Source organism: Breoghania corrubedonensis, from assembly GCF_003053845.1.
GTDB classification, from domain to species: Bacteria; Pseudomonadota; Alphaproteobacteria; order Rhizobiales; family Stappiaceae; genus Breoghania; species Breoghania corrubedonensis.
The window spans coordinates 458317-689002 of sequence record NZ_QAYG01000001.1; the positions used below are offsets into that span (position 1 = coordinate 458317).

Here is a 230686-nt window from a genome sequence, read left to right on the forward strand (position 1 = left end):
ACAGGAACACGCCGGCGGGAATGATGCCCTGTACATAGATGGTGAAGGGGTTCACCGCGTGCAGAACGCCGTTCTTGACCGCATCGTAGAGCTGGAAGTCGCCCACGACATCATTGGCGCCAAAGGGCTGGAAGGAAAGTTCGCCGCCGGTCTTTTCCGAGATCGTGCCGCACCAGTCCTTGAAGATCTGCAGGCCGATGCCGCCGGGCCACGAGGTCTGGATCTTCCAGGTGGTGCCGGCCGCCTTCGCCGTTCCGATGTAGGGCGCGCCGAGCGTCGCCGCGCCCACCGCGCCGCCGGCCGCCAGAAGCGAGTTCTTCAGGAAACCGCGCCGTGCCTCCCGCCGGGCTTCCACGACCCCTTCGACCGTCTCGCGCCGCACGCATGCGGCGGGCGCGTTTGCGGACGCGCCATTCTGCCGGGCGCCAGAGGCACCCTCCCGCTTGATGATAGACATTGTTGTTCCTCCCTTGCGTGGCCGCTCTTCACTCGTCCGGCATTCACGCGCCCGGCGCTTGTCTCAGCGCCTGCGCCCGCGAAACCGTCCGCTCCTCCGCGAGAGCGAGCCTCGCCGCAGTGTAGTCGCGATCCAACAACGATCAAGGGCCTGCCGTCCTATCCCTCACTTTCCCCTGCGAAAGGATCGAACAAACACCTTTTCGTTGGCGGATAAAGTGACACAACATTCATTTCAGCTCTTCATTTAATGCGATTTTCTTCTCCCCCTATCGCTCGCGACAGGCGCAAGTATCGGTTCGCGCGTGGCTTTTCGGATATTTCCACGGCAAGGCGGATCCCGGACCGGGCTCGACGGCGGTTCCCTCGCACTCCATATTGGCCGCCTGATGAAGAAGTCCGGGCTGCGCCGGCGGCGAATTCGCGCGGCCCCCACCTCACACGCTATTGGAAAGGTCCTGCCATGCTGAGCGCCATTCACGAGACATTCGGCGATCCCTCCAAGGTTTTGAAGATGGAGGAGCGGCCGCTGCCGGAGCCGGGGCCGGGCGAGATCCGGATCAGGACCGGGCTCGCCGCGATCCACAACCACGACCTGCTCACCGTGGCGGGCACCTATGGCTACAAACCGCCGCTGCCGGCGATCGGCGGATCGGAGGCGATGGGCGTGGTCGATGCGCTTGGCGAGGGGGTGAGCGAATTCCAGGTCGGCCAGCGGGTGGCCGCAAGCGGACGCGGCACCTGGGCGCAATTCTACATCGCCAAGGCGGCCGGCGCCGTGCCGCTGCCCAACGCGATCGCCGACGAGACGGCGGCGCAGCTCATCGCCATGCCGATGAGCGCGATGTTCCTTCTGGATTTCGTCAACGCGCATCCCGGCTCCTGGCTCGTCCAGAACGCGGCGACGGGCGCTGTCGCCAAGGTGCTGGCAAAGGTGGCGCAAAAGCGCGGGGTGAACGTGGTCAACCTGGTGCGCCGCGACGAGGCGGTGGCGGAGCTGGAGGCACTGGGGATCAAGAACGCGGTCTCGACGGCGGGCGAGAACTGGAAGGCGCAGGTGGCGGACATCACCGGCGGCGCGCCGATCCATGCGGCAATCGACGGCGTGGGCGGCCCCGGCGCGGCTGATCTCTGCGCGATCTGCGGACCCGGCGCCACCATCGTTTCGTTCGGGCTGATGTCGGGCAAGCCGATGGAGATCCCGCCCGCCCAGCTCATCTTCCGCGACATCACCGTCAAGGGCTTCTGGCTCGCCAAGCTGCTTCCCGAGGCGCCGAAGGAGAAGGTCGCGGCACTGATGGGCGAACTGATCGGGCTCATCGCCTCCGGCGACGTCACGCTGCAGGTGGACGGGATCTACGACCTGGCCGACATCGCCAAGGCGGCCGAGGCGGCGGGAAAGGGCAAGCGCGAGGGAAAGGTGCTGGTGCGGGGATAGGCGCGGCCGTCGCAGTTTTCTCCTGGCGGTCTCACGCCACTTCAACCTCATTGGCTGGCGCCGCCAACCACACTCCGGTTCGAGATCGCGCTCTCGCGTTCGATCTTTACAGCGTCATCCCGGACGCGGCGAAGCAGAGAGCCGGTACCCGGTCATCGTCGGGATAACGGGGCTTGGCTGGATCGTCGACCGCGACGGCGCTCCATCCCGGCCCGAGCCGCAAACAGCAATGGCAACTGGGTCCCCGCTTTCGCGGGGATGACATCGAATGTGGGGAGAGGCAGCGCTAAGTCGCACGGATCGGACACCGCGTTTCGCGTCTTCGCAAACAGAGTTGATGACGGCACAGAGGTCGCCCTGCCATTGGCTTGTCTTCCCCCTGGTCCCATTGACCCCTCCCCTGCGCACTTCTACTGTGCCTTTCAAAATACGCATGATCGCCTCGCGTCATTTCACGCTTAGCGCCGTCTCTCAGGAAACGCCTGTTCCATGTCCGATACTCCCAGGGTCGCCCTGTTCGTCACCTGTCTGGCCGATCTCTTCCGCCCGTCGGTGGGCTTTGCCGCCGTCAAGCTGCTGGAGGAGGCGGGATGCGCCGTGGAGGTGCCGCGCGCACAGACATGCTGCGGGCAGCCGGCCTACAATTCCGGCGACAAGGCGGATGCGCGCGGGGTGGCGGAAGTCGCCATCCGGGCCTTCGAGGGCTTCGACTATGTGGTGGCGCCGTCGGGCTCCTGCGCGGCGATGATCAAGAAGCACTATCCCGAACTCTTCGCCGACGATCCCGTCTGGGGGCCGCGGGCCGACGAACTGGCCACACGCACCTTCGAGCTCGTCAGCTTTCTCACCGACGTGCGCGGGATGGAGACGGTGGAAGCCTCCTTCGACGGCTCCGTCACCTATCACGACAGCTGTTCGGGACTGCGCGAACTGGGCATCAGCGAGCAGCCGCGCAAGCTTCTCGCGTCCATGGAAGGGCTGATGCTGAAGGAGATGGAGGAATCCGACATCTGCTGCGGCTTCGGCGGCACCTTCGCGGTGAAATACGCCGACATTTCCAACAAGATGGTGTCGAAGAAGACGGGCCATGTGGAGGAAGCGGAGGCCGACCTGCTGGTCGCAGGCGATCTCGGCTGCCTGATGAACATGGCCGGCAAGCTGAAGCGCGAGGGCAAGGCCACCAGGGTGCGCCATGTCGCGGAACTGCTGGCCGGCATGACCGACCAGCCCGCCATCGGCGAACACAAGGGCACGCCTGCCGAAAAGGCCAGGGTTGACGGATGAGCGGCAGCGTTCTCGAGGTCACCATCGGGACAACGCGGCTTTCGGTGATCGTGGCGGACCTGACGACGCTCGACGTCGATGCCGTCGTCAACGCGGCGAACGAAAGCCTGCTGGGCGGTGGCGGCGTGGACGGGGCGATCCACCGCGCGGCTGGCCCCGGGCTTCTGGCCGAATGCCGCACGCTGGGCGGCTGCGCACCGGGCGATGCGAAGATGACGGCCGGTTACGACCTGCCGGCAAGACATGTGATCCATACGGTCGGCCCGCGTTGGGCGGGCGGCACGCGCGCGGAGGATGCCGTGCTCGCCTCCTGTTATGCGCGGTCACTGGAACTGGCAGCGGATGCCGGACTTGCGACGATCGCCTTTCCGGCGATCTCCACCGGCGTCTTCGGCTTTCCCGCCGACAGGGCGGCGGGCGTGGCGCTGGAGGCGGTGCGCGCGAGCGATCATCTCGCCCGGCTACAGGCGGTGATTTTCTGCTGTTTCGACGCCCGTGCCGTCGGATTTTACGAGGCGGCGTTTGCCGCCAAAGGCCTGGTACAAGGGCTGGACTAGAGCGTATTCCGATCAGATTGCATCAAACTGATCGACAAGAATATGCTCAAGAGATTGATTTTGAGCGGTTTCTTGTCGTTCAGGCGGCTTCGCCTGAACGACAAGCGCTCTAGAGGGAGGCGGCCATGCAGATGCGATCCCCGCGCTTCAGGGAGAATGCGCGCGAGGCGCTGGACAACGCCCAGCTTCAGCGCGCGCTCACCAATGTGGAGACCAATTTCGTCGGCAAGCGGAAGGCCGCGGCCGATGCGTTGCCGGAATTCGAGGCGCTGCGCGACAAGGCGCGCGACATCAAGAACCACACGCTGGAACATCTCGACCTCTATCTGAAGGCCTATGAGAAGAAGGTGATCGAAGCCGGCGGTCACGTCCACTGGGCGGAGACGGCGGAGGATGCGCGCCGGATCGTGCTCGGCATCTGCAAGCGGGTGAACGCCAAGACCGTCACCAAGGGCAAGTCGATCGTTTCGGAGGAAATCGGGCTCAACGAGCACCTGAGCGCCAACGGCATCCAGCCGGTGGAAACCGATCTCGGCGAATACATCATCCAGCTTCGCGGCGAGGCGCCCAGCCACATCATCGCGCCCGCCGTGCATGTGAACAAATCCGAGGTGGAGACAGAGTTCCGCCGCGCCCACACGCATCTCGATCCGAACCGCAACCTGGAGGAGCCGGAGACGCTGCTGAACGAGGCACGCGCGATCCTCCGGCAGAAATATTTCGATGCGGAAGTGGGCATTACCGGCGCGAACTTCCTGATCGCGGAGACGGGCAGCTCGGTCATCGTCACCAACGAGGGCAACGGCGACCTGACCCAGACGCTGGGCAAGGTGCATATCGTGCTGGCCACGCTGGAAAAGGTGACGCCGACGCTGGAGGACGTGTCGCAGATCCTGCGGGTTCTGGCGCGCTCGGCGACCGGTCAGGACACCTCCGTCTACACGACGTTCTCGACCGGGCCGCGCCGGCCGGAAGACCCGGACGGGCCGGAGGAATATCATGTCGTGCTCATCGACAACGGGCGCTCGTCGATGCTGGGCGGCGACTATCAGGACATGCTGCGCTGCATCCGCTGCGGTGCCTGCATGAACCATTGCCCGGTCTATCACGCCATCGGCGGGCATGCTTACGGCTGGGTCTATCCCGGACCGATGGGCGCGGTGCTGACACCGTCGCTCACCTCCATCGACGAAGCAGGGCACCTGCCCAACGCCTCCACCTTCTGCGGGCGCTGCGAAAGCGTGTGCCCGATGCGCATTCCCCTGCCGAAGATGATGCGACACTGGCGGACACGCGAGTTCGAGCGCCATCTGCAACCGGCCTCGACGCGGTTCGGCCTGGGTTTGTGGGCGTTTTTTGCGAGACGCCCGGCGCTCTACCGCGCGGCGACGGGGCTGATGGTCAGAACGCTTGGTCTTTTCAGCGGCAAACGCGGGCGCTTCGCCTCCATGCCGTTTGCCTCCGGCTGGACGAAATACCGCGATCTGCCGGCCCCCGAGGGCAAGACGTTTCAACAGATGTGGGCCGAGAGAAAGGACGCGGCATGAGCGGACGTGATGCCATTCTCGGCCGGTTGAAGCGGCGGCTGGAGCGCGAGGGCGATCTGGAGAGTGCGCGGGCGGACGAGGTCGCCCGGCGGCTTGACGACGCGCCGGCCGGGATTATTCCGGCACGCGGACAATTGCCGGGCGGCGAACGCATCGCACTTTTTCAGCGCATGGCGGAAGCGGTGCAGGCGAGCGTGGAGCATGTGGCGGCGATGGCCGACGTGCCCAAGGCGATCGCCCATCAGCTCAGCCAGCGCAACCTGCCGGCTGCCGTGCGCATCGGCGCCGATGCCGCGCTTGCCGCGATGCCATGGGAGGCGTCCGCGCCGCTGGAGGTGCGTCACGGCCCGTCCGACGGCAATGATCTCGCCGCCGTCTCGCACGCGCTCGCCGGCATCGCGGAGACGGGAACGCTGGTGCTCGCTTCCGGCACGGACAACCCGACGACGCTCAACTTCCTGCCCGATCTCCACATCGTCGTTGTCGAGGCGGGGGATATCGACGGCGACATGGAAGCGGTGCTGGCGCGCATCCGCCGGAAATTCGGCAAGGGGACAATGCCGCGCGCGCTCAACATGGTGGCCGGGCCCTCGCGCTCGGCCGATATCGAGCAGACGCTGATCCTCGGCGCGCACGGCCCGCGCGCATTGCATGTCGTGATCGTCGGCGGCTGAACGGCGCGCGCAAACCGGCGAGACAATGTTGCCGGAAGCCTGTCCGTGAGAGGCATTTCAGCGCCCTGCGGGCATGCCCGAAGCCCCGCCCGGGCCGGCGCGTGATATCTTCGCAAAGCCGCCAGCACGCCCTGCGAACGAATACGGACGACTGACATCCGTCAGTTTTCTTGTTATTTCTTTTCGCATGACGGCTATGGACATTTTTATTGGTCCAGATTAACCAAGCCCGCGATTTGCCATCGTAACGGGCGCCCACATCATTACGATACGTAAGATTGCTTGTGGAGCATTCGATGGCTCAAATATTTCATGATCCGCCATGGCTGTGCCGGTCCGAGCGTGCGAAAGCGCTCAGGCCGCAAAAGCCACATGCGGCTATCCGCAGCCCCGCGGCCGCAAGGCCTGGCGAAATGACGGCGGATACGGGAAAAACGGATAGCCGGACGATGAACAGACGCCTCCTGCTGGTCGACGACGAAGTCGAATTCAGCGACATAATCGAGCGCATTGCGAAGAAACTGGATTTTGAAGTCTGCAAGACAACCCATCCGAGCGAGTTCCAGCGGCAGTACGATACCTGCAATCCGACACATATCGTGCTCGACATGATCATGCCGGAGATGGACGGGATCGAGCTTATGGAATGGCTCGCCCAACGCGGATGCACGGCCAAGATCATCGTCATTTCCGGCTATAACGCCCAATATGGCAATACGGCCAAATCGGCCGCCGCCAGCAACGGCCTCAATGTGGTCGCGACCCTTTCCAAGCCCTTCTCTGTTTCCGCCGTGCGGTCTATCCTGAGCCTTTGAGACGTCCGCCGCGCGGGATCGCGCGGACACACGCGGGGAAGCCGGGGATGCCGCTGCAAAATCGCGTGACGCCCGACGGCACGATCATCGCAACGCCGGCACGCGGCTTGTTCATGGGAAACCGGGGCGGGCGCATCCATGATCCGGCGACCCGCACCCTGACCAGCCGGCGCTTTGCCTCCAGACGCTGGATCTGTTGCGAGACGGCCTTCAAGGGCCGCCACCGCACGGTGATGGGCGCGGGCTATACCGAACTGTTCTTCCTTGACGAACCAACCGCGCTTTCAGCCGGCCACCGCCCTTGCTTCGAGTGCCGGCGGGCGGCCGCGAACGCCTTTGCCCGGTACTGGCAGCAAGCCCACGGCCTCGGCGCCCCGCCTGACGCCGACACGATGGACCGCCAGCTTCACGCCGAAAGGTTGGGCGCACGGCCCGAAGCGGCGCTCGATCTGTTGCCCGACGGCGCGGCGGTGCTGGTGAAGGAAGACGCGGCGCAACGGCCCGCCTTCGTGCGCGGTGACTGTCTGCTCGTCTGGCAGGCGGAAGGCTATGGGCAGAAGCTGGCGCGCCCGCGCGGCATTGCCCTGCCCCTGTTGACGCCGCCCTCCATCGTCGCGGTGCTGGACGCCGGCTACCTGCCCCATTGGCATCCAAGCGCCGGGTGAGGCGTGCCGGGCTTTCGGGGATAGGGAGACATCACCGCCTTCATCGGGATCGGAGCCTGCCCTCGGGCCGGGCACACCCCGTCATATCCGAATAAATCCCGTCGCGCCGCTTACATTTGCGCGCTTTGGCCGCCGTCCACGGGCACGATGACGCCGTTGACATAGCTGCTCGCCGGCAGGGCGAGGAACATCGCGGCGGATGCCAGTTCCTCCGGCCGGCCCCAGCGTTTGAGCGGGATGCGCGTGTTCACGAAGGCATCGATCCCCGGATTGCCGACCATCGGCTTGTTGACGTCTGTCGCGAACATGCCCGGCGAGATGGCGTTTACCGTCAGGCTGTCGGAGCCGAATTCGACGGCCAGCGAGCGGGTAAGCGCCGAGACGCCGCCCTTCGACGCGGTATAGGCGGGGTCACCGGGCCGCGCCTGGGTGGCGGCGAGCGAGGTGATGAAGATCAGCCGGCCGGCGTCGGACTTCGCCAGATGCGGTAGAGCCGCCCGGGCGAGCGTGTAGGTCGCGGTCAGATTGACCTCGAGGATATGCCGGAAGGCGTCCGCATCGATGTTGGCCGTTCCGCGGCGATTGCGGATCGCTGCGCTGTGAATGACGATATCGAGCCCGCCGAGCTTTTCCGCCGCCGCATCGACCACGGCCGCCGCCTCCACCGCGAGGTCGCCGCACACGGTCGCGACCGGCGCGCCGGCCTGTTTCAGCGCGGCCCCCGCGCTCGCGAGACGGTCGGCGCTGGAGCCGTTGATGACGACATCGGCACCGAGGCCTACAAAGGCTTGCGCCATGGCGGTTCCAAGCCCGCTCGAACCGCCGGTGATCAGCGCACGGCGCCCCCTGAGGGTGAAGTGATCCGGAGTGAACATGGGAGGTCCGATCGTGGTGAGGAGCGGGATCGCGGGAGGAGGAACGGCGAAAGCCGACGCGCGAAGCTAGTCCTGCGAAAGGACTGCCGTCAAACCGCTTCTTGTCACGCGGGGAGCGATCGACGCAGCCCGTGCCGGATACCCTGTCGCGGAACCGGCTACTCCGCCGCGACCTGAAGCGTCACGTTGCCGATCGCAGCGGTGATGTGATCATGGAGCGCGTCATGGATCGGCTCGCGGGCCTGCGACGCGCGGATGAGCGCGATGTCGACAGGGGGAAGCGGTGGAAAGCCGTCGCGCTCGTCGAGAATCCGCAAGCCCGGCCGCATGGAGCTTTCCGCGATCACCGAGATCGCGAGCCCCGCCAGCACCGCATTGATGAGCACCCCGGACGAACCGCTGGTATAGGCGACACGCGCGGCCCGCCCGGCGCGGGCCATGGCGTTGATCGCGAGCCCGCGCCAGGCGCAGCTCGAATACCCCAGCGCAAGGCGCACGACTTCATCGTCGTGAATGCAGCGGTTCTCCGGCGCCACCCAGAGCAGACGTTCGCGGCGCACGATGTCGCCCAGCCCGTTCAGATCCTCGCACGAGGTGACGATGCCAAGATCCAGTTCGTCGCGACGCACCTTTTCCGCCACCGCCACGGACCCCGTGCACTCCACCACCACTTCCACCGTGGGGTTGATGCGGGCGAATCCCGCCAGCACCTGGGGCAGCAGCCGGTCGGCATAGTCGTCGGGAAGGCCCAGCCGGACCTGGCCGATCAGCTCCGGCTCGGAGAAGGCCGGCAGCGTCTCGTCGTTCAGCTTGATCATCCGCCGGGCATACTCCTGCAGCCGATGACCGACCTCGGTGAGGCGCGACTGGCGCCCGTCGCGGGTGAAAAGCGCCTGGCCCACACGCTCCTCAAGCCGCCGCATCTGCATGGAAACGGCCGATTGCGTCTTGTTCACGGCGTCCGCCGCGCGGGTGAAGGAACCGAGTTCCGCAATCGCCACAAAGGTACGAAGCTGATCGATATCAAGAGCATGGGGCATGCTGGGGATCCCTTCAAAGACCGCTGTCGGTGCGCTTGCCGGCCTATTCATCATCACAATCGATGGATAATTATAAAAAACATTCGTTGGATTAATCAATACCCCCAATGCATCCTGTCAAGCGTCACGAAGAGATGCCGCGAAGGGAGGCGACGACACCCCCCGTATACGGCCACCAGCAGCGGGCACGGAAATACTCCGTGCGCCGAACGATGGAGCTTTGCCATGTCCCTGACCGTCTATGACAACCGCCGTTCGCTTTCCACCCTTCTGAGTGCGGGCGCACGCGGCGCATTCCGCATCGTCGGGTCCTTCGCCCTCACGCTCTTTCAGGCTCACAGGGCGCGGCGCTCGCTCAGGGTGCTTGTTGCCCAGGAAGACTACATGCTGCGCGATATCGGCGTTACCCGCGCCGATCTTTACGCCGCACTGAGCGCACCGAACACGAAGGACCCGTCCTCGGTTCTGGCCCGGCTGGCGGGTGAACGCCAGAAGGCGGAACGCGCCCGTCGCAAGGCGGTTGCCCGCAACCGGAGGGCGACGACATGAAGGGTCTTCAAGAATGGGACATGCGCGCGCACGAGCGCGGCGCCTTCCCGGCCCAGCCCCACACGCTGGCCATGCTCGGCCTGCAGCGCGACACCACGCTGATAGCCGCCTTCGTGCGCGCGCTGCGCAAGAGGATCGGCTACTGAGTGCCACGACTGGCAAGAAAGAAAGTGTGCCGCCCGGTCTTCGAGACGCCTGCTAAAGCAGCCGTGCCGAAGGCCGGGCGGCATGCGGCATGATGACGACGGCGCGACCGGATGACGGCAGGATCGGGAGGCAGCCCCTCCTCGTCATTCCGCCGCCATGGGCACGGAAAGATTGTCGAGCGAGGAGACGATGTGCTCCGCCAGCGCGTCGATCAGGCGCGATTGCTGGTGCCAGGAGCGCAGGATCGCGATCTCGCAGCTTGGCAGTTTCGGGAACCCCTCCCTGTCCGACAGCACACGCATGCCGGGACGCAGCGCTGATTCCGGCAGCACCGACACCGCCAGCCCCGCCATGACGGCGGCACCGACACCGGCGGACGACCAGCTCGAATAAAGCACCCGGTAGTCACGCCCGATCGCCTCCAGCGTTTCAACCGCCGCCTTGCGCCAGTCGCAGGTGGAGCGGCCGAGTGCCAGGGGAAGCGGCGTTTCGTCGTGAACGCAATGACGCGCGGAGGCGACCCACAGCAGCGGTTCGCGCCGCACCACCTCCTCTCCGCCGCGACCGAGAGCTCGAACGTGGCTGATGATCGCGATGTCGAGCCGGTTGACCTTCAGGTCCTGCACCAGAAGCGGCGTCGGGGCGCAGGTGACCTCGATCTCGGCACGGGGATTGGAGCGCGAGAAACGGGCCATGATCTCCGGCAGGAAACGGTCGGCGTAATCGTCCGGCGTGCCGAGGCGGACATGGCCGGCAAGTTCGCTTTCGTCGAAGGCGGAGAGCGTTTCGTCGTTCAGCCTCACCAGCTTGCGGGCATAGTGGAGCAGCCGCTCGCCATCCTCCGTCAGCCGCGACAGGCGGCCTTCCCGGGTGAAGATCGGGCGGCCGATACGATCCTCCAGCCGGCGCATCTGCATGGATACCGCCGACTGCGTCTTGTTCACGACGCTTGCCGCATGCGTGAAGCTGCCCGCCTCGGCGATGGCGAGGAACGTACGCAACTGATCGAGATCGAGCATGGAGGCCATCGGCTTTCATCACCAACTGTGATCAATAGGATGAAAAACATTCGTTGGATTAATTATTGTTTGCAAGTGAAACTCTTCTTCGACCCAGGAAGTTGATGCGCATCCGGATGGGCCGGGCGCGCCACACCACGACTGCGCGCCGGAGGGCGGCGGTCGACGAAGGATTATTGCCATGTTCACGCTCCCCCCCAGACCCGCCAAAGGCTTCGCCGCGACTGCAGCCCGGGCCGGCCGCTCGGTGTTCGGGATGCTGGTGAACTGGCGCCGTCGGCGGCGCAACCGGCTTGCGGTCAAGCAGCTTCTCGGCTGGAACGAATACATGTTGAAGGACATCGGCCTGACGCGGGCGGACGTTCGATGTGCGTTGCGCGAGCACCGAAAGGTCGAGGCGTCCGGCAGACTTCGGATTCTGGCTGTAGAGCGCCGCGCGACCAATCGCGCAATGGCGCGGGCAAAGCTCTCGATCGTGACCATTGACGGTCGCCAGACCGGCCAAAGCCTCGGCACCGCAGCGTCCACCTGCGACGCCTGATCCCCTTGTTGCCCGGGTCAGCCCCCCGCTGACACCGCACCTGGCCCGCTGTCCACCCTGACAGCGGGCTTTTTTTGTATACGTGGTGCGGGATGCACCGGTATGCGTCTACCCCGGCTGATCGCCGGGCACGAAGGTTTCGAAGAGCTGCTCGAAGGCGCGGATCTGACTTTCCTGAACGGACCGGCCGGCGGTCAGGAAATCCTCGAAAAAGTACTGCGGCGGCGTGCCGGCCTGCGCCGAGGGCCCCTTTTCGCCACCGGCGCCGGGCGGGGATGCGTCGCCTTCGGGCTGCGCCGCGTTTTCCTCCTCCACCGGCCCCTCCTCGTCCTCCGGCTCCGGCGTCCTGGCGGATTGCGGCTGGTTGCGCTGGCTGGCGCGGGCAAAGCCGGTGAAGAAGGCGGACATGGCCTCGGCGAACGGCGCCATCATGTCGGCGGGCGAAGGTGCGGGCTGCGGACGTCCGCGCGCGAAGCCGGCCATGAAGGCATCCAGCAGGTCGCGTGCCGGGCCGACCGCGAAATTGCGTGCCAGTTGTCCCATCATCAAGGTCGCGGCGACCGGCATCAGCGCGTCGAGCGCATCCTGCCGGATGCCGGTGGTGGCCGCGACCTGATCGAGCACCGCCTTGCGGATCGCCTTGTTGGGAAAGATCTGCGCCATGAAGGCGCCGACGGGACCGCTGCCGGCGGCGGCATTCATCCAGTCTCCGCCAGGAAAACCGCCGCCGGGCAACCCGCCGCCTGACCAGCCGCCGGCTGTCGCCCAGGGGTTGGCCGAGGCGCCGCCGCCGGGCTGGAAGATCGGCGGCGTGAAGGCACCCATCAGCGCCTGAAGCCCATCGGGCGCCGCCGCATTGCGGCGCAGGCCGGCCCAGAAAGCGGGTATCAACGCTTCCGTCGCCCGGCGCGCATCATCTTCCCGAAGGCCGAAACGCTTCTGCGTTTCGCTCATCAGGGCGAAGGGATCGAGCGGAAAAACACTGTCAGTCATGGACTGTCCCGGCCGGCGCATGGTGGCTCGCCGGCGCGCGGCCCCGAACCGGGCGCCGGATCGACGGCTCGTTCCGTCAATGCGCATGATCCGGTGCAATCGCCGTCAGGTCAATGACTTGTCTTAACGCAACGAGATAACGGGGGATCGTGGGCGGTGCATTTTTCCACCAGGCAGCCGCTCCGTGGCGGCGTGCATGACGTAGAGAGATCCCATATTCATGGGCCTGCGCAAAAGAGACATGGGGAAAAAGTAACAGTTCCTTGTCAATCGGTGATGTCCAATGTGTCGATAACAACGCGGACGATTGCCCGATGTCGATACGTCATCGTCTTAATATCATTATCGTCACCCTGTTCAGCGCGCTGCTCATTTCCCTTTGCGTGCTCGGCATGGACATGCGGCGCGACCTCGCCAGGACGACGGCCGGAGCCTCTCGGCTCGGCCAGCTTTCCGACGTGTGGGATGTCATCGCCATCGCTGCGCTTCATCCCGACGAGCCGGCGCGCGCCAGCGGCCTTGCCGGAACGAGACGCGACAGTGTCGCCGCCGATACGGAGCTCTCCGCCCTGCGCGCGTTGCTCGATGGCCTCGCGCAGGCGAACACGGTGCCGGACCTTTTGAAACGGGCCCGCGAGGGCATGCCCGCCATTGCCGATCCGATGGAAGCGGGCGGAGCCGTGAACGGGCAGGTACTCAGGCTGAGCCGGCTGGTGACGACGCAACTGCCGGAAATGCTGTGGCGGCTCACGGAACTGCGCGCCGACACCCATGCATTGGCCCTGCGCGACCGGCTCGACCTCACCGACCGCATGCGGTTCCTCGTCAATGCCGGACAGTTCAAGGCCGCGGCGGACGCGATCGATACCGCTTTCCCGCTTCATCCGCAGACAGGCCGCAAGACCGCCCTGCAACAGGCGATGACGGATTTTTCGCGCGCCAGCCTGGAATTTCGCCAGGCGACGGAGGCGCTTGCACGCAAGATCAACGTGGCGTCGGCTTCCGAACCCTTTCTGACGCTGAAGCCGCGACCGCTGGACGCCGCCTATGCCGGGCTCGCGGAGGCCTCGGTGAAACTTCAAAGCCAGGCATTCGCGCGCATCGCCAACGCCATCGACGGCGACATAAGCAGCCGGCGCTGGACAATGCTGGGGGTTGCCGCCGTCACCATTCTGGCGACCCTGCTGGCCCTGTCGCTGGCGCTGTCGCTCTCCTCCTCGATCGTGCGGGCGATCGCGGCGCTGGAAGGCCGCATCCGCTCGATCGCCGACGGGGGAGACGACGACCCCCGCGTGCCGCAGATGCCGCAGGAGGAAGAGCACAGCGAGCTCTTCCGCATAACGCGCGCCGTCATCGACTGCCGGGACCGGGTCGCGGAACGCGTCGCGGCCGCGGCACAGGACGAAAAGCGGCGTGATCTGGAACTGATCTTCGAGGGCAACCCGCTGCCGCTGATCCTGCACGATCCGCAAACGACCTGCATCGTGGCGGTGAACAGTACCGCGGTCGAACACTACGGCTATTGCCGGGAGGAATTTACCCGGCTTTGCATCGCCGACCTCAGGGCTCCGGCCTGCGCCATCGTCGACGGCCCGTATGATGGCAACGCCGCGATACGTCATTGCAAGGCGGATGGCGAGATGATCGAGGTGTTGCCCTTCGAGCGCGAGATCCGCTACGACGGTCGCCAGATCAAGCTGACCACCATCGTCGACATCACCGCGCGGCGCCGGGCGGAGGCGCGGCTGGCGTTTCTCGCCCATTTCGATCCCCTCACCCAGCTCGCCAACCGGGTGCTGCTGCAAAAGAAGCTTGCCGAGGAGATCCGGCGCGGCGGCGAGCGCGAGGGGTATCGCTTCTCGCTTCTGTGCCTCGATCTCGACCGGTTCAAGATGGTCAACGACACGCTGGGCCACGACGCGGGCGACCGGGTTCTGCGCACCGTCGCTGACCGGCTGTCGGCACTGGTGGAACCGGGCGACACGGTGGCGCGGCTGGGCGGCGACGAGTTCACCTTGCTGATCTGCGGGCCGAACGGCCCCCAGCGCGCGGACGGCCTCGCGGAGATGGTGTGCGGAATCCTGTCGGAGCCCTGCACCATCGACGGCGCTCGTCTGGCGCTCGGCGGGTCGGTGGGCGTCAGCCACTATCCCGAACACGGGCGATGCGGCGACGATCTGATGAAGCATGCCGATCTGGCGCAGCACCAGGCGAAGACGGAGGGGCGCGGACGGGTCTGCGTCTTCGAGCCGTCGATGGACGAGGCGCTGCGCCAGCGCCAGACGCTGGAGACGGACCTGCGCGAGGCCCTGGAACTGCACCGGCTGGAACTGCACTACCAGCCGCTGATCGACATGAAGACCAACATCGTCTCCGGTTTCGAGGCGCTGGTGCGCTGGAACGATCCGGTGCGCGGACAGGTGCCGCCGGGCAAGTTCATCCCGATCGCGGAGGAGGTTGGCCTGATCGAGGAGATCGGCACCTGGGTGCTGAACGAGGCCTGCCGCGAGGTGGCCGGCTGGCCGAACGGCGTGAAGGTGGCGGTCAACGTCTCCTCCTACCAGATCCGGTCCGGCAACATGGTACGCCGTGTGCGCGAGGCGCTGGACGCCTCGGGGCTCGCCCCGCATCGGCTGGAACTGGAAATCACCGAAAGCGTGCTGCTCATCGACAGTGCGGCGACGATCCGCACGCTGCACGAGATCCGCGATCTCGGCGTGCGCATCGCCATGGACGATTTCGGGACGGGCTATTCATCGCTCAGCTACCTGCGCGCCTTCCCCTTCGACAAGGTCAAGATCGACCAGTCCTTCGTCGCCGATCTCGGCAACACGGCGGAGGCGAACGCCATCATTCGCGCCATTGCCGGGCTTTCCTCCGAACTCGGCATGACGACGACGGCGGAAGGCATCGAGACGGAAGACCAGCTGCGCTACATCCGCGCCCATGGCTGCACGCAGGCGCAAGGGTTCCTGACCGGACGGCCGGTGCCGGCGAAAGAGGCGCGCATCTATGCCGCCGGCGAGGTCGAAACCCTGCACGCCGTGCTGGAGCACATGCGCGAGGCAGAGGGCGAGAGCGACGCACCGGAGAAGCGGGCGGTGCTGTCCGGGTGAAGGCGGGCTGAAAGAGCGGCCGGGGGCGGGTTTTTCCTCGTTCCGTTGTGCAACCCATCCTTTGAAACGGGCCTTTCGGCCCTCCTCAAAGTCTGGCCCGAAAATGGTATCGGGTTGCGCACTTTCGACCATTCCCCCTCATGCCGCTGCGCCGTCATTGCCCGGCGAAGTCCGGGCAATCCACCTCCAGCCGCAGCACTTAGGGCACGCGCTGGATCACCCGGACTTCGCCGGGTGATGAAGATGGAGAGGTATGAAGGCGTGTGGAGTTCGGGGCGAAGAACCGACTACCATTTCCGGGCCGGACTCTCAGGACGACGTTGTGTGTGTTGATGCGTTCTTCAAGAATAACAACACGATAACCTCATCCTGAGGAGCCCGCGAAAGCGGGCGTCTCGAAGAATGGGCGGCACGGCAACAGGCCGCAGCCTGCCGCTTCACGCTACGCGAAAGCGAGCAAGCGGCAAGGAACGGCTAGTACGCGTAATCCTGGAAGACGTGGCTGATGTCGCGGTTCCATTCGCCGTCGTACTTGCGCAGCATCTGCTCTGCCGGGGAGAGGCCGGTGGCGAGCGTCTCCTCCACCGGCTCCAGATGCGTGCGCTCGTCGATGCCGGCCTCGTTGAGACGGGCGCGGCGCTTCAGGCCCTCGCTCGCAAGGGCCGCCGCCTCGCGGGCGATGTCGAGCACAGTGCGATTGCGGAAGACTGTCTTCAGCGCCGTCTTGGGAACGGCGGTGCGAAGGGCATCGCGTTCCTCCGCGCTCCAGTCGCGCACCAGCTGCCATGCCTGGTCGAGGATCTCCGCGTCATAGAGCAGGCCCACCCAGAAGGCCGGCAGCGCGCAGATGCGCCGCCACGGACCGGCATCGGCACCGCGCATCTCGATGTAGCGCTTCAGCCGCACATCGGGAAACAGCGTCGAGAGGTGGTTGTTCCAGTCGCCCATGGTGGGTGACGCATCCGGGACGACACCGTCGAGCGCGCCGTTCATGAAGGCGCGGAAGGTGGTGCCGGTGACGTCGTGATAGTCGCCCCCGCGCTTGACGAAATACATCGGTACGTCGAGTGCCCATTCGACATAGGCCTCGAAGCCGAAATCCTCATCGAAGGCGAAGGGCAGCGAGGTGACGCGATCGTTGTCGGTGTCGAGCCATATCTCCGCGCGGTTCGACAGAAGGCCGTTGGGCTTGCCTTCCACGAAGGGAGAATTGGCGAAGATGGCGGTGGCGATCGGCTGCAGCGCCAGGCCGACGCGCATCTTCTTCGCCATGTCGGCCTCGTTCTCGAAGTCGAGATTCACCTGGACGGTCGAGGTCCGGTACATCATGTCGAGGCCGCGGGTGCCGACCCTGGGCATGTAATTGGTCATGATGTCGTAGCGCGACTTGGGCATGCGCGGCATGTCGGAGCGCTTCCAGGTCGGCGCCATGCCGAGGCCGAGAAAGCCGATGCCGAGCGGCCGGGCGATCTCGCGCACCTGGGCGAGATGGGCGTTGGTCTCGCGGCAGGTCTGGTGCAGGTTGTCGAGCGGGCCGCCGGAAAGCTCGAACTGGCCGCCCGGCTCGATGGAGATCGCGCCGCCGCCGACCGGATCGGCAAGGCCGATGATGTTGCCGGCATCCTCGATGCGCTCCCAGCCGAGAAGGCCTTCCATGCCTTCCAGCACGGTCTTCACGCCGCGCGAGCCGTTATAGGGGATGGGCGTGAGGTCTGCGGTGAAGAAGCCGAACTTCTCGTGCTCGGTTCCGATGCGGAACTGATCCGGGCTCTTGGAACCCTCTTCAAGCGTGGCGGCAAGTTCGGAGAGGCTGCCGATCGGGGTTGAGTCGACGGTGTCGCGGGCCATTCGTCATTCCTTGGAACGCGAGCCGGCAGCGCTCGTCGCCTGCGGCCCGCGAGTGTTTTCGGGGGGCTTCAGCCCCGCAACGTGCCAGCCCTTGCGGGCGGTCCTGCGGCGCGGGTCGCTGCGGCCGTTGCGATCTCACATAGCGCCGCAAGGCCGCGATGGCCAGTCGCCATTTGGTGCCAGAGATAATGGCGGGTGGATGAGGCGGCGGGGATGGCGGGATTCCGGGGAGATATGTAGGGGTTCCGTGCTCGTGCGGCTTGCTCCCTTCTCCCCCCTTGCGGGGGAGATGTCGGCTTTGCCGACAGAGGGGGGTATGCGGCAGGTTCGGAGCGCGTGGCTTACCCCCCTCTGTCACGCGTTCCGCGTGACATCTCCCCCACAAGGGGGGAGAGGGGCGCACGCTGCAACGACTCGCAAACCAACGCACGGAATACGGCCGTGAACCGCCGCTACCGCCAATCGCCGAGTTTTGCCTGGACAATGGCAAGAGCCGCAACGGCAGCCGTGTCTGCCCTGAGAACGCGGGGGCCGAGCGGCACGGGGGTGACGAAATCCTGTCGGCGCAGAAGCGCACGCTCGTCCTCCGCAAAGCCGCCCTCCGGCCCGATGAGCACGGCGAGCGGGCCGCGCTCCAGACCTTTAAGTGCATCAAGCGGGTTCTGGCTCTCCTCGCCCTCGTCGCAGAAGACGAGCCGGCGGCCGGGCTCGTTCGCCTGCCAGTCGCCGACGAGCCTTTCGAGGGAAACGGGTTCGCGGATATCGGGTACGGCGATGACGCCGCATTGCTCGCAGGCCTCGACGACGTTCGCCCGCGCACGCTCCAGATTGATGCGCCCCGACTGGGTGAAGCGGGTCATGACCGGCTGAAGCTCGCCCGCCCCCATCTCCACGGCCTTCTGCACCATGTAATCGAGCCGTGCGTGCTTCAGCGGCGCGAAACAGTAGAGAAGATCGGGCAGCGGGGTTTGCGGCCGGGTTTGTTCGGCAAATTCCAGCGCGCAGGCCTTGCGGCCGGTGACGACGATCTCGCTGCGCCATTCGCCGTCGGTCCCGTTGAAGACGAGAACGCCGTCGCCCGGCTTCAGGCGCAGGACGTTGAGGAGATAGTTCGACTGCGCCCGATCGAGCGCGAGCGTGTGGCCGGCTCTCAGATCGGCGTCGACGAACAGGCGGGGCATGCGGAAATCATAGCGGGGCATGGCGCGGACGGTATTCGGCGCGCAGCACCTTGGCAACGGCCTTTGCGGGTGTGATCCACTGCGCAGGGATCACGCAGGATTTGACAAGGCACGCGCCATGCTGCCCGATAGCGCGGGGAGTTACCTGACATCTCGGGCCGGGGGAGTTGTGCGCAGGCGTCTTGAGACGGCCTTCATCGCTGTATTTGCGGCGGGCATGTCGAACCCGCAGGCCTTTGCCTCGGATCTTGCTGAAAAGAGACCTTACGCCTCGCACCGGCCCAGCATCGAGATCGGCATCGGCTACGACCACCGCCCCGGCGGCATGCGCGATGCGCCCGCCCTCTCCGTTCCCTTTCGCGCCGAGAGCTATTATTCCGACAGCGTGGATCTGGTCTTTTCCGGCTGGGCCGGCTATTCGCGCCACACCGGCGAGGACGCCTTCGGCCTGCTCGCCGCGCCGGGTTTCGCCTACTGGTTCGACGGGCACACGCGGGTGACGACGCAGGTGCGCACCGGGTTCGAGCATTTCAACGAGAGCGGGACGAGCGTGTTCGTGCTGGGCGCCGATATACGCGGGGAGCGTTTCGTCGCGCTCCATCCCGAGCGGCCCTATCCCGAACAGGACATGCTTGTGCCGGCGGTGAAGTTCGGCGGGCTGAGCCGGATGGCGGCGGGCCGGAGCGATTATTCCTATCTCTTCGCTGGCCTCTCGCTTGCCTACGAGCGCGGCTTCGGCGCACCGCCCGGCGCACCGTTTCATCTGCGCGGCAAGGTGATGGCCGAGGGCGAGGTGCAGATGGACGGCGACGGCGGGGTGACGGCCTACACGACGGGATTGCTGGAATTGCGCGCGGTGAAGGCGAACGGTCGGCTGATCGTCAAGGGCGAGATCGGGGTGACCAGCGATTTCAACGATTTCACCAAGGTGGGGATGACGCTTTCGCGGGGGTTTTGAGGGGAAGAGAAGAAGAACTACGGAGCGGCTTCGCCGCACTTGTTACGCTGGATTCCGGATCAGCGTTCGGCTTTGCCTCACTTGTCCGGAATGAGGGAGATTGGAGTTGGCTTCAACTCACCCCTTGCTCCTCATTCCGGGCGGTCTGCCGCGAAGCGGCCCCAAACCCTACTGGGCCAGACCCGGAATCCAGCGCAACACGCGCGGCGTAGCCGCTCCATTTCCCTCAAGGAGTTGCCCGATAAAGCCTCGCTTCCCTCTCCCGTCCGAGCCGCATGAGCGCGCTGACAAGCCCCTCGGAGACCCGTTCCGCATCGGGTTCGATGGCAAGCGCGGCCTTGAAGGCATCCGCGGCAGGGCCGGCGTTGCCGCGCTCCAGTTCCACCTCGCCGATGAGCCGCCAGGCCATCCACAGGTTGAAACGCGCCGCAAGCGCCTTGTGCGCGGCGGCGATCGCATCGTCCATCCGGCCTTCGGAGCGATACATGACGGCGAGCTGGTAGCGGGCGAGCGGCAGGTCGGTGCGGCCGGCGAGAAGCGCCTCCATGCGCTGAAGACCGAGCGCCTTGCGGCCCACTCCATAGAGTGAGACCGCCTCCATCGCGCGCAGGCGCGGATGGCCCGGCGCGCGCAGGATCGCCTGGGCGAGCGGGTCCAGCGCGCCCTTGAAATCGGCCCGCCGGAAGAGGCTTTCGGCGAGCGCATACCACGGCTCGAAATGACGGCTCGGCGCACGCGCGAAAAGCGTGGCGAGCGCATCCGCCGCATACCCCGCCTTGCCGCCGGAATAATCCAGCACCGCCATGGCGCGCGCGGCCAGCGCCTCATCGGCGGGGATCGCCGCATGCGGATCCAGCATCTCGACGCCGGCGACCTCCGTCACGCGTTTGTCGATGCGGGCGGTCAGGTCCGCGGGGCCGGGATCGCGCACGATCAGGTGGTCGGTCATCGTCACCTCGATGACGTCCTGCGTGCGCCGCGCCGGCATGTGGCAGGTGGTGCAGTCCGCGTCGTCCGCGATTTGCGGATGGGTAGAGGCGGTGCCAGCGGGGGCAGACGTTGCCAGCGGCAGACCCGCCGTGTCCACCCCGTGGCAGGTGAGGCAGGCGGCGCGGTAATGGGCGGGGCGCTCGGCCGGCGTGCGCTTCACGTGCGGATCGTGGCAGGTGAGGCAGCCGAGCTTGCCGCCGCTTTCGATGAAGCAGCGGCTCTGTTCCAGCCGGTAAGGGTGGTGGTTGATCTCGAAGCGCTCCCCCTTCGGCATGCCGGGATCGACGATATCGAGCCCGGTGCGGTATGCGTCGAGATCCTCGCCGGGGCGGAAAGAATAGGCGCCGCGGCCGAAGCGGCGGATGCCGGTGACGGCCACGGTGGGCTGCATGTGGCAGCCGTAGCACACGGAATAGAGCTTTTCGCGCCCAAGCTTGCCCGGATTGACGATGGCGGCGCGCGTGACCGCCTCATCCGCCCCCGACATGGCATGGCGGACATGATCGGCACCGGGGCCATGGCAGCGCTGGCAGCCGATGCCCTGGGGCAGGTCCTTCGGATAGACCTCCGGCATGTGCAGGGCATCTGAGCCTTCCGCAACATCGGGGTAGGCGTTGTGGCAGGTCATGCAGGAGCGGCGCACCTGACGGCCGACGCCCAGATGCAGCTTGAACTCGAAGCCCGGCGCCATTGCCCAGTGTCCGCCGTCCTGCGTGTACCAGGCGAGCGGCAGCTGATAGAGCGCGCCGTCGGCGGTCTGGTAGAGATAGACGCGAACGTGATTGCCGGAACCGAGGATCCAGTCGACCTTGCGCTCGAAGACATCGATGCGCGTGCCGTCGGGCGCAAGCTTGTAGCGGCGGAAGATGTAGGCGCCGTCATCGAGCGCCATCTCGTAGTACCGGTCAGAGGGGACGTGATGGTAGCCTTTCGAGAAGTCCTCGATCACGGGCCGGGCGAGCGGGCGGTAGAAGCTCTTGCCCATGGCGACATGCTGGAAGCTCTCTGCCTTGGCCTCGTGGCACAGCGCGCAGGTCTTGTCCGGCACATAGCCGGCCGCAGCGCCCGAGGTGACGGGAATGTCCCAGTCGGCCAGCACATCGTTGGCGGCCGCAAGGGCCGCGACGGGGTCCTCGGCGGCACTTGCCGGCGCGATGGCGAGAAACACCAGAACGGTGAGAGCGGCGCGGAGGGTGGCGAGGAGCATCGACGGTTCCCGTTGCGTTACGGAATGAAGGTACGGGATGGGGGCGAGACGGGCAATGCGGGCCGGCGAGGGGGAGGAAGGGATGAGGGGTAAGGATTGAGGAGCGGCTTTGCCGCAGCTTGTTGCGCTGGATCCCGGATCGGCGTTCGGCTTCGCCTCACTTGTCCGGGATGAGGGAGAGTGTGTTGGGCTTCAAGCCAGCCACAAACACCCTCATTCCGGGCGGTCTGCGCCGAAGGCGCATGGCCAGACCCGGAATCCAGCGACCAAGCGGCGCGAAGCGCCTCCGTTTTCCCTCCCGCACCCGGCTGGCGCTGGATTGCCCGGACGTCGCCGGGCAATGACGGTGGAGAGATCCGGGCTGCATGGGCCCCGAGCTCCCTCACACCGCCTTCATCACCTCGCGCGCGATGATCAGGCGCTGGATCTCGCTGGTGCCTTCGTAGATCGTGGTGATGCGCGCATCGCGGGCGTGGCGTTCCAGCGGATAGTCGCGGATGTAGCCCGCCCCGCCGTGGAGCTGGAGCGCGGTGTAGGTCGCGCGCTGCGCCGCTTCGGACGCATAGAGCTTGGCCATGGACGCCGCCTTGGCGAAGGGCTGGCCCTGTTCTTTAAGCCATGCCGCCTGCAGGATCAGCAGGCGCGCGGCCTCAAGCTCGGTCTCGCGGTCGGCGATCATCCACTGAAGGCCCTGCATGTCGGCGATGGGGCGGCCGAACTGCTTGCGTTCCTTGACGTAGAGCTTCGCCGTCTCCATCGCGGCGCGCGCGATGCCCAGTGCCAGCGAGGCGATGCCGATGCGTCCGCCGGCGAGTTCTCCCACGGCCACGCGAAAACCGTCATTCTCCCGGCCCATCAGCGCGGAGGCAGGAATGCGGCAGTCCTCGAAAATCACCTCGTTGGTCACCGAGCCGGTCTGGCCCATCTTCTTTTCCGCCTTGCCGATGATGAGGCCCGGCGTGCCGGCTTCCACCAGGAAACAGGAGATACCCTTGCCGGGCGCCGCATCCGGGTCGGTCACCGCCCACACGACGAAGACGCCGGCGTATTCGCCGGACGTGATGTAGAGCTTTGCGCCATTCAACACCCATTCGTTGCCCTCCATGCGGGCGCGCGTCTTCATGGAGGAAGGATCGGAGCCGGCGCCGGCCTCCGTCAGGCAGAAGCCGCCGGCCGCATAGGCGCCGCCGGTGAGTTTCGGCAGAAAGGCGGCCTTCTGATCCTCGCTGCCCACCGCCTCGATCACCTCGCCCACCATGTTGGTGACCGACGTGGTGACGGCGGTGGAGGCGCAGGAACGCGCCAGCGCCTCGATGGCGAGCGCGAAGGCGACCGTTCCCGCTTCGCTGCCGCCATGGTCGGCAGAGACGTTGAGGCCCATGAAGCCGTTTTCGGCCAGCATCTTGAGATTGGCGAGGAATTCCGCGCGTCCCTCCCCCGCGTCGAGCCGTTCCGCAAGCGGTGCCAGCCGGTCCTGACCGAGCCGGAGCGCGGTGTCTGCGATCATCTGCTGCTCTGAGGTCAACGCGAACTGCATGGGCGGTCTTCTCCTCCAGGGATCTCGTTTTCGTGGCCCGCCAGCAAGCGGAACAAGGTTTGGGGAGAAGGGCAGCGCAACGCGCCCGGGATGACACCGGCCGCAATTCGACAAAAAACCGGCCTTCGCGCGAAAGCCTCCTCCCGCGCCAAACAAACCACATTCCCAAAAGGCAGAGAAGCGCTAACGCGCCGGCCCAAAAGGCAGAGAAACGCAAACGCGCCGGCCCGACGAGTCCCTTCGAAAGCGAATGGCTGCCATCCGCGTAGGCGCATTGGAGCACGGCGAAAGTGAAGTATATCGGGTTTAAACCTCTTTTTTCCTGACTTTTCCGCCTTTCCCCCTCCCGAAAGCGCCTGTCAACGGTCCTGGAAAGGACGTTGCCTAGACTTTTCGGCGTTCAAGGAGCGAGCCCCGTCATGAACGAACTGATGAATACCCTTGCCGCGCGCATGTCCCGCACCTGGCGCAATGCGCTGGCCTCGGCCATGGCGGTGGCGATCTCGTGGGCGCTGGCGCGCTCGTTGTTCGGCCACGAGCACCCGTTGTTCGCCGCCATCACGCCGATCATCTGCCTGGCGCCGGGATTGCCTAGCCACCTCCGGCAGGCGGGCAACATCATTCTCGGCGTGACGACGGGCATCCTCGTCGGCGAGACGGTGCTTTATGTCGTGCCGACGGACTGGGCGATCTTCCGGCTGGTGATCGCGACGTTTCTGGCGATCATGATCGCGGAGCTTTACGGCTTTCGCGTCGTCGTCGCCATCCAGGCCGGTGTCTCGGCCATGCTGGTGATCGCGATCGGGCCGATCAGCGCCGGGCCGGATCGGCTGCTCGACGTGCTGGTGGGCACGGCGGTGGGCGTATTGTTCAGCCAGGTGCTGATCACGCCGGATCCGGTGCGCGAGATCGACGAGCGCGCCAAGACCCTGTTCCGCCACCTCTCGGCCGGGTTCCGGCAATGCCTCGGCGCGGTGGAGCAACACGACTACGTGCAGGCGAACACCGCGATCCAGACCTTTTCCGATGCCCATGCGCGCCTTGTGGAGCTGGGCACCGGCATTTCGACCGCGCGCGAAGCGGCCCGCTGGAGCCTGCGCGGGCGGCTGGCGGCGCGCAAGGTGAACGTTCTGGCGGCGCGCTACGAACGGCGCGCGCTGCGCCTCTTCGCCTCCTCGCTGCTGTTCGCCGATGCGCTGTTTCGCGCGCTGCGCGATGACCACGACAACATGCCGGCGGAACTTCCCGGCCGCATGGAAGCTGTCGCCAGGCACATCGCCGACGTGGAGGCCGGCAGGCTCGGCGGCCACAGCGACGCGGGCGCGGTTCCGATCTCTTCCTCGCCGCAATGGACGGCCTGCAACGAGGCGCTGCATGCGCTGGAAAACGCACTCAACGCCTACGAGGCCGTTTTCGAACTGGTGCGGTAGGACCGGGCGGCCAGCCCGCTCCCCTCACAGCGTCGTGTCTCGCTTGAGGTGCGGCGCGCGCTCGCCCCCTCCCTATTACTCTTGGACAAAGCGTCTTCTTTGCTCGCAATACCTTTGCGGCATGATAGAAATGCGGCTTCACCATGCGCCGCCATCCGGGCGACAGGGGATGGCGTGACAGGCAGAGGGAGACCGGTCGCATCCGTGATCTGGGAGGACACGTTGATGATCAATGCCCGCAAACTGGCCATTGCCGCAACGACAGGCGCGCTCGCCTTCGGTTTTGCAGCAGAGGCCTTTGCCGCCGAAGTGACGTGGAATGTTTCGTTGTGGGGCAACCGCCGCGCCTTCACCGAGAATGTCGAATACCTGGCCGAGAGGGTGGCCAAGGAGTCGAACGGCCGGTTCGAGATCAAGCTCCACTACGGCGCCTCGCTTTCCAAGGCCCGCGAGAACCTGGACGGCATCTCCATCGGCGCGTTCGAGATGGCGCAGATCTGCGCGTCCTACCATGCCGACAAGAACCCGACCCTGACCGTGCTGGAACTGCCGTTCCTGGGCGTTTCGGACCTGAAGACCGAAGCACGCGTCTCCATGAAACTCTATGAGCAGGACGTGGTGAAGAAGGATCTGGCGCGCTGGAACGCCATCGCCTTCATGCCGACGCCGATGCCGCAGTACAACTTCCTCGGCAAGGGCGAGGCTCCGACCTCGATCAAGGATTTCGACGGCATGCGCGTGCGCGCGCTGGGCGGCATCGGTGAACTGATGCGCGCGGTGGGCGCGGTGCCGACCACGGTGACGGCGGCGGAAACCTACCAGGCGATGGAATCGGGCACCGTGCAGGCGGCCTCCTTCGCACCGCACGCCCACCTCGCGTTCAAGACCGTCGAGGTCGGCAACTGGTGGACGGCGAACATGAACCCCGGCACCGTGCAGTGCCCGGTGGTGATGAATTCCGACGCCTACGCCGCCCTGCCCGACGATCTCAAGAAGATCCTGGACGAGAGCGTCCAGCCGGCCGTCGACCACTACATCGCCAACTACGAAACGGTCTACGATCGCTGGTGGCCGACGCTGAAGAAGCAGGAGATCACCCAGGTCACCTTCTCCGACGCCGAACTGGCGGCGCTGAAGGAAAAGGCCGCGCCGATCTGGAAAGCATGGGTGGACAAGATGGAGGCCCAGGGCATTCCCGGCCAGGAGTTGCTCGACAAGATGCAGGCCGAGATCAAGGGCTGAAGCTGAAAGGCTCCAGGCGCCGGGGCAACGCACCGGCCATGCGCCATCCGATTTCTCCACCGTCATCCCCCGGCATCGTCCGGGGGATCCATCGCCCTCAGGGTATGCCGCGACCTGCAATGGATTGCCCGGACACAGCCGGGCAATGACGGTGGTGAGAGCGGAACCCGGCACAACTCCTTGCCGCCGCCCCCTGTCCAGCAAACCTGTCTGGCCAACTTTTCCGGCATCCCCTTTTCAAAAGCGTACGAACCGTCAGGCACGCATCCAGCATGACCCAACCTGAAAAGCCCAACGGAGACGCCGCGACCTACCGGGTTCTCTCCGGCACGCTCGCGCATATCGAAGACGTCTTCAATCTCATCGCGGCGGCCAGCATCATGGCGCTGATGCTGCTGGCGGTGGTGCAGATCTTCGCCCGCACCTTCCTGAACCAGCCGGTGCCGGGCTTCATCGACATCACCGAGCAGGCGATGGCCGTGTTCACCTTTCTCGGCATCGCCTACTGCCAGCGGGTCGGCGGACATATCCGCATGGAAATGCTGCTCGGCATGCTGTCGGGGCGGGCCATATGGATCGCCGAGTTTATGGGCGTTCTCGTCATTCTCGCCGTCGTCCTGGCGCTCGATTACGGCTCCTGGTTCCACTTCTACCGGGCCTGGACGATCGGCGACTCGACCATCGACATCAACCTTCCGACCTGGCCTTCGAAGCTGCTGGTGCCGGTGGCGCTGAGCCTTCTGGTCCTGCGCCTGGTGCTGCAGCTCGTCGGATACTGGCGCCTCATCGTCGATCCGACACGCATGCCCATCGACGTTCCCGTCGTGGTGGACGTTACGGAGACGGCGCGCCACGAGATCGAGGAGACCCTGGGCGACGAGGCGGATGAGGAAACCGGCAAGGGGGATGCCGCGCGATGACACCTTTCGAGGTCGGACTGCTCATGACCGGCGTGCTGCTGGTCCTTGTCGTTATCGGCGTTCGCGTCGCCTTCGCCGCCGCCTTTGTCGGCGTCGTCGGGCTGATCGCCGTGTTTTCGATGCGGATGGGATTCGAGCGCGGTTTCATCACGGCGCTGAAGATGGCGGGCACGATCCCGCATTCCAAATCCGTCACCTATTCGCTGTCGGTACTGCCGACCTTCATCCTGATCGGCTTTCTGGCCTTCTATGCGGGCCTGACGCGGCAGCTTTTCGAGGCATCCAAACGTTGGCTCGGCTGGCTGCCGGGCGGCATGGCGGTGGGCACGATCTTCGCCACGGCCGGCTTTGCCGCCGTCTCGGGCGCGAGTGTGGCCACCGCCGCAGTCTTCGCCCGTGTCGCCATTCCCGAAATGCTGGCCGTGGGCTATTCCAAGCGGCTATCGGCGGCTGTGGTGGCTGCGGGCGGCACACTCGCCTCGCTGATCCCGCCCTCCGCGATCCTGGTCATCTACGCCATTCTGGTGGAACAGTCGGTCGGCAAACTGCTGATCGCCGGTTTCGTGCCCGGGATCTATTCCGCCCTCGTCTATGTCGCGATCATCGTCGGCATGGCGGCCTGGCGGGGCGATGCGCCGGCGATCAAGGGGTTCACCTGGGGCGAGCGCTTCGCCTCCATTCCCGGCACATTGCCGATCTTCGCGGTCGTCGCGATCATCTTCATCTCGCTCTTTGGCATTGAAATCGGCGGCTACAGCTTCGCCGCGACGCCGACGGAGGCCGGATCGCTCGGCGCCTTCGTCGTTCTGGTGACGGCCTTCGTCAAGGGCATGCGGCTCAAGCAGCTCGGCCAGGCGCTGCACGAGACGGCGAAGCTCGCGGTGATGATCTTCACGCTGATCTGGGGCGTGTTGTGCTACGTGCGGTTCCTGGGCTTTGCGGGCCTTCCCGACGCCTTCCGCGATTTCGTCGTCTCGCTGCCGCACAGCCCGATGCTGACGCTGGTGCTGATCCTGTGCGCCTACGCGGTGCTGGGCATGTTCATCGACGCGATCGGCATGCTGATCCTGACGCTGCCTGTGGTCTATCCGGCGGTGATCGCGTTGAACGGCGGCGAGTTCGTCTCGGCTGCCGACAGCGCCTTCGGCATGTCGGGCGAGGCGTGCTCGATCTGGTTCGGCATCCTGGTCGTGAAAATGGCCGAGCTGTGCCTGATCACCCCGCCGATAGGGCTCAACTGCTTCGTGGTCGCAGGGGTCAGGCCGGACATCCCGGTGCAGGAGGTCTTCCGCGGCTGCATTCCCTTCTTCATCGCCGATATCCTGACGATCGCCGGGCTTCTGGCGTTCCCGGGCATCGTGACCTGGCTGCCGTCGATGATGTGAGGGGGCAAGGGGTGAGTTGAAGCCAAAAGCCGAGGCGAGCCCCCGCTCGCCCTTGTTCCGGACCAGCGAGGCGCAAGCCGCGCGCCGATCCGGAATCCGGCAAATCAGTGCGCGCAAAAGCGCGCTCCGCTTCCCTCACCTATCGCTTTCCCTACTCCGCCAGCACCCGCTGCGAGGGGAAGGTGATCTCCACCATTGTGCCCTGGTTGGGCTCGCTGTCGATGGAAAAGCCCGCGCGGTTGGCTTCCACCAGCGCCTTGGTGAGCGGCAGGCCGAGGCCGGTACCGCCGCCGAGCCGTGCGGTGTGGAGCTGACGGAAAGGTTCAAGCGCCGCCTCGATGTCCTTTCGCGACATGCCGATGCCGGTGTCGCGCACCCGCATCACCACCTCACCCGTCGGCTCCAGTGCGGTGGAGACGATGACCTGACCGCCGGTCTGGTTGAACTTGATGGCGTTCGACAGCAGGTTCAGCACGATCTGGCGGACCGAGCGCGGGTCGGCGACGACCTTGGGCACGGCGCCGGGCAGAGACGTGCGGATGATGACCCGGTCGCGGTTGGCCTGGGGCTGCATCAGGGCGACGCAGTCGCGCAGCACGTCGTTGATCGGCACCGCCTCGAAGGCCAGTTCGAACTTGCCGGCCTCGACCTTGGAGAGATCCAGCAGGTCGTTGATCAGGCTCAGAAGGTGCGAGCCGGAGGCGTGGATGTCCTTGAGATAGTCCTTGTAACGCTCATTGCCGACGGCGCCGAAGCGCTCGTCCATCATCACTTCTGAAAAGCCGATGATGGCGTTCAGGGGCGTGCGGATCTCGTGGCTGATCTTGGCGAGGAAATCCGACTTCTGCGAAGACGCGTTCTCGGCCTGGCGCTTGGCGGTGGTGAGCTCTTCTTCCGCCTTTTTCCACTGGGTGATGTCGCGCAGCACCGCGCAGAACTTGGCGTTCTCCTTCGATGCCCGCTGACCGATGCGGCCGATGGTCATGAAGAGCGGGATGAGCCCGCCGGCGCTGGCGAGCTGGCCGATCACCTCGCGCCCGTCATTCAGCACGCTGGCGACGCCGTTGCGGGCGAGCCCGTCAAGATAATCGAGCGCGGAGCGATGGCTTTCCGGCGCCAGATAGTCGGTGATCATGGAACCCGACATCATCTGGCGCGAGGCGTTGAAGAGCGCTTCGGCGGACCGGTTGACGGAGAGGATGCGGCCGTCGGCGTCGAGCACGATGACGCCGTCCGTCGCCGTCTCCAGGATGGCTTCCAGTTCCGCGATGCGTTCATTGGCCCGCTCGCCCCCCCGCTCCGGATCGGGCACGGCAACAAGCCTGGGTGCGGGCTCGGGTGCGAGGCTGGCCTCTTCCGCAACGTTGTCCCGCTTTTCGCGCAGCGAGATCATCAATCCGCTGCCCGTTTTCCAGGGAACGGTGTGCATGAAGGCATCGACCGGACGCAGGCTGCCGTCACTCGCCCGCACGCAGAGCGCGCGTTCGATGGTGGCGCTGCCGGCGGGTTCGGGCGGCCATTCATCGGGCGGCGCGAACAACGCCTCCAGACCGCCGGCTTCCGCCAGCGCCTCAAGATCGGCATAGCCCAGCAGCTTCAGAAGCGAGCGGTTGGCGTATTCCACATCGCGGTCGCGCACGATGGCGACGCCGATGGGCAGACGGTCGAGCAGACGCGGATGGATGGCAGCGGCCTGCGCGCCCTCGGTTTCGCGCCGTTCTTCCCGCTCGCGCGGCTTGGGGCGCGGCGCGATGGGCATCGGGATGGGCGGCACGCCGGTGCCGGCAGGCTCGTCGCCGGGCCTGTTGGTCTCATCGATGCGCGCGCCAAGCGCCTCGGCGATCTTGCGGAAGGCCTCGCGCTCGGGCCGGGTGAGCTGGCTGTCGGGCGGGATCACCTGGCGTTCGGCCAGTCGAACCACGGTTTCGGCAAAACTCTCGCCGTCCGCCTCGCCATCGGGCTCGGCCTGCGGATCGGCCTCGGACGCGATATCGGCTCCATCATCCACGATGCCGGCGCCCGTAATACTTGCGTCCGTGATACTGGCGTCCGTGATACTGGCGTCTGCGACGTCCGCGTCCGCTGCGGGCGCGAGTTCGCCCATCGGCAGCATCGGCTCCGCCTCGCCCTCGCCCGCATCTGCGGGCCCAGACACATCCGACACGTCCGCATCCGCTTGCGCCTCGTCGGGCGCGTCCGTCTCGGCGGGCCCGGTCACGGCAGTCTCTTCCGCGCTCTCCCCGCCCGCGGCGGCTTCGTCCGCAAGAGCGTCGGGCTTCTGAGTGTCGGCAGCCGCGCTATCGGACGGCTCGTCGGCGTCCACCGTCTCCACGACGCTTTCGGCATCGCTTTCTTCTGAGACCTCCCGCGCCGGTTCTGCCTGCGACACGTCACCTGCGTCAGCTTCTGCACGCGCGGTGGTGTCGATGATGATCACGGGCGAAAGCGCCGCAGGCGGGCCGGCATCCGTATCGCGCGCGGCGACATCCGGCACGGGAGCCTCCTCGCCGCAAGCGGCGGCGTCACCCGGCGCGGTGTCTTCGACGGCGGGCCCATCCTCCTGCGGAAGGCTTTCCCGCACTTTCGCGACGTATTCCTGCGAATTGGCGGCTTCCGGGAGGCCCCATTGCGGCATCGAACCGGAAGGGTCGTGATAGATGCCGTAAGCGGGAGACGGCTGCTGGACGGGAGCGGGAAGCTCCGTCACGCTCGCCGACGGCTGCGGGGCCTCGGTGACTTCGGCCAGCGCCGGGTCGGGCGTTTCCGTCCTCGCCTCGGCCGGCGTTTCCTGCAAGACCGCATCCGCCGCGGGCGGAGCCGTTTCTTCCGGCGTTTCCTCGACCGGCTCTTCAGGCGTGTCCCCGGCCGGGTCTTGCGCATGCGTTTCATGCGCGAGCAGGCCGGCACCGGCAATGGTCGCCGCCGCGGCCGCCGCCATCGCGACAGCTTCGCTGCGCGGCGCCACTTCCACTTCCGCCTTGCCCGCCTCGGCTTCCGGCGCCGCTTCGGCTTCCGCTTGCGAGCTCAACGCGTCCGGCTTTTCCTCGCCCGGTTCGGCCTCTTGCGGGGATACGATTTCACCGGAATCCACGCCATCGCGAGCAGCGCTTTCAGATCCCGCCTCTTCGACGCGAGCCTCATCAAGGCCGGGCTCATCTTCGGGAACGCTCTCCCGCGCCTCAGGCTCGCCGGTGACGGCATCCGCTGAGGCGGGCGCGTTCATGCGCTCCATGGCGGCCGCGTCGGCCGGACGGCAGACACCGAAGCCGCGATATCCTTCGAACTGACGGAAACGGTCGAAGGCCGGCAGCGCCGCGAGATCGACCGGCACTGCGACTGGGTTGTCGGTCACCGGCCATTCCACGGTGACGCCGCTCCAGGTATCGCGCCGGCCAAGTGCGGCAGCGACACGGCCGTGCGGGTCAAGATCAAGCCTGTCGGCCACTTCCTCCCAGCTGCGCCCGACGATATCGGCCGCTTCCGGGCCAATCACCTGCGCAAGCTCCGGAGAGACCCCGGTGAAAATGTGATCGACGTTCATCTGCCAGACGAAGCGCACGGGCCGGCCGTCATTGTCGAACTCAAAGGCGGGAATGGGGGCAGGCTCCTCGGCGCGGAAGACATCCGCCGGCGCGTCCTCGTCCGGCTCCGAAACGGGTTCGACGTCAGCATGCGGATCGGTATCGCCTTCGGTCGCGACATCGCGCGTCCCGGACATCTCATCGTGCGCGTGCGCGGAGAGGTCCGCCGCATTCGCGCCTGTATCCTCGGGCTTTTCACCGGTTTCCGGCTCTTGTCGATCCACGACACCAGCAGACGCGGGCCCTTGCCCCTCGTCATCCACGCCCTTTTCCGACACGGCATCCACGGACTGCGGCTGATCCGGCATCCGCGCAGTCTCGATCAGGGTCTGCTTGGCGGCGCGGGCCTCGGCGATCAGATCCTCTTCGCTCTGGGCGAGACGTTCGACCAGCGCGCTGGACATCGCCCGCGCGCCCGGCGCGGCATCCGGGGACGCAAAGGGTCCGCTCCGCGGACTTAGGGTATCCGGACTTAGGGTATACGAGCTTTGGCTTTCCGGGCTTTGGCTTTCCGGGCTTTCGGGCTGCTCGGCCGCCGCCTCGCCCGTGGGCTGGCTTTTCAGGAACCGGTTCCAGGGAAAGAACGCGCGCGGGAGACTGGACGTCGCAACGGTGCGCTGCGAACCCTCATGCGGCGTGTCTTCGTGTGAGGATTGCGGCGAAGCCCCCTCCACTGCGGCCCCAGACGTCCTGGGCGCATCCGCGGGCTCTTCCTTGAGGGCTTGCGGCGTTGTGGCCCCGGACATGACGGTTTCAGCGGTGGTTTCGGCGGCGGCTTCGGCCTCGGCCGGCGTCTCGCCGCGTGTGGCTTTCACCTCGGCCCCGATATTTTCAGGCGTTTTTTCGGGCAGCGGCGTGGCGTTGGCGATCACAAGCCGGGCGGCCGGGCCGGCGGCATCGAGATCCGCGCATTCGCCGGCAAACAAGCGTGTGCCGATGCGCAGGCGGCATTCGCCATCCGCGGTCTGTTCCAGCGCGATATCTTGTGCGCCATCCGCCAGGACGCCGGCACCGGCGACAAGCGATCCGTCGGCCGCGATCAGCAGGGCGGACGTGTCTTCGTCGGCCAGCATTTCGCAGAAATCCCCGGTCGGGTTTGCGATATCGAGACGGGTGTCGCTCGCCACGACCAGCGCGGCGCGCGTGCCGCCGGAAAGGTCGAGAGCACGGGCGAGAGCGGTGAGCTGGACGGCGCGCGCACCGATGAAAAAGCGCAACCGCTCAAGCGTGTCGCGCTCGCCGGAGCCGCGCGCCAGGCGCTCCAGATGCCGGCGGGCGGGTGCGGTGTCGGCCAGCGAACGCGCCAGAAGCGCGGCCATGGAATGTTCGCGGAAAAACCGCACGCCGGCGGCATTCGCCCACAGGATGCGTCGGCCGTCATGCGACCATACCCAAGCCGGCCGCGTTTCCGCGATCAACCCGGCCACTGCCGGCAAGGCACTGATTTCGATAAAGGTCCGGCCGTACGCGTTCATTGCTGCAGCAACTCCGCCCCTGCATTTCGCTGGATGCGATTTCCGTCCCGGGTCTTGCCTGCCGCCCGTCGCCCACCGCCGGCCTCAGCGGTGATCCGACGTCCTTCCCCCCGCAGAAAGGACAGATTTTCTCCCCGAAAGGAGAGACCTGCGCGACGGCCTGGCTGTTACCGTATTAACGCATTGTTAATAACCGGAATCCCTATCAGGGTCCATGCGCAGATGTGCGATCTCAAGTCCTCGTTGCAGGTGTGGTTAACCCGTATTTGTCGCCGTTGCGTCATGCGGAACCACTATGGTCGCTTATTGTAGAGGCGCCGAAATGGCCCCATGCGTATAATGACGCGATATGCGTTGCGTTCGCGCCGCCGGTGACGCAGCATACCCGTTCAGGATCGGGCAGTTTCAATCGCCCGCCGCCGGAAACCCTTCGACACGCCGCAGGCAGGCGGCGGTTGTTTGCATGTATCGCTTTGCCAACCGTCGCCCGGGCCGAACCGCCCGCGCTTTCGGATACCTGATTTAGAGCGCTGAAAGGAGCCTTCCATGACGACGCCGAAGTCCGATTTCGAGATCCCCGAGCAGATGCGCGAGTTCGCCGAAAAGAGCGTCGACCAGGCACGCAAGGCCTTCGATACGTTCATGGACGCGACGCAGAAGGCCGTCGGTCGCGTGGAAGAGCAGACCAACGCGGCCCAATCCGGCTCGCTCGGCATGAACAAGAAGGCGCTCGACTACGCAGAGGAGCACGTGGACGCGGCCTTCCAGCTCGCGCAGAAGATCGTGCGTGCCAACGACGTGCAGGAGATCTTCCAGCTGCAGAGCGACTATCTCAAGGCCCAGATGGAAGCGCTTGGCGAACAGGCGCGCGATCTGAGCGAGAGCGCGGCACGCACCGCCGGCGACGTCGGTCGCAAGGGCACCGACAGCTGAGCGAACGCGCGCGCAGACACACGACCACTCGCCTTCGGCGACCCGTTCAGACACGGGCCGCCAGGGCCACCGGGTGCCCAGCCCGCCCCTGATGTCTCCTTGCTTCCTGAGGGATTCGCCAGTTCTTCCTGCGAGATCCGCCAGTCCGGCCTTGGCCGGGCGAGGGAAAAGGGTGTTGAAAATCCATTAGTTGCGCGAAATTTATGGTGCGTTGCAATATTTTTGTTGCATTGCAGCAAAAAATGATTATCTTGGCTCATGTAAGGGTGACGGGCCGACCGCACAGGCAACGGCCACACGACTGAGCCGGAACGCCGGATGTCGGACCTTTCCGGACACGGCGGCACGCGTTGAACCAAACGCCTGCCACTTCGGGGCGTCCCATTTGGACGCGAAACCCGCCGGACGAGGGAACCGGCCCGCCAATTGCCCGGGGCCACCGATCGCCGGAAATATCGGCCGGAAAAAACCGGCCGGGCGAGAGTTCACCGGGCACCAAAAAGTCAATAGGAGCAATGATTATGACCGCAGCCAAGACCGAAAGCACCACACCCAAGACGCGCACCGCCAGCAAGGCGTCCGCTTCGTCCGCGCCGGGCTTCGAGGCTTTCTCCATGCAGAAGATGGAAATGCCGGCCGCCGTGCGCGAGATGACCGAAAAGGGCCTCAACCAGTCGCGTGAGGCTTACGAGAAATTCAAATCCGCTGCCGAGGAGGCAACCGACATGATCGAAGACAGCTACGAAACCACCCGCCAGGGCGTCGTCGAATTCAATATGCGTGCGCTGGACGCCGCCAAGACCAACACCGACGCGACCTACGATTTCATGAAGTCGCTGGTCGGCGCCAAGTCGCTTTCCGAAGCGATCGAGCTGCAGAGCTCCTTCGCCCGCAGCCAGTTCGACACCATGTCGAAGCAGGCCAAGGACATGCAGGAAATCGCCGGCAAGTTCGCCAGCGACATTTCCGAGCCGATGAAGGACGCCTTCGGCAAGGCCGTCAAGGACTTCAAGACCGCCTGAATTGGCCGCACACGGGCTCTGCCCGCCCGTAGGTGAGACCAGTAAACGCCCGGAAGCCTGAGGTTATGCCCCAGGTTCCCGGGCGTTTTCCGTTTGAAGCCGGACTATGCACAACTGGCTGAAAATCGCGCCAGTGGGCTCTTGAAATCGAAAACGAAACTCCATATGGTCCGCTCACTTCGCGCCGCCTTAGCTCAGTCGGTTAGAGCGCTAGATTGTGGATCTAGAGGTCCCCCGTTCGATCCGGGGAGGCGGTACCATTCTCCCTCGACATTTCGCGTTGTTCACGGACGTGCCCGAAAGGCGCGGCCGGGTTGGACGTTGGCAAATGCGCGGCACGCGATGCGGCGCGCGACAACGCACGACGCAGCCATGGCAGCGCCCTCTCCCGCGCAGGAAGAAGGCTACCGCTTTGTCGTGGAAACGGAGAGGGGTCCTCTCTTCCCTCTCCCGGACCTTCGTCGCTGCGGCCTCCCCGATGGGAGAGGTGAGACAAGGGGAGCGAGCCTGCGGGCTTCCCCTCTCCTTACGCCTTTTCCTGCGCCTTCTTGCGAATCTCGCTCAGTGTCATCGTCGGCGTGATCACTTCCGGATCGAGATGGAGATGCAGAAGCGCGAGTTTGCCCGAGGCACGGGCACGCTCGAAGGCGGGACCGAATTCGGCCGTTTCGCGCACTGTCTCGCCATAGCCGCCATAGGTGCGGATGAGGTCCGCGAAATTCGGGTTCACCATCTTCGTCGCCGAAACGCGACCGGGATATTCGCGCTCCTGATGCATGCGGATCGTGCCGTAGATGCCGTTGTCGACGCAGATGATGATGACGGCGGCGTCCGCCTGCATGGCGGTGCCAAGTTCGTTGATCGTCATCTGCAGGCAGCCGTCGCCGGCGAAGCACACCACATCACGATCCGGGTGGCGCAGCTTGGCCGCGATCGCCGCCGGCAGGCCGTAGCCCATGGAGCCGGAGGTGGGCGCAAGCTGGGTGCCGAATTTGCGGAACCGGTGGAAGCGGTGCAGCCAGGTGGCGTAGTTGCCCGCGCCGTTGGTCATGATGGCATCGGGGGAAAGATGATGGCGCAGCCACAGCATCACCTCGCCCATCTGCAGGGGACCCTGCGTTTGCGGCGGCTGGTCGGACCAGGCGCGGTAGGCCTCGTTGGCGACCGTCGTCTCGGCCGACCAGGGCACGGAAATCGGCGGCTGCACGCCTTCGAGCGCAGCGGTGAAGGCCTCCGGCGAGGCATGAATGGCAAGCGCCGGCTGATAGACGCGGCCCAGTTCCTCCGCCCCCGCATGGACATGGACGAGCGCCTGGGACGGGGTCGGGATATCGAGCAGCGTGTAGGACTGGCTCGGCACCTCGGACAGCCGCCCGCCGATGAGCAGCACGAGATCGGACGCCTTGATGCGCTCCACGAGCTTCGGGTTCACGCCGAGGCCGAGATCGCCGGCATAGTTGGGGTGCGCGTGGTCGAACAGCATCTGCCGACGGAAGGAGCAGGCGACGGGAAGCTCGAAGCGCTCCGCGAAACGCTTCAGCCGTTCCACCGCGGCCTCCGACCAGCCGGAACCGCCGGCGATCACGATCGGCCGCTTCGCCTGCCACAGGCGCTTTTGCAGGTCCGCCATCTGGGAGAGGCCGGGATGCGTTTCCACAACGCTCGCCGGCACGGGGCGCACGGCGGCCATCTCCACCAGCATGTCTTCCGGAAGGGCCAGAACGACCGGACCGGGGCGACCGGAACAGGCGATCGAAAAGGCGCGGGCCACCATTTCAGGCACGCGGGCGGCGTCCTCGATCTCGGCCACCCACTTGGCGATGGAGCCGTACATCTTGGTGTAGTCGACTTCCTGGAAAGCGTCGCGGCCGCGCATGGAGCGCTCGATCTGGCCGACGAAGAGGATCATCGGCGTGGAATCCTGCTGGGCCACATGGATGCCGGCAGAGGCGTTGGTGGCGCCGGGGCCGCGGGTGACCATGCAGATGCCGGGCTTGCCGGAAAGCTTGCCCCAGGCCTCCGCCATCATCGCCGCCCCACCCTCCTGGCGGCAGACGGTGACGGGGATGGACGCGTCGACCAGAGCGTCGAGCACGGCCAGATAGCTTTCACCTGGGACGCAGAAAACCCGCTCGGCCCCATTCGCCTCCAGCGCCTCGACAAGGAGCTGGCCTCCGGTTTTCTGGACGGTCTTCCCGGTCTCACCCGATGCGTCGATCATGAATCACCCTCTGTCATTGTTTGAGCCGGATCATAGAAATCCGACACGTCGACGCCAGAGGGAATCTTTGGCATGGCAATGAAAAAGGCCCCAGGCCACGTTTTCACCGGCGAATGGCAGGACCTACAGGTCCTGCACGGTAACCACCTGAAATGTGTTCAGTTCGCCGTCGTCATCGCGGATGGAGACATACTCGCCGGGCGTGAAGGCGTGGGCGGCGAAACGATACCCGGCCTCGTCGTCCTCGTCGCCGTCGATGTCGTATCGAAACGCCCAGGAACCGCCGGGCCGGTGTACCAGATGGCCGATGTCGTCCTCCTCGTCGCCCCAGAACCGGCGTACCCGGCACTTTTCGCGATGAATCTTCCAGTCTTGCGGATCGATCTCGCCGGTTTGCGTCAGCGGTGCTATGAATTCGTACCCATGGCGATTTGATCCATTGGGATGATCCTTGGTGCGCGCCAGGTTCAATCTGACGCGCTTCAGGGAAACCGGGGCACTCATTGCGTTTCCTCCTCCAAGTTTTTCCGCCGCGAACGGACGACTTTCATTCATTTTACTCTAGGTCATCTAAAATGTATGAGATCACACTGTCGCAAATGTCCATAGTGGCATTGATGAAAATCAACGCGCCGCCCATATGGACATTCAATATTGTCTTCGCCCCATCGCGGGAGGCGGCCAGGACACGGGAGAGTATTTCGATTTGAACGAAGACCCGCAAGCCAGGGTGCTTGCCCTGCTCGAGAATCCGTCCACATACGGGGCGGATGAGGTGGTCACGCGTATCGACACCCATGCCGCGGCGGTGTTTCTGGCGGGCGATCAGGCGCTGAAACTGAAGCGCGCCGTCACGTTCCCGTTCCTTGACTATTCCACGCTGGAACTGCGCAAGGCCGCGTGCGAGCACGAAATAGAGGTCAACCGGCCCAACGCGCCGATGATCTACCGCGACGTGGTGGCGGTAACGCACGAGGCGGACGGAAGCCTTGCCATCGGCGGCAAGGGCGAGCCGGTGGACTGGCTGGTTCGCATGAACCGTTTCGACGAGACGCAGACGCTCGACCGGCTGGCCGAGAACGGACCTCTGCCCGATGGCATGGCGGAGGCGCTCGCCGACATATTCGCCGCATCGCACGCCCGCGCGCCCGATGTCGGCGAGGACGCGGCGGAGCGCTGGATCGACGATCTGGAAGATTATGTGGAGCAGAACCGCGCGGCCTTCCTGGCGGCGCCGGAGCTGTTTCCGCCCGAACGCGTGCGCATGCTCAACGCCGAGGCGAACGCCATGCTCTCGTGGATCCGGCCGCTCTTGCGCCAGCGCGGACGCACGGGGCGGATCCGGCGCTGCCACGGCGATGCGCATCTGGGCAACATCGTGCTGATCGACGGCACGCCGGTGCTCTTCGACGCCATCGAATTCGACGACCGGGTGGCGACCGGCGACGTGCTCTACGATCTCGCCTTCCCGCTGATGGATCTTTCCGTGCGCGGGCTCGATCGCGATGCCAACCGGTTGCTGAACCGCTATCTCAGCGACACCCATCGGCTGGCCGATCTGGAAGACCTGACCGCCCTGCCCTTCTTCATGCTGATGCGCGCCTGCATCCGCGCCAAGGTGGCGGCCGCGCGCCTTGCCCATGTGACGGGCGAGGCGGCGGAGGCGGCCAAGGCGGATGCCGTCAGCCATTTCCATTTCGCCGAGCGCTTTCTGGAACCGGTGGACCCTGTGCTCATTGCCATTGGCGGGCTTTCGGGAACCGGCAAGTCGACGGTCGCGCGCGCATTGGCACCCGGCCTCGGCATGACACCGGGCGCGGTGATCCTGCGCTCCGACGTGGAGCGCAAACTGCTGTTCGAGGTGAACCCCACCGAGCACCTGCCGCCGGATGCCTACGATTCCGGGGTGACGCAGGAGGTTTACACCCGGCTGTGCGAAAAGGCGGCGGCGGCCCTCGCCGCAGGGCGCAGCGTCATCGTCGATGCGGTCTTCGCCACACCGGGCGAGCGCGAGGACATCGCAGCGCTTTCGCGCAAGCTGGAGGTGCCCTGCCACGGTTTCTGGCTGGAGGCGGATCTGGAAACCACGCTGGCGCGGGTGGCAGGCCGCGTCAACGATGCCTCCGATGCCGATATCGACGTGCTTCGTCGCCAGTTCGGCTACGATCTGGGCGATCTCACCTGGACGCGTGTCGACGCCTCGGGCACGCCGGAAGAGACACTGGCCCGGGTGAAGGCCGGACTGGAGAAGGCGTAGCGCGCCCGGTCTTTCGGGAGGGGCCGAATCTGCTCTAAGCTGCGGCTCAATCGGGACCAGCGCGAAGAGGGGCAGACATGGGCGGGAAACGAACGATCACCGGGGCATTCATCTTTGTCGGCATCGTTGTCGGCACCGCGGCCGGCTCCATCGCTCCCCTGTCGGCCCTCGCGGGCGAGCCCCAACGTGCGGAGCTGTCGGACACACGACCCGCCGCCGAGATCAGCAGCGGAACGGTTACCGCCCGCGTCGGAATGGTCGCCTCCAGCAGCGATCCCGCCATGTCGGCGCCGCTGCTTGAGGTGCTGGTCAACGGCACTTCGGCCGTCCGCATCGAAGGCGTCGCCAGCGGCTGGGAGACGCCGCAAGGCACGATCGAGATCCAGGAGATCGATCCGGCCAACGACACGCCGGAGGTGGTCTTCACCTCCTTTTCCGGCGGCGCCCATTGCTGCACGCAGGTGCATGTGGCGAGCGCGGACAAGGACGGCAAATGGAGCGATGTCGAGATCGGCTTCTTCGACGGCGAGGGCGGCAGTTTCGTTGATCTGAACGGCGACGGCGAGGCGGAGTTCCGCACTTACGACAACGCCTTCCTCTATGCCTTCGACTGCTACGCCTGTTCTTCCGCACCGCTCGCGCTTTACGCCGTGAAGGCGGGCAAGGTCGTGGATGTGAGCCGCAATCCGGCTTTCGAGCCCGTCCACCGCGCCTGGCTTGCCGATATGGAAACGCGGCTGGCGGAGGCGACGCGCGACTTCTCGCCCGGCTTCTTCACCGGCTGGATCGCCGAAAAGGCCATTCTGGGCGAAGGGTTCGAAGCATGGGAGACGATGATGACGGCCTATCGCGGCTACGCCGACGAGGGCTTCGAAAGCTGCCCCGTGGCGAAGCCGGACTGCGCCGACAATGAGCGCCGAAAACTGTCCTATCCCGATACGCTGAAGGTTTTCCTGAAGCAGCAAGGGTATTTGCAGGGATGAGCGAGCGCTCGCGGAACGCGGTTACGGCACCATCGCGTCCATGTGCGCATCAGCCACCGACAGGGTGACGACCGAGACGGCCTCGTCGTCGGATGACGGCCGGATCTTGAAGCCGAGCGAGCGGCACATGTCCAGCATGGTAGTGTTTTCCTTCAAGACCTCGCCGGTGATGGTCTCGATGCCGTCACCGGCCGCGTACTCGATGATGAGATTCATCAACATCCAGCCAAGCCCCCGGCCCTTCAGCTCCGAACGCACCATGATGGCGTATTCGCCCGTCTTGTGATCGGGATCGGCGTGGAGGCGTACCGCGCCCATCATTTCGCCGGTCGACGCGTCGAAGGCGGAAAACGCCATGGCGCGGGAATAGTCGAGCTGGGTCAGGCGGGCGAGGAAGGCGTGCGAGAAGTCGCGCACCGGCGCGAAGAAACGCAGGCGCAGATCTTCCGCGCTGACGGTCAGGAAGAAGGCCTTGAAGCTGTCCTCGTCGTCGGGCCGGACCGGGCGCACGAAGAAGCGCCGGCCGTCCTTCAGTTCCAGCGTGCGCTCCCATTCCTTGGGATAAGGGCGGATCGCCAGCCGCGAAGTGGCAAGCCGGCCCGGCACGATGTTGGGCGGAGCGGCGGCGATGCGCATGTCCGTCACCGTCACGTTGCCGTCGGCATCCACGTAGAACGGGTTGAGGTCGATCTCGCGGATTTCGGGAATGTCGACGGCGAGCTGGGCGAGCTTGACCAGCACCAGCGCGATGGCGTGACGGATGCGGCGCGACTGCTCGTTCTCGTCCGCATCCTTGAAGAGACGGGAAATGCGGGTTCGCGCGATCAGCGCCTCGGCGAGGTTGAGATCGAGGGGCGCCAGATCGAGGCCATAGTCGTCCGCGTAATCGACGGCGGATCCACCGGGACCGAAGACGATCACCGGACCGAAGGTCGGATCGTCGGCGAGGCCCGCGAAAAGTTCGCCGGGGATCTTGCTGCCGGCCTTGCGCGGAATGGCGGGGGCCGGGCCGGTGGCGATGTCGTAGGCGGCCAGCACGTCGCGGCATTCCGACGTCTCCAGCCAGGTGCGCGGTTCGGCCAGCACATTCGTGACGATGGCACGGGCCACGTCGGTGTGCGGGGTGAAGTCGGCGGGAAGGCTCGGCGGGTTCGCCATCAGCAACTTCTTCGCCTCGCTGTAGCGCGCGACATACATGAAGGCGCGCACGGCCTCCGCCGAGGTGCGATAGCAGGGAATGCCGGCCGCCTCGAGCTGGCGGGTGGGGGCGGGATCGGCTGTGGCGAGCGCCGCGATGACCGCCTTCTTGGCACGCGGCTGGCCGACCTGACGCCCGGCGGCGGCGATGATGCCGGCGGCGGTGGCGGACGGGTTGGCGAACGCGGTGGGCGCGGAGACGACCACGATGCCATCGACGTTGCGGTCGGCGAGCAGCAGCTTGATGAGCTGGGTGTAGGTTTCCGGCGGCGCGTTGGAAGAGATGATGAGCGGGTTTTCCGTCTCTCCCCCGGACCGCAGCAGCGGCTGGACGGCCTCTTCCGTGACCGCCGAGATCTGCGCGATCTCGCCGCCGAGATCGGCGATACGGTCGGTGGCAAGCGTCGCCAGGCTGCGTCCGTTGGCGATGATGGCGAGCCGGCGGCCAAGATTGGGATGGACGCGGGTCACCGTTTCGGCGGCGTCGAACATGTCGTCGAGGCCACCCACGCGCAGCACGCCGGCGCGCATCAGAGCGGCATCGTAGACGGCGTCCGTGGTCGCCAGCCGGCCGGCATTGGTGAGCGCCTTGCCCGGCGCATCGGTACTGGCGCCGGTACGGATGAGGACAACCGGCTTGGCGCGCGCCGCGGCGCGCGCGGCGGAGAGGAACTTGCGCGCGTTCTTCACCGATTCCAGCTGCACCATGATGGCGCGGGTCTCGACATCGCCGGTGAACCAGTCGAGCAGGTCGGCGATATCGACATCGGCGCGGTCGCCGAGCGAGACGACATGGGAAAAGCCGACGCCATGAGCGGCCGCCCAGGCGAGCGTGGCATTCATGATGATGCCGGAACGCGAGACCATGGCAAGATCGCCGCCGGGCACCTCTTCCACCGACAGATGCACCTGCAGGCGATGACTGGGCGAGGCGATGCCGAGGCTGCCCGGTCCGATCAGGCGCAGATTGTAGGGCCGCGCCGCTTCCAGAATTTCCTTCAGCGTCTCCGCCGGCCATGCCTGGAAGCCCGACGCGATCATCACCGCCGCGCGTGTCCCGCCCGCTCCAAGCTTGGCGATGGTCTGCGCCGCGCGTTCGGGGCCGCAGGCCAGAACCGCCAGGTCCGGCATCTGGTCCATGTCATCGAGGCTGCCGACCTCGGAAAAGGCGCCGTGCGGATCCGCGAAGCCGACCAGGGTGACGGGCGAGACATAGCCGCTGTCGGCGATGCGCTCCAGCAGCGAGCTCAGCTCCTCCTCGCCCAGATAGTTGGGCCCGACGAGCGCGATCGATTTCGGCTTGAGCAGTCCGTCGAGGTTGATGATGGTCATGGCTTTATAAGGGAAGCGTGTTGGCGGTTGGGATGAAGGCCGAAGACCGGACCCGTTGGAGTACCCGGCCGGGTTCCCCGGTCGCTATCCGGAATGCGCGTGCGGCGGCGTGCGCTGATACTCGAAAACCGCGGGGAGGGCACACATTCGCGCGGCCTCACATGATGCGCACGCTCCGGCGATCTCGCAACCGCAAAACACCGGATAGGTGAACGGCTTGTGGATGGGCGGGCATCACCGCCGTCATGCCGTCGGCGTGCGGCACCACAAATGCCCCTGACGCGAGACGCGGGTTGGCGACGCATCGCGAAAAAAACAAACGGCCCGTTCTTCCGCCGGGTTTCCCCGGTTGCCGGAATACGGGCCGTTATACGTCTGCTTCGCCGGCGTGCCGGGAGAGCTTGTCGATCAGACTGATTCAATCTGATCGGAACATGCTCTAGTGAGCCATCACCACCGGAACGGTCATGGACTTCAGCATGCCGTAGGTGGCGCCGCCGAGGACGAATTCGCGCATGCGCGAATGGCCGTAGCCGCCCATGACCACCATGTCGACGCCATTGTCGGAAACGAAGTTGAGCATCGCGTCGGCGACGGAGGTGTCGGGCGAGGCGACGGTTTCCAGGTTCACCTTGAAGCCGTGGCGGGCGAGATAGGTCGCGACTTCGGCCCCCGGCTCGCCATCGCGCTTCTGGCCGCGGTCGACCATGACGACGGTGATCTTGCCGGCGAGCTGGAGGAGCGGCAGGGACGAGCGGATGGCGTGAACGGCCGTGGCGCTGCCATCCCAGGCGATCATCACATGCTCGGCGGAGAATTTCGGCTTGCCGGCGTAAGGCACGATCATGACCGGCACGCCGGAATCGAACAGCGCGGCCTCGATCAGCACCTCGCCGATGGCGTCACCGCGCTCGGCGTCGTACTGGCCCATGACGATCAGATCGGAAAGCCGGCACTGGGCGATGAAGGGATCGGCGGCGCCGCCGCCGGCCATCTGCACGACACGGCCTTCATACTTCACGCCGTTGCGATCGGACGCGGCGTTGAATTCCTGCAAAGCGGCCTTGGCGTCGTCCTCCGACTGCTTGCGGGCCTGTTCCAGGTAGTCCGCAGGCATCGGCGCGATCAGATAGCCGGGCATGACCGGGTTGTAGGCAAGTGCGAGGCCGGTAACGTGCGCCTCCGTCCTGCCTGCCAGATCGAGCGCGACATTCATCGCATTCTTGGGTCCACGCAGATCGACAAGCGTGGTGATGTCTTTCAATGCCATGTGTCCTTACCTCCTCATCCAAGCTGGCGCGACAGGCGCCAACACCAGCCAGCGTTTCGACTGTGCTACCCGGTGATATCCGTCTCATTGACCGTGATCAATCAAACGATGCACAAAAGCGGCAATCAAGGGCGATCACATGGGCAAGTGCCTTCACACGGGCGCGTGCGTTCGCATGCGGTGGCGGGCACCGTCGGTCGGCGCGAATCACTTGACCCTGCCGCCCGCGCCTGCGACCACCGGAACAGACAGGAACCGGCCGCTCGGCCGGCACGAGGGAGACTGACGACGTGGCGCAAGCCCAGACCAATGCCGCGGAATTCACCGTTTCGGAGATTTCCGGCGCGATCAAGCGAACGATGGAAGACACGTTCGGTTATGTGCGTGTGCGCGGTGAGGTGTCGGGATACCGTGGTCCGCATTCCTCCGGTCACGCCTATTTCGCGCTGAAGGACGAAAAGGCGCGCCTGGAAGCGGTCATCTGGCGCGGCGCGTTCTCCAAGCTGAAGATTCGCCCCGAAGAGGGCATGGAAGTGATCGCCACAGGCCGCATCACCACCTTCCCCGGCTCCTCGAAATACCAGATTGTCATCGACAGCCTGGAGCCGGCGGGCGTCGGCGCGCTGATGGCGCTTCTGGAGGAACGGCGCAAGAAGCTCGCCGCCGAAGGCCTGTTCGACGCGGCACGCAAACGGCCCCTGCCCTATCTGCCGCGCGTCATCGGCGTGGTCACCTCGCCGACCGGCGCCGTCATCCGCGACATCCTCCACCGCATCAACGACCGTTTTCCGCTGCACGTGCTGGTGTGGCCGGTCCGGGTGCAGGGCGATACCTGCGGCGCGGAAGTGTCCGAAGGCATTCGCGGTTTCAACGCGCTGACGCCGGGCGGCGCGATCCCGCGCCCCGACGTGATCATCGTCGCGCGCGGCGGCGGTTCGCTGGAGGACCTGTGGGGCTTCAACGACGAGGTGGTCGTTCGCGCGGCGGCCGCGAGCGACATTCCGCTGATTTCCGCCGTCGGCCACGAGACCGACTGGACGCTGATCGATCATGCCGCCGACGTGCGCGCGCCGACGCCGACCGGAGCGGCCGAAATCGCGGTGCCGGTGAAGGCGGAACTTGTCGGCATCGTCGACGATCTGGCACGGCGCAACGGCACGGGCCTGTTGCGGCTCATCCAGAGCCGGCGCACGGAGCTGCGCGCCGCAGCGGCCGCCCTGCCGCGCGATCTCATCGCCCTCCCGCGCCAGCGCCACGACATGGCGGCCGGCGCGCTCGGTCAGGCGCTCAGAAGCAATACCCAGACCCATCGCGGCCGGCTTCAGGCCGCAAGCGGACGGCTGCATCCGGGCATGTTGCGCCAGGGAATCCACATGGGACGCGAGCGGCTTGCCGGCTTTGCCCAGCGCACCGGGCGGGCGTTCGACGTCATCTCCCAACGCCATCGCGCCCGGCTCGACGGGCTGTCGCAAATGCTCGATGCGCTGTCCTACAAGAGCGTCATGAACCGTGGCTATGCGGTGGTGCGCGACGGTGACGGCGCGCCGGTGCCGCGCGCGGCCGGCGTTTCATCCGGCATGGCGATGCAGATCGAATTCGCGGACGGAGCTGTCGATGCGGTTTCGCTGGGCGGCGGCGGCAAACCGGTGCCCGCCGGACGCAGGAAACCGAAGACCAGGACGAAACCCCAGACGCCGAAACAAGGCGACCTGTTTTAGGGGACGGCCCCACGAACGAGACGGGAATGGCACGGACGCCTTCCGCTTCGCGCGGGGTGAATGCCGGGCCCGGCGCTGCGGAACGCCTCTCTCCCGGGAACATGCCAAAACTTGAACCTAATAGTTTAGAATTATTCTAACTTATTGTTATAAATAGTCTATTTCTTGACTGACCCATCGCTTTCTCTAAACTGCCGCAACGCTGGGAAAGCGGGTCTTTCCACAGCCGCGCGTGTTTTCCGTTGAGGTTCCGGCATCATCGATTTCCCAAGCCGGCACAGGAACTGCGCAAAACCTTGCCTGCCCTTTCAACAGCCGCCTTCCGGAATTCGGAAATGGCGGCGAACAGATCGGACAACGGCAGGATCTTGCCCCTGCCGCTTGGAGGAACAAAATGGCTCATCGTCTTTCGCGCACCACGCGCGCATCTGGCCCTGCCCCGCACGGACCCAGCGGAGCGCGCACGCGCATACCCGCACTGCGTGGGATCATCGCCGCCTTCGGCCTCGCGCTCGCTGCGGGCGGGATGGCGTCGCCGGCGCAGGCTGATGGGTCGGTCAACATCTATTCCTACCGCCAGCCCTACCTGATCCAGCCGCTGCTCAACCGTTTCACCGAGGAGACGGGGATCGAGACCAACATCGTCTACGCGTCCAAGGGGCTCGGCGAGCGCATCAAGGCGGAAGGCGTGAATTCGCCTGTCGACGTGATGCTGACCGTCGATATCGGCCGGCTGGAAGGTGCCAAGACGCTGGGCTTCGCCGCGCCGCTCGACAATGCCACGATCAACGCCAATATTCCGGAGAATTTCCGTGATCCCGAGAACCGCTGGTTCGGACTGACGGGGCGCGCCCGCGTCGTCTACGCCTCGAAGGAGCGGGTGACCCAGAATACGATCACCTACGCCGAGCTTGCCGACCCGAAATGGAAGGGCCGGATCTGCACGCGTTCCGGCCAGCACGACTACACGATCGGCCTGATCGCCTCGATCATCGCCCATGAGGGGACCGACAAGGCAAAGGCGTGGCTTTCGGCGGTAAAGGAGAACCTCGCCCGCAAGCCCACCGGCAACGACCGGGCGCAGGTGCAGGCGATCTATTCCGGCGAATGCGACATCGCGCTCGGCAACACCTATTACATGGGCAAGATGCTGACCAACGACAAAGAGCCCGAGCAGGAGACCTGGGCGAAGTCGGTGAAGATCCTGTTCCCGGATGCGGAAGGGCGCGGCAGCCACGTCAACATTTCCGGCATGGTTCTGGCCGAGCACGCGCCGAACCGGGACAACGCCGTCCGCCTGATGGAATTCCTGACCTCCGACGAGGCACAGGGACTCTATGCCGAGATCAACTTCGAATATCCGCTCAACCCGCATGTGGCGCCGTCGGAGCTCGTCAGCTCCTGGGGCAAGCTCCATCCCGACAGCCTGCCGCTGATCGAGATCGCCAAGCATCGCCGCGAGGCGAGCGAGCTGGTCGACGAAGTCGCCTTCGACGACGGCCCGTCGAGCTGAGCGGGCGGGTTCGTGAGGAGACAGACGGAGCCGGGAAATCGCCGCGAGTTCCCCTCTCCCCCCTTGCGGGGGAGATGTCCCGAAGGGACAGAGGGGGGTGAGCGGCAGGTTCGGTGTGGGTGGCCTGCCCCCCTCTGTCGCGCGAGGCGCGACATCTCCCCCGCGAGGGGGGAGAGGGGTGCAAGGGGGATGCGCACGGACAAGTGCGCATTTCCGAAGGATGGCCGATACGGCACCGATCCCTCTCCCCGTCATTCCCGACCTGATCGCGGATCCATTGGACTGTCCATTTTGGCAAGCGCCGAAAGGCGGGTGGAGCCAGGGCCGGCGGAGGCAAGACGGTCATGACCCTTGTCGCCAACGAACAGGCGCTGCCCCTCACCCGCCGTGGCAGCGGTCGCGGATGGCTTGTCGCGCTCGCCCTCACCGCTGCTCTGGTGCTCGCGCCCATCGTGGCGATCGCGGTCATTGCGTTCGAACCCTCCAGCGCCGTCTGGCACCACCTGATCACGACCGTCCTGCCGCGCGCGGTGGCGACCACGGCCTGGCTGATGCTGGGGGTGGGGCTGATGACCGGCATCATCGGCGTCGGCACGGCGTGGCTCGTCACCATGTGCCGGTTTCCCGGGCGCCGGTTCTTCGACTGGGCGCTGCTGGTGCCGCTGGCCGTGCCGACCTACATCGTCGCCTACGCCTATGTGGACATCCTGAACTACACCGGGCCGGTGCAGAGCGCGATCCGTGCCATTTTCGGCTTTCACACCTCGCGCGACTACTGGTTTCCCGAAATCCGGTCGCTGCCCGGCGCCGTCTTCGTCATGGGGCTGGTGCTCTATCCCTACGTCTATCTCACCGCACGGGCGAGCTTCCTGATGCAGTCGGCCTGCGTGCTCGACGTCTCGCGCACGCTCGGCGCAGGCCCCTTGCGGCTGTTCTTCCGCGTGGCGCTGCCAATGGCACGGCCGGCGATCGCGGTGGGCGTGTCGCTCGCCCTGATGGAATGTCTCAACGATATAGGCGCGGTGGAGTTCTTCGGCGTGAAGACGCTGACCTTCTCGGTCTACGACACCTGGCTCAATCGTGGCTCGCTGGCCGGTGCCGCGCAGATCGCCTGCGCCATGCTGGTCGTCGTATTCGCGCTGTTGTGGATCGAGCGCCATAGCCGGCGCAACCAGCGCTTCCACCTGACATCGACGCGCTATCGCGCGCTGCCGGGCTACCGGCTCACGCCGGGCTGGAGCGCGCTCGCCATCGTCGCCTGCGCGCTGCCCGTGCTGCTGGGCTTCGTCATGCCGGCGCTGCTGCTCTCCGACTTCGCCAGCCGCCGACTGGAAAGCCTGAGCGCGCCCGGCTTCCTGTCTGCGGCGACGAATTCGCTGATCCTCGCCACCGTCGCCGCCGTCATCACGGTGGGCCTGGGCATCGTCATCGCCTATGCCCAGCGGGTGCGCCGCTCTCCGCTGCTGCAGGCGGCGGCACGGCTTGCCGCGATCGGTTATGCGGTGCCCGGCACCATTCTCGCCGTCGGCATTCTGGTGCCGCTCGCCGCCCTGGACAACGCGATCGACGGCCTGGCCCGCGAGACGTTCGGCTTCGCCACCGGGCTTCTGCTCACCGGGTCGGGGGCAGCTCTCGTCTATGCCTATTCGACCCGATTCCTCGCTGCCTCCTATGGCACGATCGAGGCGGGGTTCGCGAAGGTTTCGCCCCATATCGACATGGCCGCGCGCACGCTCGGACGCACATCGGTGAAGACGCTGTTGCAGATCGACCTGCCGATCATCCGGCCGGTGCTGTTGTCGGCGGCGCTGCTGGTCTTCGTCGATTGCATGAAGGAACTGCCGGCGACGATCCTGCTCAGGCCCTTCAATTTCGAGACGCTGTCGACCACGGTTTATGCGGCCGCCTCGCACGAGGTTTTCGAGGATGCGGCCCTGCCGGCGCTGACCATCGTGCTGGTCGGGCTCATCCCGGTCCTGCTGCTGGCGCGCACCAGCGGCGCGAGCTATCGCACGAACGCGACGGCGCGCGTTCAGGCCTGATCGGCAGGCGGCGGCGATCCCCGGATCGGTTCATGGTCTGGCGGAAGCGGATCTCATGTATTCGTACTGAGGCCCATCCTTCAAGACGCCCGCTGTTGAACATGTGAGGAGCGCGGTACGCTCTCGAACCGTGACGCGCTCCGGAATCTCGCCCCGAGCCGGGCATTCTCGCCTATACTGCGGATAGTGCGGATGCCTTCCCCTTCCGCCGTCCCTCCGCTCCGCCCTCCCTTCCGCTCAAGGAGTTCCCCTTGGCCAGCCCCAACAAGCAGACCCAATTCAATATCTGGTACGTGCTCGCCGCGATGCTCCTGATCTTCATCTTTCAGGGCTGGTGGGTGACCTACAATACCGTCGAACAGGTCCCCTATTCGCAGTTCGAGCAATTGCTCCGGCAGGGCAAGGTCGCCGAAATCTGGGTTCGCGACAACACCATCGAGGGCACCTTCAAGGAGCCGACGAAGCAAGGCCGCGACCGCTTCGTCACCGTGCGCGTCGACAAGGACATTTCCGGCCTTCTCGACAAGTACGGCGTGACCTATCGCGGCGTCGTGACCAACACCTTCGTCTCCGATCTTTTGTCGTGGATCCTGCCGCTGGTGTTCTTCTTCGCGCTGTGGATGTTCGTTTTCCGGCGCATCGCCAAGAACCAGGGCGGGCTTGGCGGGTTCATGACCGTCGGCAAGTCGAAGGCGAAGGTCTATGTGGAGACCGACATCAAGGTCACCTTCGCCGATGTCGCCGGTGTCGATGAGGCAAAACAGGAGTTGCAGGAGGTGGTCGCCTTCCTGAAAAACCCGCAGGAATACGGGCGGCTGGGCGCGCATATCCCCAAGGGCACGCTGCTGGTCGGGCCACCGGGCACCGGCAAGACGCTTCTGGCACGCGCGGTCGCGGGCGAAGCCGGGGTGGCGTTCTTCTCCATCTCCGGTTCCGAATTCGTGGAAATGTTCGTGGGCGTGGGTGCCGCGCGGGTGCGCGACCTGTTCGAACAGGCGCGCAAGAAGGCCCCGGCGATCATCTTCATCGACGAGCTGGACGCGCTCGGACGCTCGCGCATCGCCAACCCGATGGGCGGCAGCGACGAGAAGGAGCAGACGCTGAACCAGCTTCTGTCCGAACTCGACGGCTTCGACCCCTCCTCCGGCATCATCCTGCTGGCGGCGACCAACCGGCCGGAGATCCTCGATCCGGCGTTGACGCGCGCCGGGCGCTTCGACCGGCAGGTGCTGGTCGACAGGCCCGAAAGGATCGGCCGCCGGCAGATCCTCGACGTGCATATCCGCAAGATCAAGAAGGACGACGACGTCGATCTCGATCAGGTCGCCCAGCTTACCGTCGGCTTTTCCGGGGCGGATCTCGCCGGCCTCATCAACGAGGCGGCCCTTCTGGCAACGCGACGCGGCGGCACCTCGGTGACGATGGACGACTTCACCAACGCCATTGAACGCGTCGTCGCCGGCATCGAGAAGAAGAGCCGCGTGCTGTCGCACGACGAGCGCACCCGCATTGCGCATCACGAGATGGGACACGCGCTGGTGGCGGCGAACCTCAAGGGGGTGGATCCCGTCCACAAGATCTCGATCATTCCGCGCGGGGTGGGCGCGCTCGGCTACACCATGCAGCGCCCGACCGAGGAGCGCTTCCTGATGACGGTGACGGACCTTGAAGCCCGCATGGCGGTGTTGATGGGCGGGCGCGCGGCGGAAAAGATCATTTTCAGCGAGATCTCGACCGGCGCTTCCGACGATCTGCAACGGGCGACCGAAATCGCCCGCGAGATGGTGGCGCGCTACGGCATGGACGAGACGCTGGGCAACCGGGTCTATCTCGCCCCGCGCGAGAACCAGTTCGGTCAGCCGATGGTGGAGCACCGGGAAATCGCGGAACAAACCTCGCGCGAGATCGACATTGCCGTGCGCGAGCGGGTGGAAGACGCCTTTCGCCACGCGGTCGAAATCCTGACCGCGCACCGCGCGGATCTGGAAACCGGTGCGGAACTGCTGTTGGCCAAGGAGACGCTGACCGATGCCGATTTCCCGCCGATCAGGCCGGCGGACAAACGCGCCGCCGCCAACTGACGCGTCAACGCGGAGCGCCGGACGTCAGCAATCGGGGACTTTGATGTCCTGTTCAGCCTCCGGCGTGTCCGTCGCGGCCGCAACGGGGCCGGCTTGCGCCGGATCCTCGATATTGAGGTCGGGATAGTATTGCTCGATCCAGGCCTCGAGCGCGGTGTGCGACACCGGCTTGCTTACCAGATACCCCTGCGCCATCGTGCAGCCGTGGGTCTTCAGAAAGGCGAGCTGTTCCTTCGTTTCCACACCTTCCGCCACCGTCTCGTAGTCGAGGCTCCGGGCCATGGCGAGGATCGTCTGGACGATGACCTCCGCGCTCTGGTCGGAACCGATACCGGCGGTGAAATTGCGATCGATCTTGAAGATGTCGAAGGGCAACCGCGTCAGATGGGCGAGGCTGGAATAGCCGGTTCCGAAATCGTCGATGGCAAAGCGGATGCCCGCCTCGCGCAGCGGATCGACGATGCGGGCGATCTCCGTCGCATCGCGCATCGCCATGGATTCGGTCACTTCCAGCTCCAGCAACCAGGGCGGCAACCCGGTTTCCTCCAGCACCCCCATGACCATGGCCGAAAAGCCATCGGGATCGCGAAACTGCGCCATGGAGATGTTGACCGCGACGCGCAGACGGCACCCAGCAGCCAGCCAGCGCTCGCCCTGGCGGCAGGCATCGCGCAGCACCCAGCGCCCGATCTCGACGATGAGGCCCGTCTCTTCGGCGATATCGATGAAGGCGGCCGGGCCGATCAGTCCGCGCTCGGGATGGTGCCAGCGTAGTAGCGCCTCCACGCCCACCAGAGCCCCTGAACCGGTGCTGACCTGCGGCTGATAATGCAGCTCCAGTTCGCCGCGCGCGACCGCCTCCTGAAGCTGGGTTTCCAGCCGCACCCTGTCGGCGGCGAGGCGGTCTATCTCGGCGTTGTAATGGGAATGGCTCGTGCCGCCCGCCTGTTTGGCCGCGTACATGGCGATATCGGCGTTCTTCAGAAGCGTCGTGTAGGTGCGCCCGTCGTGCGGATAAAGCGCGATCCCGACGCTTGCGCCCACGGAGACGGGAATTCCGTCGACGGCGCCGGTGTTGCGAACCGCACCAAGCACGGCTTCAGCCGTGCGCGATGCCTCGGCCGGACTGTGGCAGCCGGGCAGGAAAACCGCGAATTCGTCCCCCCCGAGGCGCGCGACGATGGGAGTTTCGCAAGGCAACTGCAGCTGGGCTTTCGCAGCCGCGCGCGATGCCGGCAGCGATACGGAGTTGGTTCCGCAGACCGTCTGGACCAGGTTGCGCGCGACCGTCGCCAGCAATTTGTCGCCAACATCGTGGCCGTAGGTGTCGTTGACGCGCTTGAAGCGATCCAGATCGATAAACAGGACGGCGAAGGTCGCCTCCTCATGCTCGGCCGCGACGATGGCCCGTTCCACTTCGTTGCGGAAGCACTCGCGGTTGCAGAGCTTGGTGACGCTGTCGATGAAGGCGAGCTGGTGGATGCGTTCCATGTTGCCGCGAATGGTGCACACCATTTCCGAATAGGCGCGCGCGAGCACGCCGATTTCGTCCCGGCGCTCCACCGGAAAGGGTGCATCGAAATCGCCGGCGCTGACGCGATGGGCGACATGGGTGAGATGGCGTACGGGCCGCAGAAAGCCGTTGCCGAAATGCACGGTGAGCGGCATCGCGCCGGCGATGAGAAAGATCGCGATGAGCGCATTGCGCTGCCAGATGGTCTGTACGACTTGCGATGCATCGGGACGCAGCACCGCGACGAATGCGACGCCGACCAAGGTTTGCCTGTCGTGCGAGACGACCTGCCTGTCATGGAAAACCGCGGAGCCGTCCCGAGAGAAGACAGGCATGGCAATTTCCACCATCCGTCCTGTCAGCCGGACTTCGCTGTGCCCCGTTGCCAGCACATCGTTCATGATCGGCGAAGGATTGGTCGGGACGGGGAACCGCGTGGCGGTGTCGCCGTCGATCAGGCGCTTGTGAACGGGATCGAAGACCTGCACGCTACGTACGAACGGGTCGATAACGATGCTTTCCAGTTCCTTTTCCAGCGTCACATAGCGATGGCTGGTCAGGTGCAGAGCGGCGAGCCGGCTCACGGTCGAGACCAGAGTCGTGGCGTTCTCGATCGCCTTCTTTTCTTCCTCGCGCAGATCCAGATAGCTCGCCGCGACGATCATCGTCACCGTCAGGCCTGTGAACAGGCCAATGACAAGCATGATGAACCGCGCCCGCATACTGATACAGAAACGGCTCAAATACCGCCGCCGAAGGAACCTGCGCAGCCCACCACTGCGCCTCACCACACTCTCATACTCATTCATCCCCTGCCGGGCAGCACGGACCGTTGCGATCAGAGAACCTGGCCGAATCGCAAAGCGGGCAGACCTTTCCCCTATTACCAAGGTTCCATGTACCAAGGGGCAGGTTTACATCCAGTTGATAGAATGCTGAAAATGCAGGCCCTGGTGCTCTTTCCAGTATGTGCGCAAGGAAAAACAACAGATCCGCGTTCGTTTCGCCTGCTGTCGCAAGGAGATTCTTTTGCGCAGAAGGTTCCTTTCGTCGCTTTGCGATGGAAACGCCCGGATAAAGGTGCGACGCGGAACGCCGCACCAATTCATCGCGAAGCCCGCACGGGCGCATCGTGGCGGCCGGAGCAACACGACGAATTTGTGGATAGCGACCGCCGCAGCGCCTTCGCGCGATGGTGTTCAAGGCAATCGGCGCGGATTCGTGCAATCCTTCGCATTGTCGACTCATGACTGACGCGGTTCGCGGCCAGCCCTCAAGACCGTCCTGGCGCACGCAGCGGCCGCCTTGGCGCATGGTCGTGGCGCATGGTCGTGGCGCATGGTCGTGGCGCATGGTCGTGGCGCGCTCGCGAACAGGCCTCTCGCCTTGAGTGCGATGCGTCGTAATTCGCATTGTCATTTCAAGCGCACAACCGCCTGGCGCCGCAACAAACCGCTTGCGGTTCCGCACGAGAGTTTCTATGCCGCCGTCACGGCGCAGTATTGTGCGATTGCAAGGAAAACCGATGAAACGCTGGCTGATCGCCGCCAGTCTTGTGCTTTTGGTGGTCGCCGCCCTCTTCGCGGCGTTGCCTTTGCTCGTCTCCACCGACATCGCCAAGGACCGCATCGCTGCCGTCCTGTCGGACTGGTTGGGTGCCGACGTAACCGTCGACGGCAGGCCGCGCGTCACCTTCGCCGCCGGACTTTCCGTGGTCCTGCCCGATGTGCGCGCACGCAATGACGCGCAGAAGATGACGGCCCATTTCGACGCCGTGGAAGCCGAGATCAGGTGGCTGCCGCTGCTCAAGGGCCAGATCGAGCTGTCGCGCTTCCTGCTGCGCAAGCCCGATATCGTCGCCGAAGCGGGATCCTCCGTCTTTCCCTTCGCCACCTTGCGTCGCGATCCCTCGCAATGGCCCTTCGCGGCCAACGACCTCGGCATCCGGGACGGCAGCTTCACGGTGCTGGAAGGCGACGGCCGCCGCGAACGCATATCCGAAATCAACGGAACCCTGATCTGGCCGGGCGCACAGGGCGAAGCGGCCCTGTCGGCGTCCTTCGTCTGGCACAAGGAGCCGGTCGAGCTGCGCGCAGGGCTTTCGGACACGGCGGTCTTTGCGGGAGCCTCCAAGGGCACCCTCAACCTGTCGGTGACTTCGACGCCGCTCAGGGCCGATTTCGAAGGTGTTCTGCTGGGACCGGGCAACCTGCAGGCCAATGGACAGGCGTCCATCACCGCCCCGAACCTTCGCCGGTTCCTGATCTGGACGGGGCGCGACCCGGGCGAAGGTGCGACGCTCGGGCCGTTCTCGCTGGCATGCGAGGCGCGCGCCAATGCCGATGGCGTTGTGTTCGATCATGCCAATGTCGAGCTCGACGGCAATGTGGGCACCGGGCTGCTGGCGTTCGACTGGCGCGGAGCCCGACCCTCGCTGCAAGGGACGCTCGATTTCGAAAAACTGGATCTTTCCGGCTACTTCTCGGAATGGCTGCGCGCGGCGGGCCTTGGCGAGACCGAGCATTACAAGGTGCCGGTGGCGGAGATGGCCGCGGCCGATATCGATGTGCAGCTTTCCGCCCGGCAGGTGCGCATCGGCGCGGCGAGGATCGGCCAGACGGCCGCCTCCTTCCTGATCCAGGCCGGCAACATGGCGCTGGAGATCAGTGAGGCGGTGCTCTACGGCGGCAGCATTTCCGGCCGGCTTTCCGCGAATGTCGAACGCGAGGCCAACACCGACGCCGGCGCCAACATGGACACCAACAATGGCGGCGGGGCGGTGAATAGCGTCGCGATCAACGGGGATCTGTCGGTTCGCCACATAGATCTGGGAGCGCTGCCGCTCGACAGCTGGAAGACACGACCGATCGCCGGCGTCGTCGATGGCACGCTCAATCTCTCCGCCTCCGGGCTGGACGTCGACACGCTCGCGGCATCGGCGCGTGGGCGGCTCGAGGCATCGGCGGAGGGGCTCACGCTTTCCGGCTTCGACCTGGCCAAGGCGATCGATACCTTCACCATGAACACCGATACCACCGGTGCGGATGGCGGGCATGGTCATGCGAATGACGCACCGGACATGAGCGTGGAGGCGAGCGCTGTCGGGAACGATGGCGGGCGCACCACCTTCGACAAGGCGGCCATTGCTGCGACCATCACCGACGGCATCGCCATCTTCACCAAGGCGGAGGCGACGAGCCCCGATCTCGCGGTGAGTGCGGAAGGCCGCGCGTCGCTGCCAGATCAGACAATCGGCATGACGGGGCTCGCGACCCATAACGCGAACCCGCCGGCGACCATTCCCTTCCTCGTGCGCGGTCCCCTCGCCGGCCCGCAGTTCCTGCCGGACGTGAACCGGATGATCCAAGAGAAGCAAAGCGCCACCGGGGGCGCCCTGCCGGTGGCGCAGTAGGCGGGACCTTCGGCAAGATGCGATGGGCGGGGCGAAAGTCGGTGAACGGAACGCAAGTCGCCCCGGCGTTCATCGGATGCCGGGGGCCGCAGCGCCGGCCTTGTCCGACCATGAGAAGCGTCAGCCCACTTTCATTCCGCGGTCACGCACCGGCAGCGGCCAGCTGTTCGTCGCGCTGACGGCGAACGGTGCGGTGCTTGGTGACGATCGACGCAGCGACCACTCCCACCGTGACCAGAGCCACCAGGATCGTACACACCGCGTTGATTTCCGGCGTCACACCGAGGCGGACCTGGCTGTAGATCTTCATCGGCAGCGTGGTGGCGCCCGGCCCCGTGGTGAAGCTGGCGATGACCAGATCATCGAGCGACAGCGTGAATGCCAGCATCCAGCCCGCCAGCACACCCGGCAGGATCAGCGGCAGCGTGATGAGAAAGAAGGTCTTCACCGGCGGGCAGCCGAGATCCATCGCCGCTTCTTCCAGCGACCGGTCGAAGCCGACGAGGCGCGACTGCACGACAACCGCCACGTAGCACATGCAGAACGTGGTGTGGGCCAGCATCACCGTCCAGAAACCCCGATCCTGGTTGATGGCGACGAACAGCAGCAGCAACGACAGGCCGAGAATGACGTCCGGCATGACGAGCGGCGCATAGATCATGCCGGAAAACAGCGAGCGGCCCATGAAGCGCCCCATGCGCGCCAGCACCAGCGCGCCAATCGTTCCCAGCACCGTGGCGATGGTGGCGGCGGCAAAGCCGACGCGCAAGGTCACCCAGGCGGCATCCAGAAGCTGCTGGTTGTGCAGCAGGGCGCCATACCACTTGGTGGAGAAGCCGCCCCAAACCGTGACCAGCCGCGAGGCGTTGAAGGAAAAGATCACCAGGATCACGATCGGCAGGTAGAGGAAGGAAAAGCCGAGCGCGATGGAGGTGATGTTGAACCAGGTGGGACCGCGATTCATGGCTTGACCTCCAAAGGCGAAAGGGCGCGTGGCCCGTAAGCCACCGGCTTGCGCCCCTCTCCCCCCTTGAGGGGGAGATGTCGGCGCAGCCGACAGAGAGGGGTGAGCCGCCCATACCGAACCTGCCGCCTCCCCGTCACGCATTTGCGCGACATCTCCCCCACAAGGGGGGAGAGGGGCGCAAGCGGCAGTGTTTCGTGGAGTCCGCTCATTTGTCCCGCTCCTGCATCTTCTGCTGCTGGTTCTGGAACAGCACGATCGGGATCACCAGGATCAGCAGCAGGATGACGGCGACGGCGGAGGAAACCGGCCAGTCGCGGTTGCGGAAGAATTCCACCCACAGCGTCTTGCCGATCATCAGCGTGTCCGACCCGCCGAGGATATCGGGGATGACGAATTCGCCCACCGCCGGAATGAACACCAGGAAACAGCCTGCGAGCACGCCGGGAAGAGACAGCGGCAGGGTGATCTTCCAGAACGCCTTCCACGGCGGGCAGCCGAGGTCCTCCGCCGCCTCCAGCAGGCTCAGATCGAGCTTTTCAAGCGTCGCGTAGAGCGGCAGCACCATGAAGGGCAGATAGGAATAGACGATGCCGATATAGACCGCCCAGTTGGTGTTGAGGATGATCAGCGGCTCGTTGATCACGCCCAGCCACAGCAGAAGCTGGTTCAAAAGGCCCTCGTTCTTGAGGATGCCGATCCAGGCGTAGACGCGGATCAGGAATGAGGTCCAGAACGGCAGGATCACCAGCATCACCAGCGTCGGCCGCCATTCAGGCTTTGCGCGTGCCATGCCGTAGGCGAGCGGATAACCGATCGCCAGCGTGATGATCGTAGAGACGCCGGCGATGATCACGCTGGAGAGGTAGGACTTCCAGTAGAGGTCGTCCTCCGTCAGCCAGACGTAATTATCGAACGAGAATTGCGAGATCGCATCGCGGATGCTTGCCCACCCTTCCGTCAGCCAGACGTAGTTGTCGAACGAGAATTGCGAGATCGCATCGCGGATGCTCGCCCAGCCTTGCGCCAGATCGATCGTCGGCACATAGGGCGGAATGGCGATCGCCACGCCCGAAAGCGAGATCTTGATGACGATCAGGAAGGGCACGAGGAAGAAGAACAACAGCCAGGCATAGGGCACGCCGATGACCCACCACCTGCTTGCCAGCCGCCGGCCGAGAACGCTCAGAACCGTACGCATCGCCGCGCCCTCCCCCGCCTAGTGCCTGAGGATGACGCCGGCATCCTTGCGCCAGGTCATCCAGATCTTGTCGTCCCAGGTGAGCGGCCGTTCGACAAGCCGCGTCACGTTGGCAATGCCCGCGCGCAGGTTGTGACCGTCCTCGGTTCGGCAGTGAAGCGTGGAAACATCGCCCAGATAACCGATGTCCCAGATCTCCGCGTGCACGGAGAAGTCGGCGTCGGGCTTGTCCATCGTGACGGTGATCTTTTCCGGACGGATGCCGAAGGCGACCGCATCGCCGATGTCGGCATCGGTCGTTTGGGCCACATCGAATTCGATGTCGAGTTCGGTGGCGCGCAGGCGGGTCGTCTCGCCGTTCTTGGCGACGACCTTGCTCTCGATCAGGTTGATGTCGCCGATGAAATCGGCCACGTAGCGCGAATTGGGGCTTTCGTAGATTTCCGAGGGCGTGGCGACCTGGATGATGCGGCCGGCATCCATGACCGCGATGCGGTCGGCCACCGTCATCGCCTCCTCCTGATCGTGGGTGACGATCAGGAAGGTCATGCCGAGGTCCATCTGCAGATCCATCAGCTCGAACTGGGTCTCCTCGCGCAGCTTCTTGTCGAGCGCGGCCAGCGGTTCGTCGAGCAGCAGGACCTTGGGGCGCTTGGCGAGCGAGCGGGCAAGTGCCACGCGCTGGCGCTGGCCGCCGGAAAGCTGATGCGGCTTGCGCTTGCCGAAGGGCTCCAGCTTGACGAGGCGCAGCATCTCCTTGACGCGGTCGGCGATGTCGGCCTTCGGGAAACCGTCCTGCTTGAGGCCGAAGGCGATGTTGGCCTCGACGCTCATATGCGGGAAGAGCGCGTAGGACTGGAACATCATGTTGACCGGACGCCGATAGGGCGGCACGCCGGCCAGATTCTGGCCATCGAGGAAGATCTCGCCCTCGGTGGGTTGCTCGAAGCCGGCCAGCATGCGCATCAGCGTGGTCTTGCCGCAGCCGGAGCCGCCGAGCAGCGCGAAGAACTCGCGCTCGTAAATGGTCTGGCTCAGGTTGTCGACCGCGGTGAAGCTGCCGAACCGCTTGGTGACGTTCCTGAACTCGATGAAGGGCCGCTTTTCGGGATCTTCCCACGGCGCAAAGGTCCGTCTGATCGGACCGATCGGTTTCTTGGCCAAATCCCCACCCCTGTCGAAATGCGACGAAAAGGTAATCAACCACCGGAGCGGTTCGTTCCGCCCCGGACTGACGTTCGGACCCGGATATTCGACAGGTCCGATCCTCCAATCCATTCAAGACTTGTCATTCCCGCGAAGGCGGGAATCCAGCTTTCCAGAGACCGTCGTTCGTGCCCGAATGCCACCCCCGGCGGTTACTGGATCCCCGCCTTCGCGGGGATGACAATCGAGGGAAAGGACAAGTCCCTGGCAGACTTCGGTGCCATCGGACTTTCAGGCGCGGCGATGAAGCCGCCCATGGCGCTCCGTTGCGCGGCGCCGGCGGCATCGTCGTGCCGCCGGGCCGTTGCCGTGATCAGGCCTACTGGCCGCTCTTGACCGAGGTCCATTCGCGGGTGACGACGCGGTTCACCTTCGGCGGGTAGTCGGTGACCGTGTAGAGGTGCTTCATCGCCTCGGCGCTCGGATAGATCGCCGGATCGTTGATCACGTCGTCGTTGAGAAGCTTCTGCGAGGCGAGGTTGCCGTTGGCGTAGTAGACGTAGTTGGACGCCTTGGCGATGACCTCCGGCTTCATGATGTAGTTGAGAAAGGTCAGCGCGTTATCGGGGTGCGGGGCATCCGCCGGAATCGCCATCTGGTCGAACCACATCAGCGCGCCCTGCTTGGGGATGGAGAAGTCCACCGTCACGCCGTTGTCAGCCTCCGCGGCGCGGTCGCGGGCCTGCAGCACGTCACCCGACCAGCCGAGCGCCAGGCAGATATCGCCATTGGCCAGCGCGTTGATGTACTCGGAATTGTGGAACTTGCGGATGTAGGGACGGATCTTCTTCCAAAGCGCCGCCGCCTCGCGGATCTTGTCCGGATCCTTGCTGTCGGGGTCATAGCCCAGATAGTTGAGCGCGGCCGGGAAGACCTCGGTCGGCGCGTCCAGCACGTAGATGCCGCACTTGGACAGCTTCTCGGCGTTTTCCGGCTTGAACAGCAGATCCCAGTTGTCGACAGGAGCCTCCTCGCCGCCGAAGGCCTCCTTGACCATTTTCGGATTGTAGCCGAACGCGGTCGTGCCCCACATGTAGTTGATCGAGTACTCGTTGCCCGGATCGTACTTTTCGATGCGCTTCTGGATCTCCGGCCACATGTTCTTCAGGTTCGGAAGCTTCGACTTGTCGAGCTTCATGAACACGCCGGCCTTGATCTGGCGCGACAGGAAGGACCCGGTGGGCACCACGACATCGTAGCCCGTGCCGCCGGCCAGCAGCTTGGTTTCCAGCACCTCGTTGCTGTCGAAGACGTCGTAGACGACCTTGATGCCGGTTTCCTTGGTGAAATCCTCCAGGATCGACTCATCGATATAGTCGGACCAGTTGTAGACGTTGACGACCTTGTCTTCCTGCGCAATCGCGCTGCCGGCGACGAAGGCGACGGCCGCCACGGTTGCGGTAAATAGGATGCGCATGTCTGAAGCTCCCGTTTGCCAATTTTCGAGCCCGCACGGAGAATGCCAACGGCAATGCTCCGTCCCGGACCGCAATGGTCAGTTCCCGACGCCGAACCTAGATCAACCCGGGCGCAGGTGAAATCACCCGGTTGCATTAATCACGGCGTTTTTTGTTACAGCACGGACTCTTCAACGGCCCGCTTGCGCTGTCAGAGATAGGTTTCGCGTTCGAGCGTCGAAATCTCACGGCCAAACGCTGTGAGTTCCTCGCGCTTGATGGCGGTAAGCGTCTTGTGCATCTCCTTGCCCACCGCCCGCTTCATGCGCTTCGACTTCTCGAAGGCATCGATGGCCTCGTCCATCCAGGGGGTGAGCCGGCGCGCGCGCGTCTCATACGCGTTTCCGGCGATCGCCCGGGGCGGATCCTTCTTCTTCTCCAGCCCTTCCAGCATGCCGGCGAGAACACCGGTCAGCACCAGATAGGGATTGGCGTCGGCGCCTGCGATGCGATGCTCGATGCGGCGCGAGTTGGGCCCGCCGGGCGGCACGCGCAGCGCCACGGAGCGGTTGTCGTGTCCCCAGGTGATCGAGGTCGGGGCATAGGAGCCTGGCTGCATGCGGCGGAAGCCGTTGAAGGTGGAGATATAGAGAAGCTGGCTTTCCTGCATCGTCTCCAGCAGGCCGGCGATGGCGTGGCCGAGCCGCTCCTCGCCCTCCTCCGGGTCGGCAAAGATGTTGCCGTGGGCCCCTTCCAGGCTGACATGGACGTGCATGCCGTTGCCCGGCCACTCCACGAAGGGCTTGGCCATGAACGACGCCTTCATGCCGTGCTTGCGGGCCACACCGGTGACGAGCCGGCGCAGCAGCACCGCGTCGTCGGCAGCGGTGAGCGGATCGCGGCGGTGATGAAGGTTCAGCTCGAACTGGCCGGGAGCCGCTTCGGAGACGGCGGCGTCCGCCGCGATGTTCTGCTCGTCGGCGCCGCGGCGGATCTCGTCGACCAGCGGCATCAAGGCTTCCAGATCGGACAGAGCATACATGTTCTGGCGGGCGGGACCGCGCTGGGTTGAGAAGACCGGGCGCGGCTGCTTGCCGTCGACAGCCTCCTCGAAGAGATAGAATTCCAGCTCGAAGGCGCAGGTGGCGGTGACACCGAAATCACGCAGTCGGCCACACAATCCGGCCAACACGTGACGCGGATCGATCATGAAGGGCGCGCCCTCGCGATCGAACATGGAAAGAAGCACTTGCGCGGTCTCGCGCTCGGCCCAGGGCACCAGCTGCAGCGTTTCCGCCACCGGCCAGCACAGACCATCCTTGTCGCCGGTCTCGATGTGAAGACCCGTCTCTTCCACCTCGCGGCCCCACACATCGAGGCCGAAAAGCGAGAAGGGAAACGCGACGCCGTCCTCGAAGATCTTGGTGAGCGCGCTGCCGGGAAGCCACTTGCCGCGCAGCACACCGTTGGTATCGGGCAGGATCACCTCGACCGTGTCGAGATCGGGATGGGCGGCCAGAAAGCGCTCGGCTGCCTCGATCATGTCGCCATCAGGCGCGCGAAAATCGGATCGGGCCACAGGACCCATCAAACACCCCCATCGCGATGCCTTTTGATGTTCCGGGCCTCTCCTTACCCCGAACGCGGCATCCGTTTTTGCAGACCGGCAATAGCGGCCGGTCACTGATTTGTTGTTGTCACGAACTTGTCGCCGCCGGCCCCGGATCGCGAGGCCCGGCGATTGCTGTCGTTTGCTGTTCTGGCAAAAATGTGATCACGTATTGCGAAGCCTGTCAACCGTTGCACAGAGCAGAGGCATGATCACAAGCTATGCAGGTGGATGAGGGGACCAGCTTGCCGAACGCACAGGGCATATGTCGGGAGATGAAGGCGGGAGGCCATTTCGCGGCCGTTCGGCATGCGCCCGTCTCCCCCCTTGCGGGGGAGATGTCACGCACTTGCGTGACAGAGGGGGGTATGCGGCAGGCTCCGAGCAAGCGGCATTACCCCCCTCTGTCACCTTTGGTGACATCTCCCCCGCAAGGGGGGAGACGGGCGCATGCCGAACGACTACGGACCGCTCGGTCGCTCCACCCTTTCGGAGGCCGCGCATGAACGCCAAGCCGGACGAGCCCGACCTGCCGACACGCGTGGTGACACGCGACCGTGTGGTCGCGGCGGTGGAGGATGCACTGCTGACCGGCCAGTTCGTGCCCGGACATGCGGTGACCTTGCGCGGGCTCGCCGCCCAGCTCGGCGTCTCGCCGATGCCGGTGCGCGAGGCGATCCGCGTGCTTTCCTCCGCCAACGCGCTCGACGTGATGCCGAACGGGCGCATCCGCGTGCCGACGATGACACGGCGACGGTTCGACGAGTTGCTGCATGCACGCGTGCTGCTGGAGCCGCATCTGGCGGCCCTCGCCCTGCCGAACCTGAACGCGGCGGCCGGCGAGCTTGCCCGGATCGACGACGCCATTGACGAAAGCCTCGTGAGCGGGGACGTCATCGCCTACATGCGCCGCAACCACGAGTTTCATTTCCGTATCTATCGCGCAGCCGGATCCGAAATCATCCTGCCGCTGGTCGAGCATGTCTGGCTGCAATTCGCCCCCTTCATGCGGACCGTCTACGGCCGGGTCGGCACCTCAGTGCTGGAGGACCAGCACAAGGAGGCCATCGCGGCGATCCGACTGGGCGATGCGGAAGGCCTGCGGCAGGCGATCGAACGCGATATCCTGGACGGAATGGGCCTGATCGGGCACTCGGTTCTTGATGCTCCACCGCCTGAAAGCGGCGGACGGAGGGAGCCCCCGCAAATGGACCCCCGCAGTCCGGACGAATAGCCCCGATTGACAATTATCGGAATGTGATCACAATTCTCTTGCCACCCACGACCCATGCGGGAACGCCGAAGCGGAGCGGCTGACACACCGTCATTGCCCATGCGCGCTGGCCTTTCAGCAGGTGGCGAGACAACCCGAACCCGAGGACTTACCGTGAGGGATACGCCCGAAAGCGCCGAGAACACATCCGCTGAGACCGTTCGCGGCGTGGCGACTATGGAAGAAGCCAAGAGCTGGCTGCGACGTCGTCAGATCCAGGACATCGAGTGCATCGTGCCCGACCTTGCCGGCATCGTGCGCGGCAAGATGATGCCGACGGAGAAATTCTTCTCCGGACCGGTGATGAGCATGCCGGCCTCGATCTTCGCCCAAACCATTTCCGGCGACTACCCGCCGGACGACGACCGTTTCCATCACAATCCCACAGACGGCGACCTGTTCTTCGAGGCTGATTATTCGACGCTAGCGGTGGTGCCGTGGGAGACGGATCCGACCGCCCAGCTCATCCATGACGCCGTGACCCAGGAAGGCGCGCCGGTGGAAACCGCGCCGCGCAACGTGCTAAAACGCGTGCTCTCGCTCTACGAGAAAGAAGGCTGGGAGCCGGTCATCGCGCCGGAAATCGAGTTCTATCTCGTCAAGCCGAACACCGATCCCGACTATCCGCTGACACCGCCGGTCGGCCGCTCGGGGCGTCCGGAAGTCGGCCGGCAGTCCTACTCCATTTCGGCGCTCAACGAGTTCGACGACCTCATCGACGACATCTACGACCTGTCGGAGGCGCAGGGGCTGGAGATCGACACGCTCATCCACGAGGAGGGCGCGGCGCAGATGGAGATCAACCTGCGCCACGGCGCGCCGCTGGAACTGGCCGATCAGGTCTTCCTGTTCAAGCGCACCATCCGTGAGGCGGCGCTTCGCCACGACATGTACGCCACGTTCATGGCGAAACCGATGAGCGGCCAGCCGGGATCGGCCATGCACATTCATCAGTCGGTGATCGACCCAGAGACGGGCAGCAACATCTTTTCCGACGAGGACGGCGACGCGACGCCGGAGTTCCTATCCTTCATCGCCGGCCACCAGGAGTTTCTCCCCGCCGTGACCTGCATCATGGCGCCCTATGTGAACTCCTACCGGCGGTTCATGCGCAACTCGACCGCGCCGTGCAACGTCTTCTGGGGACATGACAACCGGACCGTCGGCCTGCGCGTGCCGAATTCAAAGGCAAGCGCGCGCCGGCTTGAAAACCGGGTGCCGGGATCGGACGCAAACCCCTATCTCGCCATCGCCGCCTCGCTTGCCTGCGGCTATCTCGGCATCAAGAACGACCTGAAGCCCGATGCGCCGCGCTCCGGCTATTCCTCCAACGGCCCCTACACCCTGCCGCGCGGCCTGACCGAGGCGCTGACGCTGTTTGAGCAATGCGACGAGCTGGCGGACGTGTTCGGGGAGCGTTTCGTCGCCACCTACCGCGCGATCAAACAGGAGGAATACGAGACCTTCATGAGCGTGATCAGCGCGTGGGAGCGCGAATACCTGCTTTTGAACGTGTGAGGGGCGCGTGCCGCGCGCCTCTTTTCTGATTGTCGCCCCCCACCCCTGCTCCCTCAAGGGAGAGGGGTGGGGGTGGGGTCGCGCCAAAGACAACCATTTGTCAGATAGATACCCGCCACGAACCAACGCCACCTTCCTTCGGAGTGCCTGTCCATGAACGTCAAATCCAACATCTATCCCACCAAGGCGCTACAGGAGGCGGATGCCGCCCATCACCTCCATCCCTTCACCGAACACCGCACGCTGAATGCCGAAGGCTCGCGCATCATCACCCATGCGGAAGGCGTGTGGCTGACGGATTCGGAAGGAAAGCGCATCCTCGACGGCATGGCCGGGCTGTGGTGCACACAGATCGGCCACGGCCGGCATGAGGTGGCGGAGGCCGTCTACAAGCAGATGCAGGAACTTGAGTACTACAACCTGTTCTTCAAGACCTCGCATCCCCCCGCCGTGGCGCTGGCGGAAAAGCTCGCCGAGCTGACGCCGCCGCAGTTCAACCACGTCTTCTTCGCAGGCTCCGGCTCGGAGGCCAATGACACGGTCTTCCGGATGGTGCGTTACTACTGGGACCTGATGGGGAGGCCTGAGAAGAAGACCATCATCGGCCGCTGGAACGGCTATCACGGCTCGACACTGGCCGGCACCAGCCTCGGCGGCATGAAGGGCATGCACGGCCAGGGCGACCTGCCGGTGCCCGGCGTCCACCACATCGCCCAGCCCTACTGGTTCGGCGAGGGTGGTGACATGGACGAGGACGCATTCGGCCTGTGGGCGGCCAATGAACTGGCACGCGCCATCGACGAGCTTGGCGAAGACAAGGTTGCCGCCTTCATCGCCGAACCGATCCAGGGCGCCGGCGGCGTCATCATCCCGCCCGACACCTACTGGCCGGCGGTGAAGAAGATCCTCGATGAACGCGACATCCTGTTCGTCGCCGACGAGGTCATCACTGGCTTCGGCCGCACCGGCGAATGGTTCGGCTCCACCTATTACGGCATCGAGCCCGACCTGATGCCTATCGCCAAGGGGCTCTCCTCCGGCTATCTGCCGATCGGCGGCGTGATGGTCGCGGACAAGGTGGCGGACGTCGTCATCAACAAGGGTGGCGAGTTCTATCACGGCTACACCTATTCCGGGCATCCGGCATGCTGTGCGGCCGCGCTCGCCAATCTCGCCATTCTGGAAGAAGAGAAGATCGTCGAACGGGTGAAGAACGACATCGGCCCCTATCTCCAGAAGAGGTGGAAGGCATTGGGCGAACATCCGCTCGTGGGGGACGCGCGCATGGTCGGCATGATGGGCGCGCTGGAGCTGGTGCCGGTCAAGGGCGACCGCACGAAGACGTTCGCAAACGAGGGGTCGGTCGGCACCATGGCGCGCGACTATTCCTTCGAAAACGGCCTCGTTATGCGCGCGGTGCGCGACAGTCTGATCCTCTCGCCGCCGCTGGTGCTTTCCCATGAGGAAGCGGACGAACTGGCGCGCATCGCCGAAAAGACGCTCGACGACACTTATGCCGCACTGAAACGCGAAGGAAGGGTGGGATAATTCACCTTTCCGTCGTGCATCCAGACGGTGGGCGGGCGCGGTCCCGGCCGCGTCCAGCACCACCTTGAGAATTGTCCCGTTGTTCGCCGTGAGACCCCGCCCATGTCCGTGCCGCCTTACGACCCCGCCTGCTATTACACCGCCACCATCAACGATGATCGCCCCCGACCGGTGCTTGCCGAAAGGCTCACCGCCGATGTCTGTGTCATCGGCGGTGGCTTTACCGGGGTCTCGGCGGCGCTCCATCTGGCCGAACAGGGCTTTTCGGTCATCCTTTGCGAGGAAAAGCGCATCGGCTGGGGCGCTTCGGGGCGCAATGGCGGCCAGCTTCATTCCGGCCAGCGGCGCGACCAGCACTGGCTGGAAAGCCATGTCGGCAAGGCGCAGGCCCGCCTCTTCTGGGACATGGCGGAGGAGGCAAAGACGCTCATAAAGGATCGCATCGCCCGCCACGCGATCGATTGCGACTGGGCGGACGGACTGATCCATGCGGTGCACAAGAAGGCGTGGCTTGCAGATGAACAGCGCGAGGCGGAGCAACTGGCCCGCGACTACGGCTACGACGCCATAAAGCTGCTGGATCGCGACCAACTCGCGGCAGCCATCGGCACCGACGCCTATTTCGGCGGCTACCGCGATGCCGAGGCCGGCCATCTCCATCCGCTCAACTTCGTGCTCGGCATGGCCAGGGCCGCCGAAGAGGCCGGAACCCGGATATTCGAGGGAACCCGCGTCACCGATATCGGGACGGGTCAGCCGATCACCATCACGACGGAAAAGGGCGAGGTCCGCGCCACCCATGTCGTACTGGCAGCCAATGGCTATCTGGAGGGACTGGAGCCCGCAACGGAAGCGCGCGTGCTGCCGATCAACAACTACATTTTAGCCAGCGAACCGCTCGGCGAACGGGATCCGATCCCGGGCAACGAGGCGGTCGCCGACAGCCGCTGGGTGGTCCACTACTGGCGCATGAGCCCCGACAGGCGCCTGATCTTCGGCGGCGGAGAAACCTATTCGCGCCGCTATCCGGCCAACGTCGCAAGCTTCGTGCGCCGCCACATGGCGAAGATCTATCCGCAGTTCGCCGATGCACGCATCGACCATGCCTGGGGCGGCACGCTGGCGATCACGGCGAACCGCATGCCCTATTTCCGCAGGCCCCGGTCGGGACTCTATGTCGCATGCGGCTTTTCCGGGCACGGAGTGGGCATCGCGAACCTCGCGGGCAGGCTCATCGGAGAGGCGGTGGCCGGCGATGCGGGCCGTTTCGACACCTTCGCACAACTGCCGATGATGGCGTTCCCCGGCGGGAAATGGCTGCGAACGCCGATACAAGCGCTGGCCATGACATGGTTCGCGTTGCGCGATCGCATGTGAACGGCAAGTCAAAGCGCGAAAGTGACGTGCAGACATGCACGCACACAACCGGACATATCCGGTTAAGACCGTTTTAATCCGATTGTGTTTTCTACTGACATGGTCGCTCGGAGCCCTGTTTTCTTTACCGACACTCTTCCTGGCGGCGGCCGAGGTTCCAAGAGGAACTGCCACGTGCGGGTTTAGGAGAACCCGCGGGAGGGTAACGGCCATGCGGTTGGCGCCATGCGGGGATGTGCCCGGACATGACGCGATCGCGGAGAGATTTATTTTCAGCCGGGATCGGTCGTCACGGCTACGTGGCGGTCTTTTCCGGAAGTGGCACGGGGTCGGCCCATGGACACGATATTGCTGGTTGAAGATTCCAGTTTTTTCGCAAAAGCTGTCACACGCAGTTTTCGCCGCGCAGACGGGTTCGACATTGTCGTGGCGACGACATGCGCGGAGGCGACGGCGATCCTCCAGGAAGACGCGGCCCGGTTTTCGGTCGCTCTCGTCGATCTCTCCCTGCCCGACACCACGGATGTGGAGACAGTGGATCTGACGACGTCCTTCGACGTACCGACCATCGTCTTTTCCAGCCGTTTCGACCCCGCGCTTCAGTCCCGACTCTATTCCAAGGGCATCGTCGACTATGTCCTAAAGGACAGCCCGGCAAGCCTCTCCTACCTGCGCGAACTGGTGCTGCGGCTGCGGGCCAACCGGGGGATCGGCGCGCTGCTTCTGGAATGTGAAAGGGCACCATTGCGCGATGCGGCGGAACAGTTGCGCCGACTGCAACTGTCGGTGACCCGCGTACACACCCCCAAGGACGCGCTGCACCACCTGAACGAACAAGACCATATCCGCTTGCTGGTGCTCGATCAGGATCTGCCGGAGGTGGATGCGATCGACCTGATCAAGCAGGTACGGCTGCGACGCGGGCCGGAAAAGGTCGCGGTCGTGTCGCTGACGGAAGGCTGCGACCAGACCGACATGGTGCGGCTGTTGAAGAGCGGCGCCAACGAGGCGCTCGCCAAGACCTGTCCGCCGGAGGAATTCCTGCTGCGCGTTGGCCAGAACCTCGACACGATCGACCGTATCCTGAAACTGACGGACGCGGCCAACCACGACGCCATGACCGGCCTGCACAACCGTCGCTTCCTGTTCGACGCAGGTACACGGCTTTACGTGGAGTGTCGGCGCAACGAACAGCCGGTGCCGGTGGCGCTGATCGATGTCGACCGCTTCAAGCAGGTCAACGACCGCTATGGCCACGAGGCGGGCGATCTGGTGATCAAGAACCTTGCCGACGACCTCGTTTCGGCCTGCGGCGCCAGCATCCTGACCGTGCGGCTGGGCGGTGACGAGTTCTGCATGCTGATGCCCGGTTGCGAGATCGAGGAAGCGAAGAGCTGCTGCGCCGCCGTCTACAGTCGCTTTCGCGAACGCGCCCATGTGTTTGATGGCGAACGGGCGGAGGTGACGCTCTCCATTGGCCTGTCCTCTGGTTACGAGGACGATCTGGAAGAGGCGATCCGTGCGGCGGACGAACAGATGTACGCCGCCAAGAACCGGGGCCGCGACCGTATCATCGCCAAGAATGATGTGATTCCCCGGGTGGAAGAACGGCTGGAGCGGTTCCTGCTCGACGTGTGAGCGGAAACGACAGGCTTGCACAAGCCGTTGCCCGGGATTGGGCCTGCGAAACGGGTGCGAGGCAAGGCTGTTCCGCGTGCCCTTCTTCAATTCCGGCCGGCCCCTTTCCCTTCTGCAACTCCCTTCCCGCCTGAAACCGGAAATCTTTTTCCTCTTTCGATTTGGGCTTGAAACCCCATGCCCGGCAATTCGCCGGCCCAGTGCCTACCCTTTGACGACACCAACGGATTATCCGCGGAGTGGCTCATGGGCCGGCACAGCAACGAAATCGACCGCAAGACACGCCTCGACGTCTTCCCGACCTTTCACAAGGTGGCGGGACGGCGCGTGGTGGTCGTGGGCGGAGGCGACGAGGCGGCGGCGAAGGTCCGCCTCATCGGCGAGACCAATGCCGATATCGTCATCGTCGCGCACGACATGTCGCCGGCGCTCGCGCGTGCGGCGGAAAAGGCCGGCGCCCGGCATGTCGCCGAGGGCTTCACCCCCGCTCATCTGTACGGCGCCGCGCTGGCCTTTTCCGCGCGCGAGGACGAGGCGCTCGACCGCGAAGTCGTCGAGACGGCACGCGACATGGGCATTCCGGTCAACGCCGTTGATCGGCCGGAACTCTGCGATTTCTACACGGGCGCGCTGGTCAACCGCGCGCCCGTCGCCGTCGCCATCACCTCCACCGGGGTCGGCCCGGTGCTTGCCCGCCACATCCGCGCGCGCATCGAGGCGCTGCTGCCGCGCGAGACGGGGGCGCTGGCGCGGCTTGCCGAGAGTTTCCGCGAAACGGTTTCACACTTCGTGCCGTCGGCGGAAGGCAGGCGCCGGCTGTGGGCCGCGTTCTTCTCCGGTCCGGTGGCGCATGCGACCTATGCCGGGCGCACCGACGAGGCCCGTGCCGCAGCACAACGCCTCGTCAACGGGGCGGCCGACGAGGCCGGCTTCGTCTGGCTGATCGGTGCGGGGCCCGGCGCCGAGGACCTTCTGACATTGCGCGCCCAGCGCTTGTTGCAGGAAGCCGACGTCATCGTCCACGACCGGCTGGTGCCCGATGCCGTCGTCGCCATGGGAAGGCGCGATGCGCAGCGCATTTCCGTGGGCAAGGCCAAGGGTGCGCATTCGGTCTCCCAGGCACGCATCAACGAGATCCTCGTTGAGGAAGCCGCGAAAGGCCACCGGGTGGTGCGGCTGAAATCCGGCGACCCGATGATCTTCGGCCGGGCGGGCGAGGAAATCGCGGCCCTTCGCAAGGCCGGCATGCCTTACGAGATCGTGCCGGGCGTGACCGCCGCGTTCGCCGCGGCCGCTTCCGCCGAGATCCCGCTGACGCTGCGCGGCGTCGCCTCCAGCCTCGTCTTCGCCACCGGCCACGACAAGGACGGCGAGACCCTGCCCGAGTGGGCGGGCCTTGCGCTCCTTGGTGCCACCGTCGCCGTCTACATGGGCCGTACGGTCGCCGGACGGGTCGCAGCACAACTCCGCGCCGCCGGCCTCGATCCGGCAACCCCCGTCATGGCGATCGAGAACGCCGCGCGGCGCGAGGAACGCGCCTTTGCCGGCAGGCTTTGCGATCTCGACGCCTTTTCCGAACGCGGCGACGTGAGCGGCCCGGTGCTCATCGTCATCGGCGAGGTCGTCGCCCACGCCGCGCTGGAACGCGCCGAGCCGCTGGCGCCGCAAGCTGGGTTCCCCCTCCCTGTTTCCCGTTTCGCAGCTGCCTGAAGGACCACATGACTCGGCAACGCAGATCCGATCTCTCTTCCGTCATCACCCGGCGCAGTCCGGGTGATCCATGGATGCTTCCCGCCATGTCGCGGCCCGCAATGGATTGCCCGGACTGCGCCGGGCAATGACGGAAGAAAGATCGAACCGGAAATCGCCGAACCCTGTCGGCGCAGCGCCGCTTGAGGAGTTTTTGTCATGAAGACGATCTGCAAGCTCGTCACCGCCAACCGTCTCGCCGACGGCGAAGTCGTCTGGCTCGGCGCCCATGGCGCGTGGGTCGAGACAATCGACGGCGCCCTCGTTCTGGAGGATGCGGCTGCGGTGGAGGCGGCGGAAGCGGCTGCCGCGCGTGCCGTTGCCGCAAACGAGGTCGTCGATGTCGGCACGATCGACGTGACCCGTCAGGGCTCCGGCGTCGTGCCCGTGCGGCTGCGCGAACGCATCCGCGCCGCCGGCCCCACCTTCCGAACCGATCTCGGCAAGCAGGCGCAGGCCTCGCGCGCCTCCAACGCGGCCTGACCAAGCTTGAACGCCAGGAGTACGCTTCGTGTACCGTTACGATGAATTCGACCAGGAATTCGTGGACCAGCGCATCGCGCAGTTCTCCGATCAGGTCCGCCGCCGGCTGAAAGGCGAGCTGAACGAGGACCAGTTCAAGCCGCTCAGGCTGATGAACGGCGTCTATCTTCAGCTTCACGCCTACATGCTGCGTGTGTGCGTGCCCTACGGCACGCTGAACAGCCGGCAGATGCGCAAGCTCGCCCACATCGCGCGCACCTATGATCGCGGCTACGGCCACTTCACCACGCGCCAGAACATCCAGTTCAACTGGCCGAAGCTCTCCGACGTGCCGGCCATTCTGAAGGAGCTGGCGGAGGTGGAGATGCACGCGATCCAGACCTCGGGCAACTGCATCCGCAACACCACCGCCGATCATCTGGCAGGCGCCGCCGACGACGAGATCGCCGATCCGCGTCCCTATGCCGAGATCATCCGGCAATGGTCGTCGCTGCACCCGGAATTCACATTCCTGCCGCGCAAGTTCAAGTTCGCGATCACCGGAGCGCCGCACGACCGCGCCGCCATCCAGGTGCACGACATCGGCATGCAGATCGTCAGGAGCGAGGCGGGCGATCTCGGCTTCAAGGTCTATGTCGGCGGCGGCCAGGGACGCACACCGCTGGTCGCCAAGCTCGTTCGCGATTTCCTGCCCGAAGAGGATCTCATCGCCTATTCGGAGGCGATCCTGCGCGTCTACAACCGCTACGGGCGGCGCGACAACAAGTACAAGGCCCGCATCAAGATCCTCGTCCACGAGACGGGCATCGACGAGTTGCGCGGCGATATCGAGGCGGAATTCGAGAAGATCCGCCACGGGGTGCTGCAGCTTCCCGCCGACGAGGTGCGCCGCATCGAGACCTATTTCGCGCTGCCCCCGCTCGACCCCGCGGCAACGAGCGCACGGTTCGACGCAAAGAGCGCCGGCAACCCGGCGTTTGCCGCCTGGGCAGAGCGCAACGTGCATCCGCACAAGGTGACGGGCCATGCCTCGGTGACGATCTCGCTGAAGCCCATAGGCGGCGTGCCGGGCGATGCCTCTGCCGAACAGATGGAGGCGGTCGCCGACATCGCGGAAACCTTCAGCTTCGACGAGTTGCGCGTCTCCCACGAGCAGAACCTGATCCTGCCGCATGTGCGGCTCGACGATCTCGACAAGGTCCATGACGCGCTCGTCGCCGCCGATCTGGCGGAGGGCAATGCCGGGCTCATCACCGACATCATCGCCTGCCCCGGGCTCGACTACTGCGCGCTCGCCAATGCGCGTTCCATCCCGATCGCGCAGGAGATTTCCGAGCGTTTCGGCAATGCCGAACGCCAGCGCGCGATCGGCGATCTGAAGATCAAGATCTCCGGCTGCATCAACGCCTGCGGCCATCACCATGTCGGCCATATCGGCATTCTCGGCGTGGAGAAGAAGGGCGAGGAACTCTACCAGCTGACCCTTGGTGGCTCGGCCGACGAGACCACCTCCATCGGCGCCATCATCGGGCGCGGCTTTGCCGGGGACAGGATCGTCGATGCGGTGGAAACCGTGGTGGAGACCTACCTGAAGCTCCGCGCCAACGACAACGAAACCTTCCTTGCCGCCTATCGCAGGGTCGGGGACGCACCTTTCAAGGAGGCGCTCTATGGCACCGCTTGACGCGACCGCCCTCGCGCTTGATCCCGAAAACGCGCTCAGGGCCGAGGCCCAGGCGCTCAACGCGCAATATGGCAGCCTGCCGACGCCTGACCTGCTGGACCATGTCCTTCACCGGCTCTATCCCGGCAGGGTGGCGCTCGTCTCATCGTTCGGGGCGGAATCCTCGGTGCTTCTGCATCTTCTGTCGCAAGTCGACCGGCATGCGCCGGTGCTGTTCGTCGATACGCAGAAGCTCTTCGGCGAGACGCTGCGCTATCGCGAGACGCTGATTGCGCGCTTCGGGCTGACCGGCGTGCGCACCATCCTGCCCGATCCGGACGATCTGGCGACCGCCGATCCGCAAGGCTCGCTGTGGCTGCGCGATACCGATACGTGCTGCCATATCCGCAAGGTGCTGCCGCTGGAGCGCGCGCTTCATGGCTTCGACGCGTGGATCACGGGGCGCAAGCGCTTCCAGAGTTCGACGCGCGCCGCACTTTCGGTGTTCGAGGTCGCCAACGACCGCATCAAGGTCAACCCGCTCGCCAACTGGTCGGTGGAGACGCTGAAGGCCTATGCGGAGACGCACGACCTGCCGCCGCACCCGCTGGTCGCGCAAGGGTTTCCCTCCATCGGCTGCATGCCCTGCACCGACCGCGTGGCGCCGGGCGAGGACCCGCGCGCCGGGCGCTGGCGGGGTGCTGAAAAGACCGAATGCGGCATCCATCTGCCCACGCACGGGCGCGAAATCGACGGCAGCGGGATCTGACCATGACGGACACGCAGGCAAACGACATCTACCGGGACGGCCGGTTCCTCGCCGACGGCTGGACGTATCTCGCCGACGACGATCCGGTTCCGGCCGATGGCGCGGTGTTCCTGTCGCTATCGCGATTTCTCGCCGACCTCGCGGTGCTGCGCGGGCGCAACGCTCCGACGGGCGTCGTCGTGGAGGCCGGCGAGGACGTGCGATCGATCGCCGACGAGTTCGCGCATGTGGCGGCGGTGGCGGTCGCCTTTCCGAAGTTCACCGACGGGCGCGGTTATTCCACCGCGCGCATCCTGCGCGAGGATCTGGGCTTTGACGGCGAAATCCGGGCCGTCGGCGACGTGCTGATCGACCAGATCGCCCTGATGCGACGCTGCGGGATCGACGCCTTCGCGGTGAGCCATGCCCCCACGCGCGCGGCGCTTGAGGCCGGGCACGTGCCGCGGGTGGATCACTATTACCAGCCGGCGGGCCGGGCAGACGAGGTGCCCACGGGGACGCGTCCGTGGCTGCGCCGGCCAGCGTGAGAGGGGCCGTACAGGTTTGAGCGGGCGGGATTATTCCACCCGGGGCCCATCCTTCGAGACGCCCGCCAAGGCGGGCTCCTCAGGATGACGTCGAGTGTGTTGTTATTTCAGCGAAGCCATCAACAAACGCAACGTCATCCTGAGGAGGCGCGCAGCGCCGTCGCGAAGGATGGGCCACTTGCGTCAGGATGCGCCACACCAAGCCGCATTGTCTCTGTCCCGCCCCGCATTCGGAGGCGCCCGGCTTCCTCCGCGCCGCTTCCCCATGTCGCTTGACCGGCTCCCCCGATCCGCCTCCAATGCGGCGAAACATGAGGAGCCTTCAATGTCCGATATCCGCATCGAGGAACGCGAAACGCTGATCGACAGGCCGCGTGTGAAAACCGAGCGGCTGGTGCTTTCGCGGCCCGATGGAGAAACGCGCGAGCAGGTGGAACGGATCGTCCACGATCACGGATCGGCCGCAGCCGTCCTGCCGTACGATCCGGTGCGCAAGACCGTGCTGCTGACGCGCCAGCTCCGTTTCCCGGTCTATGTCAGGGGCGACGAGGCGCTGCTGGTGGAGCCCTGCGCGGGGCTGATTGATCCGGGGGAAACCGCCGAGGAAGCCATACGCCGCGAGGCGATGGAGGAGATCGGCACGCGGCTCGACACGCTGGAAAAGATAGCCGAGGTCTATACCTCGCCCGGCTTCATGACCGAGAAGATCGCGCTCTATCTTGCCGTCTACGGACCGCAGGACCGGGTCGCCGACGGCGGCGGACTCGAAGAGGAGCACGAGCACATCGAAGTGCTGGAATGGCCGGCCACCCGCCTCAGGACGATGCTGGACGTCGGAGAGATCAACGACGCCAAGCTGCTGATGCTGACGCAGGCGCTGCTGGCGCGGCGGCCGGAGCTGTTCGATTAACCGGAGCTTGCGGACCATCCCGCCGTCCGGGGCTTCGCGAGCCAGGGCTTCACGAGCTTGAGCTAATTCCTATCGAGACGATCGGAATATGTTCTGACGGCCCCCCGTCCCCGTGCGGCGGCTTGCCGCGGCGTTTCGCGTGCGGCTACCCTTCGCGCAACAATAATCGTCGGGAGGAATGAACATGGGAAATCGTCTGGAGGGTAAAGTCGCCATCGTCACCGGCGCGGCATCAGGGTTCGGCGAGGGCATCGCGACGCGGTTCGTAGAGGAAGGGGCCAGGGTCGTCATCGCCGACATGAACGGCGAAGGGGCGGCGCGCGTGGCGCATCATATCGGCGCCAACGCGGTGGCGGTTACCGCCGACGTGACCGACGTGGCTGATGTCGAGGCCATGGTGGCGGCGGCGCGCGGCAATTTCGGACGGCTCGACATTCTGGTCAACAATGCCGGCTACACTCACAAGAACGGCCCGATGCTGGATATCGACGAGGAGACCTTCGACCGGATCTTCGACGTCAACGCCAAGGCGATCTATCTGGCGACGCTGAAGGCGGTGCCGGTGATGGAGGAGACCGGCGGCGGCGTCATCCTCAACACCGCATCGACGGCGGGCCTGAGGCCGCGGCCGGGGCTGACCTGGTACAATGCGTCGAAGGGCTGGGCGATCACGGCCTCGAAATCGATGGCGGTGGAGCTCGCGCCGAAGAAGATCCGCGTCAACGCGCTGTGCCCGGTCGCGGGAGAGACGGGCATGCTGCATCTCTTCCTGGGCGAGGACACGCCGGAGATGCGCGAGAAGTTCCGTGCGACCATTCCGCTCGGCCGGCTCTCGCGCCCCGAAGACATGGCCAACGCCGCCCTGTGGCTTGCTTCCGACGAGGCCGAGTTCATCACTGGCGTGGCGCTGGAGGTCGATGGCGGACGCTGCGTATGACGGGATGCTGTTGCGCCGCAGACGGCTGCGATAGAATAGCGCGCTGAAAAAGAGAAGTTGACACGTCGTTGCGGCAGCCAGCTAGCGTGTGCGCGTTCTTATCTCACCGACACATTCGGAGAAAAGATGAAAAAGTGCATGACCTTAGCGGCAGGGGTGGCAGGCCTGCTCGCCGCTTCGATGCTGACCAGCCCGACGTCCGCGCGCGTGATCGACTTCAAGATCCAGTCGTCCGGATCGGTCTTCGACGGCCAGTCCTACGGGGACGCTGGCACCTATGAGCGGATCGACGCGATCGCCACGATCGCGGTCGATCCCAAGGCGCCGGAAAACGCCGTGATCGTCGGTATCGACAAGGCGCCGAAGGACAAGAACGGCGATGTCGTCTTTTCGGCCGAGGTCTCGATCCTGCGACCGGCGGAAGCCGCCAAACGGTCTCCCTTCCTGTTCTACGAAGTCACGAACCGGGGCCGCAATCTCTCCTTCGAACTGCTCAACGATTCTCATTCGGCAGGCATTCCCTCCAAGCCCGAGGATGCCGGCGACGGCTTCGTGCTGGAGCACGGCGACACGGTCGTTTGGAACGGCTGGCAGCCGGGCCTGCCCGACAAGCTGATGAACATCACCCTGCCCGTCGAGGAGGGTGTTGCCGGCACCTCGCGCGAGCAGATCATCTTCGACAAGCCGGGTGCGACCGGCACGCTGAAGCTCAGCTATCCGGCGGCCGATCTCGATCCGGCCAAGGCGACGCTGACGGTGCGCACGAACGACACCGACAAGGCGGAAACGCCCAAGGACCTCGGCTTCAAGTATGTCAGCGAGACCGAAGTCGAGATCACCCGTCCGGCGGATGCGCCGGCCGGCGCGATCTACGAGTTCGTCTATCCGGCGAAGAATCCGGTTCCCGCGGGCCTCGCAATGGCGGCGATCCGCGACGTTGTCTCGTTCCTGCGCGGCAATCCCGGCCACGAGGCGACGGATCCGATCGACGGCATCAAGTACACCGTCGGCATGGGCATTTCGCAGTCCGGCCGGCTGATGCGCGACCTGATCTATCAGGGCTTCAACGCGGATGAGGGCGGCGCACGCGTGTTCGACGGCGTGATGGCGCATATCGCGGGCTCGCGCAAGACCTACACAAACTACGCCTTCGCGCAGCCGGGCCGTTATTCCCGCCAGCACGAGGACCACGACTACCCCGGCGACCAGTTCCCCTTCACCTACGTGACGATGACGGATCCGATCTCCGGCAAGACGGACGGTATCCTGGAGAAGTGCCAGGCCTCCGACACCTGCCCGAAGATCATGCAGTCGGACACCTCGACGGAGTTCTGGCAGGCCCGCGCCTACCTTCTCTCCACCTCGCCCGACGGCGAGACGGCACTCACCATGCCGGACAACGTGCGGCTCTACTTCATCGCCGGCACGCAGCATTTCGCGCTGTGGGACGGAAAACCCGGGACCAAGGAAGAGGCCGCCTACCCGACCAACCCGCTGAGCGTCACGCCGGTCCTGCGCGCGCTCTATGACGACATGGAAGCCTGGGTCGCGGACGGCACCGAGCCGCCGGCCAGCCGGTATCCGAGCGTTGCCGACGGCACGCTCGTCCCGGTGTCCGAGCTCGTCTATCCGACGGTTGCAGGCGAGCCGCTCGCCCCGAAGTTCAACACGCTTCAGGTGATGGACCATTCCAAGGTGCCGCCGGTTCGCGGCAAGGCCTATCCGCAGCTCGTTCCCGCCATCGATGAGGACGGCAATCCGCAGGGCGGCGTGATCCTGCCGCGCCTCGCCGTGCCGCTCGGCACCTACGAGGGCTGGAACCTGCGCACCGAGGGCTACGCCAAGGGTGAACTCTATTCCACGACCGGCAGCTTCATCGCCTTCCCGGCCGAAGCCGTGGATGACGACAGCCGCGACGGGCTCGCCGAGCGCTACGAGAGCAAGGACGCCTACATCGCCGCGGTCAAGGAGGCGGCCGAGGCGCTTGTCGCGGATCGCCTGATGCGTGCCGAGGACGTCGCCACGACGCTGAAATACGCCGAACGCGACGCCGAGGCCTTGCAGTAGGCAGCGGTTTCAGTTTCTTGAAAAAACGACGCCCGCCGGGAATCCGGCGGGCGTTTTTCGTTCGCTCGAGGCCGAGGCCATGACCCGGTAATGGGGCATGGTCAGGGGCCCGGAACAACCGGAGAGAGCCCCCCGTATCCCCCGCGCGGGGTCCCTCACTCTCCTTCGTCATTTGCCCGGCACCCGCCTTCGCGGGCACAGGCTCCGTCCGGGCAACCCAACGCAGGCAGTGGCATTCAGGGCGACGGCCATGGGTCACCCGGACGGAGCCTGTGCCCGCGAAGGCGGGTGCCGGGTGATGACGAAGGAGGGGGCGTAGCCAAGGACGATGTCCGTGCAGTTTCCGGACAGTTCCCCGCCGCTACTTCAGCGCCTGCAGCACGCTCACATAATTCGCGACGGCCGCGCCGCCCATGTTGAAGATGCCGCCGATCTCGGCATTGGGAAGCTGCATGTCTCCCGCCTCGCCGGCAAGCTGCATGGCGGTGATGGCGTGCATGGAGACGCCAGTGGCGCCGATCGGGTGGCCCTTCGCCTTCAGCCCGCCCGAAACGTTGACCGGCAGCTTGCCGCCAACCTCGGTCCAGCCTTCAAGGACGGCCTTCGCGCCCTGGCCTTCCGGCGCCAGCCCCATCGCCTCGTATTCGATCAGTTCGGCGATGGTGAAACAGTCGTGCGTTTCCACGAAGGACAGATCGTCGAGCGTGACGCCGGCGGATTTCAGCGCCCGGTCCCAGGCGGTGGCGCAGCCTTCGAACTTCAGGATGTCGCGCTTCGACATGGGCAGGAAATCCTGCGCATGGGCGGTGGAGCGGAAGGCGACCGCCTTCTTCATGCCGAGCGCGGTTTCCGTATTGGTGAGAACGATCGCCGCCGCACCATCGGAGACGAGCGAGCAGTCGGTGCGCTTCAGCGGGCCAGCCACGAAAGGATTCTTCTCGCTCTCGGTGCGGCAGAAGTCGTAGCCGAGATCCTTGCGCATCTGGGCGAAGGGGTTCTTCACGCCATTCTTGTGGTTCTTGGCGGCAATGGCGGCAAGCGCGTCGGACTGGTCACCGTATTTCTGGAAATAAGCCCCGGCGATCTTGCCGAACACACCGGCAAAGCCGGCCGGAATATCCCCCTCCTCGGCGAGGTAGGAGGCCTTGAGCAGGTTCTGGCCGATCTCGGGACCGGGGGTCGTCGTCATCTGTTCAACGCCGACAACCAGCACGAAGCGCGCGGCGCCGGAATGGACGGCTCTGACGCCCTGGTGGACGGCGGCGGAACCCGTCGCGCAGGCGTTCTCCACCCGCGTCGCCGGCTTGAAGCGCAATGCCGGGTCGGCCTGCAGCACCAGCGAGGCGGTGAAATCCTGGGCCGAAAAGCCTGCGTTGAAATGGCCGAGCACGATCTCGTCGACGTCGGCGGCATCGATGCCGGCATCGGCAAGCGCGCCATTCGCGGCCTTGACGATCAGGCTCTCGACCGTCTCATCGGAAAGCCTGCCGAAGGGCAGATGCGACCAGCCAACAATTGCTGCACTCATGAAAATTTCCTCCCTGAGGCACCCTTGGCGGGCGCCGTTCCTCCTTCGCCAAATCTAGCGTGAGGTGTGCGTTGCAACAACGCCAAAGATGGAGAAAAGACGCAGGATCAGGAACCGAGCGAGATCACGATCTTGCCGACATGACCACCGCGGCCAAGCATATCGAAGGCCGCCGCATGGGCCTCGAAGGGAAACACCTGGTGAATGCGTGGGCGCAGACCGTGGGTGGCGATCGCCGCCAGCATCGCCTCCATGTCGGTGCGCGAACCGACCGTCACGCCCTGCAGACGGATCTGGCGCATGACGACGAGCGGCAGGGGCAGCGGCGCGACGGGGCCGGACAGAACCCCGATCATGGCGAGCGTTCCCCCGACGCGCACCGCGCGCAGCGACTGGGCGAGCGTCTTCTCGCCGCCGAGTTCGACAACTAGATCGACGCCGTCCGCCGCGAGCGCGGCGCGCGCGGATTTCGACCAGTCCGGCTCGCGCAGATAATTGATGCTCACGTCGGCACCGAGATCCGACACCTGGGCGAGCTTTTCGTCGCTTGAGGAAAGAAGCGCGGTGCGCGCGCCCGCCATTCTTGCGAATTGAAGCGCGAACAATGCAACGCCGCCGGTTCCCTGGATCACCACGGTGGCACCCGGCTTCATTGCCCCGCCGGCAAAGAGCGCACACCATGCGGTGAGCCCGGCACAGGGAAGGCAGGCGGCTTCCTTGAGGCTCAGCTGAGCGGGCACTGGCAGCAATGCCGCCGCGTCGAAGACAACATATTCGGACAGGACACCCGGCTTGCCGCCGGCACCACGGCTCCCCTCAAGGAATTCACGCCGGGCGGGGCCGGAGGGCCAGTCCTCCATAAACAGATTGATGACGCGGTCGCCCTGCCTGAAGCGGGAAACGCCCTTCCCGGTCTCCTCCACAATGCCCGCGCAGTCGGACGCGGGAACGGCGGGCAGCGCCGCGCGCGGATCGTACTTTCCGCTGACGAACAGATGATCGCGGTAATTGAGGGAGACGGCGACCACGCGCACCAGCACCTGGCCCGGTCCGGGCTTCGGCCGTTCCCTTTCCACGATAGAGAGATTGGCCGGCGAGAAACCGCCGGAAAGCTCAAGTGTCCGCACGCCTTCCCCCCTCAGTGCGTTCCGGCCCGCGTGCGTTCCGACTGTTGGACGTTCCACCCCGGCGCATGCCCGTTTGCGTGTTCGATAGCCGGTACCGCTCCACACCATGGGCCGGTCTTGTCAGACAATCATGCCCCCGGCGCCTTTTCAACATCAACTCATCGAACGTTCGATGCGCAACGGCGCGACGTATCAATCCGCGGCAGAGAGGATGGAATGAAGCGCAAAGGCTTTGGGCGGACAGACGGCGCGCAGAACCAGGTAAGGTTCTTTGGCGTCATCGAGATACCGGCGGATCATCACCAGCCGGCAAAGGTCGTATTCACCGTCCTGGGGAGCATCGCAACGGATCTCCTGGACGATCTCCGCCGGATGAAGCCCGTGCATCGCAGCAAGCAGGTCCGGCAAACGTTCTCCGCCAAGCCGGGGCACGACATCACCGCAGGTTTCATCGAGATAGATACATGCCGGCGCTTCCATTCCCGACGCGGCGTCGCGAAAGACGCCCGACAGGCGCAACATCGGCTTGAACGCCGACAAGCCGATGTCTGTCTTGTCCACATCCGTGACAGTCGCCACGCCTTCAAGACGAAACGTCCAGTCGAAGGGAGCGGACGCGAACCCGTCGAGCAGGTGATAGCCCGTTCTCATGGAACGCTCGCAGGCACGCACCACCTCGGTGCCGCGTCCCTGGCGCGATCTGACGAGGCCACGCTCGCGCAAAGACCTCAAACCGTGCCGGATCGTATGCCGGCTTACATGGAAGCGTGCAGAAAGCTGAGCCTCAGTCGGCAGCAGTCCACCCTCTGGATGGACGCCTTCGCGGATCTCGCGGCCGAGGGCCTCGGCAATCTGCTCGTATTTCGGAATCTGCATCTGTATTCCGCTATCAAGCGTTTCAAAACACTATTAGCCGTACGGGGAACTGGCATTGTCTCTTGTTACACGGTTGAGAGACCTTTTTTGGTTATCGGTAGCCGCAAGCAACGCCTTTATAAGATTATGGTTACTGCCGTTGCGGCCCGGAACGTTGCCCAACGTAACTGCGGCGCCTTGTAACGAGCCCCCCTGCAATCGCGTATCCCCGTTCGCGCAGAGGTATAATCACGTAACCCGACGAAACATAGTCGCATTGTGTGAAACAGGATGCGGGCACCGAATACCGTATCATAATGGCCACGCCCACGGGAAAGGCGCGCGAATCCCAATTCACCATGACAGCTGCGCATCACGCCGATGACGAATGATGCGCGACAACCTTACGCGAGCCTTGTCGGCGGAGCTCTGCAAGGGTAAATGCGCTGGTTATGGCTCTACCACCGCTCCTCACCCTGCAATCGATCCGGCTCACCTTCGGCGGCACCGCCTTGTTCGAAGACGCCGAAATGACCGTGGCACCCGGCGACCGGCTGTGCCTTGTCGGTCGCAATGGCTCCGGCAAGTCGACCTTGCTGAAGATCGCCGCCGGCATGGTGGAGGCCGATGACGGCCGCCGCTTCGTGCAACCGGGCGCCACGGTGCGCTACCTGCCCCAGGAGCCGGACCTTTCCGGCTTTTCCACCACACTCGCCTATGTGGAGGCCGGGCTGGCGCCGGGCGACGACCACTACCGGGCGCAATACCTGCTGGGCGAGCTGGGTCTCACGGGCGAGGAAAGCCCCGACCAGCTTTCCGGCGGTGAGGCGAGGCGCGCGGCACTCGCGCGGGTGCTGGCGCCCGTGCCGGACATTCTGCTGCTGGACGAGCCGACCAACCATCTCGACCTGCCGGCGATCGAATGGCTGGAGGAGGAGCTTTCCTCCATGCGCTCCGCTCTTGTTCTGATCTCGCATGACCGGCGGTTCCTGCAGGATCTGGCCCGCTCCACTCTCTGGCTCGACCGCGGCACACTCAGGCGGATGGACCAGGGCTTCGCGAATTTCGAGACCTGGCGCGATGAGGTGCTGGAGCAGGAAGAGCGAGACCGGCACAAGCTCGACCGCAAGATCGTGGCCGAGGAGCATTGGGTGCGCTACGGCGTTACCGCAAGGCGAAAACGCAATATGGGGCGCATGCGCGCGCTCGCCGACCTGCGCAGCCAGCGGCGAGACCAGCGGAAATCGCAGGGCAACGTCAAGTTTGTCGCGAGCGAGGGGGAAACCTCCGGCAAGGAGGTCGTGAAGGCCGAGGAGATCTCCAAGACCTATGGCGATCGCACAATCGTAGACACGTTCTCCACCATCATCCAGCGCGGTGACCGGATCGGCATCATCGGGCCGAACGGCGCGGGCAAGACCACACTGCTGAACCTGCTGACCGGGACGCTGGCGCCCGACAGCGGCAAGATCAAGCTCGGCACCAATCTGCTGAAGGTGACGCTCGACCAGCGTCGGGCGAGCCTCGATCCATCGTGGAGCCTGCGCGAGGCGCTGACCGACGGGCGCGGCGACAAGGTGGAGGTGGGCGGCGTCACCAAGCATGTGGTCGCCTATATGAAGGACTTCCTGTTCACGCCGGAGCAGGCGGGCACGCCGATTTCCGCTCTTTCGGGCGGCGAACGCGGTCGGCTGATGCTGGCGCGCGCGCTGGCGACCCCCTCCAACCTGCTGGTGCTGGACGAGCCGACCAACGATCTCGATCTGGAAACGCTCGACCTCTTGCAGGAACTGATCGCCGACTACGCCGGCACCGTGATTCTCGTTTCCCACGATCGCGACTTCCTGGACCGTGTGGCGACCTCGGTCATCGCCGGCGAGGGCGACGGTAGCTGGATCGAATATGCCGGCGGCTATTCCGACATGGTGGCCCAGCGCGGTCACGGTGTCAGGGCGCGCGGCGACACGCCGGCACCCGCGACTGCCAAGGCGGGAAAGACGGAAAAGCCCCAGACACAGCCTCAGACGGACACCAGGGCTCCGGCGACGAAGCGCAAGCTGTCCTTCAAGGAAAAGCATGCGCTGGAAACCCTGCCCGGCGAGATGGAGCGACTTCAGGCGGACATCGACGCACGGCGCAGGAAAATGTCCGATCCGGCGTTCTATTCGCGCGATCCCGACGGCTTTTCGAAGGTGACGGCGGAGCTTGAGACGCTGGAGAACGAGCTGGAGGCGGCGGAGGAACGATGGCTGGAACTGGAGATGCTGCGCGAGGAGGTGGAGGCCCGGTGAGCGCGACCGCTTCGCAAGCGCCCCAGATCTACGTGGACGCCGACGCCTGCACGGTGAAGGCGGAAGTGGTGCGCGTGGGCGAACGGCATGGCCTTGTCATGCATTTCGTCGCCAACCAATGGATGCGGCTCGATGACAGCCCGTTGGTCAAGCGCGTTATCGTGCCCGAAGGCCCTGATGCGGCCGACGACTGGATCGCCGATGCCATCACCGCATGTGACATCTGCATTACCAACGACATTCCACTCGCCTCGCGCTGCCTGGAAAAGGGCGCACGGGTGCTGGGCCAGTCTGGCAAACCCTTCGACAGCGCGAGCATCGGCATGGCGATGGCCATGCGCGATCTCAACCGGCACCTGCGCGAAATCGGCGAAATCGGCGGCGGAGGCCGCCCGGTGAGCCGGAAGGATCGCTCGGACTTTCTCTCGGCTCTGGAAAACATGGTGCAGGCCATCAAGCGCGACGGCTGATAGCCGGATTTCCGTCGCCCCCTTCCGGCATACCGTTCGCGTTTGCAGGCACGCCGACCGGGCGATGTCCATCTATCAGATGGCAGACTGGACAAACAGCCGCCGGCACGACACACTTGACCTAACGGAAAAAACAGCGGCCGCGGCCTTTCAGGTCGAGCGGCGCGATATTCGTTGTGCACATCGGATTAACCGCACCAGGTCGGGTTACTGCCGTTGAGCACTTCTCAGGAAGCCGCACGGACACGGACGTACGTGAATACCTCCGAACGCCGGCAGGTGAGCGTCGTCTTCTGTGACATCGTGCAATCGACAGCCATGTCGTGCGCGCTGGAGCCGGAAGACCTGTGGGCGGTCATCAACCGCTATCGCGAAACGGTCCGCAACACGGTACGCGTCTTCGGCGGCATCATCTGCCACCACAAGGGCGACGGTATCCTTTGCTGCTTCGGCTATCCCGCCTCGCACGAGGACAATGCCAGCCGCGCCGTCATGGCCGCGCTTGGCGTTCTGGCCCGTGTGCAGCAGGAAAACCATACGGAAGACAGCGACGATGATCGCAGCGAAGGGGCAAGGCTGCGGCTTCGCGTCGGGGTTGCGACCGGCGAAGTGGCGATCGTCGACAACCGCGCCGACGATCCCGGCGGTCTGGAGCTTCTCGGCCCAGCGCCGAGCCTTGCGGCGCGATTGCAGACAGGCGCCGGACAGAACATGGCGCTGGTCGACGAGACGACCTTCCGCCTGACCCGCAACGATTTCCGTTTCACGCCCGCCCGCACCGTCCGTTTCAAGGGGTTTCCGGGTCCGATGACAGTGTACCAACCTTTGGGACAGACCTGCGGGCCCACACGGTTCGAGCGATGCTGCGCGGGATCGCTGACCGATTTCGTGAACCGAGCCCACGAACAGGCTCTGCTGTGCGAAACCTGGCGCAGGACATGTATGGGCCAAGGCCAGCTCGTGCTGGTGAAGGGCGATGCGGGTATCGGCAAATCGCGGTTGGTCCGGCATTTCCTGGAAGGCATTGGCGACGATGGCCGGCGCGAGATCCAGCTGCAATGCTCCGCGTTGCATGCGCGCACCGCGCTCCATCCTTTCGCGGTGGCTTTCACCCGGCTCATCGGGCTCCGCGCGACAGACACACAGGAGGCAATGGTTCATTGCCTGCGTGCCTTTCTCTCCGAACTGGGCATTCGCGACGGCTATTCGGTGCCGTTGCTCGCCCGTCTCGTCAACCTGCCGGCGGCACAGTGTCTGCCCCTGCTCAACATCCTGACACATGAGGACATCGGCCAGCGCACGACGTCGCTGCTTGCCACCTGTCTGATCGCGATGTCGCGCCGATATCCCGTCATCCTCGTCGCGGAGGATCTGCACTGGGCGGATACGGCAACGCTGAAACTGCTGGAGGAACTGTCGAGCGCGGCAACAGACGGGTCCGTCATGATCATTGCGACCTTCCGCCCGCACCCGCCGGGCGAAGCCCCCCTCGCCGGACTTGAAGCCGCCCGAAACTGCCAGTCCGTCACGCTGGACAGACTGAGCCGTTCGCATTCCGCAAGGATCGTGAGCAGCGTCGCGCGCAGGGCGGGCGCGAGCCGCCTTCCCGGTGACTGGATCACGCGTATCGTGGAGCGCTCAGACGGCGTGCCGCTTTTCATCGAGGAGCTGACGCGAACGGTCATCGACAAGGCCGGGGACCGCGCGTTGCTCGCCCAGCCTTTCGCGATCGGAAAACCTAGCGACAACATACCCGAGACCTTGCGCGATTCGCTCTCCGCCCGGCTCGACCGCCTGCGGCTCGGCGCAGCCGGAGCCCATTCGCCCAAATGGGTCGCGCAAGTCGCGGCCTGTATCGGACGTGAATTCCGCAAGACGACGCTCACGCGGCTTTTCGAAAAAGTCGGTGTGGGAACCACGATCGTTCCCGTCGCGCGGACCGATCTGGCGCACATGCTGGAGGAAGCGATCGAACGCCTTGTGGAGGCGGACATCATCTGCCCCGTGACCTGCGATCAGGACATCACCTACCGTTTCAAGCACGCGTTGGTGCATGATGCCGCCTATGCCGGATTGTGGCGTGAAGACAAGCGGCACATCCATGCCCGTCTTCTGGAGCTGCTTGAGGAAAAGGCGAAGGAGGAAACGCCCGACACAACAGCCGAACTCCTCGCCCATCACGCCTTCAAGGCCGGGCAACCGGACACCGCTGCGCGCTATTGGCTCGCCGCCGGCCAGAGGGCAGCCGTGCGTTCCGACCTGAGGGAAGCGCGCGCGTGTTACGAGGAGGCATTGAGACTGGCGCGCAGGACGGCGGGCGGATCGGCCACCGCAAGAAGCGGTGCAGCGCCACGGACAGGCCCGGACCCAGCCTGTCGCGACAAACCGCGCGGCGTGCATGAGGAGAGGACGGCGATCGAGATGGAGGCGCTGATCGCACTTGGCACGGTGGAGATGATGGAGACGCTGCGCAAACGGCACCCGGTTTCCGCAGCAGCCGCGCTCTGTCCTTCCGGGGCCGTCGGGCACGAGCGCTCAAGGGTCGCGCACTGATCCGCACCGGCGACACGGCGGAGGGATTTCAGCTTGCGGAAACCGGCTTTTCCGCCTTTACGAACACGGGACCGACATGGCGTCGCCGGAAATGTTGCTGGAGGGCGCCACCGCCTGATCGGCCCAGCCATGTGTCAGTGGCGCGCCGAGGCGATACAGGGCGCGCCTATTCCGCAGCCTGCGGTGCCTTGGGGTAGCCTGCGACTGGCTCCCGCAACGCTTCGGCGGGAGGCAGGGCCGGCAATGCGAGCTTCAGCAAATCGGATGTTGGCGCGCTTTCCTCCGGAATTCGCCACAGGCCACTTGCGCGGGCAGCGTGCCCCCAGGCGAGCGAGGCGGTGAAGCGAGCCACCGGGATAGCGACGAGCGGCCCCAGAATGACCGGCAGCGCCGGGACAAGGATCGGCGCGACGAAGGACGAGAACCAGACGACGCCAGCCACGCCGAACAGCGTTTGCGGCCAGAGCCGCCTGATCGCGCTTGCGTAAGGCACAGCGTGCAGGCCGCGCCGCTGGGCCGACCAGGTACCGCCGCGCCCGAGCGAAAGCTTGGCGATGAAGACGGTATGGGCGATCGCCATGACGGGAGCCAGCAGCATGGAGAAGACGATTTCACCCACAACGCTCGTGAGGATCCGCCAAGTTCCGCCGAAAGCCTTGCGGCGCGCGCGCGTTGCCAGAATATCCGCGACGGTTGCGAGTTTCGGCGCGAAGACCATGGTCATGACACAGGCGAAGAGCGCCCCGCCCAGCACCGGGTCGAAGTTGCGGGTGGCGTCGTCGTAGACGATCGCAAGCCCGGCGGAGAGCACCATGAAGGCGACCCAGGCGGGAGAGCCGGCAAACATCAAAATGGCGAGGACGAGCTGCATGCGGCTGACGGGACGCAGGTCCTTCAGCCCCAGGAGCTTCAGATACTGCATGTTACCGTGGCACCAGCGCAGGTCGCGGCGGATGAACTCGATGAGGTCGGGCGGGTTCTGCTCGAAGCTGCCCCCCTCCTCCGGGATCACGCGCACCTCGTAGCCGGCGCGGCGCATCAGGACGGCCTCGACCTGATCGTGGCTGAGTACCGGGCCCGACAGGGGGCCGCGCCCGGAGAGTTCCGGCAGATGGCAGTGCTCGATGAAGGGCTTCAGCCGGATGAGGGCATTGTGCCCCCAGTAGGGCCCGCAATCGCCTTGCCACCAGGCGGAGCCCAGCGTGTAGGAGCGCATGCCGAGCCGCATGCCGAACTGGAATATGCGGGCAAAGGCGCTCATCGTCGGCAATCCGACCACCAGGCTTTGCAGAATGCCAACCGTTTCGTGACGCTGCATCAGACGGACGAGGCGGCGAATGGCGGAGGCATCCATGTAGCTGTCGGCATCGAGCACGAGGGCGAAATCGTGAGCCGCGCCCCAACGCTCGCAGAAATCCCGGATGTTGCCGGACTTGAAGGCGTGATTGTCCTCGCGTCGGCGATAGGTGACCGAGATGTCCCCGCCCCAACGGGCCTTGAGGGAGACAGCGAGACGTTCCTCCTGCTCGATAATGTCCTGCCAGGAACTGTCGGAGAGCAGATAGAGATGAAAATGCGAACAGACGCCTTCCAGCAGCATCCCTTCGAGCATCGTCTCCACGTTACGGAAAACGCCGTCGATCTCCTCGTTGCGCAGACATACGAGAATGGCGGTGGACGTTGTCAGCGCCGCCGCCGGGTCCTCGTCACGCAACAGCGGATTGACGCTGGCTGCCGGATTGCGGGAAAAGCGCATCAGCGCGAGCCCGATCATCGCATTCCAGAAGCCGATCACCAGCCAGGGCAGCGTGACGAGAAAAAGGGCGAGCAGGACGCCTTCCACCGGCAGGATACCGCCACGGCGCATGGCGGCGAACATCAGCGCCGCAAGACCGAAAAGGCTCACGCCGACGAGCGCTGCGAAGAAAACGCGACGGCCGACCATGCGGCTGTGCGAAGAAGGTGAGGATCGATCACGGGACGCGTCGGCGAGACTCATGTCAGGGTCACTCGAAATGGGGGCGGGCCTGCCTTGAGGCCGGACCGGCTTCGGCGAAGGAACGAAAACGGCTATGGCTGAAAGAAATACGTTCGACGGCGCGCAGGCCGAAGCGCTTTGGTACATCGGCCCCCGTTGCACCGCAATACGCGACGAGACGCTGGGGAAGCTCGCGCCCGATCACATTCGCGTGGAGACCATCGCCAGCGGCATCAGCCGGGGCACGGAGAGCCTCGTCTTCGCCGGCGAGGTGCCACGGGCGGAATGGCAGCGCATGCGCGCGCCGATGCAGGCTGGCGATTTTCCGTTCCCCGTGAAATATGGCTACCAGAGCGTCGGCCGTGTCGTTTCCGGCCCCTCCGCATGGTTCGGCAGAAGCGTTTTCGTGCTGCATCCTCACCAGACCCTGTTCGACGCACCAGTATCGGCGGCCACGCCCGTTCCCGATGCCGTTCCGGCGAAAAGAGCAGTTCTTTGCGGCAACATGCAGACAGCCTTAACCGCCGTGTGGGACGCCCGACCAGCACCGGGCGATCACATTAGCGTGGTCGGCGGCGGGGTCGTCGGGCTGCTGACGGCATGGCTGTGCGCGCAAATTCCCGCGACATCGGTACAGCTTGTCGACGTGAACCCGGCGAGACAGGCGATTGCGCGGCAATTGGGGTTCGCCTTCGCGGATCCGAAAAGCGCACGTGGCGATAACGACCTCGTGATCCATGCAAGCGCCAGCGAGGCGGGTCTGGAGACGGCCTTTGCGCTTGCCGGCGACGATGCGACGGTGCTGGAGCTGAGCTGGTATGGCGAGAATTCCATCCGCGTGGCGCTGGGCGGCGCCTTTCACAGCCGGCGGCTGAGGCTCGCGGCGAGCCAGGTCGGGCGCATTCCCGCCGATCATAACGCGCGCTGGGATTTCGCGCGGCGCAACGCTGCCGCCATGGCGCTTCTTGACGATGCCCGTCTTGATGCGCTTCTTGAAGAACCGATCACCTTCCACACCCTGCCCGAAACCCTGCCGCGCATCTTCGACAAGAACAGCGGCGTGCTTTGTCAGGTGGTGGATTACGGGGTGGCGTAGAAAGATCCGAGGGAAAGCCCGGCGAATACGAGCCGCCGCTGTGTTTCATCGCCCGTTCGAACAATCCGCGCGGACGATCCACCAGGTCCGCGATCAGATTTCAAATTGCAGGGAGTGCGCACTTGTTTGCCGTCGAAGTCCGCGATCACATCATGATCGCCCACAGTTTTACCGGAAGCCTGTTCGGGCCGGCCCAGGCATTGCACGGAGCCACTTTCGTGGTCGATGCCGCCTTCCTTGCCAAGACGCTCGACGCGAACGGTGTCGTCATCGACATCGGCCGCGCGCACGAGGCCCTGAAATCCATCCTCGCGCCGCTCAACTACCGCAACCTCGATGACGTCGAGGAATTCGCCGGCATCAACACCACGACGGAATTCCTGACCGGGCATATCCACGCGAAACTCAGCGAGGTGGCACGCGCCGGAGGGCTGGGACGCCCGGGCAACGAAATCGGCAGTATCCGCGTGACCCTGTCGGAAAGCCACGTTGCACGCGCTTGGTATGAAGCGCCGATAGCGCCCCACCCCAGCGGGCAGGACAATGGATAGCTCGCGGATGAGCGCAAGTGGAGGGACGGGACGGCTTGTCTTCGCCTATCCCGGCGACATCGAAACGCCCAGCGGCGGCTATGAATACGACCGCCGCATCATCGACGGGCTCGTCGCGCGGGGCTGGTCGGTGGAGCCGGTCTCGCTGGGCGATGCTTTTCCGTTTGCAGGTACGCAGGCGCGCAACCGTGCCTATGCGCGGCTCTCCAGTCTGACGGAATCAGTTCCCGTCGTCATTGACGGACTTGCGCTCGGCGTGCTGCCGGAGGCGTCGACCGCGCTTGGTTCGCAACGCCCCCTCATCGGCCTTGTCCATCATCCGCTGGCGCTTGAAAGCGGCCTTGACCGCGACACGGCCGAAACATTCAGGATGAGCGAACGGCAGGCGCTTGCCGGAACACGCGGCGTGATCGTTCCAAGTCCGGCGACCGCATCCGTTCTGATCACCGACTACGACGTTCCACGCGCAAGGATCGCGATCGTGCGGCCGGGTACGGACCGGGTGCCAACGCGTGCCCGACGCCGGCCGGAAGGCGCTGCCATCAGGCTCCTCGCAGTCGGCTCGCTCGTGCCGCGCAAGGGACACGAGATCCTTCTGAAAGCACTGGCGGGCATGACGGACCTGCCCTTCCATCTCGATATTGCCGGCAGCCCGGATTTCGATCCCGACTGCGCGGCCCGCATCCGCGAAAAGGTGTCCGATCCTGCACTTTCGCAGCGCGTGACCCTGCATGGCACAGTCGGACGGGAGCGGCTGAACGCGCTTTACCAGCAGGCGGATATCTTCGTGCTCGCCAGCCGTTACGAGGGGTATGGAATGGTCTTCGCCGAAGCGATCGCACATGGAATACCGGTGGTGGCGACGGGCGATGGCGCGGTCGCCGACACGGTGGCGAAAGAGGCGGGCCTCGTCTTCGCGCCCGATGACCGGCAGGGCTTTGAGCAGGGGCTGCGCCGGATGCTGTCAGACGCGCCCTATCGCGAAGGCCTTGCGGCCGGTGCGCGGGTGGTCGCGGAAACCTTGCCGAGCTGGGCCGAAGCCGCAGAGGTTTTCGCGGAGGCCGTCCTGCGCTTTGCACAACCGGGGAGCACACCGCATTGACCGGATTTTCAGCCCAATGGCTTGCCTTGCGCGAACCCGCCGACGCGCGGGCGCGGGCACCTGAAATCCTCGACGCCGCCGTCGGTGTTCTCGCCGACGCGGATGCGCCTCTGATCGTCGATCTGGCGTGCGGTACCGGCTCGAGCCTGCGCGCGCTGAGCCCGCATCTTGGCAACAACCAGCGCTGGCGGCTTGTCGATCACGATCCGGTGCTTCTCGAGCGCGCACGCGCGGAATGTGCCGGATTTTCCGGCATCGCCGATCTCCAGACGGTCGCCACCGACCTTGCCGCCGGGCCGGGGTCCGTGCTCGGCGATGCCGATCTCGTCACCACATCGGCCTTTCTCGATCTCGTATCGCACGACTGGGCGCTGCGGTTCGTCGCGGCGCTGTCACAAAACCGGCTGCCATTCTATGCCTCCCTCACTTACGATGGCCGGATGGGCGCGGAGCCTTCGCATCCACTCGATGAGACGGTCACGGATCTTGTCAACCGCCACCAGCGGCAGGACAAGGGGTTTGGTCCCGCACTGGGACCGCACGCGGTGGAACGGGTCTGCGAATGCCTTGAAAATGCGGGTTTCCGCGTCTCCCGGGCGCGCTCGGACTGGATTTGCCGGACAAGCGAACCCATCTTTCAACGCGAACTGGTCGAGGGCTGGTCGAAGGCCGCGGAGGAAATCGGCGGACTGGCGAGCAACGACCTCGAGGCATGGAGAGAATTCCGCCTCGATATGATAGAGGCCGGATCATCGCGCATTCGCGTCGGTCATGAGGACCTTTTCGCGGTTCCGGAATAAGGCGCCAGGTCGGCGTTCACATTGGCGTGTTCCAAATGTGCCTTTGCTCGTGCGCGGCCTCTGCTAGTGTGGCCGCCCTTACGGAACCGGCGGGCGACAGACGGGTCGAATACGGGGTTCGCTGCCTGCTCACCGCCGCGATGTCATTTCGTTGGCCATCAGTTACGAAACGCATGTGATGCTTCAAAAAAACATTGCCTCTTCCTCCCTGAGCTTCGGGGATCCGATCCTGACAGCGGTGCACAGGGCACTGGGCGAGATTCAGGGAAACCGGCCGTTTGCCCTTACCGGCGAGGACGGCGTTCGTTTCGTGCTGGCGCTCGACGGCAGCGACGATCATCAGATGGCTGCCTTCGTCGACGGGTTTTGCGGTGGGGAGGCTGATCTGGTGATCTCCGGCGTGCGCGCGCGGATGATGAAGCTGACGCCCGAATCCGATGACGGCGCTGTTCTCACCCCGGTCACGTCGATCTCGGCCGGCGGCCCCGACATGGCACGAGTGATGGAAATCGCCACCGCGCTGAAGCCCGACGCCGTGCCGTCCTTCACGCCTGCGGGCCGGACCGCGGGCACCGCTGTGGACCTTGCCAAGCTCGCCCAACGCATTCCCGCCTGCCTCGTTTCCCGACCGGTCGAGCCGACCGACGACGACGAAACGCTGATCACGGTCAGAACGGAAGATGTCGAGGTCTTCCGCGCGCGGCTGGCCGCCACGCTCAAGCCGGTGAGCGAGGCACGCGTGCCGATCGCCGATGGAATCGCCTCGCGCTTCGTCATCTTCCGCAATGCCATCGGCGGCATCGCCACAGCGGTCATCGTGGGCGAACCGGATGCGACCGCCCCCCTGCCCGTGCGGGTCCACTCTTCCTGCGCCACCGGCGATATCTTCGGCTCCCGGCGCTGCGATTGCGGCGAGCAGCTTCAGCTCGGCCTGCACCGGCTGGAGGAGCTTGGCGGCGGCTGCCTGATCTATCTCGATCAGGAGGGACGCGGGCTCGGGCTTGCCAACAAGATGCACGCCTACACGCTGCAGGATCAGGGGCTCGACACGGTCGATGCCAACATGGTGCTGGGTTTCCACGACGACGAGCGCGACTACCATGCCGCCGGTTTCATGCTGAAGCGGTTGGGCTGGGAGCGCATCACGCTGTTGACCAACAACCCGACCAAGCTCACCGGCCTCGCGGCGGCCGGAATCGAGATTTCCGACCGTTTGCCGGTGGTCACGAAGGCGAACGCGGACAATCGCCGTTACCTGGAGACAAAGGCGCGCCGCGCGGGGCATCTGCTCGGCACGGCAGGCCTGCTGGAGACGGTGTAGCGGGGTCTCCCTGAACAGAGCGGCAGCCCAGAAGCCATCCCGGCGCATCGGTGGAGAGGAATGAAGATATTCTTCGCCGCGCACACTGCATACCCTAACGACAGAATATGCGATTTCCGCTAGTCTCGCCTCCATTCTTCGGAGGGGAGAGACCGAATGCTGGAAGATGATGTCGCCTACGGCGCGGCGGCGCGGACGTTTCACTGGATCACCGCGGCGCTGGTGCTGACGATGGTCCCTGCCGGGTTCGTCATGCTGAGCGCCCCATCCGGCGCGATCCAGAATTTCCTGTTCGACTATCACCGCTCGTGCGGGGTGGTGCTCTTCGTGCTTACCGTGGCGCGGCTCGCGTGGCGCTGGAAGTCGCCGCCAGCCGCGATCATCGAGGATATCCCGCTCATCCAGCGCATCGTCGCGCGGGTGGTGCATTTCCTGCTCTATGCGCTGCTGCTCGTCCAGCCCATCGTCGGCTGGATCGGGACATCGGCCTTTGGCGCGAAAATCACCGTCTTCTGGCTGTTCGTGCTGCCGCCAATCGTCGACAAGGACAAGGCCGTCGCCGACACGTTCCTCGAACTTCACGAGACACTGGGACTGACCATGACGGCGCTCGTGGCGATGCACATCGCCGGCGCGCTTTACCACCATTTCATCCGCCGCGACCGAACCTTGATGCGGATGGTGGCGGGCGCTTGAGTCGGTCGGATTCGGCGCGTGTCTAACGGTTGGCGGGCGGACGCACGAAGGGTTGGCGGTCGTAGGTGGGGACGCTCTGCCGGCGGATGAGCTCGTTGGTCTTGCGGCGGATCTCGTCCTGCTGGCGATCGCGGATCTGCTGCTGACGCTGGCGCAGGGAGTCGCGCAAGGCCTGGTCTGTCTGCTGTTGCTGGCGCTGCAAAAGTTCCGCCCCGCTCGGCGAAAGCTGGGCGACCGCCACCGAGCCCAGAGCGAGGGCGACGAGCAGCGGCAGCAAAAGGGCGATGATCGGGCGCATGAGTCCGATATAGGTGTTCAGCCCTTCAATGTGGAGTGCCAAGAGTGACATTGATCGTCGCAGCCGCGCGCCGCTCCACCGGGCGGACAGCCGTGTCCGCTTCACTCCGGTTGGCCTTTCTCCAAGGTCTTGCGTCCTAGCCCGTTTCAGCAAAGCCATTTTTTTCGCGTTCCAGACCCGCGACGAGATCGTTGAAGCCCTCGCCCTGGATCAGGATGTGGCTCTTCAGAATGGCTTCGGCCTCCTGCGGCCGTTCATTGACGATGGCATCGACGATGGCGCGATGTTCGGCGAGCGAACGGCGCACACGGCCGCGAACGCGAAGCTGGAGCCGCCGGTAGGGTTTCAGCCGACGGTGGAGCGCCGTCGCCTGGGCGCAGAGATAGCCGTTGCCACAGGCGCTGTAGACCAGGAAATGAAAGCGTTCGTTCGCGTAGTAGTAGGTATCCAGTTCGCCGCGCGAACAGGCCGCCTCGCAGGCCTCCAGCGCTTCGTTCAGCTCCGCCGTTTGCGATACGGTCATGCGGCGGGACGCGAGACGGCCGCACATGCCCTCCAGCTCGGCCATCACCTCGAACATCTCGATGATTTCCGAAATCGAAGGTCGGCGGACAAAGGCACCGCGACGGGGTTTGAGATCCACCAGCCCGGACGCCGCAAGATGCTGAAACGCCTCGCGGATGGGCGTTCGCGAAACCTCGAATCGCCTGGCGAGATTCACCTCGTCGAGCCGGTCGCCAGGGGCGTAGGTCCCCGTCAGGATATCCTGTTCAAGCTGATCACGCAGCCGGTCGGCAATCCGCTCACTCATAGGCACATCCCTCGACGCCCCTCACCCGGGACGGCCCTCGCGCAATCCCATGCCATCTTGCAGGCTCGTTCAAACCGGATACGAAAACAGATTTCGCTTTCCCGAAAGCGACATTGCGGAAAACACCAATTTTCAAGTCCCGCTTCGCCCTTAGTCCAGACCAACAAGCTCATCTCGTCTGTCCGGGTGTTTCTCACGAACCGTTCTGCATCCCATCGAGTGTTTTAATCCTGCTTCCTGTATACAAGAACCTTGACTCTGTGTGCATGCCTCCGTCAAGCTGGCTTTACCCAACGTCATAAAAATGCCGGCAACGACCGGCGGGAGGAAACGACATGCCGACAACCGCCTTGCGGAAATGCATCACTGTGGCCGCCATCACCGCTGCTCTTGGGGCGACGGGCCTCATCGCCGCCGCCTCGGCCGCCGACATCACGCTCAAGGCCTCGCACCAGTGGCCCGGCGGCAAGGGCGACGTGCGCGACGAAATGGTGCAGATCCTGGCGCGCGAAGTGGAAAAGGCCGATGTGGGCCTGAAGATCCAGGTCTATCCGGGCCAGTCGCTGTTCAAGGCCAAGGAACAGTGGGGCGCCATGGTCAAGGGCCAGCTCGACATCGCCGCCTTCCCGCTCGACTACGCGTCGGGCCGTCACCCGGAATTCTCCGTAACCCTGATGCCGGGGCTGGTGCGCAACCATGAGCGCGCGGCGCGGCTGAATTCCTCCGAATTCATGAAGCAGATCAAGCAGGTCGTCAACGATGCCGGCGTGGTGGTGCTTTCCGACGCCTGGCTGGCCGGCGCCTTTGCTTCCAAAGAGCGCTGCATCACCTCGCCGGACACCATCAAGGGACAGGTGACACGCGCCGCGGGGCCCGCCTTCGAGCAGATGCTGGTGGGTGCCGGCGGTTCTATCGCCTCCATGCCGTCGTCGGAGATCTACACCGGGCTGCAGACGGGCGTTCTCGACGCGGCCAACACCTCGTCGGGCTCTTTCGTTTCCTACCGGCTCTATGAGCAGACCAAGTGCCTGACCAAGCCGGGCGCCAACGCGCTGTGGTTCATGTACGAGCCGATCCTGATGTCCAAGCGGTCCTTCGACCAGTTGAGCAAGGAACAGCAGAACGCGCTGATGGCGGCCGGCAAGGTGGCGCAGGATTACTTCGCAGGCGAGGCCAAGGGGCTGGACGACAAGCTCGTCAAGACCTTCCAGGACGCGGGCGTCGAGGTCGTCGAAATGAGCTCGGACGACTATCAGGCCTGGCTCGAGATCGCGAAGGCGACCTCCTACAAGAACTTCGCGGAGAAGGTCGAAGGCGGCCAGGCGATGATCGACGCAGCGCTGGCGGTGGAATAGCGACAAGCCGCCTGATGGTGCGGGTACCCGAGCGTCCGAGGCTTGCTCCCCTCCCCCCCTTGCGGGGGAGATGTCGGCCTATGGCCGACAGAGGGGGGTGAGCCGCTCGCACCGAACTTGCCGCCTTACCCCCCTCTGTCACGCAAGAGCGTGACATCTCCCCCGCAAGGGGGGGGGGGAGGGCGCAAGCCGCCCCAACCCGGAACACGTCCAACTTCCGAGAGCCTCGGCCCGCGTCAGGACCCCTTCATGAAAGCCTATATCTCCCTCGTTTCGAGCCTTTCGCGCGTCCTTGGCGTCATTGCGATCCTGCTGGTCGCGGGCGCGGCGCTCGTCGTGTGCCAGATGGTGTTCGTGCGCTACGTGCTGAACGGATCGACCGTCTGGCAGACCGAGTTCGTCATCTATGCGCTCGTCGCCGCGACGTTTCTCGGCTCGCCCTTTGTGCTGCTGGAAGGTGGGCACGTGAATGTCGATCTGTTGCCCAATGCCATGCCGCGACCAGTGCGGCTGGTCATGAACGCGGCGGCCGGGCTCGTCGGACTGGCCTTCGCCGCATTGCTGGCCTGGTCGGGCTGGATCTATTTCGAGGAAGCGTGGACCAACGGCTGGACGACGGACACGGTCTGGGCGCCGCCCTTGTGGATCCCGCTGGCACCGCTGCCGCTCGGCATCGGCGTCCTGTGCCTGCAATACGTTGCCGAGATCCTCCGTCCCTTTGCGGGCAACGGGTACGGGAAGGCCATCCTATGACGCCTCTTGCCATCGGAGCGCTGGTTCTCCTCGCACTCATCGCGCTTCTCGCCATCGGCACGCCGATCGCCTTCGCGCTCGGCTTCGTCTCCATCGTCACGCTGATGGTCGTGGAAGGCACCGGCTCGCTGTCGATCCTCGGTGAGACGTTCTTCGGCGGGCTCGCCTCGTTCTCGCTCGTCTCCATTCCGATGTTCATCCTGATGGGCGCGGCGGTCGCCTCCTCGCCGGCCGGCAAGGATCTCTATCTCGCGCTTGATCGCTGGCTGAACCGGGTTCCCGGCGGGCTGGTGCTCTCCAATCTCGGCGCCTGCTCGATCTTCGCGGCCCTTTCCGGCTCCTCGCCCGCAACGTGCGCGGCCATCGGCAAGATGGGCATCCCGGAAATGACGAGCCGCGGATACCCCAAGGAGATCGCCGCCGGTTCCATTGCGGCGGGCGGCACGCTCGGCATCCTCATTCCGCCGTCCGTCACCATGATCGTCTACGGCATCGCGACGGAGACCTCGATCGGCCGGCTTTTCCTGGCGGGCATTCTGCCCGGCGCCATGCTGACGGCGCTGTTCATGGCCTGGACGCTCTACTCCTGCCGGCGCCGCGGCATCGGCCTTTCGGACGTGACCGAGCGCTTCACCATGCGCCAGCGCTTCGAGGTGCTGCCGAAGGTCATTCCCTTTCTGCTGATCATCGTCGGCATCCTCTACGTGCTCTATGGCGGGGTGGCGACGCCGTCGGAAGCGGCGGGCGTGGGCGCGGTCTTCTGCATCGTGCTGGTGATGGTGATCTACCGGTTGTGGAAGGCGCGGCCGCTATGGATGGTGCTGCGCGACACGCTGAAGGAAAGCGTCATGATCATGATGATCATCGGCGCCTCGGAACTTTTCTCCTTCACGCTGTCCTCAATGTTCATCACCCAGTCGATCGCCGCCTGGATCGCGGACCTGGACGTCAACCGCTGGGTGCTGATGGGGGTTATCAACCTCTTCCTGCTGGTGGCGGGCTTCTTCCTGCCGCCGGTCGCGGTGATCCTGATGACGGCACCGATCCTGATGCCGATCATCACCCAGGCGGGCTTCGATCCCTACTGGTTCGCGGTCGTGCTCACCATCAACATGGAAATCGGCCTGATCACCCCGCCGGTGGGGCTGAACCTCTATGTCATCAACGGAATCGCCCCCGATATCACGCTCGGCCAGATCCTTCGCGGCGCGCTGCCCTATGTATTGTGCATGGTTCTGGGCATCGTGCTGTTGTGTGTCTTTCCCGAGATCGCCACATGGTTGCCCAGAGCCATGATGGGGTAGCCACGATGCGGCGACCCGGAAAGGAAGAGGCCATGACAACGATCGAACAACGAGGAGAAACGAAGCGCATGAGCATGCTGCAGGACATGCTGTCGGCCCTGGTGAGCCGAGGCGCACGGCTGATGGAGGGGCGCGACGGCACCTACTCCGCCGAAAGCCTGGAGGCGTTGTGCCAGGCGCTGCTTTCCTCGCGCGGTGAGGCGTCGGGCGTGGCGCTGGCGAGCGAGATCCTGCGTGGCTTCGATACGCTCGATGCCGAGGGGCGCAGGGATTTCCTGATCATGCTGGGCGAACCGTATGACCCCGACCCGGACCGGGTGGAAAATGCAGCAGCCGCCTATCGCGAGAACCATAGCAACGAGGCGCTTGCCGAACTGATCGCAGCCACCGAGCCACCGCGCCAGGAACTGTTGCGCCGGTTGAATCTTGCCCCCGGCGGCACGCCCGCGCTCGTGCACATGCGCGAGGCGCTGCTGCCATTGCTCGCCGACAATCCGGGGCTGAAGCGGGTCGATGCCGATTTCGGCCGGCTGTTCAGCTCATGGTTCAACCGCGGCTTCCTGGTGCTGCGCCACATCGACTGGGAAACCCCGGCGCACATTCTGGAAAAGATCATCGAATACGAGGCGGTGCATGCGATCCACACCTGGGACGAGTTGCGCCGCCGCGTGCAGCCGGCCGACCGGCGCTGCTTCGCCTTCTTCCACCCCTCCATGCCGGACGATCCGCTGATCTTCGTGGAGGTGGCGCTGTCGCGTGAGATCCCGGCATCGATCCAGGGATTGCTTTCGGAGGATCGCGAGGTACTGAGCCCGGACAAGGCGACGACGGCGACCTTCTATTCCATCTCCAACTGCCAGACGGGCCTCAGGGGCGTTTCCTTCGGCAACTTCCTGATCAAGCAGGTGGCCGAGGATCTGGCCCACGAGATCCCGGGCCTGAAGACCTTCGTCACGCTGTCGCCGGCGCCGGGCCTGACGCGCTGGATCCAGGCTCAGGCGGAGGAAGATCCGGACGGACGCGCGGCTCAGGCGCTTGCGTTGACGGCGGCGGATGGCTGGCATCTCGATGAAGAGGTCGCGGGCAAGGCCGAACCGCTGATCAAGGGTCTAGCGGCGGAATACTACCTCAACGCCAAGCGCTCGGACGGCCAGCCGATCGATCCGGTCGCGCGCTTTCACCTCGGCAACGGCGCGATGCTGCGCCAGATCGACTGGCTCGGCGACACCTCGCCCAAGGGCCTTTCGCAATCGGCGGGGGTCATGGTGAATTACCTCTATGACCTTGGGGACGTGGAGGCCAATCACGAGGCCTACGCGACACGCCGTGAGGTCAAGGCGGCCCGCGCGGTGCGCGGCCTGCTGCCCTCCGGCGACCGGAAGGCGAAAAAGCCCGAAATCGAAAAGAAGGACAAGGATACGGCATGACGAACGGTTCCCCCAACGTGCTCTACGACGCCCTGCTGGGCAGCCCGCGCGATCCGGCCAAGGCGCTGATCCGGCGCCCAGACGGCGGCGAGATCAGCTACGGCGAAATGATCGCGCTGACGGGCCGGCTTGCGAACGCGCTTGTCGCGCTAAGCGTGGAGCCGGGGGACCGCGTGGCTGTACAGGTGGAGAAATCGCCGGAAGCGCTGGCGCTCTACCTCGCCACGGTGCGCGCCGGCGCCGTCTTCCTGCCGCTCAACACCGCCTATACAGCGACCGAGATCGGCTATTTCGTGGGCGATGCGGCGCCGAGCCTCATCGTCTGCGATCCGCGTTCGGAAAAGGTCCTGCACGAGATCGACCGCGATGCGGCCGCCGCGCTGAGGACGCTCGACGCCGACGGCGCGGGAAGCCTGATGGACCTCGCCGCCGGCCAGCCGGACGATTTCGCAAATGTGCCCCGCGCCGCCGAAGACCTCGCGGCGATCCTCTACACGTCGGGCACGACGGGCCGCTCCAAGGGGGCGATGCTGTCGCATGCGAACCTGCTCGACAACGCCCGCACGCTGGTGGAGGCTTGGCGTTTCACGTCCGACGATGTGCTGCTGCACGCGCTGCCGATCTATCACACGCACGGGCTTTTCGTTGCCTGCAACACGGTGATGGTGTCGGGCGGGTCGATGATCTTCCTGCCCAAGTTCGACGCGGATGCGATCATCTCGCATCTGCCGGACGCGACATCGATGATGGGGGTGCCGACCTTCTACACCAGACTTCTGCCGCGCGAGGACTTCACCAAGCCGCTGGTTGCACACATGCGGCTCTTCACCTCCGGCTCGGCGCCGCTGCTGGCGGAAACCCATGTGGAGTTCGAAGAGCGTACTGGTCACCGTATTCTCGAGCGTTACGGGATGACGGAGACCAACATGAACACCTCCAACCCCTATGACGGCGAACGCCGCGCCGGGACGGTGGGCTTTCCGCTGCCGGGCGTCTCCCTGCGCATCGCGCACCCGGAGACGGGCGAGGAACTGGCGGCGGGCAAGATCGGCATGATCGAGGTGAAGGGGCCGAACGTCTTTTCCGGCTACTGGCGGATGCCTGAGAAGACCGCCTCGGAGTTCCGGCCCGACGGTTTCTTCATCACCGGCGATCTCGGCCAGATCGATGAGGACGGTTACGTCCATATCGTTGGTCGGCAGAAGGACCTGATCATTTCCGGCGGCTTCAACATCTACCCGAAGGAGATCGAACTGGTGCTCGACGAATTGGACGGGGTGGCAGAATCCGCCGTCATCGGCGTGCCGCATCCCGATTTCGGCGAAGGCGTGGTGGCGGTTATCGTTCCAAAGAAGGGCGCGAAGCTTTCAGAGGACGGCGTGAAGGCGGCGATCGGCGATCGGCTCGCGCGCTTCAAGCAGCCAAAGCGCGTGTTCTTCGCCGACGCCCTGCCACGCAACACCATGGGCAAGGTGCAGAAGAACGTGCTGAGGGACGAGCACGGGGCCGAGTTCAAGGAGACTACGGGGGCGTGAGGGCGGAGCCCGCAAATGGTATCGGGTTATGTAATTCTATTTCTCCTCCGTCATCCCGGCCTCCGAGCCGGGATCCATGCCGTGCAAGCATCCGCGCGGGAGAAAATTGAACCGGCGCGGCTTCGCCGCACTTGTTGCGCTGGATTCCGGGTCTAGCCGTGCGCCTTCGGCGCAGACCGCCCGGAATGAGGGCGTGTGCGTGAAGCTTCAAGCCCAACCCCACCTTCCTCATTCCGGACAAGTGAGGCGCAGCCGAGCGCCGATCCGGAATCCAGAAATCAGTGCGCCCGCAAGGGCGCTCCAATTCACGCCCCTTCCCCCGCGCCCCATTCCCGGTGTACGAACCGTGAACCCTTAACGGCCCTCAAGGATTCGCGAACCCGTCATGGAATGGTCGCCGCAGCAGGAAGAAGCCCTGAGCGAGGTGTCGGCGTGGCTGAAGGCCCGCCCCACGCAGGTCTTCCGCCTGTTCGGCTATGCCGGCACGGGCAAGACCACGCTCGCCCGCCATCTGGCCGAGGGCGTGGAGGGCGACGTCGCCTTCGGCGCGTTTACCGGCAAGGCCGCGCATGTTCTCAGGACCAAGGGCTGCGACGGCGCTTCCACCATCCATTCGATGATCTACCGCCCGCGCGGTACCGACGAGGACGACGACGGCCCCTCCTTCTCCATCAATCGCGACAGCGCGGCAGCCTCCGCCTCGTTGATCGTCATCGACGAATGCTCGATGGTGGACGAGGATCTCGGTCGCGATCTGCTTTCCTTCGGAACGCCCGTTCTGGTGCTCGGCGATCCCGCGCAGTTGCCGCCCGTGAAGGGCGGCGGCTTCTTTACCGAAGCCGAGCCCGACGTGATGCTGTCGGAAGTACACCGGCAGGCGGCCGACAACCCGATCATTCGGCTTTCGATGGATATCAGGGAAGGCAGGTCGCTCGATTATGGCACCTATGGCGAGAGCCGCGTCATTCACCGTCGCGAGATCGACGCCGATGCAATCCTGGCGGCCGATCAGGTGCTGGTTGGACGCAACAAGACCCGCCGCCTCTACAATGACCGCATCCGCGAGCTGATGGGCTATTCGTCCAAAATGCCGGAAGTGGGCGAGAAGCTGGTGTGCCTCAGGAACGACAAGGCCAAGGGGCTGCTGAACGGCGGCCTGTGGACGGTCAAACGGGCGCATCCGGCCAAGCGCGGCAAGCTGCAATACGATGTCGCCCCGGAGGAGGGTCTGCGGCGCAAGTCGGTTCGGGTTTCCATCGTGCCGGACCTTTTTTCCGAAGGTGCCGACGACCTGCCCTACGCGCTACGCCGCCGTTCCGACGAATTCGACTATGGCTACGCCATGACCGTGCACAAGGCCCAGGGCTCGCAATGGGACAACGTGGTGCTGTTCGACGAAAGCTGGGCGTTTCGCGAGCATCAGGCGCGCTGGCTTTACACGGCGGTGACGCGTGCGGCGGAAAAGATCACCGTCGTCAAGTGAGGCTATCCTGGAGCGCTTTTCGATCGAACGGGCCCGTTTGATCGAAAAGCGCTCTAGCCACGATAGGCGACGAGAACGGCGCCTGCGCCGATCAATGCCACACCGAGCCAGTTCGGCAATGACAGCCGCTCACCCAAAAATATCACGCCGAAAACCGCGACCAGCACCACCGACAGCTTGTCGATCGGCGCGACGCGGGCGGCATCACCAAGTTTCAGCGCACGGAAATAGCACAGCCACGAGCCCCCCGTCGCGATACCGGACAGGATGAGGAACACGTAGGTCCGGCCGGAAATGGAGCCCAGCGACTGATATTGCCCCGTGACGACAATGATGCCGGCAAGCACCAGAAAAATCACGACAGTGCGGATGAGTGTGGCGAAATCGGAGCCGACATTCTCCACCCCGACCTTGGCGAAAATGGCCGTCAGCGCTGCGAAACAAGCCGCAAGCACAGCCCATATCTGCCAGGAGAGCAGAAGGTCCTTCATCAGACGTTCCTTCATTGCCCGCGGCGGCTCCAATCAGGTACGTCAGCGGGAAGAGCTATTATTCCTCCAGCCCGGCCGCCTGCCTGAGCGCGGCGTTGATACGCTCCTGCCAGCCGGGGCCAGCTTCCTGAAAATGGGCGAGCACGTCGTTGTCGATTTTCATCGTGACCACTTCGCGGCCCGCCGGGATCGGGTTGCGCTTGAGGACGGGCGTTTCCGGGGCGGGCTTGGTCGTGACTTTCTTGAACATCGCCTCGGCCTGATCCTTGGCGGAGGTATAGCGGTGGGAAGCCATCGCGGGTTTTCCGATTCTTCTTGTGGTGAAGGGTTCGCCATCATGTCACAGGCATCGCGTCGGCGATATGGCGAGGCCAACGCAACCTGTGCTGAAAGTACCGGAACAACTTTAACAGTCTCCCGCCGAGCTGCCTTGCTCGCCCCGGACAGGCCTGCCCCGCTGGCCGGTCATTGTGACTTGCCAGGCCCCGGGCGCGGCGGAGGTCCTCTTCACGCCCACCACTTCTCCACCTTCTCCAATGCCTTCCATCTGGCCTTGGCCGCGGCCCAGGCATGGTCCGCATTGGCCTGGTGCCACCCCATGACGTAGCCGGCGGCCAGCAGCCCCTTGTCCCGGTCGGTGCGCGAGCCCGGGTCGATATCGATCAGTTTGCGGGCCATGGCGACATCGTTCAGATAGCCGAAAACATCCTGCAACGCCTTCAGCTCCGCCACAAACGGCTTCAGTTTCCTTGGCTTGGCGAGGCCGGCAAAGAACTCTACCGCATAGCGCAGGCTCTTGAGCTTCTTGCGCAGCGCATGACGTTGTTCGATGTTGAGTTTCTGAAGCTTCGCGGCCCCCTTCACGCAGGACTTCCAGCGCCTTTCGAGGGCCGATGCGGCAAAATCCGCGACCGGCTGCGCCAACAGGGCCGTCTGGTCGATATTTTCCGTCAGCCAGCCTCGTGTTTCCGCGTAACGGCCGAGATCGAGCAGGAAAGCGTTGAGCGATGGTTCCGACAGGCCGGCAATCACATTCGCCCGCGTCTTCACGCGCCGTGCCTCAAGTGTCGCGATCAGCGCCTTGGCGCCATCCGGGGCCCGGGAGGCGGCCGGTTGCACGATATCGGAAATGATCACATCGGCATCGCGCAAGCCCCCCACCAGCTGCCCGATGCGCTTTGCCTCGGCATCCAGACGGTGGGTCTCGGCCGTATCGGCAAGCGGCGCAAACACCGTGAAGGCCGAACGCAGCCGGCGCAGCGCCACGCGAAGCTGGTGCGGCCCTTCCGGATCATCGCCGGCAATGGTCGCCAGCCGGTTATGGGCGATACGATCGAGGCACGCGCGCAGGATGTCTGCGTAAGCCTCCTCGGCGGTCATTTCAGCCGCCATTCGGTGTACGAGCCCTGTCTGCGGTGCGAACGGATCGGGTTTTTCGCCCCTGGCCAGCCTGTAGCCTCGCGCCGCCTTGCTCAGCGGGGAAAACCGAATTGGCCCGTCATCGAACAGGAGGCGCGCGACCTCATAGAGCGCGCCAAGCGAACCGGTGAGGAGTTCCAGTTCCGCCTCCAGAAGCGGCAAGGTGCGCTCGCCGGCAACAATCTCGCCACTATCGAGCGCAAACTCGACGTCCCCTTCCTCGACCTTCAGGGTCCGGATCGTGCGGCGCATGCGCGTCTCGAAACGCGCCAGAAGCGGCGCTTCACCGATCCGGCGGACAATCTCCCGAGCGACCTCGGGGGCGCTGATCATGTCGAGATGCGGCTCGGCGCCGGGAACAGAGACCTCCAGTTCCATCGGCGTCGACAGGCCGGCGCGAACCGCCTTGCCCTGCTTGACCGTCTGGATCCACTTGCGCCCGTCTTTCCTAACCCTGAGAGAAAGACCGGCGTTGAACAGCGCATCGTCCGCGGTATCGTAATATATGGAGAGCAGCGTGCGAGTCGTGGCGCGGCCGACAGTGAGTTCACGCAGGGCTGCGTGATTGCGCAGACGGTCTATTTCGGCTGGCTGCAGTTCGAACTTCAGTTCGGCTTCCATGTTCGACGCAGACATCGTACGGAACTCCCCAAATACGCAGGATCGAAAAGACCCGGCGAAGACTAGTATCCGCCAAGGCCCCGTCCAAGCCCGCATTTCCATGACGGGCCAGATAGCCGGCTAAGTATTTATGCAGAAAATGGGCAACAAGCGCCTGGAAGGAGCCATCATGGTGCATGACGAGAGTTTCCTGAAGCGGGCGATCGCGGCCGGCAAGGGCGCTGAAAAAGCCGATCTGGTGCTGAAAAACGTGACCTTGCTCAGCGTCATCGATGGATCGCTGACGCCGACCGACATCGCCATCGTCGGCGATCGGATCGTCGGCACGCATGCCACATACGAGGGCTTGCGCGAAATCGACGCAGCCGGCCGTATTGCCGTGCCGGGCTTCATCGACACCCACCTGCACGTGGAATCGTCTCTCGTGACCCCGCACGAGTTCGACCGCTGTGTGCTGCCGCACGGGGTCACCACCGCCATCTGCGATCCGCACGAAATCGCCAATGTGCTGGGCGCTGAGGGCATACGTTATTTTCTGGCGTGCGCCGAAGCCGTGGTGATGGATCTCAGGGTGCAGCTTTCCTCCTGCGTGCCGGCGACGGCTTTCGAAACGTCAGGCGCGCGGCTGGAAATCGCGGATCTCCTGCCGTTTGCCGACCACCCGAAGGTGATCGGGCTTGCCGAGTTCATGAACTTCCCGGGCGTGCTTGCCGGCGACGACACAGTGCTGGCCAAGCTCGCGGCCTTCCAGGGCGGCCATATCGACGGACATTCGCCGCTGCTGTCCGGCCTCGATCTGAACGGCTATCTCGCGGCGCGCATTCGCACCGACCACGAGGCGACAAACGCCCGCGAGGGACGCGAGAAACTCGCCAAGGGCATGAGCGTGCTGATCCGCGAGGGCTCCGTTTCAAAGGATCTGGAGGCGCTGAAGGGACTGGTGGACGCGAACACCTCGTCCTTCATGGCGCTGTGCACGGATGACCGCAATCCGCTCGACATCGCCGAGGAAGGCCATCTCGACCACATGATCGGGCGACTGATCGCCGATCTCAAGACGCGGGATGTGCCGCTCCATCATGCCTACCGGGTGGCGAGCTGGTCGGCGGCGAACGTGTTCGGGCTGCGCGACCGCGGGATGCTGGCGCCGGGCTGGCGGGCCGATATCGTGCTGCTGGACGATGTCGAGAAGTGCCACGTTCATTCGGTGGTCGCCGGCGGGCGCCCCGTCGAAACGGAGGCGTTTGCCGCACGCAAGTCCGTCGCTCCCGTGGGACTTTCGAGCATGAAGGCGAAACCCGTGACGGCCGACAGCTTCAAGGTGCCCGCGCAGAACGGACCGACACCGGTGATCGGCGTCAAGGCCGGACTGATCCTCACCGAGCACCGCGAGATGCATCTGCCGGTGCATGAGGGCGGCGCTTCGATCGATACAGATCAGGACGCGATCAAGGTCGCCGTCGTGGCGCGGCATGGCATCAACGACAATATCGGCCGGGGCTTCGTCACTGGCTTCGGCCTGAAGCGCGGGGCGATCGCGTCCTCCGTCGGCCATGACAGTCACAATATCTGTGTGGTCGGCGCCGACGAAGCGGACATGGCGGTCGCCGTCAACCGGCTGATCGCGCTGAAGGGCGGCTTCGTGGTGGCTGAGGGCGGCGTGGTGCGGGCGGAACTGGCGCTGCCCATCGCCGGGCTCATGTCACACCTGCCATTCGGGCAGGTACACAATGCGCTTCTTGTGCTGCGCGCAGCGGCGCGGGAACTCGGCTGCACCTTGCCCGAACCGTTCCTTCAGGTCGCGTTCCTGCCCCTGCCGGTGATCCCGCATCTGAAAATCACCGACTTCGGCATGTTCGATGTGGACCGCTTCGCGCTCATCGAGTGAGCCCCCTTAGTGCCTTACTCCCCGCTTTCACCCTCCTCTACCATCGCACGCAGTCGCGCGATGTCGATAATCTCGAGGTCGCGGCCGGCGCGAGACAGAACACCCTGCCGCGCGAGGCTGCCGATTTCGCGCGTAACGGCCTCGCGGTGGGTGGAAACGCGCACCGCCAGATCGCCATGGGTGGGAAAGCGGGGGATCAGAACGCGCACCGCGTCATCGGGCGGATCACCGGCAAGCCGCAGGATTTCCGACTGGATGCGGGTCTTGACGGACAATGTGGAGAAGGCGAAGACCCGCGCCGTGAGCTCGCGGACCTGGGAGACCAGATGGCGGGCGACGGCTTCCATGACACACGGCTCGTCCCGCATCGCCATGCGAAAGATCTCCGCCGGCAACCGCGCGACGACGCAGGCACTGGACGCTTCAACGCGGGCGGAGCGGGGTGCATGGTCGATGGCGGCCAGTTCTCCAAAAATGTCGCCCGCTTCGATGATGCGAAACGCGACAGCCTTGCCTGTGCGCGAATAGAGCATCACCCGCGCCGTGCCGCTTGCCAGGAAATAGACGTCGTCGTGATCATCGAGATAGGGAACGATCTCCTCACCGTCGTCGTAGGCGCTCCAGTGGCAGGCCGCAGACAGCCGATCCAGCGCCCCTTTCGACAGTTTTTCGAAGATCCCAAAGGACCGCAGACTGCGGCCACACTGCCCCACCGATTTCACGACGCGCCCCTCTTCACGTTCTGGCAAGGGCGCGCCGGCCCGCCACGACAAACGTGACCTGAAGAATACGCCAAGATCGACGCAAACGGAATCGTCGTTATGGTGGAAAGACATGCACTGGCACCGTGAGACCGGCCCCACGGTGCCAGTGCTGATGACAGGCCTATTCAGCCGCGGTCGCCGCCGCCGGCTCGGACGAGTGCGCGCGGTGCGGGACCGCCTGCTGCTTGTGGGGTTTCTTCGCCCAGGGCGCCTGCTTGAACCAGCCAACCACATAGGCGGTAGCGATCAGTATCGCGAAGCCAACGAGATTGGAGACGATCTGGCCCATATAGTCTTCGGTGGAGACCTGATCGCGCACGATGGCAATCGCTTGCGCCGCCACAAGGCTCATCAGGAACACGGCGAGCGACTGTTGACCGACCTTCTGAACGATGCGAACGAAGACGCCCCAGGCCCCGCTGCCCCTGAGCCGTGCGCCCGCCTCGCCTGCCGCGATCCACGCGAGATAGGCGAGCGAGAGGAAGTGGACATAGCGCAGGATGCCGAAATGGGTCTTGTCGGTGACAGGCAGAATCGCGCGCGCCATTTCCAGCAATTCCGGCACCGCCCCGAGAATGCGGAAATAGGCAAACGGCACGGTCGCGATGACGACGAGGGCCGCCACCACGGCGAGCCGCCTGGAAACCGGCGGAGGCGCGAGCCAGCCGCGCATGAAGGCGAAACCGGTGAAAAAGCAAAGCTGCCAGGCAAAGGGGTTGAAGAACCACGGCCGGTTCGACCAGGGCTCGGCCGGCAGGTCGATCAGACGGAAATTGGCGACAAGCCACATCACCACCACGGCCGCCATGGCAAGTCCCGGCCCGCCAATGCGCCTGAGACCCATGACGATGGGCACCATCGCCAGAATGGCGATGTACATGGGCAGGATGTCGAAATAGTTCGGCACGTAGGTGAGTGTCAGGAATGCCGGCAGGTTCACGGCCGGATTGTCGAAGAAATAGTGCAGGTTGAGCTCGCCGACATAGTCCTTAGCGAACCAGCCCGTCGCATCGGCCGCCGCCAGCATCGAAGCAATGACGAGAAACAGGCCGATATGCGCCCAGTAGACCTGCCACATCCGATAGAGAATGCGCGCCGTCCCCATGCGCCAGCCGATGAACTCGAAGACGCGACCGAAGGCGATGGCAGACGCCATGCCGGAACAGAAGACAAAGATCTCCGTCGCGTCGGAAAAGCCGAAACGCGCCGGGATCCACAACGCCCCCCAATTGCCCGGCAGGTGCGCGACGAAGATGATGAACATGCCCAGACCGCGGAAGAAATCGAGCCTCGGATCACGCTGGCGCTGGCCGGGACGGTGATCGCCGGCAAGATCCGGCGCGACGTCCGGTGCCGCGTTCGACGCGGCGACAGATAGAGAGGGGGCTTTGTCCATTCTGTTCGCGGGAACCTCTGTGTCGGTCGGCCGGCGCACCTCGTCGAACGCCTTCTCGGTCCGGCCTGCCACCGGTCCCGCGTCATTGCGGGCGGGGCGCAATCTCCTGCCTCATCCACGCATAGCCGTCAAAGGGTCATTTCGTGATCCTTGCGACATATTTGTGGCAATCCTTCAGGCAGAACGGCGTGCCGTCGTGGGAGTTCCCTCAGCCAACGCCTGATCGAGCGCGGAAAGGCGACGCGAGGCGAAACCGTCGCGGCCGCTGCGGTGCGCAAGCCTGTCTTCAAGCAGCCTGCGGGCATCGCGCAACAACCCGGCACGCATCGCCGCCTCTATCATGATCTGCTCGAAAACATCACGCTGGGCGTGGCTTCCACCCACACTTTGCAGGTTGGGGCGGGCACGGGCAAGGCCACGATAGGCTGCACCGTAGTCGCCATGCTGATAGGCCTGAAGCGCCTGCGCACTCGACACGCCAGCCGACGCTGTCACTGCGTCCATGTCACTCAGCGCACGCTCGCCGCTCATGCGCAACCGGCACAAGAGCTTGTCGACCGCCCCCTCCCGCCGTCCGCCGACCAGGGCCAGCATATAATGGAGATCGGCGAAGACCAGACAGCCGTCCTCCGTCCGCCCGGCGGAGAGATCGGCCAGTTCCTGCCAGCGCCCTCCCACATCGACCCCCTCCATTTCCAGACGCGCGAGCAGCGAGGCGCCATTGGAGATATCGCGATAGTCGTCCGTGTGGTCGTGTCGCACCCGCTCATCGTAGAGCCGCAGCACCTCGTCGATCTCGCCACGATCGAGATGCATCAGCGCCAGGTGCCACCACATGTGATAGCGAAAATTGTTGCAATGAGCCCAGCCCTGTGGCCGTCCGACAAGCCAGGCGATGCCGCGCTCTCGTTCGCCGCGCATCTCGTACACATGGGCGACCGCGTGAATGCCCCAGGCATCGTCGGGCGAATGGGCGACGGCACGCCGACCGACGGCATCCGCTGCCTCGAGATCGCCGGTTTCCTCCAGCGCGAAGGCATGACACCCCAGGACGTAGCCGTGCGCGGGATGATCTTCGCCATAATGCGGCAAGACGTTTTCGATGGAGCGCCGCATGCCGGTGCTATCGCCCATCATGAAGCGGATGGCGTGGACGAGCTTCAGCGCCAGGGCATCGCCGGGCCAGGTTTCGAGCACGCGTTCCAGAGCATCACCGGCGGCCAGCGTGCGGCCCTGCAACCAAAGCGCAAGGCTGTCAAGATAAAGTGTTTCACGGGCTCCCGCCCCGTTTCGTTGACGGATATCTTCCGCCGTGCGATGCGCTTGTCGAGCCGTCTCGACCAGTTCGCGCCGTCCCATCAGCAGGCAGAACAGCCCGCGGGTAACGGTGGCGAGCAGGAAGTCCGGCTCGCGTGCAATCGCCTCTTGAAGATGATCGGCCGCATCGGCGGAATGGGTCAGGCAACCGAGGATGGTCCTGTTCCAGGCATCGCGAGCGTCCGGGCTCTCCACCGGCAGATCATAACCGAACATGTCGGATTGGGGCATGCTTCTCAGGTCCTTCGCGGAATATGCGGGGCCGACAATATTCGACGTCCGCCACGTCTTTCGAGCCGCCCGCCGCAGCTTGCTTTCGCGGCGTATCGGAGAGCGGGAACGGCTCACGTCCTCATGTGCAATCGGGTCAGGGAACCCTCGTTAGACCAATGATTACAAGCAACACACAAGTCCGTGTGCTGGTCGTGTCCGGCGCGGCAATGGTTTTCGTGACGATCGCCGGCTGGATGGCCGGCGGGTGGCGCGTGGGCATCGGCGCACTGATCGGCATCCTTGCGGGCTTTGCCCTCTATCATGCCAGCTTCGGCTTCACCGCCGCCTGGCGCCGCTTCCTGCGCGAGCGTCGCGGCGCCGGACTGAGGGCGCAGTTCGTGCTCATCGTGACGACCATCGCGGTGGCCTTTCCGCTGATGCACTACGGTCGCGATTTCGGCATTCCCGTCGGGGGGTTCGTGTTTCCGATCGGAGTCGCCCTCATCGTCGGCGCCTTCATGTTCGGCATCGGCATGCAGGTCGCGAATGGCTGCGCATCGGGTACGCTGTTCACTGTCGGCGGCGGTTCAAGCCGCATGGTGGTGACACTCGCGGCCTTCGTGGCCGGCTCCGTGATCGCGACGGCGCATATTCCGTTCTGGAAATCGCTGCCGGAGGAAAAAGGTTTTTCACTTATCGCGCATTTCGGACCATTCGGAGCGTTCGTCGTGACCGCCGGGGCACTCGCGATCATCGCGCTCGTCAGCATCCGGCTCGAAAAGCGCGAACATGGATCCGTGGAATCTGCGCGCCACACCGGATCGTTCCTCGCCGGCCCTTGGTCGCTCATTCTCGGGGCGCTCGCCATCGCGGTGGTTTCGCTCGCAACTCTCGTGGTTCTTGGCCGGCCCTGGGGCATCACATCGGGCTTTGCGCTGTGGGGCGCCAAGATTGCCTATGCGATCGGAATCGACGTGACCGACTGGGAATACTGGCGCGGAATGAAGGCGGCCGTTACCGATCGCTCGGTCTTCGCGGATGCCACTTCGGTCATGAACTTCGGCATCATCGCAGGTGCCATGGCGGCAGCGGCGCTCGCCGGGAAGTTCCACCCCAAACGGTCCATCACCGCGCGTGAAGCGACAACCGCGATCGCCGGCGGCCTGCTGATGGGCTACGGCGCGCGGCTTTCGTTCGGCTGCAACATCGGCGCCTATCTCGGCGGCATCATCTCCGGGTCGCTGCACGGCTGGATCTGGTTCATTTTCGCGCTTGCCGGCTGTCTCGCCGCGCTGCCGCTGCGTCGCCTCGCAGGCATGGATCCGGCCCGCCCGGCAACCACATCCGCACCTGTTGTCGCAACCGTGCAGAAGTGATCGGAATCTTCGCCTATCTTCGGTATACGGATCATCTTTTCGCCTCCCAAGGGGTGAAAAGATGATTCTTTCTCGGAGACGACCATGCGTATCATCGCCCTTGCCCTGGCAGCCCTCTTGACGATGGGCACAGTCGGCGCCTCGGCGGCCCCGGTCTGGCCCAAACGTGCTGGCTGGATCATCCAGCCAACGCCCTACAGCTTCGACGATCTGACCGATCGGCTGAAGAAGGCCATCGCGGGCGAGAAGATGAACCTTGTCACCCAGGCCAGCGCTTCCGACGGCGCGCGCGCGCAGGGGATCGACATTCCCGGCAACCGGGTCTTCGGCGTTTTCCGCAACGACTATGCCCGGCGCATGCTGGCCGCCTCTCTCGCCGCCGGCATCGAGGCGCCGGTGCGTTTCTACGTGACGCAGAACCTCGATGGCACGGCGACGCTCGCCTACAAGACGCCACACATGGTCTTCAAGCCATATTTCGAAGATGGCGGGGATGACTTGCGCGCGGTCGCGGATGAACTCGATGACGTCTTCAAGGCAATCGCGGTGCGCGCGATCCGGCCGGAGGGGCCGGATGAAACCGAAACCTCCCGCCAGAACTGAGTTTCACGCGCGCATTTCAGAACTTGCCGTCATAGGCCCGCCGTCCGATGCGGCAGGCGAGAATGGTGAAGGTTTTCCGAGCCAGGGCCGCTTCCGCCTCCCGGCGCAGATCCTCGACGTCTTCCACCCAGACCCCCGCACCGCCAAACGCCGTCGCCACAGCCGGAAAGTCGGTCTCGCCGAAATCGACGCCCGCATTGGCACGCTGGCCTGAACGCTGCTTCAGTTCGATCAGCGCGAGCGAGGTGTCGACCAGCACCACGACGATCGCCGGCAGCTGCAGATCGCGCAAGGTGGCGAGTTCGCCAATCCCCATTTCCAGCCCCGCATCGCCGACGAAGACGATAACGGGGGTCTCCGGTTCCGCCCGCTTGTGACCGGCGCCGAGCGGCAGAGCACAGCCCATCGTGCAAAGGCCCGAGGACTGGAGCAACGTGCGCGGCGACGGGCATCGCCAGATCTGCGACAGCAGAATGCGGTGGGCGCCGCTGTCGGCGGTCGCGACCGTCTCGCGCGGCATCACATCGCGCAAGACGTGAAAGACGGTGGCCGGCCCCCAACCATCCGGCTCCGCCGCGAAGGCCTCATGGAGCGCGCCGCGCGCCGTCAACGTTTCGCTTTCCGTCCAGGTGGCTTGCGGGGCAACACCCTCGCCAAGAGCCGACAGGGTGGGCGCGATACCGCCGGTCAGGGTCGCGCCAGCCTGGTGCATGCCATGCGTACGCGGCACCGCGGCGATCTCGACGGCCCTGGCCGCCTCCCACGGGTCGCGCCAGCCGATCCGCATCTCGATCGGGTCATATCCGGCCAGAAGAACGAGATCGGCCCGGGCGATCAACGGCATCAGGATGCCGTCGGCTTTGGGTGAGAGCCCCGCACCACCAAGACACAGAAGATCGGCTTCATCGATCAGCCCCTTGGCCTTGTAGGAGGTTATGAGCGGAACCTGGAAACGCCGGCAGAAGGTTTCGATCGCGGGTCCCGCCCCTTCGTTGACCGCATCGACACCGGCGATCATCAAAGGGCGGCGGGCAGAAGCGAGCATGACGCGCGCGGCCTCGAGCATCGGCCCGCCGGCGGCCGTTTCGCGCAATCCCGTCGCCGGGTCGATCACCGGCACCTGCTCGTGCGCCTCGGCTTCAGCTATCGAGATCGGCACGTCGATATGTACCGGGCCGGGCTGCCCCTCGCCGGCCAGCATGATCGCCTTTTTCATCACGGCACCGACAGCACCCGGCGAAACGCGAAAGCTCGCCTTGACGATGGGCCTCAATACAGCCTGATGATCGAAGACCTGATGGGTATAGCTCGCGGCCTCTGCCTCATCGACACAGCCGGTGAGGAAGATCAGCGGCACCCGATCCTGGCAGGCGTTGGCGATGACATTGACCGCATTGGCCATGCCGGGCCCGAGCGTTGCCACCAGAACGCCCGGCGCGGCCGACGGGCCGGCAACGCTCATGGCATGCCATTCGCCCTCGGCCATGAAGCCGCCGGCGTTCTCGTGCTTGACCAGGACGAAGGAAAGCCCGGCGTTCTCCAGAGCCTCGATCAGGGCCAGCACCTCTCCGCCAGGAATGCCATAGGCCGTGCGACAGCCAGCGGCGTGGAGCGCACCGGCGATGATATCGGCTGCATTCATGAAGCTGTCCTGTCAGGAGAGTCGGTGTGGCGGTGGAAGCGCGGAGGTTTGCAGGTCCGTGTCATTCGACCCCGATCGGGGTGTCCCAGCCTTTCTTTGCCGCGAGTTCCAGCCAGGCTCGCTTGACCCAGGCGGCCTTGAAGACATGGCCTCCGGGATGAAGGCAAAGCTCGAGGATCCGGCCAGAACAATTGGTGCGGCGCTGACAAACCAGTTTCAGTTTTTCCGGCTTGAATTCCTCCGGCACCTCCTGGCGGCAGGCGCCCTTGGTCTCCCACAGGGCGAAGCCTTCCCCGACATTGCCCTGTCGGGCGGAATCGCCAATCGCCCGGCCCGCCATCGGCACGACGGTGTCGCTCGTTCCGTGGACATGGAAAAGGTTCGGCTCGGGACCGGGACAATTCGTCGGTTGCGGCTCCCAGAAGGCGCCGGCAACGGGAGCGAAGCCCGCGAAGCGGTCGCCAATATAGCAGGCGAGATACCAGACCATCGATCCGCCGACGGAAAACCCCGAGGCCATGATCTTGTCGGGATCGACAGAGTGGCGCGCGATCGCATCATCGAGAATGGAGCGGATGAAGGCGAGGTCGTCGCGCTGCTGACGCGGGGCGCCCGGGAAGGACCATGAGCGCTCCTCCCCCTGCGGGGCGATGAGCGCGACGCCCAGTTCGGAGGCGATCGCGATCAGCCCCTTGTTGTTGATCTCGTTTTCCGCCGTGCCGCGATAACCGTGCAGGAACAGGATCGCACCCGGGCGCGAGGAGCCGTCCCAGCCCTTCGGCATGCGGATACGGTATTCGCCGTGAGGGACGCGGCATGGCGTATCGACCCCGCAGCTGGCCGGCAAGGAATCGGGAACGGATGGCGAAACGAACGGGGCCCCCGGCTTCGTCTCGGCGGTTCCGGCCGGCGTCAACCCGAGCATCAGGGCTGCGAAGGCCGCGCCGCAGAGGAAGCCGCGGCCAAGGAGCTTGACGCCACCGGCCGAAAGCCAACGCGCTTTGGTCATCCGGAACCTTTCTCACCTGATGCTCCGACTGTGCCGGTGGGCAGCACAAAGTCAATCAAAGCTTCGCCCAATTCCGCTCACAGGAACGTGACGGTTGCGGCGGAAGAATGACCACAGGCCGCAAAGAGCGATCTCGCCCCGTTTCGGCCACATCCATTCCTGTTGCGCTTATGTTGCGCGGTAAGCCATTGAAAATAAACTATTCATCTTTCTTCCAGAACGCGTCTCAGGCGGCGAATGACCACCTTTCTGGCGCGATCGTCCGCAGCGCGGTCGATCTCTTCGCGGATATCAAGCAGGAGCTGTGCGGCATCGTTATGCCAGTCCGGCCGGATGATCGCGTCCGGCTCCACGCGACGGATCTTCTTTCTGTCGCCAGGCTCCAGCGCCCCGGTTTCCAGATCGATGACATCATCGATCTGGGGCTGGGTCACATGGTCGACCGGAAACCCGGTGGCAACCACGGCATCGCGCAGCGCGGCACTTGCCTCTGGATCGCCGTGGGTCAGGATCAAACGGCGGATCGGCATGCGATCACCAATCCAGTCGACCAGTTCTCCGTGGTCGGCGTGGCCTGAATAGACGTCGATCTCGCGGATGCGCGCCCGGACCTTGATCGGATCGCCCTGGATAGTGACCTCCGACGCGCCATTCGAGAGCAGGCTGCCGAGCGTTCCTGGCGCCTGGTAGCCGACCAGCAAAACGGTCGAGTCCGGCCGCCACAGGTGTTGGCGCAAGTGATGGCGGATACGACCGGCATCGCACATGCCGCTGGCCGCCAGAATGATAGCCCCACCGCGAATGCGATTGATCGCCTTGCTCTCGTCTACCGTCTCGGTGAAGCGGATGTTGGGATTGTCGATGAGATGTGGCTGGCGGCTCAGATGTTCCAGCTCGTGGGCGTGGCGCTCGAAGACCTCGGTCGCTCGGATGGCGAGGGGTGAATCGAGGAAAACCGGGGCGTGGTCGATTGCGCCCGATTGCTCCAGCAGCGTGAGATCGGCAAGCAGCTCCTGTGTGCGCTCGACAGCGAAACTCGGGATCAGCAGGTTGCCGCCGGCCTGAAGGGCGGTGCGCACCTCATGGGCCAGAATCTCGCGCCGCTCTTCCTCATTGCGCCGGGTGCGGGCGCGTCCGCCATAGGTGGACTCGCAGATCACGTAGTCGAAATCGCTGGAGGCTTCGGGATCGGGATGGAAGAGCTTGTGATCCGGGCCGATATCGCCGGAAAACAGAAGACGCAGAGGTTTGTCCTGCCCATCCTGCGATATCTCCAGCTCGATCGAGGCCGAACCAAGGATATGGCCGGCATTCCACAGGCGGAAACGGATGCCGGGGGCGGCTTCCACCCAGCGTTCGTAGTCGACCGCGCGGAAGAGCCTGAGGCATTCGGCTGCGTCCGACCGGGTGTAGGCGGGTGTGACTTCCGGCCGACCCCGGCGCGCATTCCGTCGATTGAGCTGCTCGGTCTCCATCTCCTGGATGAAGGCGCTGTCGGCAAGCATGAAGGAGAGCAGGTCGCGGGTGCCGGAGGTCATGTGGACGGGGCCGCGGAAGCCCGACGCGTAGAGCTTCGGCAGCATCCCGGAGTGATCGATATGGGCATGGGTCTGCAGGACGAAATCGATCTGAGCGGCCTCGAAGGGGAACGGCTCGTAATTCAGCGCCTGAAGCGTCTTGTTACCCTGGAACATACCGCAATCGACAAGGAAGGACGCCGTGGGGGTGGTGAGCCAGTAGCAGGAGCCGGTGACCGTTCCTGCCGCGCCGCAAAACCGCATGGTGAATGACATGGGCCTGTTTTTCCTTGTTTTCCTCCGGCGCCGAGCGCGCCCCTGAGACGTTGAAGCAGGTCTTCCGAGCGCGCGCAAGGCGAGCGTCGGGTGCCGCTGCGAAACGGAGGCGGCGGGCTTGTGGCCTGTGGAATTTGCCACTTGCCATTAAAGCCGTCCTTCCCTAAATCGCCGCAAGTATCCTACCAGGGCGTCCGCATCCCGCGCCTGCCTGCCGGTTTGCCCCCAACACCGCTTTCTCCCGGAGCCATCATGACCTCGACCAGCTGCACGGCGGCCGGCCCTCGAGCCGTTTCCTTTTGGATCACACTGCTGCTTGCCACGTCGTGCGGCCTGATCGTCGCCAACATCTATTATGCCCAACCGCTCGCTGGCCCGATCAGTGTCTCGCTCGGACTTTCGGACAAGGCGACGGGGCTGGTCGTAACGCTGAGCCAGCTCGGCTATGGCGCCGGGCTGCTGTTCATCGTGCCGCTTGGCGACCTGATCGAGACTCGGAAGCTGGTGCTGGCATTGATCGGACTGGCGACGCTCGGACTTCTGGGCGCGGCCATCGCACCCGGCGCCGCGACGCTGTTTGCCGCAGCGGCGCTGATCGGTCTCGGCTCCGTGGCGGTGCAGGTGCTGGTCCCCTATGCCGCGCACATGGCCCCTGACGAGGTGCGCGGTCAGGTCGTCGGCAACGTCATGAGCGGGCTGATGCTCGGCATCATGCTCGCCCGTCCGCTTGCCAGTTTCGTCGCCGAAATCGGTTCCTGGCACACGATCTTCTACCTTTCCGCCGCCATCATGATCGTGCTTGCCGCCCTGCTCGCCTTCACGCTGCCGAAAAGGCGGCCGGCTTCGCGGCTGACCTATGGACGACTCATCACGTCCATGCTCGGGCTGATGCGCAGTGAGCCGGTGCTGCGGCGGCGCGCCATATATCAGGGCTGCCTGTTCGGAGCTTTCAGCCTGTTCTGGACGGCGTCTCCGCTCTATCTCGCGGGACCCGATTTCCAGCTGGGCCAGGGTGCCATCGCGCTGTTCGCACTCGCGGGCGTCTCCGGTGCCATCGCCGCGCCGATTGCCGGACGTATCGCCGACCGGGGCTGGAGCCGGCCGGCCAGTGCGATTGCCTTCGCCGTCGCGGCCATCGCCTTTCTGTTACCGCACTTGGCGGAAACCGGCAGCACGCTTTCGCTTGCCCTGCTGGTGGTGGCTGCGGTGCTGGTCGATTTCGGCACGACCGCGAGCCTGACGCTCGGCCAGCGCGAGATCTTCGCCCTCAATCCGGAATATCGCAGCCGGCTCAACGGCGTCTTCATGGCCTCGTTCTTCCTGATGGGCGCGGCAGGCTCGGCAGCGGGAGGATGGTCATTCGCGCAAGGGGGCTGGTGGCTTTCCTCGCTGATCGGCTTCGCACTTCCGGTTCTGGCCCTGACCGTCTGGTTGAGCGAACCGGGACTTTGGCGCCGCGGTTCCGGCAAGGCGTGACGGTCGAAGGCATGCTATAGGCAGATCCGACGGGCAAACCACCGGGAGGAGACGCCTGAATGATCCTGCACAGCTATTTCCGCTCATCGACCTCGACCCGGCTACGCGCGGCGCTGAACCTGAAGGGGCTCAGCCCGCGCTATCAACCTTGGCACCTGAGGGCCGGTGAGCAGCGCAGCCAGCGCTACCTCGCGCTCAATCCGCAAGGGCTGGTGCCGGCGCTCGAACTCGATGACGGCACCGTTCTCACGCAATCGCTGGCGATCATGGAATATCTCGACGAGGTACACCCCGAGCCGCAGCTCTTGCCGCGCGATCCGATGGGCCGGGCGCGGGTGCGCGCGATCGCTTTAGCGATCGCCTGCGAGGTGCATCCGGTCAACAACCTTCGGGTGTTGACGCATCTGAAAACCGAGTTCGGCGCGGACGAGGCAGCGGCGGCCGCCTGGTTCCGGCACTGGGTGGCGGAAACCTTCGCGCCGCTGGAAAAGGTGCTGACCGAGGACGCGGAGACGGGCCGCTTCTGCCATGGTGACACGCCGGGGCTTGCCGATTGCTGCCTTTACGCGCAGGTGCTGAACAACGCCCGATTCGGCGTCGACATGACACCTTACCCGACGATCAACCGGATCTTCGAAAACCAGCAGGCGCTGGAAGCATTCGCAGCCGCCGCGCCGATGCGGCAACCGGATGCGGAGACGTGAGGCTCACCGCCAGACGATATCTCCAGACGCCGGGTTCCGTTTCAATCAGTCCCGTCCTTCCACCAGCCCGGCAGGCGTCAGCTCGATCCCCGTCAGGCGGCGGTCGAGATGTTGTGCCCGCCAGGCGAGAAGACGTTCAGCCATCTCGATGCGGATGGCGGCGCTGGCCGGATCTTCGGCGCGGTTGACGAGTTCGCCCGGATCATTCTCAAGATCGAAGAGCAGCGGCGACAGTGCGGCGAAGTGGACGTATTTCCAGCGCTCCGTGCGCACCACCGCCATGTTGCAGGCATCCATCGGCAGTCCGAGACGGGCCTGGGCGTCGCCTGTCGCGACCTCGCGGAAATCGTATTCCCAAAAGACCGCCTCGCGATCCGAGCCGCGTCCCTCCATGGCCGGGACCAGCGACGTGCCATCGAGATGAGCAGGCGGTGCGAGGCCCGCGGCTTCCATGATCGTGGGGAAGATGTCGACGTTCTGCGAAAACGTGCTGATACACTTACCGTGTGCTTCGGGACGCGACGGATCGCGGACAATCAGCGGCACGTGGTAGGCCTCGTCGTGAAAGCCGAACTTTCCGAGCGTCCAGTGGTCACCCATCATCTCGCCGTGGTCGGAGGTCAGCACGAAGAGCGTGTTCTCCCATTGCCCGGCGGCCTTGAGACCATCGACAAGACGGCCGATCTGGCGGTCGACTTCCGACACCATTCCCCAGTAGGTGGCGCGGATCTGGCGAAAATCGGTGTCGGTCCAGTCCGCGACCAGACCATCGCCCGCGCCGATGACGTAATGCTCGGCCTTGCGCTGGATGGCGAGCCAGTAATCGACGAGCGGATGGATAGCGCGTTCGGCCGCAGCCGTTTCAGCACGCGCGAAGGCGGGGCCATCGGCCGGGTCGTACATCGTGTTGAAGGGTTCCGGCACGACGAAGGGCGGGTGTGGCCGCAGGAACGAGATGTGGGCGCACCAGGGTGCGTCCTCGCGGGCCTTCTCACCCATCCAGCGCAGGAACTCGCCGGTCAGGAAGGCCGTCTCGGTCTCGTCCTCGCCATAGCGCGCGGGGGCATTCGTCGGATGGCCGTCCTCCGGATCGCCGCGCCGCGCCACTGGCCCCGACACTGGCAGATACATCTCCCACTTGTCGTCCGGCACCTCGTGACCGCGCGCCTTGAGCCAGGAGAGCCACGGCCCCGCGTCCTCCGGTAGCCGCAGGCGAACGGAAAAGCCCGGCAGGATGCCCTCGTAGGTCCGCAGCCACGGGTCGTCGCCGGGGTGGACGCGTGGATCGACCGCCTGATCGGTGTAGCCAAACAATGTCGGATCGTAGCCCGCGCGGCGCAGCGCCAGCGCGATGTTGTCGTGGCGGTGATCGAGCGGCGTGCCGTTGCGGACCACCCTATTGGTCATCTGATAGAGGCCGGTGTAGAGGCAGGCGCGCGAGGGGCCACAGGGCGCGGCCTGCGCGAAGTGGCGCGAGAAACAGGTCGCCTCGGCGGCGACGGCATCGACATGAGGCGTGCGGACCACGGGATGCCCGGCGATGCCAAGGCAGTCGCCGCGCCACTGGTCGGCCGTGATCAGCAGGATGTTGGGGCGCATGGGAGACCTGGAACTGGCGGGCAAGAGACGCGAAAGACCGTACCGGCCGCTGGCAACCTCCGGCTACCATGCAACGGTCATGCGACCTCTAATCTCTCGCGACGACGGGCATGTGACAAGCGAAACACAACCTCGCCGCCATGGAAACGCGGCGTCAACCATGCGCAACGAAAGTTCGCCCCAATAGCGCGCGCCACGGCGGCACCGTGCCTGCGACCTCCCTTTCGTTCCAAAGCCCGTTACGATTTTGCTTTTCATGTCTGTTTGGGGCCGATACGGCTCGCTTCGAGATATCCGGCACGACAGCCGGAGCCGAGCGAGCCATGCGCACGAGCGCCGGACCCATGCGGCAGATCGCCTTGCGTAAGGCGGCGCTTTGAATGATATATGTTCGCGCTCGGGATGAGCATCGCGGAAACGTCGGCCTTGACAACGTGTCGGCCGATCGTGCCGAGAGCGACGGGGAGGAACCGACGGGAGATCATTCTAGTCCTGGGGAGGAATGGGAGGGCCAATTCAAAAGGCGCGCGTTTCTGGGCCGCGCCTGAGAGCAGGTTCGAAAGGAATTCCGATGACCAGGCCCGAGAAGCACGACTTCCCCGTCGTCCAGGCCCGACACTTTCTGGAGCCCGGCCCCATCGTGCTGGTCTCCTCTCATCATGCCGGCAAGTCGAACATCATGACGCTTGGCTGGCACTCCATTCTGGCTTTCGCGCCCTCGCTGGTCGGCTGCATGATCTCGTCCGGCAATCACAGCTTCGAGATGATCCGCCAGTCCGGCGAATGCGTGATCAACCTGCCGACGGTGGAGCTTGCCGACACGGTTTCCAGAATCGGCAACTGTACCGGCTCCACGATCGACAAGTTCGCCGAATTCGGCCTGACGGCAAAGCCCGCGCAGATGGTTTCCGCGCCGCTCATCGATGAGTGCTTCGCCTCGTTCGAGTGCAAGCTCTACGATGATGCGATGGTGCCCAACTACAACTATTTCATCTTCGAGATCGTCAAGGCGCACGTGGCCGACGGGCCGGAACATCCCAAGACCATGCACTACATGGGCGATGGCGAGTTCATGATCGCAGGCGACGTGATCGAGCGGAAAGAGCTGTTCACGAAGGTGAGTTGAGGGCTCTGGCGAGACCTCAGCCAGACACGCCCGTGTCGAACGGCATGCCACCGTCCGGCCCCTGGCCGATGATCTTCAAGATCGCCGGACGAAGCCGGCTTGCGCTGCGATAGAACGGAAAGAGGATCGCTTCCGCCTCCTCCACCCGCCCCAGATCGCCCAGCGCTTCCGCCCGCGAGAGGCTGAGCTCGGGATTTCCCTTCAACGCCTTCTCGCAATCCTCCAGCGCCTTTTGCGGTTCGCCCAGACGCAGACGCAGGCGGGCGCGGCAGCCACGGGCTCCCGGATCGTCGGGAAAGGTGTCGAGATAGGCGGTGAAGGCGGCTTCAGCTTCACGCAAATATCCGAGATCCATGAGGCAGGCCGCCTTCTCGAAGCGGGCGCCCTGATGCGCCGCGCTCAAGACGAGGCAGGCCCTCACCGCTTCCAGAGCGGATTCTGCCCGGCCCTGCCGGCGCAGGACAAGCGCGAGATTGTAGTGGAGGGAGGGATTGTCCGGCGCGCTTTTCAGGAGATCGCGCAACGCGGCTTCAGCCACGGGCCAATCCTCACGCGCGGCAGCCGACATGAAACGCTGTCCCGGATTTTCGGTCACGTCGCCTCCTCCATCGCGTCTCTTCTGGCGCATCGCTTTCCGCAGCGGTCTCGCCCGACTACACTCCCCGCCCGTTACGGCTGCAGGGCCGTCAGTTCTTCAAGAGCGGCAACCAAACGCGCGCCAGCATCCGTCAGTTCACCGGAATTGTCGATCTCGATCACGCCGCGTCCGGACGGGCACGGCTGATCACGGTTAAGACGGGCCTCGATTTCGGCCGCGCTCTCACGCCCGCGCGCCGTCAGCCGCCGTGCCACGACCTCGCGCGGGGCCGTGACGGAAACGATGCGGCAGAATGCGAACTCCGAACGCGCGGCCTCTATACTGGCGCGCGAGATATTCGCGATGACGGTTCGCCCCGCCGCCAGATCCCTGCGGATGTCGCCGGGAAGCGCATAGCCCAGATCATGGGCACGCCAGGCGAGCGCGAAGCGGCCGGATGCACGCGCATCATCGAACTCGGCCGGGCTCAGGCTGTCGTGGTCCTCCAGGCTCGCATCCGCGATGCGGGTCACGATCCGGCGCACGAAGACGAAGCGCGGATCGCCCGAGAGTTTCTCGCGCGCATAGGCGAGAAGGCTGTCCTTGCCGACGCCGCTGGGCCCGACAACGGCGACGAAGCACCCAGTCGCCGCCCCTGCCTCAACCTCACTGCCCTGCCCTTCTTGATCCTGCTTCAGCGAATCCATCAGACCACCCGCGCGCCTTCGCGCCAGACCGAGCGGACGACAGGAACCTCCTCCTCGGTGGACACGCGCACCAGATCGGCCCGGCGGCCAACCTCGATCGCTCCGCGATCATCGAGGCCGACGGCCTCTGCCGGCGCCTTGGTGACCATGTTGATCGCCTGGTTGAGGGAAACGCCGTCGACGTTTTCCGCCAGCATGAAAGCGCCCTGAATGAGCGAAAAGGGGATGTAGTCGGAGGAGAGCACGTCGAGCAGACCTTCCTCGGCGAGCGTGCGGGCGGAGATGTTGCCCGAGTGGGAACCGCCCCGCACCACGTTGGGTGCCCCCATCAGAACCTTGAGGCCCGCCTTGTGCGAGGCGCGCGCGGCTTCCAGCGTCGTCGGAAACTCGGCCACCGCTATGCCCTGGGCTTCCGCTTCCGCCACATGCGCGTCGGTCGCATCGTCATGCGAGGCGAGCACGATGCCGCGTTCGTGGCAGATGGCGGAGATCTGCGTGCGATGGGTGTCGGAATACTTGCCGGCCAGCGACTGGCGCATGGCGGCGAAAGTCGCGAATTCGGCATCCGACATGCCGGTCTTGCCCTGGTAGTAGATCTTGTAGGCCTCCAGGCTGACGAACTGGCGCTGGCCGGGCGTGTGGTCCATCAGTGAGGCGATCCTCACGCGCTCGTCTCCCTCGAACAGGCGGAAGCCCTCCATCACGTCGGGCGAGGAGACCTCGCAGCGCAGGTGCAGGAAATGATCGGCGCGCAGTCGGCCCGCCTTCTGCCCATGTTCGATGGCATCCGCCAGCAACCGCATGTCGGCCGAGGTGACGCGGGCATCCTCATCCATGCCGACACGCAGCGCATCGAGCACCGTAGTGATGCCGGAGGCGGCTACCTGCGCATCGTGGGCCTGAACGGAGGCAAGCGCGTTCCAGCGCACCTTGGGGCGCGGCATGTAATGGCTTTCCAGATGATCTGTATGAAGCTCGACCAGTCCGGGAATGAGCCAGTCGCCTCCCATATCCTCACCCGACGGGGAAGGCGAGGCGGTATCGATTGCCGCGATCTTCCCGTCACGCACGACGATATCGCCATGGATCACGGTATCGGCGAGAACCAGACGGGCATTTCGGAAAACGGTTTCGGTCATCAGGGCCTCTTGGCGGGACTTGGCGCACGAGCGGGACGGTGTCTGGCGCCCGACGATCAGGGATCGCGCAGGGCGTGGCGGGAGAAGATGGTGAAATTCGCACCGGCGGCGGGTTCGACGAAGAGCGTCACCGCATCGATTGCGAGAGGTTTGCCGATGAATCCGGCGAATTGACGGACAAGCAGCTTCACGACCTCCGCGCTTCGTTCCTTCGGAACCGGTCCGGTCAGGGTCATGTGGAAGCGGAAATCATCGAAAACGTAAGGGTATCCCCATTTGCGCACGTTCTCGACCTGCGCCTTGGTCAACTTCGCGGCTTTGCGGCGCGCGAATTCCGCTTCGGTGAGCGGCGCGCGGAAGGGCTCGAAGGCGCGAACGACATCGCCGGCGAATTGCTGCAATTCCTTGCTCGGCGCAGCCGGCACCAGCGCGAAGAACGACCCGATCTGGCGGATTTCCATGGATGGCAGTTCAAAGGGAGCGGTTTCCGCGCACCACGACTGAAGCGCATTGTCGAGGCTTGCGACGGAACGGCGGGTTTCCAGCGAGAACGGCGCCTTCAAGGTGGCATGAAAACCGTAGCGGCGCGGGGCGGCGGTAAGCTCGACCCACTCCTCGGGTGCGAGCCCGTTCAGAAAGGGGCCGTCGACAACCGGATCACCATAGGCGTTGCGTCCCAGCCAGCGGGAGGCAGCCAGAGTGAGCGGATGATCGGGCGGCGGCGTGAAATAGATGGCGGTACGCATCCGGGACATGGTTGACTGACGATCTTTTCGAAGCATGACACGATCGGCCGGACGAGGACGATTACAAGGACACGGGCCGGCCTGCGGGCGGGTTGCATTCACCGGCCTGTCCGGCCCGCGAATCGCATCACCATCAGACCATTCTGCTTGTCCCAGTAATACTGCAGTTTGATGAAACCGGCCGGTTTAGGAGACTTTTTGCAGGCCGCTCCCCGGGAACCGGGCTTCGCGGATCAAAAAGCCCTGCGGCATTCCTTAGCCAGCATCGCACTGGGGACACACCCGTCAAATCGCCAGTTTGCGAAGCTGCTGCGACAGCAGGTCGACCACCGTGACCGTGATGACGACGATGATCAGGATCGCCGCCGTTTCGCCGTAGTAGAAGCCGCGGATCGACTCGAACAGGATCTGCCCGATGCCGCCGGCCCCGACCACGCCCAGAACGGTCGCGGAGCGCACGTTCGTCTCGAAGCGGTAGAGCGAGAAGGAGATCCAGAGCGGCGCCACCTGCGGGATGATGCCATAGATGATCTCCTGCAGCTTGGACGCCCCCGTCGCGCGGATGCCTTCAACCGGATAGGGGTCGATCGCCTCCACCGCCTCGGAAAACAGCTTGGCGATGATGCCGAGATTATGAACGAAGAGCGCCATGACGCCGGCAAAGGGCCCGAGGCCGACGGCGACGACGAAGAGCACGGCGAAGACCAGCTCGTTGATCGCGCGGCAGGCATCCATCAGCCGGCGCACCGGCTGGACGATCCAGATCGGCGCGACGTTCGAGGAAGACAGGATCGCGAAGGGAATGCCGAAGAAGATGGAAAGAACGGTGCCCCACAGCGCGATCTGCACCGTGAGGATCATTTCCTGGACGTAGTAGTCCCAGTCATGAAAGTTCGGGGTGAGAAAGCCCGAGGCGTATTCGACCATGTTGCCGGAATCGCTGAAGAGATAGGTGACGCGGTCCATTTCCGCCGGCGCCCAGCTCCACAACAGGGCGAGAGCAAGACCACCCCACACGACATAGGCGTAGAGCGTGCGCGAGAATTCCTTCGGCGGCAAGGCGATCGTCTCGGGCACGGAAGCGTGGTTCGATATCGTCATGAGAGGTCCGGGTGCAAGGAAAGCGGGTCATTCGAACTGTCGGAGCGCGAACGGCGGCGCTTGTCGCGCCGCCGCCGGGATCAAGCATCATCTCGCAGGATCAGACCTGCGGAATGGTCTCCATCAGCTTCTCGTACTTGGCCTTTTCCACGGCCAGCTCCTTGAGCTTGGCGGCCTTCTCCTCGTCGGAGAACTTGTCGTCGGCCTTGATCTTGAACATGTCCTTGGTGAGGGCCATCACCCGGATCGGGTAGAGCTGGGCGTCGGAGGACGGCTTGAACGGTGCCCAGGCGAGACCGGACAGCACCTTGCGGGCCATGGCGACCTGTTCCGGGGAGCCGAGGCGGCCGTAGCTCATGAAGAACGTGTAGAGCTTGTCCTTGGTCGCCTGGTCGAGCTTCTTGTTCCACACGATCGGGTCGGCCGGAATCAGCGGCGATTTCCAGATAACCTTGATGTTGGCGAAGGCCTTCGGGTTGGTCTTTTCGATGCGCGCCAGGTTCTCGGTGTTGTTGGCCGCGACATCGACCTGGCCATTGGCAACCGCGAGCGCATTGGTCTCGTGGTTGGCGTTGCGCACTGTCTTGAAGCAGGTCTTCGGATCAACGCCGTTCTTGGCGAAGATGAAGGTGGTGGGGACCAGGAAGCCCGAGGTGGAGTTCGGATCACCGATGCCGAAGTTCAGCGACTTGTCGCACTTCAGCACGTCGTCGAGCGAGTTGATCGGGCTGTCCTTGTGGGCCAGCAGCAGCGACCAGTAACCCGGGTTCCCGTCGACATCGACGGTCTGGGCGAAAACCTCGCCATCCGAGCGGTCGACGGCTTCCATCGCGGACTTGTTGCCGAACCAGGCGGCATCGACCTTGCCGAAGCGCATGCCTTCGATGACGCCGGCATAATCGGAGGCGAAGAAGGCATTGACCTTCAGGCCCGTCGCCTTCTCCATCGCCTCAAGGAACGGATCCCACTGCGGGCGCAGGTTCTGCTGCGACTCGGTGGAGATGATGCCGAAATTGATTTCGGTCGTCTCCGCGGCGTGAGCCGCTGTACCGAGCGAAAGGGCGAGTGCGGCCGCGGCGGCACCCTTGAAAAACGCGTTCATGCTGTCCTCCATCTGGACGGTTTGGGCATGTGGACGAATGGACCCGACGTTTCCGGTCAGGCAGTTGCCAGCGCCGGTGCGCCGGAGCCGATTGCTACGACGGGACGCTCGCGCGGCTGATCGGAGACCGGGGCATCCGGCAGGATCAGCTCATCGGAAGCTTCGCCGTAGAGTTCCTTCAAGAAGGCCGTATCGAGCGCCACGGAGGGACCGTCATAGACGACGGCTCCGTCCTTCATGGCGATGGTGCGCGGGCAGTAGCGACGCGCATATTCGACCTGGTGCAGGGAAACGACGACGGTCATGCCGTCTTCCTTGTTGATACCGGCCAGAATTTCCATGACGCGGCGGGCAGACGCCGGATCGAGGGAGGCAATCGGCTCGTCGGCGAGCATCAGGCGGGCGCCCTGAACGAGCGCACGGGCAATCGCGGCGCGCTGCTGCTGACCGCCGGAAAGCGTGGACGCGCGCTGGCGGGCCTGTTCGCAGATGCCGACGCGGTGAAGGGCGCGCATCGCGATGTGTTTTTCATTACGGGAGAAGAAGCCCAGCGTGCCGCGCAGGCGGTTGATCTGGCCGAGAAAGCCGACCAGGACGTTGGTGATGACAGGCAGGCGGTCGACAAGATTGAACTGCTGGAAAATGACGCCTATCGAGCGGCGCATGTCGCGCGCTTCGCCGGAAAGCCGGCCGGCGGACTGGATCTCGCGACCATGAATGGCGATGCACCCGGCATCCCCGCGTTCAAGTCCCGCGATATGACGGATGAGAGTGGATTTGCCGGAGCCGGACGCACCGATGAGCGCCACCATTTCTCCCGCGGGTATTTCAAGGCTGACGCCATTGAGAGCGCGCTTGCGGCCGAAGGTTTTCGTCAGTCCGTCAATCGATACGGCAACCATGTGAGCATCCCGTGTTTTGCCCACTGTGGTTAGCGCCAATCTGTTTCAGCCATGTCTCGCTTTTGTGACGGTTGAGTGACTGTTGAAAACGATGCCGTAAAATAATCACGTGCACCGATTCCGATTTAACTTCCAACGACTTGTTGATGAACTTCAGCAACACGACAAATCGCCCAGTACCTCCACTACGTCAATCTACAGGCGGATTGGCCTCATAACGATCGAGGAATGCCTCTATCGGGAGATACCGGAAGTCGTCGAGGGCAAGCCGCAGGCTCTCGTGCGACCAGTCCCACCACGCCAGCGCTTCGAGCCGATCGGCGATCTCCTGAGGGAAACGGCGGCGGATCGGCTTGCCCGGCACCCCGCCGACGATGGTGTAGGGCGCCACGTCCCGGTTCACCACGGCACCGGCGGCGATCACGGCACCGTTGCCGACCGTAACACCGGCCAGCACGGTCACGCCGTGCCCGATCCAGGTATCATGCCCGATCCGCACCCGGTTGGCGCGACGCCGGGCGAAAACATCGGCCTCGTGCTCCGCGTCGTCGAAATAGTCGCCGGCACGATAGGTGAAGTGATGGAGCGTCGCGCGCTCCATCGGATGGTTGGTAGCGTTCAGGCGCACGTGGCTGGCGATATTGGAGAACTTGCCGATGTCGGAGGCCCAGATCTCGCAGTCCCGCACGAGATAGGAATAGTCGCCGAGCGTGCTTTCGCTGACCTGGCAGCGCTCGCCCACGGCGGTGTAACGCCCGAGCGTGGAGGCGACGACCTCAGCGCTTTCGTGGACGCTCGGGGTTTCGGACAGCTTCGTCATGCCGCGTTGCTCCGTCTTGAGAAGGTCGCGACGTCGATGACGCGATCGGCCACGACCTCGCGCACATCCTTGTCATGGAAGATGCCGAGCATGGCGACGCCGGCCTTCTTTTTTTCCGCGATGAGATCGATGACCACGGCACGGTTCTGCGCGTCAAGCGAGGCGGTGGGCTCATCGAGCAGCAGGATGGCGTGATCGGTGATGAAGCCGCGAGCGATGTTCACGCGTTGCTGTTCGCCGCCGGAAAAAGTGGCGGGCGGCAGGTCCCACAGCGCTTCAGGCAGGTTGAGGCGCGCGAGCAGTTCGGCCGCGCGACGGCGTGCCTCCTCGTGGCTTGCGCCTTGCGCGGCCAGCGGCTCGGCCACCACGTCGAGCGCGGAGACGCGCGGGACGACGCGCAGGAACTGGCTGACATAGCCGAGCGTGCGGCGGCGCAGCGCGTGGATGGTGCGGGCATCGGCCGAGGCGATGTCGATGAGCTTGCCGCTCTCGCAGGCGCAGATGATCTGGCCGGCCTCAACGCCGTAGTTGCCGTAGATCATCTTCAGGATCGAGCTCTTGCCGATGCCGGACGGGCCGCCGAGCACGACGCATTCGCCCGCGTCGATGGAAAAGGAAACGCCGGAGATGACCGGGATCGTCACCCCGCCGCGCAGGTGCATGACGAAACTCTTGCCGACATCGGTGAGAATGAGACGGGAGGGCATGGGCTACACCTGCAGGATGGAGGAGACGAGAAGCTGCGTATAGGGCTCGCGCGGATCATCCAGAATGCGGTCTGTGAGGCCCTGCTCGATGATCACGCCGCCCTTCATCACCATCATGCGATGGGAGAGAAGCCGGGCGACGGCAAGATCGTGGGTGACGAGAACCACCGCGAGACCGAGATCGGCGACGAGCTGGCGGATGAGATCGAGCAGGCGGGCCTGCACCGAAACGTCAAGCCCGCCGGTCGGCTCGTCCATGAAGACGAGGCGCGGGTTCGTGACCAGATTTCGCGCGATCTGCAGGCGCTGGCGCATGCCGCCGGAAAAGGCGCGCGGATCGTCGTCGATGCGATCGGTTGCGATCTCGACGCGCTCCAGCCAGTGCTCCGCCTCACCCCGGATCTTGCCATAGTGACGGGCACCGACCGCCATCAGTCGCTCGCCGACATTGGCGCCGGCGGAGACCGACATGCGCAAGCCGTCGATCGGGTTTTGATGGACGAACCCCCAGTCGGTGCGCATCAGCACCCGGCGCTCGGCTTCCGACATGCGGAAGAGATCGCGCACCGTGCCGTCGCGCATGCGGTATTCGACGCAGCCGGCGGTGGGCACAAGGCGCGAGGCGAGACAGTTCAGGAGCGTCGTCTTACCCGATCCGCTCTCGCCGACGATCGCCAGAACTTCGCCGGGCCAGAGCGACAGCGAGATATCGCGGCAGCCGATCCGGTCGCCGTAGAAACGGGTGAGACCGGAGGCGCGCAGCAGCGGCAGGTCTTCGATCGCCACGGGCGGGGTTTCGACATGCTCGTTCATCGTTCTTCCTCCCAGACAGCGACGGGGGCGGTACCGTCTTCAGGCCTGTGGCGCTCGCAGTAATCAGTGTCGGAGCAGACGAACATCCGCCCGCCCCGGTCATCCAGAATGACCTCGTCGAGATAGACGCCGCGCGAGCCGCACAGCGCGCAGGGCTCGGAAAACTCCTGCACCTTGAAGGGATGATCCTCGAAATCGAGGCTGACGACGGAGGTGTGCGGCGGGATGGCATAGATGCGCTTTTCGCGGCCCGCGCCGAACAGCTGCAACGCCTCGCAATCGTCCATCTTCGGGTTGTCGAACTTGGGGATCGGGGACGGGTCCATCACGTAGCGACCGTTGACGTTCACCGGATAGGCGTAGGTCGCGGCGATGTGGCCGTGTTTCGCGATGTCCTCGTAGAGCTTGACGTGCATGAGGCCGTATTCGGCAAGCCCGTGCATCTTGCGGGTTTCCACCTCGCGCGGCTCAAGATAGCGCAGCGGCTCCGGGATCGGCACCTGATAGACGAGGATCTGGTTGGCGCCAAGCCGGGTTTCGGGAATGCGGTGGCGGGTCTGGATGACCGTCGCTTCCTCGGTCACCGTCGTGGTGGCGACGCGGGCCGTCTTCTCGAAAAAGCCGCGGATGGCGACGGCGTTGGTGGTGTCATCGGCGCCCTGGTCGATGACCTTGAGAACGTCGTCGGGCCCCAGCACGGAGGCCGTGACCTGAACGCCGCCCGTCCCCCAGCCGTAAGGCATGGGCATCTCGCGGCTGGCGAAGGGCACCTGATAGCCGGGGATCGCGACGGCCTTCAGAAGCGCGCGACGGATCATCCGCTTCGTCTGCTCGTCGAGATAGGCGAAGTTGTAGACGGGGGCAGCGTCTTTCGCGTCGATTGCGGCTGTCTCGTTCATTCCGCGGCCTCCTTGCCTTCGTCCGCCGTGCGGTCCTCGTATTCGCGGCGCATACGGCGCACGAGGTCCAGTTCCGCCTGGAAATCGACGTAGTGCGGCAGCTTCAGGTGCTCGACGAAGCCGGTGGACTGCACGTTGTCGGAATGCGACAGCACGAATTCCTCGTCCTGGGCGGGCGCCACCACGTCCTCGCCGAATTCGCGCGCCCTGAGCGCCCGGTCGACCAGCGACATGGCCATGGCCTTGCGCTCGCCCTGCCCGAAGACCAGGCCATAGCCGCGGGTGAACTGCGGCGGCGCCTTGGCCGAGCCCTGGAACTGGGTGACCATCTGGCACTCGGTCACCTGGATCTCGCCGATGGAGACGGTGAAACCGAGTTCGGGGATCTCGATTTCCACCTCGACCATGCCGACGCGTATCTCGCCGACGAAGGGATGAGTGCGCGAATAGCCGCGCTGGGTGGAATAGCCCAGGCCCAGCAGGAAACCTTCGTCCCCGCGTGCCAGCGTCTGGAGGCGCAGGTCGCGCTCGGCGGGAAACGACAGCGGCTCGCGGGTGAGATCGCCGACCTCCGCTCCTTCTTCCGCCTCGCCGTCGCCCTCGATCAGCTCCTCATGCGCCAACAGATCGGTGACGCGCGGCATGGGCCGATCCTCGTCCGTCACGTCGGCGCGCGCGGCTTGCTCTATCTCGGCGCCTTGCAGCGTCGGGTCGAGAAGACGGTGTGTATAGTCGAAGGTCGAGCCCAGCAGCTGGCCGCCCGGCAGATCCTTGAAGGTGGCGGAGACGCGGCGCTCGATGCTCATTTTCGATGTGTCGATGGGCTCGGAGAAACCGAAGCGCGGCGCGGTGGTGCGGTAGGCGCGAACCAGGAAGATTGCCTCGATAAGATCACCCCGCGCCTGCTTCATCGCAAGCGCCGCCAGATCACGGTCATAGAGCGAACCTTCCGCCATGATCCGATCGACCGAGAGCGCGAGCTGGGATGCGATCTGTTCGAGCGTGATGTCGGGGAGGTTGCGGGGCCCGCGGCGCTTGTCGGCGAGCAAACGGTGAGCGTTGCGAATGGCGCGCTCGCCACCCTTGACGGCGACATACATGGACTACACCTCCCCTATCTCGATCCGCGTGGAACGCGGCAGCCCGACGACCGCTTCGCCTGCGACGAAGATCACATCGATCCCACGCGGATAGAGCGCATGATTGGCGACGAGTTGCTGCCAGAGCCCGCGTGACATGCCGTCCGGAGAAAAGGCGATCTTGTCCTTGATGCCAGGGCCGGACAGGGTGACCGGCAGCCCGCCGTCAAAGCCCGGCACGGCGACGAGCACCGTCGCGGACCGGTCAGGATAGTCCGGTGTGCCCGGGCTCAGTTGCGAGAGCGGCGGCAGGTTTTCCGGATGGCTTGCGACCACGAAATCGGCCTCCGCCGGGTTCTTCACGTTCGCAGCTCCTGTCTGGAAGCGCACCCAGCCGGCAGCGGACGGTGCCTTGGCGAGAAGCGCGGGGCAGAGAAAGACAGAGGTATCCTGATCGGCCAGCGCGCTGAGGATATCCGCGAGGAGTGGTGGCATCGGCCGGGGCGGTTTCGTGCGGGCCGCAAGCGGCATGATCCTGCCCGGACGGGCGAGGGCGTCGAGCGCCACGCGGAACACGCCCTGCGCATCAAACACCGGCTGGCGAAAACCGCCGGAATAGGTATCGGCCTGGGTTGCGCCGGTCATTCGTCCTCTCCGCGTATCATGGTGAAGAAGTTGACGCGGGTGGCGGCGGTCTCCTCCGCCGTGCGTTCGATCTGGCCGGCGAGGCGTTCCCGCACAAGCGTCAGGAGATGCATGTCGACGACCTCCGCCTCACGCTGCCAAAGGGCATCGAAGAGGGCGGCGAGGCGCGCCTTTTCCAGATCCCGACCAAGGACGCAGGAAAACCCGACCTCGCCGGAGGAAAGACGAACGGTCGCGCGCGCGACGGTCGCCTCGCCGAGATTGAACGGCGCCCCACCACCGCCGGCACGTCCACGCAGCATGATGAGGCCAGCCTCGGGACCGCGCAGCGATTCCGCATCCGGCGGCTCCGGCCAGGCACCGAGCGCGCCCCGCAATTCCTCAAGATTGGCGCGGGCAAGAACCCCCATCGCCTCCTGTCGCATCATCGAAAACCTCCTGCCGTCTGGCCACGCTGTCTGGCCGCGCTGTCTGGCCGCATCCGGGCGAAGTACGGCTTGGAACCGCACCCCCGTTTCGTCGCGCACCGGGACATGGACTCCGCCGTTGGCGAGGGACGCGGACCAGCCGCATGCGCGGCAATTCAATCCGATCCCCGGCACTCTTCAGCGCCAACTTGTATAATCATCTATACAAGCATATCTTTCAACACAAGTCCTATCGATATTCGATGACGCAGCGATGACAGAAAGCGTTGTGCGGGCTATGGGACGGGTACCAGCGGCACGCAGATGCTGGCGGTCAGGAGAGGATTTGGCCATGACGCTGACGGATGACGGCACGAGCGCCATTTCGATGGAACGCAGCGGCGGCGTGGCGCTGTGGCGGCAGATTGCCGAGCGGCTGAAGGGAGATATTCGGGCGGGTGTCTGGGGACAGGGCGCGAAACTGCCTGCGGAAGCGGAGCTTGCCCAGCGCTTCGGCGTCAACCGGCATACCATTCGCCGGGCAGTGAGCGAACTGGCCAACGAGGGGCTGGTATCGTCGCGCCAGGGCCGCGGAACGTTCGTGGAAAGCGCCCCGATCAGCTATCCGATCGGTTCGCGCACACGATTTTCGGAGATCATTTCCCATCAGGCCCGCGAGCCGGGAGGCCGACTGATCGCCTCGTTTCGCGAGACGGCAGCTCCCTGGCTGACCGACAAGCTGCAATTGCCCGCAGGCGCCACCGTGCACAGGATCGAGACGCTGCATGTGGCCGACAGCATCCCGGTTTCGGTTTCAACCGCCTGGTTTCCAGCCGCCCGCTTTCCCGATCTCGTGCTTCACTATGCCGAGACCGGTTCAGTGACGAAGGCGCTCGCCGCCCATGGCGTGACGGATTATTCCCGCGCCCGCACGGACATTTCGGCCCGAATCGCGGAGCCGGACGAAGCACGATTGCTGCAGATCCCGGCGGATGCCCCGGTACTCGTCACGGCAGTGCTGAACGTGGACAGCGACGGCAAGCCGATCCAGGTTGCCCGCACGCGCTTTGCGGCGGAACGCGTCCAGCTCACGGTGGAGAGCTGACGCGACACGCATGACGTTTCGTTCCGCGGTTTCGCCGCCGCGACGCTCGACGGCTTTTCAGTCAGGCCGTTTTGGCCGCAACCAGGCAGTAGCACATGGGGATCTGCGCTGCCCGACCCTGGTAGAGGTCATATTGCGGCTCCCGGTTGCTGTGCGGATATTCCGTCAGCTCCGCGATCCGCAGTCCCGCTTTCGCGCAGGCCGTCACGATGTCTCCCATGGTGTGCAAAAACCAGTAGCCGGTTTCACCCTTGCCGTGATCCTGCCCGTCATACGTGATGATCTCTTCGATCTTCTGGGGGCTGCTATCGAAATAGCTGAAGGCCGGTTCATGCGGCGTGGCGCCGGCGGGGTCGAAGATCTCCAGGATGGGGTGCGTCTCGTAAATGACCAGCCTTCCCCCATCGGCCAGCAGATCCGCCACGATCCGGAAAAACGCGGGCAAGTCCGGCATCCAGTTCAAAACGCCGATCGTGATCAGGCCCAGATCGAATGTACCGAGCCCCGGCGGAAGGTCATAAACGTCGGCTTCGACCAGGTTCACCTCGGCATCGCAGGCGGACGCCAGCCTTACCGCCTGCGAAAGGAAGGCCGCAGACTGGTCGATCCCCAGTTTCGGCACGAGCCCCAAAGCCCGCAGCGACAAAAGCTCGCGCGCGTTGTTGCAACCGACCTGAAATGCCGTTCCACCCGCAAGGTTCAGGGCACGGAGCGTATTCGTGAGGTGGCTGTCGAGGACGGAAAATTCGGGGGTGGAGGCCTGCGCAAGAAGGGCGTCCCACTGAGCGCCCTGCTCATGAAGCGGAGCGGAGGCTTCCCACACCGCCCGGTTGGCGGCTGTATAGTCGGAGATTGCTTTTTTCGTCATCGCTTCCGCTCCTGCAAGCATACGGCAAGAACCCGCCCGCAGATCTTCGCCGCACTCGACAACGAAGGTATCGGTCTACCCGGCGTCTCGAATAACGAAGTGCTCCGCAGCTGCCCAAACACGACTCGAACGTCGTTCACAAGGACAAGGCGGCTATTGTTGAGGGAATGGTGCGCCGGAGAGGATTCGAACCCCTGACCCCCAGATTCGTAGTCTGGTGCTCTATCCAGCTGAGCTACCGGCGCATATCCCGGGCTTTTCACCCGAGCCGCTGGCGGATGAGAGACATCCGCCTGTCTTGTTCGGCGCACTCGAAGAGGTCCCGAACAGGGCGCTACTCCTACTGCCTAAAAAGCGTGATTGCAAGAGTGCAGGACGCGAATTCTGCTTTGCCACGCAACTTGCGGGTTTGCCTGTGGAAATCCCGCCAGGCAGTCCAATGCCCGTCACCCCTGCCGCAATACCACGGCGCTCTCGTCGGAGCTGTTCAGAGCTTCAGGTTCCGTCTTGCGCCCTCCATTTGGGACCGACCGCGATCTGGTCAGTTCGGACGACCGTTCGGGCAGAATGATACGGAAGCACGCACCGGGCCCGACATCCTCCAGAGCGATCTCTCCGCCATGCGCGCGCACCAGTTCGGCCGCGATCGCAAGGCCCAGACCGGTGCCCCCGGGGCGAACCGAGGACTGGAAGGCCCGGAAAAGATTGGCGCGGGCGGCGGGCGGAACACCCGGTCCGGTATCCGCGACGCGGATCGTCACCACCGTTTCTTCACGCTCCGCAGCAACCCAAAGCCGCTTGACAACGGCAGGGTCGCCCTCGCCCTGGAGCGCCTGCACCGAATTGCGGCAGATATTCATCAAAACGCGGAAAATCTGTTCGGGATCGGCGTAGATCTCCATCTCGCCGGAGACCTGGTTTTCCCACGCGATCGTTTCGTGCTCGACGAGTCCGAGCACCTGGCCGACGTCATCGACGATTCGCGCAAGATGCACGAGCCGGCGGGCCGGCGGCGCTTCCTGTGCGCGTCCGTAGGCAAGAACGGCGCGGGTATACCCGACGGCACGGTCGAGGGTGGAGACGATCTTGGGGGCGAGCCGGGCAGCCAGCGGATCGGAGCTCGTCTCCAGCCGCTCCAGAAAAAGCTGGGCGGACGCCAGCAGGTTCCTCAGATCGTGGTTGATCTTTGAGACCGCGAGACCGAGATCGGCAAGCCGTCGCTGTTGATGGAGTGTCTGACCCAGCGTCGCCTGCATGGTGGCGAGCCGCTCTTCCGCCTCGCCGATCTCGTCGGTGCGTCCGGAGGGTGAGATCACACGCGACGCATCCTCAGGCATCTCGCCAAAATCCGCCATGTTGGCGGACAAACGCTGCAGCGGCCGCACGAAGAGCCAACGCAACGAGATGTAGACGAGTGAGGCGGTGATGATCGAAATCACCAGCGACAGACCGAGGATTCTCACGGAGAAACCAAGCATCGCCGTGCGCAACGGCGCCTCCGACATCACGATCTCGATGGAGCCGCTCATACCCATCTCGGCCTCGCCGACGATGCGAATCGTCCGATGGGCTCCGTTCATCAGCGTATCGAAAGCCTCCAGAATCGCCGTGGAGGCGTCCATCGCGCTCATGTTCACGACATCATCCACCATGGGTGGCATGGCCCCCATGGCAATGAGCCGCCGCGTCGGGCCATCGTTGAGCGCGATCGCGTCCGAGCCGGTTGCATGAAGCAGGCGTGTCTGGAGGGAGGGAGAGATCACATCGGACTCGGCAAGGACCGCCGCCGCGACGCCGGCGGTCCGCAGCTTGTCGCCCAGCCAGTTGTTCCGGAAGTTCGCGATTGAGGGCACGAAGATCAGGATTTCGCTCACCATCACGAAACTGACGGTGAGCATCAGCAGCTTTGCTGAAAGCCCGACACGACGCGAGCGCCCACGGGCGACCGCGTCGTCGGCAGAGCGAGGTGTTTCGGCTGCGTCGGGCATGGCAAACTTCAAGCGCGTCTTGTGAAGCGATAACACCACCTTATCCGAAGATGCGCAGGAAACGAACCAGCCGCCGGACCCACGGGTTATCGAGACTGTCGGTGTAGAACGAGACCGCCGCGCGTTTGCCCGCTTCCGACAGCGTCGGATAGGGCAGGACCAGACCGGCTATCGCGGAAACCTTCAGGCGCCGGGAAACGGCAAGCGACCAGAGACCGATCAGTTCTCCCGCCCGGTCGCCGACGATGGTGGCCCCCAGAATGCGGCCGCGCCGGTCTGCGACCAGCTTGACGAAGCCTTCCGTGCGCGCTTCGGCGCGGGCGCGGTCGTTTTCCGCGAAAGGCGCGCGCAGCACCTTGAGCGAATCACCATGGCTTTCGCGCGCTTCGGCTTCGCTCAACCCGACATGTGCGAGTTCGGGATCGCTGTAGGTGACGCGCGGCACCAGAACGGGCCTGTTGCGGATCGGCAGACGGAATAGAATGGCTCGAACGACCAGCCCCGCATGATAGTTCGCCGCATGGGTGAACTGCAGCCCGCCTGCCACATCTCCGATCGCATAGACACGGCGATTGGAGGTTCGCATGGCCTGATCGACCTGGATGCCGCGCTTGTCATGATCAATGCCTGCCACATCGAGACCGAGACTTTCGGTATTAGCCGTCCGCCCCACGGCGACGAGCAGGTGCGAACCGGAAAGCCTGCCTTCGCCTTCCTGCGCTTCGACGATAACCGCGATACCGGCTTCATCCGTCTCCACCCGCACGACCTTCGTCGCTTCGTGCAGGGCGACACCTTCGTCCCGCAAAGCAGCACGCACGACAGCGGCGGCTTCCCGATCCTCGCGCGCGAGAACCGTTGCAGCCTCCACCACGCTCACCTGCGCGCCGAGGCGGCGATAGGCTTGTGCCAGTTCGATACCAATCGGGCCGCCCCCGATGATGATCAGATGATCGGGGCGCGTCTTCAGATCGAAGATGGTTTCGTTGGTCAGAGAGCCGACCGTATCGAGGCCCGGGATCGGAGGAACGGCCGGGGATGAACCTGTCGCGATGACGAAGCGGCGGGCGCGAACGCGGACTTCGCCGGCCTCGACCGTCCGCTCGTCCACGAAACGGGCGTGGTCCTGGAGCACGGTCACGCCCAGCGCTTCGAATCGCTCGACCGAATCATGAGGTGCGATCGTGGCGATGACATCGTGGATGTGAGCATGGGTCAGGCCGTAATCGAGCACGGGCTCGCCCGCATTCAAACCGAGCGCCCGCCCCGACCGGGCATCATGTGCGAGGGCGGCGACGGCAATGAGGGATTTGGACGGCACGCAGCCATAATTGAGGCAATCGCCTCCCATGCGCCCTTTCTCGATCAACACGACCTCGACACCGAAAGCGGCGGCGGCAGCCGCCACGCTGAGGCCGCCGGACCCTGCGCCGATGATACAGATATCGGGGGTGAGAAGCCGCGACGTCATGTGCCGTCTCCCGCGCGCCAGCGGCGCCACTTCTTGGTGACAACCGGAATGAGAGCGACGATGCCGAGCGCGACAAAGGCGATGATCATCTGCCGGGTGACAAGGGCGGAGGGATCTATCGAGCAGGACCCTCTTGCCGCGCATCCGGGATCGGCACGTTCCTGTGCGGCAATCAGACTTTCGAGCCCGGAGCCGAGAAAGGCATAGGCGTAGGTTCCCGGAAGGATCCCGATGAAGGTTGCCAGCGTATAGGTGCGAAGCGGCACGTTGACGAGCGCAGGCGCCACATTGACCAGCCAGAACGGAAAGATCGGCGTCAGACGCAGGAAGAGGAGATAGTTGAACGCATCTTCACGCAGGCCCTTCGCCAGACGCGCCGCCATCGAACCGGCGCGCTCCTTCAACGCATGACCAAGCGAAGTACGTGCGGCAAGGAAGATGATCACGGCGCCGATCGTGGCCGCGAATGCCGTGATCGCCCCGGCCGCGAGAGCACCGAAGAGAAGTCCGCCCACCATCGTGAGCAGAGAGGCTCCGGGAAACGACAAGGCGACGGCGGCAACATAAACAGCGCAGAAAAGGCCGAGAGCCGCAATCCGGTGCTGCTCCACCATGGCCGCGAGGGCGGCGTGATTGCGGATGAGTTCGGAAAGGGAAAGATACTTGTGCCAACCGAGCGCGAACCCGAGCACCATCAGCGCGAGAAGAACCGCAAGCGGGAGCCAGCGCTTCCATGTGGACGGTTTCACACAGCCTGGAGATGGGCCCTGCGCGGCCGGCTCCGCCTGGTCTCGTCTCGGCATCGGGCCTCCCTTTTTCCGCATGCTGGCCTGAAAATGTTCATCCGCCATCCGCCGCAAGCCACGGCTGCCGTCTCTCCACCGCAGCATTGTGGGTCAACGAAGAACCGGAAAACAGGCGCGGGAAACAGCTTCGTTCTGTCGCACGACCTCCCCTATCTAGAGATCATAGGTGTCGTGCGCGCGTTCAATCGGATGTCTTCACCCGGAATTGATTACGCATTTGAAGAACATCAAGCGCTTGTGAGCCAACAGGGAGCGGTGTGGAGGTTCGGCGAACGCCGCGACGGAGACGCTCTCGATCACACCATTTCGCCTCGTCCGACCATCGGGTTCGAAGACGCACGCGACAATCGGAAATGTTCGGCATCCGTTTGCGTTGACTTAGCCGGCCGCCGCCCGTATAAGCGCGCTCCATCAGGACCTGTCGCCCGACCGGTTCTTTCCGGCTGCGGTATTGTACGCTACGTGCCCCTGTCCGATTGGAACGTGCGCTTGACGGAGCGCGCCGGGCGCATCCTCAGCCGAACACCGATCGTCTAGTCAGTTTTAAGTCAAGGGCCGCGTCCGGCGCGGTGGGAAACAATGAAGCGCACGTATCAGCCGAGCCGTCTTGTCCGCAAGCGCCGCCACGGTTTTCGCTCCCGCATGGCCACGAAGAATGGCCGTCAGGTTATCAATCGCCGTCGCGCCAAGGGCCGTCAGCGGCTTTCCGCCTGAGGCTTGAGCATGGCGGATAGCTGATGATCGCACCGCCGTTTTCTATGCCTGTGCTGAAGAAGCGCTCCGAGTTTCTCGCAGTCGCCAAGGGCGTGCGGGCACCTCGGCGCGCTTTCGTGCTGCAAGCACTCTGCGACCGCGACAGCGGCCACTTGCCGCGGATCGGCTACACCGTCACAAAGAAGACGGGTAATGCCGTGGAACGCAATCGCATCAAGCGACGTCTGAGAGCGGCCATCCGCGACGTCGCGCCGTTTGCAGCCAGGCCCGCTTGCGATTATGTCCTCATCGGTCGGCGCGCGGCACTCGATATTTCCTTTTCCGATTTGAAAAAGGATTTGGCCGCAGGCTTTGCCCGCGTGCATAAGGACGCCAGAACTCCCGCTGACGGACAGGACGGTCCGCAACCGGATCGCCGCGCGCCCGGACGCAGCGGCGAGCCAACCACCGCGCCAAGGGCGAAATCAGAGTAACGGTGAGACCAGAGGCATGTTCGAGAACAAGAACTACATCATCGCGATCGTGCTCTCGTTGGCGATCCTCCTTGGCTGGCAATTCCTGATCGTCCAGCCCCGGATCGAGGAACAGCGCAAGCAGCAGGAAATTGCCCAGCAGGACGCCGCTACCACGCAGGCGGACGCAGGCGAAAGCGCGGTGCCGACTTCCTCCAAGCCCGCGCCAGGCGTCGCCCAGGGCATCGCTCCGGCGCCCGGTGCCGGTGCGACAGCACAGCCGGACGCCGCGATGAGCCGCGAACAGGCGCTCGCCGCGTCGCCGCGCGTCGAAATCAAGACCGAGAGCCTCTCCGGCTCCATCAATCTGCGCGGCGCGCGCATCGACGACATTCATCTGGTGAAGTACCGCGAGACGGTGGACGACAACAGCCCGACCATCACGCTGTTCTCGCCGTCCGGCAGCCAGACCCCCTACTACGCCGAATTCGACTGGGCCGCCGATCCGGCAGCCAATGTCGCGCTTCCCGATTCCCAGACCCTTTGGACCCAGACGAGTTCCGGCCCGCTGACCGAAACCAATCCGCTGAAGCTGAGCTGGGACAACGGTCAGGGCCTGGTCTTCCATCGCACGATCGACGTCGACAAGGATTACATGTTCACCGTCACCCAGTCCGTGGAGAACACCACGGGCGAGGCTGTGAAACTGTATCCCTACGGCCTCATCTCCCGGCACGGCACGCCGCACACGGCAAACTTCTACATCCTGCACGAAGGCATGATCGGCGTCTTTGGCGACGAAGGCCTGAAGGAGGTCAAATACAAGGACCTCAAGGAGGAGAAGGCGGTCCGCGGCGGCAAGATCAAGGACGGCTGGCTCGGCATCACCGACAAATACTGGGCCGCGGCGCTGTTGCCGGAGAGCGTGGACGGCGAATTCCAGCCGCGTTTTTCCTATATTCCCGGTGTCGACGGCTACCAGGCCGACTTTCTGGGCGATGCGATCACCGTTCCCGCTGGCGGCACATCCGAGGCGAAGGCACGGCTTTTCGCCGGTGCCAAGGAAGTCGGGATCGTCAACAGGTATGACGAGCAGTACGGCCTGCACAATTTCGACCTGATGATCGACTGGGGATGGTTCTATTTCATCACCAAGCCGATGTTTCACATGATCGACTTCTTCTACAAGCTGGTCGGCAACTTCGGCATCGCGATCCTACTGGCGACCGTCGTCGTCAAGCTCATCTTCTTCCCGCTCGCCAACAAGTCCTACGTCTCCATGAGCCGCATGAAGAAGGTGCAGCCGCAGATGAAGGAGATCCGCGAGCGCTACGCCGACGACAAGGCGCAGCAGCAGAAGGCGATGATGGAGCTGTACAAGAGCGAGAAGATCAACCCGCTTGCCGGCTGCATACCGGTGGTGGTGCAGATCCCCGTCTTCTTCTCGCTCTACAAGGTGCTCTACATCACCATCGAGATGCGGCACGCTCCGTTCTTCGGCTGGATCCAGGATCTCTCGGCCCCCGACCCGACATCGGTGTTCACCCTGTTCGGCTACCTGCCCTGGGATGCCCCGCACTTCCTGATGATCGGCATCTGGCCCATCATCATGGGCATCACGATGTTCTTCCAGATGAAGATGAACCCGACGCCGGCCGAGCCCGCGCAACAGATGATCTTCAACTGGATGCCGGTTCTGTTCACCTTTATGCTGGGTTCGTTCCCCGCCGGCCTCGTCATCTACTGGGCCTGGAACAACTCGCTGTCGATCCTGCAGCAGTATGTCATCATGCGGCGGCAGGGCGTGAAGGTGGAGCTGTTCGGCAACATCGCGGGCATGTTCAAGCGCGACAAGAAAGCGCCGGAAAAGAGCTGACGGCGCACCACGCCGCAGCCGACCCGACGATCCCAGAGGAGTTCGCGAACATGATCAGGTAGAGGCGATCCGCATTCCGGCATCATCATGCCCATGGAGCGGATCACGCGGAACAAGTTGTCGGCCAATGCGATCGATCGCACGCGAGCCGGCGTCTTCTCTCCAGCATGAGGACGACACCATGCATGGTCCAGATCCGGACTGCCTCTACCCGTTCAACGGCGAACCCCACACGGTCTTCCTGAAAAACGCCATTACCCGGCCGAACATTCTCGTTGGCGATTACACCTACTATCACGACGACGATGGCGCGGCCGGGTTCGAAGACCGCTGCGTTCGCTACCATTTCGATTTTCTCGGCGACCGGCTGATCATCGGCCGGTTCACAGCAATCGCCACGCGCGCGCAATTCATCATGAACGGCGCCAATCACGCGATGACGGGGCTGTCCGCCTATCCCTTCAACATATTCGGTCAGGGATGGGACAAAGGCTTCGACTTTGCCACCATAGACGCTGGCCTGCGCGGCGATACGACCGTCGGCAACGATGTCTGGATCGGGCGGGAAGCGACGATCATGCCGGGCATATCCATCGGCGACGGCGCTATCATCGGGACTTGTGCCGTCGTGGCCGGCGATATCCCGCCCTATGCCATCGCGGTGGGCAACCCGGCGCGCGTCATCCGCAGCCGGTTCGACAGCAAGACCATCGACCGGCTGCTGGCCATCGCCTGGTGGGATTGGCCGGCGGAACAGGTCAGCCGCCATCTCGACCTCATTCGCGGCGCGGATATTGACGCTCTCGAACGCGCCGCGATTTCTCGGCCTGGCGCGCGCGGGACCAGTCGATCCCATGCGTTGCCCGACTAATACGACCTGTCCGCCACCCTTTCGGTGGTTCCCCCGGAAAACGAGTTGTCCTAGAAGAGATCCATGGACCAGAACCCAAACGATAGCGAAGCGCGCGCCGCAGCTCTCGAAGCCGGCCGGCTTCTGTTTGCCCGGCCGTGGGAGTTCGTGACCTCGGTCGCGCGTTACGATCAGCTTGTCCCACCGGCGGGCGTTGAAGTCGCCTTCGCGGGCCGCTCCAACGTGGGCAAGTCGAGCCTGATCAATGCGGTGACCGGCCGTAACGGACTGGCGCGCACCTCAAACACCCCCGGACGCACCCAGCTTCTCAACTTCTTTTCCACCGCCGACTTCGGCGGGGCGGAGCCGATCACCATCGTCGACATGCCTGGCTACGGATATGCCGAGGCACCGAAGAAGACGGTCGACGCCTGGACAAACCTTATCTTCGACTATCTGCGCGGGCGCCCGAATCTGCGTCGGGTCTTCGTTCTGGTCGATGCGCGCCATGGGCTGAAGGGCAATGACCTTGCCGCGTTGAAGGCGCTCGATACGGCCGCCGTGACCTACCAGATCGTGCTGACCAAGGCCGACAAGGTGAAACCGCCAGCACTCGAAAAACTCGTCAGCCAGACGATCGAGGCGATCGGCCGGAGACCGGCCGCCTTCCCGCAGATCATCGCCACCTCAAGCGAAAAAGGCACGGGGCTCGATGAAGTGCGCGCGACCATAGCCGAAATCGGCGGTTTTCGGCTCCCCTCCATCGCATAGTGCGCTTACAGATCGGGACAAGATCGCCCGGCCGGAGAGAATTTCCATCGGCAATTGCGGTTACCCTTGGGAGCGAATTGGTCTATAGACGCTCTCCTGACCGGGCACAGGATCGGACATGACGGACGAAAACAGCAGCGCCACGAACAATCATTCGACGCCCGCGCAGACGCGCGCCACCATCATCTCCGAAGCCCTGCCCTACATGCAGCGCTACGACAACCGGACGATCGTGGTGAAATATGGCGGGCACGCCATGGGCGACCCGGAGCTTTCGCGCGCCTTCGCGCGCGATATCACGCTGCTGCGCCAGTCCGGTGTCCAACCGGTTGTGGTGCATGGCGGCGGCCCGCAGATCGGCGCCATGCTGGAACGGCTCGGCATCAAGAGCGAGTTCCGCGGCGGGCTTCGCGTCACCGACAAGGCGACGGTCGAGATCGTGGAAATGGTGCTGGCCGGCGGCATCAACAAGGACATCGTCAACACCATCAATCATGAAGGCGGACGCGCTGTCGGCCTTTGCGGCAAGGATGGCCGCATGGTGATTGTGGACAGGCTGACGCGTACCGTCGTCGACCCCGACAGCAACATCGAGAAGATCGTCGACCTCGGTTTCGTCGGTGAGCCGAAGACCGTCGATCCGACCGTGCTGAAGCTGGTTCTGAAGGAAGACCTGATCCCCGTGGTTGCCCCCGTCGCGCCGGGGGTGGATGGCGAGACCTACAACGTCAATGCTGATACCTTCGCAGGCGCCATCGCCGGCGCGCTGAACGCATCCCGTCTGATGTTCCTGACAGACGTCTCGGGTGTGCTGGACAAGAACGGCAAGCTTATCAAGCGGCTCACCATTGCCGAGGCACGCGCCCTGATCGTCGACGGCACGATTTCTGGCGGCATGATTCCGAAGGTCGAAACCTGTATCGCCGCGCTCGACCGCGGCGTGGAGGGCGTCGTCATCCTCAACGGCAAGATCCCGCACGCGGTGCTGCTGGAGCTCTTCACCGAAGGCGGCGCGGGCACGCTCATCACCCGATAGGGCAGATGCCCGTTGCTCTCGGGTGGTTTTGCGCGTACGCCACGGTCATCCGCCGGACTACCGGCGGCGTGGACACGCGCTTCCCCCGATTGACGCTCCGCACGCGCGCGCCTATTCGAAAGCCGACGGTTGTCTGACACGACATCCCAAGCCGCCGCCCCCCCTGGCTGCCAAAGCTCACGAGCTTCCCTCCATGTCCATGAACGCGTTCAGCTCGGTCTCCGACTGGGTCTTCGACCTCGACAACACGCTTTACCCCGCGCAGACAAACCTGTTCGCACAGATCGATGACAAGATCGTCGAATATGTGATCCGGCTGACCGGCATGAGCCGCGAGGACGCGCAGCGGATCCAGAAGGACTACTACCGGCGCTACGGGACGACCCTGCGCGGGTTGATGATGGAATATGCCATCGAGCCGGATGATTTCCTGGAATTCGTGCACGACATCGACCATGAGGCGCTGAAGCCCGATCTCAGGCTCGGAGAGGCCATCGGGCGGTTGCCGGGGCGCAAGTTCATCATGACCAACGGCACCAGGCAGCATGCGCGCGCGGTGGCCACCAAGCTCGGCATCTTCGACTATTTCTCCGACACGTTCGGGATCCAGGAAGCCGAACTGATGCCGAAACCCTATGCGGAGACCTACGAGCGCTTCATCAAGCTCTACGACATCGATGCGAAAAGCTCGGCGATGTTCGAGGATCTGGCGCGAAACCTGAAGGTCCCGCACGATCTGGGAATGCGCACGGTGCTCGTCGTGCCCGGCGGCACGCGCGAGGTCTTCCGCGAGGACTGGGAACTGAGGGGTCGCAACGCTCCGCATGTGGATTACGTCACAGACAATCTTGCCGCGTTCCTGGAAACGCTCGTGGGGTGACGGGTGAGCGAAGCTCGCCCGGATCAGATCCGGGGACGGTCACAACCCGGGCACGACATGCGCAAGCCCGGCTCACACCTTCATTTCGTGCCGTACATCCGGTCGCCGGCATCGCCCAGCCCCGGAACGATATAGGCGTGCTCGTTGAGCTTCTCGTCGATCGCCGCGGTGAAGATCGGCACGTCCGGATGCGCCTCGGAGAATTTCCTGACCCCTTCCGGGGCGCCCAGCAGGCAAACGAACCGCAGGTTCTTCGCCCCGCGCTCCTTCAGCCGTTCCACCGCGACAATAGCTGAATTGGCGGTCGCCAGCATCGGATCGACGACGATGATCAGCCGGTCCTCGAGATCCTCCGGCGCCTTGAAGTAGTACTCGACCGGGATCAGTGTCTTGGGATCGCGGTAGAGACCGATATGGGCGACGCGGGCGGACGGTACGAGATCGAGCATGCCTTCGAGAAGGCCATTGCCGGCGCGCAGGATCGAGCAGAAGACGAGCTTCTTGCCGGCAAGGGTCGGCGCGCGCATTTCCGCGATCGGGGTCTCGATGGTGATCTCGGTCAGTTCAAGGTCGCGGGTGACCTCGTAGCACATCAGATGTGCGATCTCGCGCAGGAGTTGCCGGAAGCTCGATGTGGAGGTTTCCTTGTCGCGCATGATGGTGAGCTTGTGCTGCACCAGCGGATGGTCGATGACGGTCGCCGTGCTCATGCCGGAAACTCCTTTTCTTGGCCTATCGGCCTTGCGTCTTTCAATTGCGCTTCACAGTAGCCTGTCCGCACCGGCAAACAGAAGCACCGGGGCGGCGCTGCCGCGCTTTTCCAATGCAATCTTGCCTGCGGCATATCGCATGCCGCCTTCCAGCAGCCCGACGAGAGGCAATTCCTCGTCCCCTGCCCCAAGCCGATTGCGCAGTTTTTCCGCAAGCCGGTCGCAGAGCGCCACGGCAAGACCGCGCAGTTCCACCGACGCGGCCGTACCGGTATCCGGCGAGGTTTCCTTTTCGTGGGGCGTACGAAGGGACAGAATGCCAGTGTCGAGAAGCAGCCCTATCGCCACCGGATCGCTCTGAGCCGTCAATGTTTCGAGTTCCACGACCTCGATACCGGCCCAAACCATCGGCTCGGCGAGATCGGTGACAAGACGTTGCAGGCGGGTATGAAGCGGCAAGAGCCCCTGCGTGTCCGGTGTTATTCCCTTCCCCGTCACCGCTGGATGACGATGGGTGTCGCCAAGCGGAATACCGCCAAGCTCCAATCCGCCGGCGAAGACGGGCGCCAGCCCATCGGCAAGCACCTCAAGAATACGCGCCGCCGGCAGGGGCTTCGAAAGCCCTTCATCGAAAAGCAGATCGAAAAGCCCCCCCGGGCGCGGGTCGTCCTCGCGCGCGAAAAGATCTTCGCGCAAGCCGACCGCCTCGCCGAGCCGCCGCAGATCTTCGGCCCGCCCATCGCAGTCGATGCGGTTGGAACCCGGTTCAACCTGCAGGCCTGCAGCGATCTCGCTGGACGCGATGCGAACGAGTTGTCCGGCATCCGCACGCAGAGGATCACGCGGCACACCGGAAAAGACGCCGCCGGCGATCATCGCGAGACTGGCGATCGCGAGCCCGTCCGCCCCGTGGTAACGCTCCGCCGTAAGTCCCTCACCAAAGGCCCAGTCGGGCGGAGCCGTTATACCGACGAAACCGCTCACAAGTGCCATATCGACGGCGGCTCGTCCCATTTCGCGCACACCCGCCCATTGACGCGTTCCCGCCAGACCGGCGAAACGGTCATGCCCACCAGCTTCGAAGCGGCGCCACAGGGAATGGAACGGCAAGACCAGATCGGGCCATCTTTCGCGAATAAGGGCTGCGATGCGATCTGCGGCCGGGTCGAGCGCGGCCATATCGAGCGCGACATGTTCGAGGCCGCTCCCCTGGGCCTTTTCGAAGAGCAGCTCGGCACGGCTGCGCACCGCAACGCCAGTCATAAGGTCCCGTGCCTGGTGGGCGCGCGCCTCATCGAAGTCGACGGGTAGATCTTGGTCGAAGCGGTGGGCTCCTGGATCACTTTTTTCAGTCATGGTCAGCTTTCAGCAGGCTGCTCAGGTCTCTTTTCCTCAAGGCGCGCAAGCAGACGCTCGCGGGTTGCCTCGTCGCAAAAGGCGGCATGAAGGGCGGTTCGCGTCAACGCGTCAAGTTCGGTCTCGCCCCAACCCTGCGCCCGCGCCGTTTCCGCGTACTCGCGAGCAAGCGTGGTGGCGAAGAAGGGCGGATCATCGGAACTGATGGTGACGGCGACGCCTGAACGGTGCAAGCGGCCGATGGGATGACGATCGAACCCGGGATAGAGCCCGAGCGCAATGTTGGAGCCGGGACAGACTTCCAGGACCGTGCCTTCCCCGGCAAGGCGCGAGACGAGTGCGGGATCCTCAATGGCGCGCACGCCGTGGCCGATGCGTGACACGGCCAGACAATCGAGCACTTCGGCCACGCTCTCTGGCCCGCCGAACTCCCCCGCATGAGCGGTGAGCCCGTACCCGGCTTCCCCGGCAAGCTTGAAGGCGCGGGCGAAATCCGCAGCGCGCCCAACCCGCTCGTCTCCGGCAAGCCCGAAGCCGGTCACCAGCGGGTGCGGTTCCTCGCTCATGACACAAGCCGCCCGCTCCACGGCCTGCGCGCCCAGATGCCGGATGCCAACGACGATCATCCGTCCTTCAACGCCCGTTTCCTCACGCGCCCGTGCGATACCGGCCGCCAATCCCTCCACATAGCTGGCATAGGAAAGTCCCGAAGAGGCGGCATGATCGGGCGAAATGAAGACCTCGCCATAGATCATGCCGTTCCGGGCCGCTCCCGCGAAATGGGCATGAGCGAGATCGGCGTAGTCCTCGGGCGTTCGAAAGACGGAGGCGGCCCGGTCGTAGGCGGTGAGAAACGAGGTGAAATCGTGCCAGGCATAGCCGCCCCGGCACGTGAAGAGCCCATCAAGCGAAATCCCGTGTCGTGCCCCCAGCCGGCGGACGAGATCGGGCGGGGCGGCCCCCTCGATATGGCAGTGAAGCTCGGCAGTCAGGCGCATTCAAATCCGCTCATCGGCATGTCGGGCCCGCGTCGCAGCCAGTTGTCGGACGACCAGACGGCCGCCCCGTCCACAACGTGCAGCGCGTAGGCGTGGCGGGAGCGCGCGGACCGGTTGGGCGCGGATTTATGCGGCACGGCTCCGTGCAGAATAATCAGCGTCCCTTTGGGTGCGTTGAGAGCGGCGTGCCGTTCCTCCGGTTCGAACGGCGTCTCATCCAGCGTCTCCATGATGAGATCGTCGTTTTCATCATAGTGGAACCGGCTGCGCAACGGCCCCTTGTGCCCTCCCGGCACGCCGTAGAGGCCACCATTCGCGTCGTCGGCATCTTCCAGGGCAAACCAGAACCCCGTGCAGCTCTGCGGGGTCGTATGAAGGAACGTGGAATCCTGATGGCAATTCACCTCACCACCGATATGGGGTGGCTTGAAGATGTACATCGACTGGGCCAGCAGCGGCTCTGCGATGCCCAGATCCCGGGCCACACGGTCGAGCCTCTTGTCATGCGAAAAGGCGGAAAAGACCGGGTCGAGATCGTGCAGCGCATGTCCGACCTTGTTGAGCGCCGCGTGCTTGTTCTTCACGAGCCGCCCTTCGCCGTCGAAAGCTTCCGTCTCGAAGAAAAAGCGGATCTTGTCGCCAGACAGGCGGAAATAGTCGTCGCGCGCGTGGGACTGGGCAGAGGTCGAAAAGATTGTCGAAACGGATTCCGGATCGAACTGCTCCACAAGAGCCGTCATCCGTTCGCGTAAGGCATCGCAGGTCACGGGATGCACGAAACCTTCCAGCAACAGAAATCCGTCCTCCCGGTAGGCTGCAATCATCTCCGCTGTCAAACCGCCGTCCACCGTCGCATTGAAGCGCCGAGCCTTCATGATGAGCCCTCCCTGTTGCACGAACCTCTTTGGCGCATCCCGCGTTCAAGTGGCCATGGAATTCTGCAGCAATACGTCATCAGTCGACGTTCGCACCTACAGATGATCTTGACTGAAGGCGGAGCGCCGCGAAGCACAATCATGTCTCTCGGATGCGTCCGCGTGGACGGAAAGCGCTCTAGAGGAAGCTCTTGCCGTGTTTACCACGGGCCAGCCCCAGATGAGCCGCGACACTCTCCCCAATATCCGCATAAGTCGGGCGCCCACCGATCGAACGGCCCGGGAACCCGGGCCCGAAGGCCAGAACGGGTACATGCTCGCGTGTATGGTCGGTACCGGGCCAGGTTGGATCACACCCATGATCGGCCGTCAGAATGGCCAGATCGCCCGGCTTCAGGCGTGTCTCGATTTCCGGTAGCCGCCGGTCGAAGGCCTCGAGTGCGGCGGCATAACCCGGCACGTCGCGGCGGTGCCCGTAGAGCATGTCGAAATCGACGAAATTCGTGAAGACGATATCGCCATCCTGCGCCTCATCCATCGCCTTGAGGTTGGCCTCGAACAATGCCTCGTTGCCGGTCGCCTTTCTCACCGCGGTTATGCCCTGGTGCGCGAAGATATCGGAGATCTTGCCAACCGCGATGACCTGCCGTCCGTCCGCCTTCGCCCTGTCGAGCAGGGTCGGTTCCGGCGGCAACACGGAATAGTCGCGACGGTTGCCCGTGCGCTGAAAATCCTCCGCCGTCTCTCCAAGGAACGGACGGGCGATAACGCGGCCAATATTGTAGGGGTCGACCAGTTCGCGGGCGATTTCGCAGATCTTGTAGAGCCGCTCCAGACCGAAATGCTCCTCGTGGGCGGCGATCTGGAAAACGCTGTCGCCGGACGTGTAGCAGATCGGCTTGCCGGTGCGCACGTGTTCCTCACCCAGTTCCTTGATGATCTCGGTGCCGGAGGCATGCTTGTCGCCAAGGATGCCCGGAAGCTCCGCTCGCGCCACGAAGGCCTTCGTCAATTCCTCGGGAAAGGTCGGTATCGTGCCGGGGAAATAGCCCCAGTCGAAGAGCACCGGCACCCCGGCTATTTCCCAATGGCCCGACGGCGTGTCCTTGCCGTGCGAGACTTCCGCCGCGTAGCCCCACATACCTTGGGGCGATCCATAGAAGTCCAGGCCAGGCGGACGGATACCGGTGGAGGCGACCGATGCCTCACCGAGGCCCAGGCGGTCCATGTTTGGCAGGCACAGCAACCCTGAACGCAGACCGGATCTGTCCCCGACGCCGCGCGCACAGGCTTCCGCGATATGGCCGAGCGTGTCGGATCCGAAATCACCGAAACGGTCGGCATCGCCGGCTCCACCGATTCCGAAGGAATCGAGAACCATCAAGATGGCACGGCCCATGGAATTTCCTCATTGTCGTTGCCGGCCATACCCGGCCGGAAGAGACACCATGCCGGGTGCCGTGAAAACTGCGTTGCGTGCCGCGGCCTTATCCGGGGGCGATACGCCTGGCGATGACGTCGTGATCCGCGATCTCTGCGCCAATCGTATAGGCCGCCCGCACCGCCTGTGCCGCCCTGTCGGCCGCGTCCTCGTCGGCCGCATGCACAACGGCGAGCGGTTCGTCGTCGGGCCCGACGGCCATGCCGATGCCGGCCAGTTGCGTGAAGCCGACGCGTGGATCGATCTCATCTTGCGCCGTGTGCCGGCCGCCGCCCAGTTCGATCACCGCAATACCGATGGCACGGGTGTCGATGGCGGCAACGAGGCCCGCGCCTTCCGCATGAATTTCGCGGATGACGGGGGCTGCGGGAAGATAGGCTTCCGCCTTCTCCATGAAATCCTTCGGACCGCCAAGCGCGGCAACCATCTGCCCGAATAGTTCCGCCGCCCGTCCGCTGTCGAAAGCCTTGCGCATCCTTGTGGCACCGTCGGTCGCATCCTCGGCCAGTCCGCCGGTAGCCAACAGCTCGCCGCCCAGGGCTAGGGTGACATCGAAGAGGCGGTTGTCGATATGGCGACCCGTCAGGAAATCGACGGCATTGTGCACCTCGACCGCATTTCCGGCCGCGCTCGCCAGCGGTTCGTTCATGTCGGTCAGCAGCGCCGTGGTTTTGAGCCCCGCACCGTTGGCGACATCGACCAGACTTTGGGCGAGCGCTTCGGCCTCCTCCAGGCTGCCCATGAAGGCGCCCGAGCCCCATTTGACGTCGAGAACCAGTCCCTGAAGACCGGCGGCGAGCTTTTTCGACAGGATGGAAGCCGTGATCAGATCGAGGCTTTCCACAGTCCCGGTCACATCGCGGATAGCGTAGAGGCGCTTGTCCGCCGGGGCCAGATCCGCAGTTTGCCCGATAATCGCACAACCGATTTCGGCGACGACCTTGCGAAAGAGTGTGTTGTCGGGCTGGGAGGTATAGCCAGGGATGGAATCGAGCTTGTCGAGTGTCCCGCCCGTGTGGCCAAGACCACGGCCCGAGATCATCGGCACGGCCGCACCGCAGGCGGCGAGCGCGGGGGCAAGCATCAACGAGACGTTGTCGCCGACCCCACCGGTCGAATGCTTGTCGAGGACGGGGCGATCAATGGCCGACCAGTCCAATACGGTGCCGCTGTCGCGCATGGCAAGGGTCAGGGCCACGCGCTCATCGATGGACAATCCGCGAAAGAAGACGGCCATCGCCAGCGCCGCCGCCTGGCCTTCCGTTACCGAACCGGTCGTCAGTCCTTCGATGAAGTTCGCGATCTCGCCGCCTGTCAGCCGACCGCCATCGCGTTTCTTGCGGATGATTTCCTGCGCGAGCATCAGTAGCCTCCGCTTGCCACAGCCTGTCCACCACTGAGAACGGCGAGCAGCGCGTCGAGAAGACCGCTGGCGCCAAAACGGAACGTTTCCGGGTTAGCCCAGTCGGGGCCGAGAATCTCGTCGGCGAGCGCCAGATAGGCGGCAGCCTCCTCCACCGTGCGGATGCCGCCGGCCGGCTTGAAGCCGACGGGCTGGCCCGCGTCCCGGATCGCCTCCAGCATGATGCGGGCGGCGCCGAGCGTCGCATTGACGGGGACCTTGCCCGTCGAGGTCTTGATGAAGTCGGCGCCGGCGGCGATCGCCATGTCGGACGCCTCGCGGATAAGCGCCGGATCGCAGATGCGCCCCGTCTCCAGAATGACCTTGAGGCGGACCGGCGGCATGCAGGCGGTGCGCACCCGCACGATGGTCGATTCGGCGACCACCCGGTCTCCCGCAAGCCAGGTCGCATACGGCATGACCAGATCGATCTCGTCGGCGCCATCGGAAATCGCCTGCTGGGTTTCCTCGATGATCGCCGCGATATCCTGGTCGCCTCCGGGGAAGTTGACGACCGTCGCAACCTTCACCTTCGAACCGGACAGCAGGACTTTCGCCTCACCAACGAAACGCGGCCATATGCAAACGGCGGCGACATTTGCGAATGGCGTTACGGCGCGCGTGCACAGGCGCTTGATCGCTGCGCGGTCGCAGTCGTCATTGAGATCGGTCAGATCGAGTAGCGGCAGGGCGCGCGCAGCAACCGCACGCGCATCGAAGTCAGGCATCAGCCTTGTCCTTGTCGAGCGTTTCGAGGAGCCCGGTGACGAGCGTCGTCAGGCGAGCGACACCCTCGAGGCCCATTTTCTTGGTTTCGGCGTGAGACAGCTTGGCCTGCATGCCCGACGCGAGGTTGGTGATGGTCGAAATCGCGGCAACCCGCAATCCCAGAAAACGCGCAAGTATCACTTCGGGAACGGTCGACATGCCGACCGCATCCGCGCCCAGTGTCCGCGCCATGCGGATTTCGGCGGGCGTTTCGAAGGAGGGACCGGAAAACCAGGCATAGACACCCTCAGTAAGCGGAATGTCGTTTGCTGCGGCCACAGCTTTCAAACGGACGCGCAGATCCTTGTCATAGGCCGCACTCATATCGACGAAGCGAGCATCGCTTTCTTCACCGATAAGTGGATTGAAACCGGAGAAGTTGATGTGATCGGCGATCAGCATCTGGGAGCCGGGCATGACGTCGATATCGAGCGAACCGGCAGCGTTTGTGAGAAGGATGATATCGCATCCCAGCGCCTTCAACGTCTCCAGCGGAGTGCGCATGCGTGTTGGATCGCCGCTTTCATAATAGTGAGCGCGACCGGCCAGAATGGCGACCTCCTGACCAGCGAGCCGTCCGGCGACGATTTCACTCGCATGGGAGGAGACGGTGGAAACGGGAAAGCCCGGCAGTTCATTATAGGAAATGCGTGCCGCATCCTCGACCGCGTCGGCAAGCGTACCGAGGCCGGAACCAAGCACGATCCCGACCCGGTACGGCGCATCTCGTGCCGCCCGAACGATCGCCGCGCATTGCTCTCCGTATCCGCTCATGATGTCGCTCCCTCGGTCTTGTCCTTGTCTTCCAGAGCGAAGCCGGCGGGCAGGAGTTCCCCAAGAGTGAACGTCTGGCGCAGACCGCCGAGGCCCGCGATATGCACAGGCGTCTCCGGGCCGGCGAATTCGGCCAAGCGTTGACGGCAGCCGCCGCAGGGCGTGCAGAGCCGCTCGCCGTCGGCGACAACGACAACCTCCACCACCTCGCGCGCTCCCGAGACCGCCATGCAACCAAGTGCCGTCGTCTCCGCGCACCAGCCTTCGGGATAGCTGGCGTTTTCAATGTTGCAGCCGGCGTGGATCGTGCCGTCACGGGTCTTCACCGCGGCGCCGACCTTGTAGCCCGAATACGGAGAATGAGCATTTTCGCGCGCGGCCTTTGCCGCTGCGAAAAGCGCGTCGAACGAACTCATGTGCGCTCCTTGACATAGGCGACGCCGCCGGCCTTGGGCGGGATTGCCTTGCCGATGAAACCGGCCAGCAGGATGACCGTGAGGATATAGGGCAGCGCCTGGAAGAACTGGACCGGAACGACACCGACGCCCGGGATCGCCTGCCCTTGCAGACGAATGGCAACGGCATCGAGCATCCCGAACAGCAGGCAGGCGAACATCGCCGGCACCGGTTTCCACTTGGCGAAGATGAGGGCGGCAAGGGCGATGAACCCGCGCCCCGCCGTCATGTCACGGTTGAAACCGGCGGACTGGGCGATCGAAAGATAGGTTCCGGCAAGACCGCACAAGATGCCTGTGCAAATGACGGCCCGATAACGCAACCATGCGACCGAGATGCCGGCCGTGTCGACGGCGGCCGGGTTCTCGCCGACAGCCCTCAGCCGCAGGCCGAAGCGGGTTCGGTAAAGCACCCACCAGGAAAACGGAACGGCGAGGAAGGCCGCATAGACCAGAATGTTATGGCCGGAAACCAGATGATTGTAGATATCGCCGATGACCGGCACGTCCTTCAGCACATCCGCCCCGGGCAGGTCGACTTCACCGAAACGCGCGCCCGGCCCGAGCTGGGGCGTGCGTCCGCCCTGATGAAACCAGGCCTGGCCGAGCAGAACCGTAAGACCGGCCGCAAAGAAGTTGATGGCGACGCCGGAAACGATCTGGTTGCCGCGCGCGGTGATGGAAGCGAACCCGTGTACCAGCGCAAGCGCTATCGAGATGACAACCCCGGCAGCAAGCCCGAGCCACGCCGAGCCGGTTACTCCCGCCGCCGCGCCAGCGGCGAAGGCGGCCGCCAACATCTTGCCTTCCAGCCCGATGTCGAAGATGCCGGAGCGTTCGGAGAAAAGGCCCGCCAATGCGGCCAGCAGCAGCGGCGTCGACAAGCGGACGGCGGCGTCCAGCGTCGACAGGTTGAAGATGATGGCGAAAATCGCGGAGAGAAAATCGAGCATGTCCGTCTCCCCTTACGCCGCTTGCGCTTCCGGCACATGGCCGGAGGCGAAAAGACGTTCCAGCCATGGGCGGAAGAGATGTTCCAGCGCGCCGGCGAACAGGATCACCAGCCCCTGAATGACGACAATCATGTCACGTGTGATCGCAGGCTTCTCGAACGCCAGTTCCGCACCACCCTGATAGAGCATGCCGAACAGGATGGACGCCAGGATGATGCCGACGGGGTGAGCACGCCCCATCAACGCCACGGCGATACCGACGAAGCCGTACCCGGCCGTGAATTCCAGCAGCAACCGCGTCTGCGAGCCCATCACCTCGTTGATCGCCATGAGGCCGGCGAGCCCACCCGAAATCAGCATGGTGACTATGGTGATCCTGACCGGCGAGATGCCGGCATAGATGGCGGCCGACTGGTTCGCGCCGAAGGTTCGGATTTCATAGCCGAGCCGCGAACGCCAGATCAGCACCCAGACGAAGAGGCATGCCGCGAGCGCCAGCACGAAGGCGAGGTTCAGCGGTGCCTGGCCGAGATCGAGGCCGGGCAGGAGATCGCGGATGAGCGGCAGCTGTCCGCCGGCCTCGAAGTTGCGGGTCTCGGGCTGCATGGAGCCGGGCTTCGCCAGCACGTTGACGAGCAGATAGACCATCAGCGAGGAGGCTATGAAATTGAACATGATCGTCGTGATGACGACATGACTGCCGCGCCTGGCCTGCAGATAAGCCGGGACGAGCGCCCAGGCGGCGCCGAAGACAGCGCCACCGGCGACGGCCACCGGGAACGTCACCCACCAGGGCACGAAACGGTCGAGCGCGAGACAGGCGAGGCCGACGCCAAGACCGCCGACATAGGCCTGCCCCTCGCCACCGATATTGAAGAGGCCGGCATGGAAGGCGACAGCGACGGCAAGACCGGTGAATATGAAGTTGGTCGCGTAAAACAGCGTGAAGCCGATGCCCTCGCCGAAGCCGAGCGAACCGTAGATGAGGATCCGCACCGCCTCCAGCGGGTTTTCGCCGATCAGCAGGACAACAAGACCCGCGACCAGAAAGGCGGCCGCGAGGTTCATCACCGGAATGAGGCCATAGTCGACCCACCTTGGGAGCTTGCCACGGGTCATTCTGCCGCCTCTCTGGTGACACCGGCCATCATCAGACCGAGTTCCTGTTCGCTCGCATCCGGTGCGCGCTCTCCAACAAGGCGCCCGTCGAACATGACCAGGACGCGATCGGCCAGCATGCGGATCTCATCCAGTTCGACGGAAACAAGCAGAATGCCCTTGCCCGCATCGCGAAGCTCGATCAGGCGTTTGTGGATGAACTCGATGGCGCCGATATCGACACCGCGGGTCGGCTGGCCGACAAGCAGCACGACCGGATCGCGCTCGATCTCACGGGCGAGCACGATCTTTTGCTGGTTGCCGCCGGAAAACATCGAGGTCTTGAGCGTGCACGATGGCGGGCGGATGTCGTATTTTTCGATCTTGTCCCGCGCGTCGTCCCGCATGGCCTTGATGTCGAGCAGCGCGCCCGAGCCGTATTTCGGATCGCCGTGATAGCCCAGCGCGCAGTTCTCGTATTCCGCAAAGGAATTGACGAGGCCCATGCGGTGCCGGTCCTCGGGCACATGGGCCACGCCCAGACCGCGCATCTCGGCCGGATCCACCTTGCCGTCGGCCATCACGTCCTGGCCGTCGACCAGCACGCGGCCCGTCTCCCATTTGCGAATGCCGGCAAGCGCTTCGAGCAGCTGCGACTGACCGTTGCCGGACACGCCGGCGATCCCGACGATCTCGCCGGCATGCACGGTGAGCGAGGCGTGATCGACCCGCACCACGCCGCGCGCATCGCGCACCGTGAGGTCCTCGACTTCCAGAACCGGACGGCCGGGGGTTGAGGGCGTCTTGTCGACCCGAAGAAGTACCGAGCGGCCGACCATCAGTTCGGCAAGCTCTTCCACGCTCGTTTCAGCGGTCGCGCGCGTGTCGACGATCTCGCCACGCCGCATGACGGACACCTTGTCGGTGACCGCCATGATCTCGCGCAGCTTGTGCGTGATGAGCAGGACCGTCTTTCCCTCATCCCGCAAGATCCGGAGAATGCGAAAAAGGTGATCCGCCTCCGCCGGGGTCAGCACACCTGTCGGCTCGTCGAGGATCAGAATGTCGGCGCCGCGGAAAAGCGCCTTGAGGATTTCCACCCGCTGCTGGAGACCAACCGGAAGTTCCCCCACCTCCGCATCAAGATCGACGGTCAGGCCGTATTCGTCGGCAAGACGCTTCAGTTCCTTTCGGGCCTTGTGGAGGCCCGAATTGAGCATGAAGCCGCCTTCGGCTCCGAGCATGACGTTTTCGAGAACCGTAAAATTGTCGACCAGCATGAAATGCTGGTGAACCATGCCTATACCGTGCGCGATGGCCGCCTTGGAATCACTGATCGAGACGGGTTTCCCGTCAATGCGGATCTCGCCCGCATCGGCGCTGTAAAAGCCGTAGATGATCGACATCAGCGTCGACTTGCCGGCTCCGTTCTCTCCGACAACGCCGTGGATCGAGCCCTTGGCGACAGCCAGGTTGATGTCCTTGTTGGCGTGGACAGAACCAAAGCTCTTGTCGATGCCGACGAGTTCGAGCGCGAGGGTCATGCGCGGCGCTCCGGGGGATGGGCACGTGGGATGGCAACCATGTCCTACTCCAGCGGGCACGGGCCGTCTGCGACGACGTCGTGCACCTTGATCTGTCCCTGGGAAATTGCGGCCACGGCCGCATCGGCCGCCGCCTTCATGTGCGGCGTGACAAGATCCGCGTTGTTGTCGTCGAGCACCCAGTCCATGCCGCCATCGGCAAGGCCAAGCACACGGATGCCTGGTTCGAAGCGTCCCTCACGAACCGCCATGAAGCTGTCGTAGACGGCATTGTCGACGCGCTTCCTGATCGAGGTCAGCACGCGGCCCGGGTGCAGACCGTTCTGGTTGCTGTCGGTCCCGATACCAAGAATGCCCGCATCGCTGGCCGCCTGCAAAACACCGATGCCGGTGCCGCCGGCCGCCTGAATGATGACATCGGCGCCGGAATCGATCTGCGAACGGGCGAGTTCGGCGCCGCGCGCCGGATCGACAAATGCGGCGGGCGTATCGCCCGCCATGTTGGCGATGACCTTCACATCACCGCTGACGGACGCGGCGCCTTGCCGGTAGCCGCACAGGAAACGGCGAATGATCGGAATATCCATGCCGCCGACGAAGCCGATCGTGCCGGATTTCGTCGCCATGGCCGCCAAGACGCCGGCGATGTAGGCCCCCTCCTGCTCCTTGAAGACATAGGAGGCGACGTTGGGCGCGTCCACGACCATGTCGACGATGGCAAAACGTGCGTCGGGAAATTCGGCGGCCGCCTGCTCCACCGCTCCGGCCTGGTTGAAACCGATTGCGACGACAGGGGCATAAGCGTGCCCGGCAAAGCTGCGCAAGGCCTGCAGGCTCTGGGCATCTCGGGCAATCTCGAATTCGCGAACACCGCTCCCCGTCTCTTCCTTGAAACGGGTGACCCCGGCAAAGGCGGATTCGTTGAACGAGCCGTCAAACTTGCCACCGACGGAATAGACGATGGCGGGTTCGCCGACATCCCCTCCCGCTCCCCACGCCGCAGGGGCGACAAAGGCTGAGAGCATGGCCGCAACGACCAGCAACCGCGTTATCGTTCGCATGCCAATGCTCGTCCTTCGCTCGATTGTCGGCTCCGGTTCACAACCAGATGTTGCGCCATTCGCCAGAAAGCCCCGCGCACCGGAAACAGGAGGGCGCGGGGCATCGATCAATCACATCGGGCAGGAATTGTCAGACATGTAGTCGTGGACCTCGACCTTGCCGGAGATGATGTCCTGCTTGGCCTTCTCCACCGCGGCCTTCATGTCGTCGGTGATGAGTTCCTTGTTGTCGTCGTCATAGGCCCAGTCGACACCGCCCTCCTTGAGGCCGAGCGACTGGATGCCGGCGGACCAGTTGCCCTTGGCGGAGTCGTCGAATGCCTTGTAGACGGCGACGTCCACGCTCTTGACCATCGAGGTCAGCATGTTGCCCGGATGCAGGGAGTTCTGGTTGCTGTCGACGCCGATTCCAAGCTTGCCGGCGTCGGCGGCGGCCTGCAGCACGCCGATGCCGGTGCCGCCGGCCGCGTGGTAGACGACGTCCACACCCTTGTCGAACTGCGCCTTTGCGAGTTCGCTACCCTTCACCGGGTCGTTCCAGGCCGCGCCGGTCGTGCCGGTCATGTTCTGGATGACGTCAATGTCGGGGCTCACCGATTTCACACCCTGGACGTAGCCGCAGGCGAACTTGCGGATGAGCGGAATATCCATGCCGCCGACGAAGCCGACCTTGCCGGTCTTCGATGCCATCGCCGCCAGAACGCCGACCAGATAGGACCCCTCGTGCTCCTTGAACAGGATCGAGCGGACGTTGGGCAGATCGACAACCGAATCCACGATTGCGAAGTGCGTATCGGGGAATTCCTTGGCGACCTTCTCGATGGCCTGCTCATAGGAGAAGCCGATGCCGATGATCGGGCTCATGCCGCGGCGGGCGAAGTTGCGAAGGCCCTGCTCGCGCTGACTGTCGTTCTGGATCTCGAAGTCACGGTACTCGGTGCCGGTGTCCTTCTTGTACTTCTCCGCACCCATGTAGGCGGATTCGTTGAACGACTTGTCGAACTTGCCGCCAAGGTCGTAGACGACCGCCGGCGCGGCGTCCGCGGCCGATGCCGCCTGGATCGCACCGCCCGACATCATGGCCGCAACCGCGACCGCTCCCATAAGCCTGGCAATCGTCTTCACATAAACCTCCATCATGTTCGACGCTCACTTGGCCTTTTCAAGGCCTGGCGCCACCCGGTTCAACCCTTCACCGACGGCGCAAGCACCATCCGTTCCTGCATGAACTTCCTGTCTGCCCAAACCCTGTCGCCCGGGCATCCCCGCACCGACCTCATGCCGGTTGCGGGGTTTTCGCACCGATCTCACTTGCCAGGCTTTTCGCCAGAGCTTCATCGATGACGAGATCCGTTATCACCCCGGTCCTGAGCGCGGAGAGCGTCGCTGCGGTTTTCGAGACCCCCCCCGACAGCGCCAGCACGCGCGCACCGCGTACCTCCTCGAAGCCGAGGCCGACCGCCTGCTCGCTCAAAACAGCCGGCACCGCCGCACCATCGATATCGATAAAGCGGCCCATCAGGTCGCCGACAGCGCCAAGCTTTTGCAAGGCGCGCTGCTCGTCGCGGGAAATCAGGTTCATGCGCCGCAGGTGACCATCGTCGCTTATGGACCCGATACCGACGACGAATGTGTCGGACCGGCGGGCGCGAGCGAGCAGTTCCTGGACGCTCGGCTGCTGCAGGAACATTTCCTTTTCCGCCACGGTCGTGGCCAGATAGGGAACAGGCAGATAGTAGCCCTCGCCGCCCGAACGTTCGGCCAGAAGCTGAACCACATCGTAGGGGTTGGCGGAAAGGCGGCTGGTGAGACTGCCGGAAATGGAGACGATGCTGAGATCTTCGCGCGAAATTCGGGGCATGGCGGCAACCGCCGCCTTCAGCGTACGGCCCATACCGACACCGATCTGGCGGATTCCGGAACTCGCCAGCACCTGAGCAAGGAGATTTCCGGCGGCGGCACCGACAGAGCGGATCGCCGCTCCCTCGTCCTGAACTCCGGTGCCGAGATCGGGCGCCACGATGCAATGGTTCAGACCGAAGGCCCGCGCAAACGTTTCCTCATATTCCAGGCATTCGAGGGGACGACCCTCGATATGGAAGCGGATATGCCCGGCACGCTGGGCGTAGGCGATGAGCCGGTGAACCTTGGCGGGCGATATGTCGAGCCGCGAAGCGATCTCGCCTTGCGTGCAACCTCCGACAAAGGAGAGCCAGGCAGCGCGAATGGCCAGATAGGTCGTCCAGTCGTCAGGTTCACCCATACGCGATCATCCGCCGTTACCAGAAGCCATACCAGAAACCATTCCGGGGCCAGCCGCATCGTTGCAGGCGGCGCATTTGCCGGCGCCACCTCGTCCGACGCTTCCACCACCACGATCGGCAGATTCCGGACCGCCGCAACCGCAATTTTGAATAATTATTCACTACGTGCGATTTCTTTCATCGCACCACACACGACGGGCGCGGGTCAAGTCTCTCCCCCGCAGAAATCCGCCTCGAACCTCCGATTTTCCACACTGTGCCGCATTTCAGCGCAAATGCACAGCGCACGAGCAGGATACCGCCGCCGAGCGGTGCGGCAAAGCGAACCGACCTGGAATTGGCATGCGGACCGACAAGAGGCGGCAAACATCGTCATGCCGGCGGATCCGCGAAGAGGGCGGCAACCGGAAGTCGGTCTGCCCACCGGAGCTTGTCCCGCGCCGGATAGACCAAACCTGCCGCGCCGCCTGCTGGAACACACATTGCAGCGCAGCAATTCTGGCGCGGTTCTTGCGAAGTCGATCGCGCAAATTGTTGAACGTTTTTGACCGCAGACACTCAAGTAAGCAGGCAAGTATGCGGGAAAGCATGCGGGCCCGCCCTTACGGACAGACGCCCATGCGGCAAGTCCACATACTCGCACCATTACTTATTATTAACTAATTTTTAACTCGTTCAAATAGAATATATATCTCAACCTCTGCTTTCCGCCCGGCCTTCGTGCAAGTAACTACGCAGAGAAACTACGGATTGCGTTACGTCCGGTCGGCTTTTATCAGGCCCCACCTGGAGAACACTCGGGGATGCGTTGTCCTGCCGCAAATGGCCGGCCGGCATCTTTCCCCATCAAAGCGGCGCGGCGGGAGATCGTACGCGCACGACACAAGGGTTCAGCGAACAAAAACCGGGAGGACGCCGAGACACGTTCATTGAAAGAGGAACCGTCGATGCGTCTGTATGAAACAAAAGCAAGACTTACGGCCGCGACGATTGCCGTGGTCATGATGTCCTTCCTGTCGACCCCAGTTGGCGCGACCGAGTTCGCCAGTTACGACCCGGCATCGGAAGTCGACGTCGAGCTCGTTCTGGCCGTCGACATCTCCCAGTCGATGGACGAAGAGGAACAGCAGGTCCAGCGGCGTGGATATGTCGAGGCGATCACCTCTTCGGAGGTCATGGAAGCCATCCGCATAGGGCCGACCGGCCGTATCGCGGTCACCTATATCGAATGGGGCGGGATCGGCGAGCAGTACGTCGTTGCCGATTGGCAGGTGATCGACGGTCCGGAAACAGCCATGAGCTTCGCGTCGAAAATCGCGGAATCCCCGCTTCGCCAGGTTCAACGGACCTCCATAGCCGCAGCACTATCGTTTTCAGTCGCACACATGAACAAGAGCGGCTTTTCGGGTCTGCGCAGGGTCATCGACATATCGGGTGACGGTCCGAACAACCAGGGCGGCCAGGTCACAGCCGCGCGCGACGACGTGATCGCGCACGGGGTCACCATCAACGGATTGCCGCTGATGCTGAAAGGCACGGGCAACGGATGGTACCACATGCCCAACCTTGACCATTACTACGAGGACTGCGTCATCGGTGGCCCCGGATCGTTCATGGTTCCGGTCTATTCCACCGCCGAGTTCGGCATGGCGATCAAGACCAAGCTTGTAATGGAAATCGCCGGGCTCATACCGCGCGACGAGATCAGCATCTATCCCGCCGCAACGCGCAAGCCGATCGCCTGCAACCTCTTCAATTGATGACCGCTTCCATTGAAGACCGGACCGGGGACGGAAGGCCGTTCCCCGGTGGAGCAATCCATGCGACCCGCCGCATTTGTGAGCACTTCTCGGATTCGTGAACACTGCCGGCACCAAGCGCAGGCAGGCGGGGTATGCACCGTTGCCGCGCTCTGTCACACTTTATTTCCGCTAGGGGGTCTGCGGTCAACGGCGACCGCAACGGCGGAAAACGGTCGGTGCCGGGACCTTCGCGGCTGCCGGGAGGCAAGACCGCGCGTCGTCTGGGGGGCCGACCATCAACCGCGTGACGATTTGGAGCGGTCCCGTGCGCCTTGCGAGATTCCTCGTTCCCATTTTCGGCCTCATCTGCCTGTTTTGCGACGGCAGCGCTCGTCTCCAGGCGCGGGAAATTGTTCCCGGTGAAGAGATCGATCTCGCGCTCGTGCTCGCGGTCGACATTTCATATTCGATGGATCAGGACGAACAGCGCCTGCAACGCATGGGCTACATATCAGCGATCACCGCGCCTGAGGTTCTGAAGGCAATCAGCGGCGGGCTGACGGGCAAGATCGCGGTCGCCTATGTGGAATGGGCCGGGACCAATTCGCAGTTCACTCTTGTCGACTGGCACAAGATATCGGACCGACAATCGGCGGAGGAGTTCGCCGCAGCCCTTGCCGAAGCGCCGATGCAGCGCGCCTACCGAACTTCCATTTCGGGAGGGCTGACCTACGCGAGAAATGCGCTGGAGAAGCTGGACGCGCACGCCTTGCGGCGTGTCATCGACATATCGGGAGATGGTCCGAACAACCAGGGGGAGCCCGTGCTCGACGTCCGCGAAGCCGTTGTTTCAGCCGGCATCGTGATCAACGGTCTGCCGCTGGTGCTCAAACGCGGTCCCGCAGGCTGGTACGATATCGACAACCTCGACGAATATTATGAGCGGTGCGTCATTGGCGGCGCGGGGGCCTTTTCCATTCCGGTGCGCGACATCAACGCCTTCGCCCGAGCGGTTAGGATGAAGCTGGTTCTGGAGATCGCCGGAATGCACGAGCCGCAGATTGTGCAAAAGACCGCCTTTTCGAAGGAAGACCAGGAGTTCTGCCTCATCGGCGAGCGCATCTGGCACGACCGGATCAACGATCGCGACTGGAACTGGCGTTGAGACGGTCTTTCAATCGTCAAACCAAATGGCTACACCCGCATGGGAAAAGGAATGTGCCCCATGCAAGAACGCCCCGCTTTCGCACTCGTCGCCCATGATGCCAAGAAGGACAGACTCGTCGCATTCGTAAAACTGCACGAGAAGGAACTTGCGCCCTTTCACCTGATCGCCACCGGCACCACCGGCGCGCGCCTGAAGGCAGCCTGCCCGGATCTCGACATCACGCCGGTCAAGAGCGGGCCGCTCGGCGGCGACCAGCAGATCGGCGCCATGATCGCCGACGGCCGGCTGTCGGCTTTGATCTTCTTCGCCGATCCGCTCACCCCCATGCCGCATGATGTCGATGTCAAGGCATTGACGCGGCTTGCCATCGTCTATGACATACCGATGGCACTGAACCAGGCGACGGCCGAAGCCGTTATAAGTACGATTGCAGACACCGCTTACATGGAAAGCACGCCATCGCAATGATCTCCACTTCGCGCGACGTCCCTTCCTTCTCCTTTCCCGTTCTGGTCGCCGATGTCGGCGGCACCAATGCCCGCTTCGCCATGGTCAGCGACGCGCATGCCAATCTGTCGAAGGTTGTCACCGCCCACACGCACGACCATCCCGAAGGCATGGCCAAGGTGATCGCCGACAGGGTACTCGCCCAGACCTCCCTCATTCCACGCACCGCCGTCATTGCGATGGCAGGGCCGATCCAGGGCGAGCGCACGAAGCTCACCAACGCGCCATGGACCGTCGATCCGAACGAGCTTATTCGCGAACTGGGGCTCGACACGGTGGTTCTGCTCAATGATTTCGAAGCCCAGGCGCTATCGTTGCTGACGCTGGAGGGCGGTGATCTCACGCAGATCTCCAGAGGAGATCCGCTGCCTTACGCGCCGAAGGTCGTCGTCGGGCCCGGCACGGGGCTTGGCGCGGGCGCGCTGATCCATGCGGCCGACCGCTGGGTGCCGATCCCCGGCGAGGGCGGACATGTGGAACTGGGGCCGGTGAGCGAAGAGGAATACCGCATCTGGCCGCATATCGAGCGCCTCGGCGGGCGTATCGGAGCGGAACAGGTCATCAGCGGCGACGGGCTTGTACGCTTGTCCAGGGCGGTCGCCCGCGCCGATGGCAAGGAGCCGCGGTTTTCGGTGGCGGCGGAGGTTGTCGCGGCGGCGCGCGAGGACGACGCAGACGCGAAAAGGACGCTAGAACTCTTTACCGCCGCGCTTGGCCGGGTTGCCGGTGACATGGCGCTGATGATGCTGGCACGCGGCGGCGTCTATCTGGCGGGCGGGATTCCTCCTCATATCGAGAGTTTCCTTGCCGATGGGCCTTTCCGGGACGCGTTCGAGGCGAAGGCTCCGCATGAGGCGATCATGAAGACGATCCCGGCCTTCATCATCAAACACCCGCAGCCGGCCCTTGAGGGGCTCGCCGGATTTGCCCGCACGCCCTCGCGCTTCGCAATCGACTTGATCGGGCGGATGTGGCGCGCCACACCTGCCTCCTGATCCGGCCCGCCAGCGCATGGACGCGTCCCTACCGGTCGAAGAAGTCCTGCCGGACCTTCTGAACGCGCTTGAAAGCGGCACGAACGCGGTTCTCGTCGCGAGCCCTGGCGCGGGCAAGACGACGCGCGTTCCGCTGGCGCTGCTTGACGCGACGTGGCGCGGCGACGGCCGCATTCTCGTTTTGGAGCCGCGCCGACTGGCGGCGCGCGCCGCCGCCCGCCGCATGGCCGCAACGCTTGGCGAGAAGGCCGGCGAGACCATCGGTTACCGGATGCGGATGGAGACGAAGGTTTCCGCACGAACCCGCATCGAGGTCATCACCGAGGGCGTCTTTTCGCGGATGATCCTCAACGAGCCCGACCTTCCCGGCGTCGCGGCCGTCCTTTTCGACGAATTCCACGAACGTAGCCTCGACGGCGACCTCGGTCTGGCGCTGGCGCTCGACGTGCAGGGTGCCTTGCGCGAGGACCTGCGCATCCTCGTCATGTCGGCAACGCTCGATGCGGCAAAGGTGGCGGCACTTCTCGGACATGCGCCTGTCGTGGAGAGCAAGGGCCGGGTGTTTCCCGTGGAGACGCGCTATCTCGGCCGGGATACGTCCAGGCGCATGGAGCAGGAAACCGTTCAGGCGGTGCGCAAGGCGCTTGCCGAGGAGACGGGCTCGATCCTTGTTTTCCTGCCCGGACAGGGAGAGATCCGCCGGGTTGCGGAGATGATTGGCGAGCGACTGCCCGCGAACGTAACGGTCGCCCCGCTCTACGGCGCCCTGACCGGTCGCGAGCAGGACACGGCGATCCAGCCAGCCCGCGACGGCATGCGCAAGGTCGTGCTGGCGACCTCCATAGCACAGACATCGCTGACCATTGAGGGCGTGCGGATCGTCATCGATACCGGTCTTGCCCGCGTGCCGCGTTACGAACCTTCAACCGGGCTTACCCGGCTCGAAACGGTGAAGGTCTCGCGCGCGTCCGCCGACCAGCGGCGCGGGCGGGCGGGACGCACGGAACCCGGCATCTGCTTTCGGCTGTGGGACGGGGCGCAGACGACGGCGCTTGCCGAACATGATCGGCCGGAAATTCTGGAAGCCGATCTTGCCCAGCTCGTCCTCGATCTGGCGCAATGGGGAGCGCGGGAACCGGATGCGCTCGCCTTCCTCGATCCACCGCCCGCGGGCGCCTGGGTCGAGGCCAAACAACTCCTCACCGACCTCGACGCCCTCGATGGGGAAGGTCGGGTGACGCACGAAGGCGAAATGCTGGCGCGCCTGCCTCTCCATCCCCGCCTCGCGCACATGGTCCATCGCGCGGCGAGCGAGGGGCGCGGAAGGCTTGCCACGGAAATTGCGGTGATCGTGTCGGAACGCGGCCTCGGCGGGACATCGTGCGATCTGCGCGAACGGTTGCGCCGGCTGCGTCGTGAAGGCGGCGCAAAGGCCAAGGAGGCCAGGGCACTGGCCACGCAATGGCTGAAGCGCATCGATGCGCGCCCCGGAGATGCAAACCAAGGTGATGGCGAGATCGAGGACGCCGGCCGTGTGCTTGCCCGCGCCTTCCCCGACCGGCTGGCGCAGGCGCGCGGTGCTCCGGGCAGTTTCCGGCTGGCCAACGGGCGCGGCGCGCAGCTTGAAGCTGCGGATGCGCTGGCGCGCGAGCCATATCTGGCCGTGGCCGAGGTGCAGGGCAGCGCGCAGCGCGCGCGGATCCTTCTGGCCGCGCCGATTTCACGCGGCGACATTGAGGAGGATTTCGGCTCCCATATCGTCACGGAGGATGAGGTGCGATTGCAGTCCGGCAGCGACGCGGTCAGCGCACGCCGTGTCCGGCGTCTGGGCAAGCTCGTCCTGAACGAAAGCCGGATCGAGGATCCCGATCCTGATCTGATTACCGGCGCCTTGCTGGAAGTCTTGCGCGGGCGCGGGGTGGAGCGGCTCGCGTGGTCAAAGGAGCAGAAAAGGCTGCGCGCACGTGTCGGATATCTCCACACCAATCTCGGCGATCCGTGGCCGGACCTGAGTGATACGGCATTGCAGGCGTCGCTCGATACGTGGCTCGCTCCCTACATGGCAGGCGCGCGGTCGTTGGCCGATATCGGTGCGGATCGCCTTGGACAGGCGCTCGGCGGATTGCTGCCCTGGGAGAAGATGGCGGAAATCGACAGGCTCGCGCCCAGCCATTTCGAGGCGCCGACGGGGTCGCGCGTGCCGATCGACTATGGTGCGGATCCGGGCCCGCGAATTTCCATCCGCGTGCAGGAACTCTTCGGGCTGGACCGGCACCCCTCCGTTGCGGGAGGACGTATTCCGCTGGTGGTGGAACTGCTCTCGCCAGCGCACCGCCCGATCCAGCTCACACGGGATCTGCCCGGTTTCTGGGCCGGGTCGTGGGCGGACGTGAAGGCGGACATGAAGGGGCGCTATCCCAAGCACCCGTGGCCGGACGATCCGGCGGCAGCGCAAGCCACCAGACGTGCGAAGCCGCGCACCTGAGAAAATTGGAGGAAGACGACCCATGCACTCGAAATGGCCGAAACGTCTGATCCTGGCGGCGGTCGTCCTGTCCGGTCTGGGTGTCGTCGCTCTTGTCGGCATGGACATGGTGCTCTCCGCACCACCGATAGAGCGGACCGACCTCGAAACCCTGCTGCCTGACACGCCGACACGCGTCGCCGATATTGTCGGGCAGACTCTCGACACCGTCTGCGTGCTGGCGCCGCATGAAAAGCGCGTGCCGGACGACGCGCGCGATGCGGCGGCGATAAACGACTTCCTGAAGACGCGCACCTATGGCGGCGACGAGACCCACTGGGCAATCGTCACCAAGGGTGCGAAAGGCTTCGCGCTCGCCCGCTTCGAACGTAGCGCGCCTCTCGATATCGCATGGGGTGACGATGCTGCCGAAATCGCGCCGGACGGTTTCCGACCCCAGCCTTGCGCACCGGGAGCAACGGCGGCGCTGATCAAGTTCGGCGGCAGTCAGGCGCGGATTATCTTCGGAGCAATCGAGTAGTCGGTGTCGCGACACCGCAACGAACAGCGGCCCGTCTCCGGCATACGGAGACGGGCCCCGCTCGACGTTTCTGATATCTACTCTTCCGCCTGCGCCAGAAGGCTGGCGTTGCCGCCGGCGGCCGCGGTGTTGATCGAGATCACCTGTTCCAGCGCGAAACGCGGCAGGTAGTTCGGCCCGCCCGCCTTGGGACCCGTGCCGGAAAGACCGGAACCCCCGAAGGGCTGGGTGCCGACGACCGCGCCGATGGTGTTACGGTTCACGTAGACATTGCCGACGGACAGCCGGTCGACCACCTGCTTCACCGTCGTGTCGATGCGGCTGTGAACGCCAAGCGTCAGGCCGTATCCGGTGGCCGCGATCTTCTCGATCACCTCGCCAAGCTTTTCCGCCTTGTACCGCACCACATGGAGAACAGGGCCAAAGACCTCGCGCTCAAGCGCTTCCGGCTTGTCCAGTTCGATGATGTGCGGCGGTATCCAGCTTCCCCCCGCCAACGACCCGGAAGGCGCCTCGCCGGAATAGCGGATGGTCTGTTCGGACCGCATGCGGTCGATATGGGTCTGGATATTGTCCCGGGCGGCCTTATCGATGACCGGCCCGACATCGGTGGATACAAGGCGCGGATCGTCCAGCCGCAACTCCGCCGCAGCACCGGCGATCATTTCCAGCATACGGTCGGCGACGCCATCCTGCAGAAAGAGCAGCCGCAGGGCCGAACAGCGCTGTCCGGCGGAGCGGAAGGCCGACATGACCACGTCGTCAGTGACCTGTTCCGGCAGCGCCGTGGCATCGACGACCATGGCATTAATGCCACCCGTTTCCGCGATCAACGGCACGATCGGCCCATCCTTGGCGGCAAGCGCGCGGTTGATCATCTGCGCCGTGCGGGTAGAGCCGGTAAAGGCGACACCGGCGATGCGGGGATCTTCGACCAGCGCGGCACCGATCGCCGGTCCGCCGGGGACCAGTTGCAGCGCATCTTGCGGAACGCCGGCCTGATGCAGAAGACGTACCGCCTCGAAGGCGACGAGCGGCGTCTGCGGTGCTGGCTTGGCGATCACGGCATTGCCGGAAACGAGGGCGGCCGTCACCTGCCCGAGAAAGATCGCAAGCGGGAAGTTCCACGGCGAGATGCACAGGAAAACGCCGCGGCCACGGAACCGGTAGCGGTTTTCTTCGCCGGTGGGGCCAGGCATGAGCGTGCCGGCCCCGAAGAGATTGCGCGCCTCGACCGCGTAATAGCGGCAGAAATCGACCGCCTCGCGGATTTCCGCGATGCCGTCCGCCTGGGTCTTGCCGGCCTCGACCGCGAGCAATGCCATCAGGCGGTCGCGGTTTTCCTCCAGAAGATCGGCCATGCGCTCAAGCGCCGCCGCGCGGCCTTCCACTGGCATGCGCGACCATGTCTTGAAACCTTCGCCAGCCGCTCCGATCGCAGAAATCGCTTCTTCAGGCGTCGCCTCGGCAACGCTGCCTGCGACCGTGCGTCCATCCATCGGCGAGAGCACCTGGCGCGGCTCGCCCGTACCGGCCTTGCCGTCGATCAGTGCGGTCGCTTGAACCATCGGGAAGGACTGTTCGGCAATACCGGCGGAAAGCGCCTCGCGCTCCCTGGCATGGCCGAATTCGACACCGGCGGCATCCTTCCGATTGCCGTAGAGCGCATGCGGCAGAACGATATGGCGATTGCGGGCGCTCCCCGTCTCGAGGAAGGCCGCCGGCCGCTTGAGCAGGTTTTCCATCGGTGTGGAGGGATTTCCGACGGCCGCAACGAATGACGAGTTGGCGCCGTTTTCCAAAAGCCGTCGGACGAGATAGGCCAGCAAATCGCGATGGCCGCCAACGGGCGCGTAGATGCGGCACGGGTGGCCGTCTTCCTCCACCACGGTCTTGAAGAGCGATTCACCCATACCGTGCAGGCGCTGGAATTCGAACCGATCCGCCGGCGTGGCGAGTTCCAAAATTTGGGCGACGGTCAAACCGTTGTGGGAGGCGAACTGGGAGTAGATGCGGTCGCGGCCGGCCAGCATTCGCTGGGCGCAGGCCATGTAGGAGAGATCGCTGGCGGCCTTGCGCGTGAAGACCGGATAATCCTCCAGCCCGCGTTCCTGCGCACGCTTGATTTCCGTATCCCAATAGGCGCCCTTGACGAGGCGCACCATCAGGCGACGGTCATAGGCGCTCGCCAGATCGTGGACGTAGCCGACCACCGCCAGCGCCCGCTTCTGGTACGCCTGAATGGCGAGGCCGAAGCCCTCCCAGTCGGCAAGCGACGGATCGGCGATCGTGGCGGCAAAGACATCAAGCGAAAGCTCCAGCCGATCGGCCTCTTCCGCATCGACCGTGAGGTTGAGATCGTGCGCCTTGGCGCTACGGGCCAATTCGATCAGCTTGGGCGTCAGCGCGGCCAGAACGGCCTCGCGGTTCGTCGCCTCGTAACGCGGATGAAGCGCCGACAGCTTGACGGAAATGCCGGGACGGTCGGGAAGAGGCCTGTCCCCTGCCCGCTTCGCGATCGCAGCAATGGCGTTGGCGTAACTCTGGAAGTAGCGTTCCGCATCGGCCGAGGTGCGTGCCCCCTCGCCCAGCATGTCGTAGGAATAACGATAGCCCTTGGCCTCCATCGAGCGGGCCCGGTCGAGGGCGTTTTCAATGGTTTCGCCCAGCACGAACTGATGCCCGAGCAACCGCATGGCCTGGCGTGTCGCCGTGCGCATCGCCGGCATGCCGAGCCGCTTGGTGAGCTGCTTCAAAATCGTCTCCGGCGTCTCGCCCGGATGAAGCAGCCGCGTGGAGATATCGAGAGCCCAGGATGAGGCGGACACGAGCCAGGTATCGGACTTGGGGCGTTGGCTGCCGAGGCGGGCGGCGAGCTTGTCCTCGATCAGCTTGTCCGCGGTCGCGGCATCGGGCACCCGCAAGAGTGCCTCGGCCAGCACCATCAGCGCCAGCCCCTCCTTGGTCGACAGGCCGTAGTCGCGCAGGAAATCCTCTACACCGCCAAGACCGGAGCGGGTGGAACGGATGGCGTCGATGTAGCGCTCCGCGGTTGCGCTGATCCGTTGCTCGGCCATGGGATCAAGCCGCGTCAACTCCTTCAGCCGTTGGACGAGCATCTCGTCATCCGGAGCATAGTCGGCGCGGAACGGGGCGGGGGCGGAATGTGACATATCGGCGCGCGCGGCCGGCTGAGACGAAAGAGTGTTCACGTTAGGGATCTCCAAACTGCTCTTCCGCTACATTAGCCGGAAGCCATTAGTGATATCCTCCAAATGTGACCATCGAATCCGGAGATTTTCTGGAAATGGACGAATTAATCGCGGTTTTCGCGGATCTCGACAAACAGGACCGAAAGATCCTTGCTCAACTCCAGGCAGATGGCCGCATCACAACGACGCAGCTTGCCGAGCGTATCGGGCTTTCTCCTACGGCAACTTCGGAACGTGTGAAGCGGCTCACGCGGGAGGGCTACATTCTCGGGTTCACCGCCCGTCTGGATGCCACACGGATCGGCCTCGGCCTGCTCGTCTTTGTGGAAGTGAAGCTCGACCGAACCACCCCGGACGTGTTCGCCGCCTTTGCCGAAGCCGTCAACAAGGTGCCCGAAGTGCTGGAATGCCATATGGTGGCTGGCGGCTTCGACTATCTGGTCAAGAGCCGTGTCGCAGACATGGCAGCTTATCGTGCATTCCTTTCGGACGTGGTGCTGAACCTGCCGGGCGTACGCGAGACCCACACCTATACGGTGATGGAAGAGGTGAAGGACACGTCGGTGCTGCCGATCTGATAGAAGGCGCAATTTGTCTCATCACCAAGCTGTGTGTTGACCTCGACCTTTCGACAAACGCAAGCAATCGATGTCGGTTGCCACACAAGCGGCCGTGTCGGACAGGAGGATCCACGCTCATGCTTCGTGCCATTTCCGCCACTTTTCTCACCTTGCTGTTGAGCGTTTGCGCAAGCCGTGCGCAAGAACCGGACCCCGGCGACTGGACGGCGCTGCTGGCGCAGGCAAAGGGTGAAACCGTCTATTTCCACGCCTGGGGCGGAGAGCCGCGCATCAATGCTTATATCGGCTGGGTGGGCGATGAGGTCGCGAAACGCTATGGCATCACCTTGAAGCAGGTCAAGGTGGACGACACGGCGAACGTGGTGAGCCGCGTCCTGGCGGAAAAGGCAGCCGGTCAAACCACGAAGGGCTCGGTTGATCTTGTCTGGATCAACGGCGAGAACTTCGCCGCGATGAAGGCCCGGGGTCTGCTCTTGAAAGACGGCTGGGCCGACAAGCTGCCGAACTGGAAATACGTGGATGTCGCAGGGAAACCCACTGTTACCAAGGATTTCACCGTTCCCACTGACGGTCTCGAAGCCCCTTGGGGGATGGCGCAGCTCGTCTTCATGTATGATACGGCGCGGACCAGCAAGCCGCCGAGATCCATGGCGGCGCTGCTCGACTGGGCAAGGGATCACCCGGGGCGCTTCACTTATCCGCAGCCACCCGATTTTCACGGCTCGACCTTCCTGAAGCAGGCTCTCTACGAACTCGCACCAGACCCGGCGCGGCTTTTATCCCCCGCAAGCGACGAGGATTTCGAGACGGTTACGGGACCTCTGTTCGCCTATCTCGACAAGCTCCACCCGCTCATGTGGCGTTCGGGCCGCGCCTTTCCACAAAACAGCAGCGCCATGCGCCAGCGTCTTGCCGACAACGAAACGGATATCGCCTTCACCTTCAATCCGGCCGGCGCATCCAATGCGATCGCCAACGGGGAGCTGCCAGATACCGTGCGCACCTACGTTCTCGACGGCGGCACGATCGGCAACACCCATTTCGTCGCCATTCCTTTCAACGCAACCGCCCCGGCCGGCGCCATGGTCGTCGCCGATTTCCTGATGTCGCCCGAAGCCCAGGCGCGCAAGCAGGATCCGGACGTGTGGGGCGACCCGACGGTGCTCGACGTTGATAGGCTGCCGGCTGCCGACAAGGCACGCTTCGACGAGCTTGATCTCGGCATCGCGACACTCGATCCGCAAGATCTCGGCGAGACGCTGCCGGAGCCGCACCCGAGCTGGATACCGAAGCTGGAACAGGCCTGGGCGACGCGCTACGGCATCGAATGAAGACCACGAACGCAGGACCGGGGATCGCGCTTCGCCTGGCACCGGCTCTCACCGTGGCGGTGTTGATCCTGCCGGTCGTGGCGGGCGTTGCCGGCGTCGCACTGCCCGCCTTCGGTTATCTGCCGGCCCTGGGCGGAGACACGTTTTCGCTCGATCCGTGGCGCGCACTCATGGCAATGCCGGGCCTGCGCCAGTCAGTCTCGCTCAGCTTCACCAGCGCGCTGGTGACGGCATTCTGTTCCTTCGCGCTGGTCCAGTTGTTTGTCGCCGCATGGAGCGGAACACGGGTCTTTTCGCTGATGCAGCGCGCATTGTCTCCGCTGCTCTCGGTTCCCCATGCTGCGGCCGCCTTCGCGCTGGCGTTCCTGTTCGCGCCTTCCGGGTGGATCATGCGGCTCCTCTCTCCCTGGGCCACAGGCTTTGATCGCCCGCCGGATGTCCTCGTCATCCACGACCCGGCTGGCCTTGCCATGATGGCAGGACTGATCGCCAAGGAGACGCCGTTCCTGTTCCTGATGACGCTCGCCGCCCTGCCCCAATTGCCCGTCCTGCGTCTCGGGCAGGTGACCTCCAGTTTCGGCTACGGACGGCTGGCCGGCTTTTTCAAGGTGATATTGCCGCTTCTCTATCCACAGATCCGCCTGCCGATCCTGGCCGTCATCGCCTACGCTTCTTCGGTCGTGGACGTGGCGATGATCCTCGGACCAACCCGTCCGGCACCGCTCGCCGTACAACTCACCCGTTGGATGAGCGACCCGGACCTTTCCCTGCGCTTCACCGCTTGCGCCGGAGCGATGCTGCAACTGGGCGTTACCGCGGCCGCAATCGCGTGCTGGCTTGCCGGTGAGCGGATCGTGGTAGCAACGGGGCGCCGATGGCTTACCGGAGGACGACGTCTTGCGCGAGACGGTGCTGCCCGGCTCGCCGTGGCTATCATGACGTTCACCCTTGTGTGCGCCATGGCACTGGGGCTGGTCGTGCTGGTTCTGTGGTCCGTTTCCGGGTTCTGGCCGTTTCCCGACGCCTTGCCGCCGACCATGACGTTGCAGAGCTGGGTGCGCGCGCTGCCGCAGGCGGCGAACTCGATCCTCACCACATTGTGGCTGGGTCTCGCGGCGGTCGCGGCAGCACTCGTTCTCACCATGGCCTGCCTTGAGCGGGAAGTGCGTACGCAACAAAAGCCCGCGCGCTCGGCTCTTGGCCTCGTCTACGTGCCACTGCTGGTGCCGCAAGTGGCGTTTCTTTTCGGTCTGCAATTCCTTCTTCTTACTGCTGGTATCGGCACGAACGCGGCGGCGCTTGCCTTCGCCCATTTCCTTTTCGTCCTGCCCTATGTCTTCCTGTCGCTCGGCGAACCGTGGCGGGCCTGGGACCCGCGTTACGGACGTGTCGCGGCGAGTTTCGGCGCACACCCCTCGCGCATCTTCTGGCGCATCCGGTTACCCATGCTGAGCGGAGCAGTGCTGACGGCCGCCACTGTCGGTTTTGCGGTCTCCGTGGGACAGTATCTGCCGACCCTGCTCATTGGCGGCGGACGGTTCTCGACGATCACCACGGAGGCGGTGGCACTCGCCTCTGGCGGCAATCGACGGCTGATTTCCGTCTACGCACTGCTTCAGACGGCTCTTCCCTTTGCCGGCTTCGCCCTTGCCCTCGCCATCCCGGCCATTCTTTTCAGAAACCGGCGCGCCATGAGGACCGGAGCTTGAACAAGCAGGAAAGCGCAGCGGATCTGGTTCTGGAAGACGTGCGGATCCTTCGCGCGGGCCAGCCGCTCATCCATATCGCCGCGAGAGTGGAACCGGGCAGCGTCCTCACCGTCATGGGAGAGAGCGGCATCGGCAAGTCGACGCTGCTTTCCTACCTTGCCGGGTTTCTGCCGCCGGACTTTTCCGGTAGCGGGCGCGTGCTGCTGGGCGGAACTGACATCACTGCGCTTCCCGCCCATGCTCGGCGGATGGGGCTTCTGTTTCAGGATGATCTGTTGTTCGCGCACATGTCGGTGATCGAGAATCTGATGTTCGCGGTCCCGCATGACGTGTCGAGGGCCGAGCGGCGGCGAAGGGCCGAGGCCGCGCTTTGCGACGTCGCGCTGGAGAACATGGAAACGCGTGACCCCGCCACGCTCTCGGGCGGACAGAGGGCACGCGTGGCCTTGATGCGGGTGCTTTTGTCGGAGCCTCGCGCACTGCTGCTGGACGAGCCGTTTTCAAGGCTCGACATGGCGCTTCGCGACCAGATCCGGGCGCTCGTCTTCGCCAAAGCTCGCGAACGGCACCTGGCCACGCTGCTCGTGACCCACGATGTTCGCGACGCGGAAGCCGCAAAGGGTCCGGTCATCACGCTTCAGGGCAGGCAAGACACGGCAAAATAGAAAACGGGCGGCCGAGGGCCGCCCGTATGAACCGATCGCCTGGGTTACAGGCGCGAGGTTACTCGGCCTCGTTCGCCGCGACCGCCTGGGTCTGCATGTAGCGTTCGACGCCAATCGCCTCGAGAAGAGCGATCTGTGTCTCGAGGTAGTCAATATGACCTTCCTCGTCGGCCATCAGGTCCTCGAACAGTTTCATCGTCACATAGTCGCCCTTGTCGTGGGCACACTCGCGCGCTTCCTTGTAGAGCGCACGGGCCGAATACTCGCCGGCCAGATCGCAGTCGAGAACTTCTCGGATGTTCTGACCAATGCGCAGCGGATCGAGGCTCTGCATGTTCGGATGGCCGCCCAGGAAGATGATGCGACCGACCAGCTTGTCGGCATGCTGCATCTCTTCGATCGATTCCTCGCGCTCCTTCTTCGCGAAGAGCGCGAATCCCCAGTCCTCTGTGAGCCGATAGTGCAGCCAGTACTGGTTGACGGCGGTCATTTCGTGCCGCAGCGCCTTGTTCAGATATTCAATGACTTCGGGTTCACCCTTCATCGGCGAGGTTCCTTTTTTTGTGGGACAGTCTGAGGGCTTGTCTTGCCGGGAGCGCCCTCCGGGGTCATCGGTTCCTCTGGATCGACGTCCCACCAGCGCGGCGCATCCGGCCTGGATCCTTGTAGTTTAGAATTATTATAACTCCGATGAATTACCTGCACAACCATGGGAAAGCAATTGCCGCATTTCGGCCGACAATTCAGCTTCTTGAAACACCCGCCCGGCGTAACGATACGGCCGGATGGATCATCACGGATTTCTGCAGCCGCTTTCTCCAAATCCTTGTCGGTCAGCACATTGCACGAACATATGATCATCGACGAAATACCTGAGGCACTTTGGAGCGTGGCGGCGTGCGATACGATGCGATAGGGTGTCGCGCTGCGCGAATGTAACCTGGCGAGATCGAATCGAACGCCACGGGAAGACCCGTACCCGCAAGATAATCCGGAGCGACCGCTTGTCGATCAGTCTCCGCCAGTCAGCCCCCAAACCGCTCTGACGTACGCGCGGCACTGCATTATACAAGGTAACCGAAATGAGCGATTCCGACAGCATGCCAGAAGCCCGCAAGACGGTTGTGCTCACCGGCGCCAGCCGAGGTATAGGCCATGCGACGGTCAAGCGCTTTTCGGCGGCCGGCTGGCGCGTGATTACCTGCTCGCGACAACCCTTTTCCGACAAATGCCCCTGGCCGATGGGCCCGGAAGACCATATTCAGGTCGACCTGTCGGATCCCGAGACGATCGACGTCGCGGTATCGGAGATCCGCGAACGACTGGAGACGGGGGAGTCGAAGCTGCACGCCCTCATCAACAATGCGGCGATCAGCCCGAAGGACAGCAACGGCGGCCGGCTGGATTCGCTTACAACGCCAATGGACATGTGGCGGGCGGTCTTTCAGGTCAACTTCTTCGCGCCGATCATGCTCGCACGCGGCCTCATGGAAGAATTGAGGGCAGCCGACGGCTCGATCGTCAACGTCACATCGATCGCCGGCATGCGCGTGCACCCATTCGCGGGCACCGCCTACGCCACGTCCAAGGCGGCGCTCGCATCGCTGACACGCGAGATGGCCGCCGACTTCGGTCCGTTCGGCATACGCGTCAACGCGATCGCACCGGGCGAAATCGATACCTCGATCCTTTCTCCAGGAACCGAAAGGCTGATCGAGCAGATACCGTTGCGCCGGCTTGGCAAACCTGACGAAGTGGCCGAGACGATCTTCTTCCTGTGCAATGCGCCAAGCTCCTATGTGACCGGCGCAGAAATCCATATCAATGGCGGCCAGCACGTCTAGAACGTATTCCAATCGTTCAGGCGGTTTCGATGGAGGAGCGCAAGGTGCCCTCGCGGGGGCAGTGGGTGCGAGCGGAATGGCGAGGAAGCAGCGCCGCACGAAATCAGCAGGAACCACAAAATGCGGCCTCTCCAATATCGCAATCACACGTATACCTGGGTAGGACAACCAATTGAGTTAAACGAACCGACCAAGCAAACGTGGCGCCTAATTGACGAAATACATCAAGGCCTAATCTACGAATATTCTGAATAAAATTTCATATCTTTATAAAAAGATATATTTAATTTGCTTATTATACGTAGAAAAGTAAGAGAAATTGAACTCTACCAATCATCTTGCAAATTTTTCTTGCATAAAATTCTGCAATAAGTATTTTAAATCGACTGATTTTTATTATTTATCAGATTTCTTGGAAAAATCTCAAAATATCTATAAATCGACGAGATTCAGAAATTGTAAAAATTATAATATTACTTTCTGTTAATATGAGATTTACCGTTCATAACATCAAACTATCCGGGAATAAAGCCAACAACAATTTTCGTTGTAGCCGGAGCCACACATTATGAAGATCAACTCAAGTCGACTGGGCCTCGTCGCGGCCATGACGACGATGTCGACAATCCTACTGACCGCGGCACTCGCGATCGTCGGCTTCGTTGTCTATTCCACTGTCGCCAACCAGGTTGCCAACGAGGCGACCGCACGGCAGAATACCTCGTTGCGCATTGCCGCAACGATATTTGAACGCGACATCGAAGGCGCCAAGGTGACCTGGGCGCGCGACGACAATGTGAAGCGGATCGTCGTCTCCGGACCGTTGTCTTTCGACGATAACAAGATGATCGACACGATCGGCCGGATGACGGGCGAAACAACGACGGTCTTTGCGTGGGATCCCGATAGCCGTGACTTCTGGCGGCGGACCACCAATATCGTGAAGCCGGACGGAAGCCGGGCTGTAGGCACGCCGCTCGGCCAGAACGGCGCTGTCTATGCGGTAATCGCCCGCGGCGAGGCCTATCGTGGGGAAGCCACCATCCTTGGCCAGCCGTACTATACGATCTACCAGCCGATCTTCTCATCCACGGGCGAGCCCGTCGGCATTCTCTATGCTGGTGTGCGCAAGGCACAGATCGCGGCGGTCATCAACAAGATGCTGACATCTCTCGCCGTTGCTTTCGTGTTGATCCTCGCGGTCGCGGTTGCGGCCACGCTGGTGCTGACCCGCAAGATGCTGCGGCCACTGACAGATCTCGCTGGCATCACGCGGCGGATCGCCGCTGACGACCTGAAAGCCTCCGTTCCGTATATCGAGCGCGGCGACGAGGTGGGAGAAATGGCCAAGGCCGTGGAGACCCTCAAGAAGCGCAACCAGGAACGCCATGAGTTGGAGGCAGCCCGGGACAAAGAGCGTGCCGCCCGGGAAGAGCGGGTACAAAAGACCGAGACGCGCATCGCGGGGTTCCGCGACACCGTGCAAGCGCTGATCCAGTCGGTCGAGGATACGGCGAAAGGCCTTGAGGCAACGGCTCGCTCGCTTACCGATATCGCCGGAGAAAGCGCCGCACGCGCGCACGAAACCGCAACTGCGAGCGAAGAAGCCACCGGCAATGTGGAGACCGTCGCCTCCGCCGCCGAAGAACTGGCCACATCCATCACCGAAATCAGCCGCCAGGTGAGCCACACAAAGGATATCGTCGGACAGGCGACAGAAGGCGCCGCCGCAACCAACGCCAAAGTGTCGTCGCTTGCCGATGCCGCTCACAAGATCGGCGAGGTGATCGGCCTCATTCAAGATATTGCGGAACAGACGAACCTTCTCGCGCTCAATGCCACTATCGAGGCGGCACGCGCGGGGGAGGCCGGCAAGGGGTTTGCCGTCGTTGCCGCAGAAGTAAAGGAGCTTGCGACCCAGACCTCCAAGGCGACAGAGGAAATCAGTGCGCAGATCACCGCCATCCAGGACTCAACGCAGGATGCGGCGAAAGCTATCAAGGAAATCACCCGGACGATGGATGATGTGAACAGCTACACATCGGCCATTGCCGCTGCGGTGGAACAGCAGGGCAGCGCGACCACGGAAATCTCCCGCAACGTCCAGGGAGCTGCGCGCGGCACCGTCGCTGTCACCGGAAACATGGAGAGGTTGTCCGCCTCCGTCACCAGCACCAATGCGTCGGCAGAGACCGTGTTGAAGGCCTCCTCGGAAGTCGCCGACAAGACCGAGCAGCTTCGGCTGGAGATCAACACATTCCTGACGGAAGTGAACGCGGCCTGAGGGTCGGCTCATCCTTGCAACGCTGCGTGACCGACCCCTTGCCGGGGGCCGGCCACGGACGGCATCGGCAAATAGCTGCCCGGACATTGTATTTTCCGCATCAACCCGAGATGCCGGCCACTTGCCGTGTCGCGCGGCAGCGCGCAATACGGAGTGTCACCGTTTACCTGCACGGCCAGTCCAATGGGTACCTTCACGTAGAGACCTTCGGCACAAGACATCTAAATCCGATATATTTACTTAATATTCTTCTTTATCTCCCATCGTCTGCCAGATTATTGGTTATTTCGCAGGGCGGATATGGCGAAAAAGAGCGGCTTTCTCTTGGACCTGTCGATTGGCGCCAAGATCAGTGGGGGGTTCGCCCTTGTCCTGGTCCTTGCCGTCACCATCGGCCTCAGCGGCATTCTGGCGATCATGTCACTGAACGACCGGATGGCATTGACCACGGCTTCCACGAACGTGGTCAACCAGCTCCAGAAAGTTTCCGCCGCGCGCGAAAGTTACATGCAGCAGCGAACAACGGAAGCGCGTGCAACGGTGGATAGCGAGACCGCCGAACTGGAGCGCAGGCTTGCGGGAATGGCTGACACTGCGGACAACAAGAACGAGACGGACAGTATCGTAAATGCGGGACAGTCCGTGACATCGCTCGCCCAGGGCTTCGCGGATCTGTCTCAACTCCTCGAGAAACAAAGCGCAACGCTGGCCAAGTTTCTCGCGGACTCCGGTACGCTCGGCACATCCGCGAAGGATTTCAGCCAGTCCATCCAGCAGATTCGGACCGATACGAGCCGGGAACTGAGCAAGAACCAGGCTGAACTGCAGCGCATCGACACGCTCGCACGGCTCACGTCCCAGATCATCGAACAGCTTCTCATCGTCCAGAGCCGTTTCTCAGGCAGCAGTTCCGGCAACACGACGAAGCAGGCGCTTGCCGAGTCCGAGGCATTCGCACCGCTCGCGAAACAGCTCACGGGCGCCGGCAGTGGCGGCCCCCAGGAGGCCGCCACTGCGGAAATGGCCGAAAAGCTCACCAGCTATCGTTCAAACATCGTGGAGCTCTCCGGGACAACGGACTTCGCCACGCTTTACGGGCTGGAGGCCGCGGTCAGGACATCGGGGAGCGAGGCGCTCGATTTTGCCAACACCCTGCGCAAGACGGTTTACGACCTGGTCGATGCCGAGCGCCGGCGTTTTGAACAGATTGGTGCCAGGGATGAGCAATTTACCAGGCTCGCCAATGCCGCGACTTTCATCCTCACCCAGGCACTGACGGCCGAGGCAGCGTTTTACGCGTTCGTCAGCAACCGGGATGACATGACCGGCGAAGATGCCCTTGCCACGCTCGGCGCCCTCAAGGCCGCCAACGACGCGATGTCGCTTGAGCTGCTGAGCCTTCCCCCACAGGTCCCTGAAACGACAGAGCTGCGCGCCTCGCTCGACCAACTCGAACTGCGGGTGGCCGACATGCAAGGCTCCTTCGAGACGCTGATCCCCCTGCGCAACACCCTTGCCGAACAAAGTGCGGCCCTCGACCGTCTCTCGCTGGAGGTGCGCAAAGGCATCGCCGATATAGCAAGTGAAGAAAGCCTGGCGGCCACCGAAGCAGGCAACGCAGCTCTTTGGCAGATCGCCGGCACACTCATCTTCGCCGTTCTGGTCGCAAGCACCGTCGCTTTCGTGCTCTCGCGCTCGATCGCCCGTCCGACCCGCACGCTGACCCGAACCATGGAACGCCTTGCGGACGGAGACACCGACGTCGAGATCGTCGGAGCCGAACGAGAGGACGAAATCGGCGGCATGAGTCGTGCGGTTCAGATCTTCCGCGACAATGCGGTGGAACGTCGACGTCTAGAACAGGCGAAGGCAACCGAGGAACACGCGGAAGCCGAACGGCGCCAGCATGTCGAGGCACTGATCTCAAGCTTTCGCGCGGAGGTCCAGGAGTTGTTGCAGTCCGTATCGGGCAGCATCAACACGTTGTCCGCAACCGCAACCGACCTTTCCGACATCGCGCAGAACGCATCGGAACGCACATCGCACGCCGCCAATGCCTCCAGCGGAGCCTCCCAGAACGTTCAGACGGTGGCAAGCGCGGCGGAGGAACTGGCGTCCTCGATCGCAGAGATCGGCCGCCAAATCAGCATGACGACGGAAGTCGTCGGCAGAGCGACCTCGGGTACCCAGCAAACAAACGGCAAGATCGCCTCCTTGGCTGAATCGGCACACAAGATCGGCGAAGTTATCGGGCTGATCCAGGATATCGCGGAGCAAACGAACCTTCTCGCCCTCAATGCCACCATCGAGGCGGCGCGCGCGGGCGAGGCCGGCAAGGGCTTCGCCGTCGTGGCGGCGGAAGTGAAGGAGCTGGCGACACAGACCTCCAAGGCGACGGAGGAAATCAGCGCCCAGATTACCGGCATCCAGGGTTCGACCGACGAGGCCGTTACCGCGATCCAGCAGATCGCGGAGACGATGGAAGAGGTGAACAGCTACACCTCGGCGATCGCCGCCGCCGTCGAACAGCAGGGATCGGCAACGACAGAAATCAGCCGCAGCGTCCAGGATGCGACGCGCGACACCAGTTCGGTCAGCGCCGAAATGGCAAGCCTCACCGAGGTTGTCGGCAAGACGACGCATTCGGCCCAGTCGGTGCACGTTTCCAGCGCCGACGTTTCGCAGAAGACGGAACACCTGCGCGAACAGATCGACAGGTTCCTCAAGGACGTGACCGCGGCCTGAGAAGCCGCCGCCCTCATGCGAACCCGCAATCGATAAAACAAGGGGTGGATCCAATCCGCCCCTTGTCATTTTCGCACCGTCGGCGTTCGCAGCTATCAGGCGGCAGCGACCGCGCGCTTGGCCATAACGGTGACCAGATTCGCGCGGTATTCCGCCGACCCATGAATGTCACCGAGCAGCCCCGACGCATCGACAGCGATGCCGGCGACCGCCTCCGGCGACCAGTTGGAGGCGAGAGCGCTTTCCATTTCCGGAATGCGGAAGACACCATCCGCTCCCGCACCCGTTGCGGCGACACGCACCGACCCGTCGGCAAATTTCGCCACGAAGACGCCGGCCATGGCATAGCGCGATGCGGGGTTCGGAAATTTCGAATAGGCCGACTTCGCCGGAACCGGCACACGCACGGCGGTGACAATCTCGTCTTCTTCGAGCGCCGTCTCGAACAAACCCGCGAAGAACTCGTCCGCGGCGATCTCGCGCTTGTTCGTGACGATGGTCGCGCCCAGCGCCAGCATGCCGGCCGGGTAGTCAGCGGCCGGATCGTTGTTGGCGATGGAACCGCCGATCGTGCCGCGATGGCGCACATGCGGATCGCCGATCTTGCCGGCAAGCGCGGCAAGCCCGGGAATATCGGCCTTCAGGCCCGCATCGCCGGCGACGTCAGCGTGGCGGGTGCCCGCTTTGATGACATAAGCGTCGCCCGACTTCTCGATGCCGCGCAGGGCTTCGATGCGTGAGATGTCGACCACGTCGGTCGGTGCGGCAAGACGCTGCTTCATGGTCGGAATGAGGGTCTGGCCCCCGGCAAGCACCTTGGCCTCGTCATTGCCGGCAAGGAGGCCCGCCGCCTCGTCGACACTGCCGGCGCGATGGTAGTTGGTCGCGTACATGGATGTCCCTTCCCGTTTCGGCCTCGCCTTTTCGGACAGGCCGGGAATTCAACAATGACTCCGGCCCGAACTGTTTCCGGGCCGGAGAAGAACGTCGGTTGCCTTACTCGGCCGCCATCGGCGCGCGCGCGGCCTGGGCCAGACGCCAGACCTTTTCCGCCGTCGCCGGCATGGAGAGATCCTCCGTGCCCAGCGCATCGGTGAGCGCGTTGATCAGCGCTGGCGGAGAGCCGATGGCACCAGCCTCGCCACAGCCCTTGATGCCGAGCGGATTGCCAGGGCAGATCGTTTCCGTCGTCATCACCTTGAAAGACGGCAGATCGTCGGCACGCGGCATGCAGTAGTCCTGGAAGGAGGCCGTGGTGAGCTGACCAGAATCCGCGTCGTAGACGCAGCCTTCCAGCAGCGCCTGGCCGATGCCTTGCGCCAGCCCGCCGTGAACCTGTCCCTCGACGATCATCGGGTTGATGATCCGGCCGAAATCGTCGGCGGCGACGAAGTTGACGACCTCCGTCTTGCCGGTGTCGGGATCGATCTCGACCTCGCAGATGTAGCAACCGGCGGGGAAGGTGAAGTTGGTGGGATCGTAGAAAGCCCCCTCCTTCAGCCCCGGCTCCATACCATCGGGCAGGTTGTGCGCGGTATAGGCGGCGAGTGCCACCTCGGTCATGGAGAGCTGCTTGTCGGTGCCCGCGACCTTGAAGGCGCCGCCTTCCACGACGATGTCGGTCTCGGCCGCTTCCATCAGGTGGGCGGCGATCTTCTTGGCCTTGGCCTCGACCTTGTCGAGCGCCTTGGAGATCGCCGACATGCCGACGGCACCGGAGCGCGAGCCGTAGGTGCCCATGCCGAACTGCACCTTGTCGGTGTCGCCGTGAACGATCTGCACCGTGTCGATACCGACGCCGAGGCGTTCGGCTACGAGCTGGGCGAACGTCGTCTCATGGCCCTGGCCATGGCTGTGCGAGCCGGTGAGCACCTCGATGGTGCCGACGGGATTGACCCGCACTTCCGCCGATTCCCACAAACCGACGCCAGCGCCGAGCGAGCCGACCGCCTTGGAGGGAGCGATGCCGCAGGCCTCAATGTAGCAGGAGACACCGATGCCGCGCAGCTTGCCGCGCGAGGCTGCTTCCGCCTTGCGGGCCGGGAAGCCGGCATAGTCGATCGCGTCCTGCGCCGCGCGCACGGAAGCGTCGTAGTCGCCGGCATCGTAGCACATGATCACCGGCGTCTGGTGCGGGAACTCGGTGACGAAGTTCTTGCGGCGAAGCTCGATCGGATCGAGCCCGAGTTCGCGCGCCGCGACCTCCATGATGCGTTCCACCACATAGGTCGCTTCCGGACGGCCGGCACCGCGATAGGCATCGACCGGCGTGGTGTTGGTATAGACCGTCTTCACGTTGGCGTAGATCGCCGGCATGGCGTACTGGCCGGACAGCAGCGTCGCATAAAGGTAGGTCGGCACGGCGGAGGAGAACAGCGACATGTAGGCGCCGAGATTGGCCGTCGTGTTGACCCGGAAACCGGTGATCCGGTTGTCCGCGTCAAACGCCAGTTCCGCCGTCGTCGTGTGGTCGCGTCCATGGGCATCGGTGAGGAATGCCTCGGTACGGTCGGAAACCCACTTGACGGGCCGGCCCACCTTCTTCGCCGCCCACAGGCAGGCGACCTCTTCCGGGTAGACGTAGATCTTGGAGCCAAAACCGCCGCCGACATCGGGGGCGATGACACGCAGTTTGTGTTCGGGCGCGATATTGTAGAAGGCCGACAAGACAAGCCGCGCGGTGTGCGGGTTCTGAGAGGTCGTCCAGAGAGTGAAGTGCTCCTCCGCTCCGTCGTAATCGGCCACGGCCGCGCGCGGCTCCATCGGATTGGGTACGAGGCGGTTGTTGGTGATGTCGATCTTCGTGACATGCGCCGCGTTTTCAATCGCCGCATCAGTCGCGGCCTGATCGCCGATCTCCCAGTCGTAAATCAGGTTGCCCGCGCACTCGGGATGGATCTGGGGAGCCCCGGGGGCAAGCGCCTCGGCGGTCGTCGTCACCGCCGGCAGTTCCTCCCAGTCCACCATCACCGCCTCGGCCGCATCGCGCGCCTGGGCGTACGTATCCGCGACCACCATGGCGACCGCCTGACCGACGAAGCGCACCGTATCGGTGGCGAGCGCCGACCAGGCGCCCATCTTCATCGGCGTGCCGTCCTTGGAGTGGATCATCCAGCCGCAGATGAGGTTGCCGATCCCGTCGGCGACGAGTTCGTCGCCCCTCAAGACCGCATCGACACCGGGCATCTCCATCGCCGCGGACGCATCGATATTCTGGATCTTCGCATGAGCATAAGGACTGCGCACGAAGGCCACAAAGCCCATGCGCGGCAGCGTCATGTCATCGGTATAACGCCCCTTGCCCGTGATAAAACGCTTGTCTTCCTTGCGCGGCACGCGCGCACCGATGCCGTCAACTCCCATTTCGTCCTCCCTGGGATGCCACTCCTTTGCGGAGTTTCTCCCTGTTGAAACGTCAATTTGTCCGGAGCTCGTTCTGGGAGCTTTTCTCGGACGAAAATCACTCGAACGACGCGGGGTCGCTCGTCGGCAATCGCGGTTTTCGGCTATTCGGCGGCCGTCGCGACGGAGCCGGACATCTCATCGGCGGCCGCCTTGATGGCCTTGACGATGTTGTGGTAGCCGGTGCAGCGACAGATATTGCCCTCAAGCTCGTGCCGGATGGTCGCCTCGTCGAGCTTGCCGCCGTGACGCTCGATCATGTCGACCGCGGCCATGATCATGCCCGGCGTGCAGAAGCCGCACTGAAGGCCGTGATGCTCGCGGAACGCGGCCTGCACGGGGTGAAGCTGATCCCCTCTGGCCAGCCCTTCGATGGTGGTAACCGTGCATCCATCGGCTTGCGCGGCCAGCATGGTGCAGGATTTCACAGCCTTGCCATCGACATGCACCACACAGGCGCCGCATTGCGAGGTGTCGCAACCGATATGCGTGCCGGTGAGCCCCAGCCCCTCGCGCAGGAAATGCGAAAGCAGCGTGCGGCCTTCGATCTCGCCCGTCACGGTCTTGCCGTTCACGGTCATGGAAACCGTCGCCATTAAAATTCCTCCCGTTTCTTCATCAATGGCCGATGGCATCGCAACCCCGACGTGGCAATTGCGACGCTCCGGCTATCCTTCACATATTCGCAATCAGAATGATGACGATCAACACGGCGAGACCGATCAAGCCCCACACCATGGGGCCTCCAAACGTGCCCTTGCCGGCCTCCACTTCCAGCCGCTCCTCCGCGTCGCGAACCGCATCCTCCATCGCGTTTTCCGCGTCCGCGGTGGCGCCGGCGATCGAATGTTCGCCTTCCCCCATCACCTCTTGCGAGGTAGCGCCCGCCCCGGCACCACCGAGGCTCTGGGAGAAATTGCCGAAGAATTCGTCGGCCATCTTGCGCGCCGTTGAATCGATCAGGCGGGATCCGAGCTGGGCGAGCTTGCCACCAACCTGGGCATGGGCCTCGTATGTAAGGACCGTTTCCTCACCGGCATCGGCCAGATGCACATCAGCGCCGCCCTTGGCAAATCCCGCGACCCCGCCCTTTCCTTCACCGACGATGGTGTAGCTCTCAGGCGCATTGATGTTCTCGAACTTGACCTCGCCCTTGAACTTGGCCTTCACGGGACCGACTTTCGTCGTCACGGCCGCAGCCATTTCGTTTTCGCCGGTCTTCTCCAGGCTGTCGCAACCGGGAATGCAGGCTTTAAGGATCTGCGGATCGTTGAGCGCTTCCCAGACCTTCTGGCGCGGTGCCGGGATGCGATATTCCCCCTTCATGTCCATTGCGGACGTACTCCTCCAACGAGATCTTTCGGCGACCGGCTCGCAACAATTCGACCATTTGGCCGAAAGTTCAATCATGCCAAGGTGCTATGATCGCGGACATCGGACGCGGCCCAACTAGTCTTATAGCTTGTCGGCTCGACAGCAGGTTGACAAGCGGCCGAAAACAAAAAAGTTCCGCCAACTGGCGATTGACCGTGAGGCGAGCCCGCCCTAAGCCAGCGGCGACGCTTTCTTGCCGAAAAGAGGATGCCTTGGCCCGCAAGCCGCCCCGCCAGCCCCGAAGCCGTTCCAATGCCCAGCCGCCTGCCCGTGCAGGCGCGAGCAAGAATGCGCGCCCTACAAAAAAGCGCGAGGAATCGCCTCTCACCACGGACAAGGAGATCGCGCCCGATACGTTCCGTGTTGCTCCGAAGGGCGAGAAGAACGTGACAGGCCGCTGGCCTGTCATGCTGGAAACAACGGGGTGGGCGGACTACGAGCTTCTCGACATGGGCGACGGCGAGAAGCTGGAGCGTTACGGACCGCATGTGATCCGCCGGCCGGAAGCCCAGGCCATGGGCGCGCGACGGCTCGCCGCCACACATTGGGAGCAGGCGGATGCCACCTTTACCGGCGATATCGAAGAGGAAGGCCCCGGCCGCTGGCGTTTCAAGCGGGAATTGCCGGAGACATGGCAGATGCGTGTGGGGGCGGCGCGCTTCAACGGCCGTTTCATGTCCTTTCGCCATGTGGGCGTGTTCCCCGAGCAGATCGCACACTGGGAGTGGACAGAGGCGCGTATTCGCGAAGCATCCCGGCGCGAGGCTTCGCGTCCGCCGAAAGTGCTGAACCTTTTCGGCTATACAGGGCTCGCCTCGCTCCTCGCCGCGCATGCGGGGGCCGAGGTCACCCATGTCGACGCGTCGAAGAAAGCGATCGGCTGGGCGCGCGAGAACCAGGCGCTGTCGGGAATGGACGACCTTCCGATCCGCTGGATCTGCGACGACGCGATGAAGTTCATCGCCCGCGAGGCGCGTCGCGGCAACACCTATGACGGCATCGTTCTCGATCCGCCGAAATACGGCCGGGGGCCCAAGGGCGAGGTCTGGGACCTCTTCCGCGACCTGCCGGCGATGCTCGATCTGGTGCGCTCCGTCATGGCGAAGGAAGCGAGTTTCGTCATCCTGTCGATCTACGCGATCCGGGCGTCCTTCCTTTCCAACCATGAACTGATGATGGACGTGATGCACGATCTGCCCGGCACGGTTGAATCCGGCGAACTGGTGATCCGCGAAACGGGCATCGGCGAGCGTGCGTTGTCCACCTCGCTGTTTTCCCGCTGGAGCGCCGAATGAGCCCCGAGAAGAACGAGGCCGGACGTCCCGGCCAGGTCAAGACCGTGACCAGCGTTTCCAACCCGGTCATCAAGGACATCCGCGCGCTCGTCTCCCAGCGCAAGCGGCGCAAGGAGGCGGGGCTCTTCGTCGCCGAAGGACTGAAGCTCGTCACCGACGCGATGCAGGCCGGCTGGCCGATCAGGACGCTGGTCTTTGGCGGCGAGGTGCGCGATCAGCCGATGGTGTCGAAGGCGGCCGCCACCGCAAGGGCGCGCGGTGCGCTGGTGCTCGACGTCTCGCGCGCCGTCCTGACCTCGATCACGCGGCGCGACAATCCGCAGATGGTGGTCGGCGTCTTCGAACAGCAATGGGCCGTGCCGGGCAAAATCGCCGCGAAGGATGCAGCCCTGTGGATCGGCCTCGACGAGGTGCGCGATCCCGGCAATCTCGGCACGATCGTGCGGACCGCCGATGCTGTTGGCGCCGACGGCGTCGTGCTGATCGGTGACACGACCGATCCGTTCGCGGTCGAAGCGGTGCGCGCGACGATGGGCTCGATCTTCTACGTGCCACTCGTACGCATGAGCCGGCCCGAATTCCTGAAGTGGCGGACAAGATGGCCGGGCGTGGTCGTCGGTACTCACCTCAAGGGCGAAACCGACTACCGCAAGGCCGACTATTCCGGCCCTGTCTTGCTGCTGATGGGCACAGAGCAATCGGGACTGCCGGAAGAGATGGCGGACGCCTGTTCCCAGCTCGTGCGCATCCCGCAGGCCGGAAAGGCCGACAGCCTCAACCTCGCGGTAGCAACCGCCGTCATGCTGTTCGAGATCAAACGCAAGACACTGGAGCTTTGACAATGCGGCTGTTCGTTTTCGGTCTCGGTTATTCCGCGAACGCCTTCGTTGAGAACATGCGTGACCGGCTTGACTGGATCGGCGGCACGACACGGTCGCAGGCGAAAGCCGAAAACCTGCGCAAGGCAGGCATCGAGCCTTTCCTGTTCGACGGACAAGCACCCGGGCAAGGTATCGCCGAGGCCCTGAGCCGGGCGACGCATGTGCTCGTCTCGATCGCACCGGATGCGGGCGGCGATCCTGTCCTGGCCCATCATCGCGCGGATCTCGTTGCGGCTCGTGCGGACTGGATCGGCTATCTCTCCACAGTCGGCGTCTATGGCGATCATGACGGAGCCTGGATCGACGAGGAAACGGATATGGTGCCTCGTTCGGAGCGTTCCGTACGCCGGGTGGCAGCGGAGAATGCCTGGCTCGACCTGGCGAAGGAAACGGGGTTTCCCATCGGCATCTTCCGGCTGTCGGGCATTTACGGGCCGGGCAAGAACGCCTTCGTCAATCTGGAGAAAGGTACGGCGCGACGGCTGATCAAACCGGGGCAGGTCTTCAACCGCATTCATGTGGAAGATATCGCCGGCGCCCTGGAAGCCTCTCTCGCGCATCCTGCAACGCGCGTCTACAACGTCACCGACGACGAGCCGTGCCCGCCACAGGACGTGGTCGAGTATGCGGCGGATCTGATGGGGCTCCCTTGCCCGCCGGCGATCGATTTCGAAACGGCGGACCTCTCGCCGATGGCGCGTTCGTTTTATGGCGAGAACAAGCGGGTCTCCAATTGGCGCATAAAAGAGGAATTGGGCTACCGGTTCCGCTATCCGACCTACCGCTCCGCGCTCAAGCACATGCTGGCGGAAGGTTGGCGATAGGCAGGGTATAAATTGGCGCTGGAACCTGCCGAAGAGTGGCTCGCATGCTCCGTTCCCGTGTTTGCGCCGGCAAGCGACGTCTGTTCGCAAATTCGACCTTTCTGAGGACGGTCCGCTGCCCTACGCTCCCTTGATCAACGACGGGGAGGAGAAACATGGCGCACATTCCGCCGCTTGCGCGCGACACGCATGCCGACTTCAAGGAGCGCTTCGACCATTACGAGACGACGCGCGGCTTCATTCCGAATTCGATCCTGACCATGCAGCGCCGGCCGGGGATCGCCGCAGCCTTCATGGAACTCAACAAGGCTGTGCTCTACGAAGGCACGGTGCCGGAGGAACTGAAGATGCTGGTGAGCCTGATCGCCAGCCAGGCCTCGGGCTGCCGCTACTGCCAGGCGCACATGGCGAACCTCGCCTCGATCTACAAGGCATCCGACGCCCGGATCCGCGCCGTGTGGGAGTATGAGACGAGCGATCTCTTCTCGGACGCGGAACGCGCCGCGCTCAACCTCGCCTTCAAGGCCTCGATCGTACCCAATGCCGTCGAAGAGGCGGATTTCGCGGCGGTGAGGGCCCATTTCGATGAAGGCCAGATCGTCGAGATCGTCGGCACCATTGCGCTCTTCGGCTATCTCAACCGCTGGAACGACACGATGGCGACGGATCTGGAAGAGCACGCGCTTCAGCTCGCCGATCGTGTGCTGTCCCCGGTTTCCTGGGAGGCCGGCAAGCACGCGGGGTAATGCCGTTCGCTCAATATCCCGGCAGCACGAGGATCTTCGGCCTCTCCGGCAGCGCATTCAGAGAAAGTACGAACGATGGTCCCGCGTTCACCTCCACCCGCACCTCCCTGCCCATATCGGCGAGGAACCGGTTGAAGCTGATCTGGCCGAAATAGTGCATGGGGAGAATGATCGAGGAACGCAGGCGGCGCGCCACTTCCAGCATGCCTTCGCTGCCCATCGTGTAGCTGCCGTCGACGGGAACCATCAGCACGTCGATCCGGCCGATCCGAGCGTAATGATCGTCGGTGAGGCGATGGTGCAGGTGGCCGAGATGACCGATGCACAGACCCGCGACCTCGAAGATGAAGATCGAATTCCCGTCCGCCTCCATGGTTTGTCCGCCGGCACGGATGTCGGTCGTGACGTTGCGGATCAGCACGTCATCGACCTGGAGATGGTACCTGGCCGGGCCCTCGCCGGTAGCCCAGCCGCGCAGCACATGCTCGATCGCCGGATCAGGGAGGTGCGTGTAGTGGCTCGAATGGGCGTGGTTCATGGTCACCACGCGCGGAATGGTGCCCCCGGCATAGCCGTTATAATCGGTCGCGATGGTGACGCCGGCAGCACTCTCTATCAGGAAGGTGGAATGGCCGACGAAGGTGATGCTGACATCGTGGGGTGAAAGCGTATTGCCTGTCGCGGCAAGGCGAAAGGGTGGCCGCGCATCCGCGATCGCCAGACAATGGCTGACCGGTGGTCCGTCGAGCGCCTGTGCTGAAAGCGCGCCCGCCGCACTTGCCGCAGGCGCGGCGAGGCAGGCAAGGATGAGCATCGCGACGGCGGCAACGCCATGCATCCAACCGATCACGTCGGCTCTACAGACGGCGGACTTCGTCATGACGGCCCTCCCTCACCCTGATCAGGCAAGCTTACCCTCAACACCGCAGCCCTCAAATGGCGCGGGGAAGGAAAGCGGCGCAAATCCTCGTGAGTGACAGCCGTCGGTCTCGCCGTCCGCGCCCTTCAGAAGCGGACGGAAAGGCGTCCCGCGAAGCTGTGGTCCCTGCTGTCGTCCGCGAACTGGCCGGAATAGCTCACGTCCACATGCACATCCGGCGAGACGGTGATGTCGAGCCCAGCTTCCACAAGCGCCGCGTCATCGGCAATCGGCGTTCCCGAAACCGTGAAGGAATTGCCTCCGGAAAAGGCCGCGGTGATGGAGCTGTCCACATCGCCGAAGGCATGACGCCAGCCAATCCCGCCCGATAGGGTGGCGTCAACATCGTTCAGGAGCTGGAACGCGGAGGACAGACGAAGACCCAGCGTCGTGAAGCCGACATCGGCATCGCTGTCTTTCACCGTCAGCCCTGCGGCCGTCGTCTCTGTATAGCCATCGGTGTGAACGCCGACATAGGCAAGCCCCGCATAGGGATCGAGCGTCACGCCGCGATACGGCACGGCATAATCCGCCTCGCCGAAGACCTGCAGCGTGCGCGCGTCATAGGACGCCTGCGGGCGATAGGTCGTGGCACCAATGGTGGCGCCGCGCGTACTCTCCACATCGTGCCAGGTGTTGGCTGCGCCGAAACTGAACGTCATTGGCCCGAAAGCAGCACCGCCATAGGTGGCCAGGGTGTAGGTCCTGGAGTTGGACGACGAGGCCAGATCGTCGACATCGTAAAAGCTGCGCCCATAGCCAGCCGCAAGCCCCAACCGGAAGACCTCGCCAAAGGCCATGTCCGCGCCCGCCATCACCCCGGCGGACGAGCGGTCCATCGAGGAACCGCCTCGGCCGATCGTGCCGATACTGCCGTAGGCCTTGCCCCAGACATTGAGGCCGAGCGGTTCATCCGGATTGTCGCCGTGGGTGCCAATGGCGCCCGTGGACACATTGCCGAATGCGGTACGGACCCGGCCGTTCATGATGGAACGCAAGTCGGCGGTATCGAGGGCCATCGCGCTCGCGGTGCTCGCATGTGCCTCGCCGGACAGCCCGGCGAAGGCGGTGCGCGCGTCTGCGGTGCTCAGGCTGGCGATCTCGTTGTAGAGACCCGACCCCGACCCCATCCCTTCCACGGCTGCGCCCACCTGGCGCTGGGCGGATGTTGCCGCGATATCGGCGAAGGCGACGGAAGAACGGGAGACGTCAAGAGAGACGGCATTTGTGCCATAGGACAGGCTGAACGTCAGAAACGGCAAATCGGCCGCCTTCTCGAGATCATCAAACGTTGTGGCGATCGTATTGCCGGCGGTCAGGATCGTGTAGCTTGTGCCGACGGTATAGAGGCCGGAGGCATCGGAGATCACAACGGTGCCGGCAAGCGTGGCAGTTCCCGCGACCTTGATAAGGCCGGTGGCGCCCGCATTGTCGATCGTCACCGTGTAGGCCGCACCATTCAACTGGGTAAAGTCGCCGCCGACATCGAGTGTGCCCGCAACAGCGAGCGACCCGGCGCTGAGGTCGACATTCCGGGAATAGTTCTGATCTCCGACGAGCGTCCAGTCGCCGCCCGCAACGTTCAGTACCTCGAAGTTCTTCACATCGGCGATCGAGCCCTGTTCGAACCCGTCCAGATTGAGCGTGTCGGTGCCGTCTCCGCCGTCGATCGTGCCCTTGAAGAGAGAGCCGGTGACAGCGGTCAAGGTGTCGTTTCCGCCGCCCATATCCAGTGCCAAACCGTTGGCGCCGGAAATCGTCCCGGAATTCGAGACTTCGTCGTCCTGGTTGCCGACGAGCCTGATGCCGTAGCCGTTCAAACCCGCGATCGTGCCTTCGTTGGCGATATAGGTCGCATAGGGGGCGGCGCCGTTGTCACTGTCATCGATCAGGATACCATTGCCTGCCCCGCTGATCCGCGAGGAGCTGCCCAGATTGAGAATGGAGCCGCCACCGGCCGCTATGCCCTCGGATGTGTTCGCCGAACCGTCCTTCTCACCCTTGGCACCGGTTCCCTGGATCGTGCCGTAATTGGTGATATCGGCCAGACCGTCGATATCGACCCCGTCGCCGTCGCCATCCGTCGATACGTTATCGACCGTTCCGGTAATGGTGCCGTAATTCGTCACGGTACCGTCGCCATCCGATCCGACGCCGGATCCGTTGCGGCCGATGATCGTGGCCGATTCCTCGTTTGTGACGTCCAGGTCCGTATCGGTGGTGATGCCGTGATGCGCGCCCGAGATCAGGCCGTAGTTACGGATCGTGGCGGTATTTCCCTGCAGATCGATACCATCCGATTTGCTGTCGGCTCCATCGTAGGCCACGATCTCCCCATAGTTGATCACCGTTGCGCCGCCCGGACGCAACGCGTCGGCAGCCGTCGACTGGATCACACCTGTCTTGGCATTGGTGATCGTGACGGTCAGATCCTTGTCCGACAGGTCATCCAGGTCGATAGCCTGACCATCGCCGGTAGAAATGATCGTGCCGGAATTCTCGATCGTGACGACGCCTTCGACGCCCTTCTTGCCGGCTTTCAACTTGATGGCATCGTCATAACCGGAGATCGTCGCGCCGTCCGTGTTGACGATCTTCAGGTAAAGTTCGCCGTCTTTATCGGACTCGATCGCACGGTCGTCGGAGGACGCGATCGTGCCGGAATTGGTGAGGGTGACACCGCCGCTGTCGGAGTTGTTGACGTAGACGGCCGGATCACCCGCCACATCGACGGCGCCGCCGGCCTCTACCGTCAGACTGTCGCTGCCGTTCAGTTCGATCTGGGAGGAGACCGTCTCGTCCGGCCCGACGACCGTATCGCCCGCCAAGGCGGCCAGGGGCGCGACGGAACTCAAAAGGATGGCCACAAGCGCGACGTTTGCCACGCGTACGGATGATGTCGACATGAAGGACGCCCCCAAAGCACAGATTTGAACTGTGCCTATCGAGGGTCTGTGACATTCCGATAACAGTCGAGTCGATGTCCGGTGCCATTTGCGAACGGCGTCACGCACAGAGAGGGCCCGGCGGGATCGCCAGACCCTGATTGATTGAGATCGTCGTCGGGAGGTCGGCGATCACGCGTCGGGTTGGGCAACCATGCGCAGATAAGGCTTCAGCGTGCGGAAGCCGTCCGGGAACGCCTTCTTCGCGTCCTCGTCGGACACGGTCGGAACGATGATGACATCCTCGCCGTGCATCCAGTTGGCAGGCGTTGCAACCTTGTGCTTCGCAGTGAGCTGAAGCGAATCCACCACGCGCAGCACTTCATTGAAATTGCGCCCCGTGGAGGCGGGGTACTCGATCTTCAGCTTGATCTTCTTGTCCGGCCCGATGACGAAGAGCGAACGCACCGTCGCCGTATTGTCCGCGTTCGGATGGATCATGCCGTAGGCGGTCGCGACCGTTTTCGAAGGATCGGCGATCAGAGGGAAGTTCAGCGCGACACCCTGCGTCTCCTCGATATCGCCAATCCAGGCGCGATGATCCTCGATCGGATCGACCGAGAGGCCGAAGACCTTCACGCCACGCCTGTCGAATTCGTCCTTGAGCTTCGCCGTCATGCCCAGCTCGGTGGTGCACACGGGCGTGAAATCGGCGGGGTGAGAGAAAAGGATAGCCCAGTGACCGTCGATGGCATCGTGGAAATGCAGCGGACCTTGCGTGGTCTCGACTTCGAAGTCCGGAGCGGTATCACCGAGAAGAAGCGCGGACATGAAAACCTCCTGATCGCAAAAAGGGAAAATCAAACCTAACGGCAGCGCACATAAAAATCTAACGGCAGCGCAAAAAATAAAGGCCAGAGCGCGACCGCCCGAAGACGATCGCGAACCGGCCATCCAAATTCAATAGGCGAAATTCAATCGGTAAACGTCCCGCAGCAAAGTGCGGACAGATCAATCTTCCATCTTGAGCGCCTGGATGAACGCTTCCTGCGGAATTTCCACCTTGCCGAACTGGCGCATGCGCTTCTTGCCCTCCTTCTGCTTGTCGAGCAGCTTGCGCTTGCGGGTGGCGTCGCCGCCATAGCACTTGGCCGTGACGTCCTTGCGGAGCGCCGACAGCGTCTCGCGGGCGATCACCTTGGCGCCGATGGCGGCCTGGATCGGGATCTTGAACATGTGCCGCGGGATCAGTTCCTTGAGCTTCTCGCACATGGCGCGTCCGCGGCGTTCGGCTTGGCTGCGGTGGACGAGCACGGAAAGCGCATCGACCGGCTCATCGTTCACCAGGATCGACATCCTGACCAGATCGCCCGCGCGGTAATCGGTGAGATGGTAATCAAACGAGGCGTAGCCCTTGGAGACGGACTTCAGCCGATCGTAGAAATCGAACACCACCTCGTTGAGCGGCAGGTCGTAGACCACCATCGCACGCGAGCCGACATAGGACAGGTCGACCTGAATTCCGCGCCGGTCCTGGCAGAGCTTGAGGATCGCGCCGAGATATTCGTCCGGCGTCATGACCGTCGCACGGATCCAGGGCTCCCGGATCTCCTCGATCTTGACCACATCCGGCATGTCGGCCGGATTGTGCAGCTCGATCTCGGTGCCATCGGTCAGCGACATCTCGTAGACCACCGAAGGCGCAGTGGCGATGAGATCGAGATCGAATTCGCGCTCGAGCCGCTCCTGGATGATTTCCAGATGCAGAAGCCCCAGAAACCCGCAGCGAAAGCCGAAACCGAGGGCGGCGGAGGTTTCCATCTCGAAGGAGAAGCTCGCGTCGTTGAGGCGCAGCTTGCCCATTGCGGAGCGCAGATCCTCGAAGTCGGCCGCATCAACCGGGAACAGGCCGCAGAAGACCACCGGCTGGGCCGGTTTGAAGCCCGGCAGGGCCTGCGCACAGGGCTTGCGGTCATCGGTGATGGTGTCGCCGACGCGAGTGTCCGCCACCTCCTTGATGGAGGCCGTGAACACGCCGATCTCACCCGGCAACAGCTCTTCCTTGACCAGCAGCTTCGGCGTCATCACGCCGACGCGGTCGACATCGTAGACGGCACCGGTACGCATCATGCGGATGCGCTGACCCTTCTTCAAGGAACCGTCGATGATGCGCACCAGCACCATCACGCCGAGATAGGCGTCGTACCAGCTGTCGACCAGCATGGCCTTCAGCGTCGCATCCGGATCGCCTTCGGGAGGCGGCAGGCGGTGGACGATCGCCTCCAGCACATCCTCGATACCAAGGCCGGTCTTCGCGGAGATCATGACCGCATCGGAGGCATCGAGACCGATCACATCCTCGATCTGTTGCTTGATGCGATCGGGTTCGGCCGCGGGCAGATCGATCTTGTTGAGGACGGGGACGATCTCGTGATCGTTGTCGAGCGCCTGGTAGACGTTGGCGAGCGTCTGTGCCTCCACGCCCTGGCTTGCATCGACCACCAGCAGCGAGCCTTCGCAGGCAGCGAGCGAGCGCGAGACCTCGTAGGCGAAGTCGACGTGGCCCGGGGTGTCGATCAGGTTCAGGAAATATTGCTTGCCGTCCTTGGCATTGTAGATCAGCCGGACGGTCTGCGCCTTGATCGTGATGCCGCGTTCCCGCTCGATGTCCATCGAGTCGAGCACCTGCTCCTTCATTTCGCGCGCGGCGACGGTGCCGGTCGACTGGATCAGCCGGTCGGCCAGCGTCGACTTGCCGTGGTCGATGTGGGCGACAATGGAGAAGTTGCGGATGTGGTCGAGTTTCTGCGTCGTCATGGCCGCTCAGATAGCATTGAGCGCTGCCGGCGCAAAGCGGAATTGGTGAACGGGTGGACGAAGGGCACAAAAACGAAGAGGGCCGCACATGGCGGCCCTCCGTGAGATCGATATGACCTTGGGTCCGGATCAGATCCCGACGGAACCGCACGTTGCCAGAGGTTGCTCCTGCACCGACACCTTCCGCCCAGACATCAGGGCCATAGTCAGGGTCTCACTCGACATGGGCTCACCTCCTTTCGATTGTTGACGACGGTTGCGGAAATAGTGCTTGGCCGGGTCCCTTCAAGAGCACCCGGCGCGATCGCGCACATCGCTCAGGAATCCGTCAATCTCGGCAGCTCTGGTAAAACGGTAGCAGGACTTGTCAGTGAGGGCGCCTTCGTGAAGCCGGCGCATCTTCTCCCGCGCGGTCTTGCGGGTTCTCCAGATCCAGACCAGAAACGATATATCGAAGCGCTCGGGGCAGCCCGGCGGAAGATCCGGGCGGGCGTATCCATAATGACGCAACGTGCGCCTGAGGACGCGAAACATGCGCAATGGCAGCGGCACGTCGAGCCAGATCAACGTGTCGCAGCGTTCCAGCCGATCCGCCCAGGTGGGCGAATGCCCACCCTCGAAAATCCAGCACGGCCGGGCATGGGCTTCCAGACAGAGCACGTCGACCTCCGCCTTTGGGCGCAGAACCCAACCGCTCTGCCAAAGCAACTGGTCGATATGAACGACCGGCAGGCCCGTAACCTGCGCGAGCGAACGCGCAAGCGTGGACTTGCCCGAACCGGGTTGTCCGACAATCATGACACGCCGCATCACGCCACCTTTCGCGTCGCCTCAACTCAGCGCGCCTGCAACACCGCGATACATTGCTTCGGCAACGCCGCGAGCGTCAGCGGAGGCTTCGGCTTCGCCGGCTTTGCGTCAGGCTTGGGCACCCAGGGTTCATCCGACATCCACCAGGCGAGAGCCTTGCCGCAGCCATCGCCCGGAGGCGGAGCCGCCTGGTTCTGGCAGGCACCGTCTCCGGCAGGACATTTCAGCCGAACGTGGAAATGATAGTGGTGGCCCCACCAGGGCCGCACCACCCGCAGCCATGCGCGGTCCCCTGTCTCGAACACGCACAAGGCCTTCTTGATGCCGGGCGAGACGAAGATGCGAGCAACGCGGGGATCCTTGGCGGCGCGGCGGATGAGCCGGGCATGGGCAGCCGTGAATTTCTTCGGATCGACCGTGCGGTCCGCTCCGGCAACATCCAGGCGGCCGCGCAGCATGGAGACGGCCGAGACGTTTTCCCGCTCGGACGCAGTCATGATGTGATCGGGCATCTGTTTCAGCCAGATATCCGCATCGAGACCGATCTGGTGGCTGGCATGGCCCGAGGTCATGGGCCCGCCGCGCGGCTGCGCCATGTCACCGATCATCAGCCCGCGCCAGCCGAGCTTCGGCGCATCGCGGCCCAGATCTTCCAGATAGTCGATCAGTTCCGGCTGGCCCCAGAAGCGATTGCGCGACAAACGCATGACCTGGAAGCCCGGGCCGTTTTGTGGAAGCGCGACGGCGCCGGCCTGACAGCCCTTGGCATAGGAGCCGATAGCCTGAGGTTTCATCGGCGCGGGGCCGGTCATCTTGCCGAAGAAATCGCGGGCCGGAGTGTTCATGCGCACCGTTATCGGGGCCTGAACGTGCGCCTGCAGGCGCGAGGGGGCCGATGCCCTGGCCGGCGGCACCACGGGGGAACCCGACGGCGTTGCCGCACCTGTTGGTTTGGGAACGGGGAGCGTGGCTTGCGCCCACACCGGCGAGGGCGACAAGGCGGACACGGAGGCAAGGACCAACGCTGCACGGACGGCCCAGAAAACCGGCGCGAAATGGCGCATCATCCGTTTCTCCTTTCCCAAAGATCGCCATGTCGCACAGACGATTCGCTGGCACCAATTGAGTGTGGCAATCGTGAGTACATTGTGGCCTTGCGGCGGGCAAAAAACGCGGGATCAGCCGCCGCGGCCTTCTGCACCCAACACCGCCCCGCCGACACCGAATTCTGCAAGCGCGGGCAGAAGGCGCCCTTCGATATCCTGCGGACGCGAAAGGCGATGATCTCCGTCGCGGATCAAGGTGACGGTCACGTCGCTTGACGGCAGGCGCGACACCAGTTCCATCGCGTGCTGCCACGGCACATCCGTATCCTGCATGCCCTGAAGGATGCGTACCGGACAGCCGGGATCGATGGAGGAGCCCAGAACAAGGTTCCTGCGCCCGTCCTCGATCAGCTCGCGGGTGTAGATATATGGCTCGTCGGCGTATTCGGACGGACGTTCGTAGCGCCCTGTGGTCTCGATCTGGTGCTTCACGTCGTCCGGGAATTCCTTCCACAGGAGTTCCTCGGTGAAATCGGGTGCTGGGGCAACGAGCACCAGACCAGCGACATTGCCGCTCTGCTTGCGTGACAGGGCGAGCAGGAGTGCAAGCCACCCGCCCATCGACGAGCCGATGATGACGGTCGGCTGCTGGCAGAAACGGTCGAAGACGGCCTGCGTCTCCTCCAGCCAGCGCGAGATGGTGCCTTCGACGAATTCGCCGCCCGATTCGCCGTGGCCGGAATAGTCGAACCGCGTCACCGCATTGCCGGCCTCGCGGGCGACGCGTGCAACCTCCACCACCTTGGAGCCCAGCATGTCGGACTTGAAGCCGGACAGCCAGATGACCCCGGGCGCCTTGCCCGGTTCGTGGCGCACGGCGATCTGCCTCGACGCAGAGCCTTCGCCCACGGAAAGGAATTGCGGTTCGCGCTCACTCATCTAATAGGTTTCCCGTCAAATGCCTCGCCCCCGGATTCGGGTGTCGCACAGGCGCAAGGAGAAGAAAACCCCGTGACGACGATCCTTCAGGTGGTGCCCGAACTTGAAACCGGTGGCGTGGAGCGCACGGCGGTCGACATCGCGCAAGCCTGCAGGGCGCGCGGCTGGCGGGCCCTGGTGGCAAGCCAGGGCGGGCGTCTGGTGGCCGAACTGGAGGCCGTCGGCGGCGAGCACATCGCCATGCCGCTCGCCTCGAAAAACCCGTTCATCATGGCCGCAAACGCAGGCAGGCTCGCGGAAATCGTGCGCCGCGAGCAGGTGTCCCTCGTTCATGCCCGCAGCCGCGCGCCCGCCTGGTCCGCGCTTCATGCGGCACGAAAGACCGCCGTGCCCTTCGTCACCACCTATCATGGCGCCTATGGCCAGAAGAACGCGCTCAAGAGCCTCTACAATTCCGTGATGGCACGGGGCGATGCGGTCATCGCCAATTCGCACTACACGGCCGGACTGATCCGCGACAGACACGGCGTATCGGGCGAGCGCGTAACGGTGATCCATCGCGGCACGAATATCGCCGAGATCGCCCATGTTCCGCAGGAGCGCATCGCCACGCTTCGCACCGCATGGGGCGTGGATGCGGGCACGCGCGTGGTGCTCCAACTTGCCCGGCTCACGGCCTGGAAAGGACAGGGCGTCACGATCGACGCGTTCGCCGCCCTTGAACCGACGCTTCGCTCGGGCTGCATGCTGATCCTCGCCGGAGATGCGCAGGGCCGGGAGAATTACGTTTCCGAACTGGAGGCGCGTATCGCTGAGCACGGCCTTGCCGGACGCGTCCGCCTTGTGGGCCACTGCGCGGATGTGGCAGCCGCCATGAACGCGGCCGACGTTGTCGCCGTTTCCTCCATCGAACCGGAAGCCTTCGGCCGTGCGGCGGTCGAGGCACAGGCCGCCGGCCGGCCCGTCATCGTCTCTGACCTCGGCGCTGTTCCCGAGACCGTGATCGCGCCACCGCAGGTTGCGGCCAACGAGCGCACCGGCTGGCGCATCGCGGCGAACGACTCGCCCGCACTCGCCGAAACGCTACAAGAGGCGCTGATGCTCGATCCTGCCGGACGGGAGGCCCTCGCCGCGCGCGCGCGGGCCAATGCGGCCCGTTTCTCGCTGGAAGCGATGTGCGACGCCACGCTTGCGGTCTATAGCCGCCTTCTCGTCTAAACCATTGGAAATTAGCCCTTCCGCGCCTATATGGGATGGCGTGAGGCGATACGACACTCCCCACTTGCTTTGGCGAGCTTGGTTGACTTTTCCGCACTTTCGCGGAATTCTGACGTTTGCAACGTAAGCGCGCTGACCTTGATGCCCTGCTCGTGCGCATGCCGGGCGGGGCGGAGTTGCTTCCGGCAACCCAAAGGGCCTTTGTCGCGTTTCGTCTCTATTCGAACCACGATCGGCAATTACAGAGGAGATACCGACCATTCGCCGTCCGTTCCGCGCACCGCCGCCCCAAAAGGAGGGGCCGCGCATTAACGAAGACATTCGCGTTCGCGAAGTCCAGTTGATCGACCACGAAGGCCAGAACCGGGGCATTGTCCCGGTGGAAGAGGCTATGGGAATCGCCGGGGATGCCGGCCTAGACCTCGTGGAGATTCAGCCGAACGCAAATCCGCCCGTTTGCAAGATTCTTGACTACGGCCGCCACAAGTACCAGGCGCAGAAAAAGGCCGCCGAGGCCCGCAAGAAGCAGAAGACCGTCGAGCTCAAGGAAGTGAAGATGCGTCCCAACATCGACATCCACGACTACGGGGTGAAGATGAAGAGCATGCTGCGCTTCTTCGACGATGGCGACAAGGTGAAGGTCACCCTGCGCTTCCGTGGCCGTGAAATGGCGCATCAGGACCTCGGCTACAAGCTGATGCAGAAGGTCAAGGAAGAGACCGCGGAGATCGCCAAGGTGGAGTTCGAGCCCAAGGTCGAAGGCCGCCAGATGATCATGATCCTGGCGCCGCGCTAAGGCGACAGGATCGATTACGGTTTCGAATGTTCAATGCCCGGCCCCTGTGCCGGGCATTTTGCTTTTGCAAACCGCATGGAAGCTGAAATCCCCGGCTTGCATTCCGCGTCCCTTCCTCCTATAAACCCGCGGTTCCGAGCCGCCCGGCGCAAAGGGCATGCCGCGGTGGCTCACGAATGCATCCAAAGATCAGCGGCTTCGCCGACCCCGTCTGGGGACGGGCTGGGCCGCGCCAAGAAAGGACGCAAAATGCCCAAGATGAAGACGAAATCGGGCGCGAAGAAGCGCTTCAAGGTGACGGCGTCGGGCCGGGTGAAAGTCGCCCAGGCCGGCAAGCGGCACGGCATGATCAAGCGGACGAAGAAGTTCATCCGCAATGCCCGCGGCACGATGGTCCTCGCGGATCAGGATGCCAGGATCGTCAAGAAGTACATGCCCTACCTCTGAAGGTAGCGGTCCAGAAGACGACGAGGAGATCAGCCAATGTCGCGCGTCAAACGGGGCGTTACCGCCCATGCCCGTCACAAGAAAGTAATCAAGGCTGCGAAGGGCTATTACGGCCGCCGCAAGAACACCATCCGCGTTGCCAAGCAGGCGGTGGAGAAGGCCGGCCAGTACGCCTATCGCGACCGCAAGGTTCGCAAGCGGAATTTCCGCGCGCTGTGGATCCAGCGCATCAACGCCGCAACCCGTGAGCACGGCCTGAACTACGGCCGCTTCATCGACGGGTTGAACAAGGCCGGTGTGGAAGTCGACCGCAAGGTTCTTTCCGATCTCGCCATCAGTCAGCCGGAAGCCTTCAAGGCGCTGGTCGACAAGGCGCAGGCGGCTCTCGCCTGAGGCTATCAAGGCCTGAAGAGTTGAGAAAAGGGCGTGCCCGCCGGGCGCGCCCTTTTTGTTTGTCCTGGCCTGTTTGTCCGGGCAGGGCGCAGCGGCATACCCGCGCCACCCATTGGACCTTCTCCTTCGTCTCCCTATCTTCCGATAGAAACCAAAATCCCACGACCGGAAGGTTCCCCCAATGAAACTCTCCGTCCTCGATCTTGCCTTTGTCGGCGAAGGCGAGACCCCGCGCGAGGCGTTGCACCACTCCCTCGACCTCGCCCGGCACGTCGAAAAGCTTGGCTACGAGCGATTCTGGCTCGCCGAGCATCACAACATGATCGGCATCGCGAGCGCGGCGACCTCCCTCGTCATCGGATACATCGCGGCCGGCACCTCGACACTGCGCGTCGGGGCCGGCGGCATCATGCTGCCAAACCATTCCCCGCTTGTGATCGCGGAGCAGTTCGGCACGCTCGAAACGCTCTATCCCGGCCGCATCGACCTTGGTCTCGGCCGGGCTCCGGGAACGGACCAGGTGACGCTTCGCGCGCTTCGCCGTACCTACGAGAGCGCGGAGAACTTTCCCCAGGACGTTGTGGAACTGCAGGCCCTTCTGGCGCCGGCGGGCGAAAACCAGCTCGTGCGGGCCGTACCGGGCGCCGGCACCAACGTGCCGTTGTGGATCCTCGGATCGAGCCTGTTCGGCGCCAAGCTCGCCGCCATGCTCGGCCTGCCCTACGCTTTCGCCTCCCATTTCGCGCCGCAGGCGATGGAGCAGGCACTCGCGGTCTATCGTGCGGAATTCGAACCGTCAGGCGTCATCGACAAGCCCTATGCCATGGTCGGGGCGAACGTTTTCGCGGCGCGCACCGATGCCGAGGCGAAACGGCAGGCAACGTCGCTGCAAATGCGCTTCACCGGCATGATGCGGGGGGAACGCGGCCTGACCAAACCGCCCATTGACGATATCGAGAGCTACTGGACGCCAATGGAAAAGGCGCGAGTGGAAGAGATGATGCGCTGCACGTTCGTCGGCGCGCCCGACACGCTGGAACGCCAGCTTTCCGACTTCGCCGCGCGCGTGCGGCCGGACGAGATCATCGTTTCATCCTCGATCTACGATCACGCAGTGCGGCTTGATTCCTACGAGATCCTGGCCGAAGTTGGCGCCCGCGTCTCGGCCCGGGAAGCCGCTTAGAAAGCCGCCCAGGGCCACACCCTAGTTCGGCGGAACGAACGCCTGCGAGATCTCGATGAAATCGGGAAGCGCCTCGCAGGCCCGCGAATGGGCTGCGAGGTGCGGAAAGCGGTCCGCATCAAACAGATCGCCATGGGCCTCGCGCACGAAGCGAAGCGCGCAGGCGACCGCGATGTCGGCATGACCGAGCTGCTCGCCGAACCACCAGGGGCCGCGGCGGGCGGCGCGATCGCGTTCGAGGGCCGTCAGCACGTCGGCGATCTGGGCGCGGCAGCGGTCGATCCACATGTCGGATGTCGCCTCGTGCAGCGCGCGTTCGTAGACGAGTGCCACGGCCTTGTCGGCAAGCCCGGTGCCCAGCGCGGCGATCTTCAGCGCCTGCCGGCGCTTGATACCGCTCTCGGCGATCAGGGCACGCGCACGCCCGGCCGTTTCATCGAGATAATCGAGGATGGCGGAACTCTCGATCAGCACTTCGCCGTCATCGAGAACGAGTGTCGGCACGCGCCGCATCGGGTTGATGGCGGCAACCTTCTCCGCGTCGGCGAAGACGGACCAGGGCCGATGTTCGAAGCCGATGCCGTAGAGCCTCATCGCGATGGCGACACGGCGGACGAAGGGGGAATCGAACTGACCGATGAGGATCACGGGCACCTCCCGACTGAGCAATGGGCAGGACCGGGGAAAAGGCCGTGTCCCGGCCGAGTATCAAAACCGAGATCAAGAAAAAGCGCCAGTACAAACACGTAGGGTGTTTCATCATGCCGCCGATGCGGGCCACCCGCGGGCTTGTTCGCGAATGCTGTCTTGAGGCGGCCACACCAAACGGCTACACCGCAATCAGACGACCGTTAGGCCAAGAGGCAGGGGCGCATGGACAATCTCAAGGCGGAACTTCTACGCGGCCTTTGGTACGTGGCGACAGTCGGCTCCGACATCGCGCCTGGCAAGATGATCACCAAGAAGCTGATGGGAGAGCTCGTCCTGATCGGCCGCGACGCGAAAGGACGCGTCTTCGCGCTGCGCGACATCTGTCCCCATCGCGGCATCCCGCTGTCCTACGGCCGTTTCGACGGAGAGACAGTGCAGTGCTGTTATCACGGCTGGCGGTTCGATACCTCCGGCACCTGCACCGAGATCCCCTCGACCCACGAATACCAGACGATCGACCTTTCCAAGATCACCTGCGGTGCCTACCCTTGCATGGAGCGGCAGGGGCTGATCTGGATCTATTTTGCCGAAAACGGCGAGGCGCCAGCGGAAGGCCGTCAGCCGGAACCGCCGATGCTGCCGGGTTTTGCCGAGAACGATGGGCCGAAGCTAGCCATCATTCAGCCCTTCGACTGCTCGGTCGACCATGCGGCACTGGGCCTGATGGACCCGACGCATGCAGCCTTCGTGCACACCTCGTGGTGGTTCAAGAAGAACGGTGCGAAGCTTCGCGCGAAGGTCAAGGAATTCGCCCCCTCCGAACTCGGCTGGGCGATGGTACGCCACAAGATCCCGCCGCAGAACATCGCCTATCGCTATCTGCTCGGCGACAATGTCACCACCGAGATCTCCTATCGCCTGCCGGGTCTCAGGATCGAGCATATCGAAGGTGACAAGCACCAGGTGCTGGGGCTGACGACGATCACCCCGATCGACGAGGATCATACCGAGGTGCGGCAGATCTTCTGGGCAAGCATGGGCTGGATCGCGCCGCTGAAGCCGCTGTTCCGACATCTGATGAACGTCTTCCTCGGCCAGGACCGCCGCGTCGTCATCCAGCAACGCGAGGGGCTCGTCTACAACCCCAAGCTCATGCTGATCAACGACGCGGACACGCAAGGACGCTGGTGGATGCAGCTCAAGCGCGAATGGACTGCGTCGGGCAAGGCCGGGCGTCCGTTCGAAAACCCGGTCAAGGCGAAGACGCTGCGCTGGATGAGCTGACGATCAAGGGTCAGGTCGCGCGGCTACCGACAGCGGGCTTGCGCCCCCACGTCATGGTGAAATCGTATCCGGCTGCACGGAAGCCGGGACGGTCCATCAGGCGGATGAAGGCATCCAGCGCGTCCTCGTCGATAAACCCGTCCGCGACCATCTGCGGGCCGATGGCAAGGGCGGTATCGCGATAGAAACCCGTTGCGGCCAGGGTCGGCGTATCTCGGCCGCCCTGGAGATACGCCGTCTCACCGTAGCTTTCGACAGCCTCCAGCCCGGCGCGCGACAGGCGCAGCGCAAGGCTGCGGCCGAGTTTGTAATCAATATCGCGGCTCTCGCTCCATGCGCAGAAAGCCCGCCAATAGAAAACCCATTCGGGGATCGTGCAGGCCCACATCGGCCCGATATCGGGCTCCATCACGACCAGCAATCCGCCAGGCTTCAGCGCTCCTGTCAGGCGCGAGATGACCTCATTCCTTTCCGGCAGATGATGCAGGACGTTGCGGGCGAGGATCAGGTCGAAGCCGGAACCGTCCGACTGCTGAAGAATCGGATCGCGAACCAGATCGAGCGGACGCACCTCGATACCGTTGCCGACAATCCGGTCCAGAAAGCTCGTTTCCAGGTCCGTGCAGACGACACGACCCGAGGGCCCGATACACTCGGCAATCCAGCGCGACATCGACCCGTTTCCCGCCCCGACTTCAAGACAGGCCCAGCCCTTGGCGAGACCGAGCGTTTCCAGCCTGAACCTGACGTATGGATCAAGAAGCGACGACAGCAAGCCCAGCCGGCCCTCCTCGACCGGATTGTCGTGTGGCAGCACATATACCGACATGAATTCCTCCCATTATGAAATACGTCATTTGAAATGGAGGCAGCATACCCGCGCTGCCGACTTGGCGTCAGCCCGGATCCAGACGGCAGCGCTCACATTTTCTTGTCAAAGCGAGCAAGTCCCGCAGGTGATCCGGGCTTTTGCTGGGCGACAGGCCCATTTTTCCGGCGAATGAAACGGACGGCAGCCCCCCGATTGAACCTTGCGCTCGGCCCGGTGCCGGGTATGATCGCCGGGCTTTGCCACGAGGCTTTCGATGTATTTCGGTAACCGACAGCGCCAGAACGCGATCCCGATGCGGGGCTCCGCAATGGCGGACGTGCGCGCGTTGCCGCGACCGGCCCGGCCTGCGCTTCGCCTGTCCCTGCCGGCCCATCAGGGCCCTGCCTGCGGGCGATTTAGAAACGTCTGCTGATCGCGTCAGGCGTCAGGCCGGTGCGAGACGTGCACCCCTTGGACCCACACGCTGTGGATTGTCCTGACGTTTCTGCTAAAAGACCCATCGACATTCCGCCGCTGCCCGCGCGAACCCGCGCGGCGCGAAGACATCGAGTAAACATGTCCGATCTTCAAACCCTGGAATCCGAACTGACGGCCGCCATCGAGGCGGCCGGAGACGAAGCGGCGCTCGAGGCCGTGCGCGTGGGCGCGCTCGGCAAGAAGGGCGTCGTTTCCGAAAAAATGAAAACGCTGGGCAAGATGAGTCCGGAAGAGCGCCAGACCATGGGGCCTGCGCTGAACGGCCTCAAGGCACGCATCGCGGACGCGATCGCCGCACGCAAGGACGTGCTGGAAGATGCAGCCCTTGATGCCCGTCTTGCCTCCGAACGCGTTGACGTCACCCTGCCGGTCCGCCCCGGCCCGGCGACGCAAGGACGCATTCATCCGGTTTCGCACGTCATCGACGAGTTGACCGCAATCTTCGCCGACATGGGCTTTTCGATCGCCGAAGGGCCAGACATCGAAAGCGACGAATACAACTTCACCGCGCTCAACTTCCCCGAGGGTCATCCAGCCCGCGAGATGCACGACACGTTCTTCTTCCCGCAAAAGGAAGACGGCGACCGGCTGCTGCTGCGCACGCACACCTCCACCGTGCAGATCCATACGATGCGCGAGAGCGAACCGCCGCACCGGGTGATCATTCCCGGGCGGACATACCGGTGCGACAGCGACCAGACGCACACGCCGATGTTCCACCAGGTCGAAGGGCTCGTCATCGACAAGGGCAGCCATATCGGCCACCTGAAATGGGTGCTGCAGGAATTTTGCAAGGCGTTCTTCGAGGTCGACGACATCAAGATGCGGTTCCGGCCGTCGTTCTTCCCCTTCACCGAACCCTCCATGGAGGTCGATATCGGCTGCGAATTCGCCGGTAACGAGATCCGCATTGGCGAGGGCAACGACTGGCTGGAAATCCTGGGCTGCGGCATGGTGCATCCCAACGTGCTCAGGAATTGCGGGCTCGACCCGGACGTCTACCAGGGCTTTGCCTGGGGCATGGGCATCGACCGCATCGCCATGCTGAAGTACGGCATGCCGGACCTGCGCGCCTTCTTCGACGCGGACCTCAGGTGGATCAAGCATTACGGCTTCCGCCCGCTCGACCTGCCGACCCTGTTCGGGGGCCTGAGCGCATGACGCGCCAGCCCGCCGCCGTCCCCTTTTCCGCGAGTAGAGCGATCCAATGAAATTCACCCTATCCTGGCTCAAGGATCATCTGGAAACGGATGCCTCGCTCGACGAGATCGTCGAGACGCTGACGATGATCGGCCTCGAGGTCGAGGAAGTCATCGACCCGGCCGCGAAACTCGCGCCGTTCCATATCGCCAAGGTGCTGGAGGCCAAGCCGCATCCCAATGCCGACCGGCTGAAGGTCCTTACCGTGGATGCCGGCACCGGCGAACCGTTGCAGATCGTGTGCGGCGCGCCAAACGCGCGCGCCGGCCTCGTCGGCGTGCTGGCGCGACCGGGCGACTACGTTCCCGGCATCGACGTCACGCTCTCCGTCGGCAAGATCCGCGACGTTGAAAGCTTCGGCATGATGTGCTCGGAGCGCGAGCTGGAGCTGTCCGACGAGCACAACGGCATCATCGACCTGCCCGAGGACGCTCCTGTCGGAGCAAACTATGCCGCGTGGGCTGGGCTCGATGATCCGGTCATCGACATCGCGATCACGCCGAACCGCTCGGATTGCCTTGGCGTGCACGGTGTTGCGCGCGACCTGGCGGCGACGGGCCTCGGCAAGCTGATCGAGCCGCGCCGCGAGCCGGTGCATGGCAATGGCCCCTGCCCCGTTTCCGTGAAGCTCGCCTTCGGCGACACGCCTTCGCTGTGCCCGGCCTTCGGCCTCAGGCTCGTCAAGGGCGTGAAAAACGGGGCAAGCCCGAAGTGGATGCAGCAGCGTCTCATCGCGATCGGTCTCAGGCCCATCAACGCGCTGGTCGATATCACCAACTACATGACCTACGATCGCGGCCGGCCGCTGCATGTCTTCGATGCGGCCAAGGTGACGGGTGATCTCGTGGTGCGCCGGGGACGCGTGGGCGAAAAGGTACTCGCGCTTGACGGAAAGGAATACGCGGTCGACCAGACCATTTGCGTCATCGCCGACGACAAGGGCCTTGAGTCAGTTGCCGGCATCATGGGCGGCGAGATGTCGGGTTGTTCGGAAGAGACCACCGACGTGCTGGTGGAATCGGCGCTGTGGGAGCCGATCAACATCGCCCAGACCGGGCGCAAGCTCGGCCTCAATTCCGATGCCCGCTACCGTTTCGAGCGCGGCGTCGATCCCGCATTCATGATTCAGGGGCTGGAAGAGGCTACGCGTCTCGTCATCGATCTGTGCGGCGGCACGGCGAGCGACATGACGATCACGGGCGAGGTGCCGGACCACGATCACATCGTCGACTTCCCCCTTTCGGAGGTGAAGCGGCTGTCGGGCCTCGAGGTCTCGCCGGCGGAGATGAAGGTGGTACTGACGCGCCTTGGCTTCTGGGTGTCGGGAACCGGATCGATCTGGAAGGTCGCCGTGCCGAGCTGGCGGCCCGATATCGAGGGCAAGGCGGATCTCGTGGAAGAGGTCATGCGCATCGTCGGCGTCGACAAGGTGCCGACGACCGCTCTGCCACGGCTCGACACCGTGGGACGGCAAGTGCTGACAACGGGCCAGGTCCGGCGCAACAAGGCGCGCCGCATGCTGGCCGCGCGCGGCCTCAACGAGGCGGTCACCTGGTCGTTCATTCCGCATGATCATGCCGTTGCTTTCGGTGGCGGCAAGGCGGAGGTCGTTCTCGCCAACCCGATCTCCAGCGACATGTCGGACATGCGGCCGAGCCTGATCCCGGGCCTTCTTTCCGCTGCCCAGCGCAATGCGGACCGCGGCAACGGCGACGTGGCGCTGTTCGAGGTTGGCCAGGTCTTTCATGGCGACCGGCGCGAGGATCAGAAGATGGTGGCTGCCGGCGTGCGCCGGGGCACCGCGGTCATGGCCGGCGCCGGACGACACTGGTCGGCCTCCGCGCCGACCGTCTCCGTCTTCGATTCCAAGGCCGACGCGATTGCGGCTCTGGAGGCGATCGGCGCACCGACGGACAATCTTCAGGTCTTTGCCGAGGCGCCCGAGTGGTATCATCCCGGCCGCTCCGGCACGCTTCGCCTTGGCCCGAAGAACGTGCTCGCGTCATTTGGCGAGATGCACCCCAAGGTGCTGAAGAAGCTCGATGTCGAAGGGCCGCTGGTGGCTTTCGAGGTCTATCTCGATGCCGTCCCCCAGCCCAAGGGCAAGGCCAGCCGAAGCAAGGGCGCGCTTGCGATTTCCGGACTGACGCCGGTGCGCCGCGACTTCGCTTTCGTCGTAGACGAGACCATAGAGGCGGATAAGGTTCTGCGAGCGGCCCGCTCGGCAGAAAAGACCCTTATCCAGAGCGTGAACGTCTTTGACGTCTATCGTGGGACGGGCGTGCCGGAAGGCAGGAAGTCGATCGCGATCGACGTCACCCTGCAGCCGGTGGAGAAGACGCTGACGGAAGAGGACATCGAAGCCATCGCGGCCAAGATCGTCGCAGGCGTGGAGAAGGCGACGGGCGGCTCGCTCAGGAGCTGAGCCGGCTCGCAGTTCTTCAATACCAATGGCCAAGGCCGCGCACACGCATGCGCGGCCTTCCCACCGAAGGCACCAGCGACCGGCCCACCTTGGCCTTTTGATCGGGATAGCGATCGCGCCCGCCGGCGCCGGGAACCAGCTCCATGATCCGGCGCACGCGCTCTTCGGTCGTCGGATGCGTGCGCAGCAGCGAGGGCTCGGGGATCCGTGAGCCCGGCAGTGTCATCGCCTCCCACATGCGCCCCTGGATCTTCTCGAGCTTTACCAGAGCCGCCGCCAGCCCTTCCGGATCGCCGGTCAACGCGACCGCATCGAGGTCCGCGTCGTATTCGCGCGTGCGCGACAGGGCGAGTTGCAGGAGACCGCCGACGGTCGGCGCCGCCAGAAGCAGCAGAATGCCCAGCCAAGGCACCCCGGTGCCGGTGGACACCAGCATCGGCAAATTGAAGAGCAACACGAAAAGGCCGATCATCGACATCGAGCTGGTCATGCGGGAGACGACGTCGGCAAGTGCCATGACGCGGATATCGCCGTTGGCGACATGGCTCAATTCATGCGCCATCACGCCGGCGAATTCGCGCAGGGAAAGCTGGCGTAGCAAACCGTCCGTCACACAGACCACAGCATCCTCGCGCCCACCCACCGTAAAGGCATTGAGCATCCGGCTCGGCACGAAATAGAGTTCAGGTGCGGCCGGAAGATCCGCGCGGACAGAAAGCTCGCGGATGATGTCGTGGCCTTCGGGAAAGACGTGCTCCGGCAGGCGGCGCGCGCGATAGAGCTTCAGCACGAATTTCGGGGATACGTTGGAAGCGAAATACAGGGAGAGCGCGCCTCCGATCGTGACCCATACCACGCCCTCCAGCCCGGCCAGTGCCCAGGCGCATACGGCGAGCAGCATGAGACTGCCACCGGCAAGCAGCCATGTGTGCAACAGGTTGAGGAGTTTGTGCTGTCTGCGGACGGTCGGACTGAGGCGCTGCGGTTCCATCATGATCATCATATAGGAAGCAAAGGCGGGCTTCGCATCCCGGCGCCAGCGCCAGTGCGGTTCGGAAGGCCCGCCAGGAGCGGACGACGCAAAGGGGCCCAACGATAAACGCCGAGCCCCCATTTCGGTTTCGCGCGGGATGTCGCGTCAGGCAGCGACGTCCTTCAGGAAAGCGTCGACAGCTTCGTTGAGCGCGGACGCCTGGCTGGCCACATCAGAGGCCGCCCGTTTCACATCGGATGCGGACCTGGTCGTTTCGCCGACATCCCCCTGCAGACTGGAGATCGTCTCCACCACATGACGCGTGCCGCCGGCCGCCTGGGCGACGTTTTGCGAGATCTCGCTGGTCGCCGAGCCCTGCTGGTCCATCGCCGCCGCGATGGAGGCGGTGTAGCTGTTGACCTCTTCCATGGTTTCGCTGATCGAACCGATCGTCTTGACCGCATCGACCGTGGATTCCTGGATTGCGGAGATCTGGGCGCTGATTTCCTCCGTCGCCTTGGAGGTCTGGGTTGCGAGATCCTTCACCTCCGCCGCAACGACGGCGAACCCCTTGCCGGCTTCCCCCGCCCTCGCCGCTTCTATGGTGGCATTGAGCGCCAGAAGATTGGTCTGCTCCGCGATCGCCTGGATCAACCCGACCACTTCGCCGATCTTGGTCGACGCGGCCGCAAGGCCCTCGACCTTTTCGTTCGACGTGCGCGCACCTTGCGTCGCCTTGACGACGACGCCGGTGGTCTTCTCGATCTGTCTGCGGATTTCACCGATGGAAGCGGACAGCTCTTCCGCGGCGCTCGCCACCGTCTGGACGTTGGACGAGGCCTGATCGGATACGGTAACAGTATCGATGACGCGCCTCGACGTATTGTCCGCAACGCCCGAAAGCGTATCGGCCGTGCCACTCATGGTCTGGGTCCGTGCCATGATCGCATCCAGCCGCTCGCGGATCTCGCCTCGGAATGTCTCGATGCGCGCGGTGATATGCGCCTGCTTCTGTCGCTCCTGCGCCCCGCGTGCTTCCTCCGCTTCCAGCAGCGTCGCGGATTGCGAGCGCGCATCGGTCGCCTGATCGACCGCCAGCTTGGATGCCGCGAAAGCCTTCGTCAGCCTGTCCACGAGCCAGACGAGAACCGCAAGCTCGATGATGACGACCGACGCATGGACGACGACCCGCAGGAAATTGGCCCCGTCGGGAAAGACGGCGTAGGGAAACAGGAAATTAAGAACCAGGTGATGGATGGCGACGATCGCCGAATAGGCGACCAGTGCGCGCCAGTCCACCCAACCGGCCAACATCGCCATGACAGCGAAGAAATACATGTGCGCGTCGATCTGGAACGACGCCGCGCTGTCACCACCAGCGAGCGCGAACACGAGCAGACTGACCATCGCCGCCATGGAGACGGCGGAGACCAATCGCGTCATCAGGCCAGTGGCATCGCGCATCCAGGAAAAGGTCGTCGCCGTGCCGAGCGCGATTGCCATGACCGAGATGGCCATATCCGGCCCGCCATCGTGGTAGAATGCGACCGCGATGACAAGAACGACGTTGAACCAGGCGATGCCGACGAGTGCCCGGGCGAATTGCGGACGCAGGGCATCCAGCGAGGTCGGACGGGAATCGGATTGCACGTTCTCACTCATCAAAATGCTCTCTGTTCTACAAGACAGGCCCCCGCGGCCGCGGGATCGGCAACGATCCATGCTCCAGCCGTATAGAGGCGGTTGACAAAATCCGGCCGTGGGGATGACGCGACGACGATCCAGTCGGCGAAACCGGAACGCACGAACCGGCCGTCCGCCGCCGCAATGACTTCCATCGCCGCGGACGGCGATTGCCACGGAGCCACCATGACCGCCACCTGATCGCCCGATCTCGGAACGAGCCCGATCATGACGATCCCGACAGCAACGGCAGTGCAAAAGACCAAAAAGAAGAACCAATCGCGCATTTTCACAATGAGCGTTTCCTCTACCGCACGCTCCATGCGAACCATTCTTACGTAGAGATATTTAAGTTAGTACTAATCGTCACAAATACCTAATATCAAATAATATTTGCCAATCCTTCAGGATGCGCAGTTTTCCGCCCCGTCTCCTGTCGGGAAGCGGCAGCTTTCCTGGCTCACGAGGCTGCGCAAGCCCCCGCAGAAGACTGTTCCGGAAAGGAAAATGCGATCTGGCGCCAGTTGACACAGACCGGAGGAAAGCGAATTCTGCTAACCCTTCGCCGCCCGACGAACGTTGCACGGGCTCGCATGCCGGCGAAGATGGAGGATGCTGCGGCAGAGTTGCTCGACAAGGACATTTCAATGACCCATGACAAACGGGACGAAGCCAGTCAAATGCGCAAAGACGGACAAGCAGGGGCCTCCAAGCGCCCCGGGGGAGTGAGCCGCCGTTCGCTGATCGCCGGCGTCGGCGGCGGTGCCGCGGCGGTTCTGGCCGCCCCCGCAGTCGCCCGCGCCCAGACACAGATTTCCTGGAAGATGGCCACGAGCTGGCCGAAAGGATCGCCGGGGCCCGGAATGAACGCCCAGCGGCTTGCCGACATGATCACCGCCATGTCCGGCGGCAGACTGACGGTCCAGCTCTATGGCGCAGGGGAACTCGTGCCGCCGTTCGAGGTGTTCGACGCGGTGGCGTCGGGCGCGGCCGAATGTGGTCACGCAACACCCTACTACTGGCAGGGCAAGGATCAGGCTTTCCACTTCTTCACAGGCGTCCCGTTCGGCCTGACAGCCGCAGAGCATGCGGGTTGGCTCTATTTCGGCGGCGGCCAGGAATTGTGGAACCAGGCCTATGAGCCGTTCGGCGTCGTCCCGTTCCTCGCCGGCTCTTCAGGACCGCAGGCAGGCGGATGGTTCGCCAAGGAAATCAACACTCTCGATGATTTCAAAGGTCTGAAGATGCGCATCGCCGGCCTTGGCGGCACCGTCATGCGGCGCCTTGGGGTCAACGTCGTGCTGCTGCCGCCGGGCGAGATCTTCGCCGCCTTGCAGGCCGGCACGATCGACGCCGCGGAGTGGGTCGGCCCGTGGAACGATCTGGCCTTCGGTCTCTACAAGGTCGCGCACTACTATTACATGCCCGCGTTCCACGAGATCGGACCGGCGCTTGAGCTGATCGTCAACAAGTCCGCGCTGGACGCCTTGCCGGACGATCTGAAGGAAATCGTCAAGCGCGCCGCGATGGCGTCGGCGATGGAAGCGCTCGCCGACTTCACCTTCCACAACGCGGAAAGCTTCCGCCCCCTGCTGGACAAGCCGGACGTGAAGCTGCGCACCTTCTCGCCCGAGATCGTCAGCGCGCTTGCGGTGGAATCGGAGAAGGTGCTCAACGATATCGCTTCCGCCAGTCCGCTTGCCAAGGAGGTTTACGCCTCCTTCAGCGCCTACCGGGCGAAGGCCGTCGACTATTCGCATTCGGCAGAACTGGCGGCCCTTGTCATGCGCGATCACGGTCTTCAGCAGCAGAAGTAGGCCGGTCCGCAACTCACACGGCTGAGGTCAGACACAGCGCGTATCATCAACCGCTCCTCATCGCCCGGGCAGCTGCCACGCCGGGGCGATGAGCGATCGAGGCGCGGTCGCCATGCAGTCAACCGAGCGTGGCTATGCGCCGAGCCCCGCGGGGCAGGCAACCCCTGTCCCGCCAATGCCGCAATAGCCGTTCGGGTTCTTCGCCAGGTATTGCTGATGATAGCCTTCGGCAAAATAGAACACGGGCATGGGCGCGATTTCGGTGGTTATCGGACCCAGTCCGCCAGCCGTGAGCGCCGCCTGATAAGCGTCACGCGATGCACGCGCAACAGCGAGCGCTTCATCGCCAGGCAAATACAAGGCGGAGCGGTATTGTGTCCCGACATCGTTGCCCTGCCGCATTCCTTGCGTGGGGTCATGCCCTTCCCAGAATACGGAAAGCAGACGTTCGAGCGGGATCCGTGACGGCTTGAAGACGACCTTGACGACCTCGGCATGTCCGGTGGTGCCGGTGCAGACCTCCTCGTAGGTCGGGTTGGGCGTCTGCCCGCCGGCATAGCCGACGGCCGTTACCCACACCCCGTCGAGCTGCCAGAAGATGCGTTCCGCGCCCCAGAAACACCCCATCCCGACGAGAAGGCCGAGGCTCCCTTCGGGATAGGGACCGGCGAGCGGGCGGCCGCTGATCTGATGGGTCGCCGCGGTCGGTATCGGTTCGTCCCGGCCGCTCAGAACCTCACGCGGGGCCGGAAGGCGGCCTTTTGGGCCCAAAGCATCGAACAGGCTCATCCTAAGCTCCTTGGAAACTCAACGGGTGGGTTTGGTCGCCTTGGCGCCGGCCATATCCGGCTGGCCGCGGTCTCATGCCACACCGATGCGCCTGCGCCGCCGCCTGGAACCAAGCCATACGAAAAGGGCACCGAGCACACCGGCGACAACCCAGGTTGGCAACAGAAGAATCCACTGAATGACAGGGTCCCAAAGCCATGGTGCCACGTGGCGTTGAACACCCGCCTGGGCGGCGTTCAGGCTTTCGGGAAAGAACTCGAACCAGTGCCAGCCGAGCGGTGTCGTGACCAGTTTAGAGGCTGCGATCGATTTCGTCCCGTCGATAACCGCTGTTACGAGAGCGACGGCAACAAGCAGAATTCCAACGAAACGCGAAAGAAACGACAGCATCGACTGCTCCGGCAAATTTGGGGGGCGCACATTGCGACCGACAACGGCTCAACGAGGCGCGGCCCGGCAACACGTTTTGAACCGCACCATCGAAAAGCCCCCGAGGACTTTCGTGAAATAGTCCGTTCCCAAGCATACGACAATGGCCGGTCGGATCACGAGGGTGTGCGCGGAGGAATCGCGGGATTTTCAGCCCGAAGTAGCCCCTTGCCGATAATACACAAATCCTATCTTTAGGCCCTTGCGTTCAAGCCGTTGATCGCTATATTGCGCCTCCCGTGGGCATTGGTTGCGACGCAAGAGATTCTGTGCTTCCCAACGTGTCTTCGCCGATCTTCAAAAACCGGGAAGCGATGCTTCGCAGTTTTGCAGGATCCGGCGATTTTGCCTGCAGACGGAGAGGTGGCCGAGTGGTCGAAGGCGCACGCCTGGAAAGTGTGTAGGCGGGTAACCGTCTCGAGGGTTCGAATCCCTCTCTCTCCGCCACTTACGCTTGTATCCAATTGATTTTATTGGCGTTTATTTTCTTGGCGCCTTGCGGCACATCACGAGATTCAAGCTTTCCGCACCTGCGTATATCCACCGGCGATTTTTCAACACGAGAACACTTGCAGAACATCCGGCGACTCGGTAGCCTCTTTCATGTCGGAAGATATCGTATTCGACAATAATCATTAGGCTGGCCAGGGCGCAGGAGTGCTCATCCAATTCGAATTCCCCTTATGGGGGAAGGAACGGATGATCCATGCGTTCAGATGATGAGCCGACGCTCTTCGGCGACCTCGGCAACACTTCCCGTACGTCTCAGGCTTCCAGGCCAACACATTCGATCAATCCAGCTCCCGAAGAAGAATTTCCAAGCCTGGTCAAGGTTGCCGCCGGCATGCCCCGTTGGCGCGGCAGCGAGATCCTGGCTTGCGACAAGAAGATCTGGGAGGCGGCAACAGGGCGCCTCTGCAAGATCCCGCAGAAACTACAAGGACCCGCTTGCGGCAACAGGCTTTATCGACTGAAGGGATGCAGCGCATCTATGGCGGCGTGAGCCGGAACACCGTCGGTCACTGGTATCGCCACGGTCTGCCATTCATCTAAGGAAACCCCCGTCTGTTTCTGGGAGAGGACCTCAAAGCCCTTCATCGCTGGCGTGAAGCCGTTTCCAAGCGCCCCTGTGAACCGGATGAGGCTTATTGCGTCTGTGACCTGCCACTGAACTTCCACCCAGCGGCGATTGGAGCCGATTGCCGCGGGGACTTCGGCGCCAATGCCTCCGGATTGGCTGCCAACGCCGCCTGCCTGCCCGCAGGCCCATTCCGGCTGACCGGCGGATTTACGGCCCGCTGTCGAAGCCGTGCTCCAAAACGTGCGAACGCCGTGCCGCCTGCCTGCAAAATCCCCCGACCCCTGACATTTTTTCGGGCGTTTGCTGAAATATTTTGCAGCGCAATAATTAATTGCAAACTGCAATTGACAAGCTAGTAATATGCTAATTACGTTGCGTCTTGCGGTGTCGAATTGATGACCTGACGCCTTCGGCCAGGCCCATCGCCAGGCCCCTCGGCTGAAATCGGCAACATGCCCGTGCGCAGACGCGATCGCCGTCCGGACGTGCCAGACATGATCGATGTTCATGCGCGCGCAACGTCCACGGCCGCCTTTTGCGGCAAGCCGGCGAAAACCGCGACACGCGTGCCGTTCAGGCAAGGATGCCAGGCAAGGATGATTGCGACTGCCGCCCGCTCCCAGGCGCGGGCGGCCAACAACGAACGGAGGAAACCCCGCAGAACCGTACTTTCGAGCGGTCACCCCCCTGCTACGACCAGAAGGACCATCGTGATGTATGCCGATGCGAAAATAGACACCAAATCATTGGAATTCATGGGTAAGCGGTCTTCGGACTATCGCAACGCCCTGTCGGATTATGCCGACGCGTGGCGCCCGGACATTGCCTGCATGAAGCGATTTCTGAACCCGGTTCCCGGTGAACGCGTTCTGGAGGTCGGCGCGGGCAACGGCTATTTCAGCAAGGCGATCGCCGATTGCGTCGGCCCGAACGGGCTTCTGGTCGCCAGCGACCCCTCTACCGACCAGCTTCGCGAACTGGAAGAGGGAAGCCAGTACGGCAACATCCGCGTCGTTCCGGCCTCCGCCGACACGCTCGACATCAATTTCGACGGCTTCGACGCGCTCTGGAGCCGGGGCGCGATCCATCACGTCACCGACAAGACCGCCGCCTTCACACGCTTCGCGCAAGTTGCGCGTCCCGGTGCCCGCCTCGTCATCGCCGACATCTTCGCCGGCACGCCGCTGGCGCGATACTTCGACGCCTTCATCGCACGCAGTTGCAGCACCGGCCACGAGGTGGCTTTCCTCTCGCATGAATTCGCCGAGAGCCTGTGCTTGCTCACCGGCTGGGGCCAGCCCGTCTTTCACGAGGTGATCACCCCCTGGGAATTTGCACGACGCGAGGATATCGGCCGCTTCCTGCAGCTGCTGTTCTCCGCCAAGCCCGATTATACGGCCGAGGACTGTTTCGAGGCGGCCGACCGATACCTCTGCGTGAGCGAGACCACCTCCGGCTGGGCCCTGATGTGGCCCATGACCGTCATGTGCGCGGTCCGCCCGACCCATGGTTGAGAGATGACGACGAGGATCCTCACCATGCGCCCAAGCCGCAACACCACGGGCAGCAATTCCGGCGGACATCTTCGCGAAAGGGTCGTTTGCGGGGATGCCGGCACGCGCCGGCGTTCGCGGCCCGACCTGCCGAGCGCCATTTGTCGGCCGGGGAACGGGGCCCCGATCCGCAACGATGCCCGCAACCCCGCCCTGAAATCGCTTGGGGCCGGTCATGGACGGGTGAGCGGGCCCGGAGGCGTAAGGGGACAGGGCGCGCAGGCGAGGGACGTGCGAAGGCCGTTCGCTCCCGCCGTCGTGACCTATCACGGCAGCGCCGGCGCCTTTGCCCACATCGCCTGCCGCGCGGCTTTTCCGCGGGCCCGCGCCATCGCCTGCGACAGCCTTCTTCAGGTCATCGAAGCGGTGCGGACGGGCACGGCGGAGGCCGCGGTGCTGCCATGCGAGAACCTTCTCGCCGGGCGCGTGCCCGACATCCACCTGCTTCTGCCCGAGATCGGCATGGCGTCGGAGATCGGCCTGACGATCGTCGGCGAGATCTTCCTGCCCATCGAATTGCATCTGGTTGCGCCGGCGGGCCGCTCGCTCGACCAGATCAGGCGAGTGCATTCGCATCCGGTCGCGCTCAATCAGGTCCGCCGTTTCCTGTCCGCGCGCGGGCTCGCGGCGGTTGAGCAAAGCAACACCGCCACCGCCGCGGCTCTCGTCAGGCGGGCGGGGGAGGAGGCGGACGCGGCCGTGGCCTCCGAACTCGCCGCGCGGACCTACGGCCTGACGATCCTTGAGCGCAATATCGAGGACAACCCCGTCAACATGACCCGCTTTTACGTGCTGGCACGCGATCCGGTCGTTCCCGCGCTGCACGAGCCGGACATCCTGACCTCGCTGCTCTTCGAGCTGCACAACGCACCGGGGGCTCTCTTCCGCGCCCTGGGCGGTTTCGCCGACGCAGGCATCAACATGACCAAGCTGGAGAGCTATCTGGTCGACGGCCAGTTCGTCGCCACCCGGTTTCTATGCGAGTTCGAAGGCCATCCCGAACGCGACGACGTCCGCCAGGCGATCGACATTCTTGCCCGGCACTCAACCCGCCACGCCATTCTCGGCGTGTTTCCGATGCACGCGACCGGCACGCGGACCCGCGCCGATGCGAGTCTGGGGGGCGTTCAATGACGAGCCCCGCTCCCCTGCAACAACAATCCTCGCGGCAGCCTCTCACGGATGCGCTCGAAACCGTTCTCGCCGCCCTTCGCACGCGGCTCGGTGAGCGCCTGTCCACCGCCCGCCCCGTGCGCGAGCAGCATGGCCAGGATGCGAGCTATCTGCCGCCCCATCCGCCCGACGCCGTCGCCTTTCCCGAAAACGCCGACGAGGTCGCCTTCATCCTGTCCACCTGCCATGCCCATCGCGTTCCCGTTATCGCGTTCGGCACGGGCTCGTCCTGCGAGGGCCATGTGGCGGCGCTCAACGGCGGCATCTGTCTCGACACCTCGCGCATGAACGCCATCGGTCCGGTGAGCCCGGCCGACATGACCTGCGTGGTCGAGCCCGGCGTGACGCGCAAGATGCTAAACGCGCATCTGCGCGATACCGGCCTGTTCTTTCCCGTGGACCCGGGGGCGGACGCCTCGATCGGCGGCATGATCTCGACGCGGGCCTCGGGCACGAACGCGGTGCGCTACGGCACGATGAAGGACCACGTCGTGTCGCTCGATGTGGTGCTGGCTGACGGCACCCGGCTTCGCACCGCGAGCGCCGCGCGCAAGTCCTCGGCCGGCTACAACCTGACCCAGATGTTCGTCGGCGCGGAGGGTACGCTGGGCGTCATCGTCTCCGCCACGATCCGCCTGCATCCGATCCCGGAGGCGACGGAGACCGCGCTGATCGCCTTTCCCTCCTCGTCCGCCGCGATCGATTGCGCGATCGCCATTATGGGCTCCGGCCTGCCGATCGCGCGGATCGAATATCTCGACGACGTGCAGATCGCGGCGGTGGAGGCCTATTCGAAGCTCGGCCTGACGATCGGCGACACGCTCATTCTCGAATGCGCCGGCGACCCGCAGACCGTCGCCCGGCAGATGACCTGGATCATCGAAATCGCCGGCGATTTCGAACCGCTCGACGTGAAGACGGCGCAGAGCCCGGAAGACCGCGCCCGGATCTGGCAGGCCCGCCATGATGCCTGGTGGGCGGCCATCGCGCTGCGCCCGGGCGCCAAGGGCATTCCCACCGACAGTTGCGTTCCCGTATCGCGGATGGCCGAGGCGATTGCGCTCGCCCGAAGCGATTGCGCCGAACTCGGCGTCACCGCTCCGATCTGCGGCCATGTCGGCGACGGCAATTTCCATCTCTGCGTCGTCTTCGATCCCGACAACGCGCAGGAGAAGGCCAATGTCGACGAGCTTCTGGCGCGCCTGTCGCGCCGCGCCATCGCGCTTGGCGGCACGATCACCGGCGAGCACGGCATCGGCTACGGCAAGCGCGGCTACCTCGTCGAGGAATACGGCAGCGCCGGGATCCGCGCGATGGCGGCGATCAAGCGCGCGCTCGATCCGCGCGACATCCTGAATCCGGGAAAGATCATCGAGGCCAGCGACGCGCTGCCCTTCACCTGAGCGGGAGGAACGACGAAAAACGATGAGACAACAGCCCCAATCGATCGCCGACTTCCGCGAGCAGGCGCGTCGCCGGCTTCCGCGTTTCGTCTTCGATTTCATCGATGGCGGCAGCGGCAGCGAGAACACCCTGGCGGAGAACCGGTCCGCGCTCGACCGTCACCGTCTCGTCGGCCGCGCGCCGGTGGACGTGCAGGCCTGTTCGCAGTCCGTCACCCTGTTCGGTCGCGACTATTCAATGCCGGTGATCATCGGCCCCACCGGGCTGGCCGGGGCTGCCTGGCCGCGCGGCGACGTCGATCTGGCGCGCGCCGCCTCCAAGGCCGGCATCCCCTTCGTCATGAGCACGGCGGCGACAGCCACCATGGAGGAGGTGGCGGCCGCAGAGGCCGGCGCCAAGTGGTTCCAGCTCTACATCTTCAAGGACCGCGCGGTCAGCGCCCGGCTGATCGCAAAGGCCAAGGCGCTCGGCTTCAAGGCGCTGGAGGTCACGGTCGACAACGCCATTCCCGGCCGCCGCCTGCGCGATGCGCGAAACGGCTTCTCCCTGCCGTTCCGCTGGACGCCTGCCAAGCTCGCGAGCCTCGCCGCTCATCCCGCATGGAGCATGCGCATGGCGCGTGCCGGAGCCCCCAGGCTGGAGGTCATGGCCGCCGAACTCGGCCTGGACGAGGCCGACACGATCGCCGAGCTGATGCAATCCCAGCTCGATCCTTCCGTCGGCTGGGAGGACATCAAGTGGGTGCGCGATGCCTGGGACGGACCGCTGATCGTCAAGGGAATGCTCGATCCCGGGCAGGTGGCGAAGGCGGTGGAGACCGGCGTCGACGGTCTCGTCATTTCCAACCACGGCGGACGGCAGCTCGACGGGGCCGTCGCCACGATCGACATCCTGGCCGAGTTCCGGGCCCAGGCCGGCTCCCGCCTGACGCTTCTCGTCGACAGCGGTTTCCGCACCGGCTCCGACATCGCGCGTGCGCTCGCGCTGGGGGCGGACGCCGTGCAGGTCGGACGGGCCACGCTGTTCGCGCTGGCCGGCGGCGGCGAAGCCGGCGTGCGCCGGGCGCTCGACATCCTGAAGAGCGAGCTGGAAATCGCGCAGATGCTGATGGGCGCGCGCGCCATCCAGGATTTCGGCCCGGCGATGTTGCGCAGTCCCCGCCCGCTCAGGGCGCCTGGGACGGTGCCGGAGGCCGCCGCGATCATCCCCGCGGCACCGGCGGCTGGTCCGCTTTCCCTGGTCGCGGAAAAGCGGCAGGGCGTCCTGCCTTGATCCCGGCTCTGCAATGCCTGGGACACGAACGATAACGACAAACCTTCCAGCAAAAGAACGCCACAGAGGAACAGACAAGATGTTTCGGCAAAAATTGGCCGCATGCGCCGCAGCCGCGCTCCTGACGATGACCGGTCTGCCCGGCCTGAACCACCTGAACAACCTGAACGCCTGGGCCGGCGAGATGACGAACGTCGCCATCACCTACATCGTCGATCACCCGGCGATCGACGCCGCACGCAAGGGCGTGATCGATGAACTGGCGGAGGCCGGCTACAAGGAGGGCGAGACGCTGACGCTTCACGTTCAGAGCGCGCAAGGGTCCATGCCCACCCAGCTTCAGATCGCGAAGAAGTTCGCCGGCATGCGGCCCGACCTGCTGGTGGCCATCTCCACCCCCTCCGCCCAAGCCCTGCAAAGCGCGGCCGACGGCAAGATCCCCATCGTCTTTTCCGCGGTGACCGATCCGGTTGGGAGCAAGCTCGTCAAAAGCATGGAGGCGCCCGGCGGCAACATAACCGGCACGAGCGACCAGCAGCCCTTCGGCCCGACCCTGAAGCTGATCAAGAGGCTCGTGCCTGAGGCCAAGAAACTCGGCGTCATCTACAATGCGGGCGAAGCCAATTCCGTTGCCCAGGTCGAGGCTCTGAAAGCCGCACTCGCCGATTACGGCCTGGAACTGGAGGAGAGCACCGCCTCCCAGACCGCGATGGTCCCCGACGCCGCCCTCAGCCTCGCCGGGCGCGCGGACGTCATCCTGATCCCCACCGACAGCACCGTGGTGGCGGCGATCGAGAGCGTGGTGAATGTCGGCCGCAAGGCCAAGGTGCCGGTCTTCGCCAGCGACACCGATTCTGTGAAGCGCGGGGCGCTGGCCGCCCTCGGCTTCGACTACTACAAGCTCGGCCGGCTGACGGGCAAGATGGCGGTGCGCATCCTCAAGGGCGAGAGCCCGGCGGCGATCCCGGTGGGCGTACTCGACACCCAGGATCTCTACCTGAACAAGACCTCGGCGGCCGCCATGGGCGTTGCGGTTCCCGACGACCTGCTGGAAACCGCCACGAAAGTGATCGAATAAGATGAGTGCGCTCGCCATTTCGGGAGCCCTGGAAGCGGGGCTTCTCTTCTCGCTGGTCGCACTGGGGGTCTATCTCTCCTTTCGCGTCCTCAATTTTCCCGATCTGACGGTCGACGGCAGCTTTCCCCTGGGGGCCGCCGCCACCGCCGTCGCCATCGTCAACGGCGTGAACCCCTTCCTGGCCACGGCCATCGGGATGCTCGCCGGGGGCGCGGCCGGCCTCGTCTCCGGCATCCTCAATGTCCGCTTCCGCATTCTCAACCTGCTGGCCGGCATCCTGACCATGGTCGCCCTCTACTCGATCAACCTGCGGGTGATGGGGCGCCCGAACATCTCGCTCTATGGCGAGACGACTATCTTCACGCCCTTCGAGACGCTGCTCGATTTCGGCATCTGGACCAATTGCGCGGTGCTTCTGTTCATCGCGGTGGCGATGAAATTCCTCGTCGACTGGTTTCTCTCCACCCAGATCGGGCTGGCGTTGCGTGCCAGCGGCGAGAACCCGGTCATGGCGCGCGCGCAGTCGGTCGGCAACGGACGGATGACCCTGATCGGCATAACGCTCAGCAACGCGCTCGTCGGCCTGGCGGGCTCGCTGTTCGCCCAGAGCCAGGGCATGGCCGACGTCTCCATGGGCATCGGCACGATCGTCACCGGCCTCGCCGCCCTGATCATCGGCGAGACCCTGCTCGGCTCGATCAAGGTGGTGTGGGCGACGCTCGGGTGCCTGATCGGCTCGGTTCTCTACCGTTTCTTCATCGCCGCGGCGCTGAACGCGGGGTTTTTGGGCATCCAGGCGCAGGACCTGAACCTTGTCACCGCCGTCGTCGTCGCCGTCGCCGTCGTCCTGTCCCAGGCCCGGCGCAACAGCCGGTTCAGGCTGTGGCCGGCGCTGCGCCGCGCCCTAACCGCCCCGCAACCGCAGAAAGGATAAGCCCATGCTGAGCGTCTGCGACGCACACGTCACCTTCAATCCCGGAACCCCGCTGGCGGTGCCGGCCCTGCGCGGCGTCGATCTCGACATCGAGGCGGGGGAATTCGTGACGGTGATCGGCACCAACGGGGCCGGCAAGTCGACGCTTTTGTCGGCGGTCGCCGGCGATGTCCGCCTCGATCGCGGCGGCGTCTATATCGACGGCCATGACGTGACCGCCTGGCCGACCGAGCAGCGCGCCGCGATGATCGGCCGGGTGTTCCAGGAGCCCCGGGCGGGGACCTGCTCTTCGCTGACGGTGGAGGAAAACCTGGCGCTGGCAGCGAGCCGGGGCGGGCGCCGGGGCCTTCGCACCGCGCTCGGCCGGGGCAGTGAGCGCCGCCGGCTGGCCGATCAGGTCGCCCGGCTTGGAATGGGGCTGGAAGACCGGCTCGGCGCGTTGGCGGGGACCCTTTCCGGCGGCCAGCGGCAGGCGCTCAGCCTGCTCATGGCGACCCTTCTGCCGATGAAGATCCTGATCCTGGACGAGCACACCGCGGCGCTCGATCCAGGTGCTGCGGCCACCGTTCTGGATCTGTCGGCGGAGATCACCGGCGAGCAGCGGCTGACGACGCTCATGGTGACCCACAGCATGCGCAACTCGCTCGATTTCGGCACCCGCACCATCATGATGAACGCGGGCCGCATCCTGCTCGACATCCACGGCGACAAGCGCAAGGACTATGACGTTCCCGACCTGCTCGACCTGTTCAAGAAAACCACCGGCAGCGCGGTAGAGGACGATCAGCTCGTGCTGGCCTGATTGCCCTGAGATCCGGCGGGCAGGGCTGTTTCGGAGCGGGCCCGTTTCAGGCCGGGACAAGGGCGCGCTTCCACTTCAGCCGGAGCGATGCTCGCCGCTCACCTCGCAAGAAGCGAGCGGGGAAGAACTCTCGCGGAGGCGGAGAAACCGAAAAGCCTACCCCCCTCTCCCGTGGGAGAAGGGGGAAGGGTCGCGGTTCCCTTGAAGCAGGAAAGACCTCGCCTGATCTCCCGGCCTTGCTCAGGCGAGGGCGGCCTGCTCGCGCTCCAGCTCCCTCATCAGCAGGCCCGGCGGATTTTCCGGCACCATCTGGCGCAGGCGACTGACGCTGAGTT

Annotated in this window: 193 protein-coding genes and 3 tRNA genes (2 of these 196 running past the window's edge); 104 read left to right on the forward strand and 92 right to left on the reverse strand. The window is 64.3% G+C overall.

From position 1 onward, the window contains the following. Positions 1–457, reverse strand: partial view of a TRAP transporter substrate-binding protein DctP gene (dctP, locus tag C8N35_RS02040; RefSeq protein WP_107987953.1) — the 5' end (the start) only. 761 nt of this gene lie to the left of the window's left edge; the window shows 457 of its 1218 coding nt (coding positions 1–457); the start codon lies at positions 455–457; the stop codon falls past the left edge of the window. 462 nt (positions 458–919) lie between these two features. On the opposite strand from dctP, the gene C8N35_RS02045 reads away from it, so the two are divergent. The 7 genes from C8N35_RS02045 to C8N35_RS02075 all read left to right on the forward strand — a co-directional run bounded on the left by C8N35_RS02045 (position 920) and on the right by C8N35_RS02075 (position 7436). Then, a complete protein-coding gene (locus C8N35_RS02045; protein WP_107987954.1) occupies positions 920–1894 on the forward strand; it encodes a zinc-binding dehydrogenase in 975 nt (324 codons plus the stop codon). A 489-nt stretch (positions 1895–2383) separates the two neighbouring features. Continuing rightward, positions 2384–3178 carry a (Fe-S)-binding protein gene (locus C8N35_RS02050; RefSeq protein ID WP_107987955.1) on the forward strand — a complete coding sequence of 265 codons (795 nt, stop codon included), beginning with the start codon at positions 2384–2386 and terminating at the stop codon, positions 3176–3178. After that, positions 3175–3735 (forward strand): O-acetyl-ADP-ribose deacetylase, encoded by a 561-nt coding sequence (locus C8N35_RS02055; protein WP_107987956.1) that lies wholly within the window; start codon positions 3175–3177, stop codon positions 3733–3735. Before C8N35_RS02050 ends, C8N35_RS02055 begins: the two co-directional genes overlap by 4 nt. Before the next feature lie 125 nt (positions 3736–3860). After that, positions 3861–5282 (forward strand): LutB/LldF family L-lactate oxidation iron-sulfur protein, encoded by a 1422-nt coding sequence (locus C8N35_RS02060; protein WP_107987957.1) that lies wholly within the window; start codon positions 3861–3863, stop codon positions 5280–5282. Then, complete coding sequence (locus tag C8N35_RS02065; protein ID WP_107987958.1) at positions 5279–5956, forward strand: LutC/YkgG family protein; 678 nt, start codon at positions 5279–5281, stop codon at positions 5954–5956. The genes C8N35_RS02060 and C8N35_RS02065 overlap by 4 nt, the downstream gene beginning before the upstream one ends. Positions 5957–6405: 449 nt before the next feature. Continuing rightward, positions 6406–6771 carry a response regulator gene (locus C8N35_RS02070; RefSeq protein WP_170121992.1) on the forward strand — a complete coding sequence of 122 codons (366 nt, stop codon included), beginning with the start codon at positions 6406–6408 and terminating at the stop codon, positions 6769–6771. 47 nt (positions 6772–6818) lie between these two features. After that, positions 6819–7436 (forward strand): hypothetical protein, encoded by a 618-nt coding sequence (locus C8N35_RS02075; RefSeq protein WP_107987960.1) that lies wholly within the window; start codon positions 6819–6821, stop codon positions 7434–7436. 110 nt (positions 7437–7546) lie between these two features. Here C8N35_RS02075 and C8N35_RS02080 read toward each other — a convergent pair whose 3' ends face one another. Both C8N35_RS02080 and C8N35_RS02085 read right to left on the reverse strand, forming a co-directional pair. After that, positions 7547–8311: an SDR family NAD(P)-dependent oxidoreductase gene (locus C8N35_RS02080; RefSeq protein ID WP_107987961.1), complete on the reverse strand. Its 765-nt coding sequence runs from the start codon at positions 8309–8311 to the stop codon at positions 7547–7549. Positions 8312–8469: 158 nt separating this feature from the next. Beyond that, the gene (locus C8N35_RS02085) at positions 8470–9351 is read right to left on the reverse strand and encodes a LysR family transcriptional regulator (protein ID WP_107987962.1); all 882 of its coding nucleotides are present in this window, start codon (positions 9349–9351) and stop codon (positions 8470–8472) included. Positions 9352–9576: 225 nt separating this feature from the next. Here C8N35_RS02085 and C8N35_RS23810 point away from each other — a divergent pair, with 225 nt between their 5' ends. Beyond that, positions 9577–9900, forward strand: a complete 324-nt coding sequence (locus C8N35_RS23810) for a YjiS-like domain-containing protein (RefSeq protein WP_170121993.1) — start codon at positions 9577–9579, stop codon at positions 9898–9900. Beyond that, positions 9897–10046 (forward strand): hypothetical protein, encoded by a 150-nt coding sequence (locus C8N35_RS23815; protein ID WP_170121994.1) that lies wholly within the window; start codon positions 9897–9899, stop codon positions 10044–10046. Before C8N35_RS23810 ends, C8N35_RS23815 begins: the two co-directional genes overlap by 4 nt. A 144-nt stretch (positions 10047–10190) precedes the next feature. On the opposite strand, the gene C8N35_RS02095 is transcribed toward C8N35_RS23815, so the two are convergent. Then, entirely contained in the window at positions 10191–11075 is an 885-nt protein-coding gene (locus tag C8N35_RS02095) for a LysR substrate-binding domain-containing protein (RefSeq protein WP_210203366.1), read from the reverse strand. A 172-nt stretch (positions 11076–11247) separates the two neighbouring features. On the opposite strand from C8N35_RS02095, the gene C8N35_RS02100 reads away from it, so the two are divergent. After that, positions 11248–11607 (forward strand): YjiS-like domain-containing protein, encoded by a 360-nt coding sequence (locus C8N35_RS02100; RefSeq protein ID WP_107987964.1) that lies wholly within the window; start codon positions 11248–11250, stop codon positions 11605–11607. A gap of 108 nt (positions 11608–11715) precedes the next feature. On the opposite strand, the gene C8N35_RS02105 is transcribed toward C8N35_RS02100, so the two are convergent. Beyond that, positions 11716–12600 (reverse strand): DUF937 domain-containing protein, encoded by an 885-nt coding sequence (locus C8N35_RS02105; RefSeq protein ID WP_170121995.1) that lies wholly within the window; start codon positions 12598–12600, stop codon positions 11716–11718. Between the two features lie 314 nt (positions 12601–12914). Here C8N35_RS02105 and C8N35_RS02110 point away from each other — a divergent pair, with 314 nt between their 5' ends. Beyond that, entirely contained in the window at positions 12915–15716 is a 2802-nt protein-coding gene (locus C8N35_RS02110; protein ID WP_107987966.1) for a putative bifunctional diguanylate cyclase/phosphodiesterase, read from the forward strand. Positions 15717–16190: 474 nt separating this feature from the next. Here C8N35_RS02110 and C8N35_RS02115 read toward each other — a convergent pair whose 3' ends face one another. Both C8N35_RS02115 and C8N35_RS02120 read right to left on the reverse strand, forming a co-directional pair. Then, on the reverse strand, positions 16191–17564 hold the full coding sequence (locus C8N35_RS02115) for a glutamate--cysteine ligase (protein ID WP_107987967.1): 1374 nt from the start codon (positions 17562–17564) through the stop codon (positions 16191–16193). Positions 17565–18016: 452 nt separating this feature from the next. Next, positions 18017–18745, reverse strand: coding sequence for a 16S rRNA (uracil(1498)-N(3))-methyltransferase (locus C8N35_RS02120; protein WP_210203367.1), 729 nt, complete (start codon positions 18743–18745; stop codon positions 18017–18019). Positions 18746–18914: 169 nt separating this feature from the next. Between C8N35_RS02120 and C8N35_RS02125 the strand changes: the two genes are divergently transcribed. Continuing rightward, positions 18915–19703: a hypothetical protein gene (locus C8N35_RS02125; RefSeq protein ID WP_146177330.1), complete on the forward strand. Its 789-nt coding sequence runs from the start codon at positions 18915–18917 to the stop codon at positions 19701–19703. Between the two features lie 226 nt (positions 19704–19929). Here the strand turns inward: C8N35_RS02125 and C8N35_RS02130 are convergent, their stop codons facing one another. Both C8N35_RS02130 and C8N35_RS02135 read right to left on the reverse strand, forming a co-directional pair. Beyond that, positions 19930–21900 carry a cytochrome c3 family protein gene (locus C8N35_RS02130; RefSeq protein ID WP_107987970.1) on the reverse strand — a complete coding sequence of 657 codons (1971 nt, stop codon included), beginning with the start codon at positions 21898–21900 and terminating at the stop codon, positions 19930–19932. A gap of 382 nt (positions 21901–22282) precedes the next feature. Then, positions 22283–23437 carry an acyl-CoA dehydrogenase family protein gene (locus tag C8N35_RS02135; protein ID WP_107987971.1) on the reverse strand — a complete coding sequence of 385 codons (1155 nt, stop codon included), beginning with the start codon at positions 23435–23437 and terminating at the stop codon, positions 22283–22285. A 419-nt stretch (positions 23438–23856) separates the two neighbouring features. Between C8N35_RS02135 and C8N35_RS02140 the strand changes: the two genes are divergently transcribed. The 4 genes from C8N35_RS02140 to C8N35_RS02155 all read left to right on the forward strand — a co-directional run bounded on the left by C8N35_RS02140 (position 23857) and on the right by C8N35_RS02155 (position 28414). Continuing rightward, complete coding sequence (locus tag C8N35_RS02140) at positions 23857–24867, forward strand: FUSC family protein (RefSeq protein WP_107987972.1); 1011 nt, start codon at positions 23857–23859, stop codon at positions 24865–24867. Positions 24868–25071: 204 nt separating this feature from the next. Then, positions 25072–26109: a C4-dicarboxylate TRAP transporter substrate-binding protein gene (locus tag C8N35_RS02145; protein WP_210203368.1), complete on the forward strand. Its 1038-nt coding sequence runs from the start codon at positions 25072–25074 to the stop codon at positions 26107–26109. A 272-nt stretch (positions 26110–26381) separates the two neighbouring features. Next, positions 26382–27029 (forward strand): TRAP transporter small permease subunit, encoded by a 648-nt coding sequence (locus C8N35_RS02150; RefSeq protein WP_107987973.1) that lies wholly within the window; start codon positions 26382–26384, stop codon positions 27027–27029. After that, a complete protein-coding gene (locus tag C8N35_RS02155; RefSeq protein WP_107987974.1) occupies positions 27026–28414 on the forward strand; it encodes a TRAP transporter large permease in 1389 nt (462 codons plus the stop codon). The genes C8N35_RS02150 and C8N35_RS02155 overlap by 4 nt, the downstream gene beginning before the upstream one ends. A 151-nt stretch (positions 28415–28565) precedes the next feature. Here C8N35_RS02155 and C8N35_RS24130 read toward each other — a convergent pair whose 3' ends face one another. Continuing rightward, a complete protein-coding gene (locus C8N35_RS24130) occupies positions 28566–33470 on the reverse strand; it encodes an ATP-binding protein (RefSeq protein ID WP_245926624.1) in 4905 nt (1634 codons plus the stop codon). A 546-nt stretch (positions 33471–34016) separates the two neighbouring features. Here C8N35_RS24130 and C8N35_RS02165 point away from each other — a divergent pair. From C8N35_RS02165 to C8N35_RS02175, 3 genes are all read left to right on the forward strand, one after another. Next, on the forward strand, positions 34017–34403 hold the full coding sequence (locus tag C8N35_RS02165; RefSeq protein ID WP_107987975.1) for a phasin: 387 nt from the start codon (positions 34017–34019) through the stop codon (positions 34401–34403). Between the two features lie 521 nt (positions 34404–34924). Further along, a complete protein-coding gene (locus C8N35_RS02170) occupies positions 34925–35425 on the forward strand; it encodes a phasin (RefSeq protein ID WP_107987976.1) in 501 nt (166 codons plus the stop codon). Between the two features lie 183 nt (positions 35426–35608). Continuing rightward, a tRNA-His gene (locus C8N35_RS02175) sits at positions 35609–35685 on the forward strand. 266 nt (positions 35686–35951) lie between these two features. Here the strand turns inward: C8N35_RS02175 and C8N35_RS02180 are convergent. Next, positions 35952–37646, reverse strand: coding sequence for a thiamine pyrophosphate-binding protein (locus C8N35_RS02180; protein ID WP_107987977.1), 1695 nt, complete (start codon positions 37644–37646; stop codon positions 35952–35954). Positions 37647–37769: 123 nt separating this feature from the next. Then, entirely contained in the window at positions 37770–38150 is a 381-nt protein-coding gene (locus C8N35_RS02185; RefSeq protein ID WP_107987978.1) for a hypothetical protein, read from the reverse strand. Positions 38151–38352: 202 nt separating this feature from the next. On the opposite strand from C8N35_RS02185, the gene C8N35_RS02190 reads away from it, so the two are divergent. Together C8N35_RS02190 and C8N35_RS02195 are read left to right on the forward strand one after the other, a co-directional pair. Next, positions 38353–39903 carry a bifunctional aminoglycoside phosphotransferase/ATP-binding protein gene (locus tag C8N35_RS02190; protein ID WP_245926625.1) on the forward strand — a complete coding sequence of 517 codons (1551 nt, stop codon included), beginning with the start codon at positions 38353–38355 and terminating at the stop codon, positions 39901–39903. Positions 39904–39980: 77 nt separating this feature from the next. Then, positions 39981–40886, forward strand: coding sequence for a hypothetical protein (locus C8N35_RS02195; protein ID WP_107987980.1), 906 nt, complete (start codon positions 39981–39983; stop codon positions 40884–40886). A 21-nt stretch (positions 40887–40907) separates the two neighbouring features. On the opposite strand, the gene C8N35_RS02200 is transcribed toward C8N35_RS02195, so the two are convergent. Together C8N35_RS02200 and C8N35_RS02205 are read right to left on the reverse strand one after the other, a co-directional pair. Next, positions 40908–43415 carry a bifunctional acetate--CoA ligase family protein/GNAT family N-acetyltransferase gene (locus C8N35_RS02200; protein ID WP_107987981.1) on the reverse strand — a complete coding sequence of 836 codons (2508 nt, stop codon included), beginning with the start codon at positions 43413–43415 and terminating at the stop codon, positions 40908–40910. A gap of 439 nt (positions 43416–43854) precedes the next feature. Then, positions 43855–44685: a universal stress protein gene (locus C8N35_RS02205; protein WP_107987982.1), complete on the reverse strand. Its 831-nt coding sequence runs from the start codon at positions 44683–44685 to the stop codon at positions 43855–43857. A gap of 290 nt (positions 44686–44975) precedes the next feature. Here C8N35_RS02205 and xseA point away from each other — a divergent pair, with 290 nt between their 5' ends. The 4 genes from xseA (at position 44976) to ftsH (ending at position 52039) form a co-directional block, all read left to right on the forward strand. Then, positions 44976–46403 carry an exodeoxyribonuclease VII large subunit gene (gene xseA / locus C8N35_RS02210; RefSeq protein ID WP_107987983.1) on the forward strand — a complete coding sequence of 476 codons (1428 nt, stop codon included), beginning with the start codon at positions 44976–44978 and terminating at the stop codon, positions 46401–46403. 526 nt (positions 46404–46929) lie between these two features. Continuing rightward, entirely contained in the window at positions 46930–47916 is a 987-nt protein-coding gene (locus C8N35_RS02215; protein ID WP_210203422.1) for a Fe(3+) ABC transporter substrate-binding protein, read from the forward strand. Between the two features lie 344 nt (positions 47917–48260). Continuing rightward, complete coding sequence (locus C8N35_RS02220) at positions 48261–49958, forward strand: ABC transporter permease (RefSeq protein ID WP_107987984.1); 1698 nt, start codon at positions 48261–48263, stop codon at positions 49956–49958. Between the two features lie 251 nt (positions 49959–50209). Beyond that, complete coding sequence (gene ftsH, locus C8N35_RS02225; protein ID WP_281261761.1) at positions 50210–52039, forward strand: ATP-dependent zinc metalloprotease FtsH; 1830 nt, start codon at positions 50210–50212, stop codon at positions 52037–52039. A 24-nt stretch (positions 52040–52063) separates the two neighbouring features. On the opposite strand, the gene C8N35_RS02230 is transcribed toward ftsH, so the two are convergent. Continuing rightward, a complete protein-coding gene (locus tag C8N35_RS02230; RefSeq protein ID WP_170121996.1) occupies positions 52064–54256 on the reverse strand; it encodes a putative bifunctional diguanylate cyclase/phosphodiesterase in 2193 nt (730 codons plus the stop codon). A gap of 237 nt (positions 54257–54493) precedes the next feature. Between C8N35_RS02230 and C8N35_RS23535 the strand changes: the two genes are divergently transcribed. After that, the gene (locus C8N35_RS23535) at positions 54494–54802 is read left to right on the forward strand and encodes a hypothetical protein (protein ID WP_146177331.1); all 309 of its coding nucleotides are present in this window, start codon (positions 54494–54496) and stop codon (positions 54800–54802) included. 275 nt (positions 54803–55077) lie between these two features. Continuing rightward, positions 55078–56964, forward strand: coding sequence for an AsmA family protein (locus C8N35_RS02235; RefSeq protein ID WP_170121997.1), 1887 nt, complete (start codon positions 55078–55080; stop codon positions 56962–56964). A gap of 142 nt (positions 56965–57106) precedes the next feature. Here C8N35_RS02235 and C8N35_RS02240 read toward each other — a convergent pair whose 3' ends face one another. The 5 genes from C8N35_RS02240 to C8N35_RS02265 form a co-directional block, all read right to left on the reverse strand. After that, a complete protein-coding gene (locus C8N35_RS02240; protein WP_107987987.1) occupies positions 57107–57928 on the reverse strand; it encodes an ABC transporter permease in 822 nt (273 codons plus the stop codon). Positions 57929–58136: 208 nt separating this feature from the next. Continuing rightward, positions 58137–59129: an ABC transporter permease subunit gene (locus C8N35_RS02245; protein WP_107987988.1), complete on the reverse strand. Its 993-nt coding sequence runs from the start codon at positions 59127–59129 to the stop codon at positions 58137–58139. An 18-nt stretch (positions 59130–59147) separates the two neighbouring features. Beyond that, positions 59148–60293 (reverse strand): ABC transporter ATP-binding protein, encoded by a 1146-nt coding sequence (locus C8N35_RS02250; protein ID WP_245926626.1) that lies wholly within the window; start codon positions 60291–60293, stop codon positions 59148–59150. A 361-nt stretch (positions 60294–60654) separates the two neighbouring features. Then, positions 60655–61752, reverse strand: a complete 1098-nt coding sequence (locus C8N35_RS02260) for a polyamine ABC transporter substrate-binding protein (protein WP_107987991.1) — start codon at positions 61750–61752, stop codon at positions 60655–60657. 191 nt (positions 61753–61943) lie between these two features. Next, the gene (locus C8N35_RS02265) at positions 61944–63275 is read right to left on the reverse strand and encodes a glutamine synthetase family protein (RefSeq protein WP_245926627.1); all 1332 of its coding nucleotides are present in this window, start codon (positions 63273–63275) and stop codon (positions 61944–61946) included. 568 nt (positions 63276–63843) lie between these two features. Here C8N35_RS02265 and C8N35_RS02270 point away from each other — a divergent pair. The 13 genes from C8N35_RS02270 to C8N35_RS02330 all read left to right on the forward strand — a co-directional run bounded on the left by C8N35_RS02270 (position 63844) and on the right by C8N35_RS02330 (position 79800). After that, entirely contained in the window at positions 63844–64575 is a 732-nt protein-coding gene (locus C8N35_RS02270; RefSeq protein ID WP_107987993.1) for a GntR family transcriptional regulator, read from the forward strand. A gap of 216 nt (positions 64576–64791) precedes the next feature. Continuing rightward, positions 64792–66132, forward strand: coding sequence for a glutamine synthetase family protein (locus tag C8N35_RS02275; protein ID WP_245926702.1), 1341 nt, complete (start codon positions 64792–64794; stop codon positions 66130–66132). A gap of 153 nt (positions 66133–66285) precedes the next feature. Further along, the gene (locus C8N35_RS02280) at positions 66286–67680 is read left to right on the forward strand and encodes an aspartate aminotransferase family protein (RefSeq protein WP_107987995.1); all 1395 of its coding nucleotides are present in this window, start codon (positions 66286–66288) and stop codon (positions 67678–67680) included. Between the two features lie 102 nt (positions 67681–67782). Beyond that, positions 67783–69057 (forward strand): NAD(P)/FAD-dependent oxidoreductase, encoded by a 1275-nt coding sequence (locus C8N35_RS02285; protein ID WP_107987996.1) that lies wholly within the window; start codon positions 67783–67785, stop codon positions 69055–69057. 336 nt (positions 69058–69393) lie between these two features. Beyond that, positions 69394–70695, forward strand: a complete 1302-nt coding sequence (locus C8N35_RS02290) for a GGDEF domain-containing protein (protein ID WP_107987997.1) — start codon at positions 69394–69396, stop codon at positions 70693–70695. A gap of 246 nt (positions 70696–70941) precedes the next feature. Next, positions 70942–72405 (forward strand): siroheme synthase CysG, encoded by a 1464-nt coding sequence (gene cysG, locus C8N35_RS02295; RefSeq protein ID WP_107987998.1) that lies wholly within the window; start codon positions 70942–70944, stop codon positions 72403–72405. Between the two features lie 198 nt (positions 72406–72603). After that, positions 72604–72927: a DUF2849 domain-containing protein gene (locus C8N35_RS02300; protein ID WP_107987999.1), complete on the forward strand. Its 324-nt coding sequence runs from the start codon at positions 72604–72606 to the stop codon at positions 72925–72927. Between the two features lie 28 nt (positions 72928–72955). After that, positions 72956–74611, forward strand: coding sequence for a nitrite/sulfite reductase (locus C8N35_RS02305; RefSeq protein ID WP_107988000.1), 1656 nt, complete (start codon positions 72956–72958; stop codon positions 74609–74611). Continuing rightward, a complete protein-coding gene (locus C8N35_RS02310) occupies positions 74598–75359 on the forward strand; it encodes a phosphoadenylyl-sulfate reductase (RefSeq protein ID WP_107988001.1) in 762 nt (253 codons plus the stop codon). The genes C8N35_RS02305 and C8N35_RS02310 overlap by 14 nt, the downstream gene beginning before the upstream one ends. A gap of 2 nt (positions 75360–75361) precedes the next feature. Further along, positions 75362–75886, forward strand: a complete 525-nt coding sequence (locus C8N35_RS02315; protein ID WP_107988002.1) for a DUF934 domain-containing protein — start codon at positions 75362–75364, stop codon at positions 75884–75886. Positions 75887–76211: 325 nt separating this feature from the next. Then, positions 76212–76796 (forward strand): NUDIX domain-containing protein, encoded by a 585-nt coding sequence (locus tag C8N35_RS02320; RefSeq protein WP_170121998.1) that lies wholly within the window; start codon positions 76212–76214, stop codon positions 76794–76796. A 184-nt stretch (positions 76797–76980) separates the two neighbouring features. Beyond that, entirely contained in the window at positions 76981–77733 is a 753-nt protein-coding gene (locus tag C8N35_RS02325; RefSeq protein WP_107988004.1) for an SDR family oxidoreductase, read from the forward strand. A 138-nt stretch (positions 77734–77871) separates the two neighbouring features. Beyond that, positions 77872–79800, forward strand: coding sequence for an alpha/beta hydrolase domain-containing protein (locus C8N35_RS02330; RefSeq protein WP_245926628.1), 1929 nt, complete (start codon positions 77872–77874; stop codon positions 79798–79800). A gap of 361 nt (positions 79801–80161) precedes the next feature. Here C8N35_RS02330 and C8N35_RS02335 read toward each other — a convergent pair whose 3' ends face one another. From C8N35_RS02335 to C8N35_RS02345, 3 genes are all read right to left on the reverse strand, one after another. Further along, positions 80162–81328, reverse strand: a complete 1167-nt coding sequence (locus C8N35_RS02335) for an acetyl-CoA acetyltransferase (protein ID WP_107988006.1) — start codon at positions 81326–81328, stop codon at positions 80162–80164. A 107-nt stretch (positions 81329–81435) separates the two neighbouring features. Further along, positions 81436–82455, reverse strand: coding sequence for a zinc-dependent alcohol dehydrogenase family protein (locus C8N35_RS02340; RefSeq protein WP_245926629.1), 1020 nt, complete (start codon positions 82453–82455; stop codon positions 81436–81438). Between the two features lie 192 nt (positions 82456–82647). Beyond that, complete coding sequence (locus tag C8N35_RS02345; protein ID WP_107988008.1) at positions 82648–83331, reverse strand: GntR family transcriptional regulator; 684 nt, start codon at positions 83329–83331, stop codon at positions 82648–82650. Between the two features lie 431 nt (positions 83332–83762). Between C8N35_RS02345 and C8N35_RS02350 the strand changes: the two genes are divergently transcribed. From C8N35_RS02350 to C8N35_RS02360, 3 genes are all read left to right on the forward strand, one after another. After that, the gene (locus tag C8N35_RS02350) at positions 83763–85601 is read left to right on the forward strand and encodes an ABC-F family ATP-binding cassette domain-containing protein (protein WP_107988009.1); all 1839 of its coding nucleotides are present in this window, start codon (positions 83763–83765) and stop codon (positions 85599–85601) included. Further along, complete coding sequence (locus tag C8N35_RS02355; protein WP_245926630.1) at positions 85598–86071, forward strand: YaiI/YqxD family protein; 474 nt, start codon at positions 85598–85600, stop codon at positions 86069–86071. The genes C8N35_RS02350 and C8N35_RS02355 overlap by 4 nt, the downstream gene beginning before the upstream one ends. 255 nt (positions 86072–86326) lie before the next feature. Next, positions 86327–88624, forward strand: a complete 2298-nt coding sequence (locus C8N35_RS02360) for an ATP-binding protein (RefSeq protein WP_146177332.1) — start codon at positions 86327–86329, stop codon at positions 88622–88624. A gap of 166 nt (positions 88625–88790) precedes the next feature. On the opposite strand, the gene mdoH is transcribed toward C8N35_RS02360, so the two are convergent. Continuing rightward, positions 88791–90569 carry a glucans biosynthesis glucosyltransferase MdoH gene (mdoH, locus tag C8N35_RS02365; protein ID WP_245926631.1) on the reverse strand — a complete coding sequence of 593 codons (1779 nt, stop codon included), beginning with the start codon at positions 90567–90569 and terminating at the stop codon, positions 88791–88793. Between the two features lie 127 nt (positions 90570–90696). Between mdoH and C8N35_RS02370 the strand changes: the two genes are divergently transcribed. From C8N35_RS02370 to C8N35_RS02395, 6 genes are all read left to right on the forward strand, one after another. Further along, positions 90697–91698 (forward strand): zinc-dependent alcohol dehydrogenase, encoded by a 1002-nt coding sequence (locus tag C8N35_RS02370; protein WP_107989022.1) that lies wholly within the window; start codon positions 90697–90699, stop codon positions 91696–91698. A 122-nt stretch (positions 91699–91820) separates the two neighbouring features. Continuing rightward, complete coding sequence (locus C8N35_RS02375; RefSeq protein ID WP_107988013.1) at positions 91821–92249, forward strand: 6-pyruvoyl trahydropterin synthase family protein; 429 nt, start codon at positions 91821–91823, stop codon at positions 92247–92249. Positions 92250–92256: 7 nt separating this feature from the next. Beyond that, entirely contained in the window at positions 92257–93351 is a 1095-nt protein-coding gene (locus C8N35_RS02380) for a glycosyltransferase family 4 protein (RefSeq protein ID WP_107988014.1), read from the forward strand. Continuing rightward, on the forward strand, positions 93348–94151 hold the full coding sequence (locus tag C8N35_RS02385; RefSeq protein ID WP_170122000.1) for a methyltransferase domain-containing protein: 804 nt from the start codon (positions 93348–93350) through the stop codon (positions 94149–94151). The genes C8N35_RS02380 and C8N35_RS02385 overlap by 4 nt, the downstream gene beginning before the upstream one ends. A 178-nt stretch (positions 94152–94329) precedes the next feature. Continuing rightward, on the forward strand, positions 94330–95472 hold the full coding sequence (gene ribA / locus C8N35_RS02390; protein ID WP_107988016.1) for a GTP cyclohydrolase II RibA: 1143 nt from the start codon (positions 94330–94332) through the stop codon (positions 95470–95472). 156 nt (positions 95473–95628) lie between these two features. Next, on the forward strand, positions 95629–96168 hold the full coding sequence (locus tag C8N35_RS02395; RefSeq protein ID WP_107988017.1) for a cytochrome b: 540 nt from the start codon (positions 95629–95631) through the stop codon (positions 96166–96168). 22 nt (positions 96169–96190) lie between these two features. On the opposite strand, the gene C8N35_RS02400 is transcribed toward C8N35_RS02395, so the two are convergent. Then, positions 96191–96508 carry a hypothetical protein gene (locus C8N35_RS02400; RefSeq protein ID WP_146177333.1) on the reverse strand — a complete coding sequence of 106 codons (318 nt, stop codon included), beginning with the start codon at positions 96506–96508 and terminating at the stop codon, positions 96191–96193. A gap of 94 nt (positions 96509–96602) precedes the next feature. Continuing rightward, entirely contained in the window at positions 96603–97277 is a 675-nt protein-coding gene (locus C8N35_RS02405) for a GntR family transcriptional regulator (RefSeq protein ID WP_107988019.1), read from the reverse strand. A 335-nt stretch (positions 97278–97612) separates the two neighbouring features. Between C8N35_RS02405 and C8N35_RS02410 the strand changes: the two genes are divergently transcribed. The 6 genes from C8N35_RS02410 to C8N35_RS02435 all read left to right on the forward strand — a co-directional run bounded on the left by C8N35_RS02410 (position 97613) and on the right by C8N35_RS02435 (position 105134). Continuing rightward, positions 97613–98632: a TRAP transporter substrate-binding protein gene (locus C8N35_RS02410; protein ID WP_107988020.1), complete on the forward strand. Its 1020-nt coding sequence runs from the start codon at positions 97613–97615 to the stop codon at positions 98630–98632. Between the two features lie 249 nt (positions 98633–98881). After that, positions 98882–99385: a TRAP transporter small permease subunit gene (locus C8N35_RS02415; protein ID WP_107988021.1), complete on the forward strand. Its 504-nt coding sequence runs from the start codon at positions 98882–98884 to the stop codon at positions 99383–99385. After that, the gene (locus C8N35_RS02420; RefSeq protein ID WP_107988022.1) at positions 99382–100689 is read left to right on the forward strand and encodes a TRAP transporter large permease; all 1308 of its coding nucleotides are present in this window, start codon (positions 99382–99384) and stop codon (positions 100687–100689) included. The genes C8N35_RS02415 and C8N35_RS02420 overlap by 4 nt, the downstream gene beginning before the upstream one ends. A gap of 32 nt (positions 100690–100721) precedes the next feature. After that, complete coding sequence (locus C8N35_RS02425) at positions 100722–102116, forward strand: malonyl-CoA decarboxylase (protein ID WP_245926632.1); 1395 nt, start codon at positions 100722–100724, stop codon at positions 102114–102116. Then, the gene (locus C8N35_RS02430; RefSeq protein WP_107988023.1) at positions 102113–103651 is read left to right on the forward strand and encodes a malonate--CoA ligase; all 1539 of its coding nucleotides are present in this window, start codon (positions 102113–102115) and stop codon (positions 103649–103651) included. Before C8N35_RS02425 ends, C8N35_RS02430 begins: the two co-directional genes overlap by 4 nt. A 385-nt stretch (positions 103652–104036) precedes the next feature. After that, positions 104037–105134, forward strand: a complete 1098-nt coding sequence (locus tag C8N35_RS02435) for an ATP-dependent DNA helicase (RefSeq protein ID WP_107988024.1) — start codon at positions 104037–104039, stop codon at positions 105132–105134. A 53-nt stretch (positions 105135–105187) separates the two neighbouring features. On the opposite strand, the gene C8N35_RS02440 is transcribed toward C8N35_RS02435, so the two are convergent. The 3 genes from C8N35_RS02440 to C8N35_RS02450 form a co-directional block, all read right to left on the reverse strand. Next, positions 105188–105625 (reverse strand): EamA family transporter, encoded by a 438-nt coding sequence (locus tag C8N35_RS02440; protein WP_107989024.1) that lies wholly within the window; start codon positions 105623–105625, stop codon positions 105188–105190. 58 nt (positions 105626–105683) lie between these two features. Continuing rightward, a complete protein-coding gene (locus C8N35_RS02445) occupies positions 105684–105920 on the reverse strand; it encodes a BrnA antitoxin family protein (RefSeq protein ID WP_107988025.1) in 237 nt (78 codons plus the stop codon). Between the two features lie 212 nt (positions 105921–106132). Continuing rightward, positions 106133–107680 carry a CYTH and CHAD domain-containing protein gene (locus tag C8N35_RS02450; RefSeq protein WP_170122001.1) on the reverse strand — a complete coding sequence of 516 codons (1548 nt, stop codon included), beginning with the start codon at positions 107678–107680 and terminating at the stop codon, positions 106133–106135. Between the two features lie 154 nt (positions 107681–107834). Here C8N35_RS02450 and ade point away from each other — a divergent pair, with 154 nt between their 5' ends. Then, positions 107835–109553 (forward strand): adenine deaminase, encoded by a 1719-nt coding sequence (ade, locus tag C8N35_RS02455; protein WP_107989025.1) that lies wholly within the window; start codon positions 107835–107837, stop codon positions 109551–109553. A gap of 14 nt (positions 109554–109567) precedes the next feature. On the opposite strand, the gene C8N35_RS02460 is transcribed toward ade, so the two are convergent. The 3 genes from C8N35_RS02460 to C8N35_RS02470 all read right to left on the reverse strand — a co-directional run bounded on the left by C8N35_RS02460 (position 109568) and on the right by C8N35_RS02470 (position 113261). After that, positions 109568–110302: a Crp/Fnr family transcriptional regulator gene (locus C8N35_RS02460; RefSeq protein ID WP_170122002.1), complete on the reverse strand. Its 735-nt coding sequence runs from the start codon at positions 110300–110302 to the stop codon at positions 109568–109570. Between the two features lie 136 nt (positions 110303–110438). Further along, positions 110439–111713 carry an OpgC family protein gene (locus tag C8N35_RS02465; RefSeq protein ID WP_107989026.1) on the reverse strand — a complete coding sequence of 425 codons (1275 nt, stop codon included), beginning with the start codon at positions 111711–111713 and terminating at the stop codon, positions 110439–110441. A 174-nt stretch (positions 111714–111887) separates the two neighbouring features. Beyond that, complete coding sequence (locus C8N35_RS02470; protein WP_107988028.1) at positions 111888–113261, reverse strand: tetratricopeptide repeat protein; 1374 nt, start codon at positions 113259–113261, stop codon at positions 111888–111890. A gap of 158 nt (positions 113262–113419) precedes the next feature. Here C8N35_RS02470 and C8N35_RS02475 point away from each other — a divergent pair, with 158 nt between their 5' ends. Both C8N35_RS02475 and C8N35_RS02480 read left to right on the forward strand, forming a co-directional pair. Beyond that, positions 113420–114619, forward strand: coding sequence for a YeeE/YedE family protein (locus tag C8N35_RS02475; protein ID WP_107988029.1), 1200 nt, complete (start codon positions 113420–113422; stop codon positions 114617–114619). Between the two features lie 84 nt (positions 114620–114703). Then, positions 114704–115222, forward strand: coding sequence for a DUF302 domain-containing protein (locus tag C8N35_RS02480; protein ID WP_107988030.1), 519 nt, complete (start codon positions 114704–114706; stop codon positions 115220–115222). Positions 115223–115238: 16 nt separating this feature from the next. Here C8N35_RS02480 and C8N35_RS02485 read toward each other — a convergent pair whose 3' ends face one another. The 3 genes from C8N35_RS02485 to C8N35_RS02495 form a co-directional block, all read right to left on the reverse strand. Next, positions 115239–116864, reverse strand: coding sequence for a thiamine pyrophosphate-binding protein (locus C8N35_RS02485; protein ID WP_107988031.1), 1626 nt, complete (start codon positions 116862–116864; stop codon positions 115239–115241). A 61-nt stretch (positions 116865–116925) separates the two neighbouring features. Further along, positions 116926–117873 carry a CE1 family esterase gene (locus C8N35_RS02490; RefSeq protein WP_107988032.1) on the reverse strand — a complete coding sequence of 316 codons (948 nt, stop codon included), beginning with the start codon at positions 117871–117873 and terminating at the stop codon, positions 116926–116928. 203 nt (positions 117874–118076) lie between these two features. Next, positions 118077–119666: an MBL fold metallo-hydrolase RNA specificity domain-containing protein gene (locus tag C8N35_RS02495; RefSeq protein WP_107988033.1), complete on the reverse strand. Its 1590-nt coding sequence runs from the start codon at positions 119664–119666 to the stop codon at positions 118077–118079. A 252-nt stretch (positions 119667–119918) separates the two neighbouring features. Between C8N35_RS02495 and C8N35_RS02500 the strand changes: the two genes are divergently transcribed. Together C8N35_RS02500 and maiA are read left to right on the forward strand one after the other, a co-directional pair. Further along, positions 119919–121142 carry an MFS transporter gene (locus tag C8N35_RS02500; protein WP_107988034.1) on the forward strand — a complete coding sequence of 408 codons (1224 nt, stop codon included), beginning with the start codon at positions 119919–119921 and terminating at the stop codon, positions 121140–121142. Positions 121143–121201: 59 nt separating this feature from the next. Beyond that, entirely contained in the window at positions 121202–121846 is a 645-nt protein-coding gene (gene maiA, locus C8N35_RS02505; protein WP_107988035.1) for a maleylacetoacetate isomerase, read from the forward strand. 45 nt (positions 121847–121891) lie between these two features. Here the strand turns inward: maiA and C8N35_RS02510 are convergent, their stop codons facing one another. Beyond that, positions 121892–123445, reverse strand: a complete 1554-nt coding sequence (locus C8N35_RS02510) for an alkaline phosphatase family protein (RefSeq protein WP_107988036.1) — start codon at positions 123443–123445, stop codon at positions 121892–121894. Between the two features lie 571 nt (positions 123446–124016). Between C8N35_RS02510 and C8N35_RS02520 the strand changes: the two genes are divergently transcribed. Next, complete coding sequence (locus tag C8N35_RS02520) at positions 124017–124571, forward strand: flavin reductase family protein (RefSeq protein ID WP_107988038.1); 555 nt, start codon at positions 124017–124019, stop codon at positions 124569–124571. Between the two features lie 16 nt (positions 124572–124587). Here C8N35_RS02520 and C8N35_RS02525 read toward each other — a convergent pair whose 3' ends face one another. The 14 genes from C8N35_RS02525 to phnG all read right to left on the reverse strand — a co-directional run bounded on the left by C8N35_RS02525 (position 124588) and on the right by phnG (position 136236). Further along, the gene (locus C8N35_RS02525; protein ID WP_170122003.1) at positions 124588–125166 is read right to left on the reverse strand and encodes a tetratricopeptide repeat protein; all 579 of its coding nucleotides are present in this window, start codon (positions 125164–125166) and stop codon (positions 124588–124590) included. Between the two features lie 74 nt (positions 125167–125240). Beyond that, positions 125241–125855 (reverse strand): phosphonate metabolism protein/1,5-bisphosphokinase (PRPP-forming) PhnN, encoded by a 615-nt coding sequence (gene phnN, locus C8N35_RS02530; protein ID WP_107988040.1) that lies wholly within the window; start codon positions 125853–125855, stop codon positions 125241–125243. Continuing rightward, positions 125855–127165, reverse strand: a complete 1311-nt coding sequence (locus C8N35_RS02535; RefSeq protein WP_342753485.1) for an alpha-D-ribose 1-methylphosphonate 5-triphosphate diphosphatase — start codon at positions 127163–127165, stop codon at positions 125855–125857. Before C8N35_RS02535 ends, phnN begins: the two co-directional genes overlap by 1 nt. Next, entirely contained in the window at positions 127051–127740 is a 690-nt protein-coding gene (locus tag C8N35_RS02540) for a DUF1045 domain-containing protein (RefSeq protein WP_107988042.1), read from the reverse strand. Before C8N35_RS02540 ends, C8N35_RS02535 begins: the two co-directional genes overlap by 115 nt. Before the next feature lie 285 nt (positions 127741–128025). Next, the gene (gene phnE / locus C8N35_RS02545) at positions 128026–128841 is read right to left on the reverse strand and encodes a phosphonate ABC transporter, permease protein PhnE (RefSeq protein ID WP_107988043.1); all 816 of its coding nucleotides are present in this window, start codon (positions 128839–128841) and stop codon (positions 128026–128028) included. A 100-nt stretch (positions 128842–128941) separates the two neighbouring features. Continuing rightward, positions 128942–129943, reverse strand: a complete 1002-nt coding sequence (gene phnD, locus C8N35_RS02550; RefSeq protein ID WP_107988044.1) for a phosphonate ABC transporter substrate-binding protein — start codon at positions 129941–129943, stop codon at positions 128942–128944. 56 nt (positions 129944–129999) lie between these two features. Further along, positions 130000–130845, reverse strand: coding sequence for a phosphonate ABC transporter ATP-binding protein (gene phnC / locus C8N35_RS02555; protein ID WP_107988045.1), 846 nt, complete (start codon positions 130843–130845; stop codon positions 130000–130002). 190 nt (positions 130846–131035) lie between these two features. Further along, positions 131036–131665, reverse strand: coding sequence for a DapH/DapD/GlmU-related protein (locus tag C8N35_RS02560; protein ID WP_107988046.1), 630 nt, complete (start codon positions 131663–131665; stop codon positions 131036–131038). Beyond that, entirely contained in the window at positions 131662–132372 is a 711-nt protein-coding gene (gene phnL / locus C8N35_RS02565) for a phosphonate C-P lyase system protein PhnL (RefSeq protein WP_107988047.1), read from the reverse strand. Before phnL ends, C8N35_RS02560 begins: the two co-directional genes overlap by 4 nt. Before the next feature lie 3 nt (positions 132373–132375). After that, positions 132376–133152, reverse strand: coding sequence for a phosphonate C-P lyase system protein PhnK (gene phnK / locus C8N35_RS02570; protein WP_107989027.1), 777 nt, complete (start codon positions 133150–133152; stop codon positions 132376–132378). Positions 133153–133181: 29 nt separating this feature from the next. Further along, positions 133182–134084: an alpha-D-ribose 1-methylphosphonate 5-phosphate C-P-lyase PhnJ gene (locus C8N35_RS02575; protein WP_107988048.1), complete on the reverse strand. Its 903-nt coding sequence runs from the start codon at positions 134082–134084 to the stop codon at positions 133182–133184. Beyond that, positions 134081–135184, reverse strand: coding sequence for a carbon-phosphorus lyase complex subunit (locus C8N35_RS02580; protein WP_107988049.1), 1104 nt, complete (start codon positions 135182–135184; stop codon positions 134081–134083). Before C8N35_RS02580 ends, C8N35_RS02575 begins: the two co-directional genes overlap by 4 nt. A gap of 3 nt (positions 135185–135187) precedes the next feature. Further along, positions 135188–135808 (reverse strand): phosphonate C-P lyase system protein PhnH, encoded by a 621-nt coding sequence (gene phnH, locus C8N35_RS02585; RefSeq protein WP_107988050.1) that lies wholly within the window; start codon positions 135806–135808, stop codon positions 135188–135190. Next, positions 135805–136236 carry a phosphonate C-P lyase system protein PhnG gene (gene phnG, locus C8N35_RS02590; protein WP_107988051.1) on the reverse strand — a complete coding sequence of 144 codons (432 nt, stop codon included), beginning with the start codon at positions 136234–136236 and terminating at the stop codon, positions 135805–135807. The genes phnH and phnG overlap by 4 nt, the downstream gene beginning before the upstream one ends. A gap of 331 nt (positions 136237–136567) precedes the next feature. Here phnG and phnF point away from each other — a divergent pair, with 331 nt between their 5' ends. Continuing rightward, a complete protein-coding gene (gene phnF, locus C8N35_RS02595) occupies positions 136568–137320 on the forward strand; it encodes a phosphonate metabolism transcriptional regulator PhnF (RefSeq protein WP_107988052.1) in 753 nt (250 codons plus the stop codon). A gap of 61 nt (positions 137321–137381) precedes the next feature. Here the strand turns inward: phnF and C8N35_RS02600 are convergent, their stop codons facing one another. The 5 genes from C8N35_RS02600 to C8N35_RS02620 all read right to left on the reverse strand — a co-directional run bounded on the left by C8N35_RS02600 (position 137382) and on the right by C8N35_RS02620 (position 142450). Continuing rightward, positions 137382–138188, reverse strand: a complete 807-nt coding sequence (locus C8N35_RS02600; RefSeq protein WP_107988053.1) for a class I SAM-dependent methyltransferase — start codon at positions 138186–138188, stop codon at positions 137382–137384. A gap of 168 nt (positions 138189–138356) precedes the next feature. Next, positions 138357–138433: transfer RNA gene (locus C8N35_RS02605), tRNA-Arg, on the reverse strand. Between the two features lie 201 nt (positions 138434–138634). Further along, positions 138635–140176, reverse strand: coding sequence for a sensor histidine kinase (locus C8N35_RS02610; protein ID WP_107989028.1), 1542 nt, complete (start codon positions 140174–140176; stop codon positions 138635–138637). Between the two features lie 40 nt (positions 140177–140216). Continuing rightward, complete coding sequence (locus tag C8N35_RS02615; RefSeq protein WP_107988054.1) at positions 140217–141647, reverse strand: dihydrolipoyl dehydrogenase family protein; 1431 nt, start codon at positions 141645–141647, stop codon at positions 140217–140219. Next, on the reverse strand, positions 141644–142450 hold the full coding sequence (locus tag C8N35_RS02620) for a TVP38/TMEM64 family protein (RefSeq protein ID WP_107989029.1): 807 nt from the start codon (positions 142448–142450) through the stop codon (positions 141644–141646). The genes C8N35_RS02615 and C8N35_RS02620 overlap by 4 nt, the downstream gene beginning before the upstream one ends. 582 nt (positions 142451–143032) lie before the next feature. On the opposite strand from C8N35_RS02620, the gene rpmH reads away from it, so the two are divergent. The 7 genes from rpmH (at position 143033) to C8N35_RS02655 (ending at position 149032) form a co-directional block, all read left to right on the forward strand. Beyond that, positions 143033–143167 carry a 50S ribosomal protein L34 gene (gene rpmH, locus C8N35_RS02625; protein WP_107988055.1) on the forward strand — a complete coding sequence of 45 codons (135 nt, stop codon included), beginning with the start codon at positions 143033–143035 and terminating at the stop codon, positions 143165–143167. A gap of 23 nt (positions 143168–143190) precedes the next feature. Beyond that, entirely contained in the window at positions 143191–143640 is a 450-nt protein-coding gene (gene rnpA / locus C8N35_RS02630) for a ribonuclease P protein component (protein ID WP_245926633.1), read from the forward strand. A gap of 16 nt (positions 143641–143656) precedes the next feature. After that, positions 143657–145495 carry a membrane protein insertase YidC gene (yidC, locus tag C8N35_RS02635; RefSeq protein WP_107988056.1) on the forward strand — a complete coding sequence of 613 codons (1839 nt, stop codon included), beginning with the start codon at positions 143657–143659 and terminating at the stop codon, positions 145493–145495. Between the two features lie 181 nt (positions 145496–145676). Further along, positions 145677–146366, forward strand: a complete 690-nt coding sequence (locus tag C8N35_RS02640; RefSeq protein ID WP_107989031.1) for a CatB-related O-acetyltransferase — start codon at positions 145677–145679, stop codon at positions 146364–146366. A 63-nt stretch (positions 146367–146429) separates the two neighbouring features. Continuing rightward, positions 146430–147116, forward strand: a complete 687-nt coding sequence (gene yihA, locus C8N35_RS02645; protein WP_107988057.1) for a ribosome biogenesis GTP-binding protein YihA/YsxC — start codon at positions 146430–146432, stop codon at positions 147114–147116. 205 nt (positions 147117–147321) lie between these two features. After that, a complete protein-coding gene (argB, locus tag C8N35_RS02650; RefSeq protein ID WP_107989032.1) occupies positions 147322–148152 on the forward strand; it encodes an acetylglutamate kinase in 831 nt (276 codons plus the stop codon). Positions 148153–148345: 193 nt separating this feature from the next. After that, positions 148346–149032 carry a pyrimidine 5'-nucleotidase gene (locus tag C8N35_RS02655; protein WP_107988058.1) on the forward strand — a complete coding sequence of 229 codons (687 nt, stop codon included), beginning with the start codon at positions 148346–148348 and terminating at the stop codon, positions 149030–149032. An 80-nt stretch (positions 149033–149112) separates the two neighbouring features. On the opposite strand, the gene upp is transcribed toward C8N35_RS02655, so the two are convergent. From upp to C8N35_RS02730, 15 genes are all read right to left on the reverse strand, one after another. Further along, positions 149113–149742 carry a uracil phosphoribosyltransferase gene (gene upp, locus C8N35_RS02660; RefSeq protein WP_107988059.1) on the reverse strand — a complete coding sequence of 210 codons (630 nt, stop codon included), beginning with the start codon at positions 149740–149742 and terminating at the stop codon, positions 149113–149115. Between the two features lie 51 nt (positions 149743–149793). After that, the gene (locus C8N35_RS02665; RefSeq protein ID WP_107988060.1) at positions 149794–151098 is read right to left on the reverse strand and encodes a DUF1688 family protein; all 1305 of its coding nucleotides are present in this window, start codon (positions 151096–151098) and stop codon (positions 149794–149796) included. A 2-nt stretch (positions 151099–151100) separates the two neighbouring features. Continuing rightward, complete coding sequence (locus tag C8N35_RS02670) at positions 151101–152096, reverse strand: adenosine deaminase (protein ID WP_107988061.1); 996 nt, start codon at positions 152094–152096, stop codon at positions 151101–151103. Beyond that, complete coding sequence (locus C8N35_RS02675; protein ID WP_107988062.1) at positions 152087–152971, reverse strand: phytanoyl-CoA dioxygenase family protein; 885 nt, start codon at positions 152969–152971, stop codon at positions 152087–152089. The genes C8N35_RS02670 and C8N35_RS02675 overlap by 10 nt, the downstream gene beginning before the upstream one ends. Positions 152972–153149: 178 nt before the next feature. After that, the gene (locus C8N35_RS02680; protein ID WP_107988063.1) at positions 153150–154370 is read right to left on the reverse strand and encodes a phosphopentomutase; all 1221 of its coding nucleotides are present in this window, start codon (positions 154368–154370) and stop codon (positions 153150–153152) included. An 88-nt stretch (positions 154371–154458) separates the two neighbouring features. After that, positions 154459–155775 (reverse strand): thymidine phosphorylase, encoded by a 1317-nt coding sequence (gene deoA, locus C8N35_RS02685; RefSeq protein ID WP_107988064.1) that lies wholly within the window; start codon positions 155773–155775, stop codon positions 154459–154461. Next, positions 155775–156542: a deoxyribose-phosphate aldolase gene (deoC, locus tag C8N35_RS02690; protein WP_107988065.1), complete on the reverse strand. Its 768-nt coding sequence runs from the start codon at positions 156540–156542 to the stop codon at positions 155775–155777. The genes deoA and deoC overlap by 1 nt, the downstream gene beginning before the upstream one ends. Then, a complete protein-coding gene (locus C8N35_RS02695) occupies positions 156535–157356 on the reverse strand; it encodes a purine-nucleoside phosphorylase (protein WP_107988066.1) in 822 nt (273 codons plus the stop codon). Before C8N35_RS02695 ends, deoC begins: the two co-directional genes overlap by 8 nt. After that, positions 157353–157772, reverse strand: coding sequence for a cytidine deaminase (gene cdd, locus C8N35_RS02700; protein ID WP_107988067.1), 420 nt, complete (start codon positions 157770–157772; stop codon positions 157353–157355). The genes C8N35_RS02695 and cdd overlap by 4 nt, the downstream gene beginning before the upstream one ends. Continuing rightward, complete coding sequence (locus tag C8N35_RS02705; RefSeq protein WP_107988068.1) at positions 157769–158764, reverse strand: ABC transporter permease; 996 nt, start codon at positions 158762–158764, stop codon at positions 157769–157771. Before C8N35_RS02705 ends, cdd begins: the two co-directional genes overlap by 4 nt. Before the next feature lie 12 nt (positions 158765–158776). Continuing rightward, the gene (locus tag C8N35_RS02710) at positions 158777–159883 is read right to left on the reverse strand and encodes an ABC transporter permease (protein ID WP_107988069.1); all 1107 of its coding nucleotides are present in this window, start codon (positions 159881–159883) and stop codon (positions 158777–158779) included. Continuing rightward, positions 159880–161406: an ABC transporter ATP-binding protein gene (locus C8N35_RS02715; RefSeq protein ID WP_107988070.1), complete on the reverse strand. Its 1527-nt coding sequence runs from the start codon at positions 161404–161406 to the stop codon at positions 159880–159882. Before C8N35_RS02715 ends, C8N35_RS02710 begins: the two co-directional genes overlap by 4 nt. A gap of 44 nt (positions 161407–161450) precedes the next feature. Then, positions 161451–162467: a BMP family lipoprotein gene (locus tag C8N35_RS02720; RefSeq protein WP_107988071.1), complete on the reverse strand. Its 1017-nt coding sequence runs from the start codon at positions 162465–162467 to the stop codon at positions 161451–161453. A 111-nt stretch (positions 162468–162578) separates the two neighbouring features. Further along, positions 162579–163571, reverse strand: a complete 993-nt coding sequence (locus C8N35_RS02725) for a BMP family lipoprotein (protein WP_107989033.1) — start codon at positions 163569–163571, stop codon at positions 162579–162581. A gap of 172 nt (positions 163572–163743) precedes the next feature. Then, positions 163744–164730: a sugar-binding transcriptional regulator gene (locus tag C8N35_RS02730; protein ID WP_210203369.1), complete on the reverse strand. Its 987-nt coding sequence runs from the start codon at positions 164728–164730 to the stop codon at positions 163744–163746. A gap of 948 nt (positions 164731–165678) precedes the next feature. Between C8N35_RS02730 and C8N35_RS02735 the strand changes: the two genes are divergently transcribed. From C8N35_RS02735 to C8N35_RS02760, 6 genes are all read left to right on the forward strand, one after another. After that, positions 165679–166491 carry a DUF1194 domain-containing protein gene (locus C8N35_RS02735; RefSeq protein ID WP_107988072.1) on the forward strand — a complete coding sequence of 271 codons (813 nt, stop codon included), beginning with the start codon at positions 165679–165681 and terminating at the stop codon, positions 166489–166491. A gap of 307 nt (positions 166492–166798) precedes the next feature. Further along, positions 166799–167638 (forward strand): DUF1194 domain-containing protein, encoded by an 840-nt coding sequence (locus C8N35_RS02740; protein WP_210203370.1) that lies wholly within the window; start codon positions 166799–166801, stop codon positions 167636–167638. A 60-nt stretch (positions 167639–167698) separates the two neighbouring features. Then, on the forward strand, positions 167699–168109 hold the full coding sequence (locus C8N35_RS02745) for a methylglyoxal synthase (RefSeq protein WP_107988073.1): 411 nt from the start codon (positions 167699–167701) through the stop codon (positions 168107–168109). Beyond that, complete coding sequence (gene glk / locus C8N35_RS02750) at positions 168106–169143, forward strand: glucokinase (RefSeq protein ID WP_107988074.1); 1038 nt, start codon at positions 168106–168108, stop codon at positions 169141–169143. The genes C8N35_RS02745 and glk overlap by 4 nt, the downstream gene beginning before the upstream one ends. A 16-nt stretch (positions 169144–169159) precedes the next feature. Next, complete coding sequence (gene hrpB / locus C8N35_RS02755; protein WP_107988075.1) at positions 169160–171628, forward strand: ATP-dependent helicase HrpB; 2469 nt, start codon at positions 169160–169162, stop codon at positions 171626–171628. 22 nt (positions 171629–171650) lie between these two features. Next, complete coding sequence (locus tag C8N35_RS02760) at positions 171651–172148, forward strand: hypothetical protein (RefSeq protein WP_107988076.1); 498 nt, start codon at positions 171651–171653, stop codon at positions 172146–172148. A 77-nt stretch (positions 172149–172225) separates the two neighbouring features. Here C8N35_RS02760 and putA read toward each other — a convergent pair whose 3' ends face one another. After that, the gene (putA, locus tag C8N35_RS02765) at positions 172226–175321 is read right to left on the reverse strand and encodes a bifunctional proline dehydrogenase/L-glutamate gamma-semialdehyde dehydrogenase PutA (RefSeq protein ID WP_107989036.1); all 3096 of its coding nucleotides are present in this window, start codon (positions 175319–175321) and stop codon (positions 172226–172228) included. 134 nt (positions 175322–175455) lie between these two features. Between putA and C8N35_RS02770 the strand changes: the two genes are divergently transcribed. The 4 genes from C8N35_RS02770 (at position 175456) to C8N35_RS02785 (ending at position 179646) form a co-directional block, all read left to right on the forward strand. After that, positions 175456–175938: an Lrp/AsnC ligand binding domain-containing protein gene (locus tag C8N35_RS02770; protein ID WP_107989037.1), complete on the forward strand. Its 483-nt coding sequence runs from the start codon at positions 175456–175458 to the stop codon at positions 175936–175938. Between the two features lie 119 nt (positions 175939–176057). Beyond that, entirely contained in the window at positions 176058–177272 is a 1215-nt protein-coding gene (locus C8N35_RS02775) for an ABC transporter substrate-binding protein (protein ID WP_107988077.1), read from the forward strand. Then, positions 177269–178981, forward strand: coding sequence for an ABC transporter permease (locus C8N35_RS02780; RefSeq protein WP_107988078.1), 1713 nt, complete (start codon positions 177269–177271; stop codon positions 178979–178981). Before C8N35_RS02775 ends, C8N35_RS02780 begins: the two co-directional genes overlap by 4 nt. Next, positions 178978–179646, forward strand: a complete 669-nt coding sequence (locus C8N35_RS02785) for an ATP-binding cassette domain-containing protein (protein WP_107988079.1) — start codon at positions 178978–178980, stop codon at positions 179644–179646. Before C8N35_RS02780 ends, C8N35_RS02785 begins: the two co-directional genes overlap by 4 nt. 58 nt (positions 179647–179704) lie before the next feature. Here the strand turns inward: C8N35_RS02785 and bfr are convergent, their stop codons facing one another. Continuing rightward, entirely contained in the window at positions 179705–180190 is a 486-nt protein-coding gene (gene bfr / locus C8N35_RS02790; RefSeq protein WP_107988080.1) for a bacterioferritin, read from the reverse strand. 538 nt (positions 180191–180728) lie between these two features. On the opposite strand from bfr, the gene C8N35_RS02800 reads away from it, so the two are divergent. The 3 genes from C8N35_RS02800 to C8N35_RS02810 all read left to right on the forward strand — a co-directional run bounded on the left by C8N35_RS02800 (position 180729) and on the right by C8N35_RS02810 (position 186519). After that, positions 180729–181490, forward strand: a complete 762-nt coding sequence (locus tag C8N35_RS02800; protein ID WP_107988081.1) for an SDR family NAD(P)-dependent oxidoreductase — start codon at positions 180729–180731, stop codon at positions 181488–181490. Between the two features lie 568 nt (positions 181491–182058). Beyond that, positions 182059–183774, forward strand: a complete 1716-nt coding sequence (locus C8N35_RS02805; protein WP_107988082.1) for a methyl-accepting chemotaxis protein — start codon at positions 182059–182061, stop codon at positions 183772–183774. Positions 183775–184074: 300 nt separating this feature from the next. Beyond that, positions 184075–186519: a methyl-accepting chemotaxis protein gene (locus C8N35_RS02810; RefSeq protein ID WP_107988083.1), complete on the forward strand. Its 2445-nt coding sequence runs from the start codon at positions 184075–184077 to the stop codon at positions 186517–186519. 95 nt (positions 186520–186614) lie between these two features. Here the strand turns inward: C8N35_RS02810 and C8N35_RS02815 are convergent, their stop codons facing one another. The 4 genes from C8N35_RS02815 to C8N35_RS02830 all read right to left on the reverse strand — a co-directional run bounded on the left by C8N35_RS02815 (position 186615) and on the right by C8N35_RS02830 (position 191253). Then, positions 186615–187412, reverse strand: a complete 798-nt coding sequence (locus C8N35_RS02815; RefSeq protein WP_107988084.1) for an FAD binding domain-containing protein — start codon at positions 187410–187412, stop codon at positions 186615–186617. Positions 187413–187515: 103 nt separating this feature from the next. Next, a complete protein-coding gene (locus C8N35_RS02820) occupies positions 187516–189882 on the reverse strand; it encodes a xanthine dehydrogenase family protein molybdopterin-binding subunit (protein WP_107988085.1) in 2367 nt (788 codons plus the stop codon). Between the two features lie 143 nt (positions 189883–190025). After that, the gene (locus tag C8N35_RS02825; protein WP_107988086.1) at positions 190026–190517 is read right to left on the reverse strand and encodes a (2Fe-2S)-binding protein; all 492 of its coding nucleotides are present in this window, start codon (positions 190515–190517) and stop codon (positions 190026–190028) included. A gap of 79 nt (positions 190518–190596) precedes the next feature. Further along, on the reverse strand, positions 190597–191253 hold the full coding sequence (locus C8N35_RS02830) for an SRPBCC family protein (protein ID WP_107988087.1): 657 nt from the start codon (positions 191251–191253) through the stop codon (positions 190597–190599). Positions 191254–191444: 191 nt separating this feature from the next. On the opposite strand from C8N35_RS02830, the gene C8N35_RS02835 reads away from it, so the two are divergent. From C8N35_RS02835 to C8N35_RS02850, 4 genes are all read left to right on the forward strand, one after another. After that, positions 191445–192590: a class I SAM-dependent rRNA methyltransferase gene (locus tag C8N35_RS02835; RefSeq protein ID WP_428977083.1), complete on the forward strand. Its 1146-nt coding sequence runs from the start codon at positions 191445–191447 to the stop codon at positions 192588–192590. Continuing rightward, complete coding sequence (locus C8N35_RS02840; protein ID WP_107988089.1) at positions 192587–193429, forward strand: TrmH family RNA methyltransferase; 843 nt, start codon at positions 192587–192589, stop codon at positions 193427–193429. Before C8N35_RS02835 ends, C8N35_RS02840 begins: the two co-directional genes overlap by 4 nt. Before the next feature lie 2 nt (positions 193430–193431). Beyond that, positions 193432–194295, forward strand: a complete 864-nt coding sequence (locus C8N35_RS02845; RefSeq protein ID WP_107988090.1) for an SDR family oxidoreductase — start codon at positions 193432–193434, stop codon at positions 194293–194295. Positions 194296–194450: 155 nt separating this feature from the next. Further along, positions 194451–195041: a carboxymuconolactone decarboxylase family protein gene (locus C8N35_RS02850; protein WP_107988091.1), complete on the forward strand. Its 591-nt coding sequence runs from the start codon at positions 194451–194453 to the stop codon at positions 195039–195041. A 10-nt stretch (positions 195042–195051) separates the two neighbouring features. On the opposite strand, the gene C8N35_RS02855 is transcribed toward C8N35_RS02850, so the two are convergent. The 7 genes from C8N35_RS02855 to C8N35_RS02885 form a co-directional block, all read right to left on the reverse strand. After that, positions 195052–195921, reverse strand: coding sequence for an MBL fold metallo-hydrolase (locus C8N35_RS02855; protein WP_245926634.1), 870 nt, complete (start codon positions 195919–195921; stop codon positions 195052–195054). Positions 195922–196046: 125 nt separating this feature from the next. Beyond that, positions 196047–198866, reverse strand: a complete 2820-nt coding sequence (locus C8N35_RS02860) for an autotransporter outer membrane beta-barrel domain-containing protein (protein ID WP_107988093.1) — start codon at positions 198864–198866, stop codon at positions 196047–196049. Between the two features lie 171 nt (positions 198867–199037). After that, a complete protein-coding gene (locus C8N35_RS02865) occupies positions 199038–199676 on the reverse strand; it encodes a peroxiredoxin (protein WP_107988094.1) in 639 nt (212 codons plus the stop codon). A 180-nt stretch (positions 199677–199856) separates the two neighbouring features. Beyond that, positions 199857–201662, reverse strand: a complete 1806-nt coding sequence (gene lepA, locus C8N35_RS02870; RefSeq protein WP_107988095.1) for a translation elongation factor 4 — start codon at positions 201660–201662, stop codon at positions 199857–199859. A 285-nt stretch (positions 201663–201947) separates the two neighbouring features. Continuing rightward, the gene (locus C8N35_RS02875; protein ID WP_210203371.1) at positions 201948–202460 is read right to left on the reverse strand and encodes an AAA family ATPase; all 513 of its coding nucleotides are present in this window, start codon (positions 202458–202460) and stop codon (positions 201948–201950) included. Positions 202461–202498: 38 nt separating this feature from the next. Further along, the gene (mepA, locus tag C8N35_RS02880) at positions 202499–203536 is read right to left on the reverse strand and encodes a penicillin-insensitive murein endopeptidase (protein WP_107989038.1); all 1038 of its coding nucleotides are present in this window, start codon (positions 203534–203536) and stop codon (positions 202499–202501) included. 114 nt (positions 203537–203650) lie between these two features. Next, positions 203651–204457 (reverse strand): alpha/beta hydrolase, encoded by an 807-nt coding sequence (locus C8N35_RS02885; RefSeq protein ID WP_107988097.1) that lies wholly within the window; start codon positions 204455–204457, stop codon positions 203651–203653. Positions 204458–204529: 72 nt separating this feature from the next. Here C8N35_RS02885 and C8N35_RS02890 point away from each other — a divergent pair, with 72 nt between their 5' ends. The 5 genes from C8N35_RS02890 to C8N35_RS02910 all read left to right on the forward strand — a co-directional run bounded on the left by C8N35_RS02890 (position 204530) and on the right by C8N35_RS02910 (position 208494). After that, positions 204530–205675, forward strand: coding sequence for a glycosyltransferase family 4 protein (locus C8N35_RS02890; RefSeq protein ID WP_245926636.1), 1146 nt, complete (start codon positions 204530–204532; stop codon positions 205673–205675). A gap of 259 nt (positions 205676–205934) precedes the next feature. Further along, positions 205935–206471 carry a translation initiation factor IF-3 gene (gene infC / locus C8N35_RS02895; protein ID WP_107988098.1) on the forward strand — a complete coding sequence of 179 codons (537 nt, stop codon included), beginning with the start codon at positions 205935–205937 and terminating at the stop codon, positions 206469–206471. Between the two features lie 249 nt (positions 206472–206720). After that, entirely contained in the window at positions 206721–206918 is a 198-nt protein-coding gene (rpmI, locus tag C8N35_RS02900; RefSeq protein WP_107988099.1) for a 50S ribosomal protein L35, read from the forward strand. Between the two features lie 36 nt (positions 206919–206954). Further along, a complete protein-coding gene (gene rplT, locus C8N35_RS02905; RefSeq protein WP_107988100.1) occupies positions 206955–207311 on the forward strand; it encodes a 50S ribosomal protein L20 in 357 nt (118 codons plus the stop codon). A gap of 181 nt (positions 207312–207492) precedes the next feature. Further along, positions 207493–208494 carry an LLM class flavin-dependent oxidoreductase gene (locus C8N35_RS02910; protein ID WP_107988101.1) on the forward strand — a complete coding sequence of 334 codons (1002 nt, stop codon included), beginning with the start codon at positions 207493–207495 and terminating at the stop codon, positions 208492–208494. Positions 208495–208515: 21 nt separating this feature from the next. Here C8N35_RS02910 and C8N35_RS02915 read toward each other — a convergent pair whose 3' ends face one another. Beyond that, positions 208516–209142 carry a glutathione S-transferase family protein gene (locus C8N35_RS02915; RefSeq protein WP_107988102.1) on the reverse strand — a complete coding sequence of 209 codons (627 nt, stop codon included), beginning with the start codon at positions 209140–209142 and terminating at the stop codon, positions 208516–208518. 225 nt (positions 209143–209367) lie between these two features. Between C8N35_RS02915 and C8N35_RS02920 the strand changes: the two genes are divergently transcribed. Beyond that, the gene (locus C8N35_RS02920) at positions 209368–210429 is read left to right on the forward strand and encodes an aromatic ring-hydroxylating oxygenase subunit alpha (protein WP_107988103.1); all 1062 of its coding nucleotides are present in this window, start codon (positions 209368–209370) and stop codon (positions 210427–210429) included. Positions 210430–210439: 10 nt separating this feature from the next. Here the strand turns inward: C8N35_RS02920 and C8N35_RS02925 are convergent, their stop codons facing one another. Beyond that, positions 210440–211258: a methyltransferase gene (locus tag C8N35_RS02925; RefSeq protein ID WP_107988104.1), complete on the reverse strand. Its 819-nt coding sequence runs from the start codon at positions 211256–211258 to the stop codon at positions 210440–210442. Positions 211259–211816: 558 nt separating this feature from the next. On the opposite strand from C8N35_RS02925, the gene pheS reads away from it, so the two are divergent. Both pheS and pheT read left to right on the forward strand, forming a co-directional pair. Continuing rightward, entirely contained in the window at positions 211817–212899 is a 1083-nt protein-coding gene (pheS, locus tag C8N35_RS02930; protein ID WP_107988105.1) for a phenylalanine--tRNA ligase subunit alpha, read from the forward strand. A 46-nt stretch (positions 212900–212945) separates the two neighbouring features. Beyond that, a complete protein-coding gene (gene pheT / locus C8N35_RS02935; RefSeq protein WP_107988106.1) occupies positions 212946–215363 on the forward strand; it encodes a phenylalanine--tRNA ligase subunit beta in 2418 nt (805 codons plus the stop codon). 16 nt (positions 215364–215379) lie between these two features. On the opposite strand, the gene C8N35_RS02940 is transcribed toward pheT, so the two are convergent. The 3 genes from C8N35_RS02940 to C8N35_RS02950 form a co-directional block, all read right to left on the reverse strand. Continuing rightward, a complete protein-coding gene (locus C8N35_RS02940; RefSeq protein ID WP_107989040.1) occupies positions 215380–216357 on the reverse strand; it encodes a zinc metalloprotease HtpX in 978 nt (325 codons plus the stop codon). A 144-nt stretch (positions 216358–216501) separates the two neighbouring features. Then, entirely contained in the window at positions 216502–217998 is a 1497-nt protein-coding gene (locus C8N35_RS02945) for a methyl-accepting chemotaxis protein (RefSeq protein ID WP_107988107.1), read from the reverse strand. Next, entirely contained in the window at positions 217998–218342 is a 345-nt protein-coding gene (locus C8N35_RS02950; protein WP_146177334.1) for a hypothetical protein, read from the reverse strand. The genes C8N35_RS02945 and C8N35_RS02950 overlap by 1 nt, the downstream gene beginning before the upstream one ends. A gap of 324 nt (positions 218343–218666) precedes the next feature. Between C8N35_RS02950 and C8N35_RS02955 the strand changes: the two genes are divergently transcribed. Next, positions 218667–219836 (forward strand): TRAP transporter substrate-binding protein, encoded by a 1170-nt coding sequence (locus tag C8N35_RS02955; protein ID WP_245926637.1) that lies wholly within the window; start codon positions 218667–218669, stop codon positions 219834–219836. A 132-nt stretch (positions 219837–219968) separates the two neighbouring features. On the opposite strand, the gene msrA is transcribed toward C8N35_RS02955, so the two are convergent. After that, positions 219969–220625, reverse strand: coding sequence for a peptide-methionine (S)-S-oxide reductase MsrA (gene msrA / locus C8N35_RS02960; RefSeq protein WP_107988109.1), 657 nt, complete (start codon positions 220623–220625; stop codon positions 219969–219971). 72 nt (positions 220626–220697) lie between these two features. Then, positions 220698–221015 carry a hypothetical protein gene (locus C8N35_RS02965; RefSeq protein WP_107988110.1) on the reverse strand — a complete coding sequence of 106 codons (318 nt, stop codon included), beginning with the start codon at positions 221013–221015 and terminating at the stop codon, positions 220698–220700. Between the two features lie 396 nt (positions 221016–221411). Here C8N35_RS02965 and C8N35_RS02970 point away from each other — a divergent pair. Beyond that, positions 221412–221501: transfer RNA gene (locus C8N35_RS02970), tRNA-Ser, on the forward strand. Between the two features lie 259 nt (positions 221502–221760). Beyond that, positions 221761–222057, forward strand: coding sequence for a hypothetical protein (locus tag C8N35_RS23540; RefSeq protein WP_146177335.1), 297 nt, complete (start codon positions 221761–221763; stop codon positions 222055–222057). Here the strand turns inward: C8N35_RS23540 and C8N35_RS23545 are convergent. Then, entirely contained in the window at positions 222018–222644 is a 627-nt protein-coding gene (locus C8N35_RS23545; RefSeq protein ID WP_146177336.1) for a hypothetical protein, read from the reverse strand. The two genes, C8N35_RS23540 and C8N35_RS23545, sit on opposite strands and share 40 nt — an antisense overlap. 246 nt (positions 222645–222890) lie before the next feature. Here C8N35_RS23545 and C8N35_RS02975 point away from each other — a divergent pair, with 246 nt between their 5' ends. The 7 genes from C8N35_RS02975 (at position 222891) to C8N35_RS03005 (ending at position 230351) form a co-directional block, all read left to right on the forward strand. After that, positions 222891–223649, forward strand: coding sequence for a class I SAM-dependent methyltransferase (locus C8N35_RS02975; RefSeq protein ID WP_281261770.1), 759 nt, complete (start codon positions 222891–222893; stop codon positions 223647–223649). A gap of 270 nt (positions 223650–223919) precedes the next feature. Further along, positions 223920–224822 (forward strand): prephenate dehydratase domain-containing protein, encoded by a 903-nt coding sequence (locus tag C8N35_RS02980; protein WP_210203372.1) that lies wholly within the window; start codon positions 223920–223922, stop codon positions 224820–224822. After that, positions 224819–226264: an FAD-binding oxidoreductase gene (locus C8N35_RS02985; RefSeq protein ID WP_107988112.1), complete on the forward strand. Its 1446-nt coding sequence runs from the start codon at positions 224819–224821 to the stop codon at positions 226262–226264. The genes C8N35_RS02980 and C8N35_RS02985 overlap by 4 nt, the downstream gene beginning before the upstream one ends. Before the next feature lie 22 nt (positions 226265–226286). After that, positions 226287–227537 carry an alpha-hydroxy acid oxidase gene (locus C8N35_RS02990; protein ID WP_107988113.1) on the forward strand — a complete coding sequence of 417 codons (1251 nt, stop codon included), beginning with the start codon at positions 226287–226289 and terminating at the stop codon, positions 227535–227537. A 127-nt stretch (positions 227538–227664) separates the two neighbouring features. After that, on the forward strand, positions 227665–228615 hold the full coding sequence (locus tag C8N35_RS02995; protein WP_170122043.1) for an ABC transporter substrate-binding protein: 951 nt from the start codon (positions 227665–227667) through the stop codon (positions 228613–228615). Position 228616: 1 nt separating this feature from the next. After that, positions 228617–229549: an ABC transporter permease gene (locus tag C8N35_RS03000; RefSeq protein ID WP_107988115.1), complete on the forward strand. Its 933-nt coding sequence runs from the start codon at positions 228617–228619 to the stop codon at positions 229547–229549. A gap of 4 nt (positions 229550–229553) precedes the next feature. Further along, complete coding sequence (locus tag C8N35_RS03005) at positions 229554–230351, forward strand: ABC transporter ATP-binding protein (RefSeq protein WP_107988116.1); 798 nt, start codon at positions 229554–229556, stop codon at positions 230349–230351. A gap of 240 nt (positions 230352–230591) precedes the next feature. On the opposite strand, the gene C8N35_RS03010 is transcribed toward C8N35_RS03005, so the two are convergent. Further along, on the reverse strand, positions 230592–230686 hold the 3' end of the coding sequence (locus C8N35_RS03010) for a YciI family protein (RefSeq protein ID WP_107988117.1). Its footprint extends 241 nt past the window's final position; only the last 95 of its 336 coding nucleotides appear in the window; its start codon lies beyond the right edge, outside the window; its stop codon occupies positions 230592–230594.

Coding starts and splice junctions, on each gene's coding strand:
- C8N35_RS23545 (WP_146177336.1), bottom strand. CDS start 222,644: ATGAACATCGATCATGTCTGGCACGTCCGGACGGCGATCGCGTCTGCG.
- C8N35_RS02415 (WP_107988021.1), top strand. CDS start 98,882: ATGAAAGCCTATATCTCCCTCGTTTCGAGCCTTTCGCGCGTCCTTGGC.
- C8N35_RS02450 (WP_170122001.1), bottom strand. CDS start 107,680: ATGTCTGCGTCGAACATGGAAGCCGAACTGAAGTTCGAACTGCAGCCA.
- C8N35_RS02480 (WP_107988030.1), top strand. CDS start 114,704: ATGCGTATCATCGCCCTTGCCCTGGCAGCCCTCTTGACGATGGGCACA.
- C8N35_RS02345 (WP_107988008.1), bottom strand. CDS start 83,331: ATGCAGATTCCGAAATACGAGCAGATTGCCGAGGCCCTCGGCCGCGAG.
- putA (WP_107989036.1), bottom strand. CDS start 175,321: ATGTCACATTCCGCCCCCGCCCCGTTCCGCGCCGACTATGCTCCGGAT.
- C8N35_RS02300 (WP_107987999.1), top strand. CDS start 72,604: ATGAAGACGATCTGCAAGCTCGTCACCGCCAACCGTCTCGCCGACGGC.
- C8N35_RS02725 (WP_107989033.1), bottom strand. CDS start 163,571: ATGGGAGCGGTCGCGGTTGCGGCCATGATGTCGGGCGGTGCGATCCAG.
- C8N35_RS02350 (WP_107988009.1), top strand. CDS start 83,763: ATGGCTCTACCACCGCTCCTCACCCTGCAATCGATCCGGCTCACCTTC.
- deoC (WP_107988065.1), bottom strand. CDS start 156,542: ATGCCTGACTTCGATGCGCGTGCGGTTGCTGCGCGCGCCCTGCCGCTA.
- C8N35_RS02710 (WP_107988069.1), bottom strand. CDS start 159,883: ATGACCCGTGGCAAGCTCCCAAGGTGGGTCGACTATGGCCTCATTCCG.
- C8N35_RS02100 (WP_107987964.1), top strand. CDS start 11,248: ATGTTCACGCTCCCCCCCAGACCCGCCAAAGGCTTCGCCGCGACTGCA.
- C8N35_RS02720 (WP_107988071.1), bottom strand. CDS start 162,467: ATGCGAACGATAACGCGGTTGCTGGTCGTTGCGGCCATGCTCTCAGCC.
- C8N35_RS02855 (WP_245926634.1), bottom strand. CDS start 195,921: ATGACGAAGTCCGCCGTCTGTAGAGCCGACGTGATCGGTTGGATGCAT.
- C8N35_RS02495 (WP_107988033.1), bottom strand. CDS start 119,666: ATGTCATTCACCATGCGGTTTTGCGGCGCGGCAGGAACGGTCACCGGC.
- C8N35_RS02235 (WP_170121997.1), top strand. CDS start 55,078: ATGAAACGCTGGCTGATCGCCGCCAGTCTTGTGCTTTTGGTGGTCGCC.
- C8N35_RS02865 (WP_107988094.1), bottom strand. CDS start 199,676: ATGTCCGCGCTTCTTCTCGGTGATACCGCTCCGGACTTCGAAGTCGAG.
- C8N35_RS02805 (WP_107988082.1), top strand. CDS start 182,059: ATGAAGATCAACTCAAGTCGACTGGGCCTCGTCGCGGCCATGACGACG.
- C8N35_RS02180 (WP_107987977.1), bottom strand. CDS start 37,646: ATGATCGACGCATCGGGTGAGACCGGGAAGACCGTCCAGAAAACCGGA.
- C8N35_RS02810 (WP_107988083.1), top strand. CDS start 184,075: ATGGCGAAAAAGAGCGGCTTTCTCTTGGACCTGTCGATTGGCGCCAAG.
- C8N35_RS02485 (WP_107988031.1), bottom strand. CDS start 116,864: ATGAATGCAGCCGATATCATCGCCGGTGCGCTCCACGCCGCTGGCTGT.
- C8N35_RS02730 (WP_210203369.1), bottom strand. CDS start 164,730: ATGGGTGAACCTGACGACTGGACGACCTATCTGGCCATTCGCGCTGCC.
- C8N35_RS03005 (WP_107988116.1), top strand. CDS start 229,554: ATGCTGAGCGTCTGCGACGCACACGTCACCTTCAATCCCGGAACCCCG.
- ade (WP_107989025.1), top strand. CDS start 107,835: ATGGTGCATGACGAGAGTTTCCTGAAGCGGGCGATCGCGGCCGGCAAG.
- C8N35_RS02165 (WP_107987975.1), top strand. CDS start 34,017: ATGACGACGCCGAAGTCCGATTTCGAGATCCCCGAGCAGATGCGCGAG.
- C8N35_RS02820 (WP_107988085.1), bottom strand. CDS start 189,882: ATGGGAGTTGACGGCATCGGTGCGCGCGTGCCGCGCAAGGAAGACAAG.
- C8N35_RS02280 (WP_107987995.1), top strand. CDS start 66,286: ATGAACGTCAAATCCAACATCTATCCCACCAAGGCGCTACAGGAGGCG.
- phnE (WP_107988043.1), bottom strand. CDS start 128,841: ATGACGATATCGAACCACGCTTCCGTGCCCGAGACGATCGCCTTGCCG.
- C8N35_RS02715 (WP_107988070.1), bottom strand. CDS start 161,406: ATGACCCTCGCGCTCGAACTCGTCGGCATCGACAAGAGCTTTGGTTCT.
- C8N35_RS02840 (WP_107988089.1), top strand. CDS start 192,587: ATGAGCCCCGAGAAGAACGAGGCCGGACGTCCCGGCCAGGTCAAGACC.
- C8N35_RS02640 (WP_107989031.1), top strand. CDS start 145,677: ATGCATGGTCCAGATCCGGACTGCCTCTACCCGTTCAACGGCGAACCC.
- C8N35_RS02800 (WP_107988081.1), top strand. CDS start 180,729: ATGAGCGATTCCGACAGCATGCCAGAAGCCCGCAAGACGGTTGTGCTC.
- C8N35_RS02850 (WP_107988091.1), top strand. CDS start 194,451: ATGGCGCACATTCCGCCGCTTGCGCGCGACACGCATGCCGACTTCAAG.
- C8N35_RS02095 (WP_210203366.1), bottom strand. CDS start 11,075: ATGGCCTCCATGCTCGATCTCGATCAGTTGCGTACGTTCCTCGCCATC.
- C8N35_RS02110 (WP_107987966.1), top strand. CDS start 12,915: ATGTCGATACGTCATCGTCTTAATATCATTATCGTCACCCTGTTCAGC.
- phnF (WP_107988052.1), top strand. CDS start 136,568: ATGACGCTGACGGATGACGGCACGAGCGCCATTTCGATGGAACGCAGC.
- C8N35_RS02655 (WP_107988058.1), top strand. CDS start 148,346: ATGTCCATGAACGCGTTCAGCTCGGTCTCCGACTGGGTCTTCGACCTC.
- C8N35_RS02610 (WP_107989028.1), bottom strand. CDS start 140,176: ATGCCCGACGCAGCCGAAACACCTCGCTCTGCCGACGACGCGGTCGCC.
- C8N35_RS02580 (WP_107988049.1), bottom strand. CDS start 135,184: ATGTATGTCGCCGTCAAGGGTGGCGAGCGCGCCATTCGCAACGCTCAC.
- C8N35_RS02770 (WP_107989037.1), top strand. CDS start 175,456: ATGGACGAATTAATCGCGGTTTTCGCGGATCTCGACAAACAGGACCGA.
- C8N35_RS23810 (WP_170121993.1), top strand. CDS start 9,577: ATGTCCCTGACCGTCTATGACAACCGCCGTTCGCTTTCCACCCTTCTG.
- C8N35_RS02875 (WP_210203371.1), bottom strand. CDS start 202,460: ATGATTGTCGGACAACCCGGTTCGGGCAAGTCCACGCTTGCGCGTTCG.
- phnL (WP_107988047.1), bottom strand. CDS start 132,372: ATGCCCTCCCGTCTCATTCTCACCGATGTCGGCAAGAGTTTCGTCATG.
- C8N35_RS02270 (WP_107987993.1), top strand. CDS start 63,844: ATGAACGCCAAGCCGGACGAGCCCGACCTGCCGACACGCGTGGTGACA.
- C8N35_RS02380 (WP_107988014.1), top strand. CDS start 92,257: ATGAGCGCAAGTGGAGGGACGGGACGGCTTGTCTTCGCCTATCCCGGC.
- hrpB (WP_107988075.1), top strand. CDS start 169,160: ATGGACGCGTCCCTACCGGTCGAAGAAGTCCTGCCGGACCTTCTGAAC.
- C8N35_RS02995 (WP_170122043.1), top strand. CDS start 227,665: ATGACCGGTCTGCCCGGCCTGAACCACCTGAACAACCTGAACGCCTGG.
- C8N35_RS23540 (WP_146177335.1), top strand. CDS start 221,761: ATGCGTTCAGATGATGAGCCGACGCTCTTCGGCGACCTCGGCAACACT.
- C8N35_RS02825 (WP_107988086.1), bottom strand. CDS start 190,517: ATGGCGACGGTTTCCATGACCGTGAACGGCAAGACCGTGACGGGCGAG.
- ribA (WP_107988016.1), top strand. CDS start 94,330: ATGCTTCAAAAAAACATTGCCTCTTCCTCCCTGAGCTTCGGGGATCCG.
- C8N35_RS23815 (WP_170121994.1), top strand. CDS start 9,897: ATGAAGGGTCTTCAAGAATGGGACATGCGCGCGCACGAGCGCGGCGCC.
- C8N35_RS02860 (WP_107988093.1), bottom strand. CDS start 198,866: ATGTCGACATCATCCGTACGCGTGGCAAACGTCGCGCTTGTGGCCATC.
- C8N35_RS02135 (WP_107987971.1), bottom strand. CDS start 23,437: ATGCAGTTCGCGTTGACCTCAGAGCAGCAGATGATCGCAGACACCGCG.
- C8N35_RS02330 (WP_245926628.1), top strand. CDS start 77,872: ATGACCTTAGCGGCAGGGGTGGCAGGCCTGCTCGCCGCTTCGATGCTG.
- maiA (WP_107988035.1), top strand. CDS start 121,202: ATGATCCTGCACAGCTATTTCCGCTCATCGACCTCGACCCGGCTACGC.
- C8N35_RS02885 (WP_107988097.1), bottom strand. CDS start 204,457: ATGAGTGAGCGCGAACCGCAATTCCTTTCCGTGGGCGAAGGCTCTGCG.
- C8N35_RS02670 (WP_107988061.1), bottom strand. CDS start 152,096: ATGCGCCTGACTGCCGAGCTTCACTGCCATATCGAGGGGGCCGCCCCG.
- C8N35_RS02155 (WP_107987974.1), top strand. CDS start 27,026: ATGACACCTTTCGAGGTCGGACTGCTCATGACCGGCGTGCTGCTGGTC.
- phnN (WP_107988040.1), bottom strand. CDS start 125,855: ATGGATTCGCTGAAGCAGGATCAAGAAGGGCAGGGCAGTGAGGTTGAG.
- C8N35_RS02490 (WP_107988032.1), bottom strand. CDS start 117,873: ATGACCAAAGCGCGTTGGCTTTCGGCCGGTGGCGTCAAGCTCCTTGGC.
- pheS (WP_107988105.1), top strand. CDS start 211,817: ATGTCCGATCTTCAAACCCTGGAATCCGAACTGACGGCCGCCATCGAG.
- C8N35_RS23535 (WP_146177331.1), top strand. CDS start 54,494: ATGCAGGCCCTGGTGCTCTTTCCAGTATGTGCGCAAGGAAAAACAACA.
- C8N35_RS02080 (WP_107987961.1), bottom strand. CDS start 8,311: ATGTTCACTCCGGATCACTTCACCCTCAGGGGGCGCCGTGCGCTGATC.
- cysG (WP_107987998.1), top strand. CDS start 70,942: ATGGGCCGGCACAGCAACGAAATCGACCGCAAGACACGCCTCGACGTC.
- C8N35_RS02185 (WP_107987978.1), bottom strand. CDS start 38,150: ATGAGTGCCCCGGTTTCCCTGAAGCGCGTCAGATTGAACCTGGCGCGC.
- C8N35_RS02540 (WP_107988042.1), bottom strand. CDS start 127,740: ATGCGTACCGCCATCTATTTCACGCCGCCGCCCGATCATCCGCTCACT.
- C8N35_RS02910 (WP_107988101.1), top strand. CDS start 207,493: ATGAAACTCTCCGTCCTCGATCTTGCCTTTGTCGGCGAAGGCGAGACC.
- C8N35_RS02195 (WP_107987980.1), top strand. CDS start 39,981: ATGGGCGGGAAACGAACGATCACCGGGGCATTCATCTTTGTCGGCATC.
- C8N35_RS02115 (WP_107987967.1), bottom strand. CDS start 17,564: ATGGCCCGCGACACCGTCGACTCAACCCCGATCGGCAGCCTCTCCGAA.
- C8N35_RS02470 (WP_107988028.1), bottom strand. CDS start 113,261: ATGCCCCAATCCGACATGTTCGGTTATGATCTGCCGGTGGAGAGCCCG.
- rpmH (WP_107988055.1), top strand. CDS start 143,033: ATGAAGCGCACGTATCAGCCGAGCCGTCTTGTCCGCAAGCGCCGCCAC.
- C8N35_RS02130 (WP_107987970.1), bottom strand. CDS start 21,900: ATGCTCCTCGCCACCCTCCGCGCCGCTCTCACCGTTCTGGTGTTTCTC.
- C8N35_RS02445 (WP_107988025.1), bottom strand. CDS start 105,920: ATGGCTTCCCACCGCTATACCTCCGCCAAGGATCAGGCCGAGGCGATG.
- C8N35_RS02425 (WP_245926632.1), top strand. CDS start 100,722: ATGACAACGATCGAACAACGAGGAGAAACGAAGCGCATGAGCATGCTG.
- C8N35_RS02735 (WP_107988072.1), top strand. CDS start 165,679: ATGCGTCTGTATGAAACAAAAGCAAGACTTACGGCCGCGACGATTGCC.
- C8N35_RS02575 (WP_107988048.1), bottom strand. CDS start 134,084: ATGAACGAGACAGCCGCAATCGACGCGAAAGACGCTGCCCCCGTCTAC.
- C8N35_RS02085 (WP_107987962.1), bottom strand. CDS start 9,351: ATGCCCCATGCTCTTGATATCGATCAGCTTCGTACCTTTGTGGCGATT.
- C8N35_RS02170 (WP_107987976.1), top strand. CDS start 34,925: ATGACCGCAGCCAAGACCGAAAGCACCACACCCAAGACGCGCACCGCC.
- C8N35_RS02620 (WP_107989029.1), bottom strand. CDS start 142,450: ATGCCGAGACGAGACCAGGCGGAGCCGGCCGCGCAGGGCCCATCTCCA.
- C8N35_RS03000 (WP_107988115.1), top strand. CDS start 228,617: ATGAGTGCGCTCGCCATTTCGGGAGCCCTGGAAGCGGGGCTTCTCTTC.
- C8N35_RS02760 (WP_107988076.1), top strand. CDS start 171,651: ATGCACTCGAAATGGCCGAAACGTCTGATCCTGGCGGCGGTCGTCCTG.
- C8N35_RS02975 (WP_281261770.1), top strand. CDS start 222,891: ATGGGTAAGCGGTCTTCGGACTATCGCAACGCCCTGTCGGATTATGCC.
- C8N35_RS02955 (WP_245926637.1), top strand. CDS start 218,667: ATGACCCATGACAAACGGGACGAAGCCAGTCAAATGCGCAAAGACGGA.
- C8N35_RS02405 (WP_107988019.1), bottom strand. CDS start 97,277: ATGAGTGAGCGGATTGCCGACCGGCTGCGTGATCAGCTTGAACAGGAT.
- C8N35_RS02395 (WP_107988017.1), top strand. CDS start 95,629: ATGCTGGAAGATGATGTCGCCTACGGCGCGGCGGCGCGGACGTTTCAC.
- yidC (WP_107988056.1), top strand. CDS start 143,657: ATGTTCGAGAACAAGAACTACATCATCGCGATCGTGCTCTCGTTGGCG.
- C8N35_RS02925 (WP_107988104.1), bottom strand. CDS start 211,258: ATGTCGGTATATGTGCTGCCACACGACAATCCGGTCGAGGAGGGCCGG.
- C8N35_RS02985 (WP_107988112.1), top strand. CDS start 224,819: ATGACGAGCCCCGCTCCCCTGCAACAACAATCCTCGCGGCAGCCTCTC.
- C8N35_RS02500 (WP_107988034.1), top strand. CDS start 119,919: ATGACCTCGACCAGCTGCACGGCGGCCGGCCCTCGAGCCGTTTCCTTT.
- bfr (WP_107988080.1), bottom strand. CDS start 180,190: ATGAAGGGTGAACCCGAAGTCATTGAATATCTGAACAAGGCGCTGCGG.
- C8N35_RS02510 (WP_107988036.1), bottom strand. CDS start 123,445: ATGCGCCCCAACATCCTGCTGATCACGGCCGACCAGTGGCGCGGCGAC.
- C8N35_RS02420 (WP_107988022.1), top strand. CDS start 99,382: ATGACGCCTCTTGCCATCGGAGCGCTGGTTCTCCTCGCACTCATCGCG.
- upp (WP_107988059.1), bottom strand. CDS start 149,742: ATGAGCACGGCGACCGTCATCGACCATCCGCTGGTGCAGCACAAGCTC.
- C8N35_RS02055 (WP_107987956.1), top strand. CDS start 3,175: ATGAGCGGCAGCGTTCTCGAGGTCACCATCGGGACAACGCGGCTTTCG.
- msrA (WP_107988109.1), bottom strand. CDS start 220,625: ATGAGCCTGTTCGATGCTTTGGGCCCAAAAGGCCGCCTTCCGGCCCCG.
- C8N35_RS02675 (WP_107988062.1), bottom strand. CDS start 152,971: ATGAAGGCTCGGCGCTTCAATGCGACGGTGGACGGCGGTTTGACAGCG.
- C8N35_RS02560 (WP_107988046.1), bottom strand. CDS start 131,665: ATGACGAAGCTGTCCGAAACCCCGAGCGTCCACGAAAGCGCTGAGGTC.
- rnpA (WP_245926633.1), top strand. CDS start 143,191: ATGATCGCACCGCCGTTTTCTATGCCTGTGCTGAAGAAGCGCTCCGAG.
- C8N35_RS02680 (WP_107988063.1), bottom strand. CDS start 154,370: ATGGGCCGTGCCATCTTGATGGTTCTCGATTCCTTCGGAATCGGTGGA.
- C8N35_RS02745 (WP_107988073.1), top strand. CDS start 167,699: ATGCAAGAACGCCCCGCTTTCGCACTCGTCGCCCATGATGCCAAGAAG.
- C8N35_RS02215 (WP_210203422.1), top strand. CDS start 46,930: ATGGCGTCGCCGGCGCAGGCTGATGGGTCGGTCAACATCTATTCCTAC.
- C8N35_RS02245 (WP_107987988.1), bottom strand. CDS start 59,129: ATGCGTACGGTTCTGAGCGTTCTCGGCCGGCGGCTGGCAAGCAGGTGG.
- C8N35_RS02600 (WP_107988053.1), bottom strand. CDS start 138,188: ATGACGAAAAAAGCAATCTCCGACTATACAGCCGCCAACCGGGCGGTG.
- C8N35_RS02290 (WP_107987997.1), top strand. CDS start 69,394: ATGGACACGATATTGCTGGTTGAAGATTCCAGTTTTTTCGCAAAAGCT.
- C8N35_RS02285 (WP_107987996.1), top strand. CDS start 67,783: ATGTCCGTGCCGCCTTACGACCCCGCCTGCTATTACACCGCCACCATC.
- C8N35_RS02205 (WP_107987982.1), bottom strand. CDS start 44,685: ATGGCATTGAAAGACATCACCACGCTTGTCGATCTGCGTGGACCCAAG.
- C8N35_RS02780 (WP_107988078.1), top strand. CDS start 177,269: ATGAAGACCACGAACGCAGGACCGGGGATCGCGCTTCGCCTGGCACCG.
- glk (WP_107988074.1), top strand. CDS start 168,106: ATGATCTCCACTTCGCGCGACGTCCCTTCCTTCTCCTTTCCCGTTCTG.
- C8N35_RS02230 (WP_170121996.1), bottom strand. CDS start 54,256: ATGCTTGTCATTGGCCTGTTCACAGGCCTGACGGTGACGATGATCGTC.
- phnH (WP_107988050.1), bottom strand. CDS start 135,808: ATGACCGGCGCAACCCAGGCCGATACCTATTCCGGCGGTTTTCGCCAG.
- C8N35_RS02615 (WP_107988054.1), bottom strand. CDS start 141,647: ATGACGTCGCGGCTTCTCACCCCCGATATCTGTATCATCGGCGCAGGG.
- C8N35_RS02990 (WP_107988113.1), top strand. CDS start 226,287: ATGAGACAACAGCCCCAATCGATCGCCGACTTCCGCGAGCAGGCGCGT.
- C8N35_RS02315 (WP_107988002.1), top strand. CDS start 75,362: ATGACGGACACGCAGGCAAACGACATCTACCGGGACGGCCGGTTCCTC.
- cdd (WP_107988067.1), bottom strand. CDS start 157,772: ATGAGTTCGTTCGACGCGCTTTTCGCAGCGGCAAAGGCCGCGCGCGAA.
- C8N35_RS02050 (WP_107987955.1), top strand. CDS start 2,384: ATGTCCGATACTCCCAGGGTCGCCCTGTTCGTCACCTGTCTGGCCGAT.
- C8N35_RS02665 (WP_107988060.1), bottom strand. CDS start 151,098: ATGACTGAAAAAAGTGATCCAGGAGCCCACCGCTTCGACCAAGATCTA.
- C8N35_RS02465 (WP_107989026.1), bottom strand. CDS start 111,713: ATGGACAAAGCCCCCTCTCTATCTGTCGCCGCGTCGAACGCGGCACCG.
- C8N35_RS02220 (WP_107987984.1), top strand. CDS start 48,261: ATGACCCTTGTCGCCAACGAACAGGCGCTGCCCCTCACCCGCCGTGGC.
- C8N35_RS02240 (WP_107987987.1), bottom strand. CDS start 57,928: ATGAATCGCGGTCCCACCTGGTTCAACATCACCTCCATCGCGCTCGGC.
- C8N35_RS02440 (WP_107989024.1), bottom strand. CDS start 105,625: ATGAAGGACCTTCTGCTCTCCTGGCAGATATGGGCTGTGCTTGCGGCT.
- C8N35_RS02370 (WP_107989022.1), top strand. CDS start 90,697: ATGGCTGAAAGAAATACGTTCGACGGCGCGCAGGCCGAAGCGCTTTGG.
- C8N35_RS02475 (WP_107988029.1), top strand. CDS start 113,420: ATGATTACAAGCAACACACAAGTCCGTGTGCTGGTCGTGTCCGGCGCG.
- C8N35_RS02075 (WP_107987960.1), top strand. CDS start 6,819: ATGCCGCTGCAAAATCGCGTGACGCCCGACGGCACGATCATCGCAACG.
- C8N35_RS02520 (WP_107988038.1), top strand. CDS start 124,017: ATGACCAGGCCCGAGAAGCACGACTTCCCCGTCGTCCAGGCCCGACAC.
- rpmI (WP_107988099.1), top strand. CDS start 206,721: ATGCCCAAGATGAAGACGAAATCGGGCGCGAAGAAGCGCTTCAAGGTG.
- C8N35_RS02775 (WP_107988077.1), top strand. CDS start 176,058: ATGCTTCGTGCCATTTCCGCCACTTTTCTCACCTTGCTGTTGAGCGTT.
- yihA (WP_107988057.1), top strand. CDS start 146,430: ATGGACCAGAACCCAAACGATAGCGAAGCGCGCGCCGCAGCTCTCGAA.
- phnC (WP_107988045.1), bottom strand. CDS start 130,845: ATGGTTGCCGTATCGATTGACGGACTGACGAAAACCTTCGGCCGCAAG.
- C8N35_RS02815 (WP_107988084.1), bottom strand. CDS start 187,412: ATGTACGCGACCAACTACCATCGCGCCGGCAGTGTCGACGAGGCGGCG.
- rplT (WP_107988100.1), top strand. CDS start 206,955: ATGTCGCGCGTCAAACGGGGCGTTACCGCCCATGCCCGTCACAAGAAA.
- pheT (WP_107988106.1), top strand. CDS start 212,946: ATGAAATTCACCCTATCCTGGCTCAAGGATCATCTGGAAACGGATGCC.
- C8N35_RS02430 (WP_107988023.1), top strand. CDS start 102,113: ATGACGAACGGTTCCCCCAACGTGCTCTACGACGCCCTGCTGGGCAGC.
- C8N35_RS02965 (WP_107988110.1), bottom strand. CDS start 221,015: ATGCTGTCGTTTCTTTCGCGTTTCGTTGGAATTCTGCTTGTTGCCGTC.
- C8N35_RS02260 (WP_107987991.1), bottom strand. CDS start 61,752: ATGCGCATCCTATTTACCGCAACCGTGGCGGCCGTCGCCTTCGTCGCC.
- phnG (WP_107988051.1), bottom strand. CDS start 136,236: ATGATGCGACAGGAGGCGATGGGGGTTCTTGCCCGCGCCAATCTTGAG.
- C8N35_RS02200 (WP_107987981.1), bottom strand. CDS start 43,415: ATGACCATCATCAACCTCGACGGACTGCTCAAGCCGAAATCGATCGCG.
- mepA (WP_107989038.1), bottom strand. CDS start 203,536: ATGCGCCATTTCGCGCCGGTTTTCTGGGCCGTCCGTGCAGCGTTGGTC.
- C8N35_RS02325 (WP_107988004.1), top strand. CDS start 76,981: ATGGGAAATCGTCTGGAGGGTAAAGTCGCCATCGTCACCGGCGCGGCA.
- C8N35_RS02265 (WP_245926627.1), bottom strand. CDS start 63,275: ATGATCGAGGCAGCCGAGCGCTTTCTGGCCGCCCATCCCGATCTCGAC.
- C8N35_RS02435 (WP_107988024.1), top strand. CDS start 104,037: ATGGAATGGTCGCCGCAGCAGGAAGAAGCCCTGAGCGAGGTGTCGGCG.
- mdoH (WP_245926631.1), bottom strand. CDS start 90,569: ATGGTCGGCCGTCGCGTTTTCTTCGCAGCGCTCGTCGGCGTGAGCCTT.
- C8N35_RS02945 (WP_107988107.1), bottom strand. CDS start 217,998: ATGAGTGAGAACGTGCAATCCGATTCCCGTCCGACCTCGCTGGATGCC.
- C8N35_RS02940 (WP_107989040.1), bottom strand. CDS start 216,357: ATGATGGAACCGCAGCGCCTCAGTCCGACCGTCCGCAGACAGCACAAA.
- argB (WP_107989032.1), top strand. CDS start 147,322: ATGCAGCGCTACGACAACCGGACGATCGTGGTGAAATATGGCGGGCAC.
- deoA (WP_107988064.1), bottom strand. CDS start 155,775: ATGCTCGCGCAGGAAATCATCCGCAAGAAACGCGATGGCGGTCGGCTG.
- C8N35_RS02705 (WP_107988068.1), bottom strand. CDS start 158,764: ATGCTCGATTTTCTCTCCGCGATTTTCGCCATCATCTTCAACCTGTCG.
- C8N35_RS02845 (WP_107988090.1), top strand. CDS start 193,432: ATGCGGCTGTTCGTTTTCGGTCTCGGTTATTCCGCGAACGCCTTCGTT.
- C8N35_RS02120 (WP_210203367.1), bottom strand. CDS start 18,745: ATGCCCCGCCTGTTCGTCGACGCCGATCTGAGAGCCGGCCACACGCTC.
- C8N35_RS02950 (WP_146177334.1), bottom strand. CDS start 218,342: ATGGAGCGTGCGGTAGAGGAAACGCTCATTGTGAAAATGCGCGATTGG.
- C8N35_RS02150 (WP_107987973.1), top strand. CDS start 26,382: ATGACCCAACCTGAAAAGCCCAACGGAGACGCCGCGACCTACCGGGTT.
- C8N35_RS02920 (WP_107988103.1), top strand. CDS start 209,368: ATGGACAATCTCAAGGCGGAACTTCTACGCGGCCTTTGGTACGTGGCG.
- C8N35_RS02105 (WP_170121995.1), bottom strand. CDS start 12,600: ATGACTGACAGTGTTTTTCCGCTCGATCCCTTCGCCCTGATGAGCGAA.
- lepA (WP_107988095.1), bottom strand. CDS start 201,662: ATGACGACGCAGAAACTCGACCACATCCGCAACTTCTCCATTGTCGCC.
- C8N35_RS02060 (WP_107987957.1), top strand. CDS start 3,861: ATGCAGATGCGATCCCCGCGCTTCAGGGAGAATGCGCGCGAGGCGCTG.
- C8N35_RS02830 (WP_107988087.1), bottom strand. CDS start 191,253: ATGGACATGAAGGGGGAATATCGCATCCCGGCACCGCGCCAGAAGGTC.
- C8N35_RS02065 (WP_107987958.1), top strand. CDS start 5,279: ATGAGCGGACGTGATGCCATTCTCGGCCGGTTGAAGCGGCGGCTGGAG.
- C8N35_RS02070 (WP_170121992.1), top strand. CDS start 6,406: ATGAACAGACGCCTCCTGCTGGTCGACGACGAAGTCGAATTCAGCGAC.
- C8N35_RS02695 (WP_107988066.1), bottom strand. CDS start 157,356: ATGAGCGGATACGGAGAGCAATGCGCGGCGATCGTTCGGGCGGCACGA.
- C8N35_RS02140 (WP_107987972.1), top strand. CDS start 23,857: ATGAACGAACTGATGAATACCCTTGCCGCGCGCATGTCCCGCACCTGG.
- C8N35_RS02335 (WP_107988006.1), bottom strand. CDS start 81,328: ATGAGTGCAGCAATTGTTGGCTGGTCGCATCTGCCCTTCGGCAGGCTT.
- phnD (WP_107988044.1), bottom strand. CDS start 129,943: ATGAACGCGTTTTTCAAGGGTGCCGCCGCGGCCGCACTCGCCCTTTCG.
- C8N35_RS02410 (WP_107988020.1), top strand. CDS start 97,613: ATGCCGACAACCGCCTTGCGGAAATGCATCACTGTGGCCGCCATCACC.
- C8N35_RS02045 (WP_107987954.1), top strand. CDS start 920: ATGCTGAGCGCCATTCACGAGACATTCGGCGATCCCTCCAAGGTTTTG.
- C8N35_RS24130 (WP_245926624.1), bottom strand. CDS start 33,470: ATGAACGCGTACGGCCGGACCTTTATCGAAATCAGTGCCTTGCCGGCA.
- C8N35_RS02275 (WP_245926702.1), top strand. CDS start 64,792: ATGGAAGAAGCCAAGAGCTGGCTGCGACGTCGTCAGATCCAGGACATC.
- C8N35_RS02310 (WP_107988001.1), top strand. CDS start 74,598: ATGGCACCGCTTGACGCGACCGCCCTCGCGCTTGATCCCGAAAACGCG.
- C8N35_RS02320 (WP_170121998.1), top strand. CDS start 76,212: ATGTCCGATATCCGCATCGAGGAACGCGAAACGCTGATCGACAGGCCG.